Raw genomic sequence first — 230,686 nt, forward strand, 5'->3', positions numbered from 1 at the left:
GGGCTCAGTTTAGAGGAGTGAAAAATGTTGAATTCTTCTTATATAGATTAACCACAATTTTTGCTTAAACACAACAATTAGGCTTGATCCGTGGTAGTCCCGAAGCGTCGGGAGAACCTTCAGCCACAATAAATGCAGGAGTTATTCCAATAAAAAAACCCACCATCCTTCAATAGTGGGTTTTAGAAAGTCGGGGTGGCAGGATTCGAACCTGCGGCCTCCTGCTCCCAAAGCAGGCGCGATAACCGGGCTACGCTACACCCCGTAGCTGATAGCTCTCGCTATCTTTTAAACTTCAAAATTTCAACTTCACAGAACTAATATCCTTCAAAGCGGGTGCAAATATAAGAAAACTTATCAGTCTACAAGAAAAACTTTAGATTTTTTATATCTTAGTTGAATCTTGCTAATAATGCAGGATATGCTAATCACAAAAAAAAATATTATGAAGAGAATTTTATTACTATTAGGCTTAATTTTTACCTTTTCCGCCTGCGGAGATAATCAAAAATCCGAGGAAAAAGCCGAAGTTGAAGAACCAACAGAAACAGATAATCAGGATTCTGATAATCCCGTTCCAGAAGAAATGCAGGAAGCTGTTTCGCCCGAAAATGAATATGAACACGAGGTAATTGCAGAGAATATGTCAATCCCGTGGGGATTTGATTTCCTTCCCGATGGCAGCATCCTGGCTACCGAAAAAGGTGGAGATATTTATCATTTTAAAGATGGGAAACGAGTAGCCATTAACGGCGGCCCTGAAGTCTACAACCAGGGACAGGGTGGTTTATTAGATATTGCCCTTCATCCCGATTTTGAAAACAATAATTGGGTTTATATCACCTACTCATCAGATGAAGGTGAAGGCGAAGGTGGGAATACTGCCTTAATGCGCGCAAAACTGGAAAATAATGAATTAATTAATCGTGAAGATCTTTACAAAGCCGAGCCAAATTCTACCCGAGGTCAGCACTTTGGTTCCAGAATTGTTTTTGATGGTGAAGGCCACTTGTTTTTCAGCATTGGAGATCGTGGAAACAGAGATGTGAATCCTCAAGATCTTACCAGGGACGGTGGCAAGATCTACCGACTTAACTTAGACGGAAGCATTCCTTCAGACAATCCTTTTGTAGGTGAAGAAAATGCCAAAGAAGCAATTTATTCTTACGGACATAGAAATCCGCAGGGAATGATTTTCAACGAGGAAACCGGTGAAGTTTGGGTTAACGAACACGGGCCTAAAGGAGGCGATGAAATTAATGTTATTAAAGCCGGAAAAAATTATGGTTGGCCAGTAGTAACTTATGGTGAAAATTATGACGGTACTACCATTACTGAAGACAGAACAGGACCTGAATTTCAAAATCCACTCACCTATTGGGTTCCGTCTATTGCACCTAGCGGTTTTGAAAAAGTAACTTCAGATAAATATCCTGAACTAAAAGGAAACTTTTTAGTTGGTGCACTTAAATTTCAATATTTAGAACATTTAGCGATAGAAAATGGAGAAGTAACTAAAAGAGAGAAATTACTGGAAGGGCTTGGAAGATTAAGAGATGTTCAACAAGGTCCTGACGGTTTTATTTATGCTGCTGTAGAAGGTACAGGAATAGTAAAATTACTACCACTTGAACAAACCGAATAATCGATGGGTAAGAATTCTTTGCTCAATAAGTGAGTAATAAAACATCATATTTATTTCTAATTTGGGGCAAATGTTTAAATTTGCCCCAAATTTTTTTAGATGCTCATTATAGGAATTACAGGCGGAACCGGCAGTGGAAAGACTACGGTAGTACGGCAAATTATAGACGAATTAAAGAATGAAGAGGTAGATGTAATTTCCCAGGATTCCTACTACAAAGATCTAAGTCATTTATCCAAAGAAGAACGGGTTAAAACCAATTTTGATCATCCAAAATCCATAGATTTCGATCTATTGGTAGCACATTTAAAAGAACTTAAAGCGGGCAATACTATTCAGCAACCTGTTTACTCCTTCACCGAACATAATCGCACTAAACAAACCCTTGAAACCCAACCCCGAAAGGTGGTAATTGTTGAGGGTATTTTAATCTTCGCCCATCCGGATATACGGGAGATGTTCGACATTAAAATTTATGTTCATGCCGATAGTGATGAGCGTTTAATACGCCGACTTAAAAGAGATATTTCTGAACGTGGACGCGATTTAGATGAAGTTTTATGGCGATACCAGACTACGCTGAAACCTATGCATCAGCAATTTATAGAACCCACCAAAGAATTTGCCGATATTATTATTCCTACCAACCGTTATAACACTGTTGCTGTTGATATTGTGCAAACCATAATTAAAGACCGCTTGACCTAATTTCGTATCTTTAAGCCGAATAGCCGCTAAAAATTCAAGTTTCTCGGCTTAACCAAAACAATCTTAATTAGTTACTGAAGTTAGAAGGTGTGAAATTAAAGGAATTAAGAAACAAGAAATGGTTTAAAATTATCAGCAACAAATACGTGCTGCTAATCATAATTTTTGGAGGTTGGATGTTTTTTCTGGATAGTAATTCCTGGTTTGTTCACAACGAACTCAATCAGGAAATAGATGAACTGGAAGAAAACAGGCAGTATTACGAAAATGAAATTTCCAAAGATAAAGCTACCATAGATCAGCTTCAGGATTCAGTAGAAATGGAAAAATTTGCACGCCAGCAGTATTATATGAAGCGGCCAAATGAAGAAATTTTTATAATAGAATACGATACGATTGAGGATTAATTTTCTTCAAAAAAAACCACATAAAATGACAGAATCATTATTTCAGGAATTTGAAGAAGTTTCTGCAAAGCAATGGAAACAAAAAATACAGTTCGACCTAAATGGAGCCGATTATAACGAGAAACTCGTTTATAAATCCCTGGATGGAATCAATATAAAACCTTTTTATAATGCTGAAGATGTTGAAGCAAGTATAAAAACTCCTTCTCCAAAGAACTGGAATATTTGCGAGCGATTATACGTAGGTTCTGCGGAAAAAACCAATCGGCGGGCCCTAGAAGTTTTAGAAAAAGGAGCAGAAAGTCTTTGGTTTATTATCCCGAAGAAAGAAATTGCTATTGAAGATTTACTGAAAGGTTTAAACCTTGAGGACACTATTATTTATTTTAGTTTCAACTTTTTTTCTGAAAGTTATTTCAAACGTTTGCGAGAATTTTTTAAAGGAAAAGAAAACAAAGTTTTTCTTCAATTTGATATTGTAGGAAACCTTGCCCGTTCTGGAAATTGGTTTCATAACCTTCAGAAAGACCACGAAATTCTGGATGCGATTTTCGATAATTCCGAAGCATTTAAATCGGTAATTAGTGTAGATGCTACGTTATATCAAAATGCCGGTGCTACTATTCCGCAGCAATTGGCTTACGCATTGGCGCACATAAACGAATATTTAAATCACTTTCAGAAAAAACCAAATTTCGAGAAATTTCAGGCGCAATTTCTAATCGCCGCCGGGCCGAATTATTTCTTCGAAATTGCAAAAATCAAAGCTTTAAGGTGGCTATATGCAACGTTAGCTTCCGAATATAAAATTCCAGAAACCTGTCATATCCTGGCTCAACCCACAAAACGAAATAAAACACTCTACGATTTTAACGTAAATCTGTTAAGAACCACCACCGAAAGTATGAGTGCGGTTTTAGGCGGTGCCAATACGTTTTATAATATGCCTTACGACGCAATTTATCATAAAAACAATGAATTTGGCGACAGGATTGCCCGCAACCAATTGCTGGTATTGAAACATGAAGCCTATCTTGATAAAGTGGCCAATGCGGCTGAAGGTGCTTATTATATTGAAAGTCTTACCAAACAATTTGCAGAAATGGCTTTGGATATTTTTAAAGAAATTGAAAAAGGCGGCGGATTTCTTAAGCAGTTAAAAGAAGGCGTAATTCAGCGAAAAATTAAGGAAAGTGCAAAAAAAGAACAGGAACAATTCGATAAGGGTGAACTGGTTTTGATCGGTACTAATAAGTTCGAAAATCCACAGGATAAAATGAAGAACGAATTGGAATTATACCCGTTTCTAAAACAAAATCCGCGTAAAACTTTAATTGAACCTATCCTGGAAAGACGTTTAAGCGAGCAGCTGGAACAGGAACGTTTAAAACAGGAAAAGGCCGATTAATTTAAAAGTAAGCAATGCAAAGAAAAGAACTTCAACATATAGAATTACAGCAGCCGGAACTTGGAAAAAGGCAAAAAGAAGGAGAAAACAACACTTTTGAAACTCCAGAAGAAATAGATTTGCAACCTTCCTATTCTAAAACCGATATTCAAGATTTACAGCATTTGAATTTTGCAGCTGGAATTCCTCCTTATTTACGCGGCCCATACAGTACAATGTATGTTAGTCGGCCGTGGACCATTCGTCAATATGCCGGATTTTCTACTGCCGAAGAAAGCAATGCTTTTTACCGAAGAAACCTTGCTGCCGGGCAAAAAGGACTTTCAGTGGCATTTGATCTTCCTACTCATCGCGGTTACGACAGCGATCACGAACGTGTGGTTGGTGATGTTGGAAAAGCAGGAGTTGCGATTGATTCGGTTGAGGATATGAAGATCCTTTTTGACCAGATTCCGCTCGATAGAATGTCGGTTTCTATGACAATGAATGGTGCGGTTTTACCGGTTTTAGCATTTTATATCGTTGCGGCCGAAGAACAAGGAGTAAAACCTGAGAAACTTTCGGGAACCATCCAAAATGATATTTTAAAGGAGTTTATGGTGCGAAATACCTACATCTACCCTCCTACTCCTTCCATGAAGATTATTTCAGATATTTTTGAATATTCTTCTAAAAATATGCCCAAATTCAACAGCATTAGTATTTCAGGATATCATATGCAGGAAGCCGGAGCTACCTGTGATATCGAGCTTGCATACACCTTAGCCGACGGTCTGGAATATATCAGAAAAGGTTTAGACGCCGGGATGGATATTGATAGTTTTGCGCCTCGTCTTTCGTTCTTCTGGGGTATTGGGATGAATCATTTTATGGAGATTGCCAAAATGCGTGCCGCCCGTATGCTTTGGGCAAAACTTGTGAAACAATTTAATCCTAAAAATCCAAAATCACTTTCTCTTAGGACACATTCTCAAACCAGTGGATGGAGTTTAACAGAGCAGGATCCTTTTAATAATGTGGCGCGAACCTGTATTGAAGCCGCTGCCGCAGCATTTGGTGGAACTCAAAGTTTACATACCAATGCTTTAGATGAAGCCATTGCTTTGCCTACCGATTTTTCTGCAAGAATTGCCAGGAACACACAATTACATCTTCAGCAGGAAACAAAAATCACAAAAACTGTAGACCCGTGGGCAGGGAGTTTTTATGTTGAAAAACTTACCAATGAAATTGCAAAAAAAGCCTGGAAACTTATCGAGGAAGTGGAAGAACTTGGAGGAATGACCAAAGCCATCGAGGAAGGAATTCCAAAGATGCGTATTGAAGAAGCCGCGGCCAAAAAACAAGCCAGAATTGATAGTGAAACCGATATTATTGTCGGTACCAATAAATACCGACTCGAAAAAGAGGACGAACTGGTTACTTTAGAAGTAGACAACCAAACCGTAAGAAAACAACAGGTAGAACGCCTGGAAAAGATAAAAGCCCAAAGAAATTCCGAAAAAGTTCACAAAGCACTTGAAGATCTCACTAAATGTGCTAAAAAAGAAAACGGTAATTTGCTTAGCTTAGCAGTTGAAGCCGCGAGGCATCGTGCTACTTTAGGTGAGATTAGCGATGCGCTGGAAGAAGTTTACGGCAGACATATAGCCAAAGTTCAAACCTTTAGCGGTGTATATTCCAAAGAAATGAAAGACAATACTTCATTTAAGAAAGCCAGGGAACTGGCTGATAAATTTGCAGAGCAAGACGGAAGAAGACCCCGAATTATGATCGCGAAAATGGGCCAGGATGGTCACGATCGTGGCGCCAAAGTAGTAGCCACAGGTTACGCCGATCTTGGATTTGATGTAGATATTGGTCCGCTTTTTCAAACTCCCAAAGAAGCCGCAAAGCAAGCCGTGGAAAACGACGTGCACATTCTTGGGGTTTCTTCTTTAGCAGCGGGACATAAAACTTTAGTTCCGCAGGTTCTGGAAGAATTAGAGAAACTTGGACGAGAGGATATTATGGTAATAGTGGGCGGTGTAATTCCCTCTCAGGATTATCAATTTTTATTTGATGCAGGAGCCGTAGCTGTTTTTGGACCGGGAACTAAAATTAGCGATGCTGCTATTCAGCTTTTGGAGATTTTGATAGAGGAAGAATAGATAACAACCAACTAAAAAATATATTATGGATTTTACTAAAAAAATGCTTCGGGAAGATGCTTTAAAAGGCAAAACCATTATCGTCACCGGCGGTGGCAGCGGACTCGGAAAAGCGATGACCAAATACTTTATGGAGCTTGGAGCCAATGTTGCCATTACTTCAAGAAATTTGGAGAAACTTCAAAATACCGCGAAAGAACTTGAAGATGAAACCGGAGGTAAATGTTTTGCGGTACAATGTGATGTTAGACATTATGAGCAGGTAGAAAATATGCGAGACGAGGTTCTTAAAGAATTTGGAAGCGTTGACGTTTTATTAAATAATGCCGCCGGAAATTTCATTTCTCCTACCGAACGATTAAGTGCAAATGCTTTTGATACGATCATTGATATCGTATTAAAAGGAAGTAAAAATTGCACAATGGCGCTTGGAAAACATTGGATAGACGAAAAACAAAAAGACAAAACCGTACTAAATATTGTGACCACTTATGCCTGGACCGGTTCAGCTTATGTGGTGCCTAGTGCAACGGCAAAAGCAGGAGTTTTAGCAATGACAAGGTCTTTAGCCGTGGAATGGGCAAAATACGGAATTCGCTTTAATGCCATTGCACCCGGCCCCTTTCCTACCAAAGGTGCCTGGGACAGGTTATTGCCGGGAGATCTAAAAGATAAATTTGATCTTGCGAAAAAAGTTCCGCTTAAACGAGTGGGAGAACACCAGGAACTGGCAAATCTTGCTGCTTATTTGGTTTCAGATTTTTCAGCTTATGTAAATGGGGAAGTAATCACTATAGATGGCGGCGAATGGCTTAAAGGTGCAGGCCAGTTTAATCTATTGGAAGCTATTCCGGAGGAAATGTGGGATAATTTAGAAGCGATGATTAAATCTAAGAAAGGCAGCTAAACTTTTTTCGACATTCGAAATATTTATAAAGCCCGATTCTTTAAAAAGTGTCGGGCTTTTTATTATCCTAAAGTTTCCAGGTAAATTTTTCAACTAATTCTTTAATTCTATTGCAGAAAATTTTAAATAAAATGTATATTGTTGCACTATTAACTACTAACACCTGTTTAAATGAAAAAATTATTACTGAATTCATTAATTCTTCTCCTTTCAGCGAATGTTGGAATTCTCGCTCAGGAGAGTGAAAATATTCCTGTAAGTCCGAAGGTGAAGATGGGCAAACTCGAGAATGGCCTCACCTATTACATTAGGAATAACGAAAGACCAGAGGACAAATTAGAACTTCGTCTGGTTATTAATGCAGGTTCTATTCTGGAAAACGAAAACCAACAAGGTTTGGCTCATTTTGTTGAGCATATGAACTTTAATGGAACTGAAAATTTTCAGAAAAACGAACTTGTAGATTATCTTCAAAGCATCGGTGTAAAGTTTGGGGCTGATTTAAATGCCTACACCAGTTTTGATGAAACCGTTTATATTCTTCCCATCCCCAGTGATGACGAAGAAACCTTAAATACCGGTTTTCAGATTCTCGAAGATTGGGCGCATAAAGCGACGATGACTGACGAAGATATCGATGAAGAACGCGGCGTAGTAATGGAAGAATACCGTTTGGGTCTTGGTCCGGATAAACGTATGATGCAGGAATATCTTCCAAAAGTTATGTACAATTCCCATTATGCCGACAGACTTCCTATTGGAAAAAAAGAAGTAATTGAGGAAGCAGATTATGAAACCGTTCGTAATTTTTATAAAGACTGGTATCGCCCAGACCTTATGGCCGTGGTTGCTGTAGGAGATTTGGATGTAGAAACCATTGAGAAAAAGATCAAAGATCATTTTTCTAATCTGGAGCCAATAGAAAATCCGAGGGAACGAAAAACTTACGACCTTCCTAATCACGAAGAAACTTTTGTTTCTATTGCTTCAGATAAAGAAGCACCATTTTCACAAGTTCGGGTTTATTACAAAGACCACGAAGAGTCAGAAGATGTAATTACCAAAGAAGATTATATAGATCAGATGGAAAGAAGCCTTTTTTCAACTATGATCAATAACCGTTTAAGCGAACTTACAAACAGCTCAAATCCACCTTTTAATTACGGATATTCTTATTACGGTGGCACTTTTGCCCGGAATAAAAATGCATACCAGTCTTTCGCAATGACGGGAGAAAATCAGCAACTGGAATCACTAAAAGCCTTATTAGAAGAAAATGAGCGAGTGAAGCGACATGGTTTTACCGAAAGTGAATTTAAAAGAGCTAAAAGTGAATACCTTGCAAGACTGGAGCAACAATACAAAGATCGCGACAAGCAGGAAAGTGGCCGGTTGGTAAATCAATATGTTAATCATTTTCTTGAAAATACGCCAATTCCGGGAACCGAATGGCAGTACAATTTTGCACAGGAAAATATAGATGCTATTGAACTTGATGAAATTAACGGACTTATTTCTGAATTTCTTCATGAAGATAATCGTGTAATTGTACTTACCGGACCTAAAAAAGAAGGCCTGGAACCGGTTAAAGAAGAGGAAGTGATGGCTCTTTTAGAGGAAATTGAAAATTCAGAAATAGCCAGCTATGAAGAAGAAACATTACGAGATGAGTTAATGACCAAAATACCTAATGCAGGTAGTGTGGTTGAGACAGAAAAAAATGAAGAAGTTGGTTTTACTCGTTTAAAACTAAGTAATGGTGCAGAAGTAGTATATAAGAAAACTGATTTTAAAAATGATGAGATCCTTTTTAGCGCCAAAAGTATGGGAGGAACTTCATTATATTCAGATGAAGATTATTTAAATACAGCCTTGGCCAATAGTGGTCTCTCTCAAGCAGGAATCGCAGACCTTTCGGTAAACGATCTTAATAAAATGATGAGCGGAAAAATAGTTCAGGTGCGTCCTGAAATTTCCGGCATTACGGAAGGTTTCAGTGGTTCCTCTACACCAAAAGACCTTGAAACGTTATTCCAGATGGTTCATCTTTATTTTACCGAACTTAATATGGATAAAGAAGCCTACACTGCATTTGTAAACAAACAAAAAGCCTTTTTAGGGAATTTGATGTCTAATCCTAATTTCTATTTTCAAAATGAGTTAGGGAAATTCAGAAATCAAGGAAATACTAGATATGTAGGTTTCCCTACTCCAGAGAAATACGATTCGCAAAATTATGAACTGGCTTATAAAAAATACCAGGAACGTTTTGCCAATGCAGGTGATTTCACCTTTTATTTCGTAGGTAATATTGATGAAGAAAAAGTAAAAGAACTTGCTTCAACTTATATCGCAAGTTTACCGTCTTCAGAAAAAAATGAAGAATTTAAAGCTCCGGAATTTAGAACTTCAACTTCAGGAGAAAAAAAAGTAGTTTATAAAGGTACCGATCCCAAAAGTATGGTAAATATTCTTTGGAATGGAGAAACCAATTATGAAGCCGAAGAAGATTTTACGATGAAAGCTTTAGGAGAAATTTTAACCATTAAATTGGTAGAGCAGCTTAGAGAAGAAGAAGCCGGTGTTTATGGAGTTGGTGCTCGTGGTAACCTAAGCAAAATTCCATATGGGTCTTACAATTTCACTATTTCTTTCCCTTGCGGACCGGAAAATGTTGAAAGTTTAACGGAGGCCGCACTTGCTGAAGTTGAAAAAATTAAAGAAAATGGCCCAACTGATAAAGACCTGGATAAAATCAAGGAAACCTTTTTAGTACAACGCAAGGACCAGCTTCAGGAAAATAGATTTTGGTTAAGTCAGTTAGAAACTGCCGATATGGAAGAGCGTGACCTTAGCGAAATCTTAAAATATGAAGAAAAAGTAGCGGATCTTTCTAAAGATGAAATTAAAGAAGTGGCTAAGAAGTATTTAGACAAGAACTATTTATTAGGTATTTTGATGCCTGAGAAAAAAGGGGAAGCGGCAGAGGATGGAGAATAACCCGGGATTTTTCCAAAACTAACTTTTTAAAAACCGATTGTTACCCATTTATGGCTACAATCGGTTTTTTATGTATAAGCTGTTAACAAAATCATTTTATAAACCTGTAATAAATTGTATTTTTACCCTTCAAAAATCACAGAGACTTAATGGGTAAAATCATTGCTATTGCAAACCAAAAAGGAGGAGTTGGCAAAACCACTACCTCGGTAAACCTGGCCGCTTCGCTTGGAGTACTTGAAAAGAAAGTATTGTTAATAGATGCAGACCCACAGGCCAATGCTACATCGGGCCTGGGAATTGACGTTGAAGAGGTTGAATTAGGCACTTACCAGCTTTTTGAAGACTCAATAGCTCCTGAAGACTGCATTCAAAAAACAAGTTCTCCCAATTTAGATATCATCCCGGCTCATATTGATCTGGTTGCTATAGAAATTGAACTGGTAGACCAGGATCAAAGGGAATCTATGCTAAAAAAAGCAATCACTCCTTTAAAAGAGCGGTATGATTTTATTTTAATTGATTGTGCTCCTTCCCTGGGTTTATTAACTTTAAATGCCTTAACAGCATCAGATTCTGTGGTAATTCCAATTCAATGTGAATATTTTGCGCTGGAAGGTTTAGGAAAACTGCTTAACACTATAAAAAGCGTTCAAAAAATTCATAATAATAAATTAGACATAGAAGGTTTATTGCTAACTATGTACGATTCGCGTTTAAGGCTTTCTAACCAGGTGGTAGAAGAAGTTCAGAAGCATTTTGGAGAGATGGTTTTTGATACAATCATTCAAAGAAATGTACGTTTAAGTGAAGCCCCAAGTTATGGCGAAAGCATTATTAACTATGATGCGGGTAGTAAAGGAGCCAGCAATTATTTAAGCCTGGCAAATGAAATTATAAAGAAAAACCCTTAGAAGATGGCGAAGGCGACAAAAAAACAGGCATTAGGGCGCGGACTTTCGGCTTTATTGAAAGATCCGCAAAATGATATACAATCTGCTGAAGATAAAAATGCCGATAAACTGGTTGGGCATATAGTAGAACTGGAATTAGGATCTATTGAAGTAAATCCGTTCCAGCCAAGAACCAGTTTTAACGAAGACAATCTTAAAGAATTGGCCTCTTCAATTCGAGAACTTGGAGTAATCCAGCCAATTACTGTTAGAAAACTGGATTACGATAAATACCAGTTAGTTTCTGGAGAACGGCGTTACCGGGCTTCAAAATTAGTCGGTTTAGAAACTATTCCGGCATATATAAGGATTGCCAATGACCAGGAATCCTTGGAAATGGCCTTGGTAGAAAATATTCAGCGCCAGGATTTAGACCCGATAGAGATTTCGCTTTCGTACCAGCGATTAATAGATGAAATAAACCTTACCCAAGAGCAACTTAGCGAGCGAATCGGGAAAAACCGTTCTACTATCGCCAATTACTTACGTCTTTTAAAACTCGATCCTATTATTCAAACCGGAATGCGGGATGGTTTTATGAGTATGGGGCACGGCCGGGCCTTGATTAACGTTAGCGATCCACAAAAGCAGTTGGATATTTATGAAAAAATACTTCAAAAATCATTGTCTGTTAGGGAAACCGAACAACTGGTACGTGAAGTAAATGAAGGTTCTAAAACTTCAAAAACCGCTAAGAAATCAGCTGCAGTTCCTACTACTTATAAAAAAGGAATTAAAGAATTTTCAGAATATTTAGGGACCAAAGTAGATTTAAAGGTTACTAAAAAAGGTTCAGGAAAACTTAGTATTCCGTTTTCTTCTGAAGAAGATTTTATTCGGTTAAAAAAACTTATTCAGGGTGAAGAATAATCGGGTTTTATCATTTCTTTTTTTCCTGTTGTTGGTTTTTACACTTACGGCCCAGGAAGATTCTTTAATGGTTGAAACTCCTGTGAATCAGGATACAATTTCTGAAGAAAAAGATTATAAACCTTATAATGCACTCGCCCCCGCTAAAGCTGCATTTTATTCGGCAATATTACCGGGTTTAGGGCAGGCATATAACGGCAGGTACTGGAAAATACCGCTTGTGTATGCGGGAATTGGTACCGGGGTTTATTTTTACATCAATAATAATAAAGAGTGGAATCGTTACCGAGATGCTTATAAAGACCGTCTCGCTGGCCGGAAAGATGAATTTACTGTAAACGGTGATCAAAGGATAACCGATGATGGACTTATTAGAGCACAGGAATTTTACCGCCGAAATAAGGAAATTTCAATCCTAGTAACTGCCGGTTTTTATGTTCTGAATATTATTGATGCTAACGTAGATGCTCATTTACAACAGTTTAATGTAAGTGAAGACTTAACGCTACAACCAAATATGGAACTTGATAATTATACAGGGAAATCCCGCTACGGTTTATCCTTAAATTACAGGTTTTAGGAAGCAGTTTATTTCCACCAATTAATTAGAATAGCAAAATTTTATAGAGATGAAAATAGCACTTTTAGGATACGGAAAAATGGGAAAGACAATCGAGGAGATTGCCTTAAACCGGGACCACGAAATTGTTCTTAAAATTGAAGAAGATATTGATACTTACGAGATCGATAAAATGGAAATTGATGTTGCTATAGATTTTAGTGTTCCAAAGGCAGCTTTTAAGAATATCACCACCTGTTTTAAAAATAATATTCCCGTGGTTTGTGGTACTACGGGCTGGCTGGACGATTATGAAAAAGCCGTTGAAATTTGCAAGAAAGAAGACAGCGCTTTTATTTATGCTTCAAACTTTAGTGTTGGGGTAAATCTATTTTTTGAGTTGAATAAAAAATTAGCCAAAATGATGAACGGTATGGATGATTATGCTGTGGAAATTGAAGAAATACACCATACCCAAAAACAAGATGCCCCAAGTGGCACTGCAATTAGTCTGGCGCAGCAAATAGTTACTGAAAATGTTAAAAAGAACAGCTGGCAACTTGATCACGCCGCAGCCGATGAAATCCCGATTAAAGCTAAAAGAATTGAAGACGTACCGGGCACTCACACCGTTTCTTATAAATCTAAAATAGATTCTATAGAAATTATGCATACCGCAAATTCACGACAAGGATTTGCCCTGGGAGCAGTAATCGCTGCAGAATGGCTAAAGGATAAGAAAGGAATTTTCACCATGCAAGATGTACTTTCCAGCCAATTTTAATCAAAATATAGTAACAAACATTGGATTTTGTTACTAATAAGCAAAGAATAAAAATATGACGTTTACACAATGGTTTCTGTTTTTTCTGCTGGTTCAGGTTATTCACTTTGCAGGTACCTGGAAACTTTATCAAAAAGCGGGAAGACAAGCCTGGGAAGCCGCAATTCCTATTTACAATGCAGTAATTTTAATGAAAATCATAAACCGCCCGTGGTGGTGGGTGATTCTTCTTTTTATCCCCATTGTAAATCTGATCATGTTCCCCGTAATTTGGGTAGAAACCATTAGAAGCTATGGCCGGCATAGCACTACCGATACCATTTTAGCGATTATAACACTCGGTTTCTATATTTACTATATAAATTATGCTACTGATGTAAAATATATAGAGGACCGAAGCTTAAAACCAAGGACCGACGCAGGGGAATGGATAAGTTCTATACTTTTTGCAGTAATTGCCGCAACCATAGTGCATACCTATGTCATGCAACCTTTTACCATTCCGACTGCATCTTTGGAAAAAACTTTATTAGTTGGAGATTTCCTTTTTGTAAGTAAGTTTCATTATGGAGCACGCCTTCCAAGAACGGCGGTTGCGTTCCCAATGGTTCACGATACAATTCCGGTGCTGGGCGTAAAATCTTATTTGACCAAACCTCAAATTCCTTATTTGAGATTACCGGGATTTGAAGAAATTGAACGCAATGATATTGTGGTTTTTAACTGGCCGGTAGATACGGTGAATGCTTTTCAGCAGTATGGCGATGGAAAATATTATTACAAACCCATAGACAAAAAATCTAATTATGTAAAACGTGCGGTAGGAATTCCCGGGGATTCGCTTGAGGTTCGTGCAGGGAAAGTTGTGGTAAATAATGAGCCGCTTCAGCTTCCGGGACGTGCAAAAACTCAGTTTACTTATATTGGTACTACCAACGGGCAGGGCTTTAACCCTCGATATTTATATGAAGAATATGATATTACTGATGGTTATTATCACGATTCTAATACAAATCAATTCTATATAAAAGCTTTAACCGAATCGGCTTATAACCGAATTAAAAATCATCCTAACGTTACTAGTATTGAAAGATATTCTGATTCCTTAGGCTCAAAAGACCGAAGCATTTTTCCGAATAATGGAAAGTTAAATTGGAATAACGATTACATGGGTCCGATTTATATTCCCGAGGAAGGTGTTACGGTAGATCTTACCGCAGAATCAATGCCTTTTTATAAGCGAATTATAGAAACTTACGAGGGCAGTGAAATGGGAATTAACAATAAGCTAAGCCTAAATGGAACCCAGGTTTTGTTAAACGGTCAGCCTACAAATTCTTATACATTTAAACAGAATTATTACTGGATGATGGGTGATAATCGTCATAACAGTGAAGATAGTCGTACCTGGGGCTTTGTTCCTGAAAATCACGTGGTAGGAAAACCAGTTTTTGTTTGGATGAGTTGGGATGCCAATGCGCAGGGCTTCTTTAATAAAATTAGATGGGATCGCGTTTTCACCACCGTAAAAGGTGATGCCACGCCAACATCTTACCTCCCCTATTTCCTAATATTATTAGTTATACTTATCGCTTTTAATTACTTTAAAAAACGCAGGAAAAACGCTTAAATGGAAGAAATTTTAATACATCCGGCCTATTTTGGGCCGGTTTCTCAGTTTGTTGCTCTGGCAAAAGCCGATAAAGTCTTTTTTGAAAATGAAGACAATTATCAGAAGCAAACCTATAGAAACCGGATGTATATCTATGACTCCAACGGAAAATTATTGCTGAATATTCCTATTAAACATCGTTCCGCCTTAACAGGAGAGCCCAAAGAAGCGGGGAAGCATCAGTTGTATAAAGAAGTAAAAATTGAAAACGATTTTGAATGGCAAAAGCAGCATTGGCGTGCTTTAAAAGCTTCTTATCAAACTTCACCATTTTTCGAATTTTATGAAGATGAAATTTATCCGCTCTATCATAAGCAATTCAATTACCTCCTGGATTTCAATTATGCCTGTCTGGAATTTGTAACAGATTCGCTTCAACTGGATTTAGATTTCGAGAAAACCTCAGAATATATTCTACAACCTGAAGATAAAAAAGACGTACGACCATTGATTAAGGCCAAGGGAAAATTGAAATTTCAGCAGGAAGAATACACCCAGGTTTTTAAAGAAAAACACGGGTTTTTACCTAATTTAAGTATCCTGGACCTTCTTTTTAATGAAGGGCCCAATACTACCAACTACCTGGAAGCCCAGGATCTTAAATTTTAATTTTGGTTAAAATTGGGTAGTGATCTGAAAATTCATTTTTAAAACGTTTATAATCGTTTATTTGAATCTTATTATCAACCCAGATAAAATCTATTCGTAAGGGGAAATAATTTAATTTAAATGTTTGCCCAAAACCTTCTCCAGAATGTAAAAAAGCATCGGTAAACCTATCCTCTTTATTTACCATTGCATAGACATAAGAAAAAGCGGTATTGTTAAAATCACCAGCAATAATTGTTTTATAGGGAGTTTCGTTCACTTTTTTCATCATCATTTCAGCCTGCTCCTGCTGCAAACTAAAACCCTGCCCTATTCTACCCAGTAATTTCTTTGAATCTGCTTTACGTAACTCGTCAATTTCGGGCTTAATATTTAAGGATTGAAAATGAACATTAAAAATTCGTAAAGTATCTTTTCTCACTACCACATCCGTATAAATAGAGTTGTTATTCCCATTGTGAGGAAAGTCAATCGAGGATTGTCCAATTATTGGATACTTAGAGAAAATTGCCATCCCGAATTCAGAATTTCTCCCTTTTTTATGTACAAACTTATAGGGATAAAGTGCGTTAATTCCAATTTCATCTACGGTATGCTCCTGGGTAAGTAATATATCAGGATTTTTCTCTTTTACGAATTTTGTGATTTTTTCAGGAATGTTTTTTTCATCTGTCCATCCATAAGAATTATACAACCGCACATTATAGCTCATAATACTCAACTCCTCTTCAGAAGTTTGCGTATCACCGGTAAATTGATAGAGATTGGTGGCGTAATTATAACCTACCAGCAAAATAATAAGAGACAATAAAAACTGTCTCTTAAATCTTATAATCCAGTAAACCATAAAAACCAGGTTTATGAGGATTAAAACTGGTACCCCAAGGCTTAATACGGAAAGTAATGGGAAGGATTTTGGAGGGATAAAAGCGAGTAGATAGGATAATAAAAGCGCCGTAGCGGCAAGGGAGTTAAAGATAAAAACTATCTTATCTATGAGTCCGAGATTCTTCATTTAATCTTCTTTACCGGCTTTAAACAGAAAATCTTTCTCGCTTTTGCTCAAACTATCATAACCGCTTTTGCTTATTTTATCTAAAATAGCGTCAATTTGTTTCTGTTTTTCATCTTTATCTAACTTTTTAGAAAAAGAAGATTTTCGCTGTGCTGCAGCAGATTTTTTATTTGAAGTTTTTCGATATACAGTTTTCATTTTGGCTTTGCGCTCAGTAGGTTGAAACATTGCCGCAAAACTGTCCATTATTTTTTCAAACCATGCCCCAATATCATTACCTTTTTGTAATTGTTTGGTATAGGTATAACCTAAAGCCGCGCCACCAAGATGGGCCAAATGTCCACCGGCATTCCCCATGGGAATTTGAATAACATCCAGGGCCACTATAAAAGCAGCAATATACCAGAATTTGATACTTCCTATTAAAAGAAGCCGAACCCGCATATTTGGAATATAACTAGCGATGCCAACTAAAACCGCCATTACCCCGGCAGAGGCTCCTATTAAATAAGACCGCCCGGTAGCCTCAAAGGCGGGAAATAAATTATAACTCAACATATAAACCAAAGCGCCCATAATCACTCCCAAAAAGAAATAATTAAGCAAACGTTTCGGTGAAAAATAATTCAGAAAATAGATTCCGGAGAAGTAAAGGATGAGCATATTAGATAGAATATGCCAAATCCCACCGTGTAAAAAAGAATAGGTAATAATAGACCAGGGCTTAAAAATAAATTCTCCTAATTCCTTCGGAAATGAAAACCACTCCAGTAAAAAGTCTGATGGTAACTGAAACAGGAAGGTTAAGGTTCTAAAAAGATAAAACAGGACAAAAACCAGCACATTAATTGCGATTAGTTTTTCAACTACCGTTGCGGTTTGCAGTTTATATTTAAATTTATCAGATCCTTTCATCAATCCCAGCGGTTTTGGTTAAACTGGTTTTTCTTCCAGTACCACATCATAATAAAGCCGAACAGCGCACCACCAATGTGCGCAAAGTGAGCAATACCTCCTCCAAATAACGAATATCCGGTTAATCCTGAAAACAAATCCAGTAAAATAAGTGCAGGAATAAAGAATTTCGCTTTAATAGGAACCGGCACAAATAAAAGGAACAATTCTACATTAGGAAACATCATCCCGAAAGCAACAAGAATACCATATATAGCACCAGATGCTCCAACTGCAGGCGTATTTACACTTTGATACAAGCCCTGCAAAGTTTCCCTGGGCACCGAATCAAGTATTGCTGTAGAGTATTCTCCCGTTTTAAGTAATTGCTCTATACTTCCCATACTCATCCCTGCGTCTAACAGCGCATTATAACCGGTTTTAAATTCTATATAATTTACCAGCGTATGTAAAAATGCAGCTCCAAGCCCTGCGGAAAAGTAGAAGAAAATAAACTTTTTTTGCCCCAGCATTTGCTCTATAGGCCCACCAAAAGCCCAAAGTGCATACATATTAAAAACTATATGCATTAGTCCGCCGTGCATAAACATATGGGTAACAAACTGCCACGCCATAAAATTATCGTTCTCAAAGAACCAAAGTGCAAATAATTGGTAGGCATAATCGCCCAGAAACTGGCTACCAACAAAAAAAATGATGTTGATAATTAAAAGTACTTTTACAGTTTCGGTAATTCTTCCCATTTACATAAATTTTTTATCCAGCTCGTCTACCGTTAAAGTAACGAAAACCGATCTGTTAGACGGGCTTAACCCGGGTTCTTTACAAGCAAACAACCTGTTAACGATATGTTGCTGCTCAGTATTATTTAATAAGGTTCCAGATTTTACTGCCATTCCCTTTGCGAGCGATTTTGCCAATAAATCGGTTTGTGAAAAACCATTATCGGGCACATCGTTTTCAAAATCGGCAATAAGTTGTTCCAGCAATATTTCTACTTCACTTTCAGAAATAAGCGTTGGAATTCCTACTATTTGTACGGAATCACTTTTAACTTCGGAAAATACAAATCCGGTTTGTTCCAGTGAATCCTGTAGTTGTTTTATTATTTCAATTTCGTGCGTATTAAACTGAAGATTTAAAGGAAACAGCAATTGCTGGCTCACTGCAGCTGAAACTGTTATGTTTTTCAACATTTCCTCATATAAAATCCGCGTGTGGGCGCGATGCTGGTCTATTACTAAAATCCCGCTTTTCAACGTACTTACAATATATTTTTTATGAAGCTGAAAGGTAGATTTTTCCTGTGAATCCTCCGAGGGTTGAAATAGATTTCCGGTTACTTCCTCACTTTCAAATTCTATTTCCCTAAAATCAGTATCTGGTTTGGGTTCATCTTCGGTTTGTAAACCGGTGTATAAACTTTCCCAACTTTCTCCCCGTTCTTTTATAAAGTTTGAAGAAAAAGAATTTGACCTGGTTTTATGAGTTCTTGCATTTTCTTCCTGAAACGGGTTAAAATTCCGGTCTACTTCCACCTGTGGGACTTCAGCCGACTTATTTTTGTATTCGTAAGGCGTATCAAGATTCGAATCCCGATCAAAATCCAAAACGGGAGCTACATTAAATTGTCCTAAACTATGTTTTATTGCACTTCGTAAAATTGCATAAAGCGCGTGTTCATCGTCAAACTTAATTTCAGTTTTGGTTGGATGAATATTGATATCTATACTTTTGGGATCAACTTTTAGGAAAAGAAAATAACTGGGATAAGATTTATCTTTCAATAAACCTTCAAAAGCAACTACTACTGCATGATTTAAATACGGACTTTTTATAAAGCGGTTATTCACAAAAAAGAATTGCTCTCCCCGGGATTTCTTTGCGAATTCAGGTTTACCTACAAATCCTGAAATTTCAACAATTTCGGTTTCCTCGGTTACCGGAACCAGTTTTTCGTTAGTTTTCCCACCAAAAATGTTGGTAATTCTTTGCCTGTGGTTTGTTTCCGGCAATTGAAACAACTCGCTACCGTTATGAAATAACGAAAATGCAATTTGGGGATGCGCCAAAGCCACTCTTTGAAATTCATCTATTATATGCCGTGTTTCCACCGCATCAGATTTCAAAAAATTTCTCCGGGCAGGAATATTATAAAAAAGATTTTTCACACTTACCGAAGTTCCCTTTGGGCAAACGCAAACATCCTGGTTCACAACCTTGCTGCCTTCAACCTTAATATGGGTACCAACTTCCTCATCTTCTGGTTTAGTTTTTAATTCTACGTGAGCAATCGCAGCAATAGAAGCCAGCGCCTCACCACGAAACCCTTTGGTTTGTAAACTAAAAAGATCTTCAGCAGATTTAATTTTTGAAGTAGCGTGTCGTTCAAAACACATTCGGGCATCGGTAAGGCTCATTCCTTTACCGTCATCAACAACCTGAATTAAGGTTTTCCCCGCATCTTTAATCACCACCTGGATATTCTCAGAACCTGCATCAATAGCATTTTCAACCAATTCTTTAACCACCGAAGCTGGGCGTTGCACCACTTCCCCGGCAGCAATCTGGTTCGCTACATGGTCTGGTAAAAGTTGAATTATATCTGTCATTTAAGGCTGATTGGAAAAGATGGACAGATCAAAGTCAATTATCCATAGAAAAATAAAAACCAGCACCATAATAATAATAAGCAATCGCTTATTGATCTCCCGGTTACCGCGAGTCCTGCTTGATTTACGCACTTCAGCCCATTGTGAGCCAAAATCTATGGCATTTGTAGTTTCCTTGTATTTATTGAATTTAGAATCAAAACTATAAATATTACCCGCATCCTTACCCTTATAATAACGTGGGGTGTAATTATAACGGGCATTCTTTCTAGGGTTATAAATTTTGAGTCTCAAAATATGCTGATTTTTCGTGGCACTTCAAATTTACTCAAATTGCTTCAAAAAAACGAAGCGATCGAGCTTAAAAAGAAATCAACAAGAATAATGCCGATGTATAATCTTATTTAAAATCTGGCGTCCTGGCGTAGTTTTGCCATTTTAATAGCAGCTATGGCAGCTTCAGTACCTTTGTTACCGTGTTTTCCACCACTTCTATCAATGGCCTGTTGCATATTTTGATCGGTTAACACACAAAAGATAATTGGAGTGTCGTTTTGCACATTAAGGTCTTTAATTCCCTGGGTAACCCCTTCACAAACAAAGTCGAAATGTTTAGTTTCTCCTTCAATTACACTTCCTATAGCAATAATTGCATCAAGCATATCAAAACTTTCCTGCATTTTTTTACAACCGTAAATAAGTTCAAAACTGCCGGGAACATTCCACCGCACAATTCTTTTTTCCTGAACCCTATTTTCTATAAGTGTATTATAAGCGCCTTCATACAGGCCTTCGGTAATTTTGTCGTTCCATTCTGAAACAACAATCCCGATACGAAAATCACTCGCATCGGGAAGTTTATCTTTATCGTAATCTGAAAGGTTATTTCCTTCTGTAGCCATAATTATTGTTTTGCAGCACGAGCCTGCCCCATATAGATTGGTACCTGCTCAGCTTCTGGAGCGTCTGCATACTCATCTTTTATCTTCTGAAGGTGTTCTTCAGCTTCAGCCGGTTGCCCAACTTCTAAAGCGGTAATTGCTGCTTTAAGTAAAAATTTTGGTGTTGTAAACTCGTTAGAACGCATAGAAGCGGCTTTTTCATAATAATCTAAAGCTTCTTCCGGCTGTTCCAGTTGCATAAAAGCATCTCCAATTCCTCCTGTAGCTAAAGCGGCCAATACTTCGTCGTCACTATTAAAATCTTCAAGATAATTGATAGCTTCCTGGTAGTTTCCTGTATTCAAATAAGCAAAACCGGCGTTGTAAGTTGCAAGGTTTGCTGCATCGGTACTTCCGTAGTTATCTATAATATCAAGAAATCCGTATTTTCCCTCACCACCATTTAGAGACATGGTAAAAAGTGAATCACGTTCAGCGCCAGATGCGTTTAAAGCAGAAGCAAAATAATTTTGCGCCTGTGCCATTTCGTTGGCTGCTTCTTCCTGTTTTGGTTCACTTACAAATCGTTCGTAACCAAGGTAACCTAAAACGGCTACGATTGCTACGGCAACAATGATATAAATATACTTTTGATTCTCTGCTACCCAGGTTTCGGTCCTACCAGCACCTTCGTCAAGAGTGTTAAATACTTCAGCAGTTGTAGATTCGTCTTCTACCTGTTTCTGCTGTTCTTCCTTATTAGATGGTTTATATCCTTTTTTCTTGTAAGTTGCCATAAAAACTGTTTAATGCGTGGCAAAAATATGATTTTTATTCAAAATTAAAAGGGAAATTATTTGTATTTTTTTAATATTTTCGGGTCATTCGCTTTACTTTCAGAATTATATCATATAAATATCAAAAAGCTGAATAACAGTATTTTATGTTTTTAAAACAACTCTCTTTAGTTAATTACAAAAACCTGGATTCGGCTTCTTTCGAGTTTGATACAAAAATAAACTGTTTTGTCGGCAATAATGGAGTTGGTAAAACCAACGTTTTAGACAGTATTTATCACCTGGCTTTTGGAAAAAGCTATTTTAACCCAATTACCAGCCAAAATATTAATCACGAAGCCGACTTTTTTGTGGTTGAAGGCCATTTTGAAAAATCTGAAAAAGACGAGCATATCTTAGTCAGCGCCAAACGCGGGCAAAAAAAAGTGATTAAAAGGAATAACAAAGCCTACGAGAAATTCAGTGATCATATTGGCTTTACTCCTACCGTAATCATTTCACCCGCTGATCGTGACCTTATTATAGAAGGAAGTGAAACCCGGCGTAAATTTATGGACGGGGTAATCTCCCAAAGTGATAATGTTTATCTCAATAAACTAATTCAATACGGAAAGATAAATGCACAGCGTAATTCCCTGCTGAAATATTTTGCGGCCAATCATAGTTTTGATCGCGATACTTTAGAAGTTTATAACCTTCAGCTTAGTGAACTGGGGCAGTATATTTTTGAAAAGCGGAAAGACTTTTTAGAAGAATTCATTCCTATTTTCAATAAACGCTATGCTGATATTACTAAAAATCAGGAACAGGTCGATATTAGTTATAAAAGTCAGCTGTTTGATAGCGACTTAGCCTCTTTACTGGAAGCAAACCTTCAAAAGGATATGGCATTACAATATACCAGTGTCGGCACACATAAGGACGACCTGGGTTTTGAAATTGAAGGTCATCCTATTAAGAAATTCGGCTCACAGGGACAACAAAAGTCTTTTTTGGTAGCGTTAAAATTAGCGCAATTCGATTTTATAAAAGCTATTAGTAAAGTTAACCCAATTTTACTGCTCGATGATATTTTTGACAAATTAGACGAGCAACGGGTAGCACATATTGTAGCTTTGGTAGCTACAGATCAGTTGGGGCAAATATTTATCAGTGATACGCATGCAGACCGTACAGAAGCGGTAGTAAAAAGCAGTAATCAATCTTACAAACTCTTTAAATTGTGAATAAAAAAATTCTTCTTTTCCTCTTCGGAATCGTACTTTTAGGATGCGAGAAAAATAATCCTGAAGAACAATTAGAACACCTTAGCGGGTATTGGGAAATTGATCGTGTGGAAATTACAGAAGATTCTGTAATTAACTACAAGGTAAACGCCACGGTAGATTATATTGAATTTAATGGCGAAGAAGGTTTTCGTAAAAAAGTTAAGCCACAATTTGATGGCAGTTACAAAACCAGTGAAGATGTAGAAGAAATTTCAGCAAAAATAGAAAACGATAGTTTGCGCCTTCATTACAAAACCCCATTTGATGAATGGACGGAAACCGTAATTTCTGCTAAAGAAGATAAGTTTAGCGTGCTAAACCGGGATGGTAAAATCTACCATTACACAAAATTCACCTCCTTATTAGATGAAAATGAAGAAGAGAAATAGTGAAAATCAAAGTCTAAGTGAAGTTTTAAAGGAATTTGTAGACCATAACAAACTCCAGGGCGGTCTCGATAAAGTTAGCGTCAAAGACGTCTGGTACCGGGAAATGGGGCCAGCAATAGAGAAATATACTACCGCCATAAAACTTCAAAACGAAACACTCTTCGTGCAACTAAGTTCTTCAGTTTTAAGGGAAGAACTTAGTTATGGTAAGGAAAAGATTATCAATATGCTAAACAGGGAATTAGGAAAAGACCTGATTAAAAAATTGGTTTTACGCTAAAAATATTTCAGTGCATCGTCATTTCAAAATCTATAAACCTTACGGATATTTAAGTCAGTTTATTACTAACGAACGTCCCCGGAAGAAAAAAAAGCTTTTGGGAGATTTAGGTGATTTCCCTGCGGAAACTATGTCGGTTGGCCGGTTGGACCAGGACTCGGAAGGATTGCTTTTTCTTACTACAAACGGGAAAATTAGCGCTGAAATTAATGGTAATAAAATTGAAAAAGAATATTACGTTCAGGTGGATGGCCAAATTACGTATGAAGCTATTGAACAACTGAAACACGGGCTAGAAATTAGCATTAACGGTAAAAGCTATGAAACGCTTCCCTGCAAAGCTTATATTCTGCAAGAAAGACCCACTTTCCCGGAAAGGGCCCGAAAAATTCGTGATGAACGCCACGGCCCTACCAGCTGGATTTCAGTAACGCTTACTGAAGGTAAATTTCGGCAGGTGAAGAAAATGACTGCTGCTGTGGGATTCCCAACTTTAAGACTGGTTCGCGTAAGAATTGGCAATGAAAAACTGGACGGCATGGATGCCGGGGAAGTTATTGAACTTACTGAATTCTCCTATTAATCGGCATTCTTTCTTAGCATTTTGCCATTTCTCACTTTTGAAAAATCTTCTCCCTGTTTTGCCAGTCGTCCATTTACAAAAACATATTTAAAACCTCTTGCCAATTGGTGTGGCTCTTCATAGGTCGCCGTTTCTTTAATTTCCGTAGGATTAAAAATCAGTAAATCGGCTTTAAAACCTTCTCTGATCAAGCCACGATCTTCTAGTCCAATAATTTTAGCGGAGAGTCCCGTCATTTTATGAATCGCTTCTTCCAGAGTAAAAAGTTTTTTTCCTAATACGTAAGTTTCTATCACTTTTGCGAAACTACCGTAACCGCGTGGATGACGCATACTCGGACTTCCATCGCTACAAATATTTATAAATTCATTTTGCACTAATCTTTCCTGTAACACTCCATCCATAATAAAATAGGCGCCCCCGGCACCGTAAGGTCCAATATCATCAATAAGAACATCTTCAAAAGGCTTATCTAATTCTTCTGAAATTTGCTTCAGGTTTTTTCCTTTAAATTTTCCAGAACCAATTAAAGTTGCTTCGGGACCATTGCGCTGCATTATTTTATTCCGAAGAAATTCTTCCAGTTCACTTCTTCTGTTCTTTACTACTTCTTCAAAATCATTTGGTTTTTTAGCCCATTCCGGAAAAACGATAGCGATGCCCGTATAACTCGCATTGTATGGATAAAGATCGGCGGTTACCTGGACTCCTGCTGTTCTCGCACTATCGAGTAAGTTTAGAATTTCTTCAGCTCGCTCCTCCCCTTTTCCATAAACCGATTTAATATGGGAAACGTGAACCGGGCAATATTCACCCTGGGCGAGTAATTCCCTAATCGAGTTTTCAACCTCTAAGTCATCCTCATTCCGCATATGACTCATTATTAATCCGTTATTTTTTCCTACTATTTTTGCCAAACGTTGCAATTCCTCTCTTTTAGAAAAATTCCCTGGATTATATTCGAGTCCGGTGGTCATTCCAAAAACTCCGGCATCAAAAGCTTTGGACAAAAGTGCTTCCATAGCTAATAGGCCCTTTTCATCAGGTAAAGTATCGTAATTCACACCTGAAAGTTCCCTTAAAGTATTGTGCCCGGCGAAAATTGAAATATTGGTAGCCGGGTTTATTTCATCAACCTTTTGAAACCAGGTTATTAAATCTTTTTCTTTAGGACTGTAACCGTCCTGGCCTAAAGCAATTGTTGTAACTCCCATTGCCAAGAAATTTTTAAATTCGGGGGTTTCCACTGGATCACCGTGAGCGTGAGAATCTATAAAACCCGGACTTAAAACTAAACCAGAAGCATCTATTACTTCCTTTGCAGTAAAGTTTTTGTGCAGGTCTTTTTCAATTTTGGCAATTTCATCTTCAAAAATTAAAATATGGGCGTTATAACTTTCGCGCCCGGAGCCGTCAATAACAGTGGCATTTTGTATTAGTAAATCATATTCTGTTTCGTCCTTATGCTGAGAGGAAAGCAGGGAAGGAAGTATTAAAAATAGATACAGAGTTAGTTTCATAAAGTAAATTCATTCAGATAACTAATTTATAAAAATATAGCGCTAATCTTGAAGTTTATTTCTGAATAAGCGCATAAACCTTAACTTTGGAGCTTTATAAGAATCTATGCAAAATGCAGAATTAAGAACTGTTACGGTAACTCGCTATATCACTCCGCTGAGAGAAGGCGGCTCCTTACCGGCGCTTACCGAAGCTGACGATGATTTTAAATATGTACTAAAATTTAAAGGGGCCGGTCACGGCGTAAAAGCATTGATCGCCGAACTTTTGGGGTGCGAAATTGCCCGTGCCCTTGGTTTTAAAGTACCCGAACTCGTTTACGCCCATTTAGATGAAGCTTTTGGAAGAACTGAAGGTGATGAGGAAATTCAGGATTTATTGCAGGCCAGTCAGGGGTTAAACCTGGCGCTTCATTTTTTATCGGGTGCCATAAATTTTGATCCCGTGGCGACTGAAGTTGATGAGTTTGAAGCTTCAAAAATTGTATGGCTGGATGCTTTTATCACCAACGTAGACCGCACTTACAGAAATACCAATATGCTCATCTGGCACAAAGAATTATGGCTGATTGACCATGGGGCATCTTTCTATTTTCATCATTCCTGGACCAATGTTGAAGAAAAAGCAAAAACACGCTTTAGCTTTATAAAAGATCATGTTTTGCTACCGCGCGCAACAAAATTAAAAGAGGCCGAAGATTTTTGTAAAGAATTGATTACACCAGAAAAAATAAAAGAAATTGTATCCTTAATTCCTTCTGAATGGTTACAATGGGAAGATACCGATGAAACGGAAGAAGAAATTAAAAATGTTTACACACAGTTTTTGACTACACGACTCGCACATTCAGAAATTTTTATAAAAGAAGCAGAAAATGCAAGAAAAGCACTTATATGAATATGCTGTAATTAGGCTAGTTCCTAAGGTTGAACGCGAAGAATTTCTAAACGTGGGGGTCATCTTGTTTAGCAAACAGTCTAAATATTTAAAGGCTTTTTTTGATGTTGATGAAAATCGACTGGCTGTTTTTTGTAAAGACCTTGACAAAGATGAACTTTGCACCAATCTCGATTCTTTTAAGAAGATTTGCGAAGGAAGTAAAAATGGCGGACCGATCGCTCAATTGGACCTGCCTTCCCGATTTAGATGGCTTACCGCGGTACGTAGCTCTATAATCCAAACCTCGAGACCACATCCCGGAATGACCAATGATCTGGATAAAACGCTGAACCGGCTTTTTACTGAACTTGTGTTATAAAAAAGAGATTATTTGAGGACTTGAAATTGTTATCCTGAACTTGTTTCAGGATCTAAGCAGTTATCAAACTAGAAGCTGAAACAAGTTCAGCTTGATAACTCAACATTCTCAAATAATCCCTGTTTAAGATTTATTTTCTAACTCTTAAACTTCGCAGCCATTTCTACAGTCCTTTTAACCTGGTGGGTGACTGCTTTTTTAATATTGTCTCCCGGTGCATTTCCATCGGCGGTTACGCTTATTCCATAAGGATTTCCTCCGGCTTCAAATAAACAAGGATCTGTATAACCAGGAGCTACAATTATAGACCCCCAGTGCATCACAGTTTTATAAAGAGAGAGCAAAGTAGATTCCTGTCCACCGTGTGGGTTTGCCGCACTGGTCATTCCACTCACAATTTTATTCGCTAATTTTCCGCTCTGCCACAGTCCGCCTGTAGTATCAAAAAATGCCTGTAATTGTGATGGTAAGTTTCCATAGCGAGTTGGGGTACTAAAAATAATAGCATCTGCCCACTCGAGATCATCCAGTTCTGCAGTTGGAAAATCCTTATTTTCAGCTGCATATTTCTTCCAGGATTCATTTTGGTTTATCGCTTCCTGTGGCGCAGTTTCCTGGATCTTTTTAACCCTTACTTCTACCGCTCCGGTTTGTTTTGCCGCTTCCCCGGCCCATTGTGCTAATTGGTGATTTGTGCCTGTGGCACTATAAAATATCACTGCTACTTTTGGTTGACTCATAATTTATCTTTTAAAATTGATTAATCTTTTCATTTAAATATAAAACAAAATAAAGCTAATAATTTTAAGATTATTATAAAATTTGAGACAATTGAGGCTAAGCGAGGTTGTAATTTTTGGCTATCTTGGTCCAAAAGCCACAACTAACAGGTCTTTTAAAAATTTTAATTCCTTGGCCAGAAAAACCAAAGCTTACCGTATTTTTTACAAACTGGAAGAACACCTGGAAATTCCCATGTTTCTACTGGCGCTTTGTTGGCTCTATCTTTTTATAGCTGAACTTGTAAGCGGGCTTACTGCTACCCAGGAGAATCTTATTATAATTATCTGGATCCTTTTTATCACAGAATTCCTCATAAAGCTTGTGGTGGCACCAAGGAAACTAGATTTTGTAAAAAACAACTGGATTACAGTGATAGCATTACTTATTCCCGCCTTACGGGTCTTCAGGATCTTTTATGCCCTTCGCCTTTTACAGTCTGTAAGGGTAATTAATTCCACGCGTATTATAAGAGCGCTAACTTCGGGAAAGCGTTTTTTTAGCGCTTTGAAAGAGGCACAGGGCCCGAAACCTGAAAAAGAAATGAATGTCTGTTTTTTAATTGCCTGCGGAAAAAAGGAAAATGAAGAATCCGTTACCAATTTCGGGAAACAGTTAATTCAGGATGTGAAATCTGAACTCCAGGAGAGTACTGGTATAAAGTGGTTTTTTAATATTGAACATGCCGAATTGGATAGCAGAAAACCACGAAGACCTTCAGATTTTCTTGATGTTGCCAGTCAACGTATGGCTGAAGGTCCTTATGATATGCTAAGCGTTATTACCGATGTATCACTTATTTCAAGAAAAAATAAGACAGAGCCCGGTCTAAGTTCTTCGGTAGCCAGAATTATGGTACTCTCAACACGTAAATTGCTTACCTCCGGAAGAGATGAACCAACATATAAACTAACTGAAAACCGGGTGAGGCACAATGCTGCACTATTATTTCTTTATCTTACAGGGCAAATTTTAGGCTTAAAAAAATCCTCTTCCAGAAGGAATAAAATAATGGGTGCCACCAGTTTTTCTGAAGAAAGAAATGAAATACCCTCTTTTAATACAGAAGATCGAAAAATTCTAAAAGAAAAAGCCAATAACGCGCCTGATAGAGAACTAAAAGAAGGAAATGTTTTAGAGAGTTTGGTTTTTCACATCTTAATGACATTTAGGCATCCTGCTGCTTTTTTTACTCCCTTATTAAGGAACTGGGCAATTTTTTTACCGCTTTCACTTCCCGGTTTAGCTACTGCCGCAGTTGCCCCCGCTCTTATTTTGATATTTACTGCAGAAACCTGGGATGTAGGTTTTGGAATGACTAATGTAACCGCCGGACTTTTTGCAGTAATTAGTATCATGTTTGCCAGTTTTTACCTGGTGAGGATACAGTCTTTATTCTTACCTAGAAGGGAGAAAAGAATTATAACCGAACATTTAGCCGTAGCAAACACCGTTATTTATTTTAGTATTTTTTTAGCGTGTATAGGTTTGTTTGCCATGTTAACCGGGTTAATGTTAATCATTGAAATCTATGTTTTTCCCGCCGATCTTATTCAAACCTGGCCCACGTTAGAGAAACAAGAAATTACCAACGCAGATAAAATAAGGCTGGCTGTTTTTATTAGTACAATTGGTGTTACTACAGGAGCTTTGGCCGGCGGACTGGAAAGCAGAACTGTAATTCAGCATCTTGCCTTTTTTAGAAATGAAGTTTAATTTCCTACCCCTTTACCATCATAACTACGGGAATCTGCAGCACCATAAATCAGGTTATTTTCCCAATCTATATAAATGCCCATCGCCTGGCCCTGGTTGCCTGCTTCGTAAACTTCGTGTCCCATTTCTTCGTAAATACGCTTGGTATCGAGAGAAATTCCCCAATCTTCAAATCTCGTCCGATCGGGAAGCCATTGGTGATGAATTCGGGGCGATTCAATAGCTTCTGCAACATTCATTTTATGATCTATGGTATTTACAATTACCTGTAGAACGGTATTGATAATAGTTCTTCCGCCGGGACTGCCGATTACTAAAAGTGGTTTTCCATCTTTTGCCACAATTGTTGGCGTCATACTAGAAAGCATACGTTTTTCAGGAGCTACAAGATTAGGTTTTGTTCCAATTAGTCCGCGGGTATCGGTATGGCCCGGAATGGGATTAAAATCGCCCATTTCATTGTTCAACAGAAAACCTGCACCCTCTACCACGATTTTAGAGCCGTAGCTTCGTTCTAAGGTATAGGTTAGCGAAACCGCATTTCCCTCTTTATCTACTACCGAAATATGAGTTGTTTGCGGGCTTTCATATTGTAGATGTGCATTATTAAAATTCGCAGAATCACTTACCGAAGCTTTCTTAATCTCAATACCTTCCCGAAGTTCAGCGGCATATTCTTTAGAAATTATTTTTTCAATAGGCATTTCAGGATTAAAATTAGGATCTCCTAAATGCAAAGCCCTGTCTGCATAAGCTCTTCGCATTGCTTCGGTAAGCAAATGCAGGGATGCCGCAGAATTATGCCCTGCTTCTTCTAGATCGAAACCTTCCAGGATATTCAGCATTTCAATAAGGGCAACTCCACCTGAACTTGGTGGTGGCATTGCTACAATTTCGTGACCTCGATAAGTACCGGTTACAGGTTCCAGTTCTTCAGCTTCATATTTGGCAAGATCCTCTTTGGTTATAAGTCCGCCGTGTTTTTTCATAAAATCAGCGATCAATTTTGCCGTTTTTCCTTTATAAAAACCATCGGCACCATTTTTCTGAATTCTTTTTAAAGTCTCAGCAAGATCCGGCTGTTTCCATGTTTCACCGGGTTTATAAATTTCTTCCCCATCCTTAAGAAAAGCTTTTGCAGTTGCCGAATAAAGATCATCGTCTTTTTTCTCCTTAACCCAGTTCAAAAACCAATTCATATTATAGGTAGATTCAAATCCGTATTCAGCAAGTTCTATGGCTGGTCGCACAAGTTCTTCCCAGGGCAGACTTCCCATTTTTTGGTGAGCCTTATAAAGTCCGGCTACTGTACCGGGCACCCCAACTGAAAGTAAACCTTCGTGATTAGAATTGTCTTTAATCTTTCCGTCTTCACCTAAAAACATATTTGGAGAAGAAGCCAATGGTGCTTTTTCGCGAAAATTAAAAGAAGTTTTATCACCATTGCTACCGTGATAAACCAAAAAACCGCCTCCGCCAAGATTTCCTGCGGAAGGTAAGGTAACCGCGAGAGTAAAAGCCGTTGCCACGCTTGCATCTATAGCATTCCCGCCATTGTTCAGAATATGAGCACCTACTTCTGAAGCAAGATAATGACTGGTCACAACCATCCCATTCTCTGCCCTAACAGGAGTACGACCCGTTTGTGCTAAAGTTGGAAAGTATAAACTGAAAGCCAGAAAAAGGCAGAGCAAAGATTTAAAGTTTTGTTTCATTTTTTTGAGTTATAGAATCTTCTAAAATTTGAGGTATGGAGTTTAAAATCGAATAGAAAAAACGTAATTTAAATCCAATTACCGAGTAAACCTAAATAAAAAGGTGACAGAAAGCAAGACCGAAAATAAAATATAAGAAATTAACTATTCTGAGGAATCACTGAAGTTTGCCTAAAAACAAGGCCGAAAAATTCAAAGGTTTCCTGAGCTTTTTTTGAAGCCACAGCGATTTGAGTTTCAGTGAAATCTTCAGCTTTAAGTTCTTTTACAAATTTGTTCCAGGATTTCACCCCGTCACGATCGCCATTAAAGAAGTGTGGCTTGGAGATTTCAGTTAATTCAGGGCAATTAGGAATTTCTTTAGAAATATACATTCCGCCCAAGGCTGAACCTAAAACTACGTAAGCAGCGCCCAGCGCTTCTTCGTGAGAATTGATACTGAATTTATCCTGAAATTCTTCAGAAATTGAAGTATCAACGTTTAAATTCTCAAGGTCTTTTGCCAGTTGATCGCTTTTATCTGATTTGTAAGAGGGGATAAATTTTAAAATTTCAGCTTCGGTAATTTTATAGGCAATATAATTTTGGAGGAGTAAAAGTTTATAAACTTCCAGGCTTATTTTGTGTGAAATAATCTGCCCGGCAAGATTCTCTTTTTCCAGTTCTTCGTGTAATTTTCGGGTAGCCTCTCTAAGGTTATTCAGCATCATCTACATTAAATTTATCAAGGTTCTTTCTTATTTTTGCAATATTTTCCCGTTGTTCTCTATCATCGGCCTTCATACTGTCTAAGTAACTGTAAATTTGGTGAACGGCTATTTTATTTTTTCTAATTCTTTCCCTTAATTCCTCGTGTTGCACCATATTATATACCACCTGTCTTAATAGAGGTTCTAATTTTTCGTGCAGCTTATTCATATGTTTTTTTAGAATAAAACCTGAAGCTCCGGAAAGAATAGTATCGGCTGCCAACTCATCATCGTCTAGTGCGCCGGTGACAAAAATTAAAGGAATAGTCTCGTCTATAGATTTCGCCAACTGCATAATATCAAGCCCAGTGCTGGTGGGAAGGTTATAGTCTGAAATTATTACATCGGGTAAAAAACTGGTGAAAATTCCTTCAAAACCCGGTAAATCTTTAACCACTTTTATTTCAGGTTTCTCTACAATTTTAGCAATTTGCCTTTTTATTAAAACAGCATCGGTTTCCTCATCTTCCACCAAAATTATGCGCAACGGGGTTGTAATCATTACTTCTAAATTTATACAAAAATACTGAACTCGTTAATGTAAGATCTAATTATAGGTGGAAGAAAAACGTACTACCTTTTCCCGGCTCACTTTCTACCCAAATTTTTCCGTTATGCTTTTCTAAAATACGGGCTACAATGGCCAGACCAATACCGGTGCCTTTGAAATCTTTTTTTGCAAACCTGGAAAACATTTGGAAGATTTTATCTTTTTGGTTTTCGGCAATTCCAATTCCGTTGTCTTTAATGTAGAAAACATCTTTATTTTCTTGTGCAAAACTTCCAATTTCAATTTGTGGATAGGGAGCCTGCTCAGTGTATTTTAAAGCATTTCCCAATAAATTGCTCCAAAGCTGAAAGAGCATTCGGCGATCGCCATAGCTATCGGGTAAATTTTCAGCTATTTCAATCTTAAGATTTGGGTAATTTGCTTTAATGTTGAAAGTCATTAAAAGTTCTTGCAGTAACTTATTAGTACTGAAATTTTTCTTCTGAAGTTCCCCACCGGTAATTTTTGAAAAGGAAAGAATATCGTCTATAATTCCTTCCATCCTGTTGGAAGATTTTAGAATGGTTTCTATGGTTTCTAAAGCTTCAGCAGATAAATTTTCACTAAAATCTTCTTTTAAAATTTGGGCATAACCGGTAATACCGCGCAACGGACTGCGCAAATCGTGCGAAATTCCGTAGCTAAAAAGTTCTAAATCTTTATTAGCTTCCTGCAGATTTTGGTTTAATCTACTGATCTCTTCCTTTTGCTTTTTTAAGATAAACTGGTTTAAATTTTCCCGGAAAGCTTTAGCAGTTTCAATTTCATAATCCTGCCAGGAATTAGAAATCCCGTCCAGTTTTTCTGTCCATCTTTCAAAAGAGTTTCGCGGACTTAAGCGCTGCTTTTCTTCGTTGTAAGTGATCTTTTTATTAGGATTTCCACCCCAACTTACAGTTTCAACTACTTCAGGCCTAAACCAAATTATGAAATTGTTTTTTGCGCGTCCCAGTTTAAAACTTAAAATTCCAGAAGCCGATTTCTTGTAATTTTCAGCTGCCGAATAGTGATTTTTAAGATGTTTAGTGTAGAAAAGAATTTCATCATTTTCAGCTAGGAAATTACTTAAATCTATCACCTCAGCTTCAGTTGGCGTATTACCAAAGAGCTTAATTTCATCATCTAAAACTACTGCGCCTCCCCCACTTTCAATGAGTGAAGTAAAAGGAATTTCGGTATTCTCCAATCCGTCGCCCAGGGTATTTTCAATTTTTAAATCGGTTAAAATTTTTGCTCTCAATTCAGAATTTTCATTGAATTTCTTATTGAAAATACCGGTTTGTATGGAGGCTATATTATTAGAGAAAACCTGAGCTAAAAATTTACAGGTTTCGCGCTGAAAATAATTAATAAATTTTGCAGAATAATGGTGACAGGCTATAAGGCCCCAGAGTTTGCCGTGAACAATAATAGCGGCGGTTAAAGAGGCACCCACCTTCATATTTTGTAAATATTCAATATGAATGGGCGAAACCCCACGTAATGTAGATTTTGAAAGATCTAATGGTTTTTTGGTAATTGGAGAGATTTCAGGAGAAATAGGAACAGGCTCATAATCTACATCTGAAATTATTCTCACTTTATGTTTTAAAAATAAATTTCGGGATTGCGAGGGAATATCGCTGGCAGGATAATGCAAATCCAGCCAACTTTCTAAATATTCTTCCCTTTCTTCAGCTACTACTTCACCATTCCATTCTTCGTCAAACCGGTAAATCATTACACGATCGTAATCGAAGATGCTTTTCATTAATTTTGCAGCGGTATTACAGAGCTTAGGAATAGTTTCATTAGCATCTAATCCATTAATAGTATTGGTTAATTGCTGCTGAAGAAACATTGGCTCCCAATACTCGCCCAGAACTTCAAAATCTATAATAAGATGTTCTTCTGAAAAATGCGGTAAGACTACAAAATGCTTGTTGCCAATTTTTAGCTCTTCGGCTTTAAAACCGGTTTTTTGATCAATTGCTTTAGTAATTCTTTCAAAAGCAGATTTACCAATAAGGTTTTCAAAAGAATCACCGAGAAGATGTTTATGTAAAAGCCCGAAATACTTGAAGGTATTTTCACTTGCCTGAGTAATTTTAAAAGTTTCAGGATCTACCGCGAGGATTACGCCGTGGGCCTGCGCTTTTCCAATTAAATGAATAGGTTCTTTCTCACAATTTTGAATATCTATCTTTTCGGGATACGAAAGCTGCTCTGAGCTCATACACAGCTATGCTTTTAATTTAAAATAGAATGTACTTCCCACACCTACCTGGCTGTCTACCCAAATGCTGCCTTCGTGTAGTTGTACAATTTTTTCTACATGGGCAAGACCAACTCCGGTACCGTCATTTCCGTTGGTTTCTTTTACACGGTTAAAAATGGTGAAAATGTTCTTTTTATCTTCTTCTGAAATCCCGTAGCCATTATCCATTACCGAGAAAACCCAGAATTTCCCTTCGCGATAGGCTGCAATACGAATATCGGGGTTGCGTTCTTTGGGTGTATATTTTATCGCGTTACTTATTAAATTTTGAAATAACAGGCGTAATTCTACTTCGTAACCCATAATTTTTGGAAGCGTACCGGCATTCACTTTTGCATTGGTATCTTTAATTCTCTTGCCTAGATCATATTTTACAACCTCAACAACTTCTTTGATGTTTACCAGGCTTTTTTCTCCATTTCTACCAATCCTGGAATGCTCCAGTAATGCTTTAATTTGTTCAGAAAGTCTTGTAGAAGCATCTTTTATATACTTCACATAATCTTTGCCTTTTTCATCTAATTGCGCAGAGTACATTTTCCCCAGCACATCACTACCAAATTTAATGGTAGAAAGTGGCTCCTGCAGATCATGTGAGCAAATAGATACAAATTGTTCAAGATCTTTATTGGCGCGTTCCAGATCTTCGTGCTGCTGTTTTAATTTTAATTCAGCATCTTTTTGGGCAGAAATATCAACACAGGTATACCTAATGGTCATTATTTTGCCATCAACCTCTTTTTCTGCTGTGGCATTTAATATTACCGGGAGTGTATCTCCTGTAGCAGTAAGCATTTCCTGCTCCATATTAACTATTACACCGGTATTTTTAAATTCTTTATTAGATTTTAAAGCTTTAAGTTGAGACTCTTCGTTATAAAGATCAAAAACAGGTTTATCTATTAAATCTTCTTTTGAGTTATATCCCAATCTACTAACGGCCATCTCATTGCACTGCACAATTAACTGGGTTTGCGGATCTACACTAATATGTATTACGGGATCTTCTTCATAGAAAGATTTAAAACGTTTTTCACTGGCAACTAGCCGTTCTTTAGAACGTTGCAATAAGCCTACGTCTATAAAAGTAATCACCACCCCACTAACTTCCTCGTTAGAATTAATATAAGGTGAAATCCTTCTCAGGTAATAAGAACCGTCTTTAGTCATTACCTGTTTTTCCAGAATTTTTCCGGTTCTAAGAACACGTTTGCAGCGGGTAATTAAATTGCTTTTTCCCATACTGGATGTAAAGTGCTCTATAGGCCTACCTTCATCAGATTCTATTAAATTGAAATGCCTTTGAATCGCCGGTGTAAACTTCCTTATTTTTAGTTCTTCATCAAGGAAAATAACACCAATCTCGGTACTTTCCAGCAAATTGTTCATATCGGCATTTAATGCCGCTAAATCTTCTACTTTCTGAAGATTTTCGGCATTTACCGTATTAATTTCTTCGTTTACACTTTGCAGTTCCTCATTGGTACTTTGCAATTCTTCGTTAGAAGCCAGGAGTTCCTCATTTGCTGCCTGTAACTCCTCGTTACTGGTTTCAATTTCCTCCATTGATGTTTGCAGCTCTTCTTTAGTCTCTTTGAGTTCATCTTCAAGATCTGCAACAAATTCTTTGGTACGATTGGTAAGCGTTAGTTTCTCAAGAGTTTTAACCTCCTTAAGGTTTACTTCTTTTTCTATAAAAGTAATTACAAAACTCGCGTTAGAATCTTCAACTTGCTGTTGGTAGGGCTTTATTATAATATCTACAGATTTCTTTTCACCATTATGATCAAAAGCGGCATCCTGATATCTAAGTTTTTCGTTATTCTTTTTCGCCTTTTTTACGGAACTTTGAATAATATACTTTAAATCTACGCCCAGCATATCCAAAAGGTTTACCGAAAAACCATTTACCGGTAAATTTGCGTATTTTCTAAACTCCCCTACTGCCTGTAAAATATTAAAGTCGTTATCTATAAAAACACTGGCTCCACCAAAAGTTTCCAGGATTGTTTCATTAAGTTCTTCAGCAAGTTTATTTTTAACCGGATTTGAAGATTTTCTATAAGTTGGCCGTTGAACTTCTTTTGTATTAGAAAGTGACCTTGTTTGCGATGTTGCGGGCGAAATATTTGAATTTAAACGTTTATCAGCATTTTCATTTTGGTAAATTTTTGCCGAGCGATGTATCACCTTAAAAGTATTTTTCTGGGACGAAACATTTTCTGAAGTCCCTAAAACCAAATAACCGCCAACCTTTAAAGCATATTGCAAAAAGTTTAAAGCCTTATTCTGAATTCCGGGTTGGAAATAGATCAAAAGGTTTCGGCAGGCCACCATATCCATATTGCTGAAAGGCGGGTTTGTAATAATATTATGCCTTGAGAAAACCACCATTCGGCGCATCTTATCAATTACCTTATATCCATTGGGCTCGCTTATAAAATATTTCATCAATAAATCTGAATCGATATCGGCTACAATACTTTCAGGATAAAATGCTTCACTTCCAATATCCAGGTGCTTTTGAGAAATATCTGTAGCAAAAATCTTTAAGTCTACACTTTTTCGCTGCTTTTCAATCTCCTCATTAATCATCATAGCAAAAGAATAAGCTTCTTCTCCACTGCTACAGGCAACATCCCAAAGTTTTATAACCTCTCCATCCTTTTTCTTTTCTACCAGTTTAGGAATCACTTCTTCTCTAAGCACTTTCCAAACCTTTGAATCTCTAAAAAATTTAGTTACCCCGATTAAAAATTCCCGATGCAGTATTTCTACTTCTTCATCGTTATTTAATAGAAACTGATAATAATCTGAAAGACTATTGCATTTACACACATTCACCCTTCTGGCAATTCTACGGGCAAGCGTGGCGTGTTTATATTCCCTGAAATCAAGACCGGTTTTTTCGTCTATAAAGCGAAGAATTTTCATCAATTCGCTTTCATTGTAATTGTAATCACCGTCTTTAAAATGAAAAACCGCGGGAGAGTCTATAAAATTCTTGAGTTCCTGCGCCATTTTAGAAATTGGCAAGACATAATCTACCAATCCTGTATTTATGGCACTTTTCGGCATCCCGTCAAACTTAGATTCTTCGGGGTCCTGCACCATAATCATTCCATCGCGTTCTTTTATTGCCCTTACTCCCCTTGTACCGTCACTACCGGTTCCGCTTAATATAATTCCAATAGCTTTCCCTTTGCGCTCCTTAGAAAGGGCTTCAAAGAACATATCTATAGGCAGATTTAAGCTTTGATCCTTTGGTTTTTCTACAAGATTAAGCTTATTATCTGCAAAAGATAAATTATTGGCAGGCGGTATTAAATAAATATGCCCCTGCTTCATTTTCATTTTGTCATTAATCTCGCGAATAGGCAGGTTGGTGCTTTTTTTAAGAAGTTCGGCCATCATACTCTTATAGTCCGGCGAAAGATGCTGAATAACCACATAAGCATTCTTATCGGTTTCGGGTATGTCTTTGAAAAAAGCTTTAAGAGCTTCCAGGCCACCGGCACTTGCACCTACGGCAATAACACGGGGTTCGTCTATTTTAAGTTTAGTTTCTAACTCCGATTTAGAAGGATAGTTATTTACTTTTGTCATTTAGAATGATTAAGTCAGTCTTATAGAAAATTAAAAAGGCAAACACCAAAAATATAGGTTAAGCCGGAGAAATGTGAACCCATTTGCCATTTATATTAACAAAATAGCCCTAAAACGGCAGATTCTATCACTTCAGAATGTCAAAATTTAAATTTAAAGCAGCTAAAATTAACATGTTTTTCAAAACTAAAATGTTAAATATTTCTTTTTAGTTCATTGTCCTACCCTTCAATTCGCACCTAAAGTTTTCAATGCTAAGCTTTAATAAAGCTGATTTATATCATTTCTTCCAATCCTGTTTAAAGCTAAATTTACCTTGTATTCTAGAAATCCTCATGCTAGTTTATTTAAAAAAATTCAATACCTGCATTCACCATAATGCTTAAAGATGAAAACACTATCCTCATATCAATCAGGTTTAAGCTCCTTTTTCCAGGAAATCGGAGAAATGGGAAGGTTTACCGGCAGGTATTTTAGAGAACTTTTCAGTACACCATTTGAGTTCAGGGAATTCCTGAAGCAATGCTACCAGATGGGCAATAAATCTTTGCTTTTAGTAAGTGTGACCGGGTTTATCTTAGGCCTGGTGTTTACCCTGCAATCCCGGCCAACCTTAATGGAGTTTGGTGCGGCTTCCTGGATGCCATCTATGATAAGTATTTCTATTGTTCGGGAAATTGGCCCTGTAATTATCGCCCTCATTTGCGCGGGAAGAATAGGTTCAAGTATAGGTGCAGAATTAGGCTCTATGCGGGTTACAGAGCAAATAGATGCTATGGAAGTTTCAGGGACTAACCCTTTTAAATTTCTTGTAGTAACCAGGATCCTATCCGCCACCTGTATGTTACCCATTTTGGTGATCGTAGGCGATTTTGTGGCGCTAATTGGTTCTGCGATTATAGAGAATATAAAAGGAGATGTTTCTTTTACCCTTTATTTTAACCAGGTTTTTGCTGCACTAGAGTTTACAGATCTTATTCCGGCAACGGTAAAAACTTTCTTCTTCGGTTTTGCCATTGGGCTGGTGGGTTGTTTTAAAGGCTACAACAGCAAAAAAGGAACCGCCGGCGTTGGGAAAGCTTCCAATTCAGCGGTAGTTTTTACTTCCATGTTGCTGTTTGTATTAGATTTTATCGCCGTTTTTATCACTGACATTTTTTATAACTGAAAATGGAAAATAGAGCCGTAATAGAAATAAAAAACCTGTCCAAAAGCTTTGGCGATGTTGAAGTATTAAAGGATTTCAATTTAAATTTATTTGAAGGGGAAAACCTTGTTTTGATGGGAAAATCTGGTTCAGGAAAATCAGTGATGATAAAGTGCCTGGTAGGTCTAATCAATTTTGACCAAGGTAGTATTAAAGTTTTAGGGAAAGATATTTCTAAAATGAAACAACACGAACTGGATGAATTAAGAACCGATATAGGTTTCCTGTTTCAGGGCAGCGCTTTATACGATTCTATGACGGTACGGGAAAATTTAGAGTTTCCATTAAGAAGACACAGAAAAAATTCTGAAAGAAAAACTGAAGAATTAGTGAAAGAAGCTTTAGAAAATGTAGGATTACCAAAAACTATAGACCTAATGCCCGCCGAACTTTCGGGAGGAATGCAGCGTAGAATTGCCTTGGCAAGAGCTCTTATTTTAAAACCAAAGATTATAATATACGACGAACCCACTACGGGTTTAGACCCTATTACGGCAAAAGAAATCATTTTATTAATGATGACTATTCAGAAGAAATATGCAACCTCATCTATAATAATTACGCACGATGTAGATTGTGCGCGGGTAATTTCGAACCGAATGATCTTATTGCTAGGCGGAACAAATTATGCCGAAGGAACTTTTAAGGAGCTGGCAGCATCTGGTGATCCAAAAATTAAAGCATTTTTTAAATAAAAAATTATGAAATCAAATTCTGTACAAAATATAAAACTGGGGGTTCTTATTGTTACGGGACTTATTATTTTCACCCTGGGAGTTTTTTTCATTGGAAACAAGCAAAACCTATTTGGAGATTCAATTCTGGTAAGTTCTGTCTTTAAGAATGTAAACGGACTGCAATCGGGGAATAATGTTCGTTATTCGGGTGTGAATGTGGGGACAGTAAAGGAAATCAAATTTTTGAATGATACTGCAATTTGTGTAGATATGCTTATAAACCGGGAAGCCGGAAATTTAATTAAAAACAATTCCCTCGCAACTATAAATTCAGACGGATTAGTTGGAAGTATGGTTTTAAATATTTTACCTACCAATCAGGCTCCATCTCCCACAATTCAGGAAGGCGATACACTTGCTTCAATTAGCCAGGTAGCGACTGCCGATATGCTAAATACGCTGAATAAAACCAATGAAAATGCCGCACTTTTAACCGAAGACCTATTGAAAATCACCAATAGTATAAATTCCGGAGAAGGCGTTTTAGGCGATTTACTCAAAGATAAAATCCTGGCCAAAAATGTACAGGAAAGTGTTGAAAATTTAAATGAAACAACCAGAGCTGCCAGATCGGGAATGACTAAACTAAATGGTATTTTAAATAAAGTAGATTACGAAAACTCTGTGGCCGGTTTGCTTCTTAGCGACTCAAGTGCACAAAATAGTTTCCGAATAATAATTGCAGATCTGCAGACTGCATCTACACAAATAAAGGAAATTAGTGCCGATTTAGGACAGTTTTCTAATAACCTTAACTCAGAAAAAGGCGCGCTTAATTATGTGGTAAAAGACACCAGCTTTGTAAACCAACTCGACCAAAGTATGGAAAATATTGAAGAAGCTACGCATCGCTTTAACCAGAATATGGAAGCATTAAAGCATAATATCTTATTCCGTGGATATTTTAGAAAATTGGAGCGCCAAAAAGCCAGAGAAGAAAAACAAAATTGAAAAAATTTTAAACAGGTTATTATGAAACTGGAACATTTGAAAGAGCGCATCAATGAATATAAAAGTTCGATAAAAATAGTGGTAAACAAACGTATTATCTGGGAAAACAGCACTAAAAAGCTAATTGTTGAAACTTTAAAAAAGGCCGAAGCTACCTATCCAATAGGATGGAAAGTACAGGAATTAAAATGGATACACACCAACGAAGCCGTAAATATTACTTTTGACTCATTTCCTGCAGATCTTATAGATTTCACCAATAAAATACCAAACTATCAATTTTTGCAAGGGGGCGCACTCGTTTTTTCTCAATTACACAATGGGGATATAGAAATAATTGTCACTTTCCCTATTCTTGAGAATTGGATTCTTTCAGAAAATGAAATTGTGGAGCTGGGTGTTTTTTCACCCCGGGACATTACTGAAAGGCTGATCGTGGAAAAGATAGATGAATTCCTTAAGGAAATGATTAAATGGGAAGTTCCTATCATAAAAAATAAGATGGGTTTTAAAGCTCAATAATTATGATCCCACCTTGTGTTCTGTCAAAATAAATAGACATATAATACAAAAAAGGCAACAGTATTAATTGTGCATTGCACCTTAGTTCCTGAAATTAAATATGATCCATTCGCCATCTTTTGAGTTCAGGAAGCTTCTTGATGAGTTCCTGTGCTTCTTCCAGGCTAATATCCTCGTGCATTTCGGCCATTTCCAGTAATTTTACCTCTAATTCATGTAAGTTAAGCGATTTATCGGTAAAAGCGCCATCCTGATAGCAATCACGGCAATAATCGGTATTTATCGATTTATCGCGACTGGTACCTCCAGTGGCTTTTGTGAATGGCCATCCACAACTTTGGCAAATTAAAGTTTTCATCAGCTAATTTTTATTAAAATATACGAAAAATTTGATATAATACGTTACAAACCAACTACTTAGAAAGTAGCATTTTTAACTTTGAAAGCATAATGACTTCAGATTTATTTTTTCCCGCAAACGAAGCTGCAATGGCATCTGCAGTTTCCCAGATTAACTGGTTAATTGGCGAAGTAAATAATTCCTCATTATCCTTTTTGTATTGCCTGAATTCGTTAAAAGCCCATTCTGCTTCCGGAGCTTTCTCCTCAAGCCAGTCAAAGATCATTTCAATCTTATAGGCTTCATCGGTTCCAAACTCATCAATTTGATTATCTATTGGTACCCATTTCTTTTGTACCAAATCGTTCAGGGTTTTAATTTCTTCGGTTCGCACCACTTTATCAGAAGCTGCAATGGCGTAGAAAAGCATGCCGATATTCTGATAAAATTCTTCGGTGAAGACATGTTTTTTAGATAGTTCCATAATAAAAGTTTTACTCGAAAATCGAGATTTAATTGAGACGAGGCTGAGCTTGAAATTATAAATTATTTTTTCTTAAGGCTTCGCGACTTCCCGAGGTGATTTACATTTTAAAGATAATCCTAAGAAGCGTAGCTAAAAATGATAAAAATCAGTTTTTATGTGCAAGTATTCTTCTGTATGGCAACTACAAAACAACTAAATGCCTGAATTTCAGTTAAATAAATCAATTTATTCTTCGCCAAATTATAAAAAATAACTTTGTATATTTAGCTGTTGTTTTAAAGCATTTCCCCAAACTTCCCCTCACTGGAATGCCAAACAATCCCCAACTAACATATTTTTAAAATTTAAGTTTTACAGGGATGAAGTGTATTCTTTATATTTCAGATAGAAATTCCGGTCACCCAATACCAGGTGAACTCACGGAGAAACAGGATTATGAATTTATATATTCAAATTCAGCAAGCGATTTAAGAGGCTTATTATTAAAAAATAAACCTGATTTACTGATCTGGGCCAAAAAAAATCCCATTCCTTCTGAACTTCTAGATGAAAATCCGGAGCTTTTAAAGCTTCCTATACTTACAATTACTAAAGCTAAAATTAAAACTCAAAAATCGTTTCATATAAAACATCACTTCTTACCACCCACCGTGTCGGACCAAAAGTTAATGCGGAAAATTGACTTTCTTACCAATGCTAAAAGTGATAATTTTAAAATTATTAAAAATTTTGAGAAAAGTGCGGTTCCTGATATAGAAGCTTTAAAAAGTTATATGGAAATAAAAGGGGAATTGATAAACCTGGATAAGCATACAATTTTATTTCGTGAGAACCGGCATTCCAGCTTTATCTATTTAATAAAACAAGGCCTGGTTAAAACTTCAAGAATGGACCAATTAGGAAAAGAATTAATCACGGGAGTTTATCGTAAAAATGATTTATTAGGATTATATGGGTTTCATAAAAATCCAGTCGCGACAGAAATGGCGACGACCTTAGAACCCTCTGAATTTTATAGAATCTTACATACAGAATTTAGGGAAATACTTCAGAAAAACCAGGAGTTAAGCCTTGATTTAGCTCAATATTTAACCGATACCGTATTGGCGCTAAAATCACAACTTTTAGAAATGGCTTATGCTTCGGTATTAAAGAAAACCTCCAATACTATTCTTCAATTTAAAGATGAATTACAAAACCCGGAATTTAAAGGACTTAATATCTCCAGGACCGATTTAGCCAGTATGGCTGGGATTTCTACAGAAAGTTTTATACGTAGTCTTTCCAGCCTTAAAAAAGAAGGAATTATCGCTATAAAGGGTAAAAAGATAAACATCCTGAAACCGGACAAGCTACAGGAGATCCTATAATCCTAATTTTTTGTTAAATACTGATTTTCTGACATTTGTCATTTTTTTGAACAATGTTTTCTTCTATTTTTAAAAGCATAAAATTATCTATATATAAATCCAGTAATTTGTTTTTCCTAACTCCCAGAGTTGGAAATCAAATTAGAAGATATCAAAGGTATTTTTTAACCGGATATACAAATTTTACTTCGTGTAAGATCACTGATATCAAACCAGAGTTAAAGAGTAAACTTAATATCTTCTTAAGGAACAGGAGGCAATGGTCTCCTGTTTCTGTTTTTAGACTTGACTCTTTTTTTAAAATTCTAAAAATGAAATCTTATAATTCTTCATCTAAAGCTAATTTTTCATTGTAAAAGCTTAAAATTCAATTACAAACTGATTTTCCTCATAGTTTAAACTTCGCTGTTATCTTAACTTTATTATTCAAAGTTTTAGAAGATGAGAAAGATAATTTTACCCACCGATTTTTCAGAAAATGCTTATAACGCATTGCGATTTGCCTGCCAGCTTTTTAAGTATGAAAAGAGCGAAATAATTCTTTTAAATACTTATGCAGAAAAGGTTTATACCGATGAGAGACTGCTAAGCAAAGAATTGATAGATGAGCTTAAAGCGGTTACCAAAGCAAAGGCAGAAATGGCCTTAAATGAAATTAGCTCTAAAATTCACGACGAATTTTGCAACCCCAGGCATAAACTTAGATCTATAGCGGCCTTTGGCGATTTGGTAGATGAGGTGAACAGCCTGGTGAATTCAGAAAATGCCGATCTCGTTATTATGGGAACCCGCGGGGCTACAAATGACAGGGAACTTGGTTTTGGAAGCAACACCTTACTCGTCTTAAAATATGTGCAGTCTCCCGTTTTGGCCATTCCCGCTAATTTTAGTTATCAGGAACCGAAAAATATTTTATTCCCTACTAATTTTTTAATTCCGTATCAAAAACGGGAATTAAAGGTTGTGGGTGAAATTGCTCGCGATTTTAAATCTGTTATACACTTCCTGTATCTCTCTAAATATAAGGCAACTTCTGCAAGGCAAAGAGATAACCTAGAGTTTTTACAAGAGCAATTCTACAATATCCGCTTAGAAAAACATCAAAGTGAAGAATTGCAAAAGGAAAAGGCCATAGAAGAGTTTATAGCTGAAAATAAAATAGATCTTTTGGTGATGGTGAATTCCCGTCACACTTATTTAGAAGATATGCTCCTTACCTCTACCATAGACAAAGTGGGTTTACATCCTAAAGTTCCCCTACTGGTGTTACAAAATTTCAATAGGGAATACATTTAAAATTTAGAAATTATGAAAAAAATACTCTTACCCACAGATTTTTCAGAAAACGCGTATAACGCGATTTCATATGCCATTAAAGCCTTTATAGATGAAAAATGTACTTTTTATCTTCTAAATACATATACCCCGGTTTTATATGATTCTGAATATATTTTATACAACAGTACACAGCCAAATCTCGCTGAAGTATATAAAAAAAATTCTATCTCCGGATTACGAAAAGTAGAACGAAAAATTAATCGTGATTTTAATAATCCAAATCATCAATTCGAGAAAATTTCGTCCTTCAATCTTTTAATAGATGAAATGAAAGAGCAGGTGAAATCAAAAGAAATAGACCTGGTAATTATGGGAACTCAGGGTGCAACCGGTGCTGAAGAAATTTTAATCGGGACCAATAGTGTGCACGCGCTTAATAAGCTAAAAGTGCCATTATTAATGATTCCTTCAGGTTATGAATATCAGTCTCCTGTTAACATTCTATTTCCTACAGATTTTGAATTAAATTTTAGCCCTGCTCAACTAGAACCAATTTTAAATTTGGCCGAAAAACATACTTCCAGGCTTAATATTTTACACGTTTATTTTGGTAAAGACCTGGACGAAAACCAGGAAAAAAGCAAAAGAAACCTCAGTAAAATCCTGGAAGACACTCCGCATCAATTTTATACAATTGAAGACAAAAGTGTACCCAAAGCCATAAAAAAATACCAGGAACAGCATGAGGTAGATTTACTTTTTATGGTAAATAACAAACGTAGCTTCTTTGAAAACCTGCTATTTAGGCCGGTAGTGAATAAAATAGGTTTTCATATTAAAGTGCCTTTTATGGTGATCCAATCAGGAAAATTCAATTAGTTATGAAAAATATACTCATCCCGACCGATTTTTCGGCTAATGCCTGGAAAGCTACAGTTTACGCCTTTAGTTTATTTCAGAATGAGCTATGTAATTTCTATTTTTTAAATGCGTGTAAACCTGAATTTTATACTCCAGATATTAATGGAGATAGTTTAGCACAGGCTAAAAGCGAAAATAAAATCTTGATGAATAAGTTGCTGAAAGAAGTAACTACAATAAATAAGAATCAAAATCATAGGTTTAAACCTGTAATTATTGAATCCTGGCTAAACGATGCAGTTGTTGAAATTCAAGATGAAATAATTTTTGATCTCATAGTAATGGGAACAAAAGGTGAAACCGAACCAGACGACAGGATTTTTGGCACCAATAGTATGAACGTGATTGAAACCGTAGACCATATGCCGGTTTTACTTATTCCAGATAATTGTGTATATGTACCCGAAGTAAAAAAAGAACTGGTGCTTGCCACCAGGTTCGATAAATCATTTTCAGATTATGAAATAAACTTTTTAATAGATATGGCTAAGAAATTTAAAGCCAGTATTAGGATTCTTTATATTCAGGACACTGAAAATTTATCTGAAGAACAGAAAAATACTAAAGAAGGACTGCACGACTATTTCAAGGATGTTTCTCATAGTTTTCACACGCTAACCAATATTGAAGTTACCAAGGGAATTCACAGTTTTATTCAAAGCAGGAATAGTGATGTGCTGGTTTTAAACCATAAAAAAAGAGGTTTTTTTCAAAATCTTTTTTCAAAATCCTTACTTAAAGAATTAGGTAAGAAGCCCCAAATCCCTATGCTTTTTATGCCTTCAGATTTATAAAAATTAAAACCGAATAATCCTGGAAAAACCTACTACAATGGATATCTCTAAGTTACAAATTATAAAAGCTTCTGGCGAGAAAGCTAAATTTTCTATAGACAGGGTTGCAGAATCTCTAAGGAGATCTGGTGCCAATGAAGAATTGATTCAGGCAACCCTGGAAAAACTAAAAACCGAGCTTTACGAAGGTATTACCACCAAAGAAATTTACAACCGTGCTTTTAATTTGCTGAAAACGGGGAATAAAACCAGTGCTTCAAAGTATAAATTAAAAACCGCTATTTATGAATTGGGGCCAACTGGTTTTCCATTTGAAAAATTTATTGCTGCGCTTTTAAGTCATAGTGGTTATAAAACCCAAATCGGACAATTCTACCAGGGAAAATGTGTAACCCACGAAATTGATGTTGAAGCAAGAACCGATTCAAAACTGGTTTTAATTGAATGTAAATTTCATAATGCCGGAAGAAATTGTGATGTGAAAATTCCGCTTTATATAGATTCCAGGTTTCAGGATATAAAAAACTTTAGAAATAACGGAGAAAATAAACTGCACTTTGAAGAAGGTTGGGTGGTCACCAATACAAGGTTTACATCTGATGCGGTAAAATATGCGAAATGTGCAAATCTTAAATTATTGAGCTGGGATTATCCAAAAGGCGAAGGACTTAAAGATAGAATAGACCAGTTAGGTTTGTATCCTATAACCGTTTCTACCCTGCTTTCAGAAAGAGAAAAGAATTTTTTATTAAGTCGGGACGTGGTGTTGTGCAAGGAACTAATAAACGACAACTTTTTCCTGGACCATTTAGGCATCAACAATCCTCGAAAAAAGAGAATACTTGAAGAAATGAAAGATCTCTGCAAACATTAAAATTATGGAAAATCAAGTAAAAATTCATTTCCTGGGAGGTTCGGGAACAGTTACCGGATCAAAATTTCTCATAGAAACCCCCGAATTAAATTTATTAATAGATTGCGGGCTCTTCCAGGGAGTTAAAAGCTTACGGGAACTAAACTGGAAAGATTTCCCGTTTGATCCTAAAAATATAGATTTAATATTTCTTACACACGCACACCTGGATCACACGGGTTACCTCCCCAGATTGGTAAAACAGGGTTATAAAAAACCTATTCTTGGTACTCCTCCAACTTTAGGAATTGCCGGAGTAATCTTAAGGGACAGTGCCAAAATTCAGGAAGAAGACGCAGAAAGAGCCAATAAAGAAGAATATAGTAAGCATCAACCTGCCTTGCCACTGTACACCTCGAGTGATGCCGAAAAAACTATAGGTTTATTCAAAAGTATTAAGCTGAATGAGTGGCATAGAATTTCTGAAAATATTAAATATCGTTACCAGACCAACGGCCATATTTTAGGTTCCACTTTTATTGAATTTGAGATTTTTGAAAAATATTTTGTATTCTCGGGCGATGTTGGTAGGGAAAAGGATTTGCTTTTAGAAGCACCCAATAGACCTGAATGGGCAGATTATTTATTTTTAGAAAGTACTTACGGCGACCGGCTTCATCCAGAAGATGATTCAGATGAAATTCTTATTGAAACTATTAAGGAAACAATCAACCAAAAAGGAAACCTTATTATTCCAAGCTTCGCCGTAGAGCGATTACAGGGAATTATGTACAAGCTTTATCTTTTAATAAAAAAGAACAAAATCCCGGAAATCCCTATTTACATAGATAGCCCAATGGGAAATGAAGTCCTGGGATTGTTTGAAGGTTTTAGCAAGTGGCATAAAGTAGAGCCGGATGAATTTAGAAAAATGCTTTCCTATTTTAAGATTATCACTTCATACCGAGATACCTGGAAAACCATAGATGAAAACATGTCTAAAATTGTAATAGCCAGCAGCGGAATGGTAACCGGTGGCCGTGTTCTTACTTATCTACGATATTTAATAGGTAAACCTGAAACCACGGTTTTATTAGCGGGGTATCAGGCTGAAGGAACAAGAGGCAGACAGCTGGAAAACGGAGCGTCAGAAGTAAAGATTTTCGGAAAATATTGCCCGGTTAAAGCAAAAATATTGAAAATGGAAAGTCTTTCTGCGCACGCCGATCAGCAGGAATTGCTGGATTGGATTTCAGAAATTAAAAATATCCCTGAAAAGATATTTTTAATTCACGGGGAGCCCACCGCTTTGGATTCCTTAAGAGTAAAAATAAAAGATCGTTATAAATACCCGGTAAGCATTCCTGCAATTAATGATGTAATAACTTTAAAGCTATAAATTCCCAATAAGCTAACGAAAACCTTTTCGTTCAATTTAGCACCCTTTTTCTGCAATAATGGCAGTAAAAATGGCAGATTTCTCGCGGAATATAATTTAAATAAAAAATTAGGTTTTATTCTATTACAGTCAAAGCGATAGGTAAAAACTTACTATATACTATATTCTTAACGTTTTTCATATTTTTTATTATCTCAAAAGCTAATAAAGAAAGGTCTTCAATCTACCTAATTATAAAGGCCTAAGCGCTATCAAAATTTATTAAAAACCTCTGAACTACGTGTTTTTAGATTAGTTTAACCTAAAATTTTCTTTGTTGCGGTCAAAATAATTTAATTTAATCCTGGCTTTTGGCAGGCAAGTTCGGTTTTATTGGGAAACATTGCATGGTCTTTGTTCTTAATGGCCCGGACTTGAATGTCTGGAAAGTTGAAATAAATTAATTAACCAAAAAATAAAGAATGAAAGTATTAGTAATTGGAGCAGGAAATATGGGACTTACATACGCCGAAGGAATGGCGAAGTCTAGTTTTCTTAATCACCGAAATCTTATGATTTTCGATAAATCGGCTGAAGTAATTACCACGCTGAGTAAAATAGATCATTTTGATGTATATGATGATATAGAAGAATGTCTTCCAAAGGCAGACATCGTATTTCTGGCTGTAAAACCATATCACTGCGATGCTTTATTTGAAGAAATTAAACCTCTAGTAAACGATCAGCAAATTTTTGTTTCCTTGATGGCGGGAGTAACTATCGATAAAATACAAGAGGGATTAGGTGTTAAAAAAGTAGTTCGTTCTATGCCTAACCTTCCTGCACAGGTTGGAAAGGGAGTTACTTCTTTTACAGAAGCTAAGGAAATATCCAGAGTAGAACTTCTAATGGTAAGAAACTTATTAGATACTACTGGAGCTTCGATTCACGTGGAGACAGAAAAATTTATTGATGCCTCTACAGGTATTTCCGGAAGTGGGCCAGCTTACGTTTTTTACTTTATGAACTCTATGATGGAAGCCGCTTTAAAAATGGGCTTTTCCAAAAACGATTCTAAGGTATTGGTAAGCCAAACATTTGAAGGTGCTGTAAAACTTTTTAATGAATCAGATCTTTCCCCAACAACCTGGATGGATCGCGTTGCTTCTAAAGGAGGAACAACTCGTGCAGCTTTAGATTCTATGGACGATAATAACGTTGAAGAATTAATTAAGGATGCGGCTTACGCGGCATTTGACAGAGCTGTAGAACTGGGAAAAGAGTAATCTAAATCTAAAAAAGAAGTTTAAATATAACTTTATAAAATGGAAAAAAAGAGAATCGTAGTTAAGGTCGGAACTAATGTAATGACCAATAAAGATAACAGGATTTTAGGCCCTGTACTAAAACATCTTGTAGAACAAATAGCTACACTTTATGAAGAAGATATTATGGTAGTTCTTGTTTCTTCGGGATCGGCAATTGCCGGTAAAGAAGTTCTTGGAGATGTTGATATAAAAGATGCTTCTAAAAGAAGACAGGTTTTTTCTGCAGTGGGACAACCTCGTATGATGCGTCACTACTATAGTATTTTTCACGATTACGGAATGCGTTGTGCGCAGGTTCTGGCTACCAAAAGAGATTTTAGCCCGGGGATTCACCGCGAAAATATGATTAACTGTTACGAATCTTTATTATCTGAAGGAATTATCCCAATTGCCAATGAAGATGATGCAGTATCAGTAACAATGTCTATGTTCTCTGATAACGACGAACTTGCCAGCCTTGTCGCTGAACTGATAAATGCAGATTCCCTGATTATTCTAAGTGATACCGATGGCCTCTACACCGGTCATCCCGGAGACGACGAATCCGAAAAACTTAATAAAGTAACCGTTGATGAAAACGTTGAAAAATACGTTCAGGAATCTGGAAAAGGAGAAGGCGAAGGCCGGGGAGGTATGGAGTCTAAAATTAAGATTGCCAAAGGAACTGCTGCTAAAAACATTACCACTTATATAGCAAATGGTAAACAACATAATGTGATCCTTGATATCGTAGCCGGAAAACCGGTGGGTACCAAATTTACCGCCTAAAAGGCCAAAAAAATTGAAGTTTAATCAAACTAAAAATAAATCGAGTAATGAAATTATTAGATTCAAAAACCAAAAATAACGTTTTACAATCCATGATTAATATCCTGGATAAAAGACGTGAGGAAATAGTAGCCGCAAATAAAAAAGATCTTGACGCTTTTGGCGAAGGAGATCAGGCTATGCGTGACAGGTTGGTAGTAAACAATGCCAAGGTAGATGATATGATACGCTCTGTAAAAGAAGTTATGGATCAGGAAGATCCTGTGGGCCAAACTATAGAGCATAGAAGATTGGATACCGGATTGGACATTACTAATAAAACCGCACCATTTGGAACGATTATGATTATTTATGAATCCCGTCCCGATGTTACAATTGAAGCCGCGGTACTTGCGTTCAAGGCAAATAATAAGATTTATCTAAAAGGTGGTAAGGAAGCAAACCATTCTAATAGAATACTTGAGGAATGCTGGCACGAAGCGCTTAAGGAAAATGGTTTAGAAAAGGACTGGATCGAGCTATTGCAAATGAATAGAACGGAAACCCAGGAATTCCTTAAAAATCCGCCACAACATATAGATTTAGTAGTGCCAAGAGGTGGAGAAAAGCTTATCGCTTTTGTAAAAGAGCATTCTACTGGTGCTGTTTTAGTGAGCGGACGAGGAAATAATTTCCTTTATGTTTCTAAAAACGCCGATTTTAATACCGCGAAAAAAGTAATGCTGAATGCTAAAATCGATAAGATTTCAGGGTGTAATGCATTAGATAAGGTATTAATCGATAAAAATCTGCCAGACTTTGAAAAAAGAGTAAAAGAACTTTACGATATGTTTACTGAAAATAAAGTGCATATCCAGGTAGACGATGATATTGCAAAGGTACTTCCAAATGAAGAAAAAATACCTTCAGAAGATACCTGGTATGAAGAGTTCCTGGCAATGAGAATTGTGTTGGGTGCTGTAGATGGTAACGATGCCGCAATGGATAAGATCAATAAATATTCTGGTGGGCATTCAGCCGTAATTATCACTAAAGATAAGGAAGAAGCCGCCAACTTTATGGAGCAGGTAGACAGTGCTGCTGTATATCATAACGCTTCAACCAGATTTACCGATGGCGGTCAAATGGGAGTTGGTGCAGAACTTGCAATTAGTACCGATAAACTTCACCACCGTGGACCACTTGGTTTAAAACAATTGGTTACCAATAAATACTATGTATTAGGTGAAGGTCATATTAGAGAGTAGTTACTCTTTTAATAAAGAAACTGATAAGTTTTTAAAATCGTCATCCTGAATTTATTTCTGGGTCCAGAAGGTGAATCAATTCCGAAACTCCGGGACAGCTTGACGATAAATAACTTAAAAAACCGCTGAGAAATTCAGCGGTTTTTTTATACTCCACTTTTTATAAAACAAAATTCTTTCTTTCATAAATGTAACTTTTACGCACTTTTTGAGTCTTATACAAAAAGAACCGTTTATCAATGAAAAAAGCCATTTATACGCTGGCCTTTATTGGCGCACTTTACAGCTGTAAAACCACACAAACCTCAAAGAAAGATCAACCTGTTGTTGCAAGCATAGACCTTGTTAATGTTGAAGAAGACAAAGTTTCGGTAACAGTAGACCCCGATAAGTTCACTTCTGAAAATACTAGCTTTTATATTCCTAAAACCGTTCCCGGCACCTACTCTACCGATAATTACGGAAAGTTTATCGAAAATTTTAAAGCCCTGGATTACGAAGGAAATGAACTGGAATTTGAAAAAATTGACGATAATTCCTGGACTATCCCAAACGCTGAAAATTTAGATAAGGTAAGCTACCAGGTAAACGATACTTATGATATTGAAGGCGAAGAAGGTGTTTTTTCACCCTCGGGAACTAATATTGAAGCAGGAGAAAATTTTATGCTTAATCTCCACGGCTTTGTAGGTTATTTTGAAAATGAACAGGAAGAACCTTACCGTCTGGAAATTAAAAGACCACAAGGTTTAATTCCAGGTACGGCTTTAAGTAAAACGGTCGCTGCTTCAGAAGATATGTCGTTCAAAGAAGATATTTATTCTTTAGGTCGTTATTTTGAAGTTATAGACAACCCGATTATGTACGCAAAACCCGATACCACCAGTTTTATGGTTGAAGGTATGGAAGTGTTGATCAATGTATATTCTCCAAATGAAATATATACTTCAGAAAGTATAAAACCGGGGATTGAAGAAATGATTAGTGCTCAAAAACGCTTCTTAGGTGAAGTAGACAACACCGGGAAATATGCGATTCTGTTATATCTATCAGATAGTGAAAAACAGGACGCTCGTGGTTTTGGTGCTTTAGAACACCACACTTCTACCGTAGTTGTACTTCCTGAATCTATGCAGCCTGAACAACTACAAAAAACAATGACCGATGTAGTTTCGCACGAATTTTTCCACATTCTTACCCCGTTAAATGTTCATTCAGAAGAAGTTCATTATTTTGATTATAACGATCCTAAAATGTCTCAGCATTTATGGATGTACGAAGGCGTAACCGAATATTTCGCGAACCTTTTCCAGATAAATCAGGAGCTTATAGAAAAACAAGATTTTTACGATAGAATTTCAGATAAAATAAAGTCGGCGCAACAATTTGATGATACGATGCCATTTACGGAAATGAGCCAAAACATCCTGGAAGATCCTTATAAAGACAGTTATTACAACGTGTACCAAAAAGGAGCCTTAATCGGGATGGCTTTAGATATTCGTTTAAGGGAGTTAAGCGATGGCACCATGGGAATTCTAGACCTTATGAAAGCACTTAGTGATAAATATGGAATGGATAAACCTTTTGTAGACGATGAATTATTTGATGATATCATTGAACTTACTTATCCTGAAATAAGAACTTTCTTGGAAACTTATGTGAGCGGTACCACACCAATTCCTTACAATGAATTTTTCGCAAAAGTAGGTCTTGAAGAAACTGAAACCGAAGTTAATACCGGTTATTTTATAAAAGGCCAAACGCCTTATATAGATGGGGATCCTGCTAAAGGTGAACTGTTTTTTAGAAAAAATATTCAGTTTAATTCCTTTTTAAAGAAACTTGGTGTAGAAGGTGGCGATATAATTAAATCTGTAAACGGTGAGGAATATAATATTCAGAATGTTTATAATCTAATTATGAAAGCAGAATCATGGGAAGAAGGTGAAGAAGTGAGTTTTGTAGTAACGCGAGACGGTGAAGAGTTGGAACTTACGGCCACTACTGCCCAACCAACTGATACCGATACCACAATTAAGGAAAAAGATCTGCCCGAAAGCAGCGAAGAAGTAAAACTTAGAAATGCTTGGTTAAAAGGTTAATAGATTTTAATTTAAGTATTTTTTGCGGCGGGAATTCCCGCCGCTTTTTTATTTCCATAATCGGGTTTTATCTTTTAAATTGGAACACTTAACCAACTTGAAGATTATTTTATGGAAATTCCTATTTTACAGGATATTGTTATTATCCTGGGGCTCTCAATATTGATAATTCTTTTATTTCAAAAGATAAAAGTGCCATCAATCCTGGGATTTCTTCTCGCTGGTATAATTGCAGGCCCTCATGCCTTTAATCTTATAAGTTCTTCTCACGAGGTAGAATTACTTTCAGAAATTGGTATTATTTTCCTGCTTTTCGTTATTGGAATTGAACTCTCTATAAAAGAACTTATTTCTATGAAAAATACCGTCTTAATTGGCGGTGGTCTCCAGGTGGGCGGGACTATTTTATTTACTACAATTGTCGCCTATTTTTTTGGATTACCTTTAAATTCTGCTATTTTCCTCGGGTTCTTATTCTCTTTAAGTAGTACGGCAATTGTTTTAAAACTCATCCAGGAACGCGGAGAAATTACCGCTCCGCACGGTCGGGTTGCCCTTGGTATTCTAATTTTTCAGGATATCATTGTGGTTCCCATGATGTTGCTCACCCCAATTCTAGCGGGTGACGGCGGCGATCTCCTTACTACCCTGTTAATTCTTATTATTAAAATTGTTGGGGTTGGACTGGTTATCTATTTACTGGCACGATATATTGTACCCCGAATTTTTAGTATGGTGGTAAAAACCAAAAGTAAAGAGCTTTTTATTTTAACTACCGTAGTTTTTTGTTTTGCCATTGCCTGGCTCACATCTTCGGTAGGATTATCCCTTGCTTTAGGTGCTTTTTTCGCTGGACTCATTATTTCTGAATCTGAATACAGCCACCAGGCTACGGTAAATGTTTTACCATTTAGAGAGATTTTTATCAGTTTCTTTTTTATCTCGGTAGGTTCTCTGCTCAATTTAGAATTTTTTATCAATAATATTTTAATGATCCTTTTACTGGTTATCGGGGTTGTATTTTTAAAAATGTTGGTAGTTGGTGCTACGGTGATGTTGCTAAAATATCCGCCGAGAACAGTTTTATTAAGTTTATTTAGTTTATTCCAGGTAGGTGAATTCTCCTTATTGCTTTCAGGAGTAGGATTAGATAATAATATTATACCCGATAGTATTTATCAATATTTCCTTGCGATTTCAATTATTACCATGGGACTTACGCCATTTCTAATTGCAGCTGCACCAAAGATCACATATTCAATACTAAAAGCCAGGGTGCCATCTTCGGTAAGGCATAGACTGGAAAGTTTAAATAAACTTAAAACTACCGAAGAAACCGCTGAACCTAAAAAACTGGACGATCACTTAATTATTATTGGCTACGGAATTAATGGTGAAAATATTGCAAAAGCAGCCCGAAACGCTGAAATTCCATATATAATTTTAGATACCGATCCTGTAACTTTTAAAAAGGCAAAAAATAATAATGAGCCTATTATTTTTGGAGATGCCACAAACTCACTAATCTTAAAACATCTCCATGTCCAGGAAGCACGGGTTGTTGTTATTGCAATTTCGGACCCCGGAGCTACCAAAAAGATTATTAGTAATGTGCGTTTATATTCCAAAACAGCTTTTATTATTGTAAGAACTCGCTACGTTAGGGAAATTGAAGAAAATATTAAACTGGGAGCTGATGAAGTGATTCCAGAAGAATTTGAAACTTCAATAGAGATCTTTAACCGCGTACTTAAAAAATACCTGGTTCCTTATAACGAAATAATGGATTTTACCGCCAGCATTCGTTCTTCCGATTACGAGATGTTGACTTCGGTAAAAGGCAGGCCGCATAAACCATCGCTACAGCATTTACATATCCCCAACCGGGAAATTGTAACCTTGAGTGTTCAGCATAATAACAGAGATATTGTTGGAAAAAGTATTCAAACTTCCGGAATTGGAAAAAACTTTAGAGTTACCGTTTTAGCTATAAAAAGAGACACACAGTACATTACAGAAATTCTCCCCAACACAAAAATTAAACAAGGCGATTTGTTGTATATTTTTGGAAATCCTATAAATATTAATAAACTAAATGAAGCACTTTCTTACTAGGAAATCATTGCAGGGTTAAATAATTCAGAGAATTCAATTTTTCCATTTTCACGATTAAAAAAGGCAGTGGCCAATCCTAATTTACCCTGCGATATTCGTTCCTTTAAATATGTATTTTGCTTTATAATACGCTGTTGTGATTCTTTTACACTCCAGCGTGTGATAAGATCGGCATAAGTATATAAATCTTTTTCTTCAAATTTAGCCGGGATTTGCTTCGCTTTTAATGCTTCAGCAATAAGGGAATCGGGATTTTGGTATCCGTTTTTCATATATTCATTTAAAGCTTCCAGGTAAATTTTATTCGAAGAATTTCCCATAAGGAGTATAAAACGAGCGCCCTGCTGTTTACACGCAATCTCTATACTTTTAATAATATGGCTATCTACAAGGTTCCCGGCGGCTCTAATAGGAATTAAATCGCCAATCCCGGTATTCATCATTACATTTAAAGGTTCCCTTAAATCTATACAATTTACCACCGTAGCCAGTGGTGGGGAATTAATAAAATCCATTAATTCTTTATTCCGAAGACGCCGGGAGACTAATTTTCCATCTACATATCGGGAATTTCCATCTTTTAAATATTCCAGAATCTCCTGCGGCGTAGATTTTTCTTTAGATTCTTCAATATCTTCTCGAACAAAGTCCAGTTCTTTCCCTGCCGAATATTTGTCTTTAAGCCCAATTACACTGACGTTAATATTATTTTCTTCAGCAAAAGTAGATTTAAAATCTTCAAAAATTTCCAGGATATCGTGGTCTATATAACTGGCAAATGTAGCATCAATAATAACGTTAGAATTCTGCGGAACATTCCAAAGGCTATTTTTTATAGAAGCTTTATTAAAAAATGAAACCTCATTAGAAAGCTCCAACCGTATAGTTTCCCCTTTAAAAATCCTGGTATTTTCAATAAAAAATGCGTTGTGATAATTACTGCGGAGTAAAAAGAAAATACTAACCAGGGAACCAATAAAAATTCCTATTAATAAATCGGTTAAAATAATAGCCACAACGGTAACTACAAAAGGAATAAATTGGTTCCATCCCTTTTTATACATGGTGCTAATTACATCCCAGGAAGCCAGTTTATAACCCACAACCAATAAAATTACCGCAAGGCTGGAGAGCGGAATAAGATTTAAAATGGAACTCAAAAACAAAACGCTTAAAAGCAGGAAAATTCCGTGTAAAATAGTGGAAAGCTTGGTTTCGGCCCCGGCATTAATATTTACCGAGCTTCTTACAATTACTGAAGTTAATGGAATTCCTCCTACGAGACCTGCAATAGTATTTCCAACTCCCTGGGCAACCAATTCCCGGTTTGGAGGCGTTTTTCGCTTATGCGGATCTATTTCATCTGCAGCTTCAATTGCAAGTAAACTGGCAATAGAGGCAATAAGTGTTATTGTAATTGCAACACCCCAAACTTCAGGATTGGTGATTGATGCAAAATCAGGAAAAGTTACAAGTTCACTTACACGATCAATTTTTGGAATATTCACCAGGTACTCTTCCCCCAAATGCAGCACCGGAACGGTATATTTAAACAGCAGGTTTAAAAATACACCTAAGATTACCACAATTAAAGAAGGTGGTAAAAGTTTGAAATTCTTAAGCGGACTCTTCTCCCAGAAAATAATAATGGCCAGTGAAATTAACGACAAAACTACCGCCCCGGGATGAAGCGAATAAAAGAAATTTTTAAACATAGCGGTAGCCTGTTCAAACAAATTTTCCCTGGCTCCAAAATTTGCTCCTGAATCTTCTATAAACCCAATAGCGTAAGGAAGTTGAGCGATGATTAAAATAATTCCTATCGCGGCAAGCAAACCTTTAATAATATTTGAAGGCATATAATCGGCGATAAGTCCGGCTTTAAGAATTCCCAGGATAAACTGAAAAATTCCTCCAAGCACCACCGCCATTAAAAACACGTCAAAACTACCTAGAGAAGCTATAGAAGCTAAAACCACCGCCGTTAAGCTCGCAGCAGGACCACTAACACTTACAGAAGAATGGCTTACACTTCCTATTACAATTCCGCCTATAATCCCCGAAATTAATCCAGAAACCAATGGAGCGCCGCTGGCAAGTGCTATTCCAAGGCATAAAGGAAGAGCTACCAGAAACACTACAATACTGGAAGGAATATCCTTATCCAGGCGGGAGAATAATGGTTTGCTTAAAGCAGCCTGATCTACCCTTTCCTTAAAATTAAAATTGCCGTTTTTGCTCACTAAATTGGAGTATGATAAATAATTAGAATTAATTGCTGAAAAATAGGAAATTTAGTGATTAACTAGCCAATTTCTTTAAACATTCAAAAGGTTTCTTAAATAATACCAAAAAAACCGACGGCATTTCGGTACATATTGGTGGTATAATTTTAAATAGATATCTTTAAAAAACTAAATAACCTAACAACCATTAATCTTATGTCTGTACTTCCCGACGATCTTTTGCGTTACCAGAAATTTATAGGCTTTATGCTAAAATACTGGAACAGCGATTTATTTGCCAATACCGCGTCCCAGGCAATGGATGTAAAATCAGATAAAGATAATTCCCAAAATACATACGATCAAACCCCTGATGAATTAGTCGAAGATTTAAAAAATATGGGGCCTACCTATATTAAAATGGGGCAGCTGCTTTCTACCCGGCCAGATCTTCTTCCAGATGCTTATTTAAAAGCTCTGGCCACTTTACAGGATGATGTTCCGCCAATTTCTTACGAGGAAGTACACCGCATTGTTGAAGAAGAAATTGGAACCAGGATTTCCAAAGCTTTCGGTAGTTTTGATGAAGAACCTTTGGCCAGTGCTTCCATAGGGCAGGTACACAGGGCTACATTAAGATCGGGAAAACCGGTAGCCGTAAAAATTCAGCGGCCTGGGATTAAAAAACAATTCCTTTCAGATTTAGATACATTGAAAGAACTTGCAGACCTGGCTGTAAAACATAGTACAACCGCCAAAAAATATGCCTTTGATGATGTTTTAACCGAGCTCAGACGTATTTTATTACAGGAACTAGATTACCACCGTGAGGCGCAGAATCTAATCACCCTGGGAGATAATTTAAAGGGTTTTAAATATCTTATTGTCCCGCAACCCATTCGGGATTATTCTGCGGCCAAAGTTCTTACCATGGAATATATTGAAGGCCAAAAAATCACTTCAATATCTCCGCTTAAACAAATTGAAGTAGATTATTCGCCGCTGGTAGATGAATTGGTTAATGCCTACTTGCAGCAGGTTATTAACGATGGATTTGTACACGCTGATCCGCATCCGGGGAATATTAAATTTACAAAAGATGATAAAATTGCCCTGATAGATCTTGGTATGGTGGCCAAGTTTAATCCCGCAATTAAACAATATATTTTAGAACTTTTATTAGCTATTAGTAATAATAATGGAGAAGAAACCGCTCGGGTTTTATTAAGTATGAGTGAGGTTACAGAAGATGCTAACTTAAAATTCTTCAAAAAGACCATAACTGATATTATTATGGATAGCGAGCATAGTACGGCCAAAGACATGCAAACCGGCCGGCTTCTTATTCAGTTAAACCGGCTCGCAGCGGAGAGCGGAATTCATCTTCCGGTAGAAGTAAATATCCTGGGAAAGATCCTTTTAAATATGGATCAGATAATCGCAGTTTTAGATCCCGAATTTGATCTTAGAGATGCCATTAAAAGACATTCCACCAAAATAATGAGCGATAAGATGTATGAAGAATTAAAGCCTGAAAACTTTTTCTCTTCATTGCTGGCATCAAAGAAATTTTTGGAATACTTACCCGATCGCTTAAATACAATTTCAAAAAATCTATCAGAGAACGAGTTTAAAATTAAGATTGATGCCATAGATGAAAAACGGGTAACCGATGGTTTTCAAAAAGTAGCTAACCGTATAACGCTGGGCTTAATTATCGCGGCAATGATAATTGGGGCTTCTATGCTAATGCAGGTTCCTTCAGATTTTACCATTTTTGGATACCCGGGGCTTGCCATGCTTTTCTTTTTACTTGCAGCAGTTGGTGGAATTATTCTTAGTTATATCATTATTTTCCGGGACGAAAATCTCAATAATAAAGATTAGCCTGTTTGGGGAATTGTGTATTTCAGTGTATTTTTCGGTTCTAAAAATTAGAACCACATGAAAAACATTTTTACCCCTCTCTTTTTACTCGTTTTTATAACTACGGCCTGGAGCCAGAAAGTTGAAATTCCGGTAGATACTACGGTCACAACCAACCACTCTGTGACTATTAATTCAGAAAATATAGATTATACCGCTACTACGGGAATGCAGCCGCTTTGGAATAATGATGGTGAACCAATTGCCAGTTTATTTTATACTTATTATAAAAGAAGCGATGTAAAAAATACCGAAAACCGTCCGTTGGTTATTTCTTTCAATGGTGGGCCGGGATCTGCTTCAGTTTGGATGCACGTTGCTTATACAGGACCACGTGTTTTAAAAATTGATGATGAAGGATACCCAATTCAACCTTACGGAATTAAAGAAAATCCTCATTCTATTCTGGATGTTGCCGATATTGTTTATGTAAATCCGGTAAATACCGGCTACTCCCGCCCTATTCCAGATGAAGACGGAAAAGTAGATAGAAAAAAGTTCTTTGGCGTACAAGCCGATATTAAATATTTAGCCGAATGGTTAAATACTTTTGTAAGCAGAAACAAACGCTGGTTATCGCCAAAATACCTTATTGGTGAAAGTTACGGAACTACCCGTGTTTCCGGTTTGGCGTTAGAACTGCAAAACAGCCAATGGATGTACCTTAACGGAGTAATTTTAGTTTCTCCAACTGAAATTGGTATAGATCGCGATGGCCCTGTGGGCATAGCAAACAGGTTACCATATTTCGCAGCGGCAGCCTGGTATCACGATGCCTTACCGGCAGACCTTCAAAATAGGGAATTAGAAGATTTGCTGGAAGAAGTAGAAAGTTATACTATTAATGAATTAACACCGGTTCTTGTAAAAGGTGGTTTTACTGAAACTGCCAAAAAAGAAGAAGCAGCCGAAAAAATGGCTTACTATTCGGGGATTTCCAAAGAGGTAATTCTTCAAAATAACCTTGACGTAGATTATCGTTTTTTCTGGAAAGAACTAAAACGTAAAGACGGTGTTACCGTTGGCCGACTTGACTCCAGGTATCTTGGTATTGATGCCAAAGAAGCAGGAGATTCTCCAGATTATAATGCTGAACTGACTTCCTGGTTACACTCGTTTACGCCGGCAATAAATCATTACCTAAGACAGGACCTTAATTTTGAAACAGATTTGAAATATTATATGTTTGGCCCTGTACATCCCTGGGATCGCAGTGGTGATAATAGCGGCGAGAACCTCAGACAGGCAATGGCACAAAATCCGAACTTAGATGTTATGATTCAATCGGGTTATTTTGATGGTGCTACTACTTATTTCAATGCAAAATACACAATGTGGCAAATGGATCCCAGCGGTAAAATGAAAGACCGTTTAAGTTTTAAAGGTTATGAAAGTGGTCATATGATGTACTTAAGAGCAGAAGATCTTAAAAATGCCAATGATGATATTCGGGAGTTTATAGAAAAAAGTCTCCCAAAAGAAGGCGCTCCTGCTAAATATTAAAAAATTCTTACGCCACCTTTTCAACTTTATTGCAACTAATAGATGTAACCTCTAAAACTTAGTTATAAAAAGATTATTTGCAATCATGAGTATTTTGATTTTTTTATCGTGCTATGTGGATGATGAAAGTGTGACAGATCCAGAGAGAATATTGAGGGCGTTTGGGAAAAAATCAATGAAATAGATTCTGAAGATTTTCCAGACCTGGATGACGAAAATTATGAATCTGTTTTACAATTTAAATTCTTGAGTAATAATAAAATTCTAATACTGAAGCTTCAGGTTTTGAAGACCTTGATGAATTAATATTGGTTCAGGAAAATGTTGAGTGGAGCTTTGGTTTTTTAGTAAATAATGATGAATTAATGTTTGATTTCGACCCCTGTGGACCTTTGGAAAATTGTGTGGACGAGTTAAATCTTAAACGGGTCTAAAAAAATAAACCCCGGCAGGCTTGATCTGCTGGGGTTTTACATTCTTTTAGTTGAACATAATCTTCAATTCCTTTTAGAGCTCAGTTAATGTAAGCTGCATAATTATTAACTAGACCCTGAAAAGGCTTCCAATCAATTCTATAAAAACTATTGCATTAAATATTCTTTCAATTCAGAGTAATCTGAAATTTCAATGGATTTTTTCTCTTTATTCATCGCTTCTTTAATTGAAGCTGGAATTCCCACTTTCTCCTCAATCACATCTTCTACCGTTTTCAGAAATTTTACCGGATGTGCTGTTTCCAAAAATGTGCCGTAATAATCATTATTTTCGATTAAAAATTGCTGAAGTCCAAGATAACCAACTGCCCCATGAGGGTCCATTACATAATTATATTTGTCCTTTACCTCCTTTATGGCTTTTCTGGTTTCTACATCAGAAAAACTATAAGAAGAAAGCTGCTGTGACAACGGGTTAAATTCGCCCTTGAATAATTCGAGAATTCTTACAAAATTACTGGGATTTCCAACATCCATTGCGTTAGAAATAGTCTGTACGCTAGGTTTCGGACTATATTCCTGCGATTGTAAATAGCGAGTTACCACATTATTTTCGTTATTTGAAGCGATAAAATGGTCTATTGGAAGTCCCATTTTTTTGGCCAACATCCCCGCACAAATATTCCCAAAATTACCGCTTGGAACTGAAAAAGCCAGTTTTTGCTGTTTTCCAGCTAATTGTTTATACGCAAAAAAGTAATAAAACATTTGCGGTAACCAACGCGCTACATTGATAGAATTGGCTGAAGTTAATTGGCGTTTGTCGCTGATATCCTCATCAGAAAAAGCTTTTTTCACCATATCCTGGCAATCGTCAAAATTCCCATTGACTTCCAAAGCTGTAATATTTTGACCAAGGGTGGTTAGCTGTTTTTCCTGAATTTCACTTACTTTTCCTTTAGGATATAAAATTACAACATCTATCCCTTCTACTCCAAGAAATCCGTTAGCCACTGCTCCCCCGGTATCTCCGGAAGTAGCAACCAACACAGTGATTTTTCCTAAATTTCCTTTCTTTACAAAATGCCCAAGGCAGCCCGCCATAAATCCTGCGCCCACATCTTTAAATGCCAGCGTAGGTCCGTGAAATAATTCCAGGGTACCAATAGTTTCAGAAATTTGTACCACCGGAAATTCGAAATCTAAAGTCTTCTTTAGAATTTCCTGAAGTCCGTTTTTATCAATTTCTTCACCAACAAATGGTTGAATCGCTTCAAAAGCAATTTCCTCTTTAGGAAGTTTATTCAATTTTTGAAAGAAAGCCTTGGGTAAATCCGGGATTTCTTCCGGAAAATAAAGTGCTTTCCCCGGTGCAAGTCCGCGAACAACCGCATCTTCGAAGGAAACCTTATGATTTTTATCGTTTAAGCTGAAATATTTCATTAGTTAAGTATTTTTATTCCTTCTGGGTTGATTTTAGACAAATGCAGATCGAAATCTATATTTTTATCCTGGTAAAATTCCTGAAATTCGGCTTTCACTTTTTCTGCAACGGCATCGCCTTTACACATAGCAAAAACGGAAGGTCCTGAACCTGAAATCCCAAACCCAAGTGCTCCATTCTTTGCCGCGAGATCCTTTAATTCATCAAAATAAGGGATTAAAATTGAACGCACCGGTTCTATAATTTCATCTTTTAAACTTCTGCCTAAAAGTTCATAATCCTGGGTATACAGCGCACTTACCAAAGCGGCTAAATTCCCCCATTGGCTAATTGCCTTTGTTAGTTCTACATTATGCCTGATAACCGATCTTGAATCCCGGGTTTTAAGCTCGATTAAGGGATGTAATATCAACATTCGTAATTCAGGTAAACTTGGTAAACTAATTATTTCAAGCGGGTCATAGCTTTTTACGAGGCTAAAATCACCCAACAAGGCCGGCGCCACATTATCGGCATGGGCATTCCCACTGGCAAGTCGTTCCCCTTCCATCGCAAATTTTATTAATTCATTTGCTGAAAAAGGTTCTCCCAATAATTTATTGATCCCGAAAACGGTACCGGCGGCACTTGCTGCGCTACTCCCAATTCCGCTACCGGCTTTGATATTTTTTTTTATTTCAATATTAAAACCCTGTTTTTCGTCTAATTCGGTTAACATCGCTTTTGCCGAAACCCCGGCCACGTTTTCCTCAATATTTAAAGGCAAATCCTGACCCGTGATTTTAGTTATTCTAAGTTTTTGATCTGAATTTTTTGAAATTATCATTTCATCACCAACGCCGTCTAAACAACAACCCAAAACGTCGAATCCGCAGGAAAGGTTAGCCACCGTTGCCGGGGCAAATAGTTTTATTTTATCCATCACCTATTTCTTTCCTATTCTTATTACGTCCGCAAATATTCCCGAAGCCGTAACCTCTGCCCCTGCACCGGCTCCTTTTACAATTAGTGGTTGCTCCGGGTAACGCTCCGTAAAGAATAATACAATATTATCGCTTCCACTTAAATTATAAAATGGATGTTGAGAATCTACCGATTGTAAACCTACCACAGCTTTTCCATCTTCCAGTTGCGCAACGTATTTTAATTGTTCTCCTTTTTTCGCAGCAGATCTGTAGATTTCCTGAAATTTAGGTTCATCTTTTTTCAGCAGCTCGAAAAAGTCTTCATTATTGGTAGTTGCCAAACTTTCCTGTGATAGAAAATCTTCACTCTCAATATCTTCCAGTTCCATCTCGTAACCACTCTCGCGAGCAAGGATTAAAATTTTACGCGCCACATCCACTCCACTTAAATCTATCTTAGGATCTGGTTCTGTATAACCTTCTTCCATCGCCATTTCTACCGTTTTATAAAAAGGGTCTTCAGCTTTATAAGTATTAAATACAAAATTTAAACTTCCGGAAAGCACCGCTTGAATTTTAGTAACTCTATCTCCCGAAGCTACAAGATTCTTCAGAGTATCTATAATAGGCAAACCGGCTCCCACATTGGTTTCATATAAAAATGAAGCACCATATTCCCGGGCTAGGTTTTGTAATTCCTGGTAATTTTCAAAACTATCTGCGCAGGCAATTTTGTTACAGGTTACCACCGAAACTGAATTTGCTAAATATTCTTTATACCAGGCTGAAATCTCAGGACTGGCTGTATTATCTACAAAAATGCTGTTTCGAAGATTAAACTCATCAACTTTTTTAAAGAATTCAGCTTTATCAGCCTTTTCTCCTTTTTCAAGAACCTCTTCCCAATTTTGAAGGTCGATGCCATTTTCATCAAAAAGCATTTTTCGGGAATTGGATAAGCCGTGTACTCTTACTTTTAATCGGAGTTTTTCCAGTAAGAATTTTTCCTGTTTTTTTAACTGATTTAATAATTTACTACCCACATTTCCCACACCGGTAATAAATAAGTTGAGTTCTTTAGATGGTACTTCAAAAAACTGTTCGTGCAAGGTATTGAGCGCCTTTTTTACATCTTTCTTAGAAATAACTGCAGAAATATTACGCTCTGAAGATCCCTGTGCGATTGCCCGAATATTTATGTTATTATTCCCCAGGGCACTAAACATTTTTCCACTTAACCCATGATGGCTCTTCATCCTGTCTCCGACAAGCGCTACAATGGCCACATTATCTTCAATCTCTACCGGTTTGATCTTTTTATACTGAATTTCAACTTCAAAAGCTTCATCTAAAGCTTCTTTAGCAAGTTCAGCTTCATCATCTTTTACGGCGATACAGATACTGTGTTCTGAAGATGCCTGCGTAATTAAAACAACATTTATATTTTCCTGAAAAAGAACTTCAAAAAATCTTTTGGAAAAGCCCGGAATACCAACCATCCCGCTTCCTTCAATATTCAGAAGTTTTATGGAATCAATATGGGTAATCCCGGTAACCCAACGGAAATTCTTCTCTGAAGATTTTGAAATAAGCGTGCCCGTTTCATCGGGTTTAAAGGTGTTTTTAATAAGGATATTTATTTGTTTATCCAGTAAGGGTTGAAGCGTTGGCGGATAAAGTACTTTTGCACCAAAATGCGATAATTCCATAGCTTCCTGGTAGGAAATATCCTTTAGCGGATAAGCGTGGGGCACAATTTGCGGATTGGCCGTGTACATCCCATTTACATCGGTATAGATCAGCACTTCTTTTACATCTAAAGCAGCACCGTAAAGGGCCGCCGTAAAATCTGAGCCACCACGGCCAAGCGTACTGGGAACACCTTGTTCGTTCCTGGAAACAAAACCTGGTGCGATATATAAAGAAGCATCTTTTGCTTCAAAATATTTTTCAATATTCGCATTGGTTTGCGCATAATTAACCTGGACTTTTTCATTTGTATTTTTACAAACAATTAGTTCACGAGAATCGATATATTGAGAATTTATGCCAAGATTCTTGAAATATTCAGCAATAATTAGTGAAGACAAAACTTCCCCAAAACCAGCAACTACGTGGCGGGTTTTATTAGAAAGTTCGTTGAGTAAATAAACACCTTCATACAAAGTTTCAAGGCGGTTAAGCTCGGTTTTAACTTTGCTTAAAATACTGCTTTGGGCATTTACCGGAATTAACTCACGAACTGCTTCAAGATGCCTTTTTTCATTTTTTATAAGAATTTCTTTATATGCAAGATCTTCACGGGAAGCGAGATCTGCCATTTCCAGCAAATCGTTAGTAACTCCGCCAAAAGCGGAAAAAACCACCAGGGTTTTATCTTCTTTTAAATGTTTTTGAACAGTTTTAGCTACGAGTTTTATTCGTTCTGGAGAGGCCAAAGAGGTTCCTCCGAATTTTAGGACTTTCATAAGTCAGATTGGTTAAATTAGAATGATTTTGTTTTAAAAAAACAGGCGTGTACTGAAGTGCTATGTAGAATTATACCCCAAAAGGGGTAATACGAATAATCGTCATGCCAGAAATGCCCACGTTGAAAACGCTTTTTGAAGTGCTGAAATTATTGCTTTCTGTAATCTTCATTTTTGACTTTATTCTGGTGATAAAAGTATATATTTTTAAGTGTAATAAAAACAAAAATGACACTTTGGGACAAGAATTATGATTTTCTTTTTATTCAACAAAAAAAATACCCGATTAATAATTTAACCGGGTATTTCTTCGTTTTATTTTAATAATCATTTAAAGATCACTTATATAACTTCCGTAAAGATCTTTAAATTGAACCCCCGTGGCAAACCGATGTTTACTTAGTTTCTTGTATTCTACCAGGGCCCAGAGCAAAAATTCTTTTAAAAAGTAAGAATCCTTCTCTGAAGTTTCCGGTTGATATTTTTTAATTAATTCATTTAATGGTGCGACAGAATCCAGTTTTTCTTTGTATTCAGCATCAGAAAGATCATCGGGTAGCTCAAACCCACTTTGTTCAAAAAACCATTCTACCAAATCGTCGTAAGGCGTGGTTTCATCCGGTTTTTGCAACTTTTCTATCTTAGGAAAATACTGCGGGAATAAAGTTTTCACTGAATCACCTATTAACTGAAGTGCTACGCTTGCTGCACCTTCTTCTTCCCCTTCATAGACCAGTTCCACTTTTCCTGTTATGGAAGGAACTACCCCGAGAAAATCACCAAACCTCAACAAGGTTTTGTCATCCCCTGATTTTAACGAACGTCTTTCTGCAGTACTTAAAAGATTTTCATAGGCTGTAATACTAAGCCTGGCGCTAATTCCGCTTTTTTCATCTATAAATTCACTTTCCCTGGCTTCAAAACTAATTTGTTCCAGGAGGTCTTTGGCGAGTTCAGGCACATAAACCAAATCGCTTTGTCTTTTGTCCAGTTTAGCTTCCTGGGCGGTAATTGTTTTTGCAATCTTAATACTGTCGGGATAATGTGTAAGAATTTGAGAGCCAATTCTATCTTTTAAAGGAGTTACAATACTACCACGGTTTGTATAATCTTCGGGGTTAGCGGTAAAGACAAACTGAAGATCTAGCGGTAACCTTAACTTAAATCCGCGGATTTGAATATCGCCTTCCTGAAGAATATTAAATAATGCTACCTGAATACGCGCTTGTAAATCGGGAAGTTCGTTTATTACAAAAATACTTCGGTTGGCTCTCGGAATCATCCCGAAGTGAATTACACGATCATCGGCATAACTCAATTTTAGATTTGCAGCTTTAATTGGATCAACATCTCCAATAAGATCGGCCACAGTTACATCTGGTGTAGCCAGTTTTTCAAAAAATCGTTCTTCTCTATGCACCCAGCTAATTGGGGTTTCTTCTCCTTTTTCTTTTACCAGTTCTATAGCATAACGGGAAATTGGATCTAAAGGATCATCATTAATTTCTGAGCCCTGAACTACGGGCATATATTCATCCAGTAAATTTACCATTAGGCGCGCAAGACGGGTCTTTGCCTGCCCTCTTAAACCTAGTAAATTAATATTATGGCGGGATAAAATGGCTCTTTCCATTTCCGGAATCACGCTGTCTTCATACCCGTGAATTCCCGGGAATGTAGGTTCATTTTTCTTTATTTTTTCAATTAAATTTTCCCTGAGTTCTTCTTTAATCCCGCGACTTTTATACCCGGATTTCTTTAATTCACCCAGTGTGTTTATATTTTCTATTTTCATATTGTTTATTTTTAATTTCTTTTCAACCCATTTTTTACTTCAGGCTGTCACAAAACTTAGTGATTGTTTCAGCTTTTATATGCATTGATTTCTCACATCTTAGATCCTGAAATAAATTCAGGATGACGGATATTTATAAGAGTTAATTACTTTAAAAACCAAAACAGGGAGTTTGGATTATTTAATTCCCCCTAATTCTCTTTTTCCTGTTCGTTTCGTAATCTTCAAAAATCATTTCACCCAGGCCTTTTAAACCGGTGTAAAAAGCTTTCCCTTGATTGGCATAAGTAAATTCCCTTACGAACTGCATTAAATAAGGATCTTGTGCGATCATAAATGTAGTTATGGGAATATGTAATTTCCTTGCCTGCCGGGCCATTGTATAGCACTTTCCTAAAATATAGGGATCCAGTCCCATACTGTTTTTATAATAGGAGCCGTCGCGTTCTCGCAGACAACTCGGTTTTCCATCGGTTATCATAAAAATTTGACGGTTGGTGCTTCTTTTTCTTCTAAGAATATCCATAGCCAGTTTTAATCCTGCCACGGTATTTGTATGGTATGGTCCTACTTTAAGATAAGGAAGATCTGCTATAGAAACCGGCCAGGCGTCGTCACCAAAAACGATGATATCCAGGCTGTCTTTTGGATATCTTGTGGTGATTAATTCTGCCAAAGCCATCGCAACCTTTTTCGCCGGGGTGATACGGTCTTCTCCATATAAAATCATACTATGGCTAAGGTCTATCATTAGCACCGTACTCATCCTGGATTTGTAATGAGTTTCCTCTACCACTAAATCCTCTTCGGTCATATTAAAGTTCCCGATACCGTGATTAATTTGGGCATTTCTTAAACTTTCGGTTACCGAAATCTTATCAGGCGAATCCCCAAATTGAAAATTCCTGAAATCGCCGGTATGCTCATCACCCCTACCAACGTGATTGGTTCTGTGACTTCCCGAGGCACTTTTCTTCAGTTTTCCAAATATCTGGTCTAAGGCCTGTTTTCTAATAGCGCGTTCGGTTTTAGCTGTAATTGCCATACCGCCGCCCTGGTCTTCGGTTTCTTCTTTTATATAACCTTTCTTTTTAAGATCTTCTACAAAATCATCCAGAGTATAATCTTCAGTGGTTAATTTGTACTCGTCATCTAGCTGCTTAAGCCAATCCAAGGCTTCATCCAAATCTCCTGAAGTATGGGTGATTAATTCCTTGAAAACTTCAAATAACCTGTCAAACGGTGATTTTTCAGGCTCTTCAAACTTATTAAAAACAAATCCTTTTCCCTGTCTATAATCTTTCTTCTTCATATTCTAAAATTACGGTATTTTATATAGAATTAGAAAATCTTTAGCTGTAACAGGAATTAAACTTATGTTAATCTATGAATTTGCTTATCTTATATTTGGGAGGCTAGTATTGTTATTCTTTTCTTAAATACTTCAGTGTTTACAATGTAGTTAAGAGATTTGAAAATAATTAAACCTGAATAATAAATTAATGAAAAAATTACTTTTACTTAGTTTTTGTTTCGTTCTTAGTTATAATAGTTTTTCCCAGAATTCTCCCTATAAAACTGATGGGTGGAAAGATGGCGCCTATATTGCCGGTACCGTAGGTTTAAATGTATTAGGATTCACTTTTATCCAGAATAAAGATGCACTTACTGAAGCTGAAATTACTGCTTTAGATAAAAATGATATTTGGGGAATAGATCGCTGGGCAGCAGGAAATTATTCTGAAAAAGCTGATTCATTTAGTTATATCCCGTTTTATGCAGCCCTGGCAGCTCCACTGGCTTTTTTACCCGGTGAGGCAGGGCGAAATAATTTTGGACAAATAAGTATTTTATTTGTAGAAACTATGGCCACCACCGGTGTCTTTTATACTATGACTGCCGGTTTGATAGATAAAAGCCGACCCCTTGTTTATAACGAAAATCTGCCTTTCGACGAGCGTGCCAGTGGGGGTGCACAACGCTCGTTTATCGCAGGGCACACGGCCGTTGCTGCTGCCGGTAGTTTTTTTGCTGCCAAAATCTTTAATGATTTTCATCCCGAATCTAAAGCAGTTCCCTATGTGTGGGGAGGGGCAACAGGTATTTCGGTATTAATGGGATATTTGAGAACAAAAGCCGGAAAACACTTTCTGACCGATAATATTATAGGTGCAGTTGTAGGTGCGGCGAGTGGAATATTAATCCCTGAATTACATAAAAAAGGCAAAGAAAATATTGATCTTTATCCTACCGCTAATTTCAATATTAACGGTACTGGAATTAACACTAAAGGCCTGGCGCTTTCTTATAAGTTTTAGATAAGCTACTTCGGATGTGACTTACGGTGCATTTTTTAATAACCATTGTTTAATTTTCGAGATAAACCTCGAAGTATTTAAAACCTCGATTACCGAGTAAACTCTATGGAAATTTCAGAAATTATAATGCTTGTATTTTGCGGAATACTCCTGATTCCAAGCCTGGCTTCTGCCACACGTTTTGACCACTGGTGGATTCGTGCTTTCGATTTTCCTCGTATTCAAATTTCATTACTTATTAGCGCGGTTATAATTATTGCTATTATTGTTTTTGATTTTTCTGAAACTATTCATTTTATAGCTATTGCCTTACTTATTTTAAGTCTTATTTATCAACTTCATAAAATTTTTCCCTACACCTGGCTCGCTAAAAAAGAAGTAATGCAATTTGAAGACGGTGATCCCAGTGATAATATTTCCATTTTAGTCAGTAATGTGCTTACTCCAAATACGAAATATCATAAACTTCTTGAAATTGTAAACAGGCGGCAACCGGATATTCTTCTTACCCTGGAATCTGATAAAAAATGGGAAGAAGCCCTGGAAGAATTGGAAGAAGATTATAAATACACTGTAAAAGTTCCTATGGATAATCTCTACGGAATGCATTTATACTCTAAACTGAAATTAGAAGAAACCGAAATTAGATATTTAGTGAAAGGTGATATTCCTTCTATTCACGGCTTTGTACGCTTAGATGATAATACCAAGGTTAGAATACATTGTATGCACCCAAGACCTCCCAGCCCTTCTGAAGCTGATACATCTACCAACCGCGACGCTGAATTATTAATGCTGGGAAGAGATGTTAGAGAACAGGACGAAAGTGTTTTGGTATTTGGAGATTTAAATGATGTAGCCTGGTCCCGGACCACAAGGTTATTTCAGCAAATGAGCGGATTATTAGATCCCAGGATTGGAAGGGGCTTTTTTAATACTTTTCACGCCGATTATCGCTTTTTTAGATGGCCCTTGGATCATGTTTTTCATAGCAATGATTTTACTTTAATAGAAATTGCACGCGAAAAACCAATGGGATCAGATCATTTTCCTATGTATATTAATTTGAATTTTGAACGCCGGGCCGAAGAGCAACAGGAAAAACCTAAGGCAGATGAGGAAGAAAAGGAATGGGCGCAAGAAAAAATTGACGATGCAGAACCCAGGGAAAACGGTGTTTAAGCCGGTTTGAAAAAATGACTTATTTCTGAAATTTCTTTTATCTTCTCGCAATCTGAAGCAGAGATAGGTTTTTCTATAAAAGAGCGTACCGTACTATAATTCTCAGCTTCTTTTTTGTCTTTTACATCTATAGAAGAAGTTACCATAATAACGTGGTACCTGGATTTTTGAGGGTGACCTTCTAGACACTTTAAAAAATCCCAACCATTCATATTAGGCATATTAATGTCTAAGAGAATAAGAAAATCCCTCTGTTGGGGGTGTTTTTGGTCTTCTACAAGATAACTTAAAGCATCTGCCGCTTTACTAAAGCTAATAGGATTTTGGGCGATCTCGTGGTTGTTTATCATTTTTTTCTGAATAAATACCACTATTTGATCGTCATCTACGATAAGTACTTCAAGCATTTGAAAGAATTTAGGGACCGAGCTTAGAATTCTTCTTCAGTCTTAATCGTGATCTTTCTAATCACTTTATCAAGCTCTTCAGACGAATTTAAGATATTATCTATAATCTCCTCAATATTATCCAGGTTATTTCGTTGATTTTTCAACAATTCTATCAATCCCATAATTCTTGCTAAAGGCGCCCGCACTACATGAGATTGTGTCCATGCAATTTCACGTAACCTTTCGTTACTGCGTTCTATGGCGTTAATATATTTTCTCCTTTCGGTAATATCCTGCATAGAGCCAATTATTCGCGAAGGTTTTCCGATAGCATCGGTTATTACATAACTACGATCAAGAATATATTTATACTCACCGTTGGCACACCTAAAGCGGTATTCTATTCCAAGAATTTTCTGCCCATGCTCGTATATTCCTTTAGCAGCTTCTATAACACGTTGTTTATCTTCAGGGTGAATTCTATCCTGCCACCACTCTTTAGAGGGTGCTAATCCTTCCTGCGAATAACCAAAAATATCATAAATAGCATTACTGTATTGAAATTCATTCTTTTCAACATCAAAATCTGTAATAAGATCACTAGTGGCCTTAGCAACAATATCGTAACGTTCCAGGCTTTCCCTTAATTGCTGCTCCTGAACTTTGGATTTGGTAATATCCCTGGAGTTTGCAATTAACCCGTTAACAGCGGGGTCATCGCGTAAATCACTAATTATAGTTTCAAGCCAGCGCCATTCTCCTTTTCCATCTTTATATCTGTAAGACGGTAACTGAAAGGATTTTCTCCTGCCCAAATATTGGATTTTCCCTTCAATTTTATCACGGTCTTCCCTATGAATAAAGTCGAATACATTTCTACCCTCAATCTTTTCCGGATCTACTCCTAAAATATGCTTTACACTGGGGCTTACATAAGCATAATGAAAGTTTTCATCTATAATACTTATAAGGTCACTGCCATCTTGTACTAAGGCTTTAAAACGCTCCTGGCTATGCCTTAGTTTTTCTTCAGCTTTTATCTTTTCGGTTATATTGTGAGCCTGAGTTACCCTGGCTTCCCGACCGCCGAATAAAATAGGATTACTCTGCACATCTATATAAAGCAGGTTTCTATTTTTAGTATAATGCTTAACTTTTATATTAAAAAAATCGTGCAAATTTTCTTCTACTGTTTCTTCAATTCTCGCTTCATCATCTGCCCATAAATCTCTGACAGACATTTGCATAAATTCCTCGCGAGTATATCCGTATAAATTTACTGCAGCCTGATTCACACTTAGAAACTCAAGGGAATTTCTATCTAAAACCCACATTGGCAGCGGACTTGAATCAAATAGAGTTCGATATTTTTCTTCAGATTCGTAAAGCTGGTGCTGTACTTTATTACGTTCCATACTGTAATGGATACTTTTAGAAAGAATAGAAGCATTTATTTCATCTTTCAATAGATAATCTGAAACTCCCCATGACAGGGTTTTTACGCCATAATCTTTATTGGTATAACCTGTAAGTACCACAACCGGCGTCTCATTTGAAAATGAAAGGATTTCCTTTACAAGTAATTCGGTATTATTAATATCTGGAAGTGATAAATCGAGTAAAACTGTATCAAAATCTGAGGTTTTTTTGAGAATTGCTTTAGCTATTTTAAAATTTTCGGCACGCTGAATTTCCAGGGCATGGTGTTCTTCAGACAGGTAATCTTCAATAAGTATAAAATCACCTGGGTTGTCTTCAATAACCAAAATTTTTAATTCCCCGGAATCTTTCGTCATCTAAAATAATTTTAAACACTAAGTAATTAAGAAGCTAACTTCTAAAAAATATTTTTCAATCTATAAATTGATAAGACCGATAATCAGGATAAGCAACAAAGAATTTTAAGGTAAAATGGATAAGTAAACTTCATTGGAGCAAGCTCACGAAGCACTCTTTGAGAACCATTGTTTAATTTTTCGAAGCAAGCCATGAAGCATTTAATCTCGATTATCGAGTAAATATACTAAAATTGGTTTGGGATTGTAAAATAAAAGCCACTACCCTTACCGTACGCTGATTCTACCCAAATCTCACCACCAAAATGATCTACAATTTTTTTACAAATTGCTAATCCTATTCCCGTGCCTTCATATTCTTCGCGTTGATGTAAACGTTGGAAGATTACAAATATCTTTTCCTGGAATTCCTTCTCAATTCCTATACCATTATCGGTTACTTTAAATTCCCAGAAAGTTTCTTTTTCTTCAGCTGAAATTTCTATTACCGGCCGGCGAACTTTAGAATGATATTTTAAAGCATTTCCTATTAAATTAGAAAATAACTGTCTTAAAGGAGTCTCTTCAACTTTTAAATTTGGTAATTCCCCTAGTTTAATTTCAGCATTTTTCGCTTCGATGCATCTTTTTTGAAGTAGTAAAACTTCGGAAACTAAATTGTTTGTATTTACATCAATAACTTTATATTCTCCTCTTCCTATCCTGGAATACTCCAATAAATCTAAAATTATTTGTCGCATTCTGGTAGCACCGTCGTGTGCAAAATAAATATACTGTTGTGCTTTTTCATCAAGCTGATCACTATACTTTTTCTTAAGCTGAGTAAGAAAACTAGTCACCATTCTAAGTGGCTCCTGAAGATCGTGAGAAGCGATATAAGCAAATTGTTCCAGTTCTTTGTTAGATAATGCGAGCTCTTCAGTATGCTTTTTCAATTCCTGGTTTAATAATTCCAGGGCTTCTTCTTTTTGTTTTATTTCTGTAATATTCCTGGAAATCCCCACCAGGCCTTTTTTATTGTCTCCAAACTTAAAGGGCACTTTGGTTAAAAGCGTATATTCAATTTTATTATTAAAATCGCTAATAATTTCCTCGCGATTTAGAATAGGGACACCCGAATTCATAACTCGCGAATTATCTTCTATTATTTCTAAAGCTTCTTCTTTTGGAAAATAATCTATAGGAGTTAGTCCCAGGCTGTTTTCTTCAATTTCAGCCCCAAAATATTTTTTGTAAAAACTATTATTGGTTAAGATTGTTTCGTGGTTTTGATTTACCACAAATATATGGTCTGGAATATAATCTATAATTGCCCGGAACATATTACGCTCTTCCCTTAGTTTCTGCTCAATTTCAACCTGTTTGGTAATATCTTTACCTATGCCATAAACCCCAGTAATTTTTTTATTCACATAAATAGGAAAATTAGTTACTTGCAAAAGCTTTTTTTTACCCTTAAGACTGATGAAACCAGTCTCATAATGCTGAATTTCTCCAGCAACAGCTTTAGTAAAATGGTCCATGACCTTTGCTTTATCCTCGGCTGGAATTAAAGATAAAAAGTTGGTCTTTAGCGCCACCTCCCTCGTTCCTTCACCCAGTTTTAAAGCACTATCGTTAATACTTAAAAAGTTTCCTTTTAAATCGAAAGAATACACCGCATCCGGATTATGATCGAATAAAGACTGGAAAGCCAGTTTACTGTTTTCAGCAATTAATTCCTGATTTTTCCTGGCTGAAATATCTATGATCGCCGTACTGGTTCTCTTCTCTCCATTATGATTAGTATAAATAACTGAATGGACTTCGCAAGGAAAAGTTTCTGCGTTTTTCTTTATTCCTGTTAATTCATATCTTAATTCTCCCGCCAAAATCCTTTGGTTAAGCGCACTTTTTAATTCTGCATTATTAAGTATAATATCTTCTCTATTTAGATGCTTAAATTCTTCATAAGTATAACCAAACATTCTACAAGCAGCTTTATTGACTTGTATAACAGGTCCTTTGGGATCTGAAAGGAAAATCGCCATTGAAGAATTTTCTACGATATTCTTTGCCTGGATTATATTCTCAGGAGATACAGACTCCTTTTTAGGAACTAATTTTAAACATATAGAAAAGGCTTCTAGGTTTCCATCTCCGTCTAAGCATGGACTACAGAATATTTCTAAGTTTTCTGATTTTGAAAAAGAATATGGCTTATGAAAAAAACTCTCTGAAAAAAAATCACTTTTAAATTGTGTAGATATTTCTGAAGGAAAAACTTTTAAAATACTAAGTTGAGTTTCTAAACTTTCACTGAAATTAAGCTTTACAAAACCTTCGGCAGAAGAATTCCAGGATATAATCCTATACGCTTCGTTTATTTTTACTACAGGCGTAGTTATTTTCTTCATTGGGGGGAAGTTTAAAGTTGCAGGTGCTTTTATAAAAAGGATTTGGAAACAGAAATACCTGCACCGAAGTTAGGTCCTTCAATTTCATTGAAATCAGCCCCCAATTGAAGATTCAGATTCACTATATTTTGAAAAAGATTTAAATCTAAATAAGTAGAAAGTAGATGATGCTCCTCAATATTTTCGCCACCCTTTGCTCCATAATTTTGCCTAAAACTTCCTAAAAACCTGTAAGGAACCTTTTTAAAAGCCATTCCGTTTAAGCCTATATGATGCGCAACAACCTTATTGTTATTTATTCTAAACCGATCCGGACCAAGCGTGATGAAAGGTAGTCCCAGTACCCGGTTTTCGTAGGTCCAGCCGGAACGGTATAGGTTATTATTAAAATAATTATCCTGACCATCTGTGGTTGGTGTGTTTTTACTTTGATTTTTGGTATAATAAAACTCATACATCACCGCCTGAAACCAGGAATCTACAGCGGCTGTAGGATCTTCAATAAAAATTCCATAGCGACCATCAGGGGTATTTCTAAGAACACTTCCCGAGCCGTCTTCGAATAAATGATTATAAATAATTTCAACATTATACTGGGCCAGAATAGTCTTAATATTAATCTCGTAACTTCCCAAATGATTCCCTAAGCCGTTAATTTCCTGTTCTGAAACTCCTTCCCCTGTATCATCTGACACTCCTCTTCCGGTTACAACTCTGGTGTAAGCCTCAAAATCTGAAGGTAAATCACCAAATTCGGGATGTGTGCCACCCCACTGAACAAAATGTCTTAAACCTGCGGAAATTTGGAATCGAGGTGAAGATTTATAAACTAAATGAAAACTTTTATGGTGTAGCCTTGTGTCCTCAACATAGCGCTCATCATCCATAAAATATTCCTCGAGCGAAGCTTCAAAACCGAGCCCGCGATTGTCTTTAAAAAATATAGGTTGTTTTGTAAAAAATCTTATTCCGGGCAATGGCCTCGCATTTAAAGACCATAGAATACTTTGATTTGTAGCGCTAAGTCCTCTATATAATTCTTTACGCTGTTTTCGTCCCGCCACAATTCCCAACCAGGAATTATTAAAAGCCAGGTAAGCTTCGTCTAACTGTAATTTATCTGTATACCCATCTTGATAAAGTACTCCCAAACCTCCTTCTAAATTGGCATTTTCAGAAAACCTGTAAATTCCAGAAACATTTGCGAACCCTGAGAAATTAGTGAGTTCGTCTATTCGCCCTCGCTGGTTGGTATGTAACCAGAAAGGAGAATTGTCTTCACTAAATAACAGTCCGGTAGTATTTACATTACCCTGTAAGTCTATTTGCTGGGCATTAACCGATAAAAACAGTAATAAAAATAAAAATGTAAGATAAAAGTGTTTCATAAGAAGGCTTTAGGACATTATAAATATGCTTAATTTGATTTAAAAATATGTAATTTTATGCTTCTAAAACTTAGAAATGCTATCCATTTTTCAGAAAAAAATATTCTTAGCCGATTTATTGGAAGGTTTTACCGATTTCCATAACCATTTATTACCGGGAATAGACGATGGGGCCAAAGAACTTGATGATTCTTTAGCAATGATCAGAAAGTTTAATGAATTTGGAATCACTAACTTTGTGGCGAGCCCCCACGTAATGGGAGAGTTTTATCCAAATACACCCCAAACCATTTTACCGGCTTTAGAAGAAGTGAAAAAAGCTTTACCCAAAGGAAATTCAATAAAAGCTGCCGGAGAATATATGATGGATCAATTTTTAATAGATCAGCTTGAAGACGAAAATGTTTTAAATGTAGTTACCAATTATGTTTTAGTAGAAATGTCTTATTTCCAGGCGCCAATTAATTTAGCTGAAATTCTTTTTAAAATTCAAAATAAAAATCTGAAACCTATTTTGGCACATCCGGAGCGATATGCATTTTATCATGGAAACAGCCTCAATAAATATGAAGATTTAAAAGCAAGAGGTTGCAAGTTCCAGCTGAATATGCTTTCCTTAAGTACTCATTATGGCACCGGAATTCATAAAAAAGCATTACAATTACTGGAAAATGGAATGATAGATTTCATTAGTAGTGATGCACACCGTATGGAACACCTTGAAAAAATTCAACAATTAAAATTGAAGAAAACCCAGGTAAAGTTGATTGAACCCGTAATTGAAAAATCCAAAGCTTTGTTTAATTAGACAAAGCTTTGGATTATATTTTTTCAACGTTAAACCATAGTAGTTTATTATTTCTTACCGAACATTCTGTTTTTAATGCGTTGCCAGCGTGATTCTTTATCCACACCGTAGCCATAACCATAGCCATAAGAATAACCATATTTAGCTCCGTAGGAAAATTTAGAGTAATCCACATCGTTTAAAATAATCGCCGGACTCTTAATTTTTCCCTGTTGTTTGAGTTCTTTTGGGAAATCTAGCATTTTCTTATCGGTAAGATCTGCGCGTACTACGTAAAGGGTGGTATCAGCCAGAGGACTAATAAGTAAGGTATCGGTTACGATCATTGTTGGTGCCGTATCTACAAGTACATAATCATACATTTTGGAAGCGTACTTAACAAGTTGTTCCATACGGTCGTTCATTAGGAGCTCAGCAGGATTGGGAGGGATTGGTCCTGAAAGCACCATGTCCATTTTTATACTCCCGCTTTGATCTCTTGAAATAATTTGTTCCTCACTCACTTCAAAATCATACAGATAATCCGATAAACCTTTTTCACCCATAGTAACATCAGCGTACCTATGTAATTTCGGGTTTCTAATATCAGCTCCAATCAGAAGGACTTTTTTTCCTGTACTTCCTAAAGTCCGGGCCATATTATAGGATACAAAAGTTTTTCCTTCCCCTTTAATGGTAGAAGTAATAAAGATAATTTCTCCTCTATCTTTATCTTTATTTTGAATTAAATAAGCAAGGTTCGTTCTTAAAATTCTAAATGACTCCGCTAAAGGAGAGCGGTCGTTGAGTTCAATTTGTTCACTTTGTTCATTGGCTATCCTTGGAACCTCTCCTATAAAAGGTATATGTTTTATTAAGCTTTGTAATTCCCCTTTATGGTGAACTTTGGTGTCCAACATATTTTTCAGGAAAATAATCAGGATTGGAATAATTAAACCAATAACAAATCCCCCTATTAAAATCAACCAGGGTTTTGGTTCTACGGGCCAGTTATTTGTAAATGCATCATCGATCACTCTAGCCACCGAAGCAGTAGCGGCAAAGGAAATAGCAGCTTCCTCCCTTCTTTGTAGAAGAAAAAGATATAGCTGTTCTTTAATTTGCTGTTGGCGTTCAATGCTCCTCATTCCCTTTTCTAAACCAGGGAAATTGCTAAATTGCCCCTGGGCTACATTTTCCCGCTGACTTAGTTCTCTTAACTGTACGTTAAGAGAACGTCTTGTACTTTCTATATTTTCATAAAGATTCTCACGTAAACTATCAAGTTGTTCGGTTAATGTCTCTACAAGTGGATTTTTCTCCGTTCCACCCTTTAAATACATATTACGCTCCATTACAAGCGTATTATAAGAAGTTATGAGACCAGAAACTCCACCTTTGCTTATCCCTACCTCAGGTAATAATTCATAATTACCTTGATTTCGTAATACCTCTTCTATAGATTCAAGAAGAGAAAGTTCCGTTTCAAGAGCAAAAATTTCTTGTTCGGCTTCAGAAAATTTTGACTGAAATTCTGAGGCGCCACTAGAGATATCCATCAAACGATTCTCCCGTTTAAATTCGGCTATACCAACTTCTACCGAATCCAATTCGGTAGTGATCATTTCCAGCCTATCCTGGATAAATTTTGTAGTATTTTCTGCTACCTCTTGTTTATCTTTTACACCTTCTTCATTAAAACGCTCCATTAATTTATTCAGAAAATCTTCTGAACGTTCACTACTCTCCTGCACTATACTAAGAGAAAGTATATCCTTTGCCTGCCCCTTCTGGGTAATTTGAAGTTGGTTAATATAATGATTAGCTACAGTGGTCACTGGATAAAGGCGAATATTTACGGCTTTGGTTTTCTCCAAAGTTCCCGACTCCCCACCTTTTCTCGGAAGTATAGTGAATTTTAAACCCTGTAGTTCAATAATTTCGCCAATTTCATGAATCTTATTATAGTCCATATCTTCAACCTCCAATCGAAAGGAAGTTTCGGAGGTTGGGGTCACTAGTAAATTGCCTGTTACCTGATCAACAAGGGAGTCCTCACTAATAAATTGCATAACTATTGGACTCGACTTATACGCTTCGACGGTAATTATATTCCCCTCTATATAATAAAGAATATTATGGTCCAATTCCGCTACTACAGATTCTACTAATTGTTTTGATTTTAATTTTTCAATATGGTTTTGAATACCATCATCGCTAAGAGAAAAAATAGCGCCTCCCCCTGATGGGGTTGCGTTCATAGCATTTTTTTCCTGATCGTCCACGATTATCATGCTGGCCGATGTATTGTATTTAGGAATTGTATATCTATTATATAAATATGCCAATAATCCACCAATCAGAAAACCTAAAAGAATCCATTTCCAATAAGCTAAATACTTATATATCTCCGCTTTTAAATCAAAACTTGATTCTTCCTTTTCTTCATTGAAGTCGTTTAGCTCTTCCATTTAAAGACTATTAATTAAAAAGTAAAGACTAATTATTGTTGTACCCACAGATATAATACCCTGGTAACTGGTAAAAAACCCGGCTGATTTCACAGCTCTATATGTAGGCTCTACATAGACAAGGTCATTCTGTTTAAGGTAAAAAAATGGACTATCAAATAAATCTGATTCTGTCATATCGATATGTCCAACAGTTTTAACACCGTTCACTTCCCGAATAATCTTAATATTTTCACGCCTGCCATTATATGTAATATCCCCACTCATAGCAATCAGCTCCGGCATAGTAATACGTCCATCAGTAATTTGTACTCTACCGGGGGAACCCACTTCTCCTAAAATCGTAACACTAAAGTTAACGATTCTAACATCCACAACGGGATCCCTTACATATTCTGAAATCTGATCTTCTAATTTTTGCTGAATTGCGGTTCTAGTTAGGCCTTCTACCTCCACAGGCCCAAGTACTGGAAAATTAATAGTCCCCTGGGGATTTACCAGGTAACCCGTCAAAGATAGGTTCTGTCCACCTCCACCACCGCCGCTGCCCTGGCCTTGCTGATTCATACGAAACGGTTCTACAATCTCTTCATTCACAGAAGAGGAAGAAACATTAATACGTAACACATCGTTTGCCTCAATACGTGGCTCGTAATCCAAAAGGTTTTCTTTGCCTTCAAGACTTTCTGATCCATCAAAATAAACCACATCATCTTTAGTGGCGCAACTTGAAATTATAATACTCGAAATAAGAAACAATCCCAGTCTCCTAATTGATTTAAACATGCAATTATATTTATTTACTTATTACTTCTTCTTTATTATCCAGGCTTTCGAACATAGAATTATTGCTTTTAAACTCCGGAATAAGGGTTTTTAATTTCTTAACCATCTTATCGGCTTTTAAAGTGTTGGCCGATTTGATAATACTTTCAATTCTTTCACTAATGTGTTCATAATCTCTCACAACTTCCTGGCCTATCATTATTTTTTTATGATGAGTTGGAACTGTCTTACATTCATCGTTCAACAGTTCTTCATATAGCTTTTCCCCGGGTCTTAATCCAGTAATTTTCACTTTAATATTTTTATTAGGATCGTAACCGGCAAGTTTAATCATTTTAATGGCTAAATCCATTATTTTTACCGGTTCTCCCATATCAAAAATAAAGATCTCTCCTCCTTTACCCATAGCACCGGCCTCTAAAACCAATTGACAGGCTTCCGGAATCGTCATGAAATATCTTATTATATCAGGATGGGTTATAGTTACCGGACCACCTTTCTCAATCTGTTTTTTAAATAATGGAACTACAGAACCATTAGAACCTAAAACATTTCCGAAACGGGTAGTAATAAATTTGGTGGTATCAAGATTTTCCTTTGCATGAAAGTGGTAAAGCGATTGCACGTACATTTCAGCAGCTCTTTTAGATGCCCCCATGACGTTACTTGGATTCACAGCTTTATCAGTAGAAACCATAACAAAATGAGAAACCCGGTATTTTAAGGATAGATCGGCCAGGTTTTTTGTTCCTTGAATATTTACAAAAACTGCTTCATGCGGATTCTCCTCCATTAGCGGAACGTGTTTATATGCCGCTGCATGATATACTACATCAATTCCCTGGTTTTGAAACATTAATTCCAGTCGTTTAAAATTACCTACATCACAAATAATAAATTTGCAATTAAGTTCCGGAAATTTTGCCTGTATTTCCAGGCTTAAAGAGTGCAGGGGTGTTTCAGCCTGGTCCAGAATAATTAATTTCTTAGGATTATATTTGGCAACCTGCCTTACAATTTCACTCCCTATAGAACCTGCTCCCCCGGTTACTAAAATTGTTTTCCCGGTTAATTGTTCAATTTTATTTTCAGGATTAAGACGAATGGGTTCCCGTTCTAAAAGATCTTCAATTTGAAGGGATTTTACTTTTTTCGCTATAGGCAAGGTATCCTCTCCCCATGTCGCAACAATAGGGGCATTAAAAACTTTAATATTATTCTCTAAACAATCTTCAACGAAATTAAATTTCTCCTCAGCAGTAAAATTATTTTCAGAAAGAATAATCGCTTGTGCATTCACTGATTCAACCGCTTTATGAATTTCAGCGGAATAATTTATTACCGGTTTATCAAGAAGCCTGATGCTCTTATTATGCCTTTCATTAGTTAAAAAACCTACAATTTTAAACCTTCTTGGAATTTCAATATCCAGAGCGCCGGCAATAGAAATCGCATTTTCATCAGCACCGAGTATCACCGCATTTAAAATATCTTCGTCCCTGCTAACTAATTTAAAGTATTCATAAATCTGTTTTACACCCAGTCTAAAAAGAAAAAGCAAAGAGAATGAAATACACAAATTAATTAATAAGCCACCCACCAAAAATACTTTTTGGCCAACGATGAAAAAAGTAACATAGTTAATAATCAACAAGGTAATAAATGAGCTAATGGTAGCTAATAGCAATTTTAGGGCATCAATATTAGAAGAGTACCTAATAATTCCCGCGTAAGTTTTAAATACATAAAAATAAAAGGTATGCACACCAATTACGATAAATGCTTTATTATAAAAACTAAGGAATGTATAGTAGTTTGGCGTAAGATCTACTATAATTAAAACAGTAAACAATGTAGAAATGGCTACTAAAGAAAGATCTATTAAATATACAGCCCATCTTGGGAGGTATTTAATATTTCTTAAATCCAGGGCGTTATCGGTACCTGATAAAATATTCCTTAGCGCCTTATTAACTTTATTGCCCATAATTCTATTAACTTCTGTTATTAAAGCAGGATAAAATACCGGCTTTAATTCGGGTTCGCTCTTTTTCAGTTAAATTTGAGCCCGAAGGTAAGCAGAGCCCGTTTTCAAATAGTTGCTCTGCAACCCCTGTTCCATAGAAAGCTGCATTTTCAAAAACCGGCTGCATATGCATTGGCTTCCACAAAGGCCTGCTTTCAATATTTAGTTTTTCAAGATATAGACGTAACTCTTCACGATTTACTCCTCCTGTCTTTTTTTCATCAACAGTAATTACGCTTAACCAATGATTAGCAAAATAATCTTTATTAGGAGCTTCAAAAACCTTAACTCCCTCTATTTCAGAAAACAAATTTACATAAAATTGGTGCATTTGCCTTCTTGCACTTACCCTGTTATCTATAACCTCCATTTGTCCGCGTCCAATTCCTGCCGAAATATTACTTAGTCTATAATTATACCCAATTTCACTATGTTGATAATGTGGTGCATCATCCCTTGCCTGGGTCGCTAAAAAAACTGCTTTTTCTTTCTTTGTTTGTGATATAGCCACTAAGGCTCCACCTCCTGAAGTAGTAATAATCTTATTTCCGTTAAAAGAAAGAATTGCATATTCGGCAAATGTTCCACACTTCTCGCCTTTATAAGTACTCCCCAAAGCTTCAGCAGCATCTTCTATTACAGGAATATCAAATTCCCTTGCTATTTCATTTATTTTTTCAACCTGATAAGGCATACCGTATAAATGTACGGCAATTATTGCTTTTGGTTTTTTTCCTTTTGAAATTCTATCCTCAATAGCTATCCTAAGTTGTTTTGGACAAAGGTTTAAGGTTTCTTCTTCACTATCAATAAATACCGGTGTTGCGCCTAAATAAGCAATAGGATTAGCTGAAGCAGCAAAAGTCATACTCTGGCAGATTACTTCATCTCCGGCTTTTACTCCTAACATAATTAAAGCCAGGTGTAAGGCGGCGGTTCCCGAACTTAAGGCAGCCACACTGCCTTCCTTCCCGGAATCTTTGAACAAATAATTTCTTATATCCTCTTCAAAGCCATTTACGTTAGGGCCTAAAGGCGCGACCCAATTTTGTTCAAAAGCTTCATTGACGAATTTTTGCTCATTTCCGCCCATGTGGGGAGATGACAACCAAATTTTATCTCTATTCATTTAAATATTTTATTATTTTTCCGGGATTACCAACAACTACTGCAAAATCTGGTATATCCTCAATAATTACTGTTCCGGCTCCAATAGCAGCCCATTTGCCTATTTTTATTCCGGGGATAATTGATGCCCCGGTTCCAACCTGGGTTCCTTCCCCAACGCTGACATTCCCCGTTAATACGGCGTTTGGCGCTATATGCACGAAATTCTCCAGGCGTACGTCGTGTTCAACAACTGCACCAGAATTAATAATACAATGTTTCCCAATTTTTGAACCTGCATTAATTATAGCTCCGGGCATCACAACACTGCCATCTCCCAGCTCTATTTCTTTAGAAAGTATTGCTGAAGAATGACTTACCGCTTCAGCTATTAATCCGGTGAATCTTCGGGCGACTTGCTTTCTAATTGTGTTATTACCAATAGCCAGGATTGAAGGAGCTTTAAGCTGGTGCTCATTAGGTTCATGAGTTACTTTAAAACCAAGAAATTCTTCAATTTCTGTATTGTCATCAAAAACTGAATCTACCTGGATATTCCTGCTACTCAAGATATCAAAAACAACTTTTCCGTGACCGCTGGCTCCGTAAATATTCATTCTAATTTTTTCCATTAAAAGCTTCAGTAGTCGCCATATTGGCGGTATTTATTCCTTCAGAAATAACAACCTTCTTAATTGTCTTAAAGATAATACTTACATCTAAACCAAAAGATAGGTTTTCTACATACCACACATCATATTCAAACTTTTTTGTCCAGCTTATTGCATTTCTTCCATTAACCTGTGCCCAACCGGTAATTCCAGGTTTTACCTCGTGCCGTTTTTTTTGTCTTTCAGAATATAATGACAAATACTGAGGCAATAAAGGCCTGGGACCTATTAAGCTCATATCTCCCTTTAATACATTAATTAACTGGGGAATTTCATCTATAGATGTTTTCCTAACAAATTTACCTACCGAGGTTAATCTTTTATCATCGGGAAGCAGATTTCCATTCTTATCCTTTTCATCAGTCATTGTTTTAAACTTGATAATATTGAATATGCGCTCATTTTTTCCCGGTCTATTCTGAAAGAAGAAGGGATTCCCACGATTCGCCAAAGCTAATAAAACTACGATTGGGATAATTAACGGACTAAGCACTAATAATGCCATAAAAGCAATAAAAAAATCCAGTAAGTTTTTAAAAAAGTGCCTGTACATAGGTGTATTTGGGAATTGATACTCTAAAAAATTGGCCTGCCCAAAATTAAGATTTTATATACTCCTGTTCTAAGCTTTTGTATTCCTTTAACAGTAATTGCCAATATTCCTTGCGTTCGTAATATTTACAAATTTCATCACGGGCGTTTGAAGATAATCTTTCGGTGTAATTTTTATTTTCAACAAATAATTTCAAAGCGGTAAATAAGGCTGAAGTGTCTTTAACCGGAATAATAACCCCGTTAATACCCTCAACAATAATTTCGTTGCAACCATTAATATTACTGACTATTGCAGGTAAGTTCATCGCCCCAGCCTGCATCACTACATTAGGAAAACCTTCCCGGTAACTGGGAAAAGCCAGGGCGTTTGAAATAGCTAAATAAGGCCTAACATCTTCCTGGTAACCGGTAGTAAAAACTTTTTCGTGTTTTTGAATGGTTTTAAAAGTTTCCTCTTTTAAAGGATCCAGCTCTTTTTCAAAGGGTCCTACCAACAGCAGGGAAATATTTTTATTTTCGGCTTGTAAACTTTTAAAAGCTTCCACCAGTTCGTTTATTCCTTTTTCGCTAACCAGCCTCCCGATAAAAATGAAGATGAAATCTTCCTGTGGAATTCCAAGCAAGTGTCTTTTATTTCTCTTCTGGATTTCATCAAATTGAGAAGGGTTAAAATACCCTGTGTCTATTCCGTTGGAGCTTCCTTTACCCAGAACTTTTAGTTTAGATTGGTTTGCAAATTCTTCCTTCAGAATAATATCTTGTAGCCCCCTTGAATTGGGATAAACTTTAGTTGCTAATTTATAAGTGAACTTTTCAACGGCATTTAAAACTTTTCGTTTGTTTCCGGTAGTTTCCAAAAGAGGTAATCCGGCCACGGTGTGCAAACGCACAGGGACTCCGGCCATCTTTGCTGCTAACATCCCAACAATGCCTGCCTTTGGTGTATGAGTATGTACAATGTCCGGTTCTTCCTTTTTAAAATAATTGTATAATTTCCAGACCGCTTTAATATCTTTAATGGGTGTTATAGCCCTGGTCATCTCCACCCAAAAAGTTTTTACTCCATTTTTTCTCCCATATTTTTCCAAACGATCTTTTTCCGCGGCTACGGCGGTCACCTCATAATAATGGTTCATATAAGTAAGTTGACCTTCCAGAAGTTTTTCAAGGGAAAGTGGTATGGTAGTTATGCGTATTAGTTTCTTGGGCATAAAGAAATCTTTAATGTGCAAAAATAGTTTTTTTAAATACCTTTACCGATACTTTATATAATTTCAATGGACTTTACAGAATTTAAATCCAGGTTTCAAAGGGAACAAGTGGAAGAATACCCAAATGAAGTAGACCCAAAGCCCTTAGTTTCCATTCTGGTTCTTACTTATAACCATGTCGCCTTCCTTCCTCAATGCCTGGACAGTATATTAGGACAAAAGGTGAATTTTAAATTGGAAATTTTATTGGCTGATGATGAATCGGTAGATGGCACGCAGGAAATCTGCCTCCAATATGCAAAAAAATATCCTGGGTTAATAAGGTTCTTTCAACACAAGAAAATTAATAATATTCAGATTAATAAATTAGATACCGGGATTTTTAATGCTTTGTATAGCTTATACCAGGCAAAGGGTGAATATATCGCATATTGTGATGGAGATGACTTATGGGGGGATAAAACTAAAATACATAGGCAGGTAAATTTTTTACAACAAAATCCTGATTATATATTAAGCTATCATCCAGTTATTTATTTTAACGATCAAAGTAGTTTGCCCATAAAAAATAAAAACATTTTAAATAAAGATTTAAGTTCTGAAGAATTAAAAAAAGTAATTCAACAACCCTTACTAAACACAGTATGTTTTAGAAACAATATGAAAAATTACCCAGCTGAAATTACTACAATCTTAAACAGCGATAATTTTTTGATTAGCCTTCTTGGGCATTTTGGTAAGGGTAAGTATTTAGAATCTATTAAACCATCAACCTACAGAATACATTCGGGAGGAATCTGGAGTATGATATCAAAAGAAAAAAAGTTTTTATCAAAAATTCAAAGCTTAAAGACAATAGCTCATTACTATGGTCAGAATAACCAGAAGGAACTAAGTAAATATTTTACAACAGAAGTATACATGTATCAAAAGAGTCTAATATTTATAAATTGGAAGAATAAAACTTACATAAAAATGTTAAAAAATCTTTTAGATTATTCAATATATTCCATAGCTAATTCACCCATACTTCTTGATTTAAAACCATACTTATCGCGTAAGATGCAGTAATAATCTAATATTAATTTAAGTTCCTCTAAGTTTTGAAGAGGATTATTTCCAAAATTATGTGGATGCCACCACAAGTGATAATTTTCTTTATTTTTAGCCGCATATTCCATTTCCCAATAAATTCTTTTCAATTTTAAGTTATCAAGAACCTTTCTACCTGAATAGGATCTTAACAACCTACTTGCTTTTTGTCCTGTAAGCTGGGAAGAAAGCCTGTGAATTTGAGAAGACTTATAAGTTTTATCCTGAGCACCAAAATAAGCATCTCCAGTTCTAAAAATTTTATGAAATATACTGTCTTTTTGAGTGTTCTGCCAATACCAATTTTCAGGATTTGTTCTAACAGTATTTAATCCTGATTTTTCACAAATTTCGAGATATGCTGAGTTATACTGATTTCTTGGAAAAACTAGAGATTTTAAATCAATTCCCATAATTGACGCCAGTTCAATAGCTTTTTCTATATCTGCTTTAAAAGCTAAAGAGTCCTGCCCAGGCTCGAGGCAGTAATAATGTGAATATGTATGGGTGCCAATTTCCTGGCCTTTTGTATTTTTAATCTTCTTAATTAAGTTGGGTGCAAAACAAAGTTTTTCTGTTTTTTTTGACTGAATTGATTTTCCGTATGTATAAGCTGAAAGGTTCTGATTCTTATAATTAGGTAAATTAGCCGGGATATTTGCATTCCAATCATCCCAGTTGCTGTTAAAAAGCATTCCTACAGTTGCCCAGGTACAGTGTATCTTATATTTTTCAAAAACTTGAAGAAGAGAAGGAATCAATTGCCTGGTATTTTCAAAATAATCTATTTTTTTATTGTAATCAACCTTATCAAAAACTCCCCACAATAATTCAAAATCCAGTGAAATCACTAAAGATCCATTTTCCATAACTTTTTAATATATATACAAACTAATTCACAATTGAAACAAGCAATGATTTCTAAAAAAAATCACTTTCATAGAAATCTAAATAAGTAGATTCTATAATTAATAATCTTAGGTTAACAGGGAGAAAAATTAATTATGCATTTACAACTTCTTCATACTCAAATTTTCTCCTTAGCATAGCTTTTCTTTTTTTCTTTAACTTAATAATCCTATCATATTTTTTTTGTGCTAAATAATAATAAATTACAAAAAAAAGAAAATACATCACCATTGACTTTTGTCTCATTATTATTCCAAGATTAGACATTACGAAGGTTAAGGCAAAAGAGGAAAGAAAGAAAACTACTAAACTCATCTTTACAGAGATAGGAGAATTTTTTAAAAAGGAAATAAAATCTTTCTTAAGAATTTTAATAAATAGCAATAAATAAAGCAAATTCTCGACCGAGACTATTAATCCTAAAATGCCCGGAGCATCAAAAAATAGGGGTCTAAACCAAAATGTAAAAAGCTTTAAAGGTAAAGGATAATCTGAAATGGCAACACCAGATCCAGATTCACTCAAACCTTGAGAACGATCTTCGGAAAAATTATCAAAATCTGACACAAGGTTATCAGAGTTTTCTAAACCTGCCATCCCTAGAATTTGATCCTGAACCAGTACTAACCCACCAATCATTCCAACATAAATAAGTAATTTCTTACCGAAAGAAATTTTTTCTTTGCCTGTCATATATCCTAAAACGGTACCGACTGCTACAAATAGAAATACATGTGGGCGAATAAAATAAATTATAGCGGACCCTATTAGTAATGTTACAAGCCTAGACTTTGGGTTCTTTAGGGCATAAGCAAACATCATTAGTCCTAAAAAAATGGGAGCACCCTTCCCTAAAGATGCTGTCCAAAAATGCATATTAGGCAAAAAAAGGGTTAGAATTAAAAGATCGAAATTTTTAAAAACCTTAATCTTAATAGGTATGTTTTCGCGAAAAAACATATAGGCATACACAAAGCCCAAGTATCCCAGCCAGGCAAAAAGAACCATCATCATCTCGTAAGAGAAACCAAACAAATTAATAAACGGCCAGGATAGAAAATCAATAAAAGTAGTACTGGTACCAAAATAATAGAACCAATCATCATTCAATTGAGGTCTCTCATAATAGGCTTTGGAATCCGAATTATTGAAAGAAGCATAAGTATAATAAACGCCAAAGAAGAATAAATGATAGAAGTACAATTTATTCATTAGATCCTTGGAAAACCATTTATGCTTTGAGGAATAAGCATTAAAAATTGCTTGGTTTATACCAAAAAGAAATAATATTAAAACTAATGCTCCTATCATCTAAAACAATTCAAGATCTCCTAAACTATAAGCCCAGTTTTCTATATTATAGACCTTAGTATCAATTTCACAACCATCTAAATCCTTAAAAGTTAAAACCGGACCAAATTTACCCGAGAGCTTCATTCTAAAAATACTTAAATCTAGTGGATAATTTAAACTTATAAAATGAACTCCATATTGTTTAGCCCACTTTCGAATTAGTGCCCGACAAGTTTCTTTATACTTCGGATCAACCAGAATTAATTCTGAAATTCTTAATTCTTTAAAATTATTATGCTGTTTCACATATCCAGCTATAAAATAATCCTTCGTCGATTCTATTCTATATTCTTGTAATGGATTATTTATATAACGCCATTCAAGATAGTCTTTTGTTTTTGGTGTATATAAATTTGAAGAATGTTCTAATTTACTATTCCACGAGCTTAGCAAAGCTAAACATAGATCTATGCTGCTTGTGGCATATTTCTGAAAAGTATTTGAGTTCCAAAAAATAGGAAGCACAGGAATAATTTGAGTATTCAGTTGGCTAATTTCTTTCCATCCCATTTTAAGATAACCGGGCTTGCTTTGCTGATTAGGTGTGTTAAATACAAAATGATCCCCTCTTTCTTTTCCCAGTTCTAAAGCTTTCAAAGTGAGCTTTTTAAAAACACCCTTTCCTTGGTGCGCAGGAAGGGTTGCTGTATCGACAGCCCTGAATGCTGAAAAAATATTTTTCCCCAATTGCCACTGCCATCTCATAAAAGCCCGGACACCAATTATAACATCATTTTCTTCTGCAATAAGTACTAAAGATTCACCAAAGGGATTATCTATATGTTTATATCGCCAAACCTGTTCCGTTTTTTTCGATGAAGTTTCACCAAGGCTAGCCTTTAGCACCTTAAGTATCTCTGGAATATCTTTATGACTTGCTTCTCTAATTATCATCTAGTCTAAAATCTCTCAAGTTATAAAAAACAAAAATCTAATCGATTGGTTTCCCTAATTCTTTAAAATATATTGGATTTATAAAGTAGTTTAGTAATTTATTTTACTAAAAAAAACAACTATAGGAGAATACTAATATTATTTAGCATTCACCAAATTCAATGTAATTGAAAGAAGTACAATAGTTTGCTACACCAACGTCGGGTGCATAACAATATGTATGCCTTGAATTGTTATTAAATACTTTACCTTTATTAGAATCAAAGAAATAAAGAACTATCTATCCTATCTTCTGCTGAAGAGATTTTATCACTTATTATTAGATTCAAAAGGATTACACCTTCTTAAATTTACTATAATAAACTTCTAATTCACCAACCATTCTTTTGAGGCTAAAAGAATTAACAACCCTTTCTCTCGCCGCAAGTTTATATTTTTTTAATTCATTAGGTTCATCTATTAAGCTTTGACATAAATGCGAAAGTTGGGCCCAATTACTAGTTGGACAGATAAGACCATCCTTCTTATCTCTAATAACTTCCTTAATTCCCCCAGCATCTGTTGAAACCACCGCACACTCCATACTCATAGCCTCTAATAAAGCAATTGGTAAGCCTTCAAAAGAAGAAGACATCATAAAAATATCCATAGCTTCAAAATAAGGCTTTACATTAGTTTGTAAACCGGCAAAGAATACTATTCCTTCCAGATTAAGTCTTTCCCATTCAGTTTTGATTTCATCCTCTAAAGGTCCTGCTCCCACGATTATACCATAAACATTATCATTACTCTTTCTTAGATTATCAATAATCTTTAGCCATTCTACTAAACGTTTTTGGAAACGAAATACCGCCACATTTCCAATTACAATAGTATTTTCCGGGATTCCCAGTTTTTTTCTGACTAAAAAACTTTCTTGCCTAACAAATGAACCAGTATTTACTCCATTTAGAAGTGTCATAACCGGAATATTTGGATTTATGTTATTCTTAATAGAACTAGTCACATCATTTGAAACCCCAAAAGCAAAGCTCTGGGAATTAAAGCTAAGTTTGTTAATGGTTTTTGTAACTATATGATAGCGTTCCTGCATATTATGTTCTGTATATAAGACTGGAATTCCCAGTTTTTTAAAAACCAACCTTCCAACAAAGCCAGCCCAGGGTAAATGGCAGTGAATTAATGAAATTTGATGAGCTTCACAATAGGTTACAATCTTTTTGTATTGAAGGATCAATCGTATGTTATCTCTAGCCTCAAAACAAGTGACCTTCCCTCCGGCTTCTTTTAAAGCTTCAACCATCTGATCTTTCCAGGGAAGAAAATAAATAAAATGAAATTCAAATTTCTCCTTATCATGAATTTTGAGCGTTTCGGGAAGTAACATCTCAGCTCCTCCACGCCCTAAGGACTTTATTATATGTAAGACTTTAATTTTTGCCATAAGCATAATTACGGAACAGAGCCCTATTAAATTTTTTCAATAAATTAATTCAAAATCTCTTCATAACACGTTTCAAACCGTTTAGCTATTTGGTTATTCAAAAAGGAATTATTAACCAGTTTTTTGGCTTCAACCACTTCCGGTAACTTTTTATCACTTTCAATTTGTGACAAAATATCATATAGGGACTCAATAAATTGTTGATTGGATCCTTTATTTATTAACCATCCAGTTTTATTGGTTTCAACAACTTCTCCCACACCACCAACATTATAAGCAACTACAGGAGTTTCACAATACATAGCTTCTAAAATAACTCCAGGTAGCCCTTCAATTAAACTGGGAAGGACAAAAATTGAAGAAAAGGATAAAATTTCCAAAACATCATTTCTGTATCCGAGAAAATGAACTGAATCCTCAAGATTTAACTTTCTGACTTCATCTTTAATTTCATTTTCCAACCGGCCTTTACCTATCAATAATAATTGAATATTTGGAAATTGAATTTTTAGTTCATTAAAAATCTCTAATAAACCTGAATGATTTTTCTCCGGGGCAAAACCGCCAATATGAGATAAAACATAACCTTTCTGAAAAATTCTCTGCAAATCAGCGGGAACATTGCCAATTTTTTTTTCTTCTACTCCAATTTCAATCGTTGAAATGTTTTCTGATGGCCATAAAAAAGTCTTTTCAAAATCTTTTTGGCATTCTTTACTTACAGAAATAACGTGGGAGATCTTTTTGAGATAAAATCTATTTAAATAAAATTTCAAAGTTGAATCTATGAAATCTCCCATTTTATTTGCATTACGAAAAACAATAGGAACGTTCCAGGAATAAACAATTTTGGAACTAACTGCAAATTTCAAGGTATCTGCGGCATTAGCCTGTATAATATCCGGCTTAAATTCTTTTATTACTTCATCTAATTCTTTCCAGCCTTTCAGGTCAAAAAATCTTTTTGACAATGATCTATTCAGATGTATAATCTTTCCTGAAAAAGGTAAATCTGAATCGCCTTTAAATATTGTAAGTACTAATACTTCATGTCCTAATTTTATAAGATGGTTTGATAACTGACAGGCAAATATTTCGGCTCCTCGAAGTTGAGGTTTTTGTATTATCTGGAGAATTTTCATCAATTCTTTAATTTTTGTATATAAATATGCAAAATTCCATCTTGTTATCTAATAAAAATGCACATTTTAAAACTATTAAATATATTTATATTATTCTCAAGTACTTATACCGAAATAGTCTTCTATCATTCGAATTTGTTTTAAAATACCCATCTCAGTAATTGCATAGCTTTTTGCTTTCTCGCCTGCTGAAATTCTTGCCGTTCGATCTTTTTCGATTTTTCCTATCATTTCGGTTATAGCTTCTTTAGAACCTGGTCGCACTAACCAGCCACCATGACTCTCCCTGACCACCGTTTCTACATCACCAACAGCTGATGCAATCACGGGTACGCCAGCAGCAAAAAATTCACGAAGTTTTAAGGGTGAATAATGAAATCCTTCATTGGATTGAGAAGGTAAGACAGCCAAGTCAAAACTACTTATATAAGAATGTATTTCGTTATGAGGTACATTCCCGGAGAATATTACTCGATCGTGTAAACCGTAATTTTCTACCTTTTCTTGCAAACGTAGACGTTCAGGTCCTTCCCCAACTAACAATAATTTTGCTTCCGGCATCGTAGACGAAACATCTAAAAAGGCTTCAACTAATAAATCCAGGCTATGGAATTTACGAAAACTACCAACCCATCCTATTACAAAATTATTGGTTAATCCAAGAGATTCACGTACCACACTACCTTTTGCCTTATCAAACATTTTCTGTGAAACCGTACATGGCGTGATAAGAATACGACTTTCAGGAATCCCTAGATCCATAACCGCACGTTTTACATCTTCGCTTACAACCAGAATAAGGTCAGCCTTTTTGCAAGGATGCGCGTCTCCCCGACGTTTGGCAAACCACTCCCAGCCTAGTCGGTGCACTCCCCACTTTTTGGACTCCCAAACATATGGAGCATCAACAAACAGGACTGATGGGACTCCTAATTTTTTTGCTAGCTTTAATCCTCTTGTTTGAAAAAGATCATGATGCTGCCACACAAATGGTGCATTCTTGAATCGCTCTAGGTCTATGGAAAAGGTTTTTTGTTCTTCATGATACCAGCGTAAATCCTTTGCAAACATTTCAAAAAGCTTCGCTAGATATGTATGGCGAAACCAATTTGGTTTGCTCTTTTTTGCTTTTCCAATATCGGCCGGAAAACACCTTGCCCTAATCTGGCCTGCTGAATACGAAGATTCGCCTGCTAGAACTTCCGCACTTCCATAATGATCATCAAAGCCATCTGCCCAGTTAGCTATCGTTACCCATACAGCATCTGCGCGTAATCGATTAAAACCTGGAGCTACAAGTGGGACTGACACCATTTTAGTCATTTTTATTATTTTTTTCTACGATATCCAGGGCATTAGAAACTTTAGCCTCAATATTTGACTTATCATTACCTATATAAAAAATAGCTTCCTGCTCTGACTCAAAGCAGTCTATGTAATTCCCAATCTTCCTGTAATGATTATCAAGTAATACCTGTGGTTTTCCTAATAGCGTGGAAACGATGTGTCCATGTAACCTATCTGTCAAAACAATTTTACCCCTACATAAGATTCGAGTACCTCTATTAAACCTTCTTTTGGCAAGTAAGTCGAAAGAAGCTGCATTTATACTCCAGAAATGATCCCGAATTAATTCGGACTTACGAAAAACACCTTGAATAAAGCGTCGAACCCGAACTGTAAACTTTGGACTGAATCTAGAATAGAACCTCCCAGGTTCTCCTTTAAGCCAATCTAATTTTTCTGTTTTAAAATTAAAATTTTCTCTTTTTTCACCTGCCGATTCATGGTCGGTCCTAGATAGCCAAACAACATCCACAACAGGCTTACCGCTCTGTGCTACAGGCCCCATAGCCAAAGCCATATCTGGACAAAGTTCTACGTTCAAATCCAGTTCTTTTAAAGTATTTAGGCTAGCATGGTCACGCATAAGTATATGAAGATCTTTATGAGCTCTTGCTATTTGTCCAAATTTCTCTTTTTTAGAATCATCATCAAAATGGACACTTTGGGGTAATTGAATAATCTTCATGTCTGAAAATAATTTAATTATCCGTTCTCGAAACAATTGGTGTTCCGGCCACACGGAACCTAGATTACCACCACCGTGAAGCAAAACAACTCCCTCATTGCCTAAACGCTTTCGAAGCGCTTTCTCAGAAAAGCCGTATATATCGCATTGATATACAATATCAACTCCAATTTCCCTTAAAGCAGCTTTTTCACCCAACCAAATTGCATTATCACCCACATTATTATGGTTTGGAAAATCAAGTAAGGCTACTTTTGTCCCCTTATTCAACAAACGACCGAGGCAAGCGAAAAGTAATTTCTGCTGATCTTTTATATTACTTATAAAAATATTCTTCTCATTCATATTACTACATTTTTAATATTGGAAAAGTATTATCTGGTTCTTACCCCCTATACTTTCAAATTAGAAAATCATGGATTTTACAGGTTATAAATTAGGAAAGATACATTTCGTATAATTTTAAATTTTCTTTACTTTCTTTATTAACTCTGGAGAATCAAACTTTAATATATCGTAAAGTTTCTCATCGACGGATATTCTTTTAATGGGAGACTTTTTTACTAGCTTAAGAAAATACTCATATTCCAAATCTGGATTATGAAGACCTTGATTTTGTATATGCATTTTATTAGCCTTCACGTCTCGTATGTTATCTCTATAGCCTTCTGCATAAGGTGTTTTAAAGAAAGTAAAACCGGTAATAAATACCTCCTCGCATTGAGAAGTCAATGCTGAATAAAGAACATAAAAACCCCTTGTGGGATGATATTCATCAAATAATTTTGATATTTTTTTATAGTCGGAATACGGAAGCATATATATAGCATTATTCGTATTTAAATACTTTTTAAAGTAGTTGAACATCCATTGCCACCCATTTTTATCGAAGCGAGGTTGAATAAGGTATTGAACCCCAAACTTGTTAAATAAATTCCAATCTAATGGGCCGCCGCCTCCGGAATCCATATTTTCATGAAAATTATGGAATAAAATATCGGTTTTGGAGCCCAGATATTTCTCATTTTTGGGATTCCAGGTAACTAAAGCTTTATTCATACGAATTACATAATCATAAGTATCAATGATAGGTCCATTCTCTTGGTCATAAGCCGAATCTGCCGGTCCTACAACCGCTACACTTTTATTGTAAAATATTTTTTTCGGTTTAAAAATCCGAATTCTAAAAGGCATGATCAATAGTCCAAAAAATGCTCTGAAAATTTTCATAATACACTGAATGAATTAATATACGATCTTCCCTTATCCTGGATTGAAGGATTATTATACCCTAAAAAATCTATATCACTAGCCACAGCAGCTTCATAATCATTTATAGAGTCTCCAATTAATGCAGTCTCATCTGTTTTATACCTGAACTCCATTAAAAGTTCTTCTACTAATTTTTTCTTTGGAGTTGGAGATCCATTAATACTTATGAAAAAAGAATCAAGCTTTAATTTCTTACATAAAAAACGTAATTCTTCCTGATCTGATCCAGAAACAATATGCATCTCAAAATTATTATAATTCCTCTTTATAAAGTTACAAGTGTCCTCTATTAAAAGTTTTTTATTTAAAAGTTCACGCTTCATCACCTCAGAAAATCTTGAAGCCCATACAGTAACCTCTTCTTCTGATATTTTTTCTTTTCTAATTTCTTCAAAAAAATACCTAAACTTTACATAGCGAGATAAACCTCCATTTTTGAGATGAAACTTCATTAATTCTTGAACTTGTTCCTGAGGATAATCCTTTAAAACCAGCTCAAAACCCTTATTTCTCACAGGCATGGAATCCATGATCACACCGTCAAAATCCCAAAGAATATTTTTTTTATTTTTTAATTGTATCATAGACTGCTTCCGCAATTTTAAAATCATCTTCCCAATCTACATCTAAGGAAGTCAGTTTATTCATCTCAAATAAATAAGGTTTCTCACCTACCCTATCGCCTTTTTTCTCATATATATCCTTAGGAGTAATAAAAATTGCACTATTTATCTCGTAAAGCAATTCAAGTTCCTGTGTTTTTGGCCAACGTTCATTCCCTACTCTATTAATAATATCATTAAGTTCTTTTTTCCATAAAAAATTCTGAAAAGTCGTTACAGACATTAAAGAATCAAACCCTTTCTTAAGGCCCGTATAAAAACTTTTTATAGAATTTTCATAAGTTTCGGCAGTTACCATTGGTGAGGTCACGTGCGTCCAAAGTACATATTCACTATTGGTTATTGTAGGAACGTAGGCAATTAAATCACTTAAACTTGTAGTACTTAAGGCTAAATAATCAGGACGTAAATCTATTTTAAGTTTAGGAAAATCTTTTTTAAAATTTCTAGCAACGGCTATAGATTCATCATCGTTTGTAGAAAGTATTACTTCATCTACATCTAAATTCGATAACTGATGTAACTTCAGTTCCAACAAGCCTCCTTCAAAATTCGAGAATTTTCTGGTATTCTTATTTTTAACACGTTCACTACCCTTACGGGTAGGTAAAAAAATTGAAATGGACATAAAATTTTAAATTAAAGCAAATACCGATTGAGACTCTAAGCTATCATACAGAGTTGGGGTAATAGAAAGTGGGATATAACTGCTGTTTTCCCGTAGACGCTCAAAAATATATTCATTTTCATTGAACAATTCCAGTTCCTGGGTTTTGATCTCTCCTGAATACCCGTCATAACCAGCAAAATAAAATTTTTCAACCCCTAACTTGAGTGCCGTTTCTATTGCTAAAGAAGTTACCGATTCATGAAATTTATCGGTAAATTTTATTGCCTGTAGCTGGAATGCCACCTCCTTTAAACTTTCAGGTATATATGTTCCCATCGTTCTTGGATAAGGAGGTAATATAACCAGTTTATCCTTAATATTCATTTCATTATAACTATCTTCTAAACGATGACCTTCATTTCCTGCCAGGCAATGGATTTGTAAGGTATGTACATCTTTAAATTCCTGGGAATTTTTAGAACTGGAATGGATAAGGCAAATATCTTCCTGTCGTTTTATAAATTCATTAATTGCTTTGGAATGTTTTTTCCCACTAGGACCACCGCCAATTATTAATGCCGATTTAAATTTTTTCTCTTCTTCTAAATTATTTAGATCTATATTGTCTTCAATTCCTTTTGACTGATTAGAAAGTGCTCTTATAATACTGTTTAAAGAATAATAACGTTTTGTAACCCAAGACATTACCTCCTTTTGTGGAAGGGAATTCGCACCTGAAACCATATATGGAAGGTTTGTTCCCCAATCATGCGCTCTTCTTAAATCTTCAAAAGGATCTACTACTTTGCTTAAAGCATTAAAATCAAGGTCCAACTCACCTTTTCCATTAAGCGCGGTTAACAGTAATTCGGTCTGCAAATTTCCCGCGCCCCTACCCATTCCTGTAACTGTAGCATCTACGATAGAGACACCGCATTCTATAGCTGTTAGTGTGTTTATAAGAGCTAGTTGTAAATTATTATGTCCATGAAAACCAATTTTTGTATTGGTTTGATTTCTAACAATGTCAAAGGTTTTCTTTACATCTTCAGGATACACCCCTCCAAAAGAATCTACCATATAAAAATAATCTGCAATCCCGTTAACTTCTTTAATCTGTCCCAGAAATTCCTTTTCATTTTCCCAGTTAGACATATACATAACGTTAAAACCAACTTCAAAACCAAGTTTCTTAACGGCTGCTGCTAGATCCAATGCCCTTTTAAAGTTTTTAGGATCTATAGCTATTCTTACCATAGAAATATAGCCTACACAAGGTTCTAAGAGGTTTGGAACATGCTCTGCTCTTACATCTTTCTCATTTAATATAATAACAAGTTTTTTTGAGCTTAATTCTTTAGACTCTTCCAGAACATACTGCGGGCAGTAAAAATACTCCCCTAGATAAGAATTCATCGGGTTAGAACGATATCCTATTTCAAGATAATCAATAGGGAGACTATTAAAAGCATTAAAGTATTTTTTTACCAATATTTTATCAAAATCCCAATTCGTATAATAACCACCATCACGTAGGGTGCAATCTAAAATTTTTATATTCATAGCTTTATTTATTCAAATATTGTTCCTTTTCTATACTCATGCCCTGGAGAGAAATCATTTCTCTGAACTTGTCCGATTTTTCCAAAAGTTCCATAAATGTTCCTATTGCTTCTATCACTCCATTGTTCAATAATATAATTCTGTCAGCATTAATAATCGTAGACAACCTATGGGCAATCATAAAAATGGTATATTTTCCTTTTAAATTATCTATATTCTGCTGGATCGCCCTTTCAGTTTCCCCATCAAGGGCCGAGGTTGCTTCATCCATAAATAGGAAATCAACGTCTTTAAACAATTCCCTGGCAATAGATAAACGTTGCCTTTGACCACCACTGATATTAATTCCATTATTACCTAAAAACTCCTCCTCCTTATTTTCCAGGTCATAAACAAAATCATAAATAGCCGCCTGCTTCAAAACTCTATTAAATTTTTGAATATTTTCCTCAGTTTTTTCAGCCCAAAGTGATACATTATTATATACGGTATCATTAAAAATAGGAGCCTCTTGTGAGATATATCCTATTCTTTTCCTGTAATCATAAAGATCCAAATTCCTGGTAGAAACGCCATCGATTAAGAGCTCACCTTTTTCGGGGAGTATCAAACCTGCTAAAACATTCATAAGCGTGGTTTTTCCCGAACCGCTTTCACCTATAATAGCAATACTTTCATTCTTTGCCACCTCAAAGTTTATATTTCTTAATATTGGGGTAGAATTATAATAAAAATCCACATTGTTTAATTTAAGGCCTTGCTTTAAATTAGCAAATTTCGTTTTTCCATTTTTTTCCTTATTTTTCCTTAATTCATTTGTGAAGTCTTTCATATTCTCAAGGGATGCCGATGCTCCAAGAAACTTATTCCAATGCTCTTGTAAGGACATTAAGTAAGTCATTGCCCTATATAAAAAAAGCAAACTTAAAATTATCAATCCAATATCAGAATTAAAATATGTAACTTGAATTAATATGGCTACAATTACAACCAACATTGTAATTGGCTCTCGCATGGCCTTTAAGGTGGAGTCTACAATCCCCAGTCTCCTTTGTAAATTTTCTAAATCATTTATTTGATATTTTAATTTTCCTCCATAATATTTATTGATTCCAGTAGCTTTTAAATATTTATAAATAGCAACGTGTTGTATAAGAAAACCCTGAAACCTATGGGCACTAACGGTATACTTTCGGGAGAGATATTTGGTTTTTTTAAAAAGCCATTTAAACAAATAGTTACTTAGTGCACCTCCAACGGCTACTATAATTGCAAATTCAGCGTTTGCTGAAAATGCCAATAACAGATAGACTGTAATAAGAACCCCATATTCAATTGCTTTAAAATAGCTTCTATAAGCTATATTAACCCTTCCAACTTCTGAGCTGAATGTATTTTGAATCATCCCAGGATCAGATTTGAGGAATGATTTAAAAGAATAAGTGTTTAACAAATTAATATTTGTAATTCTTATTTCCCTCATAAAAAGTTGTTGATAAACGACCCTATAATAGCCTTCGATAAAAGTAACAATACCTTTTAAACAGAAAAAAACAAGGATTATAAGTAATACACTTACAATATTTAGCGTAATTCCAATAGATTCCAGAAATTCCGGTAAAAAGCTTAGTTTACCCAGCTCCTCTCCTCCATTCGCAGCGGTTGTCTCGTTATCGGTATTAGACATTCTTAGTAATGGAATGAACATAGCCAAACCAAAACCGTCCAGGGTACCTTTTAATATACTTAGAAAAAAGGCAATAAATATTCTATATCTAAGGAAACCATAGAAATAGAAAAAATATTCAAAATTATTTTTTATAATCTTTTTTAGTTTATCCATTTATTATATATCTACCATTAAGTGAATTTTAATCTTTTTCTAAAGAAATAAAATTTACGTCGTAAAGCAACAATTTGTTTTTTTATTAAATTTTTTAAATTATAATCTGGAAATTTATAATTTTTAAATTCGGATATTCTTAAGTACTTCAAATACTCCCCTTTTTGAGGATGAAAAGACATATATAGCCATGGTTTTTCAGGCCCACTGTAATGTATTAGATAGGAAATATTCTTTTCATATACTTCCATTTTTTTGTAAACTTTTTCTTTACCATCCAGTACTATTTTATTTAAAATACGCGGATTCCATAAAGGAGAAATCTCTTTCCAGTTTCCTTTAATCACATAATTAAATGCGTCTTGATCATGGTAAGGAGTTAAATTCCATTTTTCTAATGCAAATTTTAAAGATTTTTTAGAGATGTCATCTGCTCGCCATTTATTTAAATTAACCAGCATTACTCCTGTATTAAAATACTGATGAGCATTTATTCCGAGGGTCTTTTTGGCTTCTTCAGAAAAATTTTCAAACACCTGATCTCTCACTGCTGCAACATAATTTTCATCCAGATTCTCGTCAAAAATTATAGCCGGGTCTTTCTGCAGGACTATATCTGCATCGAAGAACACGACTTTAGTTATATGGGAGGGAACTCTGTCGTAAATTAATATTTTATCATAAATTGAAGCATTCAGATGTTTACTCTTTGCTTTTAATTTTGAAGATATATTAAAGTCACATTCTACTAATTGAAAGTTTATATTTTCAGGTAAAAAATTAGTAAGACTCCTATTAAAATTATCCAGAGATTTTTTATCACAATTGGTATAAAAAATAAAAATTTCGTACTCCCGTGTTGCCGAGATTATATTCTTTAAGGACATCAGCATAATACAAGCATGCTGGATATAAAACCCATCGGCGTAAGTGATAATATTTACTTTTCCCATTTAATTTTGCTTCAATAATAATTTTAGAGTTTCTCTATAATCTACCTCTTTTTCAGAAACCAAATTCCGCTTTTGGTCTAAAATATTTCTAATTTTATTCTTAATAATTTGTATATCTTTTTCTTTGCAAGGAAAGGCCCAACCCTCTTCAATAAGATTTTTATAATAATTGATGCCTGTCTCACTGAGTATTAAAGAAAATCGTTGCAATATTGCTGCTTCTGTTATGGAGCCCGATGAAAATGATAAATGTAAATCACATTCTTCAAGTACCAAAGGAAGAGGAGCACTACTGGAGTATTCGATAGTAATATTCTCTAATATCCCCAAGTCTTTAAATTTATCTTCAACAGATTTCTTTTCCATCTCGCTCATTCTTGGGTGAAAACGTAACCACCACTCAAACTCTTCTTTAGTTTCCTCTATCACCTTATATAGATACGATGGAATAATATCATTAATTGGTTGTAGGGTAAATAAAACTACCGGCTTTAGTTTCTGTAACTTTATGTTATTCTTTTTTTTCTGCTTAAGAAATCCAATCCAGGGATTCCCCCCCAAGAGAGTCTTATGAGGCGTATTATTTGTCCAAATATTTATATCCTTATAGCTGGACTTACTCCATACCCAAAAAATATTAGGTAATATATTATAGCCTTCAACTGGTATTTTACTAAAATAATAAGCAGGATGGGCTTTACCCAACCCACCGTGTTGCAGGTCTATACTGCTAACTCCTAGTTTTCGTGCTGCAAGGTTAAATCCATAATGCGCATCTGAGTAATAAACAAGGCTAACTGCATATTTAGGTTTGGTTAACTTTATAATTTTTGTATAAACTTTTTCCCAGGATTTTATAGACAGTATCGTTCGAATTAATTTATTCTTATGGTATCTGGCATCTATGCCTGTTTTTTCATGAACACTTTCTAGAAAAGCTTCGAATTCAGGAAGCTGTTTTAACTCCTCAACATACCTATTTTTATCCCGTGAGCTTGAATATAGTGGTAACATACTGTTTATATCTACAATACGATCAGGACGATTGGCGCAGTTCTCTTTTACCACGGGATATTCTAAAAAATAAGAATTTTCTCCCTCTCCTTCAAGGTAGTCCATTAAAGGTTCTATAAATCTATTGAATTCTTTATTCTTATATATAATACGTTGTTCATAGATACTGCTAAAAAGAAAAGTAGCCTCTTCCAGCTTCAGTTTTTTAATATAAACCCATGCTTTTACAAGCTTTCTTACTTTATTAAAGATCTTACTATATATTAGTGAAGGCCTTTTAGTTTGGCCAACACCCTTAACTAATGTTATGAAAAAAATTTTCTTTTTTATAATAGGCCATACGTGTACCCCTCCTACTTCCCAGGTTTCTACTGGATATTGTTTTTCCCATTCCGCAAAAAAGATTGATAAATTAGTGAGATCTATTTTACTTTTGGCCATGTTCTATCAAATCTAGATTGAATGCTGTACCCTTTTCTACGTTTTTATTGATTCTTTTTCCCAGAATATCAATTAAATATTTTGGATGCAACCCAAATCCAGGTCTAATACTTCTTACGTTTTTCTCTGTGATCTTTTCTCCAACTTTAATATCTTCTACCACATAAAGGGAACGGCTAAAATCCCTTCCTTTCTTCTGTTTTTCTGTCAGTGTATAGTCAACCTTTCCTACAGCTTTTTCTGCCTCCCTAACTGCCTTTACCATTTCGGTAAATTCCTCTTCATCCATAGAAAAAGAAGCATCGGGCCCACCTATGCTTTTATCCAATATAAAATGCTTTTCAATTATTTTAGCCCCCATAGCGGCAGCGACAATAGGCACCGTACTTCCCATAGTATGGTCTGATAATCCGGAAATAACATCATAACGCTCAGCAAGGTCTTTTATCATGACCATATTGGCCTCTTCTATAGGAGCCGGATAGGAAGAAGTACATTTTAATAAGGCAATATCATTATTACCCATTCTTCTACAAGCATCTAAAGCTAGTTCAATGTCCTCCTGCCCTGCAATGCCGGTAGAGATAATTATAGGTTTAGCTTTGGAAGCAACATACTCAATCAATGGGATATCTGTGATCTCAAACGAAGCAATTTTATAAGCCGGAACATTTAAATCCTCCAGGAAATCTACGGCGGTTTTATCAAATGGAGAGGAAAAGCATATCAAACCTTCTTCATCAGCAGCCTCGAAAATTGCTTTATGCCACTCCCAGGGCGTATAGGCTTGTTCATATAGATTATAAAGATTTTTTCCCTCCCAGATCGTACCTTTTATTATAAAGTCCTTTTTTGTTGAATTAATGGTAATTGTATCAGGGGTGTAAGTTTGTAATTTAATACAATCAGCACCAGCTCTTTTGGCAGCCTTAATTGTTTTCAAAGCTGTTTCAATACTGCCATTATGGTTAGCAGATAACTCTGCAATAATAAATACAGGTTCAGGTTCACCTATTACTTTATTTCCTATTTTCATTATATAAATTTTTCAAATTTTAATTCTGATGCATTTTTGGAAATTTCTTTAAAAGATAATTTTTTAAATATTTTAATCGAAGGAATATTTTCTTTTAATACATAACCATAGACAACTTGCACTAAGGGTCTGTTTTCTATTAAAAATTGTATCCCGTTTTCCAATAGATAAGTTCCCAATCCCTTTCCAGTAAATTTTGGATCCAGAAGATAATTAATTTTAGCTATACTTTCCTTCTCTAGATCAAACCTAATTGAACCAGCCGCAACTCCTTGAACTTCTAAAAGGTAATATTCAAAATTTGTATTTTCCAATTTGGAAAAGAACCAATTCGCATGCTCTTTTAAAGTGATTTTATCTTTATTAAAAGAAAATTCCCTCACTTTTTGATTATTCGCCCAGGAATATGTCAAATAGAAGTCAGAAATTTCCACATGTCGTAATTCGTTTTTTTTATTAAACTTAGAATGAATTTTAACATCAATATATTTCTGTTGAAAAAAACAATGCTCTTTTAAATCCAATTCAAAACCAAACCCAGCTTGCCCAAGGGCATTATATAGTCTTGGTCTTAAATCAAAGGCATAGGTATAAATTTTATGAAGATTAATCTCATTGAATGCAACCTTTTCCAGTAATTTCAAATAATTGACCCAATGAAATTCAAAATATTCTTTTTCCAGACTAGTATTCATTATAAAGGATATCTCAGCATTCTTATCTGTCCACTTAATATGGACTAGTCCTCCATAGCCTATACATTCTTCGTCTTTTAAATAAGAAAAAAGAATTTGGGAGGGTTTGTCTAGTTCAAATAGATTAGATATTACAGACTCGAAATAAATATCCTGCTTCTCTTTTGTAAGAGGCTCATTTTGTCGTAAATGATACATTTGCTCATTACGCCATTTCATAATATCATAACGATCCTCCATACGAATCGGAACTATAGAATACTCTCCTGAGGAAAATACTTGTTGATCTAATATTTTATAAACACTCATACAAATTTAGCTTTTAGAAAGCTTCAAGAAATATTTCGCCATTTCTAAATCTTCATATTCATCTATATCTATAGCCTTAATCCAATGAAGTGGGAAAAATGAATAATTTGGACCATAAAAACTCTTTGTATTAATAAGGGCTTCTTTTTTTGCTATCCAGATCGCCCCTGTGGGACAATATAGATCTGGTTGGTCTTGAGACCTTTTCATTCTCTCCTTCTCATCAAACACGGGAGTGGCTTTTCCCGAAGGATCTAATTTATGGGCCCACCACGGGTTCATCCAGCCGTATTTAAAACAGCTAATTTGATACTCTACATCATTATTAAAAAAATGTTCAAGAGCTTCATCTATATCATTATTATCTCTTAAGGGGCAATTGGCCATTAACTGCACTACCACTTCATGTGATTGCATACCCGTTTCTTCCCACTGATTAAGTGCTTTAATAGTCGCCAGACTTATGGGGGAATGGTCATCTGCATTTTCATTTCTTAAAAAAGGAACTTTTGCACCATATTTCCTTCCTACCTCGGCAATTTCTTCATCATCGGTACTCACTAACACCTCATTTATATATTTAGATTTAAGAGCAGCTTCAATTGTCCAGGCCAACATTGGCTTACCATTTATTTCTAAAATATTCTTTTTAGGAATTCTTTTAGAACCACCTCTTGCAGGTATAACTGCAATGATCTTTTTATTTACCAAATTGTCCATCCTCCATCAACTTTTAAATTATGACCCGTCATATTTGTAGAGCTTTTAGAAATTAAAAAATCTACAGGACCTATCACGTCTTCTTCTTCCAACATTCTTTGTTGGGGAGTAAGTTTTTTATACCTATTCTCGAAGTGCTCGTCAGTTCTCCCTTTTATACCTCCAAAACTTACACAGTTCACCCTAATTTCAGGAGCCAACCGCACTGCTAGTTCTTTGGTAAGGTGAATTTGAGCTGCTTTGGAAACACCATAATGAATGGCAGATGAATTCTCAAAATCATCATAGAGCGCCGGGGTTGGTGCTACCACTCCATACATAGAGGAAATAAAAATAATATTCTGTAATTTATGGAACATTTGATTTTTAACCGCCATGGAGAGCTGATAAGGAAAAACTACATCCATATAAAACTCACCAGAAAAATTTTCATTGGAGATTGTTTTGTCGTCTTCTAATTTTAAAAAATTTAAGGAACGTGCATTGTGGATTATATCAGTTAGTACAATATTATGAAGTTGTAGATATTCTAAAATAATATTTTTGGCGTTTTCTGTATTAAAATCAACCTCAATAACATGTAGAGCTTCAAGCTTATAATGAGATAATTCCTTTTCCTTATTATCAAGAAATCGCTCTTTATCCGTAGATGAAGTAATAACTGTAAACCTTTTTTTTAGAAAATGCTTTACTAGTTGAAATCCTACTTTTCCACTTCCTCCTGTGATTAAAATACTTTTCATTTCCTCCCTTTTTCCAAGATTTTAATTATTTCAAGGGTTTCTTCCCTTTTAATATTTTCTTCTTCTTTATTTATGACTTTGACAAATTTATGTAGCGAATTCTTAAAACAGGTATAGGAATCACTAAATTCTTTTGTTACACAACCTTTCTCCCCATAGAAATTTAGACTTACAGTGATCGGTATAGTTCCGGTTACTTTTAAATAAGCCGTGGTATTTTCCCATTTAACAATGCAATTAGTAATAGCAACGCTTTGTAAACATTTAACACCCAACAGCTTTCCCCTATGAGGAAGGCGTGCGATAATAGGCTCTATAATATGGATAGCATAAGTATCCCATTTTTTCGGTATTGCCGCTTCAACATGAACTATTTCACCTATTTGATCTTTTTCTTTCTCTGTTAAGTCTAGTTCTTTAGCAAAACGAATGGAGGAACAGGAAAAAACTTGGTTTTCATATTGCTGTTCCTTTAAAATTTTATTAGCTTCTTTTACCGATAAAGCTAAAGGCTTATCAATAAATATAGGTATCCCGGCTTTTAAAAACGGAAATGCCATTTTATAATGGTTTTTGGCATCATCCCGTGCCAATAGAACCGCATCAACCTTACCAAGCATATCCTCTAGATTTTCTACTACAACTTCAATTTTTGCAGAAGCTGCAATATGTTTTGAAGTCGCTATATCCTGGGTCCAAATATGGGTAACCACACCAAATTTACCCAAACCATCTTCTGGAAAATTCTGTTTTGCCAAATATTCAGAAATAATAGGAAAAGGGCAGTATTTCATTTTTTCCTTATCATACCCATTAAATATAGCACTCCAGGAATAAGGATGACCGTTACCTTCACTCATTCCTATAATTCCTATTTTTAATTTTTCGGCCATCTGGATGGTATTAAGATGTTATCAGTTATTCTATTTTCTAACTCAGGTAATGAATCCGCTTTCGTTAGGCTTTTAATATTCTCCTTCAGTTGTAATTCGCTTTCCACTCCTATAATTACTTTATCAACAAATTGCTTATCCAGAACAAACTTTAAAAGCGTTCCGTTTAAGGGAATATTTTTCTGAAGTTGACTTATAAGGGGTTTTACTTCTTCGAAAAAACCGTCGAGTTGCTGAGGATCCATAAAAAACAGGCCTTGTAAAAAAGCAGATCTGGCATGAATTTCACACCCCCCGGACTTAAGGATTTTCATAGCGTTTTCAAATCTTCGGTCGAAATAATTGTAAGGAACTTGAACTAGGTCTGGAAAATATCCCTTTTCTAGAAGCAACTCTAATTCCTCTGGTTCATTCAGAGAAAAACCGATTTTATTTATTTTTGCCTCTGATTTAAATTCTATTAATTCCTCCCAATGCTCCGAGTGCCCTATAAGTTCTATAGGGCGATGAGCTAGATATCCATAAAAAGATTGGACACCTAATTTTTTTAAACTATCCTCAAGCTGAATAGAAATAGATTCACCTTTGGAAGGCGGGAGGAATTTCGAAACCATTTTAAAAGCAGAAAGATCATTTTCCCCAAGTACATCTTCAGAACTCCCATAGGCAGATGCAGAATCCAAAACATCTATTTTATAAGATTTGGCAGTTTCTAGAATTTTAACAACTTCCTCCGCCGTGGTTTGCCCACTGTTATTGGAAATACCATAGGGAAGACCAAACTGAACAGTTCCTAAACCAAGTTTCTCGCTAATCTTCATAAAATGAATTAATCTTCTCTATTACGTACTCCTGTTCTTCTTTCAGCAAAGTAGGGTAAATCGGTAAACTTATACAGGTTTTGTAATATTTCTCTGCAACTGGAAGATCTCCTTCCTTCCAGCCGAATTCACGATAATAGGGCATTAAATGACAGGGAATGTAATGAATTTGGGAAAAAATTTGGTTTTCCCGTAAATAATTATAAAGCCCTAACCTATCTTCCACTTCAAGAACGTATAAATGATAGGCATGCCCATCGATCACCCCAGATTGTCCTTTTATAAAATATTTATTTTTAAATGCTTCCTGGTATCTTGAAGCAATCACACTACGCTTTTCAAGTCCCTCATCGGCTCGCTTTAATTGGCTGCTTGCCAATGCGGCCTGAAAATCGGTTAACCGGTAATTATAACCTAAATCATGCATTTCCATGTACCACGCGGGATAGGTCTCGTCTACGCTCGAATTGACAGTAAAACCATTGGCGAAATCGGGAGTATTTATATATTTATTATCATCCTTTACAATGCCATGCGTTCTTAATTGAAGTAGTTTTTCATATAGTTTCTTATCATTGGTGGTAATCATCCCGCCTTCCCCACTGGCAATATGTTTAACCGGATGAAAGGAAAAAATGGCTAGATCAGCGAATTCCCCATTACCGCACAATTGTTTTTGGTCTTTGGAGTCAATAAAATATCCTCCGGGTGCGTGACAGGAATCTTCAATAATCCATAAATCATATTCTTCTGCAAGCTGCTTAAATTCTTGTAGATTTACCGCCCTCCCGGCAAAGTCTACGGGAATTACACCTTTATAGGTTCCTTGCGGGGCATTTTCAAGTAATTCCCTAACCTTGTTTATATCCAGTAAGTATGTTTCCGGGTCAATATCTGCAAAAACCACTTCGCCACCACAATAGCGAACACAATTAGCTGAAGCTGCAAAGGTAATTGATGTGGTTATTACTTTATCACCTGGCCGAATATTCAGCGCAATTGCACAAAGATGTAAGGCTGCAGTACCGTTAGAAACAGCTACCGCATATTTGCTACCAACATAATCTGAAAAGTCGTCTTCAAATTCGGCAATCCGTGGACCCTGGGTAAGGTAATCAGATTTCAGGGTGTTTACCACTGCCTCAATATCCTCTTCTGTAATATTTTGACGACCGTATGGAATTGGGTTCTTCATAAACTATACTTCAAATGTTGGGTCTACATGTTCTTTAATTAATTTCCTAAGGTCTTCCACCGTTTCCCACTCTTCATTTTCACCTGAATTATACTGGAAGCCAGGAGTTACTTTTTTTGCATTAAATTTTTTTACAAAGTCTTCTAATTTCCATTTATGCGTAGCAGGTAGAATAGTATAGTATTTGCCCAAATCATAGGTGTAATAAGAATCTGAATCAGTAATCATTTCTTCGTGGATTTTTTCACCCGGTCGGATGCCAACTACCGGTTTTTCACATTCCGGACCAATAGCCTCAGCAATATCCATAATTTTATAAGAAGGGATTTTTGGCACAAAAATCTCACCTCCCCAGGCATTTTCTAGTGCGTGCATTACCATATCTACGCCACCTCGAAGCGAAATATTAAATCTTGTCATGGTAGGTTCAGTAATTGGCAACACTCCTTCCTTCTTCTTTTTAAGAAAAAAAGGTATAACAGAACCATTAGATCCCATTACATTCCCATACCGTACTACAGAAAATTTAATCGGGTTCCAACCAGTTATATTGTTAGCCGCAACAAATAATTTATCTGAAGCCAATTTAGTTGCTCCATATAGATTAATTGGAGCGGCAGCTTTATCCGTAGAAAGTGCTACTACACGTTCTACGCTGGTTTCGAGGCAGGCATTAATTATATTTTCCGCCCCCATGATATTTGTTTTTACACATTCCATAGGGTTATATTCTGCGATTGGCACATGTTTCATTGCCGCCGCATGTATCACATAATCTATTCCTTTCAAGGCTCTTTTTACCCTGGCTTCGTCCCTAACATCTCCAATAAAAAAGCGTACTTGGGGGAAGTCTTTAGAAGGATAGTCCTGAGCCATCTCAAACTGCTTTTGTTCGTCCCTGGAAAATATAACGAGTTTTTTAACTTCTGGAAAATTAGTCAGTATGTGTGAGGTTAAGGCTTTTCCAAGTGATCCGGTGCCCCCGGTAATTAAGATTGATTTATCTTTTAATATATGCATTTTTTAACTTATTATTTAATTGGATTGGAGTAAAATATCAGCCATTAATTAAATGAACAAATATAAAAGATAGATGAACAAATGAACCTACTATAATCTTAAAAAATATATAAAGTAATATAATCTGAATTAATTTCTCTAATTTTATGAATTCTGATAAACGCCCAAGAGAAACATCTTCATGATAAGAATTAATAAGAAAAAATGGATTTCTAATAATATTAATTTAATTCCTGATTTTATTATAAGTGGAGCAATGAAATCAGCTACCACCACAATCCATGAGGTTCTTTCATATCATCCTGATATATTTATTCCTCGTAGCGAAATTCGGTTTTTTGAATTAGATAACATATTGCAACATCCCCGATTCCATTCATTTGACAAGAATACAAAATCCTGGACAGGGAGATTGGATGGAAAGAAATTAGAAGAATCTTGGAATTGGTACCACAATCTTTATAAAGGGAATGAGTCCAAGATAAAAGGAGAGGATTCTACATCCTACTTAGCGTCTAGAACAGCAGCTCAAAGAATTGCCTCCCAAAATAAAAATATAAAAATGATATTTTTATTACGTCAGCCCAGCTTAAGAGCATTTTCTCAATATCTTCACATGCTTAGAAGCGGTACTGCTATGTGGAGTTTTGAAGATACATTGGTTCATAATCCTTACAGTGTACTTACAAGAAGTTTATATAAAGAACAATTACAACATTACTATGATGTTTTGCCATCCAATCAAATCAAAGTGATTTTATTTGAAGATTTGGTTTCTGATCCTGAAAGGGTATTAATTAATCTATCTACTTTTTTGAAAATAGATTTCAACTTATTTCCAAAGGATATTTTTAATACTCACGCTAACAGAGCAAAATTGCCAAAATTTCCCGAACTCCAAATGCAGGGGAATAAAATAATAGAGAATTTAGGGCCTAGGTATATTAACGATTTACAAAACAGAAAATACCAACCGATAAGCCATAAAGTATTTGAAAAAATTTATGATAATTTTAATCCCAGTATCGCGAAAGCTGCACCTAAAATAAATCGATCTACAAAAGATTATCTGGATTCTTATTTTTATAAAGAATTATTTGAGATTGAGGAATTGGTCGGCCAAAAAATACTAACAAAGTGGTTTAATTAAAACTCTCAATCCATCAGAGACCGAAAAATAAAATCTTATAACCCCTCAACTATTTGTAAAATGAATAAAATCAAAAAAAAATTAAGGAATTTACTAACTAAAAATAATGATGAAGAAATAGCATCAAGTTCACTCGAATATTTATATGATATTATCCAATCTAGTGCATTGGACAAAATGCAGCATATGGATATTAACGATTTATCATTTTTATCTATTGAATATAACAATCTAGAGAATCAATTTGAGCAAGCTACGAGCATTTTAAAAAATTACGGGATAGTATTAATTAAAAATGCAATTTCTGAAAAATTATCTGATGATGTTTTTGAAAATTTTAAAAAGATTCAGAAGGATTTCAAATCTTCTGACAGATTAATTAGAGATCAAGTTACCGAAACGTATTACATAGATAGTGAAGGGCTTAAATTCAAAACTTATCAGGAAAAAGCTAATTATTCTAAAACAATTTTCAGCATCAGAAATGGAGCTGATAAAGGAATGATTGATGTATTCAATTACGACTATATTGACAAAAAAAATAGCAGTAATTTAAGAAAGGTCTATGAAAATCCTCGAATTGTTGATTTAATTAATTCAGCATCAGAAAAAAAATATTCGCCCAAAAATTTAAATATTTATTATAATCAGGATATTCAAAATACAAGAGGTTTTCACGTGGATGCCTACTCTAAAGGAAAAATAAAAGCATTTATATATTTGACAGATGTCAAAGATATCTCATATGGTCCCTATAGTTACGTTATTAAATCTAATACCGATTCAGAAGCAGAGAAATTAAATAAAACGTTTGCTAAGCTAAGCGACAAAAAACACACGGAAGCATTTTGTTTTAAAATTGAAAATGCATACCCAATCCTGGGAACTAAAGGTACCCTCGTTATTTCTGATCAGGCTGGTATTCATCGAGGTCATCCTCAAGCGAAAGAAAGAGAAAGAATGGTCGCCGTAATGAATTATGAATATGAAAAAGAATAGTATTTATTTTTTAAACCAAGGTCAAGGTTGATTAATTATAAAAGAACTTAATCGAATCAATATTGAGCAAGTAAGCTTAATAATTTCACCGAGTTGACCACCGGTAATAATATCATGTGAGAAATTAGCTGTTTTGTCTAAAATTAATTGACATCAATATCTTATAAGAATCAGAATTTCTGACCACCACTAAAATATTCTCTCTTAATAGATTTATAAGGAATAAAAATTGGCTAGAGAGATTACCATAATAACCTCAATGACCATTAATTTTTTCATAAACACAAAAGTAAAATCAATCCATTTTATTTCTAAAAACGCTAAAAAAGGATGAAAAATAACCTTATATCTTTATTCTAATGTCACTTGTTTTATTATAATGAGGAAAACTTTCCAGATGGGTCTTTCTGCTTAAAAAATTTGCTAATTTTTTAAAACCCTTTTTGTCCCCAATGTTTAAAACAATCAGATCTTCACCTATACGGTCTTTAAAATATGACAGGACAAATTCGTTATGTTTTAAATATTCTTTATATAAAGCTTCAACATCCAGATGTTTCCCAAATTTTTTATATCCCCAATTTTTCATAGATTTCTTCCAGCTTTCCTCATCTCGAGTTAAATAAATGAATTTACTTCCGGGAAAGGTATAATCCAAAATTGGAATTAAATCAGTTTTCGACCAAGGCATATCATCAAAAGAGTCAAATTTAGAAGTGTAATCAATAATTTTGGATATATTTCGATTCTTTTTATAGTGTTTGAGATAAAGTGTATGATCAAAGGAACTATGATTATACCCAAGTATTTCTAAAGATTTCCCGAGCGTGGTCGTACCAGTCTTTTGAAAACCTATACAAAAAACTTTACTATTGTATTGAGGTTTTAAAGTTTTTAAAACTATTTTTTTTTTTATTTTAAGGTATTTTCTGTATATATATATAATAAATGATGACCGAGAGAGGAAGCGATAAACTGTATACTTATTCATAAACAAAAAACTAAGACATTATTCCGTGAAGTGTGTAAATTTTAAATAAATTATTTATTCTGATCCAGCCTTTATTTAAATAATCATTCCCGCCGCAACTGTTTCGTTAGTGTTTTCATCAATTAAAATAATACTCCCGGTGTTTCGATTATCTCTGTACGAATCCAGCATTAATCTTCTGGTCGTACGAATTTTCACTCTGGCGATGTCATTCATTTCTAAAGTAGCATCTTCACTATCCCGCTCAAAAGTGTTGATATTCATTTTATAAACCACCTCTTTTACCATTGCCCTTTCTTCATTTGAAGTGTGCATTATCGTATACTTAGCACGGGGTTTAATGGGGTCGTTATTTAACCAGCATAACATAACATCAAATTCCTGCTCCTGCTCAGGCTGATTGTTTTGTTTCACAATCATATTCCCCCGGCTTACATCAATGTCATCTTCAAGGGTAATGGAAACTGACATCGGAGCATAAGCTTCCTTAACTTCTTTTTCCCCGGCATTGATAGATTTGATTTTTGACTGAAATCCTGATGGCAATACAGCAACTTCATCTCCCACCCGGTAAATTCCGCTAGCGATTCGCCCGGCATAACCACGGTAATCCCTGAAATCTTCATTTTGAGGCCTTAAAACAGTTTGCACGGCAAAACGAGCATCTATTTTATTTATATCACTGCTAATATGAAGTTTTTCCAACGTGCTTAGCAAAGTTCCTTCCTGGTACCAATCCATATTTTTTGAACGGTTTACCACATTATCTCCCAATAGTGCACTAATAGGGATAAAGCGAACATCTTTCATCAAAAGTTTAGAAGAAAATTCTTCAAACTGTCCAATAATATTATTATAAACCTCCTCTGAATAATCTACCAGATCCATTTTATTGATACATACAATAAGATGCGGAATATTTAATAAAGAAGCGATAAAGGAATGCCGCTTAGTTTGTTCTATTACTCCGTGACGGGCATCAATTAAGATAACCGCGGCATTGGCGGTAGAAGCTCCCGTAACCATATTTCTGGTATACTGAATATGACCAGGAGTATCAGCGATAATAAATTTTCGCTTAGGTGTGGTAAAATACCGGTAGGCTACATCTATAGTAATTCCCTGTTCTCTTTCATCCTTTAATCCATCGGTAAAAAGTGCAAGATCTACCCCATCGTGCCCTTTTTTTGCACTGGTATTGCTTACAGACTCTAATTGATCTTCAAAAATAGATTTTGAGTCGAATAAAAGTCTACCGATTAAAGTACTTTTTCCATCATCTACACTACCGGCGGTTGTAAATCTTAAAAGTTGGTTGTTATTTATTTCCATGTTTCATTTTCTTTGTCTTACAGCGAAGCGATCTTTATTCTTTTCTCTTTAGGCGCAGCGGTCTATTTAAAAATATCCTTGTTTTTTTCTGTCTTCCATTGCCGTTTCGGAACGTTTATCATCAGACCGATCCCCTCGTTCTGTTTTACGCATTGCAGAAACTTCCAGTGCTATTTTTTCAAGGGTATCAGCATCAGATTCTATTCCGCCGGTAATAGTAATATCTCCAAGTGTTCTAAACCTGATTTTCTTTTTTTCAACTTTTTCACCCTCTTCCAGTTTTAGATATTCGGAAACGGGAATCCAGGAATTACTTCTAAAAACTACTTCTCGTTCGTGAGCATAGTACAGTGAAGGTATACTGATATTTTCTCTCTTTATATAATTCCACACATCCATTTCGGTCCAGTTGCTTATAGGAAATGCCCTAAAATGTTCCCCTTCAAAATGTTTTCCATTTAGCAAGTTCCAAAGTTCAGGTCGCTGATTTTTAGGATCCCACTGTCCAAAATCATCGCGGTGACTAAAAAAGCGTTCTTTAGCCCGTGCTTTTTCTTCATCACGTCTTCCTCCACCAATGGCGCAGTCTACTTTATTAGTTTCAATTGCGTCAAGTAAAGTGGTAATTTGAAGTGCATTTCGGGTAGCATTTTTACCTTTTTCTTCGGCTACTCTTCCCTGGTCTATTGAATCCTGTACAGAACCCACAATTAATTTTACGCCAAGCTTTTCAACCAAATCGTTTCGGAACTGGATGGTTTCAGGGAAATTATGCCCGGTATCTACATGCATTAATGCAAAAGGGATTTTGCTTGGGTAAAAAGCTTTTTTTGCTAAATGGGTTACCAGAATAGAATCTTTTCCTCCGGAAAACAGGATTACAGGATTCTCAAACTGCGCCCAAACCTCTCTTAATATATAGATGGCTTCCGACTCTAACTCGTCTAAATAATTTAAATAATATTTGCTCATGTTACTGAAATTTTCAGTTTATCTTCAAGGTGTAAAACTATCCTTTTTAATGCATCTTCCAAATTTTCTTCTTCTGTTTTTATTTCTAAATCAGGGTTTTCTGGCTTTTCATAAGGAGCATCAATCCCCGTAAAATTTTTAATTTCTCCCGCCCGGGCTTTTTTATACAATCCTTTTACATCTCTACGTTCACATTCATCCAGTGAAGTGTTCACAAAAACCTCTATAAAATTTTGTCTCCCGATAGTTTTTTTTAGGTATTCTCTATCCTTTTTTAAAGGTGAAATAAACGAAGCTATAACTACAGTCCCAGATTCTATAAAAAGTTTAGCTACTTCAGCTATTCTTCGCAGGTTCTCTTTTCGATCATCGGCTGAGAATCTCAAGTCTTTATTTAATCCAGATCTTATGTTATCACCATCTAGAGAAAAAGTTTTAATCCCGGTTTCAAATAATTTTTTTTCCACCAGGTTAGCGAGAGTAGATTTTCCTGATCCCGAGAGACCAGTAAACCATACCACAAAAGAATTATGACCATTCAATTTGTTTCGCTCCTCTTTATCAATATGAAAGTTTTGCGGGATTATATTTTCCATAATCAAAATTATTGATATACTATGTTTCTCTTTTTTCTCTTCGTCTTTTCTCTAAACCAAAATCTATTTTATACCAAGCTCTTTCGTGAAAATAATATAAAATCATTTTAGTAACTACTTCTGCCGCTCCAACTTGCAAGCCAATCATTGGATCTCCAGAGATAAGCCACGCTAAAATCATGGTATCTATAGTTCCTACAACCCGCCAGGTTACCGTTTTGGCGATATGCCGTTTCTTACTATCACCATTTTTAGTTACTCCTGCTCTAATTTTAAACCAAATTCTTTCGTGGACATAATAAAATAACATTTTAGTAACTACTTCTGCTAAACCAATTTGCATTCCCGTATAGGGATCTCCCGAAATTAACCAGGATAGCAAAATTGTATCTATGGTACCTATAATCCTCCAGGTTATGGATTTGGCAATATGTCGCTTATAACTCTTATCCAAGGTTGGATACTAAAAAATAATTATTTAGTAAGTTTTTGCGATTGTATTCCATAGACGTGCCTGTTTGTTTATCAATCACTTCCAACCCAACCGCATTACAGATAGCCTGGCCTGCAGCAGTATCCCACTCCATTGTAGGAGCATATCGGGGATAAACATCTGCTTTTCCTTCAGCAACGAGACAAAATTTCAAAGAACTTCCTTTTGAAACTATCTCCACTTCTTTGTTAAATTGAGTTTTTAAAATCTCAATATAGTCCAGTGTTGCCTGATTCATATGGGAGCGACTTCCGACAACCTTTATTTTTTCTCCAACGGACGTAGGATGAATTTCCCGAAAATCAGACTGTCGAAATTCAAATTTTTCCTCCTTAATAACACCTTTAAAACTTTTCTTATTCAGCACATCTCCAAAGTAAAGTTCGTTCTTGGCAGGGACATAGATTACCCCAAAGACAGGCTTATTATTATCTATAAGAGCTATATTCACAGTAAACTCGTCATTTTTTTTTATAAACTCTTTGGTGCCATCTAATGGATCTACAATCCAGCAATTCCTCCATTTCTTTCTTTCAGAAAAATCAAGCTGCTTATTCTCCTCACTGATAATAGGAATATCGGTTGGTAATAGGTATTTATTTATAATATCATTCGCTTTTTTATCAGCTATTGTTAAGGGTGAATCATCCTCCTTATTCTCAATCTGAAAATCATTATCATTATAAATTTCCATGATTTTTTTTCCACCTTCAATTGCTGCTGCTATAGCTATATTAAATATTTCTTTCATGCAAGACCTGAATTAACTTTAAAAAATGAGAGAATACTAACAGGTATATTATTAACTTCCTATAGCATAAAATTCAAACCCAATGGCCTCCTTTGTTTCTCTTTGCAATAATCTTCTCCCGTCAAACAGAAAAGCCGGTTTTAGCATTTCATCATATACTTTTTGCCAGTCTAAATCCTTAAACTCATCCCATTCCGTTAATATCGCTACGGCGTGAGAATCCTTTGTGGCTTCGTATGGGGTGTTAACCACTTTTGCCCTGGCGCGGTTTTCCTCAGAAGAACGGGAGTTCAGATAATCAAGATCTGTATAGATTTGCTCGGTGCTAACCTTAGGATCGTAAACCACAATTTCTGCCTGTTCGTTTAAGAGATAATCGGCCACATAAATTGCGGCAGATTCGCGGGTATCATTGGTATCCTTTTTAAAGGCCCATCCTAATAAGGCAATCTTCTTACCTGAAACTGTATTAAAAAGGGTTTGCACAATTTTTGCAGCAAATCTTCTCTTTTGATGATCATTCATTAGTATCACCTGTTCCCAATAATCAGCAACTTCATGTAATCCAAAAGATTTGGAAATATACACAAGATTTAAAATATCCTTCTGAAAACAAGAACCGCCAAAACCTACAGACGATTTTAAGAATTTTGATCCTATCCTGGAATCCATTCCAACGGCCTTTGATACTTCATTCACATCTGCTCCGGTTTTCTCGCATAATTCACTCATCGCATTAATACTTGAAACCCTTTGAGCTAAAAAAGCATTCGCCGTTAATTTAGAAAGTTCTGATGACCATACGTTAGTAGTTAATAACCTCTCCCGAGGCACCCAATGGGCGTAAACATCTACTAAAGCTTCTACAGCCTCCTTTCCTACAGGGGTCTCGATATCTCCACCTATAAGTACCCTATCAGGATTCATAAGATCATCAACCGCCGTTCCTTCAGCTAAAAACTCAGGATTGGAGAGAATCTGATAATTAACTCCGTTTCCGGTATTATCCAAAATATTCTTTAAAGCTTCTGCAGTACGAACCGGTAAAGTAGACTTCTCTACTACAATTTTATCATCTTTAGAAACCCTAGCGATTTGCCTCGCACAAAGTTCGATAAACTTAAGGTCGGCAGCCATACCTTTTCCTATACCATAGGTTTTGGTAGGGGTATTAACTGAAATAAATATCATATCAGCTTTATCAATCGCAGCATCAACATCGGTAGAAAAGAATAAATTTCTACCACGAGCTTCCTGAACCACCGCCGATAAGCCGGGTTCATAAATTGGGATATTTTCTACATCCTCATCATTCCAGGCTGCGATTCTTTGATCGTTGATATCTACAACGGTAACATTAATTTCCGGACATTTTTGAGCGATAACTGCCATTGTGGGTCCTCCTACGTAACCTGCGCCGATGCAGCAAATATTTTTTATTTTCATGTAAGTTAAGCTTCAATTTTATCCTTAACGGATTTAATAGATTATAATTAGTTTACCTAATCAGTTTTAGGATTTAAAATAATATCTAATTAAAGTTTTTTATCACACCTATCCCCAAGCACTCCTTTTACATCATAAATAACAGTATTTCCATTCTTCAATTGATCAAGGTCCATTTCAAGAAATTCACTATGCGCCACTGCTAAAACAACGGCATCATATTTCTCCCCTGGTAGCTCTCTTACCGTTTTTAGCCCGTATTCATGATTTACTTCTTCCGGATTCGCAAGCGGATCATAGATCGTAACATTAGTACCATATTCTTTAAGGTTCTTAATTACATCTACCACTTTAGTATTTCTAACATCCGGACAATTTTCTTTAAAGGTGATGCCCATTATAAGGATATTAGCACCTTTTACTTTCTGATCATTTTGCAACATTAATTTCACGACTTCTGAAGCTACATATTGCCCCATAGAATCGTTCATCCTCCTACCGGCTAGAATAATTTCGGGATGGTAACCAATCTCCTGGGCCTTTTGAGCAAGATAATATGGATCTACACCAATACAATGCCCACCAACCAAACCAGGTTTAAAGGGAAGGAAATTCCATTTTGTTGCCGCGGCTTCTAAAACATCCTGTGTATCTATCCCCATCATATTGAAAATCTTTGCCAACTCATTTACGAAAGCAATATTGATATCTCTTTGAGAATTCTCAATAACTTTTGCAGCTTCGGCAACTTTAATAGTGGGTGCTAAATGAGTGCCAGCGGTAATAACTTCGGCATAAAGTGCGTCAACCTTCTTTCCGATTTCCGGAGTAGAGCCTGCCGTTACTTTTAAGATCTTATCTACCGTATGTTCTTTGTCTCCCGGATTGATTCTTTCAGGTGAATAACCTACAAAGAAATCTTTGTTAAAAGTAAGTCCGCTATGCTTTTCCAGTACGGGTACGCACTCATCTTCGGTAACACCGGGATAAACAGTCGATTCGTAAATTACTATATCTCCTTTTTTCAGGACTTTAGCAACGGTTTCGCTACTTTTATAAAGCGGAGTAAGATCGGGGCGATTATTTTTATCTACCGGGGTTGGAACTGTAATAATATAATAATTACAATCTAAAATATCTTCTAAATCAGCCGAGCAAAATAAACCCTTGCCGTTTTTAAAGCCATCTTTCTGAACCAAAGCTGATTGAAGCACATCATCTTCTACCTCTAAAGTAGAATCATGCCCACTCATTAACTCTTTTACTCTTGCTTTATTTATATCAAACCCAATTACCGGATATTTAGTGGCGAATAATCTTGCCAAAGGTAATCCTACATATCCAAGGCCAATAACAGCTAATTTTTTATTTTTCATTACTAAAGTTTAATTCTTTTTCCAAAGATGGTAGACGAATTGAGGTTCTTGTGGAATCAACCCAAAACGTTCAAATACCTTTAATGCTTTTGTATTTAATTGTTGAGTTCCGCTATAAAAAAAATTACAGCCTCTCTCCTGGAGTACATACATCATAGCTCTTAATAACGCAAAGGAAATACCTTTGCCTTCAAATTCGGGATAAACTGCCAAAAGACCTCCAAATCCACTTTCCCCTTCTATTTTAAAAGTTATCATACCTACTATTTCGTTATCAATTTTATAAATTAAAACTGGTTCTTTATTTAACAAGGAATTTTCGATCCAACTTTTAAAAACACCTTCACAGGAACTTTTTGGAATTTTCTTATCCTTACCAAACCGCCCTTTTAAACCAGCCAAAACAGCAAGCTCCTTTAAAGATTCATTAACATTATCTTCATTATAAAAACTGATTTTAGGATGAAAATCAAATTTCCTATTTAATTTCATTATCAAAGGGATGCGCGTAACAATATGATCAAAAGAATAATGCTTATTAAATTTCAAAACATCAATTGGCTTACTAGAATAACAATAAATTAGGTGAACATTCTCTTGTTTTAAATGCCAAAAAAAATCTTCAGGATCTGTTGTTTTATTCTTAAAAACCTGCTCTTCTATTTTAGCGACTTTAAACCCAAAAAAATCAGAATCCCATTTTAATATTTCATAATTCCCCATCATCACTCTGCTACCTAAGATTCTCCCAATACCAAGCCACTGCTTCTTTTAAACCATCATCAATTCGATGGCTTGGCTCGTAACCCAATAATTCTTTAGCCTTCTCAACCGAAGCTAAAGAATGTGGAATATCCCCTGCTCTGTTAGACCCATGTTTTACTTCAACAGCCGAAATTTTAGTATCAAATTCAGAAAGATGTTTTTTCAGCAATTGAGTTAATTCAACTAAATTAGTTCTGTCTCCTACAGCTGTATTATAAATCTCATTTACCGCATCTTCATTTCCTGTGGTAAGAGCTAGTAAATTCATTTGAATTACATTGTCTATATAGGTGAAATCACGGGAATAAGTTCCGTCGCCATTAATCACCGGACTTTCATGTTTCATAAACTGCATCACAAACTTTGGAATAACAGCTGCATATGCTCCATTTGGGTCCTGTTTTCTTCCGAAAACATTAAAATATCTTAAACCAATAGTATCTAATTGATAAGCATCCTGAAAAATATCAGCATAGAGCTCATTTACATATTTGGTAATTGCGTAAGGAGACAGCGGTTTTCCGATTTCATTTTCAACTTTTGGTAGTTTTTGAGAATCTCCATAAGTGGAAGAACTCGCGGCGTATACAAAACGCTTTACTCCGGCATCCCGCGCCGCAACAAGCATATTTAAAAACCCGGAGATATTGACTTCATTACTGGTTATAGGATCGGCAAGCGAACGTGGCACGGAACCTAAAGCAGCCTCATGTAAAACATAATCCACCCCTTCACACGCTTTGTGACAAGTTTCGAGATTCCGTATATCTCCTTCTATTAACATAAAATTTTTGTGCCTTTTAAAAGCATCAAGATTATGTTTATATCCCGTAGCAAAGTTATCTAAACAAACCACCTCAGCATTTAAATTTATCAAGGTTTCACATAGGTTGGAACCTATAAAACCCGCGCCTCCGGTCACTAATATTTTTTTATTTTCTAATCTCTGTTGAAATTCAGTCATTTGAGAAATTAAATTACCTTTTTATCGGCCGCAAAGATAGAATTTCTTTATGAGGCTATTGCTAAAGAAACCTTAAAGCTTTAAAAACGTTAAGAATCCTTTTAACTTTGGTGAGATCAAATTTCATCCTTTTCCAGATACTTTATCTTTGACTAAGGTCTTCACCTTTTATAGAAAAGGTACGTGTTTGTACAATAAAAAAACCGGAAGTGTTTGGGATAAATTAATCCATGTAGAAAAAAGAAATGAAAAACTGAGAACAGTGAAAGGATTACCTGTCCAAAGCTACCTTATCAAACCCAACAAATACCTCCCATATTCACTTTTCTCTAATTCTGTAGCCAATTCTTGTAATTGATCTTTTCCTATATATTTTTTTCTAAAAGCGATTTCTTCAGGACAGGCAATTTTTAAGCCCTGTCTTTTTTCTATGGTTTGTACAAAATTAGAAGCTTCTAACATTGACTCGTGCGTACCGGTATCCAGCCAGGCATAGCCACGTCCCATAATCTCAACCTTTAATTCTTTCTGATTTAAATATTCTTGATTGATACTGGTAATTTCTAATTCTCCCCGGGCACTGGGCTCACATTTTTTTGCAATTTCTATGACTGAATTTGGGTAAAAGTAAAGTCCGGTTACCGCAAAATGACTTTTAGGTTTTTCAGGCTTTTCTTCAATACTAAGAGCATTCCCAGATGCATCAAAATCTACAACTCCATAACGCTTAGGATCATTTACATAATAACCAAATACAGTGGCCTGACCGGCTTCTTTGCAGTTTCTTACTGCATTTTCAAGCAGCCCGCTAAAACCCTGACCGTAAAAAATATTATCGCCTAAAACAAGGCATACATCATCATTTTCAATAAATTCTTCCCCTATAATAAAAGCTTCCGCTAATCCATTGGGTCTAGGCTGTTCAGCATAAGACAAATTTAATCCCCAGGCTTTTCCGTCACCCAATAGTTTCTGAAAATTAGGAAGGTCTTCAGGTGTAGAAATGATAAGAATCTCTCTGATACCGGCTAACATTAATACCGATAAAGGATAATAGATCATAGGTTTATCATAAACCGCCAGTAATTGTTTGGAAACGCTTTTGGTAAGTGGAAATAGGCGTGAACCAGTCCCCCCAGCTAAAATTATTCCTTTCATAAATACTGCTCTTTATAATATTCCTTATAACTTCCAGAAACTATAGCTTCTATCCATTGTGGGTTGTTTAAATACCAATCCACTGTTTTCATTAAACCCTCTTCGAAAGTAACTGAGGGTTCCCAGCCAAGTTCCTTATTAATTTTATTGGCATCAATGGCGTAACGTTTATCATGGCCCGGGCGATCTTTTATGAAAGTAATAAGTGCTTCAGATTCGCCTTTTCTTCTATCCAGTTTCCCATCCATAATTTTACATAGCAACTTTATTAGATCAATATTTTGCCATTCATTAAATCCGCCGATATTGTAGGTCTCTTTATTTTTACCTTTATGGAATACTAGATCTATCGCTGTGGCGTGGTCCATAACATATAACCAATCCCGTGTATATTTTCCGTCACCATAGACCGGCAAATCTTTATTCCCAATAATATTATTAATAAATAGCGGAATAAGTTTCTCCGGAAATTGATTAGGTCCGTAGTTATTAGAGCAATTAGAAATTATATAAGGTAAATTATATGTTTCTCCATAGGCTCTCACAAAATGATCTGAAGCGGCTTTAGACGCCGAATAAGGGGAGTTTGGTGCGTACGATGAAGTTTCAGTAAATAATCCTGTTTCTCCCAGGGTACCGTATACTTCGTCGGTACTTACATGGTAGAATAATTTACCTTCCAGGTTTTCTTTCCAAATTCCTAAGGCGGCTTCCATTAAATTCATGGTACCGGTAACATTGGTTTCCACGAATATTTTAGGATTGGAAATTGATCTGTCTACGTGCGATTCTGCTGCAAGATGAATTACACTATCAAATTTATATTCCTGGAATAGCGCTTTTATTTTATCAGCATCAGTGATATCGGCTTTTAGGAAATTATAATTTTCGGCATTCTCAATATCTTTAATGTTTTCAAGATTGCCGGCATAGGTTAAAGCATCTAAATTGAATATCTGATAATCGGGATACTTATTTACAAACAGTCGAATAACGTGAGAGCCGATAAAGCCCGCTCCACCGGTAATAAGAATATTTCTTTTCAAAGATTTCATTTAAAAAATATAGATTTCTTTTCAAAGATAGTTTTTCTAATCTCTTTTTAAACTTTCTTTAAACCTGTTTTTAATTCTCAACCTCAAAGCATTTGAATATCGAGTAAAGTTTAAAAATCTGTAGATTCTAAATGAATTAACTTCGTATTAATCGTTTTATTTATTGGCTGTTTTCCGGCGATGCGATTTTCTATTCTGTTGACTAACAAATCAACTGCTTCCTCGCCAATTTCCTCCGGAAATTGCTCTACATAACTTATAGATGGGGTTAAAAAACGCGCAACATCAGCATTTAAAAATCCAATAACCTTTAAGTCTCTGGGTATACTAATTTTATTCTCGTAAGCCAATCTATAAACCATCATCGTACTTACGAAATCGGTACATAAAACCGCTTCTACCTTATCCTCAACCAAAAGTTGCTGTGTCTTTTCCCTTAAGGTATCTGGTTTTGAAGAATTCGCTATGTAGAAATCTTCTTCGTTTTTCAATGCATTTCGATAACCGGTAATTCTGAGTTTACCAACGCCAAGATGATGTATAGAACTTGCAACCCCTATCTTTTTGATACCTTTTGTCTGTAACAAGCGTGTCGCTATTTCTAGACTTTGCTCATCGTCAACACCAATTTTATCTACCGCAAGATCTATATTGATTCTGTCATATAAGACCACCGGAATATCGTAATCTACCAGGTTAAAAAGATGATCATATTCCTTTTTACGTTGTGTTTCTTCTGAAATCGCTATAAGTACTCCATCTACAAAACCCGAGGTTAGCATTTCAGCAATTTGTTGTTCCCGTTCCAGTTTTTCATTAGAAATATAGGTGATAACCTGTAATCCGCTTTTCTGTGCCCTCGCCTCGATACCCAAAAGTACATTCGCAAAAAAGGTGTTTGAGATATTGGGAATAATCACTCCAATAGTTCCGCTTTTACTGCTTTTTAAATTTACCGCTACGGGGTTTGGGCGGTAATTATGTAATTTAGCAAGTTCTTTAACGCGCTCTGCTGTTTTGGGACTAATTTCAGGGCTATCGTGTAAAGCTTTTGAAACCGTAGAAACCGAAACATTAAGTAATTTTGCCAGTTCCTTTAAAGTGATCTTGTTTTTCATTTTGCTGAATTCTTAATAATGGAATACTTTTCCTTTATTTTATTTTAACGAAATCGCTAATTTGCAAATATCCAATAAATTCATGAGTTAAAGAAACCCCCACTTCATAAAATATTTTTTTGAAGTTAGAAAGGTTTATAAAAATATTATAAAATGTAGATATAATTATCAAAAACCGATTTATGATCGCATCATATTATAAATTTGTCCCTCATAATTTAATTTTCAATATATGAAATTCCGGAAATCTTATTGGCTTTATATAATTGCCGCTATTATTACTATTGTAGGCTTGGTAACCGGCTGGTATTTCTTTCTTTTATTAGTCTTTCCCCTCGGTTTTTTCAGCTTCGGAAATAATAAAAATGAAGAGAATAATTAATAGGCATTTAAGCTTTTAGATCAAAGATAGAAATTCGGCTAAAGCCTTTAAAAATAAGGCTTCATAAGGAGTTAAACTTATCCTAAACAGCATTTTTAATTTGCATATCAGGGGCTGTAAACGTAATTTAACATTATTAATCAATCAAACAATTTAAGATGAAAGATTACGGAACGCTTTCCCAGGCGATAAACAAATTAAAATTAGAAGAGGGTTATGAACACGATTTCAACCTTCTGGATGAGGAAATAGAACTTAAATCCAAAAAAGAAACCTTTGGAGTTGAAGATTTTGATGTAGATAAAGTACTTCGCTTTGAAGGAATGAGTAATCCAGACGATAATGCCATTCTCTATGCAATAACTACCTCTAAAGGTTACAAAGGAGTTTTGGTTGACGGCTACGGAATTTCCAGCGGCCAGGTTTCTAAAGAAATGATGGCAAAGCTGGATTTAAAGGATAATCGCCCCATAAATTAGGCTTCGTTAAACTTCTATTAAATCAGTCGATCTTGTTGGCTGATCATTCAAACTATTATATTTTTGTATTGAATTTTTAAAAACCATAAATTAAAACTATGAGCTATTTAGGACTCGATAAAGAAAAAACAAGCAAAACTGTAGACGAATTAAATGTTCTTCTGGCAGATTACCACTTATATTATCAAAAACTCAGAAATTTTCACTGGAATGTAATCGGAAAAAATTTCTTCGATCTACATGAGAAATTTGAAGAATTATACGATGATGCTAAATTGAAAGTTGATGAGATTGCTGAACGTATTCTTACTTTAAGATATACGCCAATTAGTAATTTAACCGATTATCTTAAAACTTCTAACCTAAAAGAATCTAAAGCAGATTTAACCGATTATGAAATGATCGAGACCCTGCTTAAAGATCACGGTACCTTATTGAAGCAAATGCGTTCTGTCGTGGAAACAGCAGATAAAGCAGGTGATGAAGGTACTATAGACCTTATTGGAGCTTACATAAGAGAGCTTGAAAAAACAAGTTGGATGTTAGATGCCTGGAAAATGAAAACTACAGACTCTCATAAGTCCAGCAAATAAATAAAGATTGGAAGACGAATTTAACCTTAGAGAATCCCTTGAAGGGATCACCGCAAAGTTAGTTAGTTGGCTTGATGCATTAATTCTAAATTTACCCAACTTCTTACTTGCAATCCTTGTTTTTATAATATTTATTTTTCTGGCCAAATATACCGGCCAGTTACTAAGTAAACTGCTGGGAAAACAGGTTAAACAAGATTCTATAAGACAAATAGCCGTTAAGGTGAGCAAGGCAATTGTGATCCTTATCGGTTTTTTTATTGCCCTCGGAATTTTAGATCTTAACAAAGTCCTTACATCCGTTCTTGCAGGTGCAGGTGTTGTTGGTTTAGCTATAGGTCTTGCCCTCCAGGGAACTTTAAACAATACATTTTCGGGAATTATTTTAAGTTTTTTACCCGAGCTTCAAATTGGCGATTGGATAGAAACTAATAGTTATGCGGGGGAAGTTACCGAAATAAATCTCCGCAATATTGTGGTAAAACAAGCTGATAATAATTATGTGATAATTCCCAATTCTAAAATTGTGGAAGAACCATTTAAGAATTTTTCCAGGACCAATCGTTCTCGAGTAATGCTAAATTGTGGTGTAGCCTATTCTTCTAACCTGGAAAAGGTAAAAGAAATAACTATTGAAACCATTTCAAAACATTTCCCATCCCGTGGAAATGAGCAGGTAGAATTTATGTTTACCGAATTTGGTGATAGTTCTATTAATTTTGTAATTAGATTTTGGGCTGATGCAACAAAAAATAGAGATCTATTAATTGCCCGCGACATCGCCATTATTGAAATTAAGAAGATTTTTGATAAAAATGGCATCAACATCCCATTCCCTATTCGAACTATCGACTTCTCTAATACTCTAAATATGAAGAAACCGGATTAATCCTGGAAGTTTAATTTCAGCGTCTATTCACTCTTTTTTTCAATTTCATTTACTCCAAACAACAATCTAAGGAAATAGATGAAGCTTTTAATTTCTCTATCATCCTACAACTATTTTTTTTCTTCGGAAAGTTCTAATTCCCTACTGAATTACTTTTTCTCGATAATCGAGATTTAAATGATGATCCCAGACGTTCCTGGCAAATTAAACCATTGTTCTCAAATAAATGCCACGGGAGCTTGATCTCAGGTAGTTTAACTAAACCTGGATTACTCTTTTCTTAGTTGAGTTAACACCTTCAGATATCAAGATCAGATAGCCGAGTTATAAATCTAAGAATTCACAAAACGGTAATGGAATTAAAAAAAGCTGCCGGGAAGAAATTTCCTGGCAGCTTTTTAGATTTTATTCTTTGAAATATTTCTAGAACTGGAATCCGAAGCCAAAGGCGAATCTATAGCCATCGTCACTTCTAAACAGGCTAAAGGTTCCGTTAACGGCTTCAGCGCTATTTACCCAGAAGCCAACACCGTAGCTGTCGTGCCATTGGTTACTGTCTTCAAAGTCGGCCCAAACCCTACCTAAATCATAACCTCCGAAAACCCCAATTTGTAAGGGTAAAAACCTGGTAGTAAATTGATCAAATCCATATCTAAGATCTGCACCGGTTGCAAACGCACTTTTACCAGCAAAACGTTGTAAACGGTATCCTCTCAATCCACTTTCGCCACCTAAATGAGCAGCCTGATAAAACTCATAGTCGTCACCCATATTTAAATGAGCCTGCACTCTTGTTTTTAGAACCAGTTTCCGGTTGGTGGTAAGGGCATTATAAAAACCCCAGTAAGGTTTAAAATATCCATAAACCTGATCGGGATCTGTGGTATTCATTTGGCCACCCAAATTCAGTTCAAACTTCATCCCCCTGCTTGGATTCAGGTTGTTATCATAACTTTCGTATCGATATAAAGCATCTAATCCTGCAAAATATTTTCTATCGAAGAACTCCGGATCATCTGTTTCAAATTCTTCAGTAATAAACCTTCCTTCTGTGGCTTCTACTTTATTGCCTTCAAAAGTGGCCATATATCTAAATAAACTACCAAAAGGCGTTGCATTTTCAAATCCCGCCTTTACTCCAAACCGACTTATTTTTACACGGTTGTAATCAAAATCTAAATCACCATCAAAATTTGGCGTTTGGTTTCCGAAGCCAAAAAAGTTTCTTGCAAAATTTGGGCTGGCATAATCGGCCCCAACTTTTAGGTTATAATTTCCAAGAATATTAGCAAATTCACCTTCGTAATAAAGATCAAAACCATTGGTGGCAAAATAATACCCTCCACCAAAGGTATGTTGTGCAGTAAATGGGTTTCGTTTAAAGGCGTTTTTGGTACTTACTACTTCAAGCCCAATTTTAAATCCGTCATCGGGGTTAAATCCAAAACCGGGTAAAATAGATCCTGTTGTAAAATTCTTTTTATCCTTATCATAAGTATTAATTTCATAATCATCGGTAAATCTAAACTTTGCACCACCCCCTTCTTCTATGGTATTCGGTTTAGATTTGTGATCGTAAATTTTAAGCCGGTTATTATTATTTATGGTGTAAATATCATTATTCTGACCACCAATTATTCTTAAGAAAATATAATTATCGCCTTCCCCATCTACCTGAATTTTATCATCATCATCCAGGGCATATAACCAAATTTCATCAGTATCTTCTTTATGATAAATTTTATCACTTAAAACATCAGCTCTTTCGCCTCCTTTGTTTCTGCTAATTTTAATCCGGGTTTTTCCATCTTTCATCCTGGTAACATCTACAAAATCGTCTTTATCTGTTCCCGTAACAATAGCTAAATCGGCAAAATGATCGTAATAACGCATTGCGATATCTACAATATTATCCCGTCGTGCTTTTACCTTTTTGATTAATTCTTTCGTAGTATCATCGTAAGTTTCAGACGGAAGTTTTGAAAAAGCTTCTTCAATAACCGCATCGGTCATATTTTCCTGAATGTATTCAGCTTGCTCTCTCCAGGTTTCTTTTCCCACATTTTGAAGCAGGGAACGATCTAAACCGGTTGCGGAAACATTGAACCATTCTACATCATTAATATCTTCACCGTAAACCGCAAATTGCGACGCAAAACCGGTTAGGGCTCGTAAAGTTCCAAAAAAGGCGCCATCAAAATTAGAAAACACCTGGTCTCTATCTCTTGGAATTGGTTCAAATAAACGGTTCCCTTCTTCATCTTCAATTTCGGCCCAGCGCCATTGATCCTGGTGTCTATCCCAATCGCCAATAAGCATATCAAATATCCTGGCTTTTACATAAGCCGGTTCATCTAAAGAGTATTTTTCGTCCCGACGCAGACGATCAAACATACCAGCGGTACTTTGAATATCGTGATTGGGAGATCCAAAACTCTCGACACCCAACCAGTGATCTTCGGGACGCTCTTCGATCATATAAATTGCATCTCCGTGCTCTTCGTTATATTTCCCTAATCTTGGTTGTTTGGGTAAATAATAAATTTCGGGATTTGTGTGGTGTACGCCTATAGCATCTGCCATAGTAGGGATAGCCAGAAATGCATATGGATGCGCCGCAGTATAAAAATCTGAAATTATATCTTCGGCTACAGTATTTTCCAATTGAGTTTCAATAGGCGTATTTTTAAAAGCAACCGTTTGTAAAAATTGAACGGCCTTCTTTTTAATTCTCCTGAAATTATATTCACGATCCAGACTATCTTTCATTCTAATAGAAATAGTTTGGTGACCACCACCGGCCCTCATTGGCGTTAAACCGCCGTAAAGTGTCTCGAGATCTGCTACTTCTAAAGTTATATCTGTTCCATATAGTTCTCGATATCGCTCACCCCAAACCGATCTATGCACAGATCCCTTATCGGTTTCATCTTCAGGATAAACCGAGGTGGTTATTGTTTCATCAAATTCCTGAGGAAATTCTGAAACATCAAATTCTTTGGGAGCTTCAAATATTTCTTTCTGAAATAATAGGTTGGGTTTGTTTTCTTTATTTCCATAAAAGCTAACCCAGGTTGAGCCATCTTTGAACACATCATAAACTGCAAAACCTTGTTCAGGGTAAGCAAAAACCCCATCGTTACTTAAAGTTGCATAAGTTGCTTTTGAAGTTGAACCTGAAACAATTTGTTTAATTTTTCCGTGTTCTATATACTGCAAAGAGTGCTCATGACCACTTACAAACATTAATCTGTCAGATTTTTGACCTAAGGTTTCCAGGCGTTTTACCAAAGATTTATAACGTTCGTTTTGCGCATCCTGAATTGAAACACCACCGGTTGTTCTAATTAAAGTGGCCAAGGATCCTAAAATTGGTACTGGAATTTTCTTTTGCGAAGGATAAATGTGTCGGTTAAAATTATACTGACCACCGTGAATTCCATTGGTAAATAAAGGGTGGTGAAGCGCTACAATAATATTTTTGTTCTGGCTTTTTTTAAATTCGGTTTCTATTTCAAGAAACATCGCTTCCCGGGTTTTAATTTCGGCACAATCGTCGTTTATCGTAGGACTTTTATCCCAGTCTTCAAGATACCACTGTGAGTCTATTACTATTAACGTGATTTCGTCACCAATATCCATAATTTCCAGACCGCAACCTGTTTTTGGGCTCCATAATAGATCTTCACCAAACTTTTCTTTTAAATATTTCTCTTCTCTTTCCAGACCATCAATCCGTTCATTATACCAATCGTGGTTACCGGGAATAAAAAGTACATTCCCATCATAATCTTCAATGGCATCTAACTGGGCATCTATTCTATACTCTGCAGCTTCTCTATCGGGATGGCCTTCTTCAGGCATTCCATCTGGATAAATATTATCGCCAAGGAAAATTGTATAATTATCTGATTGTTTTACAGAGTCTAAATAACTTTTAAAAGCGATAAGTCCTTCAGAACTCCCGCCTATTGGGGAATAACCACCATCTCCTAATAAGTAAAAAGACTTTTCAATTTCTTTATCATAGGGATATCCAAAATTAGAAGTAGCTTCTCCTTCACGGTATTTAGGATCTGATGAGACACACGAAAAAATCACTAACAGGGCAGTTAGTGACATAAAGATGTTAGTTTTTTTCATAAATGATATTGAACATTTTTTGTACTTTGGCGAAACAAAAACAAGCTAAAATATATGAATAATCTCATTGAGAAAGCAGATGATTTTGTTTTAAATCTTTTCAAAGAAAAATTACCGAACACGTACATATACCATAATTACAAGCATACAGAACGGGTGGTTAAAAGTACTAAAGAATTAATTGCCAATTCTGAAATTAATGTTAAACAAGAAGAGGCGCTGTTGCTTGCAGCCTGGCTCCATGACACTGGTTACACTCGCACTTTTAAGGGTCACGAAGATGAAAGTATAAAAATTGCCGAAGATTTTTTAAAACAGAACAATGCTACACCAGAGCTCATTGAAGATGTTCTAAATTATATAAATGCCACAAAATTTGACTCTAAACCGGAAAGCCTTCCGGAGAAAATTATAAAGGATGCAGACTCTTCTCATTTTGCTAAAGAATATTTTGAAGAAACCAGCGAACTTCTAAGGCAGGAGTTAGAACTTCATAATATCAAGAATTTTACTACCCGTGAGTGGATCCAGGAAAACATTCGGGTGTTCACCGAAAAGCATCAATTTTATACCGATTATGCTATTGAAGAATGGGAGCCGAAAAAGGAAGAAAACCTGTTAGAGCTTATTGGGGATAAGAATAAACAAGAAAAGAAATTAAAAAAAGAAGAAGCTAAAGCGCGCATGAAAGCGCGTTATAAAAATGATAATCCTGAAAGAAGTATTCAAACGCTTTTTAGGGTAACACTCAGGAATCACATAAAATTAAGTGATATTGCCGATACCAAGGCAAATATCTTGCTTTCGGTAAATGCGATTATTATTTCCCTGGCACTGGCTAATATGATTCCAAAATTAGATGCGGCCAGTAACAAACACCTACTTATTCCTACCCTCATCCTAATTTTGTTTAGTGTTGCTTCAATAATACTTTCGGTATTATCTACCAGGCCGCAAGTAACCAGTGGAGAATTCACAAAAGAACAGGTAAAAAACCGGGAAGTAAATCTTCTTTTCTTTGGAAACAGTCATAAAATGCCTTTTGAGCAGTTTAAATGGGGAATGAAGGAAATAATCAAGGATAAAGATTACGTCTACGAATCTTTAATGTTAGACCTTCATCTCCTGGGTAAAGTCTTACATAGAAAGTATAAAATTCTTAGAATAACTTATACAGTATTTATGATTGGGATTATTGTTTCGGTAATTGCTTTTGTAGGTGCTTTCTACTTAATGTAATTCTTCCATTAAATTTTCATAAGTAATAGTTCTATCGGGTTCATTGGTATCTGGCGTATATAAAACGTTTATCCGGATAGCTTTGAGCCCAACTACTCCCTGAACATCTTCCAGTTCCAGTAATTCAAGGTCTTCACCCAAATAATTCTTGGTTTGCAGGTATTTTATATACCTTAAATATTCCTTTTCGTCGCCTCGCTGGCTATATACAATAGCTATTTTTCCTTTTTGGGTAATGCGCTCTTCGGTTCCTTTTATAAAAGATTTATCTATTCGTTTTTTAATAATTTCATAGCGCGCATTATAAGTTCCATCTACATCAAATTTCTTTTCATCCATTCTGTACCTAATAGACATAGTAGAATTATAAACCAGGATTAACGAAGCCGCATCAAGTTTAATTGGCGTGGTTTGCTGCAATTGATAAAATCGGTTTTCCATTTCACACATGGTGCTCAATTGCCAGAGTCTTAGGTTGTATAAATACACCTTATTAAAAGGCCTGTCTTTAACCATAGAAGCACCAATATAAATATTGTGGTCTACACCATCGGTTTTGTAGCGTTCAAAGTAATGCGGATAAATCTTTTGTGCGGCAATTTGTTTTCTGTCTAAAAATCGAGACATGGTGCGGTTAATTTGCTGCACAGTTTCATCGTATTTTTTGCGATGGTCGTAAATAATACCGGTTTCAGGATTTAGCTGATTTTGATATTCTTCAACTGCTTTTTTTAATTCTGAAGATTGCTTGCTTAAATGGCTCATAATAGGATTTACCTCCTTCTGAAGCAAATTAAACACCTTCTGTTCACTGGAAGCATTCAGGCTACTTTCCAGCTCTTCCATAAAATCGGAAATTCTAAATTTCACCTGTTCGTAAATAGGAAGTTCTTCTATGTTATAAGCTTTATCAATTATAGATTGAATTATTTTTAATTGATGAAGCAAATCTTTTTGAATGGCATCATTTCTCGCATCAGAAGAGGCCACGACATCGATTTGCCCGTATAAAGGATAAATATCCTTAAAAACGATATCCTTAAACGAGGCCAGCCCGTCATCATCATAATCTTTTATATACTTCTTAGCTTCTTTTTCAAAAACCCAGAGTACACTGGGGTGTATAGATGTACATTCACTCTGGATTACGGCTTTCACCCTATTTTCAAAATCGCTACGATTTCTATCTACCGCTGTAGCGATGTAAGGCAGAATTTCATCTAACTTTATGGTGTTAATACTGTTAAGCTGATTTTTCTCCTTCGCCACCAATTCCAAGATCCCCAGTAGGCGATTATTTTTAACCACCGGCGCCAGAATACAACTTTTTACGTCCCCTTCTTTTAACCTCCGGGAAAGTATATTATTTTCGGTTTTTTTGGCATATTCATCTACGTTGGCAATGCTAAAAAAACTGTGATTTTTGAAGATATTGTTGAAACCTTCTTCGCAAACTCCCTCTCTACATTCACCCACCAATTCGTCATTTAAAATATAACTATTGGCTTCTTTATATTCCATCTTTTCGAACATTTCGTCCTGCGGATTATAAATGGTAAAACCTACCCGAAGGTCCGGGATTTTGTAAATAGACCTAAAGATCTCTTCCAATTTCTGAAGTTCATCTTTTTCTGAAGATTTCTCGAAAAGCAAAGCAGTTTTTAATTCAGATATAGCATCATCCATTGTAACATCAGTAAGGTTTACAATGGTAAACCCTTTAAACACCCAACTATTTGGGGGGAATTTTTTACGCCATAAATCTATATCTTCAACATTTTGAAGCAATTCATCTACATCTTCATCAGTAATCTTCTTAGCATTTTCTTTGGGATAGATATCTATAAAATCTCCGTTTAAAGCAATGCGATACCGTCTTACTATACCCTGTTCATCGGGTATATCAAAATATAAGGGCCGGGAATAATCTATTTTATAACCGTAATAATCGTTTAAAATATTAATGCACTCCTGCACATACACCGTTTTGTTATCAAGGTTTCTAATTTCGAGTGCAAAATCATCTGGAGTAGCCTCCATAATTTTTTTTAAACGCTTAGATCTATTAAACAGGAAATTTTGAAAGGGTATGGAAGCTGCCTTAATTTCGTTATTGGTAAGTACATTGGGGAAAAGATCGTCCAGTAAAACCCTTACCGGCTCTTTATAATTTTTTAATTCTTCAAAATCTTTAATTCCTTCAGTTAAAGCAGGAAAGGCTTCTACATGCTCCAGAATACTTTTTATATAATTTCGGGAAATTTCATTTTCTTCACATTCCAGCTGTTTTTTATACTGCTCAACAACTTTATGAAAACTAATTTGAATCTCAAAAGGTAAATTTTGTTTCTGTTCTTTCATAAATAAGTAATATCAGTTAAAATTACATATTCCGCAATGCTTACAAACCTACTGTATTTAAATTAACAATTTTTTATATTATATGGAAGGTATTGCCATCCCAGATGCTTATTTTTGCTTTAAACAAATCAAATTTTATGCGTAAAATTATAGTAATGCTGGCGGTTGCAACCGTATTTGCCTCCTGCCAGGAAGATAAAGGATATTTTATTTCGGGAAGTGTTCCAGACATGGAAAACGGGAAGATGGTCTATGTTTCTGAAATTGACGAAAACACCAATCGTCCTAAAAGAATTGATTCTACCACGCTGGAAGATGGTGAATTTGAGTTAGATCTTGAAGATCCTGAAACTCCAAATTTAAGTTTTCTTGAATTTGAAGGCCTACAGGGTAATGTGATTTATATTGCTGAAAATGAAAAAATAAACTTCAAAGTTTATAAAGATAGCCTGAGAACTTCTGAAGTAAACGGCGGAAAAGAAAACCGTTTATTATATGACTATTTAGGTCATCTTAAAAATGTGAATGAAGAGGTAACAAAAGGTCGTTCCGAAATGCAATCGGCTTTTCAGGAACAAGACAGTACTAAACTTGCTACGCTTCAGGAAACTGAAACTGAAATAATAGATAACGACAAAGTATATAAGAAAAAGATCGTTAAAGAAAATCCCGATTCATTTGTTTCTATAATGGTGATTAGCGATATGCTTAGAATGAAATCGTACCCGGCAAATGAAATAAAAGAGATGTTTGACGGACTTTCTGAAGAGGTGAAAAATACTGCAATTGGAAAGCAAATTGCTCAAAACCTTGAAAAGGAAAATAAGGTAGCGGTGGGTAGCAAAGCTCCTAACTTTACTGCTCCTACTCCGGATGGCGACGAACTTTCTTTAAAAGAAGCAATGGGAAAAGTAACGGTTATTGATTTTTGGGCAGCCTGGTGTAAACCCTGTCGTGTAGAAAATCCTAACCTAGTTAGAACTTATAATAAATACAAAGACGATGGTTTAAGCGTTATTGGTGTTTCTTTAGACCGTCCCGGCCAAAAAGACCGCTGGATACAAGCTATCGAAGAAGATGGATTGCCATGGCACCAGGTTTCTAATCTTAAATTCTGGCAGGATCCTGTTGCTCAACTCTACCGCATTCAAGCCATTCCCGCAGCTTTTGTTCTGGATGAGAAAGGAACAATTGTAGCAAGAGATCTAAGAGGTGACGATTTAGATAATAAAATTGGAGAGTTACTTAATAAAGGATAATATTTTCAGTTTTTAACTCAAAAAAAGCGCCCTAGTGGCGCTTTTTTATTTAGCAGTTTATTGCCATTTTATTCCATAAGTAACTGAAAAGCTACATTTACTTCTATACTTATTTCCATTTCCCCGGGAGCAATAGTTTCTTGGTTTGAAGCCTGGTCTGAAGAAGCTTTCATTTCCATAGCGCGGTATACGGGTTGATTATTATTACTACTTCCTTCGCTAATTTTAAAAGCTTTTCCTACTGTTTGTCCTAAAGGTTCAGCAAGAGCTTCAGCTTTTTCTTTTGCATTTAATACGGCTTTTCTTCTGGCTTCAGCCTTATGCTTATCAATTTCTGAAGATTCAAATTCAATTCCGTTTATTCCGTTGAGACCATTTTCCAGCAAACCTTTCATAATAGATTCATATTTACTGATATCTTCCAACGTAATTGAAATTGCCTGATTAGCTACATAAGTGTATGTTTTATCATTATAATTATATCGTTTGTTCAAATTGATATAATTAGTATTGATATTTTTTTCAGCTATTCCTTCAGATTTTAAATATTTAATCACTTTATCTACCACTTCATCGTTTTGAGATTTTACAGAGGTAGCACTTTGGCCTTCGTGTTCAATTTGGGATTTTATAGTCACTTTATCGGGCGCTACTTTTACCACTCCTTCACCTGTAACATGAATTCCGGTATTGTTGTTTTCAGTTTGAGCTTGCATTCCAAAGCCGGTAACCACGGCAATAAGTAAAATTAATTTTTTCATAGGTGATTTTATATTAGTTGATAATCACTAATACAAGAAGAGTACCAAATTAGATTTTTCCCATTTTTTGAAGCACAAATAAGAAAACTATGGGAAGAGCCAGTAATAAAACCATTAGTAAATGCTCTTCAAAAACCCAACTGGCCAGTAAAAGGGTTAATAAATAGCCGCCAACCGCACCGCCAAAATGGGCATCGTGACCAATATTGCCCACCTGGCGTTTCATACCGTAAATTGTATAAAACAAATAGCCTATCCCAAAAATATAAGCCGGTATAGGAATAATGAAGAATAAGCCCAGCATCATATCTGGTCTTAACAGGATGGCCGAATACAACACGCCCATCACCGCACCACTTGCTCCAACCGCAGTATAATGCATGTCTTTTTTATGAAAATAATAAGACAGTAAATTGCCTAAAACCAAACTCGCGAGGTAAACAATTATAAAGCCTACTGTTCCCAGAAAAAAGATCACTGAATTGGCGAAAAAATAAAGCGTCAGCATATTTACCAAAAGATGCGTGGTATTTACGTGTAAAAATCCCGAAGTCAGGATTTGATATTTAGCACCGCGATTTATATCGGCAATGTTAAATTTATATTTCTGAAAAAAAGAATCGTCTTTAAATCCTTTGAATGAAACCAATACATTTACACCAATAATTATAAGGGTAACCAGGTTTAATTCTCCCATAGTAGCTTTAGTTTAGTGCCAAATATACCATATATTTGCTGAAAATTATTTTATGCAGGCTGTAGTTTTTTGGTTGGCTTACCCGCTACTTTGGCTTATTTCCATACTTCCTTTTCCTCTTTTCTACCTGGTTTCAGATGTGGTTTATTTTATTGTGTATCACATTATAGGTTATAGAAAAAAAACCGTAACCAATAATTTAAAACTTGTTTTTCCTGAAAAGTCTGATGAAGAAATTAGTAAAATCAGAAAGAAATTCTATTCACATATGTGTGATATGTTTCTGGAAATGATAAAAAGTATTTCTATCTCTGAAGAGGAATTAAAAAAACGTTTTGTTTACACCAATCTCGAAGAACTTAGGCGTATAGAAAAACTGGATAAAAGCATTATGCTTATGTGCGGACATTATGCCAGTTTTGAGTGGCTTTTTGCATTACAACTCCACGATCTTAAACACAGCGCTTTTGGTATTTATAAAAAAATTAGAAATCCCGGTTTTGACAAACTAATTAATGACATTAGACAGCGTTTTGGTGCCGAACTTGTACAAAATTCTAAAGCCAGTGTGCGAATAGCTCAAAATGAAAAACAAGGTGTTCGAGGCGCTTATGCCATGATTGCTGACCAGTCTCCTAAAACACCCAGTTATAAATTCTGGACCGATTTTATGGGGAAGAAAGTTCCTTTTTACACCGGTTCTGAAAGAATAGCAACAGAATTTGATATGGTGGTCCTTTACCTTCACGTAGAAAAAGTAAAAAGAGGCCATTATAAGGCCTCTTTAATTAATATTGCTGATAATCCTGCTGAAACTAAAAACAATCAAATAACCTTAGATTACATTCAGCATTTGGAAAAACAAATTCGGGAAAAACCTGAACTTTATCTCTGGACGCATAAGCGCTGGAAACACGTTGGTAAAGAAATCCCCACAAATGCGGTTGTTCGTTAGGCTATTATTTTCTTTATTTCCTTAATCATATCCTCAGCTAATTCATTGGCTTTCTCCTGACTTTTAGCTTCGGTATAAATTCGAATAATAGGCTCGGTGTTCGATTTTCTTAAATGAACCCAGTTTTCCGGAAAATCTATTTTCACTCCGTCTACGGTTGAAACCTTTTCATTTTTATATTTTTCTTCCATAGCCTTTAATATACTGTCCACATCAATTTCAGGAGTCAACTGAATTTTATTTTTGCTCATAAAATAAGCAGTATATTCTTTTCGCAATTCAGAAACACTTATGTTTTTTTCAGCTAAATGGGTTAAAAACAATCCAACTCCAACAAGACTATCACGTCCATAATGAGATTCAGGATAAATAATTCCACCGTTTCCTTCCCCACCAATTACCGCATTAGAATCTTTCATAAGTTTTACAACATTCACTTCACCTACCGCGCTGGCCTTATATTCCCCGCCATGTTTTTTAGTAACATCACTAAGGGCCCTGGATGACGATAAATTACTTACTGTATTCCCCGGAGTTTTAGATAAAACATAATCGGCACAAGCCACCAGCGTGTATTCTTCGCCAAACATTTCGCCGTTTTCATCTATAAAGGCTAGCCTGTCTACATCGGGATCCACCACAATTCCAAAATGGGCATTTTCCTTTTTTACCAATTCACAAATATCGGAAAGGTGTTCTTTTAAAGGTTCGGGATTATGCGGAAAATGACCATTTGGTTCACAATAAAGTTCTACCACTTCAACACCCATTTTTTTCAAAAGATTTGGAATAACTATTCCGCCACTTGAATTCACACCATCAACAACAACTTTAAAACCGGCTTTTTTAATTTTCTCCGCATGCACAAGTTTAAGTTTCAACACTTCCTCTATATGCAGATCCATATAATTATCTTTTCGGGTAATGGAACCAAGATCATCAACTTCAGAGAAATTAAAATTATCCTGCTCTGCATATTCCAGAATTTTAGCTCCTTCCGCCCCATCCAGGAATTCGCCTTTACTATTTAATAATTTAAGCGCATTCCATTGCTTTGGGTTATGGCTGGCGGTTAAGATAATTCCTCCATCAGCATTTTCTAAAGGCACGGCAATTTCTACCGTCGGTGTTGTTGAAAGGTCTATATCTATAACGTCTATTCCCAAACCGGTGAGCGTATTCATCGTTAAATCCTGGACCATTTTTCCAGAAATCCTAGCGTCGCGACCTACGACTACCTTTAATTTTTTATCTTCTGAATTATTTTTTAACCAGGTTCCGTAAGCGGCGGCAAATTTCACCGTGTCTATTGGTGTAAGGTTATCACCCGTTTTTCCTCCAATTGTACCTCGTATTCCTGAAATTGATTTTATTAAACTCATGCGATTATTTTATATTGAATAAATCTGTTTTTAAAAATTTTAACAAATATACAAGCCGCAGGCAGGTAGCGCCAAAACTTAACAAAAATTAAACAGGAAACTATGGGATTTACGTAACTTTCAAACATGAATTTCTTAGCACACATATATCTTTCAGGCGACAATAAGCATTTAAAAATCGGGAATTTTATTGCAGATTCAGTGAAAGGCAAACAATATTTAGATTATCCCCCGGAAATTCAAAAAGGAATAATATTGCACCGTGCCATTGATACTTTTACAGACACCCATCCTATTGTAAGTAAAAGTGTAGAGCGTTTATTTGAACGTTACGGCCATTACAGCCGGGTAATCGTAGATATTTTATATGACCATTTTCTCGCTGCAAACTGGGAAGAATATTGTGAAATTCCATTGAAAGAATATACCGAAGATTTCTATAAACTTTTGCAGGATAATTTTGAAGTCTTACCTAAACCGGTACAAAATTTCCTTCCATATATGGTTACCGATAACTGGCTATATAACTACCGAAAAATAGAAGGGATAGAGAAAATTCTTTTCCAAATGAACCGAAGAATTAAATATCGGGCCAAAATGCACCTGGCAGTAGAAGAACTCAGAGAGTTTTATGAAGAATTTGAAAATGAATTCAGGATGTTTTTTGAAGAGTTAAGGAGTTATGTGAAATCTGAAATTAATGCATAAAAAAGAAGAGCCCAAATTGGGCTCTTCAAATTTAAATAATATTTAAATATTAGTTTAGTTTGCTGGATTAATATTATCTGCCGATAAACCACCTAATATAGCAGGATCGTTAGATAAGGTTATATCATCCATAGCAAAATCATTACCAGAATTAGCATCTTCAACGTCTCTAACTCTCATAATCATTTGGCCGTCTGCCTTTGCTTCCATAATGAAACCAACTTCTTTCCAACCTTGTGGATCACTTCCACCGTCTAAGTCGGTAATAGTAAACTGAGTTAATACCACTCCATTTGGGTCATCTTCAGATTGGTAGTTAATACTTAATCTAGCATTATTAACATCTGGTTGACTAAGGTCTCTCAATCTCATGGTCACAAAATAGGTTGCTCCCGCACAAAGTTCCGGAGTTCTAACGGTATAATAAGCTCTATCAGCATAGCCTTCTGGTGAACCATCTAGAACAAGCATCATTCCGTCATCATCTGCGTGTGAAGTAAAAGGACCATACAGGTCGCTAGGTGTTTCAGTAATTAAATAAGAACCATAAGGATTGTTAGGATCAAATATGTCATAATCAGTATCATCTTCAAAACTTATAGAGTTAATAAAATCACCGCTTTCAAAATCGTTTTCTACGGTAACATATTCTGAAAATAAGCAAGGATCTGAATCATCCTGATTACCACATTCTCCTTCTCTGAAGTGATAGTAATTACTACCGCTGTCATAACCTTCTGGCACCTCAGAAAGATCTAAAGTTTCAACATCATCCTGACTGAATGCTCCTAAACGAATAACTTCCCATTCGCCTTCTTCATTCTGCATAGATAGCTCTCCATAATATACATTCTCATCTTCCTCTCCTCTTGCAGGTAAGGCTACACATAGTGGTCTCGCATAAGCATCGCCATTTTCATATACCCCTGTTTCATTAACATCGCGATAAAGTAAGTTATCGTCACTTGTATCAGGAATGGTATTTTCAGTATAATTCCATACTGAAAATTGAAATTCAGCAGGAGTGTGTCTACCATCTTCATCACAGTAGTTACCAAATAAACATAGATAAACGATATCTACTTCAGTAAAATCGAAGAATAAATAACCGTATTCCTGAACATAGTGTTCATCATAACAAAGCACTTCTACATCAATATATTTTTTCACACCATTTTGAAGTACAATATTTTCAATTGGTAATGCATCACTTACAAAATTTTGATATTCTGCTGGGCCGTAGTCATCATTTTCCCGTGGTGCTATATAGATAGGATTTCCATCGCTATCAACCACATCAAAGTATTCAAGAGAATAGGTACCGGCTAAAAGTTCCAATTCATCATTAGATCCTTCATCGGTAATCCAATTTGTGTCACCTTCTTCTCCGGGCACTACTGGTATCTCAATAAAATCTTCTTCTCCATCTCGATCCAATACCCAATTACCATCACTGTCTTGTAACGCTACCCTTACCATGGCAGGTTGCTCGTCTGAACAAGCCGGAATGGCATCCTCTCCTTCATTTCCAGGATTTGCTTGTTTTGTTGCCATAGCTCGGTCAAAATCTTCCAAAAGGGCGGTAAAGCCTAGAGTTGCCATCTCATCTCCAGCCGGTCCATCGGGACTGTCTGGATTGTCTTCCTTACTACAGGAAGTCATTACCATCGCTAAAAGAGCGACATAAGCTAAATAAATTTTAAAGTTTTTCATAATAAAAAATTTAGATTAATTAATAAAAGGTTTGATTATAATAAGCCTGTAAAAGAACCACCCAATGACAGGCTTATGAGTTTAATACTTTATTCTAATTTGGAACAGGACATAACAATCCTCCTTCTGCACTTTCTCCCGAAATAATTTCAAAATTACCTACTACGAATCCGGGAACGACGTTTTCATCTGAACAGCTAGTATGAATATGTATCTCTTCGTTATGTCCTTCCTTAATGTAGATATCTGTCCATAAAGTCTTAGGCTGGTTACCTTGACTAAAATCACCTATTACAGTAAAAGTATCTCCACTATTTACTATTTCACTAAAAATTTCCATCCTGTTGTTGCCATTTGTCTTCTGATGAACTCGAATATTAGGATCGCCACTTCCCAAATATTTAAATGTCAATTTGCTGATTTTTCCTTTGCATTCCTCACAATCTCCAGGCTCTTCCGGATCCTGGGGTTCTTCTTCACATTCTCCTTCGTTTTCGGTTAAATCATTTAATAATTCAGAATTATCTTCTTCTCCACAACAAGCTTCTCTAAAGTGGTAGTAATAATGTTCCTGTTCTTCCTGGTACACGTTAGTAAGATCTTCAGCATTAAAATTCCCTTCTCTTATTAAACTTTCGGTTTCGTCCTCTATGAGCCATATTTTCGCATAGTATTCTTCTATTTCGGGAAGTGGGAAACAGAGTGCATCAGCATAATAATGAGTTCCATTATCATCATTAAAGGTATTTCTTTCGTTTTGGGCAACTACCAGAAGGTCACCATCATTGGAATCTTCCCATACTTTCATTTTGAACTGAGCAGGCATATGTCTTTGATCTTCTTCACATACATTACCGTATGTGCACAGGTATATTAAGTTGGTTGTATTAAAATCGAAGAATAAATAACCAAAAGCAAAAGCATAGTGCTCTTCATAACATAGGACTTCTACAGGCTGGTAATATTTTACCCCGGGACGTATCTTAATTTCTATTGGTAATGGTTTATCAACAAAATTGTGATATTGAATACTCTGGCTATAATCTAAATCTCCTTTAGGAACTCTAGGAGCCATATAAATTATGTCGCTTTGATTGTTACCTGCAGCAGCGGCTATCGCAAAATATTCTATTCTATACTCCCCTTCTTCAAGTTCCAAATCTGCAGATTCCTGCGTAAACCAGGCATCTAAATTACCATCGTTATCCAAATCGGTTCCATTGGGATTAACTTCAATTTCTATCTTATCCTGGTGAGAATTTTTATACCAAATCCAATTACCACTTTCATCTTTCACCTTAATTGCAACTCTAACAAACAGTGGGTTTTCATCTGAACATTGCGGAATATCATAAGAATCAGGGGTAGCTTGTTTAAATAGTTTGTTTCGGTTAGTCAAATCGCTTAGTACACTTCCAAAAGAGAGTTTCCCAACCGCATGGGATTCCTCCAATTCCTTACCTACTTCTTCCTTAGTGCAGGAAATAACACAAAATAGTATTAAAATTATTCCCAGGCTAAAACGTATATTTTTTTTCATGGCCTAAATTGTTTAGTTATCTAACCTGAATTAAATCAGGTGTATTTTAGTATAAAGTGTAGGGGTAAAATGGTTGGGGGGAAGATTTCTGGCTGATAGGAAATTGCCTTAAAATCTTAACACGAATTTATGATGAGGAGTAGAACTAGTGAATGGGGGAAATCCTGTAAGACTAACCAAATTAGACCTTAATAATTATTAGTCTTTTTCTTACAAGAATATATAAAATAGGAAAAACAGGTATCATTTCTTTTTATCACTCACTTATAATAGAGATGAATTACAATTAAATTCGATAAACTTGAATAATGAATATTCTTCCGAAAAGCGCAGAAACCCATAAAAAAGAGAGAATTGAAGAATAATTCGGGAAGAAGAAATTAAAGGTGAAAGAATTAGAAAAATAAAATTTCAAAAAAAAATTGCGTAGGCTTGGAATATGTATTGTTTAAATAGTAAGAATTGTGGAAATTAACCTCAGTTGTTGTGGAAATTAAATCTACACTTTTGGAGCACATAAATCTTAAAATACAAAACCCGGAGGATATCCCCCGGGTTTTGTATTTTAATCAATAAAATTATACAAAGAACCAGTAACCATATTTAATTTCTACTTCTTTCCAGCCCCATTTGGAATTATAATACCATCTATCATAATTTCTAAGTACCGTTAATCCGTTAAGTGTATAATATTCACCGTTTACATACTTCGGTTCTGAACCATCGTCGGTATACATACTTTTAATACCTGAAATATCCCCCGAAGAAAGTGCTGAACGTTGAACCTGATAGGTACTGCCATTTGTTCTGGTAATAGTTGGCTCTCCATTCTTAGAAAAAGAATAAGCACCATACATCATTATAGATTCAAAATCCAGACTTGTAGTATACTCATCACCATCAAAGCCGCTGGCTTCATAGGTATGAAAATTATGCTCAGTACCGCTTCTTACATTATCCAAGTGTACCGTAATATAATTACTTCTATCCACCCGGCTTTGTTCGTGCCATAATCCAACGGCGTGACCAATTTCGTGAATAGTATTCCCCGTGCTGCAGTAATCAGATAGGGTTATGTTCTGTCTCCCACCAATCATCCCAACATAGGAAGAACAGCCAGAGCCTGTAGTAAAGTATATGTAATTAGATTGTCCTGATCTTTCTACGAACTTTAATGGGGTTTTATTCTCCCAATGAAGTATAGCATCGTGAATCCTGTTTTTATCTGGTAGACTGGAGTTTATAGAGTAATAAACGGTATTATCCGGCCACATTCCTGAAGTACGCCCTGTACTCTTTTCCTGCGGAATAGCCTCCTTATTTTTATAAACAATAGATTGGGGGGATTTGCTTGATTGATTTTTAGGAATCAAAATATCGCCCTGGTAAACATAATCATCACCATGGTCTTCAACAGGCATCTTTTGACCGGCATAGTAAATTTGGGAAACAGAACCCAGATCGTTAGGAAAAGCCATTTCGGATTGTTGATCTGAGATTTCTTCTGGTTTGAGTTGCGTTTCTGATTCTTGATTTTCGGAAATTGGATCTTTACTACATGCCAGAATCGCCAAAACAGGTAGTAACAAAAATTTGCTTTTTTTCATAAGTAGGGTTTTTACTTTTTATGATTTAATTAATAAAAATTTTGATTCTGGATTTACAAAGGTCATTCCAAAAAAAACGGGCTTCTATATCGCTAAGATTTTAATAGTCAGATTCCTACAAGGATGAGTTTTTTTAAGTTTTAAAACAATTTTGGAATTCCTAAAACTTAAATAAGAATATTTCTCACTTATCCTTGAGGGCTGTTTTTACTACCATTTTAGTTAGTTTCAAAAAAAAATTGAATTGTAAATACTCAGAAATTTACGCCAACATACAGACTTAATTTTGATTTGTTAATTTCTTTAACAAAAAAGCTGTGCGAAATTTTCGCACAGCCTCTTTTGCAATCTTCAAGAATGAGGATTACAAAAACCCAGTGAATTAGTCACCCCCCGGTTATAAATTTACTGGGTAATTTCTATTCTAAGTATCAGATCTTGAACAAACATTTGCTGAGAAGCGTACATACACGGTTCCCGAGAAATCTCCTGTAACTTCCATATCAACATCAGCTTCATTAGTATCTTCCGGTGCAATGAGATTATCTTCATAAACACAGGTGATCGTTTCGCCCAATTCGTCTACAATTTCCAGCTTGTAATCTTTTAAATAAAAAGTGGTATTTGTATTTATAAGTAACCTATCTCCATCGGCATCAAAAGAAATCAAGCCTAATGCTACGGTAGGATTATCGCTTATAAAAAGTGGTAACGGCTCAGAATCTGTTACTGCTATCCAGTCCGTAAGATCTGAAATATCTGTACCAGCCACATAAACTCTTTCACAATCGCCAGATGATGGTAAAGTAGGACACTCTGCCACGTCCTCCCCACAGGTTGGGTCTGGATCTCTTACACAGCCAGGATTTTCATTTTCATTTAAAATATCATCCCCATCAATGTCTGGATCACAAACATCTCCTACTCCATCTTCATCCAAATCTGCCTGATCTGTATTGGAAGTGCTTGGACAATTATCCTGACCATTAGGTATGGTATCGTTATCACAATCAGCAGCAGGATCGTCCAGGTCACACTCTTCTCCATTTCCATTACCTGGATCATCATCACAGAATAAGATATGGAAATAATCTATTGTGCCATCTTCACGAACACTTTCCATTATGTCTGACCAGGAAAGATTAAGGACAATTTCTTCCTCTGCAGGAGTTGGATAATTTCCTTGCCAATCTGATAAAGTTGCAATTATTCTTATATAATCTGTAGTACTGTTTTCCTCAAACATAGGTGCTGGAACTGCAAAACAGAAAGGATCTGCATAATAATCCCCGCTTTCTTCATCAAATCCATAGCTATCTTCTGGTAGGTCCATGCTGGTGTATAATGTTCTATCTTGATCTCCACCGGTATATATAACCTCAAGGCTGTAATTGGCTGTATAATGCCTTCCATCATCATCGCAGTAGTTTGCAAAAATACATACTTCGTGAAGTACTTCAGGTACCAGATCAAAGAATTGATAACCGTATAAATTCACCTCTTGATCATCAAAACACAGAACCTCAATATCAACATATTTTTTAGAACCTGCTCTTATTGGAAAATCATATGGAAGCCCCTGGTTTACGAAAGCTCCATATTCACTTGTAGTTGCTGGTGCAACCCAAATTACGGCAGAGCCTTCATTATCCGGATCTCCATCATATACCAGGAAGGTAGTGACTGAAACTGTAGCTGTTTTATCATCGGCATTTGCTACAGGAATTTTTAAATCTTCGTCATAATCGGTGTAAAAGCTTCCGTCTTCGCTTAAAACAGGAACATTTAGATTGATAACACCTTCCAGGTCTGTACCTGCATTATGTGTTAATTCTATATGTGCATAGGCCGGAGTTTCAGATGAACAGTCGGGAAGGCTTTGTTTAAGCGCTGCACGGTTTACAAAGTCATTGAGGGTTGCCCCCAGGCTTAATTCAGCAAAACTCTCTGAACCTGGATCGTTATTTAAGGTTCCGTCCTCATCTTTTGTACACGAGGTAAAAAAGAGGGAAAAAACGGCCACAAGGGCCAGATATTTTCTTAGAAGTTTCATAATTAAAGTTTTTGGATTAAATAATTAGAATGGTTAATAAGAACTACCAGATGTATTGAAACTCCGGTAGTTAATTTTCATTTTAGTAACAAGCTACGGCGTGAATAATAATATAGAAATCCTCACTATAGCCTCTCTCCCACGTATATGTAAGGGTGTTTACATCTACCTCATCATTAAGATTATATTGACCGGGTGCAAATACATCATTTCCAGAAGGAGCATTTTCACTTAAATTAATATGAAGATCATTTAAGCTCACACCTGGATTAAGTGTAATTTCTAAAGTGATTTCATCATCATCTACAGAAATTTCCGCTGTTCCAATCTGGTCTCCCTTCGAAGTATCATTTTGACCAGCACCGGCCCAAATATCAAATGTTTTATTAGTTCCATCTGTATCGATTTGGTAGTGTTCTGCCCAACCCCAACGATTAGAATTTGCAAGGGTATTAAGTTCTGTGTCACCCTCCATATATGCAGTTTGACAGGTATCTCCTCCATCTTCAGGACATCCGTTATTTGATTCCGGCCCAGCCTGGTAAGGACATTCATCTTCACAATCATTTAATCCATCACTATCCGCATCTCCAGTACAGTCATCAATAGGGCAACCACCGTCTAAAGGGTCACCGGCTTCTTCAGGACATTGATCACATCCATCTGGAACACCGTCTTCATCCATATCTTCATCATCATCGTAGCCTTCACATAAATCATCTTCATTAGGCACACAGTCACCATCGGTATCCTCTTCGGTTACCGGACAGTCCAGTATAGGGTCATCTCCACAGTTAAAGAATATATGTTCATAATCTATAGTGTCATTATCACCAAAATATGATTGTACATCGTTCCAGCTTAAATAGATTACCTCGGGCTCTTCTGGTTCAGGTGAACCATAATTATCATCCCACTCAGCTAAAGTTACCGTAACACGTAAATAATTATCAGTGTCCAACTCGTCATACATTGGAGAAGGAATTGCTAAACATAAAGGTTCAGCATACCAATCACCTGAATTATCATCTTCGGTATTTCCGGTTTCAGGAGACTTATTGGTGTATAAATTAATATCATCTTCCCCTTCTCTTATATAATCTATATTTACATTATAGTTTGCAGTATAATGTCTTCCATTATCTGTACAATAGTTGGCAAATACACAGAACTTATACAATTCTATTGGAATAAGGTCAAAGAACTGGTAACCATAAAGATTTACTTCCCGATCATCAAAACATAAGACTTCAACATCTAAATATTTTTTAGATCCTGCTCTTAAATCAAAATTGATAGGTAAGGCATCATTAACAAAGTTCTTATATTCACCTTCATCTGTTGGTGCTACCCATATAGGTGAAACACCTTCTCCGGGTTCTTCAGCATATACCATAAAAGTAGTTAGGCTTACTGCGGTTGTGGTTTGGTCTACCGGAATCGAGATTTCCAAATCCTCGTCATAATCGGTGAAATAAGTTTCACCGTCAAAAAGGATAGGCATTACTACATCCTCGGTTCCTAATTCGTGGGTAAGTACAACCCAGGCATACATTGGAGTATCATCAGAACATGCCGGGATTTCATCTGAGATTGCCTGACGATTATCATCCACAAGATCATTGAGAATAGCACCTATCGAGATACTACCCATTTCCTCATTTCCAGCGGGCTCATTAGTCTCTTCTTTACTACAGGATGAAAATAGCATCCCCGTAGCCACGAAAATGGCCAGAATTAATTTTAAACTCTTCATTGTTTCTATGTTTTAAAAGGAATTAAAAAGGTGCCCCCCGTTGAGGGACACCTTTAAAAGAGTTTTAATACTCTTCAAACTCTCCACAAGCTAGTGGTGTCATATCTGACTCGTGCAGTACTGCGGTTCTAAAATCTAAATTAGCAGCTGCTACCTGAGCAGGAGTTAAAGTAAAAGTCCTGGTATAGAATAAGTTTCCAGCTCCATCTGCTTCAGGCCAAACATCTCCTGTGTAATCAAGATCCCAAATTGGCGAACCATAATCTGCACAGGTTGCATTTTCATGAATGTGTTGTGGCACATCTCCTGGAGTAAGTTCAGTAGCTGCTGTAGTAGCAGTTAATTGATTTCCTTGTAACTTCAGGTATGCAAATCCTACAGCATTTGAATCACCTAAATTCTTTAAACAGGCTTTATAACGTTTAGCTTCTGTTCTTGGGTCATCAAATGGTGGAGGGTTATCATTTCCACATCCATAATTAAAGTGGTAGTAATCCATTGTTGAATCGTCGTCTTCACTATAGAACATTTTAATTTCATCATCAGTGATTGGACCGGCAAGAATTACTTCTCCTGCATCGTCTGAACTATACTCATCGGTATTATCCAATGTAATTTCAAAATAGTAAGTATCAGTTTCATCAGTATCAGGCAACCAGAAACATAATGGATCTGAATAGTAATCACCAGTAGCATCGTCTTCATCTACAACATTAGATTCAGTGTAAATTGGATCTCCAACGGGCGCATCACCTTGCCATACATTTACTGTATAACCGGCTACATAGTGTCTACCGTCTTCTGAAGGACAGAAGTTTCCGAATAAACAGAATTTAATCATCGGAATTGGAATAAGATCAAAGAATTGATATCCGTATAAGTTTACATCTCTATCATCGAAACATAATACTTCTACATCAACATATTTCTTTGAGCCGGCTCTAAGTTCAAAGTTCATTGGAAGCGGGTCATTCACAAAATTCTCATACTCACTTCCTTCTTTTGGAGCTACCCAAATTGGCAAAGTACTTTCACCCGGTTCTTCAGAATAAACCCAGAAATCGGATACACTAATTGAAGTGGTAGTTTCACCGGCGGGGATTGGAATTGCCAGTTCCTCATCATAATCTGTAAAATAAGTGGTTCCGTCAAAATTAACTGGAACAACTACATCTTCTTCTCCTAAATCATGGGTAAGAACAACTCTTACATACATAGGTGCATCTTCTGAACACTCAGGAATCGCCTGTTTTAATAGTCCCTGTCTATCCAGGTCATTTAAAACTGCTCCCAGCGAAATACTCGCCATTTCTCCATCGGTTCCCACATTGTTTGTGGACTCATCTTTACTACAAGATGTAAATAGCATCGCGACAATCACGAGACTTGAAAGGTAATTTTTTAGGTTTTTCATAACACTAAAGTTTTGGTTAATAAATATTTAGAATGGTTAAAACAATATATATATAATATGACTCCATAAAGAGCATCTTGATATATCAATACTACTGTTGGGGCGGTAAAATAAATAGGCTGAGGTAAAAACTAGTGAAGTGGGGTGACTAGTAATTCATATGATAAATGTAGTCTAATTCTTTCCTATCATGCCATAGGGGTTTTCCCCTATTTCAGCGAAAAGGCTTTTCTTAAACTTTTTGATAATCTATAAGTTTATGATTAATGGCATAAATTATACTCTCCAAAATAGTATCAGAATTTGTTCTCTTTATTATATTAGAACGATGTTTTTCTATAGTCTTTGGAGAAATAAACAAAGCTTCAGATATATCTTTGGTTTTATATCCTTTAATAAGTAATTCAATGATTTCTTTTTCTCTATTGGTAAACTTAAAGTCGGTTAGTTGGCTATTTTGTTTGAAACAATCTTCTACTTCTTCTGAAGCAGTTCCTATCCTGTCATTAATTACATCATTCTCTTCCATGAGATCTATAAACATGACAAACTGATGTCCAAAATTCCTGTTTAATTTTGAAAAATTAATTCGGGCATTTCTCACTTTATCATTCCTTAATAATAACGCAGTTTTGGTGGAGGCTTTTATATGTTTACCCCGTGCAAAATTTCTTAAACTATCTTTAACCTTCTGTATATTTTCGCATTTCACGAAGTCGGTGAGTTTTAAACCCTTTTTATCTCTCACATCAAAACTTTGCTTAAAAGCATCGTTCATGGCTACAATTTCGTTTTGGTCCAACAGCACTACCGGTTGGGAAATAATGTTAAACATTCCCATAAAAGCGTCTTTCCAAAAGTTGGAAAGTGAACGATTGCTGTATACAAGTTTTATAATCTTTCCACAAAGCGCTTCTATAGTAGGAGAGTATAAAAACTCATCTACCACTTTTCTAAACCTGCTCTCAGCTTCAGCCCTGTAGCGTTCTTCGGCATAAACCACGAGCCAGGCTTTAGTAAGAAAATGATTTGATTTAAAATTAGCGATATTCTTAAAATTCCGGCCCGATCTAAAAGAAGAATAATCTAATAAAATTACATCGGGTAATAAATTAAGTGCCATGTTAAAGCCAGTATGTAAAGAATTCGCGTGAGCTACTTCAAATTGCATACTAACCCCCTCCTGAACACAGTCTACCATACTTTGTTTGTTGGTAATAAGCAGTAACTGCTTTTTTTCTGTTATCATAATACATCAATTTTGCGGCTTCTTAGCCAGTTAGTAAAAACCGTGGAGTAGGTCCACATAAATTAATTGATAGATTTAAAACACCGCAATAGAAGGGTTTGGATCTTTTAAATCTTTCGTGGGGGGATCAAAAATAAAGGGGCAAAATTGATGGGGCTTAAATTACCTACTTGTAGGTTGGTTACCTTTCCGGGGGGTGGAAAAAATTTAATATGTAGATTTGGTATCTCAAATATAGGGGATTAACCTTATTTTACGCAAAAAAATAAAGTAATATTATACTGACAATCAGCACAATAAATACAAGGTGAAAGGAAGAAGAAATACGACAAACTCAAATTAATTTTTGGATCTAATAAATTTGTATTAATCCAACCCTATTCTTCCCAAAGCTTAACGCTAATTCCTTTTTTAAACTTTAAACCATAATTAACACTACTGGAAACTTCCTTTCTTTTTAGTTAGCAACACTTTAAGTACCTTTGCCCCCTTGATAAAAAATATGGCTAAAACCGAAGAATTTATAGAAGTATTAGGGGCTCGCGTCCATAATCTTAAAAATATAGATGTTAATATTCCAAGAGAAAAACTGGTGGTAATTACCGGACTTTCTGGTTCAGGAAAATCATCCCTGGCTTTTGATACTATTTATGCCGAGGGACAGCGCCGTTACATAGAAACATTTTCGGCCTATGCAAGGCAGTTTTTAGGAGGCCTGGAGCGACCAGATGTAGATAAAATTGAAGGACTCTCCCCTGTTATTGCAATAGAGCAAAAAACCACCAGTAAGAATCCACGAAGTACGGTTGGGACTATTACAGAGATTTACGATTTCTTACGCTTACTTTATGCACGCGCCGGTGAAGCTTATAGTTATAAGACCGGTGAAAAAATGGTTAGTTATACCGATAGCCAGATAAAAGATCTCATTTTAAAAGATTTTAAAGGAAAAAAAGTAAGTGTTTTGGCCCCTGTGGTAAAATCCAGAAAAGGGCATTACCGCGAATTATTTGAACAAATAGCCAAGCAGGGTTTTCTGAAAGCAAGGGTTAATGGTGAAGTTAGGGATCTGGTAAAAGGTATGAAACTGGACCGCTACAAAACCCACGATATAGAAATTGTAATAGATCGCTTAAAAATAGATGATAAGACCGATGCGCAAAAGCGTTTGGACGAAACTATAAAAACCGCAATGTATCATGGCAGCGATACGCTTATGATACTTGATCAGGAAACTGAGAGTGTTCGTTATTTCAGTAGGAATTTAATGTGCCCTACTACCGGGATCTCTTATCCTAATCCTGAGCCTAACACGTTTTCATTTAATTCACCCAAAGGTGCCTGCCCAAGTTGTAACGGAATTGGCACTTTATACCAGGTGAATACTGATAGAATTATTCCAGATAGTTCAAAATCAATAAAAAATGGAGCGTTAGCTCCTCACGGTCCGCAAAAAAAGAACTGGGTTTTTTCTCAGCTGGAATTAATAGCTGAGCGCTGGGACTTTAAACTTACAGATCCTGTTTCTAAAATACCAGATGCCGCAATGAAGTTTATTCTTCACGGAGGCAAAGAGACTTTTACTAAAGAATCCAAAAGTCTGGGCATAACCCGAGAATTTAAGATCAATTTTGAAGGCGTAGCCACTTTTATTGAAACTACTTTTAATAATAATGATTCTACTTCTTTAAGACGCTGGGCCAAAGAATATATGGATAAAGTTGAATGTCCCGTTTGTGAAGGCAGCCGACTTAAAAAAGAATCGCTTTATTTCAGAATTAGCGAAAAAAATATAGCCGAACTTTCTTTAATGGATATTGAAGACCTGGCTAAATGGTTCGTTGGGTTAGAGAAAAAACTAAGCGAAAAACAAAACCAGATTGCCTCCGAAGTTATTAAGGAAATTAGAACAAGAATTGGATTTCTTGTAGACGTTGGGCTCACCTACCTTTCCCTTAATCGTGGTTCAAAATCACTTTCTGGCGGAGAAGCACAGCGAATAAGATTAGCCACACAAATTGGTTCACAATTGGTTGGCGTTCTTTATATTTTAGACGAACCGAGTATTGGTTTGCATCAGCGTGATAACGAAAAACTTATTAATTCCCTTATTGCTCTAAGAGATATTGGCAATTCTGTGATTGTGGTAGAACACGATAAAGATATGATAGAACGTGCTGATTATGTGATTGATATTGGTCCAAGAGCCGGAAAACACGGTGGGGAAATTATAAGTGAAGGTCCACCTTCAGAATTATTAAAACACGATACGCTTACTGCTTCATATTTAAACGGAAGCAAAGAAATTGCAATTCCTAAAGAAAGAAGAAAAGGAAACGGAAAACATATAGAACTAAAAGGAGCAACCGGAAATAACCTTAAAAATGTTTCGATTAAAATTCCGTTGGGACAAATGATTGCGGTTACTGGAGTTTCCGGTAGTGGGAAATCCACACTTATCAATGAGACTCTTTATCCTATTATGAATGCCCATTATTTTAATGGCGTAAAAGAGCCCAAACCATACAAAACTATTAAAGGACTGGATAATGCTGATAAGGTAATTGATATTAACCAGACGCCTATTGGCAGAACTCCAAGGTCTAACCCGGCTACCTATACTGGCGTATTTTCAGAAATTAGGAGTCTTTTTGCTAAAACCCCTGAGTCGCTAATTCGTGGTTATAAACCCGGAAGATTCAGCTTTAACGTAAAAGGCGGGAGATGCGAAACCTGTAGAGGTGGCGGATTACGGGTTATTGAAATGAATTTCCTTCCGGACGTTTACGTAGAATGTGAAACCTGCCAGGGAAAACGCTTCAATCGTGAAACTCTGGAAATTCGGTACAAAGGAAAGTCGATTGCTGATGTTTTAGAAATGACCATTAACGATGCAACAACTTTCTTCGAGCCTATTCCAAAGATATATAGAAAATTAAAAACCATAAAAGATGTTGGTTTAGGTTATATCACACTTGGCCAGCAAAGTACCACACTTTCGGGAGGAGAAGCCCAACGAATTAAACTTGCTACCGAGCTTTCAAAACGCGATACGGGAAATACTTTCTATATCTTAGATGAGCCTACCACCGGCCTACACTTTGAAGATATTAGGGTATTGATGGATGTATTAAACGAATTGACCAACAAAGGAAACACCGTCCTTATTATAGAACACAATATGGATGTAATAAAAATGGCCGATTATATAATTGATATAGGCCCTGAAGGTGGTAAAAATGGCGGTAAAGTAATCGCTAAAGGTACCCCTGAAGAAGTAGCCAAATCAAAAAAGAGTTATACTGCCGGTTTCCTTAAAAAAGAATTACACTAACAATACTAATTATAATATGAATAAAAATTTAAAAAATAAAGCCTGGAACGAAATTAAAACAAACGATTCCTGGGCGATCTTTAAAATAATGGGTGAATTTGTAAATGGCTACGAAAAGCTAAGTCAAATTGGTCCCTGTGTTTCAATTTTCGGTTCAGCCAGAACCAAACCCGACCAAAAATACTACAAGCTAGCCGAAAAAATATCTAAAAAAATTGTTGAAAACGGTTACGGAGTAATCACCGGGGGTGGCCCGGGAATTATGGAAGCGGGTAATAAAGGTGCTCATCTTGGCGGCGGAACTTCTGTAGGATTAAATATTGATCTCCCTTTTGAGCAACACGACAATCCATATATTGACAACGATAAAAGCCTGGATTTTGATTATTTCTTTGTTAGAAAAGTAATGTTTGTAAAATACTCTCAGGGATTTGTAGTAATGCCGGGTGGTTTTGGAACTTTAGACGAACTTTTTGAAGCCATCACGCTAATTCAAACTCATAAAATAGACAAATTTCCTATTATTTTAGTAGGAAAAGATTTTTGGGGAGGGCTTGTAGACTGGGTGCAAAAAACACTTTTAGATACTTTTCAAAACATTAGTGCACCAGATATGGACTTGGTTCAGGTAGTAGATACCGAAGATGAAGTTATTGAAATTCTAAACGAATTCTACGGAGAATATAATCTTAGTCCTAACTTTTAAGCAAATCTTGAGAAGGGAAAAAAACTTTGATTATATTTAGCTCGAATTCTGTGTTACGTTAAATATATTCCCCTTGAGATTTTATCTGTTTTATTTATTTTTTTTTGTGGGAATTGGATGGGGTTTTACACAAAACTCCATTGCTTTACAAGCTCACTTAAACGATAGTACCCATACTTTTACTATAGAGCAGGAATTGGTTTATACCAACTCCAGTAAGGATACACTTACCCAAATTTACCTTAACGACTGGGCTAATGCCTTTAGCGCCAAAGACACTCCCCTGGCAAAACGTTTTGCTGAAGAATTTGCAAGGCGCTTCCGCTTTGCTAAAGATGAAGAACGCGGAGCTACCCATATTAATAAGCTCACCAATACCGAAAACGAATCCCTAATTTGGGAACGCCCTTACCTGGCCCAGGATCTTATTAGGGTCAAACTTTATAAACCTTTACTACCAGGTAAAAGCATCACCATAAATTTAGATTACCAGGTAAAAATTCCCATAGATAAATTTACACGTTACGGGGTAGATTCAAATAATAATTACAAACTCAGGTATTGGTATATTACTCCCGGCGTTTACAAAAACGGAAATTGGGAAGTTTTTAGCCATAAGGATTTAGGCGATCAATATAATGCAATGCATAATGTTGAAATCACTCTTACCACTCCACCAAAATACTACGTGGGGACGGCGCTGGATTTTGAAAGTGTTAGTACCAGAAATGGTTTTAAAACCGTAAAACTTTCAGGTAAAGATCAATTAGACACTAAATTATATCTTACCAATTCATTTATTTTTGAGTCGATTAGAACGGAAAATCACGAAATATTGACAAATGTAGATGATGAGGACCTTCAACCGGAAATTAAAAGAATTTTATTAGAGCGTATTTTAAAATACTACAACAAGAGACTTGGGGAATATCCTCACCATAATATTTTCGTAACCCAGGACGATTATTTAAGTAGTCCTATTTATGGTTTAAACCAATTGCCAGGTTTTATTCGCCCGTTTCCAGATGGTTTTCAATACGATATTAAACAGTTTAAAACCATCACCAATAATTTACTGAAAAATTCGGTGCACATTAATCCGCGTAAAGAGCAATGGGTACACGATGCTATTCTGGTTTCTTTGATGATAGATTATGTAAATGAGTATTATCCTAAGATGAAACTTTTAGGAAATCTCAGCGATATTATTGGTATACGATGGTTTCACGCGGCAGATCTGGAATTTAACGACCAGTACCAGTTTCTGTATATGAACATGGCGCGTATGAATTTAGACCAACCCCTTAGGACAGCTCAGGATTCCCTGGTGAAATTCAATAAAAACATCGCTAATGCCTATAAAGCCGGCGTGGGTTTAAAATATCTTGAAGATTACCTGGAAAACAGTAAGGTTAAAGATGCAGTTAAAGATTTCTATCAGGAAAATAATATGCGTCCAACCACGGCTGAAGATTTTGAACAGAATTTAAAAAATCATGCAACAAAAGACATTTCATGGTTCTTTCAGGATTATGTTGGCTCAAATAAAAAGATAGATTTTACGATTCACAGGTTACGCAAAACAAAAGATTCGCTGCGCGTTACCATTAAAAACAAAAGAAAAACAGACTTCCCGGTTTCTTTATATGGTTTAAAAGACGGCGAAATAATCTTTAAAAAATGGGTGGAAAATATAGATAAAACCAAAACAATAGAAATTGCGCGGCAGGATGTAGACAGGCTTGCATTAAATTATGAGCAAAAAATTCCCGAATTTAATCAACGGGATAATTATAAGGCGGTAACCAAACTTTTTAACAAACCGCTTCAGTTTAGATTACTTCAGGATATTGAAGATCCCAAATATAACCAGTTATTTTTTATGCCTGAATTCAGTTATAACCTGTACGATGGTATTTCTATTGGGCCCAAATTGTATAATAAAACAGTTCTTTCAAAAACCTTCAATTTTAATATTTCACCTAAATATGGTTTTAATAGTGAAACCATAGTTGGTTCGGCTTCTTTTAGCAATACACACCAGTTTGAAAATAAGGAACTCTACAAAATTTCTTACGGCCTCGGAGGAACGCGCTATTCGTATGGCTACAATCTCTTTTATGAAAAATATACACCATTTTTAAATTTTTCATTCCGAGATAAATATTTACGGGATAACGAGCGTCAAAATTTATTAATAAGAAATATAAACGTAAGACGGGATAGCGACCCCGATAAAACTTTAGATGAACCTAATTACAATGTTTTCAATATTAATTACAGGTACAGCAAGCCTCATTTGGTAGATTATTACAGCGCTTCTTTTGATTTTCAACTGGCAGAAAAATTCAGTAAAATTTCTATGAGCCTGGAATATCGAAAACTATTTAGAAATAATCGCCAGATCAACCTTAGGTTCTTTACCGGTACATTTTTATACAGTGATAATATGGAAACCGATTATTTCAGTTTTGCCTTAGATCGCCCTACCGATTATCTCTTTGATTACAATTACTACGGAAGAAGCCAGGGTTCTGGTTTATTCAGTCAGCAAATTATCGTTGCAGAGGGTGGATTTAAATCCCAGCTACAACCCGAATATGCTAACCAATGGTTAACTACGTTAAATGGTAGTACTAACCTTTACAAATGGTTTTTTATATATGGAGATGTTGGTTTAGTAAAAAATCAGCATCAAAATGCGCGTTTTTTATACGACTCAGGGGTACGGTTGAGTTTAGTTGACGACTATTTTGAAGTTTTCTTTCCTGTTTATTCTAATTTAGGCTGGGAAGTAGCCCAGGAAAATTATGATCAGAAAATAAGATTTATCGTTTCCTTAGATTTAAATACATTAATCAGGTTATTTACCCGTCGCTGGTATTAACAAATATTTAAATGCTTAGGTAATTCTTATTATTCTTCATTACAATTACGTATTAATCAGCATTTCCTATTAAATATGATATTTCTTTTCGGTAAATACAATAAAAATCCTTTAAAATACACTTTTCTTAAAATATTTTGATTTTAATGAATTGTGTACAATCTAAGTTTTCGTTACATTTGTTATTATTCATAAATTACGTTCATGCAAAGCGAAACAAAAACTAAAGATTCAATTTCATTTGAAGATTTCAAGACCGAGGTGCTGGCAGATTATAAAATTGCCGTCACCAGCCGGGAATGTAGCCTTTTAGGAAGACGCGAAGTGCTCACCGGAAAGGCTAAATTCGGAATCTTTGGCGATGGAAAAGAAGTGCCACAGCTTGCTATGGCAAAAGCTTTTAAAAATGGAGATTTTAGGTCTGGTTACTATCGTGATCAAACTTTTATGATGGCCATTAATCAATTTAGCATAGAACAATTTTTTTCCGGTTTGTATGCCGATTCTAACCTGGAAAACGAGCCCATGTCTGGCGGAAGGCAAATGGGCGGACACTTTACCACCCACAGTCTTAATGAAGACGGCAGCTGGAAAAATCTGATGGAACAGAAAAATTCCAGTGCAGATATCTCCCCTACTGCCAGCCAAATGCCAAGACTTTTAGGGCTTGCTCAGGCTTCAAAAATTTATAGAAACGTAGAAGGATTATCGGCCGAGAATTTTTCAGAAAATGGAAATGAAATCGCCTGGGGAACTATTGGAAACGCCAGTACCAGCGAAGGCCATTTTTGGGAAACCCTAAATGCTGCCGGCGTGATGCAGGTACCTATGGTATTAAGCGTATGGGACGATGAATATGGAATTTCGGTACACGCAAGACACCAAACAACAAAAGAAAATATTTCTGAAATCATAAAGGGTTTCCAAAGAGATGAAGAAAATAAAGGCTACGAAATAATCGTGGTGAATGGCTGGGATTATGTAGCGCTTATTGAAGCCTACGAAAAAGCCGAAAAAATAGCCCGAAAAGAACATTGTCCGGTGCTTATCCACGTGGTAGAACTTACGCAACCACAAGGGCACTCTACTTCCGGCTCTCACGAGCGTTACAAAAATGAGCAACGCCTTTCCTGGGAGCGTGAGTATGACTGCAATGTAAAATTTAGAGAATGGATTCTGGAAAACAATATTAGCACAGACGAAGAGCTGCAAAGTATTGAAAAGGAAATAAAACGCGAGGTAAGAGAAGGTAAGAAGGTAGCCTGGAATAAATATGCCGAACCTACTAAAGCCAAACAAAAAGAATTACTCGCTGTACTTTCTAAACTAGCAAAGAATACCGAAGAAAAAGAGACCGTTATTAACCTGGCAAAAGATCTTAATTCAAATAAAGAACCGCTTAAAAAAGATCTGGCTGTAGCAGCAAGAAAAACTTTAAGAGCCATTAGAAGGGAAAATTCTGAAGAAAAGTCTCAATTACTAAATTGGCTTAAGGATTTTAATAAAGATATGGCTGATGATTATAACAGCCATTTATATATCAAATCTAATGGGATTCAATCTGAAGTTTTACCGGAGTACGATGAAGGTTCAACTGAAGTAGACGGAAGAATTATTCTGCGTGATAACTTTGACCAGATTTTTGGCAATATCCCAGAAACGCTAATCTTTGGTGAAGATGCCGGTGAAATTGGTGATGTTAACCAGGGACTGGAAGGTCTTCAAAAAAAATATGGAAAACAACGCGTTGCCGATGTTGGAATTCGTGAAGCAACAATCCTTGGACAGGGAATTGGAATGGCAATGAGAGGTCTAAGACCAATTGCTGAGATTCAATACCTGGATTATGTAATGTACGCTCTACAGGGAATGAGTGACGACCTTGCAACGCTGCAGTACCGTACCAAAGGAAAACAAAAAGCCCCGCTAATTATAAGAACCCGTGGCCACCGTTTAGAAGGTATTTGGCATAGTGGTTCACAAATGGGTGGAATTTTAAACCTGGTTCGCGGTATGTACGTTTTAGTACCCAGAAATATGACCAAAGCTGCAGGTTTTTATAATACTCTACTGGAGCAGGACACTCCTGCATTATTAGTAGAGTGTTTAAACGGTTACCGATTAAAAGAAAAAAGACCAAGCAACCTACCTGAACTTAGAACGCCGATTGGTAAAGTGGAAACTGTAAGAGAAGGAACAGATATTACCTTAATTTCTTATGGTTCTACTTTAAGAATTGTGTGTCAAACTGCTGAAGAACTAAGTGAATATGGGATTAATTCCGAAGTGATTGATGTACAATCGCTACTTCCTTTTGATTTAGATCACGATATTGTAAAAAGTGTTGAAAAAACCAACCGACTTCTGGTGATAGACGAGGATGTTCCGGGAGGGGCTTCAGCCTTTATTTTAGATAAGGTTTTAAACGAGCAAAACGCCTGGAGATACCTGGATAGCAAACCGCAAACACTAACCGCAAAAGAACACCGTCCGGCTTATGGGACCGATGGAGATTATTTCAGTAAACCTTCAGCAGAAGATATTTTTGAAAAGGTTTATGCGATTTTTAACGAAGTAAATCCAGAGGAATATCCGGCGATACGATAAATCTTGTTTATTGTTTAAAGTGAGAATCCCCAGTCTAAAATTAGATTGGGGATTTTTTGTTTTAGCTTACATCCAGTGTTTTGAACTAACCTCAGCTTTATATAGTACATAATTTACGTACTGTATAATACCGGTCTCCACCGCGTAAAACCTAAGATCTCCCCCGGCGGTATGAAAAACCACATTAACCAGGTTTTTTCTACGATACCAAATAGGCTGCTTCACACTTATAGACTGAATTTTAAACAATTCCAGGGTTTCTTCGGTTTTGTTCCAGAAACCGGTTTTCTTTTGTAAAAATTCTTCCGTAATTATGAGTTTTCGGGCTCTAAAGGCAAGTATTTGCAAAGTTAAAGCTGCAAAAGTATATACTCCTGCTATGGCTAAAACAGCACCTAATTTTAGGTTTATAAAATCTAAAAAATACCAAATTGCAAGAAAGATCATTACCGGTAACATTGCCAGTGAAATTTTCCGGAATAATAATAATTTATCCGGCTTAAAGATTGTACAGAAACTGGATTTAGAAGATTCTGGATATAAAAAATATTTTATTTTTTTTATGATTTCTTTTCCCAGTCCCGGAATCTTTATTTTATTTTTCTGAAGTTCATTTTCGCTGCTTGACAAAGAGATTTGAGCTTCATAAAGATTTAAACGCTCCTGAACCGGGTTTGTTTTAATTCGCATTAACTGAAGCCGTCTGGGTTGCAGGGAAACCTTGGTATTGGTTTTCAACCCCATCTCCACCTCCATCTTATCCCTATTCTGCTGAATAGTCAAACCATAATATTTGATGAAAACTTCAATAATGGTAATACTTATGCTTAAAAGTAGGAGCAACACAAAAAGTAATGCTAAAAACCCGAGGGATTGTAATACCCCGGAAAACTGATCAAAATAAACCTCCACATCTTCCACCTGATCTTTAAAATAGGTATTTACCCTGTTGTAAATAGTCATTACAAAAGCAAAAACTAACGAAAGGCCGCGTAAATAATTGGTACTAATCCCAATTTTAAGAAGGGTGAGAAATCCTACTTTATGAGTCCAGAAAACCTCCTTGTTTTCCTCTGCTTCTTCAGATTCTTCTTTTAATGAATCTTTTTCGGTATTTTCAGCCTTCGCTTTTAATAAGATTTTCGAAAGTATATTGGCATCTTCTTCTGACACCGCTTTTATTTCAACTTCTTTAAGATTGCTTCCAGCGGTTTCTATTACCAGGCTGTAAACCTTAATTATACGTTGCAGTATAGAACGTTTAAAATAAACCTGCTGAATTTTATCAAAAGGAATTGCAGTATTTTCGGTAGAAAAAATCCCTTTTTCCAATACAAATTCCTCCCGTTTATAATCTATATAAAAAATAAATTTGCGATAGTACAGGTAGCTATAGATAAGGGTTAAGAACCCAATTAAAAGCAATGCAAGACCAATATAAAGTAAAGTAGTCCTGCTAGGTCCGCTAACCAACAAATACGCACCAATCGCCCAGAAAGATCTAAATAATTTATAAATGCTGGAAATAAAAATAAGAAGAACACCGGCTATTGATTGGCGCTGCGGTTTGCTGTAGACTTCAGGATTCATCATTAGAAATCTTAAGTGCAATAGCCTCTTTTAATTGCACAGCCTTGTCGGGTTCTAAACCGGGAATAGAAATATCACTTGCGCCCCCTCCGGCAGTAAAAATGTTAAGGCTGGAAATTCCTAAAAGCTTATCCCAAATCCCACGTGAAATCGATGCGTGCTGCACTCGGTTAAATGGAATTACTGTTGTTTTACTAAAAATGAATCCTCTTTTATAAATAATATCTTTTTCCCTGATCGCATACCCTAAACTTTGAAGCAACTTATAATTATTCCAAAATCTAAAAATAAAGGCGACAAATACAAAACCAAAAATAATCCCAGATTGGATATAATTTAGCTGAAAAAACCAAAACACGCCAAGCGCAATAGTCAGAACGAGCATAAAAATACCCGTTTGAATATTCATTTTTATAAGATATTTAGACGAAACTGAAGAAAAAGCTACCGACTCATATTTGGGAAGGGAAGCTAAATCTATTTGTTCGTTGCTAAAATCTTTGGCTACGGGATCCATTTTTTATCAAAATTTGGTTTTCTTTTTTCGAGAAAAGCATCACGGCCCTCTTTGGCTTCATCGGTCATATAGGCAAGTCGGGTAACTTCTCCTGCAAAAACCTGCTGACCAACCATTCCGTCGTCGGTCATGTTCATAGCGAATTTCAGCATTTTAATGGAAGTTGGTGATTTTGCCATAATTTCCTGCGCCCACTCATAAGCAGTATCTTCCAGCTCATCGTGCGGAATTACCGCATTTACCATTCCCATTTCATAAGCTTCCTGCGCTGAATAATTCCTTCCGAGGAAAAAGATTTCCCGGGCTTTCTTCTGCCCTACCATTTTCGCCAAATAAGCTGAACCATAACCGGCATCAAAGCTGGTTACATCAGCATCGGTTTGTTTAAAAATCGCGTGTTCTTTACTGGCAAGGGTTAAATCGCAAACCACGTGCAAACTATGCCCGCCTCCTACTGCCCAACCCGGAACTACGCAAATTACAGCTTTAGGCATAAACCTGATTAAACGTTGAACTTCCAGAATATTCAGTCTATGGTAGCCATCTTCACCGACATAGCCCTGGTGACCACGTGCTTTTTGATCGCCACCGCTACAAAATGCCCATTTCCCGTCTTTAGAAGAGGGGCCTTCAGCAGAAAGTAAAACGCAACCTACTTCAGTATCTTCGTGTGCATCGTGAAAGGCATCTAAGAGTTCTGAGGTTGTTTTTGGCCTGAAAGCATTGCGAACATCAGGTCGGTTAAAGGCAATTCGTGCAACACCGCCTGATTTCTTATAAGTTATATCTTCGTATTCTTTTACAGTTTTCCAGTTGATTTCACTCATAGGTCTTTATTTTATTCAAAAATAAGCTTTTCAATTTATCTTAATATCTTTGCTAAACAAATAGATTTGCATTGTTTTTGCTATATTAAAGACAAAAGCCCTAAAAATGAAATTTCGCTTGCTATTTCTTAGTCTGTTTTTATTCAGCATAACTTCAGTTTCTGCCCAGGAATACTGGGATGTTGCCGATTTTGAAATTAGCAATTACAGTATAGAGCCTTCCTGGAGCGACCTTAGTTTTGGACAACAATTCTTTAAAGGGGATTTTGATCTTCCCAGCGGCGAATTTATAAATGTAGATGATGGAAAACGCGCCAGCGTAGATATGGTTGGTATTCTTGAAAGCCAACGTAATATGAAAAAACGCACTGTAGATATCGGGTCGCCGTTACCTACAACAAATCAAAAGAAGAAAGCTTTCGAAATTTCAAACAATTACAGACTTAGGGATAATGACGAGGTATATAATGATGCTTTAAACTCTAATCCTTATTATCAGAACCAGCGAATTTATCAAAACGCACTTCACAGGCAAACCCAGCGAAGAATGTATTACGGTTCCCAATATTATTCCCCCCGGGGAAGCTACTTTTACTAATCTTCTTTCAGGTAAATTCCGTCCTCTTTAATATCAATTTTTCTTTGCTTATAAAGATTCCCGGCAGCACGCTTAAAACTCTTTTTGCTAATTCCTAACTGACTGTGAATAGCTTCTGGAGAAGATTTATCGGTAAGGTTCAAATAACCTTCGTTTTTCTTTAATTTATTGAGAATAAGCTCGGCATTTGGTTCAATACTCCGGTAACCGGGCCTTTGTAAACTCACATCAATTTTTCCATCGGGACGCGTTTTAGTAATAAATCCGCGCATTTCATCACCCACGTTTATTTCCTGAAAAACATCGTCGTGATAGATCAAACCTAAATGCAATTGATTAATAATCACATTATAACCCAAATCACTTTTATTACTAATTATAAGGTCTACTTCTTCAAAAGGCTCTATGGTAAGTTCAGAATTATCTAAAAAAGCATGAACCTTGCTTGAAGCAACCAATCGATCGGTTTCTTCGTCTAAATAGCAAAAAATAAGATAACGGCCGCCTTTTTTCATTGGGTAAGCCTGCTCCTTAAACGGAACAAATAAATGTTTCTCCAATCCCCAATCTAAAAAAGCTCCAAATTCAGTTACCTCAACACATTTTAGAAATGCAAATTCATCTAGCTTTACCAGGGGTTCTAAAGTGGTTGAAACCGGTCTTTCTTCGTGATCCAGGTAAACAAAAACCTCAATCTCGTCTCCTATTTCAAAAGTTTCGGGGATATATTTATTCGGAAGCAAAACTTCATTTCCTTCAGTATCTGTTAAGAAAAGTCCGGGTTCGGTTTCTCTAACAATATTAAGCGTGTGATTTTCGCCAATTCTAAGCATAATCTATATTTTGAAGTGCAAAGATACTTTATATTTTACGGCTTTTCTATAAAACAGGAAAATCCGTCTTTCACCCTCGTGAAACGGATTTTTAAAATATTTAGCCTATTCATTTTATTTAAAAACACTTTCTTTTTTAAAGTATTTTGTTAGTAAATAGTAGACTACCGCGCGAAATTTATTTCTATTGGATTTACCATATTTTTCCATTACGGCATTCAAACCTACATCCAGTTTTTCGTCATCCTTGAGACCTAATTTTTTAATTAAGAAGTTCCGTTTTACGGTTTCCATTTCAGATTCTGAAGAGCTGGAAACGGTTTCAGCGTCATTTCTAAAAATACTGGGGCCGCAAGATTCGGTTACTTTTCTAAGCAACCCAACATCGGGTTCGTCTCCCGTTTTGTCTTTTACATCCTGAATGTATTTACCTACTTTTTCATCGGTTTTTGTACTCATAATTAAGATTTTTTGGTTTATTTCTCACCAAGATACTTAAATGAGTGTTTATCTACGAATTAAGAATCTTAAGATTTCATAAAATTGAAGTATTCCAGCAGCACTTCGTCGTTAATTTTTCTAGGTGTAAAAATTTCCAAAATTTTTGGTTGAACTGTATCGCTGAAAAAAAATTTCAATTGCTCATTTATTTCTTCGGAAGTTTTAGCAGAACAATATTCAAATCCATACATTTCACTTAAAGATTTCGCCTGAAGCTGATGCGTGGTTTCAAAATAAGTTTCAAAATTTTCTGTATGTTTATTTCCTGGGAGAATCCTAAAAATACCGCCGCCGTTATTATTCAAAATTATTATCCTGAAATTCTTCGGAATATAATTATTCCAAAGGGCATTGCTATCATAGAAAAAACTTAAATCACCTGCAATCATTAACGTGGGCTCCCCATTTAAGCAAGCCGCGCCAACTGCAGTAGAAATACTACCATCAATCCCGCTTGTACCACGATTACAAAAAATACGCAAGCTTTCTTTCCATTTAAACAATTGAGCGTAGCGAATGGTTGAACTATTCCCAAGATGCACAATGTAATTTTCTGGTACGCTGGGAATAATTTCCTGCATCGCTTTTAGATCTGAATACGGAATCTTATCCATATATTCCTCGTGCCGAACCTGGCGCTTGCTTTTTACCTCTTTCCAGAATTTTCCATAATCACTTTTGGACTTTTGAGTAAGGGGAAAGAAATGAGTGAAAAATGAATTTACAGTGGTTTCAAAATGTTTGTTTAAGCAGAAGAAAGTATTGTAGGCTTTTTTAGGATCAATATGCCAGTGTTGCTGTGGCTGGTAATTTCTTAAAAATGCTTTGATTTTTTTGGAAACAATCATTCCGCCGAAAGTCAGCAAAATTTCCGGTTGAAGTGTCTTGAATAATTCTTCCCTGTTTTCGTCTTTTTCGATTGGCCCTATCAGGGTATCAATTCTGGTGAAAAACTCGGGATGATTTAAATTGGAGGTAGTTTCCGTCAATACAATAACCGAATCGTCCGTGGCCAGTTTTTCGAGAAATTCCTGTTCTACCACGTTTGGGTGCGCGACCCCAACAATTACCATTTTTCGCTTTGCTTTATTCCAGAGATCGGCGTAAGCTCCTAATTGATTTTCGGAATAGGTACGTTCTTTAATTTCCGGCAAAATTTGGATGGGTTTTACCTCAACATTTTCTACAAGATCATATAAAGGTTCGTAAAATGGCACATTAATATGAACCGGCCCTTTCCCTTCTATCGCTTTATTTAATGCAAGGTTTACTTCCCTCTCGTTATGTTTTTGCGATTCAAATTGTTTTTGCTGAAGTTTCTTATCGGTCGCCTCAGAATCCAGAACTAATTCTGAATGTAAGTTTGCCGAATATAAAATATGGTTTTCAAATACGTTTTTCTGTCTAATCGTTTGTCCGTCGCCAATATCTATTCGTTCAACAGGACGGTCTGCTGAAATAATCACCAGCGGAATATCGCTATAAAAAGCTTCGGCAATCGCCGGATAATAATTAAGCAAGGCTGAACCCGAAGTACAAACCAGCGCTACCGGTTTCTGTAATTGTTGCGCCAATCCCAATGCATAAAAAGCCGCACAGCGTTCATCTACAATACTGTAAGGTTTAATCTCGGGATGATGTGTAAAACCAATTGTAAGTGGCGCATTTCTCGATCCAGGGGAAATCACCACGTGATTTATATTTTTGGCAACGCAAAGCGCTACAATAGATCTGGCAACAGGTATTTTGGAGTATTTCACAAAGTTTATTTTGTAGAGTTGAATCCCAGACCTCACAGGTTTTGAAAACCTGTGAGGTCTATAATTTTAATTTTGATCTAACGTCAACCTGAACTTGTTCCAGGTTCTAAGTTTTATAAAAACTGGAGCCTGAGATATCCCAAAGCATCGGGACATTAGGACGACAGGTAATTTAATTCAAAATTACAATTTCAAAAACATTTCAGAAGCAGGTTTTGACCTTATTTCACAAGTACCGATTTTATGGTATGTGATTTATTTACGGTTTCCTCCCATTCTTCTGCAGGATTGGAATATTTAGTAATCCCTCCACCAATAAACAACCTGGCTTTCCCCTCATTCAGCTTCATACATCGCAGGTTTACAAACAAAGATGTCTGCTTCAGGATGCTTCCATAAGCTTGATTTTCCTGGTTCCTGCGATTACTATTCCGCTTTACTTCCTTCTTCATATTTAATTCCCCTAAAAACCCTGAATAAAATTCACGCTTATAACTTTCATTTTCCGTAATAAATTTTTTCGCTTTTTCCTTTGGAAGTCCGCAAACGGCCGGAGTTGGATGTAAAGCTAAAATCAAGCTTTTAAGACTGGATTTTTCCGGATCTAACATTCCGGTAATATCGGTTTGTAAATGCAACAGATTTCCCGCTTTGGAGGTATAGGGCTCCGATTTATGAATCTTACCTGAAACTTTATGTTCGAGATTTTCTAAAATCGCGTCGGTAACAATTTGTTGTTCCTCAATTTCTTTTTCTCCCCAGTTTACAGATGAAGTTCCTTTAAACGACTGTGTTCCTGCGAGGGCCATTGTTTTGAATTTTTCACGTTCTACATTCAAAAGCGTTTCCGGGGTGGCCCCAAGCCAAATCCCGGTTTTAGGATGAAACCAGAAATACACAAAAGCCGTTTCATATTTTTTAAGTAAGTTCCTGAAAATCACTAGAGCTTCAAGTTGGGTTTGCACATCTTCTTTCCGTGATAAAACCACTTTTTTAAATTCTCCTTTCTCAATTTCTTCAATTCCCTTTTGAACTAATTCTTCGTGTTTAATTTTAGCCTGATTATTGGTATATGCCGGAGGAAAATCCTGGTTTTCTTTCTTTACTTCTTCAGAGTTCTCAGCCGGATATTCTGTAGTAATTAGCTCGGCATTTTCTGAAGGGATTAAAAAAGCATTTTCAGCATTTTCAAAAGGAGCGAAAACAAATCCGTTTTCGGTGAAATTACTGGTTTTATAAGTTTCAGCTGAATCCTGAAGCAAAGCTTTGGTCAACCCGTTTTTAGCGTTAGGGTTTCTATAGACCACAAACGGATTTCCGTTTTGAATTTGAGCATCTAATTTTATGAAAAATTCTTCGCTATTCATCTTCTATTTCTTTTTTGGCAATGCTATGGTAGTAAGTTTTACGATAGAAATGAGGTTTTCATCTTCATCGGTAATCCTGATTTCCCAAAGCTGTGTGGTTCGACCTTTATGAATAAAAGAAGCCCTGGCATAAACAAAACCTTCAGTAATACTTTTTAAATGATTCGCCGAAATTTCAATACCGCGGATAAAAAATTCCTCAGTATCTAAAAAAACATAACTTGCCATACTGCCGACACTTTCAGCCAAAGCCACGCTGGCTCCGCCGTGGAGCACACCATCAGGTTGATGGACTCTAGGCGTTACGGGCATTTTTGCAATTAAATAATCGTCTCCAACTTCAGTAAATTCAATTTCCAGGGTTTCCATTAACGTGTTTTTACATACCTTCTTGGAAAGCGCCAGAATTTCTTCTTTGGTCATCATTAAATTATTGATTATATCGTAAAAGTACAAAACCCTATAATAAAAATAAGTATTGAGAAGAAGGTAAGATTCAAATACAACTTTGCAGGCTTCTATAAAAAAAGCCGCTTTATAGCGGCCTTTTAATTAATTAAAGTTGTAGTTATTAATATCCTGTAGAGGAAGAACCGTTAGGTAATTGTTTAGTTTCTCTAAATTTCGACCTTCTTACCTGTTTAAGCTCACTTATTGGTGCAGTGTCAATTTTTGCTACTCCCCCTAGAACTAAAGTATTTGAAATATCATAAAATAAAGCGAAATCTCCCTCTCCAGGCTCTATTACAGATGCACAGGCAATGGTTAGATCTTCAATACCTGCCATAATTGGATGGTCTCTATTTGAAGCTGGGGGTAACTCGTTATAACCACAATCAACTGCACCACCACTATTGAATAATACGGCTCCCATATTGGCCAGGAATTGATTCTCTACATCAATATTTAAATAAAATACATCATGCTCACCTACAAAAATTATTCTTCCTCCATCGGCTGCAAATTGCTTTAGAGTATTGATTTCCTCAACTGTATATTGCGAAGTTGGCATAACTAACATCACAATTTTAACATCTGAAGGAATATTTGTTAAAGAACCTACACTTGAGAAAATACTCTCCACAGTAAAACCTTCGTCGGCCATAACAGATTCAGTTGTAGCCCATCCTGTTTCGTTACATTCTCCATTACTATAGCATCTTGCATTGCGGCCGCGATCTATCCAAACTACATCTCCACTGTTCCTCACTCCTGTTGTGGTATAATTTACGAGGTTTTGAACAAACCTCACATTATCAGGATCTTCAAGAGCATCATTATCAAATATGTTTATATCGTTTAATACAACCACATCTCTTCCCGGGACCTGGATACTTTCACATCCAACTTCATCTACTTCTACTCCTGGATCTGTACCGGGACATTCATCTATATCATTTGGGACGCCATCCCCATCATCATCTGAACCATTTTCACAGGCATCACCTACTCCATCTTCATTTTCGTCTGCCTGATCTGGGTTAGGTACATTTGGACAATTATCCTCGCTGTCAGGAATTCCATCCTGATCTGAGTCTAATGGTTCTCCATCATCTCCACAACCGAAGAATAAATGCTCGTATTCAACATTATCATCCCCGTCAAAATTAGCTTGAATATCAGCTCTACTTAACGTGCCATCAATAACTATCTCTGAAACCTCGCCATAAACATCTGGCCATCCTTTAAGAGTAACCTCATAATATAGGTATGGTTCATCATCTTCATAATCCTGTAGATTAGGTAAATCAAAACATAACGGATCTGCCCAGGGATCTTCATCTTCAGTAGATTTTACGTTTTCGACACCTGTGTAAAGTGGAGTACCACTATCATCTGTTCCTAACCAAATATCTACGGTATAAGCCGCGGTATAATGTCTTCCGGCTTCATTACAGTAATTTGCGAAAAAGCAATATTCAAATAATTCGGTAGGAATAAGATCAAAAAATAAATAACCGTATTCATTTACAATTCTATCATCAAAACAAACTACTGTTACATCTACGTATTTTTTAACTCCGCTACGAAGATTAATTTCCAATGGTAAAGTATTCTGCAAAAGATCTCCAATTGCCCCTCCTTTGGGCGCAAGCCATATAAGTTCGCCATCAGAATTATATACTGCAAAATGATCTAATGTATACGTTCCCGGTTCAAGTTCAAGTTCAGGACTATATTCAGTATAATTTTCATCAGCAACCAAATCAATGGCAAATGGAGTTTCCGAAGAACCTACAACTTCTTCTTCCCCTTGTAAAAGAATAATTTCTACATAAGAAGGCGTATCATCAGAACACGCCGGGAGTTCAGGAGATTCCTGTTTATTTTGCTGGTTTCGCAGCAAGTCATTAAGAATAGGACTAAAGGACAACGTAGCTTTTTCTGTAACTCCCGGGACGTCTTCTTCCTCACTACAAGAAAAACAAACAACGCACAGGAGAACAGATAAGAATAATCTTCTTATAAAAATTTCCATAATAATTAGTATTAATTAGTTTTGTTGATCACAAATTGTGGGGTGAAATTTATTGCATAACATGAGGGTGTATTGCAATAAGAAAAGGTCACAGGAGCTAAGAATGTTATCTTCGAAGATATTTCAAATTTAATGAGAAAATCCCGCTATTAAACTGAGGGTTTCCCATTAAAAACTACATAAAATCAACTTTATGAGCACTGAAAAGCAGCTTTCTTACCAGATCACCAATACCTACAGCGTTTTAAACGATTTTACGGAAAGAACTCAAACCGTGTGGCTGGTCTGTCACGGAATTGGTTATTTAAGTCGGTATTTCCTGAGGCATTTTCATCATTTAAACTCGGAAGAAAACTATATTATAGCTCCACAGGCGCAGTCTAAATATTACCTTAACAACGAGTATAAACACGTAGGAGCATCTTGGCTCACCAAAGAACGCACTGAAGCTGAAACCGAAAATGTACTCAACTACCTGGATGAAGTTTATAAAACTGAAAACCTTAAAAATGCTCCACGACTTATAGTTCTGGGTTACTCACAGGGCGTTTCGGTAGCAACACGTTGGATTTCGAGACGTAAGATAGAATGCGATGAATTAATTATGCATTCCGGAAAAGTACCTGCAGAATTAAAGCCTGAAGATTTTAAATTCCTGAAAAATACTAACTTTACATTTATTTACGGAACCGAAGATGCATATCTTAAAGACGGGATTATTAAAGTAGAAGAAAAACGCTTAAAAGAAATATTCCCAACCAATTTTAAAATCAAAACCTATAAAGGCGGTCACGAAGTAAATACTAAACTTATTGCTGAATTTGCTTAAATTGACTTCTCGACTGCGCTCGAAGTGACATAACTATATTTTATATCAGGGATTCTAAATGAGGCAAAAATCTACTTCTAAAACATCCATTTTAAAAAGTATTGGACCGGGTTTTCTACTGGCCGGTGCCGCTATTGGAGTTTCTCATTTGGTGCAGGCTACAAGAGCCGGCGCCGATTACGGATTTATCTTAATCTGGGTTTTAATTATAGCCTGTATTTCAAAATATCCATTCCTGGAATTTGGCCCCAGATTTGCCGCAGGCACCGGCAATCATTTAATCACAGGATATAAAAAGCTTGGTAAATTTCCTTATTGGATCTATATTTTTATTACCCTGGGAAGTATGTTTATTATCCAGGCCGCGGTTACCATTGTTACCGCAGGATTGGCTGAACGTTTATTCAATTTTGGCTGGTCGCCATTTCTTTGGAGCGGCATTATTCTTATTTCCTGTATCGCTTTACTTTTAATAGGAAAATATCCAGGCCTAGATAAAAGTATGAAAGTGATTGTTACTTTATTAACGCTGGCCACACTCGCTGCAGTAATTATGGCTTTTGGCGCAGGGACTGTTACCGATGCCGTAACCACTGAACCGCCTTCACTCTGGACCACCGCCAGTTTAGGATTTATAATCGCTTTTATGGGTTGGATGCCTATCCCATTAGATGCCTCGGTGTGGCATTCTATCTGGACCAAAGAAAAAGCGGTTCAGAATAAGCAGAAAATCTCAGTGAAAGGTGCTTTTGCCGATTTTAATGTGGGGTATCTTTCGGCCGCTTTTATCGGATTATTATTCTTTCTTCTTGGCGTTTTAGTGATGTTTGGTAGCGGAACTTCTTTTTCCAATAACAGTGTGGAGTTTTCTAGTCAATTGGTGGAGCTTTACGGAAAAACACTTGGTGAATGGAGCAAACCTTTAATTTCGGTTGCGGCTTTTATCACAATGTTGAGTACAGTTTTAACGGTAACCGATGCTTATCCGAGAGTGATTTCAGAATTAAAAAATCCGGAAAAGGATAACCCTGAAGACAAAAAAGACAAATGGAAAATTTACCGACTTTCCATTTTTATTATCCCGGTGCTTTCGCTTTCTATTTTGTATTTCCTTTCCGGTTCGTTCACCATTTTGGTAGATTTCGCTGCCGGACTTTCATTTTTATCTGCTCCTTTTCTGGCCTGGTTTAATTACAGACTTGTTACCGGCAAACAAATGCCTGAAAAACACCGACCGGGAAGAAATTATAAGATTTTCAGCTTAATTTGTCTTGCGCTTTTGGTAATATTTAATTTTGTGTATTTGTATTATACTTTTTTGGCTTAGATTTTTTTCTGATTATTATCCTCCTTAATTTCTCCTGTTTAATTTTAAAAATACCTACAAGGTTTTGAAAACCTTGTAGGTATTTTATTGTATAAAAAAAGCGCAACCAAATTAATGATTGCGCTTTTAGTTATTTGCTCTAAATTGAGCTTGAGATTTTAAGATCCCGAAACAAGTTCGGGGTAAGCGATTCGCTCATTATTCAAGACGCTGCGCGGCTTGAATAATAGCTCTCTGCTTACTTCACTTCTTCAAAATCAACATCTTCTACATCGTCTCCGCTTTTAGCGTCACCTCCGGCTTGTTCACCACCCTGGGCACCGGTAGCACCTTGTTGTGGTCCTGCCTGGCCACCTTGAGCTTCAGCCTGTGCTTTATACATTTCTTCAGAAGCTGTTTTCCAGGCTTCGTTCAATTTGTCTAAAGCAGGAGTTATTTGATCCAGCTCTTTGGTTTCGTAAGCTTTCTTTAATTCTTCTAAAGCTTCTTCTACCGGCTTTTTCTTATCTTCAGAAATCTTATCTCCAAATTCCTTCAACTGCTTTTCAGTTTGGAAGATCATAGCATCGGCTTCGTTAAGCTTATCTACTTTTTCTTTGGTTTTCTTATCAGCATCAGCATTTGCTTCAGCTTCTTTCTTCATTTTCTCGATTTCTTCTTCGGTTAATCCTGAAGAAGCCTCGATACGAATATCCTGAGATTTTCCGGTTGCTTTATCGGTAGCGCTTACTTTAATGATACCATTGGCATCAATATCAAAAGTCACTTCAATTTGAGGTGTTCCTCTTGGCGCTGGTGGAATTCCGTCTAAGTGGAATCTACCAATTGTTTTGTTGTCTGCCGCCATGGGACGTTCACCCTGCAACACGTGGATTTCTACTGAAGGCTGATTATCGGCAGCAGTAGAGAAAGTCTGTGATTTCTTGGTTGGAATAGTTGTATTTGATTCTATAAGTTTAGTGTTGACTCCTCCCATAGTTTCAATACCTAAAGAAAGTGGAGTAACATCAAGTAACAGTACATCTTTTACATCTCCGGTTAATACACCACCCTGGATAGCTGCACCAATTGCAACCACCTCATCTGGGTTAACCCCTTTAGAAGGTTTTTTACCAAAGAATGCCTCTACCTCTTCCTGAATTTTAGGAATACGTGTAGACCCACCAACAAGAATTACTTCATCTATATCGCTTTTTGAAAGTCCCGCATCGCTAAGTGCTTTTTTCACAGGATCCATTGAGCGTGTTACTAGTTCTGAAGCCAATTGCTCGAACTTAGAACGGCTAATTGTTTCAACAAGGTGTTTTGGTCCGCTTGAAGTTGCCGTTACGTAAGGCAAATTGATTTCAGTTTGCGTTGATGAAGATAACTCGATTTTTGCTTTTTCAGCAGCTTCTTTTAAACGCTGAAGTGCCATTGGATCTTTTCTAAGATCAATATCTTCTGCTTTTTGGAAAGTATCTGCAAGATAATCTATTAATACCTCATCAAAATCATCACCACCAAGGTGAGTATCACCATTTGTAGATAATACTTCAAATACACCATCACCTAACTCAAGGATCGAGATATCAAAAGTACCACCACCAAGGTCATAAACAGCGATCTTCTGATCCTGAGATTTTTTATCAAGTCCGTAAGCAAGTGCTGCTGCGGTTGGTTCGTTTATAATTCGGCTTACTTTTAATCCCGCGATCTCTCCGGCTTCTTTGGTTGCCTGACGTTGAGAATCGTTAAAATAAGCAGGAACGGTAATTACCGCTTCAGTTACATCCTGTCCAAGATAATCTTCTGCGGTTTTCTTCATTTTTTGAAGTACCATTGCAGAAAGTTCCTGCGGAGTATATTTTCTTCCGTCAATTTCTACACGTGGAGTATCATTATCTCCTTTTACTACTTTATAAGGAACTCTTCCTGCTTCTTTCGAAGATTCAGAATATTTGTTCCCCATAAATCTTTTTATAGATGCTACGGTTTTTGTTGGGTTAGTAACAGCCTGTCTTTTTGCAGGGTCACCAACCTTTATCTCACCACCTTCTACAAATGCAATTACAGATGGTGTAGTTCTTTTTCCTTCGGCATTAGGTATTACCGTAGGCTCGTTACCTTCCATTACGGCAACGCAAGAGTTGGTAGTACCTAAGTCAATTCCAATTATTTTACTCATAACTTTATACGTTGAATTTTATATTATTGATTTCAATTGTTCGATGTGTTAAAGTCAATCATTATGCCAGCAGAAAACTTCTGACAGGTTGTCATTCAAACCTGAAACTGCTTGCCAAATCTGCGCTTTACGGATTACGAAATCGTTTTAATATTATTTCAAATCTTAAGGTATCACACTAACAAATCCTTATTTTTGCAGTAAAATAGGAGTTATACAATGCGAAAAATTGAATGTATTAGTGTTTTTGATATGATGAAGGTAGGCGTTGGACCATCCAGTTCTCATACCTTGGGGCCCTGGCGTGCAGCGCAGCGCTGGATTACCGAATTAAAGCAAAAAGGCATCTTTAACGATGTTGAACATATACATATAGATCTTTATGGCTCCCTCTCTTTAACCGGAATTGGCCACGCGACAGATATTGCTACTATTTTAGGCCTTTGCGGGCACGATCCCGTAACTATGGATATTTCTATAATTGATGCCGAAATTGAAAAAATTCGGGAATCAAAAAAACTTCAACTTAACGCTGAACGGGAAATTGATTTCAGCATTGCCGATGATGTAAAATTCAATCGTAAATTCCTTGAATTTCATCCTAACGGAATGACTTTTCGGGCAAGGCTGAAAAACGGCAAAAAAACCTCCTCTTCATTTTATTCTATTGGTGGTGGATTCGTGGTAAAGAAAGAAAGAAAAAACGCCAGCAACAAGATGAAAAGCTTTTTGGAATTTCCTTTTCCCATAGAAAAAGCTACAGAACTCCTCGCCTATTGCAAAGCCGAAAACAAACCTATTTCTGAAATCGTCCTGGAAAACGAAAAATCGCTTAGAAGCGAAGAAGAGATAGATGTCGGTTTAAAGCAAATCTGGGATGTGATGCTGGAATCCATGTACATTGGTTGCCATACCGAAGGAACCCTTCCCGGAGGACTCAATGTTAAGCGACGTTCTTTTGAAATGCACCAACGCCTAATTGGGGACCAGCAGTATAACTCGCCTGAAGAATGGATTAAGGCTATTAGAAGAACCGAAGTAAAATTCAGGCAAATTCTTAAATGGGTAAGCTGTTTTGCAATTAGTGTCAACGAAGTGAACGCATCCCTGGGACGCGTAGTTACCGCTCCAACTAATGGAAGCGCAGGTACCGTACCATCAGTGATGATGTATTATATGGTAATAGAAAATCACGAAGCTACTTTTGAAGATATGAAACGCTTTATGCTCGTAGCCGGTGAAATTGGCAGTCTCTTTAAAAAAGGCGCTACAATTTCGGCCGCAATGGGTGGTTGCCAGGCCGAAATTGGTGTTTCTTCTGCAATGGCTGCCGGCGGATTAACAGAACTCCTCGGCGGAACTCCAGAGCAGGTGCTTATGGCAGCAGAAATCGCGATGGAACACCACCTTGGTTTAACCTGCGATCCTATCGCCGGTTTGGTACAGGTTCCTTGCATTGAAAGAAATGCTATGGGCGCCATTAAAGCAATTAACGCTGCCGAAATTGCACTGGAAAGCGATGCTACAAAAGCAAAAGTTCCACTCGATAAAGTGATTGAAACTATGTGGGACACCGCAAAAGATATGAACTCCAAATACAAAGAAACCTCAGAAGGCGGACTCGCAGTGAAGGTGAATTTGAGTGATTGTTAAAAAAAGTTCCTTTAAATTCTCATTGCGAAGAGCGAAGCGATGTGGCAATCTGTTGCTGATCTGGTCTCCATTGAGGGTTATCAGTTTTGCGTTTTTCGTTCGTGATTTATAGTTTTTGAATTATCGTTTATGGTTTTCCCCTCTCTGTTGGGAGTCACGCGGTATGGCTTGTGAGTTTAAAATTTTAATAGCAATGTTATTCTAAATCTCAAAACCACAAACATCTAACTACAAATAATTTTTTAAAGCCTACCGAGACTGAAACTATTTGTTGACTTCATTTTTTCCCGCTTTTCGGCATTGCGATGGAGAAAAATTTTTTCAATAAAAAATAGGTGAATTCGTGGCTTAAATCAAAGACAGTTTTAAATTGCAGTAATATTTAAAATAAAAATCTTGCAATTCCCTAAAATTCCGCCTAAAGTCAGTAATCTCTTTCGCAACTACTGGTTCATGATAGGAACGTATTTCCTGTTTTTCTTTTTACTGGGATTTCTAAATACCTTTTTACCGGAATTAGACCTGGAAAAATACCAGCAAACCGAATTATTCGATTTAATGCATGAGAGTCCGCTGGCATTTGTGATTATGGCGGTAATCATTGCTCCGTTGCTGGAAGAAAGTATGTTTAGAACCCTAATTAGACCTTCATTTACCGAAATTCACATCTTTACCTGCGCCGTTCTAGCATTTATTGGTTTAGGCTTTATTCCCCAGGAAGCACATTCTTTATTAAAATACGCACTGGTAATTTTATCTGCAATTATCGTATTTCTCTTTTTACAGTCTTTAAAACCTGGCCGGGCAATGCGTAAATTTCGCGTTTTTTTATACCGAAATTATAAGGTGATCTGGCTTCTTTCGGCAGTAATTTTCGGACTGGTGCATATCTGGAATTACGTTGAGGGCTGGCAGTTAGACCTGATTTTATTCATTCTTATTTTTCCAAGGATTATCGCGGGGTATTTCTTCGGAAAGATAAAAATAGAAAACGGAAACCTGCTCTGGCCTATCGCAATGCATGCCATGAACAATGGGATTGTTGTTTTCTTCCTGCTTCCGAAGCTTTTATAATAAGTAAATCAACAATGTATATGATCTTCAGTGGATTTTTAAGTATTTACTACACTTCTTTATCTTTATCTAAAAATTGAATCATGTATTCTTCCTATTTAAGGTTTTTCCTTTTCACATTTCTGATTTCTTCATTTTTGAGTTGTAAAAATGAGGAAAAGAAAACTGCTGAAACTTCTGAAGAAAATATTCAGAAACCAGAAAAGTCCTATCACGAAAAATATATGGAAGAGATTGCTGAAATCGAAGAACGCGCTTCAGTATCAACCGCAGGAATGCTGAAAATTGAAGGAGGGGAATATATGATGGGTGGAAATTCACAACAGGCCAGGCGAGATGAGTTTCCGCAGCATAAAGAGACTATTAAAACACTTTGGGTAGATGAAACTGAAGTCACCAATGCTGAATTTCGGGAATTCGTGGAGGCAACCGGATACGTGACTACGGCAGAACGAAGTTTTGAAATTAATGGAGAAACCTTCCCTCCCGGGGCTATGGTATTTGATGCCGAAAACCCGCAGGCCTGGTGGAAATTTAAGGAAGGGGCCAACTGGAAGCATCCGCAAGGACCTGAAAGTTCCATAGAAGGAAAAGAAGATCATCCCGTGGTACAGGTTTCCTGGTATGATGCTATGGCTTATGCAAAATGGGCCGGAAAACGTTTACCTACCGAGGCCGAATTTGAATACCTCGCCCGGGGCGGAAAAGAAAACCAAATCTACCATTGGGGAAACGATTTTGAAAAAGCTACAGAGTTTGTGAATTTCCACCAGGGAGATTTTCCTGTCTCCAACGCTATCAAAGATAATTTTGAAAAAACCGCCCCGGTAAAAAGTTTTCCGAAAAACGGGTTCGGACTGTATGAAATATCTGGAAATGCCTGGGAATGGGTTTTAGACACTTATTACCCAAATGCCTATTCAAAAATGGATCAGCGCACCGATGGATACTTCAAAGAATACTTTAATTCTGAACAACAAAAAGTAATTCGTGGAGGCTCTTTCTTATGCAGTGAATCTTATTGCACGGGCTATCGCAACGCGACAAGAATGAGCTCTACGCCAGAAAGCGGTTTGGAACATTTAAGTTTCAGGTGCGTAAAAGATGTTGAATAGTTACTTGCAACCCGATTTACTACGCGTATCTACTAAATAAATGATCTTCCATTCTCCCTTCAATTTCATCAGCTGAAAAGTGTTCACACCGCAATGACTTAAATCGTCATTTACATAAAAAGAATAAGGGGTACTAACATTGGCGATCATTCCGTTGATATTAATATCAAAATCGTGTAATTTTTCTTCGAATTTAGTTGAAGTCGGAATTGAAGATATCGACTTCAGAAAATGTGAATACTCTGAAGTCGATAGTTCCGTATTACCCTCAGCATCAATAGCTACAGATTGCATTTTAATATCGGGATGGGCAAAACTCTTTAACCTGGTAGAATCCTGAACGTGAAAAGCTTCAAAGAAATTTTCAATTAAGCTTTGAAGGTTTTCTTTTTCTGTATTTTGGCTCCATCCTGCCGGACCCAAAAGCAAAAAACTAATTATAAATAACTTCTTCATTGAATTCATTTTATTTAAATGCTAATTTAGTATTTTAAAGTTTTCACGCTAACCCATCAAATATGAAAAAAGTCACGATTGTTTTCTGGTGTATATTTTGTAGTTTCCTCTTCAGTAATCATTCAGTTCAGGCCCAGGAAAAGCAGCAAAAAAAGATTATCGGCTATATTATGGGTGATAATGTAGATGATAAGTTTGGTAAAATTTCACCGGATAAACTTACCCACATCAATTACGCTTTTGCCAATATTAATGAAGGAAAAATTATTGAAGGCAATCCAAAAGACAAAGAACGATTAAAGAAATTAAACAGTTTAAAAGAAGAAAATCACGATTTAAAAATTCTGATTTCGGTTGGAGGCTGGACCTGGTCTGGAGGATTTTCTGAAGCAGTTGCTACCAAAACTGACAGGGAAAAATTTGCTAATAGCGGAATTTCATTTCTGCAAAAACACAAGATTGACGGCATAGATTTAGACTGGGAATATCCCGGACTGCCGGGTGCTGGAAATCCTCATACACCTGAAGATAAACAAAACTTCACCTCTATTTTAAAACTTTTTAGGAAGAAATTAGATTCGCTGGGCAAAATAGACCAGCGAAATTATTTACTTACTATCGCAACTGCGGCCACTCAGGAATATTTAGATAACGTAGAATTGGACAAGATTCATCCTTACCTGGATTTTATAAATATTATGAGCTACGATTACCAGGGTGGCTGGAACGATTCTACATCGCATCATACCAATTTATTTGTTTCAGAGACCGATCCTGAAGATTATAAGCAAAGTACCAAAACCGCTGTGAGGGAACATCTGGAAACCGGAGTTCCTTCAGATAAAATTGTTGTAGGCGTGGCTTTCTATGGTCGCGGATGGCACGAAACCGCAAACAAAAACTTTGGCTTACATCAAAAAGCTTCAGGAAATGCTTTCAGTATAAATTACAGGGAATTAAAGGATAGTATAGTAACAGGTGAATATAAACGCCACTGGGATAAAACAGCGAAAGCGCCCTTTCTTTGGCGGGAAGATACCAAAACATTTATTACCTATGATGACCCTGAATCTATAAAGGAAAAAGCTCAATTTATTAAAGAGAATAAGCTTGGTGGCGCGATGTTTTGGCAATACCACGGGGATGATGGAGAGCTTCTTGAAACTTTATATACTGAACTTCAAAAACAATAAAACCGTCTCCTTGCCTGAAAACCCCGCGTTTTTGTACTTTTACCTTCCAAAATTAAAACTATGTCTGTAGCTAAGAAAGAATATAAAAGAGTCACCACCAAGTCCCTTGTAGATATGAAGAAGAATGGTGAGAAGATTGCGATGCTGACTTCCTATGATTTTTCTATGGCAAAAATTGTAGATGGTGCCGGAATTGACGTTATTTTAGTGGGTGATTCTGCCAGTAATGTGATGGCAGGACACGAAACCACGCTTCCCATTACATTAGACCAAATGATATATCACGCCACTAGCGTGGTAAGAGCGATAAATCGCGCCCTCGTGGTAGTAGATCTTCCTTTCGGAAGTTATCAAAGTGATCCAAAAGAAGCTTTGAGGTCGGCTATAAGAATTATGAAAGAAAGCGGCGGACATGCGGTGAAACTTGAAGGCGGAAAAGAGATTAAAGAATCGCTTAAACGAATTTTGCACGCCGGAATTCCGGTGATGGGTCATTTAGGTTTAACCCCGCAATCTATCTATAAATTTGGAACCTATACTGTTCGCGCAAAAGAAGAAGCTGAAGCCGAAAAATTAAAATCTGATGCGATCTTGCTGGAACGTTTGGGCTGTTTTGCCATAGTTTTAGAAAAGGTTCCGGCAAAACTAGCTAAAGAAGTAGCTGAAAGTATAAGTATACCGGTGATAGGAATTGGCGCAGGAAACGGAGTTGACGGCCAGGTTTTAGTAGTGCACGATATGCTTGGAATGACCCACGAATTCAATCCAAGGTTTCTTAGAAGATACGCCGATCTTCATAAAGAAATGACCAAAGCTTTTGAAGACTATCGTGACGACGTAAAAAGTAAGAGTTTCCCGTCTGATGACGAACAATATTAGTTAGTAAGCAGTGAACAGTTGCAGTTGGCAGTACAAATAAAATCTTCTTTTTGGGAAAAATAATTTCAGATAAAAATAACCTCCAGGTACTTTATGAAGACAACCATATCATTGTGGTTAATAAACGACCCGGAGATATTGTTCAGGGTGATAAAACAGGCGACAAACCTTTAAGCGAGGTTGTAAAATCTTATATAAAAGAAAAATATAATAAACCCGGAAATGTTTATTTAGGCGTAGTTCACCGTTTAGACAGACCAACTAGCGGAATTGTTCTTTTTGCTAAAACTTCTAAAGCGCTTCCCCGACTCAATAAACTTTTTCAAGAAAAAGAAGCACAAAAAACATATTGGGCAATTGTAAAAAATGTTCCGTCAAAAAAATCGGATATTTTAATTCATTTTCTGAAGAGAAATTCGAAGCAAAACAAATCTTATGCTCATATTAAAGAAGTTCCTGAAAGTAAAAAAGCTATCCTGGAATATAGAATACTGAAAGAACTCGATAATTATTTTCTCCTTGAAGTAGATTTACATACCGGCCGGCACCATCAAATTAGAAGTCAACTTTCGGCTATTGGCAGCCCGATTAAAGGCGATCTTAAATATGGTTTTGACCGGAGCAATAAAGACGCCAGCATTCATTTGCACGCCAGGGAACTCAAATTTATTCATCCCGTAAAAAAAGAAGAAATCCATATTATTGCATTTCCTCCAGATGAAGTGTTGTGGAATAATTGTTTAAATTAAAACTATCTGAATCACCTATGAAAAATTTTTACTTAAGCTTAATCTTTAGCGGAATTTCAATTTCTGCATTTGCCCAGGATACCATTTATATGGATAAAGATTATCAGGAACTGGACACTAAAGAAAATGCTGAATTTTTTAAAATAATTACTCCAAATGCTGAGGATGCCGATTTTCTTAACACCACCTATTTTATGGATGGAACAAAAAAAGCTGAGCAATCTTATGATCTCAAAGAAGAAAAGAAGGTTTACCAGGGATTACATAAACATTATTATGAATCTGGGGAATTATTTTACCAACTTCCATTTAAAAATGGAAAAAAGCACGGGCATCTCCTGGCGTACTGGGAAAATGGGACAAAAAGACGTCATGATGTTTTTAAAAAAGATGAACTGAAAGAAGGAAAGGTATGGAATGAAGAAGGAGAAGAACTTGATTACTTTGCATATCATATTCCTGCTTCATTCCCCGGCGGACAGGAAAAATTACAGGCCTTCTTAAAAGAAAATATAAATATGCCTCAGGAACAGGAAAGAGGCACTGTGGTAAAGGTAATTTTAAAATTTACCATTAATCCTGAAGGCGATCTTTCAGAAATTCAAATAGTGGAAGGTGCTCCTCATCGCTACAATGCAGAATCGGTTAGGGTTTTAGCCAATATGCCAAAATGGAATCCTAGCATACGCTTTGGAGAACAAGTCGCTACGAGATACTCATTACCAATTATTTTCCGAAAATAGCTAGCGGCTCACCAACGCAACTTTTTCAGCAATAACATCGGCCACAGGGCGGTTTTCTATTTTACTTTCCAGCCAGGAAAGAATATCAAGATAGAGAAACGCCCTGCGTTCGTATGGATGGTCTTCATATTCCTTCAATTTGGAATGCAACTTCATAAACTCATCTTTAATTTTAAGCGGAGAAACTTCGGGTAAATTTCTAAGAAAACGAATCATTTCTTTCTGCACCTCGTGTAAATCGTTCATTTTGATCAAAAACTTATAGGTAGATTTTACCAATCGATCTAAATGATAATCCAGCCCGGCTTCGTAATGGGCAACCAGGCTCAGAATTCGGGCAAAACACATAAGGTCTTCCCGCATTTCCAGCGATTTATTATTGATGATTTTATTAAGAAATTCTATACACTTTTTATTGTTCCCATCACCAAAATAAAGACAGGCAATCTTATAATAAAACACCATAATGTGATGCTCATCAATTCGGTCTTTATATTTTTTAATCCGCTTCTGAATTTTCTCAACCAACTCATCACCATTGGCGAAATTGCCCTGCATAAAGCGTAAATTCAGCTTATTGGAATATAAATACAGGAAAGCCAGAGCCTTGATATTATCATCGTCAGGGATTTTGGCATCTTTCAGCATCCCTTCAAGATTCTTAAGGGTTTTCTCGAATAAATTGGTATGGTTAAGGTAAAATAAAGATTCCAGTAAATAATGATTTCCTTTTAAATAGGAAACCGGGTGAATAGGCACCAAGTGCTTGTTTTCATTAAAAAGGTCTATCCATTTCATAGAATAACGATAGCACGCCAAAAAATCCTGGGTGATAAAACTAAACCATAAATGGGCTTTATAAAGCCAAAGTTTTTCCCTGAAACCAATATTTTTAATTTGATATTCTGGAAGGCTTTGGTAAAAATAGTTCCTGATGCTATCGGCTTCTTCCTGCGTCCTGGCGTAACCCATTTTTAGGAAAATAGCATATAACTGTAAAGATAAATTTGAAAGTTTACTGGAAATTAAATTAAGATCACTCAAATCCCGGGTTTGCTGAATCAGGCTTTCGGCCCGGTTTTCTATACTTCGGGTTATGTATTGTGATTCTATTATTTTCTCAAGTTCCAGAATCTCATAAGCCAGGTTTTTCTCTTCATATTCAAGCGCCTGTACTTTAATCTTATCGAGTAATTTCAGGCTTTGTTTGTATAAACCTTTTCTATAAAGAATATAAGCAAAATCAAACTGTTCCCTAATTTGTACCGGAATACTCTGGTGAGCCGGATTCAGTCTTAAACTAATGAGGATCTGCTTGTATAAATGTGCTTTTACGTTAGATAACTGCTGTTTGCTGATTTTTGTTTTTAGAAGAATTTCCTTCTCATTATACTTCTTCAGCTTGGTCATTACCTTAAATAAATTCAGAAATTTACTATCGGTATTCACACCAATTCTTCCAACATACAATGAAAATTGCCGCTTTTCGGAAGGAGAAAGCGATTTTATCAAAGAAAATAAGTTATCGGTTAAATCATTAGTCATTGTAACAGAATCGTTTATAAATCACTGATTTACAGTGATATTACATCTTATTTTTTAGTTTAATTATCGTAATGACCTAATTAGCAAAGGCCCGGAGTGTATAGATTACAATACTTTAGTTAAAGATAAAGTAAAATAAATCTCTTATGAGCACAGAAAAGGTAGAAATTTTTGACACGACGTTACGAGACGGAGAGCAGGTTCCTGGTTGTAAATTAAATACGGCCCAAAAACTTAAAATTGCTGCACGCCTTGATGAGCTGGGAGTAGATGTTATTGAGGCAGGTTTTCCTGTTTCCAGTCCCGGCGATTTCCAATCGGTTTATGAAATCTCTAAACTGGCAAAGAATGCCGCCGTTTGTGGACTCACTCGTGCTGTTAAAAAAGATATCGAAGTTGCTGCTGAAGCTTTAAAATATGCTAAAAAACCGCGTATTCATACCGGTATTGGTACATCAGATTCTCATATTAAATATAAATTCAATTCTACAAGAGAAGAAATTATTGTGCGTGGTGTAGCCGCGGTTAAACACGCAAAGAATTTTGTAGACGATGTTGAATTTTATGCTGAAGATGCCGGAAGAACAGATAATGAATTTCTTGCACGAGTTTGTACCGAAATGATCAAAGCCGGAGCAACTGTTTTAAATATCCCTGATACTACCGGTTATTGCCTTCCTGATGAATACGGAAGAAAAATAAAATACTTAAAAGATAACGTAAAAGACATTGATAAGGTTAGAATTTCCTGCCATTGTCACAACGATTTAGGCCTTGCTACAGCCAATGCTATTGCAGGTGTGCAGAATGGCGCACGTCAAATAGAATGTACCATTAATGGAATTGGTGAGCGTGCTGGGAATACCGCTTTAGAAGAGGTCGTCATGATCTTAAGACAACACCCAACTTTAAATTTAAACACAAATATAGACCCCAAATTCCTTTTTGACACGAGTTGTATGGTTTCCCGTGAAATGGGAATGTTTGTACAACCAAACAAAGCAATTGTAGGTGCGAATGCCTTTGCACATAGCTCCGGAATTCACCAGGACGGAGTAATTAAAAACCGTGAAACTTACGAAATCATAGATCCCGCAGAAGTTGGTGTAACCGAATCTGCAATTGTTCTTACTGCCAGGAGCGGAAGAGCTGCTTTAGCTTATAAAGCCAAGAAAATGGGATACAATTTAACCAAGCTTCAGTTAGATGAAGTTTATGCCGAATTCCTGAATTATGCTGATGCTAGAAGATGCGTGGAAGACCATGATATTCATGAAATTATGGAAATTTCAGAAAGAAAAATAAGAGCTATAGCCTAATAATCCAGCAAAAAGTTTAATACAAACCAGGATTGAATTTATAAAAATGAAGAAAACTTTATTCGATAAAATTTGGGATGCACACGTGGTAGAATCTATACCCGATGGTCCCGATATTTTGTATATCGATAAGCACCTAATACACGAAGTTACGAGCCCGCAAGCTTTTAATGAGCTTAAGGAACGCGAGATTTCAGTATTTCGTCCAGATCAAATTGTGGCTACCGCAGATCATAATACCCCGACTGAAAATCAGCATTTGCCGGTTAAAGATCTATTGTCCAGAAAACAACTTAAAGAATTAACCCAAAATTGCGAAGAAAATAATATTACACTCTATGGCCTGGGGCATCCTTATAACGGGATTGTTCACGTAATGGCTCCCGAACTTGGGGTTACCCAACCAGGAATGACAATGGTTTGCGGAGACAGTCACACCTCTACTCACGGTGCTTTTGGAACTATTGCCTTCGGAATCGGCACCAGCCAGGTTTCCCAGGTTTTTGCCAGCCAGTGTGTTTTAGTTCAGAAACCCAAAAAATTACGGGTAAATGTAAACGGAAAACTCAAAAAAGGGGTTTTACCTAAAGATGTGATCCTTTATATAATAAGCAAACTCGGGACAAATTCGGGAACCGGATATTTTTGTGAATACGCCGGAAACGTTTTTGAAGAAATGTCTATGGAAGGCCGAATGACGGTTTGTAATATGAGTATTGAAATGGGTGCCCGTGGCGGGTTGATTGCCCCAGACGAAACGACTTTTGAATATGTAAAGGGCAAAGAATTCGCGCCAAAAGGTGAAGAATTTGAAGCTGCAAAAGTTTATTGGAAGACATTAAAAACTGATGAGGACGCAGAGTTTGACCAGGAATATGCTTTTGATGCCGAAGATATTGAACCTATGATCACCTACGGAACAAATCCTGGGATGGGCATAAAAATTACAGGTGCAATCCCGATGGAAGGTGGAAAAAGCGATGCTAAAGCTTTAGCTTATATGGGTTTTAAACCCGGAGAATCACTTTTGGAAAAAACAATTAACTGGATTTTTATTGGTAGTTGTACCAATTCCAGAATTGAAGATTTTCGCCAGGCAGCAGCTTATATAAAAGGCAAACAGAAAGCGGCAAATGTAAATGCGCTAATTGTACCCGGTTCACGCCAGGTTGCCGCCCAAATTGAAGCCGAAGGCTTACGGGAAGTTTTTGAAAACGCCGGTTTTACGCTTAGACAGCCAGGTTGTTCGGCTTGTTTAGCAATGAACGATGATAAAATTCCCGCCGGAGAATATTGCGTATCTACCAGTAACAGGAATTTTGAAGGAAGACAGGGACAGGGTTCCAGAACTATATTAGCAAGTCCGTTAACTGCGGCAGCAACGGCTGTTTCAGGGAAATTAACTGACTTTACAAAACATTTAAATTAAGATGGAAAAGTTTATCACATTAACCGATACGGCGGTTCCTTTAGAAATAGAAAACGTAGATACCGACCAGATTATTCCGGCCAGGTTCTTAAAAGCAACCGATAAGGCTGGGTTTGGAGAAAATCTTTTCCGGGACTGGCGCTTTGATAAAAACGACGAACCAAATCCTGAATTTGCCCTAAACAAACCGGAATATAAAGGTTCTATCCTGGTAGCTGGAGATAATTTTGGATGTGGTTCCAGCCGGGAACACGCGGCCTGGGCTATTAAAGCCTACGGATTCACCGTAGTTGTTTCCAGCTATTTCGCCGATATTTTCAAAGGGAATGCGCTTAACAACGGTTTGCTTCCGGTGCAGGTAAGTCCGGAATTTTTAGATCAGCTATTCGTGGAAATCACTAAAGATCCTTCTGTAGAAATTAAAGTGGATCTGGAAGCTCAAAAAATCGGGATTCCGAAGCAGGATATTTCAGAACATTTTGATATAGATCCGTATAAAAAAACCTGTATGATTAATGGTTTTGACGATATAGATTTTCTGGTAAGCAAACTTGATGCAATAAAAGAATATGAACAGAAAAAATCACAAAAACTACAAGCTTCCACACCCTTGTAGTTTAAAAAATAATTTGACATTAAACGTCATCCTGAACTTGGATCAGGATCTTAGATAATAAAACTTATTAGAAGCTAAAACAAGTTCAGCTGGACGGAAATAAAAAACTTAAAAAAACCACACATAAAGAAGAAGAATAATGAAATTAAAAATAGCAGTCTTGCCCGGAGACGGGATAGGCCCCGAAATTACACAGCAATCAGTGAAAGTTTTAAAAGCTGTAGCAGATCGTTTCGATCACCTCTTTCAATTTGAAGACGCCTTGGTAGGTGCGGCAGCAATAGATTTGCTGGACAATCCGTTACCTGAAGCTACGCTGGAATTGTGCAAGAAATCTGATGCTGTGTTATTTGGGGCAATAGGACATCCAAAATATGATAACAATCCTGACGCAAAAGTAAGGCCTGAACAGGGACTTTTGCAGTTAAGAAAAGGCCTGGGTCTCTTTGCGAACATTAGACCGGTAAAGGCCTACGACAAACTTATAGAACAATCGCCGCTTAAGGCAGATCGTATTGCCGGTGCCGATATGGTAATTTACCGCGAACTAACCGGCGGAATTTATTTTGGTGATAAATTTACCGCTGAAGATGGCCAAAGCGCTACGGATGTTTGCACTTATTCGGTTGAAGAAATTTCCCGTGTAGCTCACTTAGCTTTTAAAGCAGCTGAAAAGCGTTCAAAAAAATTGACCCTTGTTGATAAAGCAAACGTTTTGGAAACTTCCAGGTTATGGCGAAAAACAGTGACCGCAATTGGGAAAGAATATCCCGAAGTAGAGCTGGATTTCCTTTTTGTGGATAACGCCGCAATGCAAATGATCCTGAACCCAACACAGTTCGATGTCATTCTTACTGAAAATATGTTTGGTGATATTCTTTCGGATGAAGCTAGCGTAATTGGTGGTAGCATCGGTTTATTGGCGTCGGCATCAGTAGGAAATGAAAACGCAATGTTTGAACCTATTCATGGTTCATATCCGCAAGCAACCGGAAAAGGAATTGCTAACCCGGTAGCCTCAATTTTATCGGCAGCGATGCTTTTGGAGCATTTCGGACTTATAGAAGAAGCTGAAGCCGTAAAAAAAGCAGTAGAGTTAAGTATCAAACTCAACGTTTGCACCATAGATATTAACAAAGACAACCATTATACCACAGAAAAAGTGGGTGATTTCCTTGAGGGGCTTATCAGTGAAGTTGATAATATTAGTATCAACAACGAAAACCTGAACCTTGGGCAAATGACTATTATTTAAGATTATTTTTCTTCATTTATGTTTTGACCTCTCGCATTTCGTGTGGTTTTGCGGGAGGTTTTTTAGTGATACCCACTAGACAGGCGTTTGGAAAAACGTCTGTCTAGTGCTGGTTGAACTATCCCGACTGAAGTCGGGATCTAATTATTCTTCACTATCAGCTAAATTCAAATATTAAATCTGATCCTTTTTTCTTCTAATTTCCTCCAATGCAAGATTATCCTTACTACCCAAATGTGAATGTTTCTTTCCTTCAGTAGCTTCATAGGTTCCTTCCTGAACCTGCTCCCCGATTATTTGATAGGCTTCTCTAAACGATTTGCCCTGCAGAACCAAATCGTTTATGCTGTCTACTGTAAACAGGTATTTATATTTTTTATCTTGCAAATTGATATCTTTAACTTTAATTAAAGCGATAGAATGGATAAAAACATCCAGGATCTCTTTAATATTCTCAACTGCATAAATGCTATTTTCCTTGATCAATTGGTAATCCCTGTGATAACCACTGGGTAAATTGTTGGTGATTAAGATCATCTCGTTAGCAATACTCTGGAGTTTATTGCATTTCCCACGTATCAGTTCGAAAACATCGGGGTTTTTTTTATGCGGCATTATACTGGAACCTGTGGTAAGCTCATCAGGAAACGCGATGAAATCGAAATTCTGACTCATATACAAACATATATCCATCGCAAACCTGGAAAGCGTATTGGAAACCGAAGCAATATTAGAAGTCACTGTCCGCTCGCATTTTCCACGACCCAATTGCGCTGCCACCACATTATATTTTAAAGTCGAAAAGCCCAATTCTTTTGTGGTAAATTCCCGGTCTATAGGAAATGAAGAACCATAACCCGCTGCAGATCCCAACGGATTCTGGTCTACAACTTTTAATCCGGCTTCTAGTAAATAAAGGTCATCTATTAATAACTCTGCATAAGCCGAAAACCATAAACCAAAACTTGATGGCATCGCTACCTGCAAATGCGTATATCCAGGAAGTAGTTTCTCCTGATGTTCGTAGGCAAGTCCCAAAAGAACATCAACCAATTGTTTTGTTTTCCCTGAAATTTCCTGCAGATTTTCTTTAAAATACAATTGCATGGCCACCAAAACCTGATCGTTCCTGGAGCGCGCGGTATGGATTTTCTTGCCAGTATCTCCTAGCGCTTTGGTTAGTTCAAATTCAATTTTGGAATGTACATCCTCGAAATCTTCTTCAATCTCAAAAGATCCATTTTGAAGTTGTTGCTGAAGATTTGCCAGTTCCCCTTCAATATCCTTTACTTCTTTCGAAGTCAGGATACCGACTTTCCCAAGCATTTTAGCATGTGCTTTTGAAGCTTTTAAATCGTATTCAGCAAGTTGCATATCTAACTCCCGGTCGTTCCCTACCGTGAAGTTTTCAATCTTTTTATCTATAGCTAATCCTTTATCCCAGAGTTTCATAGTTTTAATTTTTTGTCCAAGTCATTTGAAACATGTTATAAGCGTCATCCTGAATTTATTTCAGGATCTAAGGTTTTAGAACCCTAAAGAATTTAGAAGCTGAAACAAGTTCAGTTTGACGAAAATTTACTTCATTAATCAGTCTTATTCCTGGTTATCATCTAAATGCCTTATCAAGCAATTTTATATACTTTTCAATCCCTTCTTCAATTTCCTTTACATAAATAAATTCATCTGCGGAATGTGAACGTGTTGAATCGCCCGGACCCAATTTCAAAGAAGGGCAATCTAACATCGCCTGGTCTGATAACGTGGGGGAGCCATAGGTTTCCATTCCCAACGAAATTCCTGCTTTTACCAATTCGTGGTCTGGAGGGATAGAGGAAGAATTTAATCGAAGTGAACGCGCCGTAATTTCATCTATCGGGGCGTTTTCCTGTAAAATTTGTTCAATTTCTGCATTGGAATAAGCATCATTCACTCTCACATCTATAACCAAATCTACATGTCCCGGTACCACATTGTGCTGGCTTCCGGCATTGATTTGGGTGACGGTAAGCTTTACTTTTCCCAAAGCTACCGATTCCTTTGGGAAATCAAATTCTTCAAACCATTTTAAAACCTCTGCGGTTTTATAAATCGCATTGTTATCATTAGGATGCGCCGCGTGTGAGGGCGTTCCTTTAACTTTTGCATCAAAAACTACCAGGCCTTTTTCGGCAATTGCCAGTTGCATTAAAGTGGGTTCTCCAACAATAGCCACATTAATCTTTGGCATTTTTGGTAACATACAGGCAATCCCGTTTTTCCCGTTAATTTCTTCCTCCCCGGTTCCCGCAAAAATGAGGTTGTATTTCAGGTCTTTCGCTTCATAATACCAGGTAAAAGTTGCGAGCAGGGAAACCAGGCAACCACCTGCATCGTTACTGCCCAAACCATATAATTTACCGTCTTCAATTTTAGCTTCAAAAGGATCTCGGGTATAGGCCGAATTCGGTTTTACCGTATCATGATGTGAATTAAGCAGCAGGCTGGGCTTATTTGGATCAAAGTACTTATTGGTAGCCCAGACATTGTTCAAATGTCGAAAAAAAGCCATCTCATTTTCCCTAAACCAACCTTCCAGCAAATCACCCGTTTTATCTTCTTCTTTCGAAAAAGACTGAGTAGCAATAAGCTTTTTAAGTAATTCTATCGCACCGCTTTGTAATTCTTCGAGCTTCATTAGTTACTGATTTTAGTATAAACAGATTCATTTTTTAAGAGCCTGAAATCTCCCAGGAATATATTCTTTACACCGCCTTCCAGAGCCTGGAAACAATTATGTAGTTTTGGCAACATTCCGTCACTAATTACTTTCTCTTCCAGTAGTTGCTGATATTTTTCCTTATTGATTTTATCAATTACCGAATCATCGTTTTCAGCATCGGCCAGTACTCCTTTCTTTTCAAAACAAAAGTAAAGTTCGGTTTCAAAAATCGAGCTCATGGCTTTGGCTATTTCTGCAGCAACAGAATCGCCATTGGTATTTAAAAGCAGTCCTTCAGCGGTACAGGATATAGCTGAAAAAACCGGCGTAATATTTTGTTTTAAAAGTGAATTTATAAATTCTGAATTCACCTTTTCTACATCCCCAACAAATCCGAAATCAACCTCCTTTAAAGGCCGTTTTTTAGAAACAATACTCATCCCGTCTGCTCCACTTAAACCTATTGCATTGTTCTGAAGCGCCTGAAGTTTGGCAACAATATTTTTATTTATAAAACCACCATATACCATAGTTATCACTTTAATCGAATCGGCATCAGTAATTCTGCGCCCCTCAAACATCTGGGTTTTATAACCGAGTTTTCCGGCGATTTCGGTAGCCAGGTTCCCTCCACCGTGAACCAAAATCTTCGGACCTTCCAAAGCCACAAAATCATTCAGAAATTCAGCGAATTTCACTTCATCCTCAATAAGCTTCCCTCCTATTTTTACAACTTTTAAAACCTCTTTTTTCATTTATAGTATAATATGGAACCCCTAGCGCCAGCCCGAAAGATTTCATTCCGGGGGGCAGTCGAGATGTTAAGCATTTTTCCCTAACTCCGTTTCTTTTACTTTTTCCTCTAAAATTCTTTTTAAAACAGCTTGTGCGGCAAAAGTCCGATTTCCCGCCTGTTGAATAACGACTGAATTTTCAGAATCCAAAACATCATCAGCAATCACCATATTTCGTCTAACCGGCAAACAATGCATCACTTTTGCATTTCTGGTTTTTATTAATTTTTCTGCTGAAAATGTCCAGGTTTTGTCCTCGCTTAATTTCTGTCCATAGGTTTCATAACTGCTCCAGTTTTTTACATATACAAAATCGGCATCTTTTAAAGCTTCACCCTGGTTGTGGATCACAGGAACATTTTTAGTGATTTGAGGATTTAAATCATAGCCTTCAGGATTGGTAATCACAAAATCAACATCCATTGTCTGCATAATTTCAGTAAAGGAATTGGGTACACTTTGCGGCAGGGATTTAGGATGCGGCGCCCAGCTAAGCACCACTTTTGGCCTATTTTTTTTCTTTAATTCTGAAATAGTAATCGCATCGGTAAGCGCCTGAAGTGGATGCCCGGTAGCGCTTTCAAGGTTTACTACTGGAACTGAAGCATATTTTTTAAAACTATTTAAAACCGTTTCAGCTTCATCTTCTTCTTTGTCCTGCAAATCCGGAAAAGCCCTTACCGCGATGATATCGCAATACTGTGAAAGAACTGCCGCTGCTTCTTTTATGTGTTCAGCTTTATCAGCATCCATTACCGCGCCATCTCCAAATTCCAGTTTCCAGCTGTCACTTCCCGCATTCATCACCATAACGTCCATTCCCAATAATTTCCCGGCTTTTTCGGTGCTTAAGCGTGTTCGCAAACTCGGATTAAAAAACAACATTCCCAGAGTTTTCCCTTTTCCAATTTCTAAAGTAGAAGTTGCCTTCTTTAACTCCAGTGCTTCGGTTATTAATTGCTGTAAATCTTCTATATCTGATAATTCGGTGTAATTTTTCATTCTATTTTCTTTCTTTTGAATCAATCTAAAAGTTCTAAATCTCGTCATCCTGAATTTATTTCAGGATCTAACATATTAGAAACTTAAATAAGTTCAGCTTAACGATGTTTTTAGAAAGTGATTCTTTTAATTTTGAAATCACTTAATTAACTAAATCTCGCCTTTGTTCGACTTGCTAGTTGTTCAATTTAAAACAATCTTCAAAGCTTTGAATAACTCATCAAAATGTTCTATTTTAATATTTAAAGGCGGTAAAATCCGTAACAACTTTTTGTTTGCAGAAGCACCGGTAAATATCTGATGTTTAAACAAAAGCTCTTTTCTTAGCTGCGCGATCTCAAAATCGAATTCCAGGCCAATCATTAATCCGCGGCCTTTGATTTTTTTAATCTGAGGAATTTCCGCTGCTTTCTCCTTTACAAATTCAAAAAGTTCAGTGGCATTGGCCAAAAGGTTTTCTTTTTCAATAACTTCCAAAACCGAAATCCCAGCAGCACAGGCCAAATGATTTCCACCAAACGTAGTTCCCAACATTCCAGATTTTGCCTGAATAGATTTATGGATTAAAATCCCGCCAACAGGAAATCCATTACCCATTCCTTTTGCAATGGAAATAATATCAGGACGAATTTCGTGTTTCTGAAAAGCGAAAAAATCGCCCGTTCTTCCATAACCCGATTGCACTTCGTCCGCTATTAAAATCGAATCGTATTTTTTGCACAGTTCGGCCGTTTTTTGATAAAATTGAGTAGAGGCTTCATCCAAACCACCAACGCCCTGGATCACTTCAAAAATAACGGCAGCAACATCGCTCTTTTTTAACTCATTTTCTAAAGCTACAGCATCTTCAAAAGCGATTTTTGTAGCCTTATGGTTTTGGTTAAATGGGGCCTTAATATTTTCATTATCGGTAACTGCAACTACCCCGGAAGTCCTCCCGTGGAAAGCATTTGCGAAATAAATAACCCTATCTTTTCCGGTTTGAAAAGAAGCAACTTTTAAAGCATTTTCGTTCGCTTCAGCCCCCGAATTACACAAAAAAAGGCTATAATTCTTTAGCCCGGAAACATTTTCCAGTTTATCAGCAAGTTCTTCTTGTAGCGGATTTTTAACCGAATTTGAATAAAAACCGAGTTCGCCAACTTGTTTAGAAACTGCATTTACGTAAGCGGGATGCGAATGCCCTATAGAAATTACCGCGTGACCACCGTAGAGGTCTAAATATTTTCTGTTTTCTTTATCGAAAACATAAGCACCATCACCCTTAATCGGGGTAATATCATAAAGCGGATAAACATCAAATAAGTCCATATTTAATCGGTTGTAATCGTGTTTATTTTCTTGAATGAAGCCTGGATCCCCTTTATTAAAGACGAACTCAAGCCGTTATGTTCCATTTCGTTTAATCCTTCAATCGTACAACCACGGGGGGTGGTTACCTTATCGATTTCTTCTTCGGGATGTTTGCCTGATTCTATAAGCAAGCTGGAAGCTCCCAAACAGGTTTGCATCGCCAGTTGGTGTGCATCTTTCGCGTCAAAACCAAGCTGCACCGCACCCTGGGTTGTAGCCCGGATTAGTCGCATCCAGAAAGCAATCCCGCTGGCGCATATAACCGTAGCGGCCTGCATTTTATTTTCCGGAATAATAATACTGGTTCCCAAACGATTAAAAATAGCTTCAGCAATAGCGATGCGTTTTTTACCTTTTTCGTTACTGCAAAGACAGGTCATTGATTTACCAACAGCAATAGCCGTGTTTGGCATTGAGCGGACAATAAACTGTTCCTCCCCAACAATAGCTTCAATAGCAGCGATCTTAAATCCTGTAATTGTAGAAATCAACACATGCTTTTCATGAAGATCGTCTTTTATTTCTTCAAGGATTCGTTGCATTTGAGTGGGTTGTACTGCGAAAATCAGGATATCTGAATTTTTAACTGCTTCACGATTATCACTGGTGACCTTAACCTTTGCATATTCCTCGTACCCCTGAATTTCTTCAGTTTTTCTTTTGGTGAGGTATAAAGTGGTAAACGCATTATTTACAATAAGACCTTTTGCTATGGAAAGTCCCAGGTTCCCGGCTCCTATAATGGCTATTTTCATTGGTTTGGTTTTAGTAGGATCTTAAAAACCTGTTTAGATTTCTAAGAGATTTAGATCCTGGAACAAGTTCAGGATGACGTAAAATTTTATATTTAAAAATAACTCGCTTTTAATTTTAATCCTGAAGTCTCTTCAAAACCAAACATTAGGTTCATATTTTGTACTGCCTGCCCTGAAGCCCCTTTCAGTAAATTATCAATAATACTGGTAATCAAAATTTTATCGCCGAATTTTTGCACTTTTAAGAGGCATTTATTCGTATTTACCACTTGTTTTAAATGCAAATCTTCTTCAACAACAAATGTGAAAGCTGAGTCCTGATAAGTTTCAGCATAGATCGCTTTGGCTTTCTCCAGGCTTCCTTCAAATTTAGTATAAGCCGTAGCATGTATTCCCCTGGAAAAATTTCCCCTATTCGGAATGAAATTTATTTCCGGCAGTTTGTTATGCTGCAAAATTTTCAGACTCTGTCCAATCTCGTTTAAATGCTGATGCTCAAAAGCTTTATAACTGGAAAAATTATTATCCCTCCAGGTAAAATGGGTGGTAGCCGATAGTGATGTCCCGGCACCCGTTGCTCCGGTCACTGCGTTTATATGTACATCTTCTTGCAATAACCCGGCTTTGGCAAGTGGCAGGATTGCCAGGCTAATCGCTGTGGCAAAACAACCCGGATTAGCTATAAAACTGGCTTTTTCTATCTTTTCTATATTGAATTCTGGAAGGCCGTAAACAAAAGAATGTTCACCACTCATTCTATAATCGGTACTTAGATCAACGATTTTTGTGTTTTCTGAAAACTGGTTTTCAGAAAGGAATTTCACAGAATTTCCGTGTCCCAGGCACAAAAAAACTACATCTACATTTTTATTGATCTTTCCGCTAAATTGCAAATCGGTATCACCCAACAAATCCTGATGTATTCCTGCCACCGGTTTTCCGGGTTGGGAAGTACTATATACAAAATCAAGTTCTACTTCGGGATGATGCATTAAAATCCTGATAAGCTCTCCGGCCGTATATCCGGCACCTCCAATAATTCCTGCTTTGATCATTTTTTTCCGTTTACATGTTGATAAATCTTCCCGGCATTAGATGAAATTTTAATAAATCCTTTGGCATCATCTGCCGTCCAGGCTTTATTTTCTTCACCGTAATTTCCGAAGCTGGAATTCATTAAATCATTATCTGATTCAATTCCATCAAGCGTAAATCGGTATGGATGTAGTGTCAAAAAAACCTGTCCGCATACCTGCTGCTGCGAACTTTCTAAAAAAGCTTCTAAATCCCGCATTACGGGTTCTAAATACTGCCCTTCGTGTAAATGTGTGCCGTACCAGTTGGCCAAATAATCTTTATGTTGTAATTGCCATTTACTAAGTGTATGTTTTTCCAGTAAATGGTGAGCTTTAATAGTAATTAGTGCAGCTGCAGCTTCAAAACCAACTCTTCCTTTAATTCCTATAATCGTGTCACCAACGTGAATATCACGGCCAATGGCATATTTTGAAGCAATATTCTCCAAAATTTCGATATTTTTTTCCGGGGAATTTCCTTTTCCGTTTACCGCGGAAAGTTCTCCTTTTGTAAATGTCAAACTAATCTGTTTCGCTTCTTTCTCCCGAAGTTGGGAAGGATAAGCACTTTCAGGTAAAGGTTTTTCTGAAGTCAGCGTTTCTGCTCCGCCAACGCTGGTGCCCCAAAGTCCTTTGTTTACTGAATATTTTGATTTTTCCCAGTTCATTTCCACACCATTCTGTTTCAGGTATTCAATCTCTTCCTGACGGCTAAGTTGCTTATCTCTAATTGGCGTGATAATTTCAATTCCGGGAGCAACAATTTGAAAGATCATATCAAATCTTACCTGGTCGTTTCCTGCTCCTGTGCTACCGTGCGCGATATATTTTGCATCAATACTTTTAGCATAATTCACAATTTCTATGGCCTGTACAATCCTCTCCGCACTTACCGATAGTGGATAAGTATTGTTTTTTAAAACATTTCCAAAGATTAAATATTTCACCACTTTCTGGTAAAATGAAGAAACTGCATCAATGTTTTTGTAGGTCTTAGCCCCAATTTTTTGTGCATTTTCTCCAATTTTCTTCACTTCTTCTTCTGAAAATCCGCCGGTATTTACACTCACGGCGTGGACTTCAAAGTTTTCTTCTTTAGATAAATATTTTGCGCAGTAAGAAGTATCCAAACCTCCACTGTATGCTATCACTACTTTTTTCATTTGATTTATTTTCGATTTTAACGTCATCTTGAAATGGATTCAGTATCTAACTAACTTAGAAGCTGAAAACAATCCCGAAGTTTCAGGACAGGGTGACGATCAATAAATTTAATTTGAACTCCCGTTTTTTTCTTTCTTGTAAAACAAGGTCTGTTTTATATTCTTTAAGCGTTTAAAAGCTTTATCATTTAAACTTTCCTTTTTATCTCCTTTTTTCGCATCTTTTTTTCTTTCAGGATCATACATCATTCCTGTGCAGAGGCACATATTACGTTCGGTCCTGGTTAGGATATCGTAATTCTTACAGGTTTGGCAGCCTTTCCAGAAAGCTTCATCATCGGTAAGTTCAGAAAAGGTTACGGGTTGATAACCCAGTTCGTAATTTATTTTCATCACTGCCAGCCCGGTAGTGATCCCGAAGATCTTAGCATTGGGATACATTTTCCTGGAATGGTTAAAAACCACTTCTTTAATATCTTTGGCCAATCCCTGTTTCCTGAAATCGGGGTGCACAATTAAACCTGAGTTTGCCACATATCTTTCGTGACTCCAGGTTTCTATGTAGCAAAAACCGGCAAATTTTTCACCGTCTAAAGCAATTACCGCATTTCCCTTTTCCATTTTACCAATGATATATTCAGGGGTTCTGCGGGCAATGCCCGTGCCTCGAACCTTTGCAGATTCTTCTATAGTTGTACAAATAATCTCAGCATATTGAGCGTGAGATTTATTAGCAATGACAATCTTCATTTGCTAAGAGATTAGTGAGAAAATAAATTTGATTTGTTCTTTTTGAAAGGGGAACCGGACTCACCTAAGTTCCATTAAATTATACACGCACCAAGGTGCGACGCGGGTAGCGGCGGCGAATAGGTGTAATCTCAGAAGTAATTCTGAAATTTAAATTGGACGGTATATTTTGTGGATCTTTCAAGTTGTAATTAAAATCAAATAATATTAAAAAAAGAATAATGCAATTTACTTCTTACCTGCGGCGGCGCGGGAAGAAGCGAAAAACGGGAAATATTATTTGTCTCATTGAAAGCATATTGTAAAAGTACATAATTATTTTAACCAACAAAATATTTATACCAAATATTGAAACAAATTAGGCTTATCGTTAAGATATTCCCCGTAAAAATTTTTCGCTTTCATCCTGGCTACCAAAGGCTCAAAATCGGCAGGATCGTTTAATTCTATCCCAACTACAGCCGGGGCATTTTCACGATGATGCTTTTTTGAGTATTCAAAATGGGTAATGTCGTCCTTAGGTCCTAGAACCTTTTCCAGAAAATCTTTTAATGCCCCCGCCCGTTGCGGAAAGCTTATAACAAAATAATGTTTAAGTCCCGCATACAACAAAGCTCTTTCTTTGATCTCGGCAGTTCGGGTGATATCGTTATTACTTCCACTAACAATACAAACCACGTTTTTTCCCTTTATTTCTTCAGCAAAAAAATCAAGGGCACTTATAGCCATCGCTCCAGCAGGTTCTACCACAATCGCATCCTGGTTATAAAGATCCAGGATACTTTGGCAAATTTTCCCTTCAGGAACCGTGATCATTTTATCAAGATTTTGCTTACAAATTTCAAAATTTCGGCTCCCGACTTTCTGCACCGCGGCACCATCTACAAAACGCTCAATGGATTTTAATTCTACCAGTTTTCCTTCTTTTAAAGAGGAAGTCATAGAAGGCGCGCCTTCCGGCTCTACACCAATAATTTTAGTATTGGGCGAAAGTTCTTTAAACATAGATGATAATCCGGCAAGAAGTCCGCCACCACCAAGGGGTGCAAAAATATAATCTATAGGTTCAGTGGCCTGTTCCAGGATTTCCAATCCAATAGTGGCCTGGCCTTCAATTACCTTTTCATCATCAAAAGGATGTATAAAAACCAGACCAAATTTATCGGCGTGCTTCATAGAACTTTTAAACGAATCGTCAAAAGTATCACCTTTTAAAACTACCTCAACCCATTCGCCGCCAAACATTTTTGTTTGCTCTACTTTTTGTCTTGGGGTAGTAATTGGCATATAGATCACACCCTTTACCTGCAGTTTATTGCAGGCAAAAGCTACACCCTGTGCGTGATTTCCAGCGCTGGCACAAATAACCCCTTTATCCAGCTGTTCCTGCGGAAGGCTAGAAATCTTATTATAAGCCCCCCGGATTTTATACGAACGAACCTGTTGCAAGTCTTCCCTTTTCAGCATTACATTGGCTGAAAATTTCTTGCTATAAGTAAAAGATTGCATAAGGGGGGTTTTAACCACCACTTTAGAGATGCGCTGAGCCGCTTCTTTTACAGCTTCTAACTGAGGTTTATATATTTTTTTATCTGCCAGCAAAGTATCCATTTTATTCCTGTATTTTTTTCATTGCAGTCATTGCTTTTCTTAGCCTTCCTCCTACTTTTTCAACAGGATGCTGCCTAATTTCATCATTTATCGCAATTAATTGCTGATTGTCCACTCCGGTATAATCGGTCCCAAAAGAATGGCCAATAACCTCTTTGGGCAAGCCGCTTACATAATCTTTAATAAGCGGTTTTGCCGAATGGTCAAATAAATAACAACCGTATTCTGCCGTATCGGAAATAATCCTGTTCATCTCGAACAATTTCTTCCTGGCAATGGTGTTGGCAATTAACGGAGTTTCGTGCAGGGATTCATAATAGGCTGAATCTGCAACAATTCCGGCTTCTACCATAGTTTCAAAAGCCAGTTCTACACCAGATTTTACAAAGGCTACCAATAAAACTCCCTTATCAAAATATTCCTGTTCTTTGATCTCTTCAGAAGTTGCTTCAGATTTTTCAAAAGCGGTTTCCCCGGTGGCTGCACGCCATTCTAACAATTCCTTATCACCGTTTTCCCAGTCTTTCATCATTCTACTACTAAAAGCTCCGGAAATAATATCATCCATATGTTTTTGAAAAAGCGGGCGCATTATTTGTTTTAATTCTTCGGAAATCTCATCGGCTTTGATCTTGGCCGGATTTGAAAGCCTGTCCATCATATTGGTAATTCCACCGTGCTTTAAAGCTTCGGTAATGGTTTCCCAACCATACTGAATCAATTTCGAAGCGTAAGAAGGTTCAACACCTTCGGCTACCATTTTATCAAAACTTAGAATGGAACCTGTTTGAAGCAATCCGCATAATATGGTTTGTTCTCCCATTAAATCAGATTTTACCTCCGCCACAAAAGAAGATTCTAAAACACCAGCTTTATCTCCACCTGTAGCAACGGCATAAGCTTTAGCCCATTCAAACCCAATTCCCTGGGGATCGTTCTCCGGGTGCACAGCTATTAAGGTTGGTACTCCAAATCCACGTTTATATTCTTCCCTAACTTCACTTCCGGGACATTTTGGAGCCACCATAATTACGGTGATATCTTCTCGAATTTTCATTCCTTCCTCCACAATATTAAATCCGTGGGAATAAGAAAGCACCGCGTCTTTTTTAATATGCGGCTGAATGGCTTTTATTACCGAAGTATGTTGTTTATCTGGCGTTAGGTTAATTACCAGATCGGCGGTTGGGATCAATTCTTCGTAGGTCCCTACTTTAAAATTATTTTCTGAAGCGTTTTTAAATGACTGTCGTTTTTCACTTATGGCTCCTTCACGAAGTGCATAAGAAATATCCAAACCACTGTCGCGCATGTTCAAACCCTGGTTAAGGCCTTGAGCACCACAGCCCACAATCACTATTTTTTTTCCTTTTAAAGCAGCCACTCCGTCGCTGAATTCATCACTACCCATAAACCTACAGGTTCCCAGCTGGGCTAATTGTTCACGTAAAGAAAGGCTGTTAAAATAATTCGTCATCACTTTTATTTAATTGGTTGTATCAAATTGTTCTAAAATGTTCGAGATTGGCATTTCGTTTTTGGTCACAGCAATAGTGCCAGAGCGTACAAACTGCATCAATCCATAAGGTTTTAATTTCTCGTAAAGACTATCGGTTTCGTGGCGTTTTCCTGTTTTTTCAATCACAAAAAACTTTGGCGTAACCGTCACGATGCGAGCGTTGGATTCTTTTATGAAATCCTGAATATTAAGATCTTCAACAAAATCCGCTGAATTTATCTTATAAAGCGCGGTTTCCTGGTAGATCATTTCCTCATCGGTATGATAAAAAGCTTTAATTACTTCAATTTGCTTTTCTATTTGTCCAACGATTTTCTTAACCTGGTCTTCGGTAACCTGCACCACGATTATAAAACGCATTACCTCGTTTACTTCACTACGCGAAGCGGTAATACTCTCAATGTTAATATGCCTTTTCTGAAAAATGGCAGCAATTCGGCTCAATAAACCTATATTGTTTTCGGTATACACCGAAACCGTAAAATTTTTCTTTTCCATTACTCTAATCTTATTTCTGAAACTGAAGCCCCGGTAGGCACCATTGGGAATACATTTTCTTCCTGTTCAACTTTTACCTCAAGGAAATAAGCTTCCCTAGACTCCATCATTTCCGTAACTGCCTCTTTTAAATTTTCCCGTTTGCTAACTTGTTTCGCCTTAATGTGATATCCTTTGGCAATAGTTATAAAATCGGGATTTATCATTTCTGTGGAAGCATAGCGTTTCTCAAAAAACAATTGCTGCCATTGGCGTACCATACCTAGGAAGTCATTATTTAACACCACAATTTTGACAGGCACTTTGGTTTGAAAGATAGTTCCCAGTTCCTGGATGGTCATTTGGTAGCCACCATCACCAATCACCGCCACAACATCGCGGTCTGGGGCGCCCATTTTAGCACCAATTGCTGCCGGAAGCGCAAATCCCATTGTTCCCAAACCTCCGGAAGTAACATTACTCCTGGTTTGGTTGAATTTTGAATAGCGGCAGGCCACCATCTGATGCTGCCCCACATCTGAAACAATTACCGCATCGCCTTTAGAGCATTTATTGATTTCATCTATAACCTCGGCCATTCCAATCTTGCCGCGCTGGGCATTTAGATCATTTTTAATGATTTTATCAAATTCAATTTGATAGTAATCCTTGAATTTCTGATGCCAGGCTTCGTGCTTATTCGGTTTTAAAAGCTCTAAAAGAATTTTTAGCGTTTCATTTACATTCCCTAAAACCGGAATATCAGCGTGTACATTTTTATTAATTTCGGCGGGATCAATTTCAAAATGAATCACTTTTGCCTGTTTGGCATATTTCTCCAAATTTCCGGTTACCCGGTCGTCAAAACGCATTCCTATAGCGATCAATACATCGCATTCATTGGTTAAAACATTTGGGCCGTAATTGCCATGCATTCCTACCATTCCAACATTTAGCGGATGATCGGTTGGCATAGCCGAAAGTCCTAAAATGGTCCACGCCGCCGGAATACCCGATTTCTCCACTACCTGTTTAAAAAGTTCTTCGGCACCACCTAAAATAACGCCCTGACCAAAAACAATCATTGGTTTTTTAGCGTTATTTATTGCTTCGGCAGCCTTTTCGACTTCAACTAGATTAATTTCAGGTTTAGGTTTATAACTTCTAATACCGGAGCATTTTTTATATGAAAAATCAAGGGTAGCAAACTGTGCATCTTTGGTAATATCAATCAATACAGGTCCCGGTCTTCCGGAGCGTGCAATAAAAAAAGCTTTCGCCAGAATCTCCGGAATCTCTTCAGCTTTAGTAATTTGGTAATTCCATTTGGTAATTGGCGTGGAAATACCAATAATATCGGTTTCCTGAAAAGCATCACTCCCCAGTAAATGCGAACCTACCTGCCCGGTAATACAAACCATTGGCGTAGAATCTATTTGTGCATCGGCAATTCCTGTGACTAAATTGGTGGCTCCGGGTCCTGAAGTAGCCATCGCAACTCCTACTTTCCCACTAACTCTTGCATAACCCTGTGCCGCGTGTGTAGCGCCTTGTTCGTGGCGCGTGAGGACGTGGTGAATTTGGGTTTGGTATTTGTACAATTCATCGTAAACGGGCATAATTGCTCCGCCGGGATAGCCGTAAAGCGTATCCACACCTTCTTCCAATAAACATTTGATCACCGCCTCAGCACCTGAAACCGTGGTTTTTTTTGGAGAAGATACTTTTTCGAAACTAGCTGTTTTCACTTCCATAATTCACCTTATTAAAATTCGTCGGTAACGCAACCATTGGAGGCCGATGAAACCGTTCTTGCATATTTGTAAAGCACTCCCTTGTTGAATTTTAAAGCGGGGGCTTTCCAGTTTTCTTTTCTTTTCTTTATTTCTTCTGCTGAAAGACGGGCTTCTATTCTATTAGTTTCAGCATTAATGGTAATCTCGTCGCCGTCTTTTAGAAAAGCGAGCAAACCGCCTTCCTGGGCTTCCGGGGTAATGTGCCCGACGACAAATCCGTGGGTACCACCAGAAAATCTTCCATCTGTAATTAAAGCTACATCTTTACCGAGTTTTGCACCCATTATAGCTGAAGTAGGTTTAAGCATTTCCGGCATACCCGGGCCGCCTTTTGGGCCCTCGTACCGAATGACGACGACATCTCCTTTTTTTACTTTTCCTTCTGAAATACCATCATTAGCTTCATATTCGCTATTAAAAACTTTGGCTGTACCGGTAAACTGCAAACCTTCCTTTCCGGTAATTTTTGCTACCGAACCGCCTTCAGCAAGATTTCCGTAGAGAATCCTGATATGCCCAGTTTTCTTAATCGGGTTATCCAAAGGCCTGAAAACATCCTGACCTTCTTCCATTTCGGGAACATCGGCAAGATTTTCGGCTAGCGTTTTTCCGGTTACGGTAAGACAATCGCCGTGAAGCATATCATTTTTCAGCATATATTTTAGAACTGCAGGAATTCCGCCAATTCTATGCACATCTTCCATCGCATATTTCCCGCTTGGTTTTAGATCGGCCAAAAACGGGGTGCTATCACATATTTTTTCAAAATCTGCCAGATCAAAATCAACCTCAGCCGATTTCGCGATGGCCAAAAAGTGCAGTACCGCGTTAGTAGAACCACCTAACACAGTTAAGAGTCTAATCGCATTTTCCAGCGATTTGCGATTAACAATGTCGCGGGGTTTAATATCTTTTTCTATTAGCAAACGTATTGCCTTTCCTGCTTCTTCGCTCTCGGTTTTCTTCTCTTCACCAACTGCAGGGTTTGAAGAGTTATACGGCAAGGCCATTCCCAAAGCTTCAATTGCAGAAGCCATAGTATTCGCCGTGTACATGCCGCCGCAGGCACCTGCACCGGGACAGGCTTTTTCTATAATGCTTTCGTATTCTTCTTTTTCTATATCGCCGGCAGTTTTTGCGCCCCAGGCTTCAAAAGCTGAAACCACGTCCAGTTTTTTCCCATTATGACAACCGGAAGCAATAGTACCACCATAAACTAAGATCGCCGGACGGTTAATTCTTAACATCGCCATAAGTGCACCGGGCATATTTTTATCGCATCCCACCACGGTGATTAGTGCGTCGTAAGACATCGCGTGGATCACGGTTTCCATAGAATCGGCTATTATATCGCGGGATGGCAAAGAATAACGCATTCCAGGAGTCCCCATAGAAATCCCGTCGCTAACCCCGATGGTATTAAAAATTAAACCGACAAGTTCATTTTCGTTGGCTCCCTTTTTAACCAGTTTGGCTAAATCGTTAAGGTGCATATTACACGGATTGCCCTCGTAACCGGTACTGGCAATACCTACAAATGGTTTTTTAAAATCTTCTTTGGTTAGTCCTATGGCGTGCAACATTGCTTGTGATGCCGGTTGCGAATCGCTTTGTGTTAAAACTTTGCTGAATTTATTATGCATTGCTTATTTCTTCTTCGTGTGATTTAAAGAATAAAAGTAAGCGGATAAGTTATCAAGGCTGTATTTAAGAAAGAAAGAGCACTACTTTCGGAATAAAAATAACAGATACAAAGTTCTGAATAACAGTTATTTAACACCTAATAAATTACGATACCTGAAAAGGCTATTTTACAACTGAAAATTTTAGGTTAAAAAAGGGTAGAATTTAAGGAAATCAGGCCGATTGTGGAATTCTTATTTTTTAGACTAAAATTTTAGGATTTTAGTGTTTTGAATTGAATTTGTGAGAATTTGGAAATAGTTCTCGGTTGTAGGATCTCAGATGTGGGTTGTCTGTTATCAATATGTTGTTTGGGTTTTGGGATTTGTTGTTCGTTGCTGGTTTTCCTTGGGACCGTCATTACTAGGACTGCGATAGCCGACGTGGCAACCTGTTTTGAGAACTCATCGGATTACACGGGTTAGATCCTGAAACAAGTTCAGGATGACGTGAGAAACAAACACTTAAAACAACAGATCGCCACGCTCGTTCCTCGTTCGCAATGACGAGTAAAAACTGAAACTGCAAAGTGACAACTAATAACCGAAAAACTAAACCTACTTTTTCTTCTTTAAAGAATACAAATCTTTTCTTCTATCCTTCATATTTCTTACACTACCAAAGGCGTGTAACTCTTTAAGCAAGTCTAAATCTACATCTACCAATAGTGTACTTTCAGTATTTGGGGTGGCTTCGGCTTTAATTCCGTTTACGGGGAAGGCGAAGTCAGATGGTGTTAATACCGCACTTTGCGCATACTGAATATCCATATTATTTACCTTTGGCAAATTCCCTACAGATCCAGCGATGGCTACATAGCATTCGTTTTCTACCGCTCTTGCCTGGGCGCATATTTTTACCCGGGAATATCCGTTTTGAGTATCGGTCATAAACGGAACAAAAAGAATGTTCATTCCCTCTTCGGCTAAAATTCTGCCTACTTCGGGAAATTCTACATCATAGCAAATAAGCACACCAATCTTTCCGCAGTCGGTGTCAAAAGTTTGGAGTTTGCTACCGCCTTTCATACCCCAGGCGGCTTCTTCAGCCGGAGTTATATGTAATTTCTCATAGCGTTCGTAACTTCCATCCCTTCGGCATAAAAAGCCCACATTATACATATGTTCGCCAATCACCATAGGCATACTTCCGGTAATAATATTTATATTATAATTCACCGCAAATTCCTGGAAGGTTTCCAGCAAACGTTCGGTATAGGTTGAAAGTCCGCGGATGGCTTCAGGTTCGGTTAACTCATTGAATTGAGCCATAAGCGGCGCATTGAACAATTCAGGAAAAAGGATAAAATCACTCTGGTAATCACTTACCGCATCCACAAAAAATTCAATTTGCGAAACCAGCGCGTCATAATCCTTAAAAAGTCGCATTTGCCATTGCACCAGGCCAAGCCGTACCACCGTTTTCGGTGTATCTATAAGTTTTGTCGTTTTGGTGTAATAAATATTATTCCACTCCATCAAGACCGCATATTCCTTGCTTTCGGCATCACCGGGCAAATAGCCTTTTATCACTTTTTTTACGTGAAAATCGTTAGAAAGCTGAAAGGATAATACAGGATCGTGAATTTCCTGCAGTTTTACTTTCTCTATATATTTCTTTGGAGTGAGTTCTTTAGAATAAGTCCCGTAATTAGGAATTCGGCCACCAAAAACAATGGATTTTAAATTGAGCTGCTCGCAAACTTCTTTTCGGGCTTCGTATAAACGTCTTCCCAGGCGCATTCCGCGGTAATCTGGATGAATAAAAACATCTATTCCGTATAAAATATCTCCGTTATTGGTATGTGTAGAAAAGTTCTCTCCGCCAATAATTTCATCGTAGGTATGATCTTCATCAAACTTTTTGGAATCTATAATGATAGAAAGCGCGCAGCCTGCTATTTTATTATCAATAATAATACAAAATTGCCCTTCCGGAAATTTATTTACCAGGTTTCTAATTTCATCTTTGCTCCAGTATTCCTCGGGCATTTTCTGGTAACTTTTAATCATAGAAACCTTGAGTTCCTGATAATCTTTAAGCTTTAAATTGCGAAGTTCTATTTTTGGCGTTTCGTTCACGGAAGTCATTATTTATTTTCGCGAAGATACTGTAGAAAATGTTGGTTTGAAAGTCCCTAACATTCAAAGAAGAATTTAACGAAATTCAATTGCAGCTAGAATAGCTCTTATTTTGTAAACTTTTAGTCACGCAAATGTTTGATTTGACCTACCCTTCATTTCTTTTGCTGGTCCAAAAGAAGCGATGCAAAGTAAAAGACGCCTCTTTCAAGGAATTTTCTGACGAAAATACCAAAAACCGTGACCAAAACCCCGCGGATAACCGATTGAAAAATCGGTCATCCTGAATCTCGGGGTTTTATCCACATATTCTGCGAAAAAGGATTAAAAATAAATGATTTTATAAGCCGATTTTTCTATTCGTCATGCTGAACTTGTTTCAGAGCCTAACAACTTTTCATCCTAGATGCTGAAACACGTTCAGCATGACCTTACAATTTCTGCGCAAACTTACAACAACAATATCCTATGTTTAATAGCATAAAGCACCAAACCGGTTCGGCTTTTTACGTTTAGTTTTTGAAACAAACTCTCCCGGTAACCATCTATGGTTTTTGGGCTTAGGTTCATCTCGTTGGCCACCTCTTTGTACGTCATTTCGGTGCAGGCAAGTTCAAGAAATTCTATTTCGCGTTTGGTAAGATTGGTAAATTTTTTCTCCTTGTTCCTGTTTTTAATCGCTTCAGAAACCGCATCAGTATAGAAAAAACCTTCTTTTACCACTTCATCTAAAGCAAATTTAAACTCATCGGGATCTATGTCTTTCAGCAAATAACCGCGGCAGCCGAGTTTTACCATAAAAGTCACGGTTTCCTCATCGTCTTCCATAGTAAGCGCCAGCACTTTTTGATTGGGATGGTTTTCTTTAAGCCAGGCCATAGTTTCGGGCCCATTCATAATAGGCATTCTAATATCCAGCAATACCAAATGGGGTTTTGGCTTATTGGCTTTAAATTGCTCTACCAGTTCCTGTCCGTTTTTATAAATGCCGGAGACCTCGTAATTTTCAAAAGAATTCACCAGGTTTTTTAAAGATTGCGCAAATAAAGTGTGATCGTCTACAATTGCTACGGTATTATTCATCTTGTTGACCCATTAAAGAATAGCGTAAAGATAAAAAAGTTCCAGCGCCCATAGCACTTTCCAGCTTAAACTTTGTTTGTATTAAGGCTGCCCTGCTTTCCATATTAAATAATCCTGAATTCTTCTGTACCTCTTCCAAATCAAATCCCTGTCCGTTATCTTTTGCGGTAATAATGATTTCTTCGGAAGTAAAAGCTATATGAACTTCTAACGCTGAAGCCTTGGCGTGTTTTATCACGTTAGCAAAGAACTCCTGAAGAATCCGGAATAAAATAATACTGTGTTGCTGCGGAATTTCCTGTCTTTCGCCGGTAATTTCCAGCTGGGTTTCAATAACGCCCATTCGCTGAAACCTTTCCAGTTCATTTTCTACGGAAACCACCAAACCGGCATAACCAATAACCTGGTTGTTTAAAGATTTTGAAAGCGAGCGCACTTCCTGAAGCGAGCTGGCCACGGTTTCTTTAATTTCCAAAACTGAAGTTTTCTCGGCCTCAGGCAGGTTTTTTGAAAAGATATTTAGCTGCATATTAGCGACTGAAAGCAGCTGACCAATATTATCGTGCAGCTCCCAACCAACATTTTTTAAGGTTTGTTCCTGCATTTCTAAACGCGACTGGGAAATCTCCCGCTCAAAGCGCTGTTTAGCCTCAAATTTTTCCTCCAAAAGCTTGTTTTTTCGTCTCTGGTAGATCACAAAAAATAGGATCACAAAAGCCGTTAACAGCAGGATCACTAAAACAAAGTAGATAATGAGTAAAATTTCTTCTTTAGAAAGCATTTTTTAGATTCTTAGAAGTTGGTTTTTTCTTATTGGCCAACCATAAAAAGGCAATACTATAGGAACTATACATAAAAATATTCATTGCAATCATAATCAAACTGCTGAACTCCACAAATTCCGGACTTTTATCATTAAAATATTCAAAATAAATGAAAATAGGGCTAGTAGTTAGAAAATAGAGAAGCGCCGCAAAGGAAATATAAAAACTGATTTCCCTTTTTATATTTAAAATTTTAGGACTCAGCAGAATTTCAAAATAATAATAGAAAATAACTCCCAGCAGAAAAAAACTTCCCAATAAATAAGTAACCACTGAATTACTCTTAAAAAATACATCCGAGAATATTAGATTGGCAATACAAATTATTACATATAATAGTAAAGCTTTATCAATAAGTTGCGTTGTTTTATTATTTGAGATATTCCATTTAAAAAAGAGTATATAAACAACAAAACTGATAATCAAATAAGGATTATATAACCAATAAGTTCTGTACAAAAAAGTTTGCTTTAGAAAATGTAATTCTTCATTCCAGTAGATTGCAGCCGGAAATAATCCTATACTTTCAACAAAGAATGTTAGCAATAGAAAATACGAAAAAAACCCAACCGCTTTATCGGCTGGGTTTTTCTGGTAAAAATATAAGCCGCATATGGCTGCAATACCCTCAAGTAAAAATACCAGGAATCTAAAATCTTGCATTAATATTCCATTGGAGGCCAGCCCGAGCCAATTGTATTATATGGCTCAATTTCATAATTATTAGGGTCAGAGTCTTCCTGGGCACTTTCCGTTTCACCCTTAGCTTCTTTGGTGGGCGAGAGAAACATGGTAGTAAAACTTTTTTTCTCTTTGGTTGTGGGATAGGCTCCTAAATAAAACCGAATTCCCGGTTTCTCCACGCCCTGTTCTTTAGATTTCTCCCGAACATAATCCAGGTATTCCTGCAATTCGTCCAGGCTATACCAGAATTCCCGGGTATCTTCATAACCTTCACATTCCCTGATATCTTTTCCACGGGTTTTTACCCATTCGTCCTGTTCCTTACGCGCCTCTTCAACGCTAATACATTTTTTTGGTTTTTTCATTTGTTTTTAGTTGGTTGGTTAAAACTTAATTTTTTGTTAAGGTAAATTTAGAAGAAATATTCTTTTTATCAAATATTTTGTTTTCGATTCTCTGTTTTCAGTTGTCGGTTGTCGGTTGAGTCGGTTCCGAGTTGCGGGGGTTTCTCCACGATTACACGAATAATTTTTGGTATGTCGTTGTGAGAAACCGATAACTGTCGTGGCAATCTGTAATTGGTTTATATTTTATTGTCGGTTGTGTTTCGCCCGAATATTCTATTTCTCTCTCTTACAGGGAATCACCTTTCAAAAAAAAGATCGCTTTACTCGTTCCTCGTTCGCGATCAGGTTAGAAAGAGCCCGACTGAAGTCAGGATAATTCGATCAGCATTATTAATACGCCTTTGGCTTTTAAAAGCGCGATCTCATTAAAAAGGGGTGTTTTTCCCCTTGTCAAAAGCATACTTATCTTCTACTTTTGACATAGTCATTTTAGTTAGCTAAAGTGTTTTGGGGCAAAAGAGTGTCGTCAATGGTGGGAAATCTGATTGGTAGGGTAATCAGGTTTCTCGTAAACCAAGGCGGCACTTTTTTATTTTAATGAGCCTATATTTTAAAAAGGCCTTTGGCCGTATTTAAAAAATCCGATTTTATATCGGGATCTTCTCACAACTCTTAAACCTTTAATCATCCAGTGGTGAGTTCTCAGTTTTAGATCACCAAGAATTCATAAATATTTTTTCATGTCATTGCTAAGACCGGGATAGCAGGGCGTGGCAATCTGTCCTTGAAAAGTATTACTGTTCCTCTCCATCTCTAATTGTTAATTCAAATGGCGATACTAGAGTTAAAAGCTAAAATAATGCGGTATTGAGAAGTGACGGAGAACTCCAAACATAAGATCGCCGCACTCGTTCCTCGCTATGACGAATGAAAGGAAAAATGAAAATTCAAAACTCATATCTGAGAACAGAACTCTAATCTATAAACAACCGACTACTGAAAACTGTATTCTGGAATATTTTCAGAATGCGCCTTTGGCTTTTAAAAAATACGATCTCATTAAAAGGGGATTTTTCCCCTTGTAAAAAGTGTACTTAGCCTCTACTTTTGACATAGTCATTTTAGTTAGCTAAAATGTTTTGGGGCAAAAAAGTGTCGTCATTGGTGAGAAATCTGATTGGTAGGGCAATCAGGTTTCTCGTAAACCAAGGCGGCACTTTTTTATTAGTGAGCCTTAACATCAAGAAGGCCGTCGGCCGAAATGAATATTTTAGCGCGAGCTAATCCTGATTTTACAGGATCTTCTCAACTCAAATGCTCAAACATTCGTCATTCTGAACTTGTTTCAGAATCTAACATATTAGGCTCTGAAACCATTTTAGGGTGAACGAACGGGTAAGTTCACTACTAGCTTACCTATCTAACGACCTAGATGCTGAAGTATCCCGAGGCTTCGGGACAGCATGACGATTAAGGAAAAACTAAAATTTAAACAAAAACCTAATCTTATCTCCCGCTCTTTTCTGTGCCATCATATTAATTCCTTTTTCACTTAGCTGTAAAACCCTTGGATAACCGCCGGTGGTTTGGCAGTCACGCATTAAAACGATCAATTTTCCACCGGGAGTGAGTTGGACGGTTCCCGGCAATACCGGGCCGGTAATAATAGGATCCAGCACATTTTCTAAAATTTCGCTTAGCTGGATCGCCATTCGGTTATTGTTTTTATCAATGCTGAATTTGCTCTGTCTTAAATGACTTTTCAAAGTTTCGTGAAGTTTTTCGTATTCCGGGCCGGGAAAAACTTCAATTTCTTCGGAATTTAAATAGGTGTTATCAAACTTTAATGCAGCGTGAGTCTCGTATTTTTCTTCCTCAGAAGCTTCGTAAAGCAATTTTATACCTTTTTCAAGCTTGCTGTGCTGGGTGATATCTTCGTACCAGCTTCGGCTTCCCAGGACCTTTTCGGTTTTAAAGCCGTCAAGAATTGCTAGATAAGCTCGCATACCAAGCTCGGGCTTTCCAAAAGAAAGCACATCGTCTTTATTAATTTTTACTACTTCGTTATTTTCAATTTCCCTGTCATTTAATTTTGGGGAAAGATAAGCGCCGCTAATCGCGATTTTAGTAGCTGCCGAAAATTTAAGTTTTGGTCCCATTTGGGTGATTTCCATCACCGCGGCATCGGCCTGATTTTGCAAAATTAGGTTCGCGGTTTTTAAAGCAATTCTATCCATCACTCCACTTAATGGAACTCCGTATTTTTGAAATCCGCGACGACCAAAATCCTGGATGGTAGAAAATAATCCCGGATGTATTACTTCAACTTCAGCGTGCATAATTTTCTTTTTTTAGTTGAAATTTTCCTTCTGAAACCTGCGCTGAAATTTCCTCGAATTCAGCTTTGGAAACCGAATAGAATTTCACTTTATCTCCGGCTGAAATTCCACAGGGCGGATCGTTATTTTTGTCGAAAAGTTGTACAGGACAATTGCCTAAAATTTGCCAGCCACCGGGACTGGATTTTGGATAAATTCCGGTTTGATTTTCTCCTATGCCAACAGCCCCTTTTTCTATCTTCATTCGGGGTTGGTTTTTTCGTGAAATTTGTAGCTTTTTATCGAGCCCTCCCAGGTATAAAAATCCGGGCAAAAAACCGGTAAAATAAACCGTATAGAATGGGGCTGTATGAAGCTTAATAATTTCCTCTTTTGATAGTTCTTTTTCTTCAGCAATAAGTTCCAAATCCCAACCAAATTCTTCATCATAACAAACCGGTAGATGAAAAACCTGTTGGTTATTTATTTTTCCTATCTTAGCCTCATCAAACAGCTTTTTAACCGTCAAAATCTCATCATAGAGGTTTTCTATACTAAACATATAACTAATTAATAACGAGTTGTATGTGTTAATTACTTCAACATTTACTTCAGTATAAAATTCTTCTAGTTTATTTTTGTAAAAAAGAAGTTTTTCGAGAAGCTTTTCACTAATTTCCGGTTGAAATTCTATTAGAATTCCACGCTCCCCCATCGGTTTTATTTTAGGAAAATCACTCATTTTGTATTCCTGATTTTGATGTTACTTTCAGCAAATTTTTGCTCTAAAAACTTAATAATTTCAACCGAATTCGGAGTGTCACTATGGAGGCAAAATGTATCAGCTTTTAGGCTTATATTTTTGCCATTTTCAGAAGTGACCTTTTCTTCAGAAAACATAGAATAAAGATGATTAAAAACAGCTTCTTTTTCGGTGATTAATGCGTTAGGTTTTGAACGCGAAACAAGGCTTAAATCAAGTTCATAATTTCGATCGGCAAAAGCTTCAAAAACGACTGGAATCTTGCCCTCTGCAAGTTCAGAAATAACTGAATTTGGAGGACAAAATAAAGCCAGTTTTTGATCGAATTCAAGCACAGAATCGATGATAACCTGAGCTGTTTTTTCATCTTTTGCAGCTTCATTATAAAGCGCTCCATGAGGTTTTACATGAGTAAGTTTTACCCCTTCTGCCTCGGCCAATTGTTTTAAACTTAAAATTTGCGCAACTATAGAACGCTGCAATTCTTCCGCAGAAATATTCATTGGATTTCTTCCAAAATTCTCCTTATCGGGGTAAGAAGGATGTGCCCCTATTTCAATATCATACTCCGCGGCGAGTTTTATGGTTTGTTGCATCGTTTCAAGAGTTCCGGCGTGGCCTCCACAAGCAATATTGCAGGCAGAGATATGCGGCATTAGCTCGGCATCAAAATCGCCGCCTTCGCCTAAATCGCAGTTTATATGGATTTCTTTCATTTTTTTATTTTTAGATATAAAATTAGATACCCGATAGAGACTTTCGGATTTAAAAATAGTGGAAACCTACAAGGTTCTAAAAACCTTGCAGGAAAAATTCTAGTTCCACTGGATTAAAGCCCCTGAACTACGCTTATAATCGATTTTACGCCAAGAAAAATGGCAATGGCGATTACTATTATTCCCAGCAGGTTTTGCAGCTTAGAATTGCGATGTGTGCCTAAAACCGAAGCTTTATTAGCTACCCAAAATAAGAAAATAGCAATAACGGGCAATAAGATTCCGTTGGCAATTTGCGCAAAGCGAATAATTTCAATTGGGTTTATTTGCAGGGAAGAGAAGAAAACTCCTAATATTAGAACTACAGCCCAGGCTGTTTTAAATTTCGCTGATTTCATTCCACCCTTCCAGCCAAAACAGCCTTTTACCACATAAGCTGCCGCTAAAGGTGCCGTAATTGAAGAAGTTATCCCGGCAGCTAAAAGTCCCAGGGACATAAACCAGGTGGCAAATTTTCCAAAAAGCGGCTCAAGGCTTACCGCCATATCTGCAGCTGAATTTACATTTGTTAACCCCGAAGCGGCTGCACTAATTAGAATAGCCATAGAAACTGTACCGCCCAGAATAATAGAAACCACGAGCTCTTTCCTGGCAACAGGTAAATAAGAAGCTTCTTTCCACTTTTCACTTACCAGGGATGCGTGTAAAAATAAATTATAAGGTACTACGGTGGTTCCCACTATAGCCATTACCGTTAACAAACCTGCTGTATTACCGGTGGGAATTAATCCTTTTAAAATTTCTAAGATATTAGGTTTGGTTAATATTGCGGTGAGCACAAAACTAATACTCATAAGAAGAACCAGCCCTATAAATATCTTTTCCAGGGTTTTATAACTTCCGGTAAACAAAAGCAAGAAAGCGACTGCCCCAATTAAAATACTCCATAAATTAAGGGTGAAACTTCCTATTTGCAGGTTCTGAATTCCAAAAATTGCTTCGGCTCCCAGAACCGCCCCGGTAATGTTCCCGGCTTCATAAGCAGCGTTTCCGATAACTATTGCTGAAAAAATAAGAATGATCGCTAAAATCCTGAAAACGGGTTTCCTAATTTCATCCCTAATAACATCGCTTAAACCTTTTTGTGAAACTACGCCCAACCGGGCTGCCATTTCCTGTAAAATGATACACGAAAATATGGAAAGCAATAAAGCCCAAAGCAGACTGTAACCAAATTCAACCCCGGCCAGTGTGCACACCGTAACCGTTCCCGGCCCAATAAATGCAGCCGAAACCAGGATTCCGGGACCAAGATTTTTTAGGAAATTTCGCACTACATATCTTTAGATTCCTGTAGCGCATAAATAGCAAAACTTCCCAGCCAGTGGCCACCTTCATAAGAGTCACCAACTAAATTAGGAAAAGAATAAGCCACGTGCTCATCGGCTATTTCCTGTAGATGCGAGAATTTATCGGGATATTGATTTATAAGCCCGTAGAACACCCAGGCACGGCTAAAATTGAGTCCGTCAAGATGCACCAGTTTTCCATCCGTCCTGTCAGAAACTTCCCCTACTTCCATTTCAAAATCTTCAGTTTTTAACTGCGGAAGAAAATCTTCAAGCCACATTTCAAAAGCATTTTTCGGCAGAACCCGACGCATAATATTTACTTCTTCCAAACAAGGCGATAAGAAATCAAACCCACCCGGTTCCCAAGAGATTGGGCAATCATCATCCTTCAAATAAAAATCTTTTGCCCTATTTGAAATTAACTCCTCTAGGTCCTTATTTTCGGCTGCAACCGCATAATCATACGCAAAACTAAGTCCGAAAGCCGTATTAGCGTGTTCCCCAACTCTAATTGGATAATTTAGCTTTGGAAGGAATTCAAGATATTTATTGACAATAAGATTGGTAAGCGGGTCTAAATTCTGTTTTAATTCTTTGGCCAGAGGATCATTCCAGGTTTCAATTTCTTCGGCAAGTTTTAGTAGCCAGGCCCATCCATAGGTACGCTCAAAAGAATCGCTTTGTTCCCTATTAAAATAAGCCACTTCACCCTGAATATTTTCTTCAGAAAGAGATTCCTTTAATTTCTCTCTAATGGTTTCAGCTTTCTCCATATCTGGAAATTGTTTTAGCAAACTCACCATAGACCAATGCGCGTGAACCGAGGAATGCCAATCGAAACAACCATAAAATGCTGGGTGTAATTCAGAAGGCTCACCTAGTGCTTCTTCATTTTCCAGGGTTTGATTTAGTTTATTAGGATATTCGGTATTAATACAATTTAAAGGAAGTTCGGCTAATCTATTGGCAGCTTCTTTGGTAAATTCCACACGGTTTTCGCCCAATAGATCTCCGGTTAAAGAATTTTCTTCTTCTATAGTGTCGCTTTCTATTTCTGAAACTTCTTTAACTTCAGGTTCACCTTTACACGCAAATACGGAAACAACAATAAGCAGCAATAAACTTTTTTTCATAGTAGTATAGTCTTAGCTAATAAATTATCCCAAAACAAAGTTGCGAGATATCATTCTAATTTAATATAGCAAGTAAATATAATTTTAAAAGTTGACATATTTAAACCTGAATATCATTAGAAAATATCAAATTTGTCTTAAAAAAGCAGAAGATATTAGCCCAACCAGCCATTCCGGTCCAGACTTCTATACTGAATAGCTTCACTAATATGATTTCCTTTCATATTTTCTGAATTTTCTAAATCGGCAATTGTTCTGGAAACTTTAAGAATACGAGCGTAAGTGCGAGCCGATAGGTTTAAACGCACCATCGCCGTTTTTAACAATGCTTTGGAAGCATCATCTCATGCACAAAACTTACGAATTTGCCTCTCGCTCATTTGCGCATGTAACCCGTTTTCTAATTTCTACACTGCTTTCTAAACGGCGTTCTTCGCTTAGCTTTTCAAAAGGAACGGGAGTGACTTCAATATGAATATCTATACTGTCTAACATCGGGCCGCTAATTTTACTCAAATATTCCTGCATTTCTGCCAGAAGAAGTTGCGGGAGCATCGGGATCATTAAAATAACCACTGGGGCTGGGATACATACTCGCTACCAGTATAAAACTGGAAGGATAAGTTACTGTAAACTTAGCCCGGGAAATGGTTACTTCACGATCTTCTAAAGTTTTACACATTACTTCTAAAACACCCCGCTTAAATTCAGGTAATTCATCCAGACACTGGACGCCGTTGTGCGATAAAGAAATTTCTCCCGGTTGCGGATAAGCCCCACCGCCGACTAAAGCGAAGTCTGTTATCGTGATGAATGTAACAGTTGAAGTGAATTCAACGCAATAAAAAACCCTCCTAATAGAGGGCTTCATGTTTTCAATGATTTAGTACCGACTTCTGATGTCTTTGTATAGTCCGTAAAGGATAAAGTATGCAGTACCTGCAGCTGTTATACCTTTAGCTAACTTTTCAAAATCACTTTGTGTTAATTTGTCCATGACATAAAATTTAAATGAATAAAAATTTTTACAAGAACATAAACAACATTAAAAAAATTAAAATTAGCTCCAATAAGAGCTCAAAGCCATGCGGCTTTTACAAAAATAAAAAATTATATCCTTAGATTCCATAAATATTTGTTAATTCAAACTCCAACTAAATTATCATATATGTAGATAATACCCCTATCTAAGAAAATAAGGAAAAACATAACCTCTTGGAAAACCTCATGGATATACCACCGTTAAGAGCATATTGCATAAATCGTAAGGATTTTTTTATATGAGGTTCGAATGATGAGAAATATTCTAATCCTACTCCCTTGAAAGGTGTTATGCGCGGCGGGTTCTATCGCAATCAGCTATGGTCTCTCCACAATCGCATTCTTGACTGTGTTGCGTTTCACTTTCCCAAGCTTTACGTTGGTTTAATAATTGTCTTTTCATTGTTTTTATTTTAAACAGTTAATTAATAAAATATATTATTGTTGGAAATAGTCCATTGTTAATATAACGATTTTTTATTTTTAAAGAGGGTAAAAAAAGTAATAAAAAACGAGGTAAAAAAAGAGAATCAAGACCAACCACCCATTATACTACACTAACATCGGAGATTGTATGGTGCGTACTCCTAAATGGCCTTTAAGACATTAAACCTACGTTTTCTTTTACTCGGCCAACCACACAATGAATTTTAGTAGTTTCCAGGGATTCGTGTAAAGTCATTGGTGTAAAATACTCGGCAGGCGTTTTGCCAGCATCGTTTCCCCGGCTCCCGGCGGACCAATTAAGTTAATATAGTGTCCACCTGCTGCGGCAATTTCCATACAGCGTTTTATAGAACCCTAGTCTTTAACATCGGCAAAATCGTGTTCGGGATGATCCAGGTTTTTGTAGAATTGTTCGCGGGTATTAATTATGGTTTGTTCTATTGCCTCACCCTTATCGAAGAAATTGATAACTTCTGTGATATTTTCTAAGCCATAAACTTCAAGACCGCTTACAATAGCTGTTTATTTGGCGTTCTGCTTCGGACGTATAAATTCTTTAAAACCTCCTTCTTTGGCTTTAATGGCTATGGGCAAAGCGCCCTTTATGGGTTGTAAGCTTCCGTCTAGCGAAAGCTCACCCATAATAATATATTCTGAAATATTTTCAGCTTTAATTTGGCCTGAAGCGGCCAGAATTCCAAGGCTTAAACTAAGATCGTAAGCCGAACCTTTTTTTCTAAAGATCAGCCGGCGCCATATTGACGATTATCTTTTAACCCGGAAATTTATAGCCGTTATAATGTAGCGCGGCTGCAATACTAAAACTACTTTCCCTCACTGCATTACCGGGAAGTCCCATTAAGTGATATCCAATGCAGGTTGCTACATTTACCTCTATGGTAATTGTAGTTGCCTCTACCCCAAATACGGCCCTTTCACAAACCATTATAAACATTTAAGTGTAAATTTCTTAAATGTATTAAAATTTATGAAACACAGTAATTAATTAGGTGCAAGTACATCTTTTCTATAGTATTCTATTAAGGCATCAATTGGTCTACGCACAATATTTCCTATTTCTATCCCGTAAGGCTGGGCTACTGCACGAATAATATCTTCACTAAAATAAGCGATGGTACCAATAAAATGCACCGGTGTATTTTGGGCTTGCTTGTAACACATTACACGGGAATGCATAAAATCTGTAATTCCTTCGTGTACTAATTTGTAGAAATAACCATTGCGTTCGTTAGAGAAAATAAATTCAGCAAAAGAAGCGAGATAGGTATTTGGATTCTCTTTACGATAAAGATTTTTCTTAATCTCGTCGGACTCCATATTGTATAACTTACCAAATTCCTCGGCAAGTTCAGGAGGCATTCTTTTGTAATAATAATCTCTAATTAGTCTTTTTCCGAAGTAATTTCCACTGGCTTCATCCATAAGAATATAACCAAGGGAATGTACGGCCTGGTGGATATCCTTGCCATCAAAATAACAACTATTAGAACCTGTACCAAGAATACATACAATTCCCGGCTCTGTAGTGGCGGCGTAAACCGCGGCTACCATATCTTCCAGAATTATAACTTCTTCTACATTGGTAAAGAAATTTGTAAAAATTCCTTCCAGTAATTTTCTAGGCGTTTCGGTACCACAACCGGCGCCGTAAAAATGCACGCGTTCTACTTTGTCTTTTATTTCTTTTAAATCGGCATTTTCTTCAATGCGTTGTTCCAGTATTACCTCAGGAAATACTGCCGGATTTAATCCTTTGGTGCGGGTTCTAAGTAATTCTTCACCCGTTGCACTAAGTAAAATCCAATCACATTTTGTAGAGCCACCGTCCGCTATTAATATCATGTGTGTGTGAATATGGTTTAATTAAAAAGCCTGAGGAAAGCGCTAAAGATTAAAATAATCTAAGCGTAGCTTTCTTCAGGCTCTAAAATAAAATATTAAATTGAATTAACGTGTGCCGCTAAATCCAAAAGTTTGGCAGAATAACCATATTCGTTATCATACCATGCGATTAATTTGAAAAAATTATCATTAAGTGCGATTCCTGCATCAGCATCAAAGTTACATGTGTGTGCATCTGAGACGAAATCCTGAGAAACCACAGCATCATCAGTATAAGAAATCACTCCTTTGTAAGCTCCTTGAGAAGCTTTTTTGAAGGCTGCTTTAACATCGTCATAACTAACAGACTTTTCAGTCTTAACTGTAAGGTCTACTACAGAAACATCTGCGGTTGGCACTCTAAAGGCCATCCCGGTAAGTTTTCCATCAAGTTTAGGAATTACTTTCCCAACAGCTACGGCTGCACCTGTTGAAGATGGAATAATGTTAAGGAGTGCACTTCTACCACCTCTAAAATCTTTTGCCGAAGGTCCATCTACAGTTAATTGAGTAGCCGTAGTTGCGTGAACGGTTGTCATTAAACCTTCTACAAGACCAAACTCATCGTCTATCACTTTTGCAAGTGGAGCAAGACAGTTTGTAGTACAAGAAGCGTTAGAAACAATAGTATCTTCTGGCTTCACATCTTTATGGTTAACACCCATTACAAACATAGGTGCGGTTTTAGATGGTGCAGAAATCACTACTTTTTTAGCTCCTGCATCAATATGTGCCTGTGCAGAATCTTTTTCTTTAAAGATACCGGTACAGTCTATTACAACATCTACTCCGACATCTCCCCATTTAAGGTCTGCTGGATTTTTTTCTGCTGTAATACGAATGGTATTTCCATTCACTACCAGGTTTCCGTCTTTTACATCAACATCACCTTTAAATTTACCGTGTACAGAGTCATACTTTAGCAAGTATGCCAAATGATCTACATCAAGTAAATCGTTGATTGCTACAACTTCTACATTATCTTTTTCAGCCGCGATTCTAAACGCAATACGTCCAATTCGGCCAAAACCATTAATTCCAATTTTTGTACTCATAATTTAAATTTTAAAAATTTACACTGAAGTGATGTTTGCCACCCTTCTTAATTCCTGATCAAATTCCCTGTCTTCTTTTAAAGCAGTTTCCAAAGGCACGTGTACCACTTTTTGGTGGTGCACGCCTAACATGATATTGGTTTTACCATCGGTTAATGCTTCAACCGCACCAACACCAAGCTTACTGGCCAGAACACGATCAAAACAACTTGGAGAACCTCCTCTTTGAATATGACCCAATACAGAGACTTTAATGTCATATTCTTCGTGGCTTTGCGAAATAAATTCAGCTAACTGAAAAATATTTTTTCCGCTCTTTTCCCCTTCAGCCACCACGATAATGCTGGAGGTTTTTCCGGATTTTTTACTTTTTTCCAAAGAATCCATCATACGCTGAATTCCCTGGTCTTCTTCCGGAAGCAATATTTCTTCGGCTCCTGCACCAATACCACTATTTAAAGCAATATCGCCTGCATCCCGACCCATAACTTCAATTAAGAACAATCGGTTATGAGAACTCGCGGTATCCCGAATTTTATCTATGGCTTCTACCACCGTATTTAAAGCGGTGTCGTAACCAAGGGTATAATCGGTACCGTTAATATCGTTATCTATTGTTGCGGGAATTCCCACAATTGGAAAGTTAAACTCGTTGTTAAAATAAAGGCCACCGGTAAAAGTTCCATCTCCTCCTATTGCAACCAAAGCATCTATACCGGCATCGATAAGATTTTTATGAGCTTTTGCCCTTCCTTCTTTGGTTTTAAATTCTTCAGATCGGGAAGATTTTAAAAAAGTACCTCCTTTATTAATGATGTTTCTAACAGATCTTGCGGTAAGTGGTTCAAAATCTGCTTCTATAAGTCCTTGAAACCCGCGGTAAACACCCACACATTCCAGATTATAATATGAACAGGATCTAACAACCGCCCTTATAGCGGCGTTCATTCCGGGTGCATCACCCCCAGATGTTAAGACTGCAATTTTATTAATTTTTTTCGCCATTAGGCCAAATCTATTTTAATTCTACAATATAACCTAATTTCCTAAAAAACTAAAACGTTTTCGGTTAATAACTAACAAAAACAGCCCTTTCGAGAGGGCTGTTTTTAGTTTTTTAGTAAAAATCTTAGTTATTTATTAAGATAAAGTACTGCCAGGGTTCCAAATCTATATTTTTATCTTCAGAAATTTCTATGGTTTCACCAGATAAATAGTCTTCAAAACTTCCGTTTAACTGAATGCTGAAACTAGTCTTTTCATCGTTCATATTAGCGATGTAAATCAACTCAGCACCATCTTTTTCCCTTTTAAAGGCTAAAACTTTTTCTTCTTCTGAAGTATCAATATTTTCATAAGAAGCAGCTTCCTTTGCACCGTGCAGGGCTTTGTTTTCGTTTTTCAATTTTCCGAGTTTTTCCAGTAAAGGCCAAACTTTTCCTTTTTCCTTCGGAATAGTATCTTTTTCGAAGAATAAAAGTCTTTTATCCATATCATACTCCTGCCCGCTGTAAATTAGCGGCATTCCCGGTAAAGTATAAGTAAGAGCCATCATAGTTTCTGAAGCATCTCCCATTCTTTCCTTCACCGTCCCGTTCCAGGAATTCTCATCGTGGTTGGTTACGAAATTCATTAAATAATCGTCATCTTGATAGGTAGTATCTATTTTCTGCATATACTCATCCCAATCTTCGGCAGTTTGCTTGCCCTGCGCAATTTCGTTCATAATATGGTGGCCTTCCCAATTATAACCCATATCGAAAGCATTTTCAAAAAGATCCTTGTCTTCTGACTCGGCTAACATGAAAACCGGTTTGATATCTTTTAGTTGCGGAACAATACCTTCCCAGAATTCGGTAGGCACTTCCCCGGCAACATCAGCTCTAAAACCGTCTACATCATATTTCTCTACCCAAAACTTCATTTCTTCACCCATAGCTTTGTGAAGCTCTTGGTTTTCAAAATTTAAATGAGCAACATCTGTCCATCCCCAGGATTCTCCGGTTGCAGGGTTTATAGGATCTGTAACTTCCCCGTCTTCATTTTTATGATAATATTCAGGCTTTTCCTCAATCCATTTATGGTCCCAACCGGTATGGTTAGCAACCCAATCCAGGATTACGTACATATCATTTTCATGAGCGGTTTCAACGAGTTCTTCAAAATCTTCAAAGTTCCCGAATTCAGGATTTACTTCGGTATAGTCTGAAATCGCGTAATAACTTCCCAGGTATTTTTTTCGTTCTTCCGGATCTTCAATATCTTCTACTGAAAGATCTCCTGTGGCTTTTCTATTTTTCATAGAAATAGGGTAAATAGGCATCAACCAAATCACTTTTACCCCAAGTTCTTTTAACTGCGGAATATCTTTGGTAAAGGCATCAAAAGTTCCTTCTTGAGAATATTGGCGAATATTAGCTTCATAAATCACCGCCGATTCCAGGGCTTCGTTAGATACAGGATCTATGTTTTGCTTTTCTTCTTGTTCCGGCTGTTCTTGTTTTTCGTTCTCTTTACAGGAAAACAGGGCTGTAAAGGCCAGCAGCATTATTAATGTTTTTTTCATTTGTTTTATTTTAGTTGCTATTTGATTTTTCTGTTAGTCTTTCTTTAAACGTCATCCTAAACTTATCTCAGGATCTAACATGATTAAAATTACATCTCATATTAGAACCCCGAAGTAAATTCGGGATAAAGTCTGAAACAATCCCGAAGTTTCGGGACAGATTGACGAAGACTAGAGTTTTTAATTTTACTGCATTTTAGTAGTAAAAAAGTAAACGCCTTCTTCCGGTAATTCCAAAGAATCCTCCCATTGAAAAGGTTCTTCGGAAATAAGGTTTTTAAAGCTTTTTCCTTCTAAATTTAGTTCGCTGAACCGTTCTAAATCCAGTGTAACCGATTCTTCATTTTTATTAAGAATAAGTACCACAACCTCATCGCCTGATTTTCGACTAATTAAATACGTCCCGTCTTCAGGTGCGAAATGTTTGGTTTCACCGGAGTGGATAGCATCGCTGTTTTTGCGATAATTCATTAATTTTTTAACGAATTCCTGCATACCAGTCTTTTCTTCGGAAAGTCCTTCACCGGTAAATGCATTCACTTCGCTATCGTCCCAACCACCAGGGAATTCAGTTCTAATAAGTCCGTGGTCACCGGGATTTGCGGTATCATCCATTAAGATTTCGGTTCCGTAGTACATCTGGAAAATCCTTGGTAAAACCGACATATAAGCGATGGTCATCTTAGTTTTAGCCACATCTTCTCCAAGTTGGGTATAGATTCGGCTTTTATCGTGATTATCTGGGAAGATCATAATATTTTCAGGATCGGCATAGGCAAAATCATTGGCCAAAGCTTCATAGATTTCAACCAGTCCGGTTCCCCAGGTTTCTTCGGCTTTTAAACCAGTTACAATCTTTTCCTGCATCGCGAAATCCATCGTCGATTTAAGGTTAGAATCATAACCATTATCCACGCCATCCTGCCAGTATCGAATAAGCAACGGGTTCAAACTCCACTCCTCACCTACTATATTAAAGTTTGGGTACTCAGTCATAATTGCGCCGGCCCACTCGCTCATAAATTGCTTATCGGGATAAGGGTAAGTATCTTGCCGAATTCCGCCTAAACCTAGAGTTTCTATCCACCAAATACTATTCTGAATTAGGTATTTGGCCATAAACGGATTTTCCTGATTTAAGTCGGGCATGGTTTCTACAAACCAGCCTTCGGTCATTCCTTTTTTATCAGTTTCTGAAGCGTATAAATCCTGGTTGGTTGTTCTACGGTGGTTGGAATATACCAGATCTTCGCCATTTTCAAACTTCTCCTGAAAGTTGATCCAATTGTCAAAAGGTAAATCGTCCATCCACCAGTGCTCTACGCCTGCGTGGTTAGCTACCTGGTCCATCACCAGTTTTATTCCGCGCTCAGCAGCTTTATCGGCCAGTTCCCTGTATTCTTCTAAAGTTCCAAATCGCGGATCAACTTTATAAAAATCGGTCATTGCGTAACCGTGGTAAGAACCCGATTTCATATCGTTGATCACTAAAGGTGAAGGCCAAATCGCGGTAAAACCCATTTCATCTATATAATCTAAATGACTGATAATGCCTCGAATATCTCCACCATGACGACCATAATCGTCCTGACGATCTATGGTTTTTTCATTTAAGTAATCAAAACTGT

The 230,686-nt window shown here is 36.5% G+C and carries 190 protein-coding genes, 1 tRNA gene and 2 pseudogenes (1 of these 193 cut by a window edge); 69 read left to right on the forward strand and 124 right to left on the reverse strand.

The annotated features are described in order from the left end of the window. Positions 1-190: 190 nt before the first annotated feature. Positions 191-265: transfer RNA gene (locus tag B5X53_RS07370), tRNA-Pro, on the reverse strand. A gap of 180 nt (positions 266-445) precedes the next feature. Between B5X53_RS07370 and B5X53_RS07375 the strand changes: the two genes are divergently transcribed. From B5X53_RS07375 to B5X53_RS07435, 13 genes are all read left to right on the forward strand, one after another. Continuing rightward, positions 446-1,645, forward strand: a complete 1,200-nt coding sequence (locus tag B5X53_RS07375; RefSeq protein WP_079712822.1) for a PQQ-dependent sugar dehydrogenase — start codon at positions 446-448, stop codon at positions 1,643-1,645. Positions 1,646-1,744: 99 nt separating this feature from the next. Beyond that, on the forward strand, positions 1,745-2,353 hold the full coding sequence (udk, locus tag B5X53_RS07380; protein WP_079712599.1) for a uridine kinase: 609 nt from the start codon (positions 1,745-1,747) through the stop codon (positions 2,351-2,353). A gap of 89 nt (positions 2,354-2,442) precedes the next feature. Continuing rightward, a complete protein-coding gene (locus tag B5X53_RS07385) occupies positions 2,443-2,760 on the forward strand; it encodes an FtsB family cell division protein (protein WP_079712600.1) in 318 nt (105 codons plus the stop codon). A 25-nt stretch (positions 2,761-2,785) separates the two neighbouring features. Continuing rightward, complete coding sequence (locus B5X53_RS07390) at positions 2,786-4,168, forward strand: methylmalonyl-CoA mutase subunit beta (protein ID WP_079712823.1); 1,383 nt, start codon at positions 2,786-2,788, stop codon at positions 4,166-4,168. A 14-nt stretch (positions 4,169-4,182) separates the two neighbouring features. Continuing rightward, on the forward strand, positions 4,183-6,318 hold the full coding sequence (gene scpA / locus B5X53_RS07395; RefSeq protein WP_079712601.1) for a methylmalonyl-CoA mutase: 2,136 nt from the start codon (positions 4,183-4,185) through the stop codon (positions 6,316-6,318). 25 nt (positions 6,319-6,343) lie between these two features. Further along, on the forward strand, positions 6,344-7,225 hold the full coding sequence (locus B5X53_RS07400; RefSeq protein ID WP_079712602.1) for an SDR family oxidoreductase: 882 nt from the start codon (positions 6,344-6,346) through the stop codon (positions 7,223-7,225). Between the two features lie 171 nt (positions 7,226-7,396). Then, a complete protein-coding gene (locus tag B5X53_RS07405; protein ID WP_079712603.1) occupies positions 7,397-10,225 on the forward strand; it encodes a M16 family metallopeptidase in 2,829 nt (942 codons plus the stop codon). A 149-nt stretch (positions 10,226-10,374) separates the two neighbouring features. Further along, positions 10,375-11,139 carry a ParA family protein gene (locus B5X53_RS07410; RefSeq protein ID WP_079712604.1) on the forward strand — a complete coding sequence of 255 codons (765 nt, stop codon included), beginning with the start codon at positions 10,375-10,377 and terminating at the stop codon, positions 11,137-11,139. 3 nt (positions 11,140-11,142) lie between these two features. Continuing rightward, a complete protein-coding gene (locus tag B5X53_RS07415) occupies positions 11,143-12,048 on the forward strand; it encodes a ParB/RepB/Spo0J family partition protein (RefSeq protein WP_079712605.1) in 906 nt (301 codons plus the stop codon). Next, a complete protein-coding gene (locus tag B5X53_RS07420; RefSeq protein WP_079712606.1) occupies positions 12,038-12,628 on the forward strand; it encodes a DUF5683 domain-containing protein in 591 nt (196 codons plus the stop codon). Before B5X53_RS07415 ends, B5X53_RS07420 begins: the two co-directional genes overlap by 11 nt. A 49-nt stretch (positions 12,629-12,677) precedes the next feature. Then, positions 12,678-13,391, forward strand: coding sequence for a 4-hydroxy-tetrahydrodipicolinate reductase (gene dapB / locus B5X53_RS07425; protein WP_079712607.1), 714 nt, complete (start codon positions 12,678-12,680; stop codon positions 13,389-13,391). 55 nt (positions 13,392-13,446) lie between these two features. Continuing rightward, the gene (gene lepB, locus B5X53_RS07430) at positions 13,447-15,021 is read left to right on the forward strand and encodes a signal peptidase I (protein WP_079712608.1); all 1,575 of its coding nucleotides are present in this window, start codon (positions 13,447-13,449) and stop codon (positions 15,019-15,021) included. Continuing rightward, complete coding sequence (locus B5X53_RS07435) at positions 15,022-15,672, forward strand: WbqC family protein (protein ID WP_079712609.1); 651 nt, start codon at positions 15,022-15,024, stop codon at positions 15,670-15,672. Here the strand turns inward: B5X53_RS07435 and B5X53_RS07440 are convergent. From B5X53_RS07440 to B5X53_RS07470, 7 genes are all read right to left on the reverse strand, one after another. Continuing rightward, the gene (locus B5X53_RS07440; protein ID WP_079712610.1) at positions 15,662-16,687 is read right to left on the reverse strand and encodes an endonuclease/exonuclease/phosphatase family protein; all 1,026 of its coding nucleotides are present in this window, start codon (positions 16,685-16,687) and stop codon (positions 15,662-15,664) included. The two genes, B5X53_RS07435 and B5X53_RS07440, sit on opposite strands and share 11 nt — an antisense overlap. Continuing rightward, the gene (locus B5X53_RS07445; RefSeq protein WP_079712611.1) at positions 16,688-17,602 is read right to left on the reverse strand and encodes a rhomboid family intramembrane serine protease; all 915 of its coding nucleotides are present in this window, start codon (positions 17,600-17,602) and stop codon (positions 16,688-16,690) included. Beyond that, on the reverse strand, positions 17,602-18,345 hold the full coding sequence (locus tag B5X53_RS07450; protein WP_079712612.1) for a rhomboid family intramembrane serine protease: 744 nt from the start codon (positions 18,343-18,345) through the stop codon (positions 17,602-17,604). The genes B5X53_RS07445 and B5X53_RS07450 overlap by 1 nt, the downstream gene beginning before the upstream one ends. Then, on the reverse strand, positions 18,346-20,214 hold the full coding sequence (mutL, locus tag B5X53_RS07455; RefSeq protein ID WP_079712613.1) for a DNA mismatch repair endonuclease MutL: 1,869 nt from the start codon (positions 20,212-20,214) through the stop codon (positions 18,346-18,348). Then, positions 20,215-20,508 carry a hypothetical protein gene (locus B5X53_RS07460; RefSeq protein WP_079712614.1) on the reverse strand — a complete coding sequence of 98 codons (294 nt, stop codon included), beginning with the start codon at positions 20,506-20,508 and terminating at the stop codon, positions 20,215-20,217. Positions 20,509-20,618: 110 nt separating this feature from the next. Beyond that, positions 20,619-21,116, reverse strand: a complete 498-nt coding sequence (gene ribH, locus B5X53_RS07465) for a 6,7-dimethyl-8-ribityllumazine synthase (protein WP_079712615.1) — start codon at positions 21,114-21,116, stop codon at positions 20,619-20,621. Positions 21,117-21,118: 2 nt separating this feature from the next. Further along, complete coding sequence (locus B5X53_RS07470; protein ID WP_079712616.1) at positions 21,119-21,892, reverse strand: tetratricopeptide repeat protein; 774 nt, start codon at positions 21,890-21,892, stop codon at positions 21,119-21,121. Positions 21,893-22,038: 146 nt separating this feature from the next. Between B5X53_RS07470 and recF the strand changes: the two genes are divergently transcribed. From recF to B5X53_RS07490, 4 genes are read left to right on the forward strand one after another with little or no spacing between them, the layout of a single operon-like run. After that, complete coding sequence (gene recF / locus B5X53_RS07475; protein WP_079712617.1) at positions 22,039-23,118, forward strand: DNA replication/repair protein RecF; 1,080 nt, start codon at positions 22,039-22,041, stop codon at positions 23,116-23,118. Next, positions 23,115-23,549 carry a lipocalin family protein gene (locus tag B5X53_RS07480; RefSeq protein ID WP_079712618.1) on the forward strand — a complete coding sequence of 145 codons (435 nt, stop codon included), beginning with the start codon at positions 23,115-23,117 and terminating at the stop codon, positions 23,547-23,549. Before recF ends, B5X53_RS07480 begins: the two co-directional genes overlap by 4 nt. Next, complete coding sequence (locus B5X53_RS07485) at positions 23,533-23,829, forward strand: DciA family protein (protein ID WP_075327954.1); 297 nt, start codon at positions 23,533-23,535, stop codon at positions 23,827-23,829. Before B5X53_RS07480 ends, B5X53_RS07485 begins: the two co-directional genes overlap by 17 nt. Before the next feature lie 10 nt (positions 23,830-23,839). Next, positions 23,840-24,412 carry a pseudouridine synthase gene (locus B5X53_RS07490; RefSeq protein WP_079712619.1) on the forward strand — a complete coding sequence of 191 codons (573 nt, stop codon included), beginning with the start codon at positions 23,840-23,842 and terminating at the stop codon, positions 24,410-24,412. Here B5X53_RS07490 and B5X53_RS07495 read toward each other — a convergent pair. After that, positions 24,409-25,932, reverse strand: a complete 1,524-nt coding sequence (locus tag B5X53_RS07495; protein ID WP_079712620.1) for an N-acyl-D-amino-acid deacylase family protein — start codon at positions 25,930-25,932, stop codon at positions 24,409-24,411. The two genes, B5X53_RS07490 and B5X53_RS07495, sit on opposite strands and share 4 nt — an antisense overlap. A gap of 106 nt (positions 25,933-26,038) precedes the next feature. Between B5X53_RS07495 and B5X53_RS07500 the strand changes: the two genes are divergently transcribed. Together B5X53_RS07500 and B5X53_RS07505 are read left to right on the forward strand one after the other, a co-directional pair. Continuing rightward, positions 26,039-26,830 (forward strand): HipA family kinase, encoded by a 792-nt coding sequence (locus tag B5X53_RS07500; protein WP_079712621.1) that lies wholly within the window; start codon positions 26,039-26,041, stop codon positions 26,828-26,830. Next, positions 26,808-27,191, forward strand: a complete 384-nt coding sequence (locus B5X53_RS07505; protein ID WP_079712622.1) for a DUF3037 domain-containing protein — start codon at positions 26,808-26,810, stop codon at positions 27,189-27,191. Before B5X53_RS07500 ends, B5X53_RS07505 begins: the two co-directional genes overlap by 23 nt. A 137-nt stretch (positions 27,192-27,328) precedes the next feature. On the opposite strand, the gene wrbA is transcribed toward B5X53_RS07505, so the two are convergent. Further along, entirely contained in the window at positions 27,329-27,931 is a 603-nt protein-coding gene (gene wrbA, locus B5X53_RS07510) for an NAD(P)H:quinone oxidoreductase (protein WP_079712623.1), read from the reverse strand. Between the two features lie 91 nt (positions 27,932-28,022). Here wrbA and B5X53_RS07515 point away from each other — a divergent pair, with 91 nt between their 5' ends. Next, positions 28,023-29,687 (forward strand): hypothetical protein, encoded by a 1,665-nt coding sequence (locus tag B5X53_RS07515; RefSeq protein WP_079712624.1) that lies wholly within the window; start codon positions 28,023-28,025, stop codon positions 29,685-29,687. Here the strand turns inward: B5X53_RS07515 and ggt are convergent. The 5 genes from ggt to B5X53_RS07540 all read right to left on the reverse strand — a co-directional run bounded on the left by ggt (position 29,684) and on the right by B5X53_RS07540 (position 38,564). Beyond that, complete coding sequence (gene ggt, locus B5X53_RS07520; RefSeq protein WP_079712625.1) at positions 29,684-31,402, reverse strand: gamma-glutamyltransferase; 1,719 nt, start codon at positions 31,400-31,402, stop codon at positions 29,684-29,686. The two genes, B5X53_RS07515 and ggt, sit on opposite strands and share 4 nt — an antisense overlap. Positions 31,403-31,542: 140 nt before the next feature. After that, positions 31,543-32,112 (reverse strand): biliverdin-producing heme oxygenase, encoded by a 570-nt coding sequence (locus B5X53_RS07525; protein WP_232764152.1) that lies wholly within the window; start codon positions 32,110-32,112, stop codon positions 31,543-31,545. After that, complete coding sequence (locus B5X53_RS07530; RefSeq protein ID WP_079712626.1) at positions 32,099-32,653, reverse strand: response regulator; 555 nt, start codon at positions 32,651-32,653, stop codon at positions 32,099-32,101. The genes B5X53_RS07525 and B5X53_RS07530 overlap by 14 nt, the downstream gene beginning before the upstream one ends. Before the next feature lie 49 nt (positions 32,654-32,702). Continuing rightward, positions 32,703-34,916: an ATP-binding protein gene (locus B5X53_RS07535; RefSeq protein WP_079712627.1), complete on the reverse strand. Its 2,214-nt coding sequence runs from the start codon at positions 34,914-34,916 to the stop codon at positions 32,703-32,705. 6 nt (positions 34,917-34,922) lie between these two features. Further along, complete coding sequence (locus tag B5X53_RS07540) at positions 34,923-38,564, reverse strand: chemotaxis protein CheB (RefSeq protein ID WP_079712628.1); 3,642 nt, start codon at positions 38,562-38,564, stop codon at positions 34,923-34,925. 388 nt (positions 38,565-38,952) lie between these two features. Between B5X53_RS07540 and B5X53_RS07545 the strand changes: the two genes are divergently transcribed. Genes B5X53_RS07545 through B5X53_RS07560 form a run of 4 tightly spaced genes read left to right on the forward strand, consistent with a single transcriptional unit; the run spans position 38,953 to position 41,981 of the window. Then, positions 38,953-39,732 carry an MlaE family ABC transporter permease gene (locus B5X53_RS07545; protein WP_079712629.1) on the forward strand — a complete coding sequence of 260 codons (780 nt, stop codon included), beginning with the start codon at positions 38,953-38,955 and terminating at the stop codon, positions 39,730-39,732. Between the two features lie 2 nt (positions 39,733-39,734). After that, positions 39,735-40,466 carry an ABC transporter ATP-binding protein gene (locus B5X53_RS07550; protein WP_079712630.1) on the forward strand — a complete coding sequence of 244 codons (732 nt, stop codon included), beginning with the start codon at positions 39,735-39,737 and terminating at the stop codon, positions 40,464-40,466. Positions 40,467-40,472: 6 nt separating this feature from the next. Beyond that, on the forward strand, positions 40,473-41,459 hold the full coding sequence (locus tag B5X53_RS07555; RefSeq protein WP_079712631.1) for an MlaD family protein: 987 nt from the start codon (positions 40,473-40,475) through the stop codon (positions 41,457-41,459). Between the two features lie 21 nt (positions 41,460-41,480). Next, positions 41,481-41,981 (forward strand): hypothetical protein, encoded by a 501-nt coding sequence (locus B5X53_RS07560; RefSeq protein WP_079712632.1) that lies wholly within the window; start codon positions 41,481-41,483, stop codon positions 41,979-41,981. A gap of 94 nt (positions 41,982-42,075) precedes the next feature. Here the strand turns inward: B5X53_RS07560 and B5X53_RS07565 are convergent, their stop codons facing one another. Further along, on the reverse strand, positions 42,076-42,339 hold the full coding sequence (locus B5X53_RS07565) for a zinc ribbon domain-containing protein (RefSeq protein ID WP_079712633.1): 264 nt from the start codon (positions 42,337-42,339) through the stop codon (positions 42,076-42,078). 55 nt (positions 42,340-42,394) lie between these two features. Further along, positions 42,395-42,805, reverse strand: coding sequence for a hypothetical protein (locus tag B5X53_RS07570; protein WP_079712634.1), 411 nt, complete (start codon positions 42,803-42,805; stop codon positions 42,395-42,397). Positions 42,806-43,167: 362 nt separating this feature from the next. On the opposite strand from B5X53_RS07570, the gene B5X53_RS07575 reads away from it, so the two are divergent. From B5X53_RS07575 to B5X53_RS07625, 11 genes are all read left to right on the forward strand, one after another. Next, a complete protein-coding gene (locus B5X53_RS07575) occupies positions 43,168-44,178 on the forward strand; it encodes a Crp/Fnr family transcriptional regulator (RefSeq protein ID WP_079712635.1) in 1,011 nt (336 codons plus the stop codon). Positions 44,179-44,619: 441 nt separating this feature from the next. Beyond that, a complete protein-coding gene (locus tag B5X53_RS07580; RefSeq protein ID WP_079712636.1) occupies positions 44,620-45,474 on the forward strand; it encodes a universal stress protein in 855 nt (284 codons plus the stop codon). Between the two features lie 12 nt (positions 45,475-45,486). Beyond that, a complete protein-coding gene (locus tag B5X53_RS07585; protein WP_079712637.1) occupies positions 45,487-46,335 on the forward strand; it encodes a universal stress protein in 849 nt (282 codons plus the stop codon). A gap of 2 nt (positions 46,336-46,337) precedes the next feature. After that, a complete protein-coding gene (locus B5X53_RS07590) occupies positions 46,338-47,171 on the forward strand; it encodes a universal stress protein (protein ID WP_079712638.1) in 834 nt (277 codons plus the stop codon). Between the two features lie 37 nt (positions 47,172-47,208). After that, on the forward strand, positions 47,209-48,045 hold the full coding sequence (locus tag B5X53_RS07595) for a restriction endonuclease (RefSeq protein WP_079712639.1): 837 nt from the start codon (positions 47,209-47,211) through the stop codon (positions 48,043-48,045). A gap of 4 nt (positions 48,046-48,049) precedes the next feature. Then, positions 48,050-49,423 (forward strand): MBL fold metallo-hydrolase RNA specificity domain-containing protein, encoded by a 1,374-nt coding sequence (locus B5X53_RS07600; protein WP_079712640.1) that lies wholly within the window; start codon positions 48,050-48,052, stop codon positions 49,421-49,423. Between the two features lie 461 nt (positions 49,424-49,884). Next, entirely contained in the window at positions 49,885-50,688 is an 804-nt protein-coding gene (gene proC, locus B5X53_RS07605) for a pyrroline-5-carboxylate reductase (protein ID WP_079712641.1), read from the forward strand. A gap of 39 nt (positions 50,689-50,727) precedes the next feature. Next, a complete protein-coding gene (proB, locus tag B5X53_RS07610) occupies positions 50,728-51,498 on the forward strand; it encodes a glutamate 5-kinase (protein WP_079712642.1) in 771 nt (256 codons plus the stop codon). 47 nt (positions 51,499-51,545) lie between these two features. Further along, on the forward strand, positions 51,546-52,745 hold the full coding sequence (locus B5X53_RS07615; protein WP_079712643.1) for a glutamate-5-semialdehyde dehydrogenase: 1,200 nt from the start codon (positions 51,546-51,548) through the stop codon (positions 52,743-52,745). Positions 52,746-52,984: 239 nt separating this feature from the next. Further along, a complete protein-coding gene (locus B5X53_RS07620; protein ID WP_079712644.1) occupies positions 52,985-54,850 on the forward strand; it encodes a M61 family metallopeptidase in 1,866 nt (621 codons plus the stop codon). A 111-nt stretch (positions 54,851-54,961) separates the two neighbouring features. After that, positions 54,962-56,965 carry a cation:proton antiporter domain-containing protein gene (locus tag B5X53_RS07625; RefSeq protein ID WP_079712645.1) on the forward strand — a complete coding sequence of 668 codons (2,004 nt, stop codon included), beginning with the start codon at positions 54,962-54,964 and terminating at the stop codon, positions 56,963-56,965. Here the strand turns inward: B5X53_RS07625 and B5X53_RS07630 are convergent. Next, positions 56,962-59,208 (reverse strand): bifunctional SulP family inorganic anion transporter/carbonic anhydrase, encoded by a 2,247-nt coding sequence (locus tag B5X53_RS07630; RefSeq protein ID WP_079712646.1) that lies wholly within the window; start codon positions 59,206-59,208, stop codon positions 56,962-56,964. The genes B5X53_RS07625 and B5X53_RS07630 overlap by 4 nt on opposite strands. 198 nt (positions 59,209-59,406) lie before the next feature. Between B5X53_RS07630 and B5X53_RS07635 the strand changes: the two genes are divergently transcribed. Together B5X53_RS07635 and B5X53_RS07640 are read left to right on the forward strand one after the other, a co-directional pair. After that, on the forward strand, positions 59,407-61,077 hold the full coding sequence (locus tag B5X53_RS07635) for an ABC1 kinase family protein (RefSeq protein ID WP_079712647.1): 1,671 nt from the start codon (positions 59,407-59,409) through the stop codon (positions 61,075-61,077). Between the two features lie 57 nt (positions 61,078-61,134). Then, on the forward strand, positions 61,135-62,619 hold the full coding sequence (locus tag B5X53_RS07640) for a S10 family peptidase (RefSeq protein ID WP_079712648.1): 1,485 nt from the start codon (positions 61,135-61,137) through the stop codon (positions 62,617-62,619). Positions 62,620-63,200: 581 nt separating this feature from the next. Here B5X53_RS07640 and thrC read toward each other — a convergent pair. The 5 genes from thrC to B5X53_RS07665 form a co-directional block, all read right to left on the reverse strand. Continuing rightward, on the reverse strand, positions 63,201-64,496 hold the full coding sequence (thrC, locus tag B5X53_RS07645; protein ID WP_079712649.1) for a threonine synthase: 1,296 nt from the start codon (positions 64,494-64,496) through the stop codon (positions 63,201-63,203). Beyond that, a complete protein-coding gene (locus B5X53_RS07650; RefSeq protein ID WP_079712650.1) occupies positions 64,496-65,419 on the reverse strand; it encodes a homoserine kinase in 924 nt (307 codons plus the stop codon). Before B5X53_RS07650 ends, thrC begins: the two co-directional genes overlap by 1 nt. A gap of 3 nt (positions 65,420-65,422) precedes the next feature. Next, complete coding sequence (gene thrA, locus B5X53_RS07655) at positions 65,423-67,870, reverse strand: bifunctional aspartate kinase/homoserine dehydrogenase I (RefSeq protein WP_079712651.1); 2,448 nt, start codon at positions 67,868-67,870, stop codon at positions 65,423-65,425. 331 nt (positions 67,871-68,201) lie between these two features. Beyond that, positions 68,202-69,665: a magnesium chelatase gene (locus tag B5X53_RS07660; RefSeq protein ID WP_079712652.1), complete on the reverse strand. Its 1,464-nt coding sequence runs from the start codon at positions 69,663-69,665 to the stop codon at positions 68,202-68,204. 181 nt (positions 69,666-69,846) lie between these two features. Beyond that, complete coding sequence (locus B5X53_RS07665) at positions 69,847-70,977, reverse strand: vWA domain-containing protein (RefSeq protein ID WP_079712653.1); 1,131 nt, start codon at positions 70,975-70,977, stop codon at positions 69,847-69,849. 190 nt (positions 70,978-71,167) lie between these two features. On the opposite strand from B5X53_RS07665, the gene B5X53_RS07670 reads away from it, so the two are divergent. Both B5X53_RS07670 and B5X53_RS07675 read left to right on the forward strand, forming a co-directional pair. After that, positions 71,168-71,983: a phosphatase PAP2 family protein gene (locus tag B5X53_RS07670; protein WP_079712654.1), complete on the forward strand. Its 816-nt coding sequence runs from the start codon at positions 71,168-71,170 to the stop codon at positions 71,981-71,983. A gap of 105 nt (positions 71,984-72,088) precedes the next feature. Further along, positions 72,089-73,165 (forward strand): endonuclease/exonuclease/phosphatase family protein, encoded by a 1,077-nt coding sequence (locus tag B5X53_RS07675; RefSeq protein ID WP_079712655.1) that lies wholly within the window; start codon positions 72,089-72,091, stop codon positions 73,163-73,165. Here the strand turns inward: B5X53_RS07675 and B5X53_RS07680 are convergent. The 4 genes from B5X53_RS07680 to B5X53_RS07695 all read right to left on the reverse strand — a co-directional run bounded on the left by B5X53_RS07680 (position 73,162) and on the right by B5X53_RS07695 (position 79,134). Then, positions 73,162-73,572 carry a response regulator gene (locus tag B5X53_RS07680; RefSeq protein WP_079712656.1) on the reverse strand — a complete coding sequence of 137 codons (411 nt, stop codon included), beginning with the start codon at positions 73,570-73,572 and terminating at the stop codon, positions 73,162-73,164. The two genes, B5X53_RS07675 and B5X53_RS07680, sit on opposite strands and share 4 nt — an antisense overlap. 23 nt (positions 73,573-73,595) lie before the next feature. Then, entirely contained in the window at positions 73,596-75,350 is a 1,755-nt protein-coding gene (locus B5X53_RS07685) for a PAS domain S-box protein (RefSeq protein WP_079712657.1), read from the reverse strand. Positions 75,351-75,577: 227 nt separating this feature from the next. After that, complete coding sequence (locus B5X53_RS07690; RefSeq protein WP_079712658.1) at positions 75,578-77,746, reverse strand: PAS domain-containing sensor histidine kinase; 2,169 nt, start codon at positions 77,744-77,746, stop codon at positions 75,578-75,580. Between the two features lie 29 nt (positions 77,747-77,775). Then, a complete protein-coding gene (locus tag B5X53_RS07695; RefSeq protein ID WP_079712659.1) occupies positions 77,776-79,134 on the reverse strand; it encodes a capsule assembly Wzi family protein in 1,359 nt (452 codons plus the stop codon). 76 nt (positions 79,135-79,210) lie between these two features. On the opposite strand from B5X53_RS07695, the gene B5X53_RS07700 reads away from it, so the two are divergent. Further along, positions 79,211-79,942 carry a tyrosine-protein phosphatase gene (locus tag B5X53_RS07700; RefSeq protein ID WP_079712660.1) on the forward strand — a complete coding sequence of 244 codons (732 nt, stop codon included), beginning with the start codon at positions 79,211-79,213 and terminating at the stop codon, positions 79,940-79,942. Positions 79,943-79,989: 47 nt separating this feature from the next. Here the strand turns inward: B5X53_RS07700 and B5X53_RS07705 are convergent, their stop codons facing one another. From B5X53_RS07705 to B5X53_RS07735, 7 genes are read right to left on the reverse strand one after another with little or no spacing between them, the layout of a single operon-like run. Beyond that, complete coding sequence (locus tag B5X53_RS07705; protein ID WP_079712661.1) at positions 79,990-82,392, reverse strand: GumC family protein; 2,403 nt, start codon at positions 82,390-82,392, stop codon at positions 79,990-79,992. Next, positions 82,393-83,178 (reverse strand): polysaccharide biosynthesis/export family protein, encoded by a 786-nt coding sequence (locus tag B5X53_RS07710; RefSeq protein ID WP_232764151.1) that lies wholly within the window; start codon positions 83,176-83,178, stop codon positions 82,393-82,395. It lies immediately after the preceding gene. A gap of 10 nt (positions 83,179-83,188) precedes the next feature. Beyond that, on the reverse strand, positions 83,189-85,165 hold the full coding sequence (locus B5X53_RS07715) for a polysaccharide biosynthesis protein (protein ID WP_079712662.1): 1,977 nt from the start codon (positions 85,163-85,165) through the stop codon (positions 83,189-83,191). Positions 85,166-85,172: 7 nt separating this feature from the next. After that, positions 85,173-86,333, reverse strand: coding sequence for an aminotransferase class I/II-fold pyridoxal phosphate-dependent enzyme (locus B5X53_RS07720; RefSeq protein ID WP_079712663.1), 1,161 nt, complete (start codon positions 86,331-86,333; stop codon positions 85,173-85,175). After that, positions 86,326-86,928 carry an acetyltransferase gene (locus B5X53_RS07725; protein WP_079712664.1) on the reverse strand — a complete coding sequence of 201 codons (603 nt, stop codon included), beginning with the start codon at positions 86,926-86,928 and terminating at the stop codon, positions 86,326-86,328. Before B5X53_RS07725 ends, B5X53_RS07720 begins: the two co-directional genes overlap by 8 nt. Position 86,929: 1 nt before the next feature. Continuing rightward, the gene (locus tag B5X53_RS07730) at positions 86,930-87,535 is read right to left on the reverse strand and encodes a sugar transferase (RefSeq protein ID WP_079712665.1); all 606 of its coding nucleotides are present in this window, start codon (positions 87,533-87,535) and stop codon (positions 86,930-86,932) included. 46 nt (positions 87,536-87,581) lie between these two features. Continuing rightward, the gene (locus B5X53_RS07735) at positions 87,582-88,748 is read right to left on the reverse strand and encodes a glycosyltransferase family 4 protein (RefSeq protein WP_079712666.1); all 1,167 of its coding nucleotides are present in this window, start codon (positions 88,746-88,748) and stop codon (positions 87,582-87,584) included. A 66-nt stretch (positions 88,749-88,814) separates the two neighbouring features. On the opposite strand from B5X53_RS07735, the gene B5X53_RS07740 reads away from it, so the two are divergent. Then, complete coding sequence (locus B5X53_RS07740) at positions 88,815-89,819, forward strand: glycosyltransferase family 2 protein (protein WP_079712667.1); 1,005 nt, start codon at positions 88,815-88,817, stop codon at positions 89,817-89,819. Here B5X53_RS07740 and B5X53_RS07745 read toward each other — a convergent pair. From B5X53_RS07745 to pseB, 22 genes are all read right to left on the reverse strand, one after another. After that, positions 89,744-90,709, reverse strand: coding sequence for a polysaccharide deacetylase family protein (locus B5X53_RS07745; RefSeq protein ID WP_079712668.1), 966 nt, complete (start codon positions 90,707-90,709; stop codon positions 89,744-89,746). The genes B5X53_RS07740 and B5X53_RS07745 overlap by 76 nt on opposite strands. 133 nt (positions 90,710-90,842) lie before the next feature. Continuing rightward, entirely contained in the window at positions 90,843-91,763 is a 921-nt protein-coding gene (locus tag B5X53_RS07750) for a hypothetical protein (RefSeq protein ID WP_234999244.1), read from the reverse strand. A 297-nt stretch (positions 91,764-92,060) separates the two neighbouring features. After that, positions 92,061-92,996, reverse strand: coding sequence for a GNAT family N-acetyltransferase (locus B5X53_RS07755; protein WP_079712670.1), 936 nt, complete (start codon positions 92,994-92,996; stop codon positions 92,061-92,063). A gap of 334 nt (positions 92,997-93,330) precedes the next feature. After that, positions 93,331-94,440 carry a glycosyltransferase gene (locus tag B5X53_RS07760; RefSeq protein ID WP_079712826.1) on the reverse strand — a complete coding sequence of 370 codons (1,110 nt, stop codon included), beginning with the start codon at positions 94,438-94,440 and terminating at the stop codon, positions 93,331-93,333. A 44-nt stretch (positions 94,441-94,484) separates the two neighbouring features. After that, entirely contained in the window at positions 94,485-95,582 is a 1,098-nt protein-coding gene (locus B5X53_RS07765) for a glycosyltransferase (protein ID WP_079712671.1), read from the reverse strand. Between the two features lie 96 nt (positions 95,583-95,678). After that, positions 95,679-96,905: a glycosyltransferase gene (locus tag B5X53_RS07770; RefSeq protein WP_079712672.1), complete on the reverse strand. Its 1,227-nt coding sequence runs from the start codon at positions 96,903-96,905 to the stop codon at positions 95,679-95,681. Further along, on the reverse strand, positions 96,898-97,959 hold the full coding sequence (locus B5X53_RS07775) for a polysaccharide pyruvyl transferase family protein (RefSeq protein WP_079712673.1): 1,062 nt from the start codon (positions 97,957-97,959) through the stop codon (positions 96,898-96,900). Before B5X53_RS07775 ends, B5X53_RS07770 begins: the two co-directional genes overlap by 8 nt. A 117-nt stretch (positions 97,960-98,076) precedes the next feature. After that, complete coding sequence (locus B5X53_RS07780) at positions 98,077-98,844, reverse strand: glycosyltransferase family 29 protein (protein WP_079712674.1); 768 nt, start codon at positions 98,842-98,844, stop codon at positions 98,077-98,079. Next, positions 98,841-99,470, reverse strand: coding sequence for an HAD family hydrolase (locus B5X53_RS07785; RefSeq protein WP_079712675.1), 630 nt, complete (start codon positions 99,468-99,470; stop codon positions 98,841-98,843). The genes B5X53_RS07780 and B5X53_RS07785 overlap by 4 nt, the downstream gene beginning before the upstream one ends. Continuing rightward, the gene (locus B5X53_RS07790; RefSeq protein ID WP_079712676.1) at positions 99,451-100,137 is read right to left on the reverse strand and encodes an acylneuraminate cytidylyltransferase family protein; all 687 of its coding nucleotides are present in this window, start codon (positions 100,135-100,137) and stop codon (positions 99,451-99,453) included. The genes B5X53_RS07785 and B5X53_RS07790 overlap by 20 nt, the downstream gene beginning before the upstream one ends. 6 nt (positions 100,138-100,143) lie before the next feature. Then, positions 100,144-101,682 carry an aldolase catalytic domain-containing protein gene (locus B5X53_RS07795; RefSeq protein ID WP_079712677.1) on the reverse strand — a complete coding sequence of 513 codons (1,539 nt, stop codon included), beginning with the start codon at positions 101,680-101,682 and terminating at the stop codon, positions 100,144-100,146. Positions 101,683-101,686: 4 nt separating this feature from the next. Next, a complete protein-coding gene (locus B5X53_RS07800) occupies positions 101,687-103,165 on the reverse strand; it encodes an ABC transporter ATP-binding protein (protein WP_232764150.1) in 1,479 nt (492 codons plus the stop codon). Positions 103,166-103,542: 377 nt separating this feature from the next. Beyond that, positions 103,543-104,478 (reverse strand): glycosyltransferase family 8 protein, encoded by a 936-nt coding sequence (locus tag B5X53_RS07805; RefSeq protein ID WP_079712679.1) that lies wholly within the window; start codon positions 104,476-104,478, stop codon positions 103,543-103,545. Then, on the reverse strand, positions 104,479-105,933 hold the full coding sequence (locus B5X53_RS07810) for a hypothetical protein (protein ID WP_079712680.1): 1,455 nt from the start codon (positions 105,931-105,933) through the stop codon (positions 104,479-104,481). Then, positions 105,920-106,969 carry a pseudaminic acid synthase gene (pseI, locus tag B5X53_RS07815; protein ID WP_079712681.1) on the reverse strand — a complete coding sequence of 350 codons (1,050 nt, stop codon included), beginning with the start codon at positions 106,967-106,969 and terminating at the stop codon, positions 105,920-105,922. Before pseI ends, B5X53_RS07810 begins: the two co-directional genes overlap by 14 nt. Beyond that, on the reverse strand, positions 106,969-107,973 hold the full coding sequence (locus B5X53_RS07820; RefSeq protein WP_079712682.1) for a GNAT family N-acetyltransferase: 1,005 nt from the start codon (positions 107,971-107,973) through the stop codon (positions 106,969-106,971). The genes pseI and B5X53_RS07820 overlap by 1 nt, the downstream gene beginning before the upstream one ends. A gap of 6 nt (positions 107,974-107,979) precedes the next feature. Further along, entirely contained in the window at positions 107,980-108,693 is a 714-nt protein-coding gene (locus B5X53_RS07825) for an acylneuraminate cytidylyltransferase family protein (protein WP_079712683.1), read from the reverse strand. Beyond that, the gene (locus B5X53_RS07830; protein ID WP_079712684.1) at positions 108,678-109,436 is read right to left on the reverse strand and encodes an SDR family oxidoreductase; all 759 of its coding nucleotides are present in this window, start codon (positions 109,434-109,436) and stop codon (positions 108,678-108,680) included. Before B5X53_RS07830 ends, B5X53_RS07825 begins: the two co-directional genes overlap by 16 nt. Beyond that, positions 109,433-110,194, reverse strand: coding sequence for a Gfo/Idh/MocA family oxidoreductase (locus B5X53_RS07835; protein ID WP_157822129.1), 762 nt, complete (start codon positions 110,192-110,194; stop codon positions 109,433-109,435). The genes B5X53_RS07830 and B5X53_RS07835 overlap by 4 nt, the downstream gene beginning before the upstream one ends. Positions 110,195-110,313: 119 nt before the next feature. Next, positions 110,314-111,150, reverse strand: coding sequence for an aldo/keto reductase (locus B5X53_RS07840; protein ID WP_079712686.1), 837 nt, complete (start codon positions 111,148-111,150; stop codon positions 110,314-110,316). Beyond that, positions 111,140-112,345 carry a UDP-4-amino-4,6-dideoxy-N-acetyl-beta-L-altrosamine transaminase gene (gene pseC, locus B5X53_RS07845; protein WP_079712687.1) on the reverse strand — a complete coding sequence of 402 codons (1,206 nt, stop codon included), beginning with the start codon at positions 112,343-112,345 and terminating at the stop codon, positions 111,140-111,142. The genes B5X53_RS07840 and pseC overlap by 11 nt, the downstream gene beginning before the upstream one ends. Before the next feature lie 3 nt (positions 112,346-112,348). Next, positions 112,349-113,365 carry a UDP-N-acetylglucosamine 4,6-dehydratase (inverting) gene (gene pseB, locus B5X53_RS07850; protein ID WP_449415968.1) on the reverse strand — a complete coding sequence of 339 codons (1,017 nt, stop codon included), beginning with the start codon at positions 113,363-113,365 and terminating at the stop codon, positions 112,349-112,351. 181 nt (positions 113,366-113,546) lie between these two features. Between pseB and B5X53_RS07855 the strand changes: the two genes are divergently transcribed. Next, entirely contained in the window at positions 113,547-114,515 is a 969-nt protein-coding gene (locus B5X53_RS07855) for a sulfotransferase family protein (RefSeq protein WP_079712688.1), read from the forward strand. 60 nt (positions 114,516-114,575) lie between these two features. After that, positions 114,576-115,514 (forward strand): hypothetical protein, encoded by a 939-nt coding sequence (locus B5X53_RS07860; protein WP_079712689.1) that lies wholly within the window; start codon positions 114,576-114,578, stop codon positions 115,512-115,514. A 343-nt stretch (positions 115,515-115,857) separates the two neighbouring features. Here B5X53_RS07860 and B5X53_RS07865 read toward each other — a convergent pair whose 3' ends face one another. The 13 genes from B5X53_RS07865 to B5X53_RS07925 all read right to left on the reverse strand — a co-directional run bounded on the left by B5X53_RS07865 (position 115,858) and on the right by B5X53_RS07925 (position 128,531). Next, entirely contained in the window at positions 115,858-116,505 is a 648-nt protein-coding gene (locus tag B5X53_RS07865; protein WP_079712690.1) for a sulfotransferase, read from the reverse strand. Positions 116,506-116,580: 75 nt separating this feature from the next. Continuing rightward, positions 116,581-117,837, reverse strand: a complete 1,257-nt coding sequence (locus B5X53_RS07870) for a sulfate adenylyltransferase subunit 1 (protein ID WP_079712691.1) — start codon at positions 117,835-117,837, stop codon at positions 116,581-116,583. Positions 117,838-117,903: 66 nt separating this feature from the next. Continuing rightward, on the reverse strand, positions 117,904-118,809 hold the full coding sequence (cysD, locus tag B5X53_RS07875; RefSeq protein WP_079712692.1) for a sulfate adenylyltransferase subunit CysD: 906 nt from the start codon (positions 118,807-118,809) through the stop codon (positions 117,904-117,906). After that, positions 118,806-119,405, reverse strand: coding sequence for an adenylyl-sulfate kinase (gene cysC, locus B5X53_RS07880; protein ID WP_317042315.1), 600 nt, complete (start codon positions 119,403-119,405; stop codon positions 118,806-118,808). The genes cysD and cysC overlap by 4 nt, the downstream gene beginning before the upstream one ends. Positions 119,406-119,424: 19 nt before the next feature. After that, the gene (locus tag B5X53_RS07885; RefSeq protein ID WP_079712693.1) at positions 119,425-119,859 is read right to left on the reverse strand and encodes a DUF2061 domain-containing protein; all 435 of its coding nucleotides are present in this window, start codon (positions 119,857-119,859) and stop codon (positions 119,425-119,427) included. Continuing rightward, positions 119,852-120,649, reverse strand: coding sequence for a 3'(2'),5'-bisphosphate nucleotidase CysQ (cysQ, locus tag B5X53_RS07890; RefSeq protein ID WP_079712694.1), 798 nt, complete (start codon positions 120,647-120,649; stop codon positions 119,852-119,854). The genes B5X53_RS07885 and cysQ overlap by 8 nt, the downstream gene beginning before the upstream one ends. A 51-nt stretch (positions 120,650-120,700) precedes the next feature. Further along, on the reverse strand, positions 120,701-122,095 hold the full coding sequence (locus B5X53_RS07895; protein ID WP_079712695.1) for a UDP-glucose 6-dehydrogenase: 1,395 nt from the start codon (positions 122,093-122,095) through the stop codon (positions 120,701-120,703). 89 nt (positions 122,096-122,184) lie between these two features. Further along, the gene (locus tag B5X53_RS07900; protein ID WP_079712696.1) at positions 122,185-123,471 is read right to left on the reverse strand and encodes a nucleotide sugar dehydrogenase; all 1,287 of its coding nucleotides are present in this window, start codon (positions 123,469-123,471) and stop codon (positions 122,185-122,187) included. Between the two features lie 9 nt (positions 123,472-123,480). Next, the gene (locus B5X53_RS07905; protein ID WP_079712697.1) at positions 123,481-124,197 is read right to left on the reverse strand and encodes a GNAT family N-acetyltransferase; all 717 of its coding nucleotides are present in this window, start codon (positions 124,195-124,197) and stop codon (positions 123,481-123,483) included. 7 nt (positions 124,198-124,204) lie between these two features. Then, positions 124,205-125,200: an SDR family oxidoreductase gene (locus B5X53_RS07910; RefSeq protein ID WP_079712698.1), complete on the reverse strand. Its 996-nt coding sequence runs from the start codon at positions 125,198-125,200 to the stop codon at positions 124,205-124,207. A gap of 285 nt (positions 125,201-125,485) precedes the next feature. Next, positions 125,486-126,358, reverse strand: a complete 873-nt coding sequence (rfbA, locus tag B5X53_RS07915; RefSeq protein ID WP_079712699.1) for a glucose-1-phosphate thymidylyltransferase RfbA — start codon at positions 126,356-126,358, stop codon at positions 125,486-125,488. After that, positions 126,355-127,404: a dTDP-glucose 4,6-dehydratase gene (gene rfbB, locus B5X53_RS07920; protein ID WP_232764149.1), complete on the reverse strand. Its 1,050-nt coding sequence runs from the start codon at positions 127,402-127,404 to the stop codon at positions 126,355-126,357. Before rfbB ends, rfbA begins: the two co-directional genes overlap by 4 nt. A gap of 119 nt (positions 127,405-127,523) precedes the next feature. After that, positions 127,524-128,531, reverse strand: coding sequence for a LacI family DNA-binding transcriptional regulator (locus B5X53_RS07925; RefSeq protein WP_079712701.1), 1,008 nt, complete (start codon positions 128,529-128,531; stop codon positions 127,524-127,526). A gap of 232 nt (positions 128,532-128,763) precedes the next feature. Between B5X53_RS07925 and B5X53_RS19155 the strand changes: the two genes are divergently transcribed. The 4 genes from B5X53_RS19155 to B5X53_RS07940 all read left to right on the forward strand — a co-directional run bounded on the left by B5X53_RS19155 (position 128,764) and on the right by B5X53_RS07940 (position 130,874). After that, positions 128,764-128,913 (forward strand): hypothetical protein, encoded by a 150-nt coding sequence (locus B5X53_RS19155; RefSeq protein ID WP_198550772.1) that lies wholly within the window; start codon positions 128,764-128,766, stop codon positions 128,911-128,913. A gap of 158 nt (positions 128,914-129,071) precedes the next feature. Continuing rightward, positions 129,072-129,392, forward strand: coding sequence for a phosphoribosylpyrophosphate synthetase (locus B5X53_RS07930; protein ID WP_079712702.1), 321 nt, complete (start codon positions 129,072-129,074; stop codon positions 129,390-129,392). Positions 129,393-129,490: 98 nt separating this feature from the next. Further along, on the forward strand, positions 129,491-129,985 hold the full coding sequence (locus tag B5X53_RS07935) for a Dps family protein (RefSeq protein WP_079712703.1): 495 nt from the start codon (positions 129,491-129,493) through the stop codon (positions 129,983-129,985). Between the two features lie 7 nt (positions 129,986-129,992). Continuing rightward, positions 129,993-130,874 (forward strand): mechanosensitive ion channel family protein, encoded by an 882-nt coding sequence (locus B5X53_RS07940; RefSeq protein ID WP_079712704.1) that lies wholly within the window; start codon positions 129,993-129,995, stop codon positions 130,872-130,874. A gap of 423 nt (positions 130,875-131,297) precedes the next feature. Here the strand turns inward: B5X53_RS07940 and B5X53_RS07945 are convergent, their stop codons facing one another. Beyond that, a complete protein-coding gene (locus B5X53_RS07945) occupies positions 131,298-135,017 on the reverse strand; it encodes a metallophosphoesterase (RefSeq protein WP_079712705.1) in 3,720 nt (1,239 codons plus the stop codon). 54 nt (positions 135,018-135,071) lie between these two features. On the opposite strand from B5X53_RS07945, the gene B5X53_RS07950 reads away from it, so the two are divergent. Beyond that, complete coding sequence (locus B5X53_RS07950; protein ID WP_079712706.1) at positions 135,072-136,256, forward strand: Pycsar system effector family protein; 1,185 nt, start codon at positions 135,072-135,074, stop codon at positions 136,254-136,256. On the opposite strand, the gene B5X53_RS07955 is transcribed toward B5X53_RS07950, so the two are convergent. Then, positions 136,248-138,617, reverse strand: a complete 2,370-nt coding sequence (locus B5X53_RS07955; protein ID WP_079712707.1) for a GAF domain-containing protein — start codon at positions 138,615-138,617, stop codon at positions 136,248-136,250. The two genes, B5X53_RS07950 and B5X53_RS07955, sit on opposite strands and share 9 nt — an antisense overlap. A gap of 137 nt (positions 138,618-138,754) precedes the next feature. On the opposite strand from B5X53_RS07955, the gene B5X53_RS07960 reads away from it, so the two are divergent. Next, entirely contained in the window at positions 138,755-139,876 is a 1,122-nt protein-coding gene (locus B5X53_RS07960) for a TlpA disulfide reductase family protein (RefSeq protein ID WP_079712829.1), read from the forward strand. A gap of 68 nt (positions 139,877-139,944) precedes the next feature. Here the strand turns inward: B5X53_RS07960 and B5X53_RS07965 are convergent, their stop codons facing one another. After that, entirely contained in the window at positions 139,945-140,637 is a 693-nt protein-coding gene (locus tag B5X53_RS07965; protein ID WP_079712708.1) for an SIMPL domain-containing protein, read from the reverse strand. A 49-nt stretch (positions 140,638-140,686) separates the two neighbouring features. Beyond that, entirely contained in the window at positions 140,687-141,334 is a 648-nt protein-coding gene (locus B5X53_RS07970) for a rhomboid family intramembrane serine protease (protein ID WP_079712709.1), read from the reverse strand. A 52-nt stretch (positions 141,335-141,386) separates the two neighbouring features. On the opposite strand from B5X53_RS07970, the gene B5X53_RS07975 reads away from it, so the two are divergent. Beyond that, complete coding sequence (locus B5X53_RS07975) at positions 141,387-142,289, forward strand: lysophospholipid acyltransferase family protein (protein WP_079712710.1); 903 nt, start codon at positions 141,387-141,389, stop codon at positions 142,287-142,289. Here the strand turns inward: B5X53_RS07975 and glmM are convergent. Further along, on the reverse strand, positions 142,286-143,671 hold the full coding sequence (gene glmM, locus B5X53_RS07980) for a phosphoglucosamine mutase (RefSeq protein WP_079712711.1): 1,386 nt from the start codon (positions 143,669-143,671) through the stop codon (positions 142,286-142,288). The genes B5X53_RS07975 and glmM overlap by 4 nt on opposite strands. A 126-nt stretch (positions 143,672-143,797) precedes the next feature. On the opposite strand from glmM, the gene B5X53_RS07985 reads away from it, so the two are divergent. Further along, the gene (locus tag B5X53_RS07985) at positions 143,798-144,379 is read left to right on the forward strand and encodes an acyl carrier protein phosphodiesterase (protein WP_079712712.1); all 582 of its coding nucleotides are present in this window, start codon (positions 143,798-143,800) and stop codon (positions 144,377-144,379) included. A 54-nt stretch (positions 144,380-144,433) separates the two neighbouring features. Here the strand turns inward: B5X53_RS07985 and B5X53_RS07990 are convergent, their stop codons facing one another. From B5X53_RS07990 to B5X53_RS08020, 7 genes are all read right to left on the reverse strand, one after another. Further along, positions 144,434-146,092, reverse strand: a complete 1,659-nt coding sequence (locus B5X53_RS07990) for a hypothetical protein (RefSeq protein WP_079712713.1) — start codon at positions 146,090-146,092, stop codon at positions 144,434-144,436. 94 nt (positions 146,093-146,186) lie between these two features. Further along, entirely contained in the window at positions 146,187-147,632 is a 1,446-nt protein-coding gene (locus tag B5X53_RS07995) for a hypothetical protein (RefSeq protein ID WP_079712714.1), read from the reverse strand. 578 nt (positions 147,633-148,210) lie between these two features. Continuing rightward, complete coding sequence (locus B5X53_RS08000) at positions 148,211-149,239, reverse strand: M12 family metallopeptidase (protein ID WP_079712715.1); 1,029 nt, start codon at positions 149,237-149,239, stop codon at positions 148,211-148,213. A gap of 424 nt (positions 149,240-149,663) precedes the next feature. After that, entirely contained in the window at positions 149,664-151,292 is a 1,629-nt protein-coding gene (locus B5X53_RS08005) for a thrombospondin type 3 repeat-containing protein (protein WP_079712716.1), read from the reverse strand. Positions 151,293-151,374: 82 nt separating this feature from the next. After that, positions 151,375-153,048 (reverse strand): hypothetical protein, encoded by a 1,674-nt coding sequence (locus B5X53_RS08010; RefSeq protein ID WP_079712717.1) that lies wholly within the window; start codon positions 153,046-153,048, stop codon positions 151,375-151,377. Between the two features lie 64 nt (positions 153,049-153,112). Beyond that, positions 153,113-154,462 carry a hypothetical protein gene (locus B5X53_RS08015; protein WP_143533246.1) on the reverse strand — a complete coding sequence of 450 codons (1,350 nt, stop codon included), beginning with the start codon at positions 154,460-154,462 and terminating at the stop codon, positions 153,113-153,115. A 232-nt stretch (positions 154,463-154,694) separates the two neighbouring features. Then, positions 154,695-155,711, reverse strand: a complete 1,017-nt coding sequence (locus tag B5X53_RS08020) for a helix-turn-helix transcriptional regulator (RefSeq protein ID WP_079712719.1) — start codon at positions 155,709-155,711, stop codon at positions 154,695-154,697. A gap of 502 nt (positions 155,712-156,213) precedes the next feature. Between B5X53_RS08020 and uvrA the strand changes: the two genes are divergently transcribed. From uvrA to B5X53_RS08040, 4 genes are all read left to right on the forward strand, one after another. Beyond that, a complete protein-coding gene (gene uvrA, locus B5X53_RS08025; protein ID WP_079712720.1) occupies positions 156,214-159,045 on the forward strand; it encodes an excinuclease ABC subunit UvrA in 2,832 nt (943 codons plus the stop codon). A gap of 16 nt (positions 159,046-159,061) precedes the next feature. Beyond that, positions 159,062-159,751, forward strand: a complete 690-nt coding sequence (locus B5X53_RS08030) for an LOG family protein (protein ID WP_079712721.1) — start codon at positions 159,062-159,064, stop codon at positions 159,749-159,751. Between the two features lie 73 nt (positions 159,752-159,824). Beyond that, the gene (locus B5X53_RS08035; protein WP_079712722.1) at positions 159,825-162,638 is read left to right on the forward strand and encodes a gluzincin family metallopeptidase; all 2,814 of its coding nucleotides are present in this window, start codon (positions 159,825-159,827) and stop codon (positions 162,636-162,638) included. A 204-nt stretch (positions 162,639-162,842) separates the two neighbouring features. After that, on the forward strand, positions 162,843-165,245 hold the full coding sequence (locus tag B5X53_RS08040) for an alpha-ketoacid dehydrogenase subunit alpha/beta (protein WP_079712723.1): 2,403 nt from the start codon (positions 162,843-162,845) through the stop codon (positions 165,243-165,245). Between the two features lie 66 nt (positions 165,246-165,311). Here B5X53_RS08040 and B5X53_RS08045 read toward each other — a convergent pair whose 3' ends face one another. Genes B5X53_RS08045 through B5X53_RS08055 form a run of 3 tightly spaced genes read right to left on the reverse strand, consistent with a single transcriptional unit; the run spans position 165,312 to position 168,179 of the window. Then, a complete protein-coding gene (locus B5X53_RS08045) occupies positions 165,312-166,856 on the reverse strand; it encodes a PH domain-containing protein (protein WP_157822128.1) in 1,545 nt (514 codons plus the stop codon). Beyond that, on the reverse strand, positions 166,825-167,352 hold the full coding sequence (locus B5X53_RS08050; RefSeq protein ID WP_079712725.1) for a PH domain-containing protein: 528 nt from the start codon (positions 167,350-167,352) through the stop codon (positions 166,825-166,827). Before B5X53_RS08050 ends, B5X53_RS08045 begins: the two co-directional genes overlap by 32 nt. Beyond that, positions 167,340-168,179 carry a 1,4-dihydroxy-2-naphthoyl-CoA synthase gene (locus B5X53_RS08055; RefSeq protein ID WP_079712726.1) on the reverse strand — a complete coding sequence of 280 codons (840 nt, stop codon included), beginning with the start codon at positions 168,177-168,179 and terminating at the stop codon, positions 167,340-167,342. Before B5X53_RS08055 ends, B5X53_RS08050 begins: the two co-directional genes overlap by 13 nt. A gap of 106 nt (positions 168,180-168,285) precedes the next feature. Between B5X53_RS08055 and B5X53_RS08060 the strand changes: the two genes are divergently transcribed. Further along, positions 168,286-168,777: a hypothetical protein gene (locus B5X53_RS08060; RefSeq protein ID WP_079712727.1), complete on the forward strand. Its 492-nt coding sequence runs from the start codon at positions 168,286-168,288 to the stop codon at positions 168,775-168,777. Here B5X53_RS08060 and B5X53_RS08065 read toward each other — a convergent pair. The 6 genes from B5X53_RS08065 to B5X53_RS08090 all read right to left on the reverse strand — a co-directional run bounded on the left by B5X53_RS08065 (position 168,774) and on the right by B5X53_RS08090 (position 175,717). After that, entirely contained in the window at positions 168,774-169,610 is an 837-nt protein-coding gene (locus B5X53_RS08065; protein WP_079712728.1) for a CvfB family protein, read from the reverse strand. The two genes, B5X53_RS08060 and B5X53_RS08065, sit on opposite strands and share 4 nt — an antisense overlap. 114 nt (positions 169,611-169,724) lie before the next feature. Beyond that, complete coding sequence (locus B5X53_RS08070; RefSeq protein WP_079712729.1) at positions 169,725-170,069, reverse strand: DUF2853 family protein; 345 nt, start codon at positions 170,067-170,069, stop codon at positions 169,725-169,727. 68 nt (positions 170,070-170,137) lie between these two features. Then, complete coding sequence (gene menD, locus B5X53_RS08075; protein ID WP_079712830.1) at positions 170,138-171,871, reverse strand: 2-succinyl-5-enolpyruvyl-6-hydroxy-3-cyclohexene-1-carboxylic-acid synthase; 1,734 nt, start codon at positions 171,869-171,871, stop codon at positions 170,138-170,140. 221 nt (positions 171,872-172,092) lie between these two features. Beyond that, positions 172,093-173,238, reverse strand: a complete 1,146-nt coding sequence (locus B5X53_RS08080; protein ID WP_079712730.1) for a chorismate-binding protein — start codon at positions 173,236-173,238, stop codon at positions 172,093-172,095. A 3-nt stretch (positions 173,239-173,241) separates the two neighbouring features. Beyond that, the gene (locus B5X53_RS08085) at positions 173,242-173,661 is read right to left on the reverse strand and encodes a PaaI family thioesterase (protein WP_198550774.1); all 420 of its coding nucleotides are present in this window, start codon (positions 173,659-173,661) and stop codon (positions 173,242-173,244) included. Between the two features lie 148 nt (positions 173,662-173,809). Further along, positions 173,810-175,717, reverse strand: coding sequence for a thrombospondin type 3 repeat-containing protein (locus tag B5X53_RS08090; RefSeq protein WP_079712732.1), 1,908 nt, complete (start codon positions 175,715-175,717; stop codon positions 173,810-173,812). Between the two features lie 193 nt (positions 175,718-175,910). Here B5X53_RS08090 and B5X53_RS08095 point away from each other — a divergent pair, with 193 nt between their 5' ends. Both B5X53_RS08095 and B5X53_RS08100 read left to right on the forward strand, forming a co-directional pair. After that, positions 175,911-176,546, forward strand: a complete 636-nt coding sequence (locus B5X53_RS08095) for an alpha/beta hydrolase (RefSeq protein ID WP_079712733.1) — start codon at positions 175,911-175,913, stop codon at positions 176,544-176,546. Positions 176,547-176,604: 58 nt separating this feature from the next. Beyond that, positions 176,605-177,873 carry an NRAMP family divalent metal transporter gene (locus B5X53_RS08100; RefSeq protein ID WP_079712734.1) on the forward strand — a complete coding sequence of 423 codons (1,269 nt, stop codon included), beginning with the start codon at positions 176,605-176,607 and terminating at the stop codon, positions 177,871-177,873. 238 nt (positions 177,874-178,111) lie between these two features. On the opposite strand, the gene dnaK is transcribed toward B5X53_RS08100, so the two are convergent. Then, the gene (dnaK, locus tag B5X53_RS08105; protein WP_079712735.1) at positions 178,112-180,040 is read right to left on the reverse strand and encodes a molecular chaperone DnaK; all 1,929 of its coding nucleotides are present in this window, start codon (positions 180,038-180,040) and stop codon (positions 178,112-178,114) included. A gap of 219 nt (positions 180,041-180,259) precedes the next feature. Between dnaK and B5X53_RS08110 the strand changes: the two genes are divergently transcribed. The 3 genes from B5X53_RS08110 (at position 180,260) to B5X53_RS08120 (ending at position 183,882) form a co-directional block, all read left to right on the forward strand. After that, on the forward strand, positions 180,260-181,693 hold the full coding sequence (locus B5X53_RS08110; protein ID WP_079712736.1) for an L-serine ammonia-lyase: 1,434 nt from the start codon (positions 180,260-180,262) through the stop codon (positions 181,691-181,693). Between the two features lie 453 nt (positions 181,694-182,146). Beyond that, positions 182,147-182,767, forward strand: a complete 621-nt coding sequence (locus tag B5X53_RS08115; protein WP_079712737.1) for a CPBP family intramembrane glutamic endopeptidase — start codon at positions 182,147-182,149, stop codon at positions 182,765-182,767. Between the two features lie 83 nt (positions 182,768-182,850). Next, complete coding sequence (locus tag B5X53_RS08120) at positions 182,851-183,882, forward strand: formylglycine-generating enzyme family protein (protein ID WP_079712738.1); 1,032 nt, start codon at positions 182,851-182,853, stop codon at positions 183,880-183,882. Here B5X53_RS08120 and B5X53_RS08125 read toward each other — a convergent pair whose 3' ends face one another. Next, on the reverse strand, positions 183,883-184,338 hold the full coding sequence (locus B5X53_RS08125) for a nuclear transport factor 2 family protein (protein ID WP_079712831.1): 456 nt from the start codon (positions 184,336-184,338) through the stop codon (positions 183,883-183,885). A 62-nt stretch (positions 184,339-184,400) separates the two neighbouring features. Here B5X53_RS08125 and B5X53_RS08130 point away from each other — a divergent pair, with 62 nt between their 5' ends. From B5X53_RS08130 to B5X53_RS08145, 4 genes are read left to right on the forward strand one after another with little or no spacing between them, the layout of a single operon-like run. Next, on the forward strand, positions 184,401-185,531 hold the full coding sequence (locus tag B5X53_RS08130; protein WP_079712739.1) for a glycoside hydrolase family 18 protein: 1,131 nt from the start codon (positions 184,401-184,403) through the stop codon (positions 185,529-185,531). 60 nt (positions 185,532-185,591) lie between these two features. After that, entirely contained in the window at positions 185,592-186,410 is an 819-nt protein-coding gene (panB, locus tag B5X53_RS08135; protein WP_079712740.1) for a 3-methyl-2-oxobutanoate hydroxymethyltransferase, read from the forward strand. A gap of 50 nt (positions 186,411-186,460) precedes the next feature. Further along, on the forward strand, positions 186,461-187,159 hold the full coding sequence (locus B5X53_RS08140; protein ID WP_079712741.1) for an RluA family pseudouridine synthase: 699 nt from the start codon (positions 186,461-186,463) through the stop codon (positions 187,157-187,159). Between the two features lie 17 nt (positions 187,160-187,176). After that, positions 187,177-187,902 (forward strand): energy transducer TonB, encoded by a 726-nt coding sequence (locus B5X53_RS08145; protein WP_101023127.1) that lies wholly within the window; start codon positions 187,177-187,179, stop codon positions 187,900-187,902. Here B5X53_RS08145 and B5X53_RS08150 read toward each other — a convergent pair whose 3' ends face one another. Then, positions 187,903-189,447: a hypothetical protein gene (locus tag B5X53_RS08150; protein WP_079712743.1), complete on the reverse strand. Its 1,545-nt coding sequence runs from the start codon at positions 189,445-189,447 to the stop codon at positions 187,903-187,905. Between the two features lie 146 nt (positions 189,448-189,593). Here B5X53_RS08150 and B5X53_RS08155 point away from each other — a divergent pair, with 146 nt between their 5' ends. The 4 genes from B5X53_RS08155 to leuB all read left to right on the forward strand — a co-directional run bounded on the left by B5X53_RS08155 (position 189,594) and on the right by leuB (position 194,066). Then, positions 189,594-190,766, forward strand: coding sequence for a 2-isopropylmalate synthase (locus B5X53_RS08155; protein WP_075326437.1), 1,173 nt, complete (start codon positions 189,594-189,596; stop codon positions 190,764-190,766). A 46-nt stretch (positions 190,767-190,812) separates the two neighbouring features. Beyond that, positions 190,813-192,195 (forward strand): 3-isopropylmalate dehydratase large subunit, encoded by a 1,383-nt coding sequence (gene leuC / locus B5X53_RS08160; RefSeq protein ID WP_079712744.1) that lies wholly within the window; start codon positions 190,813-190,815, stop codon positions 192,193-192,195. Between the two features lies 1 nt (position 192,196). After that, positions 192,197-192,811 (forward strand): 3-isopropylmalate dehydratase small subunit, encoded by a 615-nt coding sequence (gene leuD / locus B5X53_RS08165; protein WP_079712745.1) that lies wholly within the window; start codon positions 192,197-192,199, stop codon positions 192,809-192,811. A 139-nt stretch (positions 192,812-192,950) separates the two neighbouring features. Then, positions 192,951-194,066 (forward strand): 3-isopropylmalate dehydrogenase, encoded by a 1,116-nt coding sequence (gene leuB, locus B5X53_RS08170; RefSeq protein WP_079712746.1) that lies wholly within the window; start codon positions 192,951-192,953, stop codon positions 194,064-194,066. A 174-nt stretch (positions 194,067-194,240) separates the two neighbouring features. Here leuB and argH read toward each other — a convergent pair whose 3' ends face one another. The 31 genes and pseudogenes from argH to B5X53_RS08325 form a co-directional block, all read right to left on the reverse strand. Then, entirely contained in the window at positions 194,241-195,518 is a 1,278-nt protein-coding gene (argH, locus tag B5X53_RS08175) for an argininosuccinate lyase (RefSeq protein ID WP_079712747.1), read from the reverse strand. Between the two features lie 157 nt (positions 195,519-195,675). Next, on the reverse strand, positions 195,676-196,743 hold the full coding sequence (locus B5X53_RS08180) for a M20 family metallo-hydrolase (protein WP_079712748.1): 1,068 nt from the start codon (positions 196,741-196,743) through the stop codon (positions 195,676-195,678). Then, on the reverse strand, positions 196,743-197,522 hold the full coding sequence (argB, locus tag B5X53_RS08185) for an acetylglutamate kinase (protein ID WP_079712749.1): 780 nt from the start codon (positions 197,520-197,522) through the stop codon (positions 196,743-196,745). The genes B5X53_RS08180 and argB overlap by 1 nt, the downstream gene beginning before the upstream one ends. 66 nt (positions 197,523-197,588) lie before the next feature. Continuing rightward, positions 197,589-198,563, reverse strand: a complete 975-nt coding sequence (locus B5X53_RS08190; protein WP_079712750.1) for an N-acetylornithine carbamoyltransferase — start codon at positions 198,561-198,563, stop codon at positions 197,589-197,591. Between the two features lie 183 nt (positions 198,564-198,746). Next, a complete protein-coding gene (locus B5X53_RS08195; protein ID WP_079712751.1) occupies positions 198,747-199,874 on the reverse strand; it encodes an aspartate aminotransferase family protein in 1,128 nt (375 codons plus the stop codon). 2 nt (positions 199,875-199,876) lie between these two features. Continuing rightward, complete coding sequence (gene proC / locus B5X53_RS08200; protein ID WP_079712752.1) at positions 199,877-200,671, reverse strand: pyrroline-5-carboxylate reductase; 795 nt, start codon at positions 200,669-200,671, stop codon at positions 199,877-199,879. Between the two features lie 92 nt (positions 200,672-200,763). Further along, entirely contained in the window at positions 200,764-201,726 is a 963-nt protein-coding gene (gene argC, locus B5X53_RS08205) for an N-acetyl-gamma-glutamyl-phosphate reductase (RefSeq protein WP_079712753.1), read from the reverse strand. Continuing rightward, a complete protein-coding gene (locus tag B5X53_RS08210; protein WP_079712754.1) occupies positions 201,723-202,910 on the reverse strand; it encodes an argininosuccinate synthase in 1,188 nt (395 codons plus the stop codon). Before B5X53_RS08210 ends, argC begins: the two co-directional genes overlap by 4 nt. Positions 202,911-203,018: 108 nt before the next feature. Further along, the gene (locus tag B5X53_RS08215) at positions 203,019-203,660 is read right to left on the reverse strand and encodes a GNAT family N-acetyltransferase (RefSeq protein ID WP_079712755.1); all 642 of its coding nucleotides are present in this window, start codon (positions 203,658-203,660) and stop codon (positions 203,019-203,021) included. Between the two features lie 336 nt (positions 203,661-203,996). After that, positions 203,997-205,271: a threonine ammonia-lyase IlvA gene (gene ilvA, locus B5X53_RS08220; protein ID WP_079712756.1), complete on the reverse strand. Its 1,275-nt coding sequence runs from the start codon at positions 205,269-205,271 to the stop codon at positions 203,997-203,999. 1 nt (position 205,272) lies between these two features. Further along, the gene (gene ilvC, locus B5X53_RS08225; RefSeq protein ID WP_079712757.1) at positions 205,273-206,748 is read right to left on the reverse strand and encodes a ketol-acid reductoisomerase; all 1,476 of its coding nucleotides are present in this window, start codon (positions 206,746-206,748) and stop codon (positions 205,273-205,275) included. A 9-nt stretch (positions 206,749-206,757) separates the two neighbouring features. Next, positions 206,758-207,288, reverse strand: coding sequence for an acetolactate synthase small subunit (gene ilvN, locus B5X53_RS08230; protein ID WP_079712758.1), 531 nt, complete (start codon positions 207,286-207,288; stop codon positions 206,758-206,760). Further along, positions 207,288-209,021, reverse strand: a complete 1,734-nt coding sequence (gene ilvB / locus B5X53_RS08235; RefSeq protein ID WP_079712759.1) for a biosynthetic-type acetolactate synthase large subunit — start codon at positions 209,019-209,021, stop codon at positions 207,288-207,290. The genes ilvN and ilvB overlap by 1 nt, the downstream gene beginning before the upstream one ends. An 11-nt stretch (positions 209,022-209,032) precedes the next feature. Beyond that, positions 209,033-210,706, reverse strand: coding sequence for a dihydroxy-acid dehydratase (ilvD, locus tag B5X53_RS08240; protein ID WP_079712760.1), 1,674 nt, complete (start codon positions 210,704-210,706; stop codon positions 209,033-209,035). A 597-nt stretch (positions 210,707-211,303) separates the two neighbouring features. After that, positions 211,304-212,836 (reverse strand): bifunctional GNAT family N-acetyltransferase/carbon-nitrogen hydrolase family protein, encoded by a 1,533-nt coding sequence (locus B5X53_RS08245; protein ID WP_198550771.1) that lies wholly within the window; start codon positions 212,834-212,836, stop codon positions 211,304-211,306. A gap of 441 nt (positions 212,837-213,277) precedes the next feature. Continuing rightward, the gene (locus B5X53_RS08250) at positions 213,278-213,910 is read right to left on the reverse strand and encodes a response regulator transcription factor (RefSeq protein ID WP_079712762.1); all 633 of its coding nucleotides are present in this window, start codon (positions 213,908-213,910) and stop codon (positions 213,278-213,280) included. Next, complete coding sequence (locus tag B5X53_RS08255; protein WP_079712763.1) at positions 213,903-214,691, reverse strand: sensor histidine kinase; 789 nt, start codon at positions 214,689-214,691, stop codon at positions 213,903-213,905. The genes B5X53_RS08250 and B5X53_RS08255 overlap by 8 nt, the downstream gene beginning before the upstream one ends. Further along, entirely contained in the window at positions 214,681-215,397 is a 717-nt protein-coding gene (locus B5X53_RS08260; protein ID WP_079712764.1) for a hypothetical protein, read from the reverse strand. The genes B5X53_RS08255 and B5X53_RS08260 overlap by 11 nt, the downstream gene beginning before the upstream one ends. Beyond that, entirely contained in the window at positions 215,397-215,783 is a 387-nt protein-coding gene (locus B5X53_RS08265; protein WP_079712765.1) for a hypothetical protein, read from the reverse strand. Before B5X53_RS08265 ends, B5X53_RS08260 begins: the two co-directional genes overlap by 1 nt. 1,463 nt (positions 215,784-217,246) lie before the next feature. After that, positions 217,247-218,104: a 5-oxoprolinase subunit C family protein gene (locus B5X53_RS08270; protein ID WP_079712766.1), complete on the reverse strand. Its 858-nt coding sequence runs from the start codon at positions 218,102-218,104 to the stop codon at positions 217,247-217,249. Then, a complete protein-coding gene (gene pxpB, locus B5X53_RS08275) occupies positions 218,094-218,825 on the reverse strand; it encodes a 5-oxoprolinase subunit PxpB (protein WP_079712767.1) in 732 nt (243 codons plus the stop codon). The genes B5X53_RS08270 and pxpB overlap by 11 nt, the downstream gene beginning before the upstream one ends. Next, complete coding sequence (gene pxpA, locus B5X53_RS08280) at positions 218,822-219,562, reverse strand: 5-oxoprolinase subunit PxpA (RefSeq protein ID WP_079712768.1); 741 nt, start codon at positions 219,560-219,562, stop codon at positions 218,822-218,824. Before pxpA ends, pxpB begins: the two co-directional genes overlap by 4 nt. A gap of 113 nt (positions 219,563-219,675) precedes the next feature. Further along, entirely contained in the window at positions 219,676-220,896 is a 1,221-nt protein-coding gene (locus B5X53_RS08285; RefSeq protein ID WP_079712769.1) for an Nramp family divalent metal transporter, read from the reverse strand. Then, positions 220,896-222,047 carry a DUF2891 domain-containing protein gene (locus B5X53_RS08290; RefSeq protein ID WP_079712770.1) on the reverse strand — a complete coding sequence of 384 codons (1,152 nt, stop codon included), beginning with the start codon at positions 222,045-222,047 and terminating at the stop codon, positions 220,896-220,898. Before B5X53_RS08290 ends, B5X53_RS08285 begins: the two co-directional genes overlap by 1 nt. Positions 222,048-222,202: 155 nt before the next feature. Continuing rightward, positions 222,203-222,855, reverse strand: a pseudogene (locus B5X53_RS08295) (ATP-binding protein); the annotation flags it as partial. A gap of 834 nt (positions 222,856-223,689) precedes the next feature. Beyond that, positions 223,690-224,490, reverse strand: a pseudogene (locus tag B5X53_RS08300) (magnesium chelatase domain-containing protein); the annotation flags it as partial. A gap of 47 nt (positions 224,491-224,537) precedes the next feature. Next, positions 224,538-225,398, reverse strand: a complete 861-nt coding sequence (locus B5X53_RS08305; RefSeq protein WP_079712771.1) for an N-acetylglucosamine kinase — start codon at positions 225,396-225,398, stop codon at positions 224,538-224,540. 95 nt (positions 225,399-225,493) lie between these two features. Continuing rightward, positions 225,494-226,492, reverse strand: coding sequence for a type I glyceraldehyde-3-phosphate dehydrogenase (gene gap / locus B5X53_RS08310; RefSeq protein ID WP_079712772.1), 999 nt, complete (start codon positions 226,490-226,492; stop codon positions 225,494-225,496). Positions 226,493-226,510: 18 nt separating this feature from the next. Continuing rightward, positions 226,511-227,497, reverse strand: a complete 987-nt coding sequence (gene pfkA, locus B5X53_RS08315; RefSeq protein WP_079712773.1) for a 6-phosphofructokinase — start codon at positions 227,495-227,497, stop codon at positions 226,511-226,513. Positions 227,498-227,621: 124 nt separating this feature from the next. Beyond that, complete coding sequence (locus B5X53_RS08320; RefSeq protein WP_079712774.1) at positions 227,622-229,058, reverse strand: alpha-amylase family glycosyl hydrolase; 1,437 nt, start codon at positions 229,056-229,058, stop codon at positions 227,622-227,624. Positions 229,059-229,244: 186 nt separating this feature from the next. Continuing rightward, positions 229,245-230,686: the 3' portion of a glycoside hydrolase family 13 protein gene (locus tag B5X53_RS08325; RefSeq protein WP_079712775.1), read on the reverse strand. Its footprint extends 415 nt past the window's final position; only the last 1,442 of its 1,857 coding nucleotides appear in the window; its start codon lies off the right edge, out of view; the stop codon is at positions 229,245-229,247.

The sequence above is a fragment of the Salegentibacter salinarum genome (assembly GCF_900168115.1).
Classification (GTDB): Bacteria; Bacteroidota; Bacteroidia; order Flavobacteriales; family Flavobacteriaceae; genus Salegentibacter; species Salegentibacter salinarum.

Excerpts from the sequence above, each read along its gene's own strand:
- B5X53_RS07495 (WP_079712620.1), bottom strand. The coding sequence starts at position 25,932 with ATGAAACTAACTCTGTATCTATTTTTAATACTTCCTTCCCTGCTTTCC.
- B5X53_RS07825 (WP_079712683.1), bottom strand. The coding sequence starts at position 108,693 with ATGGACAATTTGGTAAATAAAAAGATCATTGCAGTTATACCTGCAAGA.
- pseC (WP_079712687.1), bottom strand. The coding sequence starts at position 112,345 with ATGAAGAACCCAATTCCATACGGTCGTCAAAATATTACAGAAGAGGAT.
- wrbA (WP_079712623.1), bottom strand. The coding sequence starts at position 27,931 with ATGAGTCAACCAAAAGTAGCAGTGATATTTTATAGTGCCACAGGCACA.
- thrA (WP_079712651.1), bottom strand. The coding sequence starts at position 67,870 with ATGAAAGTCCTAAAATTCGGAGGAACCTCTTTGGCCTCTCCAGAACGA.
- B5X53_RS08190 (WP_079712750.1), bottom strand. The coding sequence starts at position 198,563 with ATGAAAAATTACACCGAATTATCAGATATAGAAGATTTACAGCAATTA.
- B5X53_RS07785 (WP_079712675.1), bottom strand. The coding sequence starts at position 99,470 with ATGATACAATTAAAAAATAAAAAAAATATTCTTTGGGATTTTGACGGT.
- B5X53_RS07960 (WP_079712829.1), top strand. The coding sequence starts at position 138,755 with ATGCGTAAAATTATAGTAATGCTGGCGGTTGCAACCGTATTTGCCTCC.
- B5X53_RS08000 (WP_079712715.1), bottom strand. The coding sequence starts at position 149,239 with ATGAAAAAAAGCAAATTTTTGTTACTACCTGTTTTGGCGATTCTGGCA.
- B5X53_RS07440 (WP_079712610.1), bottom strand. The coding sequence starts at position 16,687 with ATGAAGAATCTCGGACTCATAGATAAGATAGTTTTTATCTTTAACTCC.
- B5X53_RS07585 (WP_079712637.1), top strand. The coding sequence starts at position 45,487 with ATGAAAAAAATACTCTTACCCACAGATTTTTCAGAAAACGCGTATAAC.
- B5X53_RS07445 (WP_079712611.1), bottom strand. The coding sequence starts at position 17,602 with ATGAAAGGATCTGATAAATTTAAATATAAACTGCAAACCGCAACGGTA.
- B5X53_RS07860 (WP_079712689.1), top strand. The coding sequence starts at position 114,576 with ATGAATAAAATCAAAAAAAAATTAAGGAATTTACTAACTAAAAATAAT.
- B5X53_RS07685 (WP_079712657.1), bottom strand. The coding sequence starts at position 75,350 with ATGACGAAAGATTCCGGGGAATTAAAAATTTTGGTTATTGAAGACAAC.
- B5X53_RS07770 (WP_079712672.1), bottom strand. The coding sequence starts at position 96,905 with ATGACTAAAATGGTGTCAGTCCCACTTGTAGCTCCAGGTTTTAATCGA.
- B5X53_RS07930 (WP_079712702.1), top strand. The coding sequence starts at position 129,072 with ATGAAAGATTACGGAACGCTTTCCCAGGCGATAAACAAATTAAAATTA.
- B5X53_RS07950 (WP_079712706.1), top strand. The coding sequence starts at position 135,072 with ATGAATAATCTCATTGAGAAAGCAGATGATTTTGTTTTAAATCTTTTC.
- B5X53_RS07660 (WP_079712652.1), bottom strand. The coding sequence starts at position 69,665 with ATGAAAATAGAAAATATAAACACACTGGGTGAATTAAAGAAATCCGGG.
- proC (WP_079712641.1), top strand. The coding sequence starts at position 49,885 with ATGAAAGTATTAGTAATTGGAGCAGGAAATATGGGACTTACATACGCC.
- B5X53_RS07865 (WP_079712690.1), bottom strand. The coding sequence starts at position 116,505 with ATGAATAAGTATACAGTTTATCGCTTCCTCTCTCGGTCATCATTTATT.
- B5X53_RS08290 (WP_079712770.1), bottom strand. The coding sequence starts at position 222,047 with ATGAAAAAAAGTTTATTGCTGCTTATTGTTGTTTCCGTATTTGCGTGT.
- leuC (WP_079712744.1), top strand. The coding sequence starts at position 190,813 with ATGAAGAAAACTTTATTCGATAAAATTTGGGATGCACACGTGGTAGAA.
- B5X53_RS08050 (WP_079712725.1), bottom strand. The coding sequence starts at position 167,352 with ATGGATCCCGTAGCCAAAGATTTTAGCAACGAACAAATAGATTTAGCT.
- B5X53_RS07665 (WP_079712653.1), bottom strand. The coding sequence starts at position 70,977 with ATGAAGAAGAAAGATTATAGACAGGGAAAAGGATTTGTTTTTAATAAG.
- argH (WP_079712747.1), bottom strand. The coding sequence starts at position 195,518 with ATGAAACTCTGGGATAAAGGATTAGCTATAGATAAAAAGATTGAAAAC.
- B5X53_RS07600 (WP_079712640.1), top strand. The coding sequence starts at position 48,050 with ATGGAAAATCAAGTAAAAATTCATTTCCTGGGAGGTTCGGGAACAGTT.
- B5X53_RS08265 (WP_079712765.1), bottom strand. The coding sequence starts at position 215,783 with ATGAAAAAACCAAAAAAATGTATTAGCGTTGAAGAGGCGCGTAAGGAA.
- ilvA (WP_079712756.1), bottom strand. The coding sequence starts at position 205,271 with ATGGATACTTTGCTGGCAGATAAAAAAATATATAAACCTCAGTTAGAA.
- panB (WP_079712740.1), top strand. The coding sequence starts at position 185,592 with ATGTCTGTAGCTAAGAAAGAATATAAAAGAGTCACCACCAAGTCCCTT.
- B5X53_RS08100 (WP_079712734.1), top strand. The coding sequence starts at position 176,605 with ATGAGGCAAAAATCTACTTCTAAAACATCCATTTTAAAAAGTATTGGA.
- B5X53_RS07535 (WP_079712627.1), bottom strand. The coding sequence starts at position 34,916 with ATGAGCTCAGAGCAGCTTTCGTATCCCGAAAAGATAGATATTCAAAAT.
- B5X53_RS08095 (WP_079712733.1), top strand. The coding sequence starts at position 175,911 with ATGAGCACTGAAAAGCAGCTTTCTTACCAGATCACCAATACCTACAGC.
- B5X53_RS08080 (WP_079712730.1), bottom strand. The coding sequence starts at position 173,238 with ATGAATAGCGAAGAATTTTTCATAAAATTAGATGCTCAAATTCAAAAC.
- B5X53_RS19155 (WP_198550772.1), top strand. The coding sequence starts at position 128,764 with ATGAAATTCCGGAAATCTTATTGGCTTTATATAATTGCCGCTATTATT.
- dapB (WP_079712607.1), top strand. The coding sequence starts at position 12,678 with ATGAAAATAGCACTTTTAGGATACGGAAAAATGGGAAAGACAATCGAG.
- leuD (WP_079712745.1), top strand. The coding sequence starts at position 192,197 with ATGGAAAAGTTTATCACATTAACCGATACGGCGGTTCCTTTAGAAATA.
- B5X53_RS07405 (WP_079712603.1), top strand. The coding sequence starts at position 7,397 with ATGAAAAAATTATTACTGAATTCATTAATTCTTCTCCTTTCAGCGAAT.
- B5X53_RS07750 (WP_234999244.1), bottom strand. The coding sequence starts at position 91,763 with ATGATGATGGTTCTTTTTGCCTGGCTGGGATACTTGGGCTTTGTGTAT.
- B5X53_RS08005 (WP_079712716.1), bottom strand. The coding sequence starts at position 151,292 with ATGAAACTTCTAAGAAAATATCTGGCCCTTGTGGCCGTTTTTTCCCTC.
- B5X53_RS07485 (WP_075327954.1), top strand. The coding sequence starts at position 23,533 with ATGAAGAAGAGAAATAGTGAAAATCAAAGTCTAAGTGAAGTTTTAAAG.
- B5X53_RS08180 (WP_079712748.1), bottom strand. The coding sequence starts at position 196,743 with ATGAAGCTCGAAGAATTACAAAGCGGTGCGATAGAATTACTTAAAAAG.
- ilvD (WP_079712760.1), bottom strand. The coding sequence starts at position 210,706 with ATGCATAATAAATTCAGCAAAGTTTTAACACAAAGCGATTCGCAACCG.
- B5X53_RS08090 (WP_079712732.1), bottom strand. The coding sequence starts at position 175,717 with ATGGAAATTTTTATAAGAAGATTATTCTTATCTGTTCTCCTGTGCGTT.
- B5X53_RS07745 (WP_079712668.1), bottom strand. The coding sequence starts at position 90,709 with ATGGAAAATGGATCTTTAGTGATTTCACTGGATTTTGAATTATTGTGG.
- B5X53_RS07905 (WP_079712697.1), bottom strand. The coding sequence starts at position 124,197 with ATGATGGGGAATTATGAAATATTAAAATGGGATTCTGATTTTTTTGGG.
- B5X53_RS08250 (WP_079712762.1), bottom strand. The coding sequence starts at position 213,910 with ATGAATAATACCGTAGCAATTGTAGACGATCACACTTTATTTGCGCAA.
- B5X53_RS07690 (WP_079712658.1), bottom strand. The coding sequence starts at position 77,746 with ATGAAGAAAATAACTACGCCTGTAGTAAAAATAAACGAAGCGTATAGG.
- proB (WP_079712642.1), top strand. The coding sequence starts at position 50,728 with ATGGAAAAAAAGAGAATCGTAGTTAAGGTCGGAACTAATGTAATGACC.
- B5X53_RS08245 (WP_198550771.1), bottom strand. The coding sequence starts at position 212,836 with ATGACTTCCGTGAACGAAACGCCAAAAATAGAACTTCGCAATTTAAAG.
- B5X53_RS08040 (WP_079712723.1), top strand. The coding sequence starts at position 162,843 with ATGCAAAGCGAAACAAAAACTAAAGATTCAATTTCATTTGAAGATTTC.
- B5X53_RS07560 (WP_079712632.1), top strand. The coding sequence starts at position 41,481 with ATGAAACTGGAACATTTGAAAGAGCGCATCAATGAATATAAAAGTTCG.
- proC (WP_079712752.1), bottom strand. The coding sequence starts at position 200,671 with ATGAAAATAGCCATTATAGGAGCCGGGAACCTGGGACTTTCCATAGCA.
- B5X53_RS07590 (WP_079712638.1), top strand. The coding sequence starts at position 46,338 with ATGAAAAATATACTCATCCCGACCGATTTTTCGGCTAATGCCTGGAAA.
- pfkA (WP_079712773.1), bottom strand. The coding sequence starts at position 227,497 with ATGGCGAAAAAAATTAATAAAATTGCAGTCTTAACATCTGGGGGTGAT.
- B5X53_RS07595 (WP_079712639.1), top strand. The coding sequence starts at position 47,209 with ATGGATATCTCTAAGTTACAAATTATAAAAGCTTCTGGCGAGAAAGCT.
- B5X53_RS07995 (WP_079712714.1), bottom strand. The coding sequence starts at position 147,632 with ATGAAAAAAAATATACGTTTTAGCCTGGGAATAATTTTAATACTATTT.
- B5X53_RS07435 (WP_079712609.1), top strand. The coding sequence starts at position 15,022 with ATGGAAGAAATTTTAATACATCCGGCCTATTTTGGGCCGGTTTCTCAG.
- B5X53_RS07695 (WP_079712659.1), bottom strand. The coding sequence starts at position 79,134 with ATGAAACACTTTTATCTTACATTTTTATTTTTATTACTGTTTTTATCG.
- B5X53_RS07935 (WP_079712703.1), top strand. The coding sequence starts at position 129,491 with ATGAGCTATTTAGGACTCGATAAAGAAAAAACAAGCAAAACTGTAGAC.
- ilvB (WP_079712759.1), bottom strand. The coding sequence starts at position 209,021 with ATGGAAGTGAAAACAGCTAGTTTCGAAAAAGTATCTTCTCCAAAAAAA.
- B5X53_RS07795 (WP_079712677.1), bottom strand. The coding sequence starts at position 101,682 with ATGAATATAAAAATTTTAGATTGCACCCTACGTGATGGTGGTTATTAT.
- B5X53_RS07670 (WP_079712654.1), top strand. The coding sequence starts at position 71,168 with ATGAAAAAATTACTTTTACTTAGTTTTTGTTTCGTTCTTAGTTATAAT.
- B5X53_RS07870 (WP_079712691.1), bottom strand. The coding sequence starts at position 117,837 with ATGGAAATAAATAACAACCAACTTTTAAGATTTACAACCGCCGGTAGT.
- B5X53_RS07855 (WP_079712688.1), top strand. The coding sequence starts at position 113,547 with ATGATAAGAATTAATAAGAAAAAATGGATTTCTAATAATATTAATTTA.
- ilvC (WP_079712757.1), bottom strand. The coding sequence starts at position 206,748 with ATGACGAATTATTTTAACAGCCTTTCTTTACGTGAACAATTAGCCCAG.
- B5X53_RS07540 (WP_079712628.1), bottom strand. The coding sequence starts at position 38,564 with ATGACAAAAGTAAATAACTATCCTTCTAAATCGGAGTTAGAAACTAAA.
- B5X53_RS07700 (WP_079712660.1), top strand. The coding sequence starts at position 79,211 with ATGCTATCCATTTTTCAGAAAAAAATATTCTTAGCCGATTTATTGGAA.
- cysC (WP_317042315.1), bottom strand. The coding sequence starts at position 119,405 with ATGGAAAATATAATCCCGCAAAACTTTCATATTGATAAAGAGGAGCGA.
- pseI (WP_079712681.1), bottom strand. The coding sequence starts at position 106,969 with ATGAAAATAGGAAATAAAGTAATAGGTGAACCTGAACCTGTATTTATT.
- B5X53_RS08125 (WP_079712831.1), bottom strand. The coding sequence starts at position 184,338 with ATGAAGAAGTTATTTATAATTAGTTTTTTGCTTTTGGGTCCGGCAGGA.
- recF (WP_079712617.1), top strand. The coding sequence starts at position 22,039 with ATGTTTTTAAAACAACTCTCTTTAGTTAATTACAAAAACCTGGATTCG.
- B5X53_RS07735 (WP_079712666.1), bottom strand. The coding sequence starts at position 88,748 with ATGCCCAAGAAACTAATACGCATAACTACCATACCACTTTCCCTTGAA.
- mutL (WP_079712613.1), bottom strand. The coding sequence starts at position 20,214 with ATGACAGATATAATTCAACTTTTACCAGACCATGTAGCGAACCAGATT.
- B5X53_RS07710 (WP_232764151.1), bottom strand. The coding sequence starts at position 83,178 with ATGTTTAAATCAATTAGGAGACTGGGATTGTTTCTTATTTCGAGTATT.
- B5X53_RS07565 (WP_079712633.1), bottom strand. The coding sequence starts at position 42,339 with ATGAAAACTTTAATTTGCCAAAGTTGTGGATGGCCATTCACAAAAGCC.
- B5X53_RS07945 (WP_079712705.1), bottom strand. The coding sequence starts at position 135,017 with ATGAAAAAAACTAACATCTTTATGTCACTAACTGCCCTGTTAGTGATT.
- leuB (WP_079712746.1), top strand. The coding sequence starts at position 192,951 with ATGAAATTAAAAATAGCAGTCTTGCCCGGAGACGGGATAGGCCCCGAA.
- B5X53_RS07780 (WP_079712674.1), bottom strand. The coding sequence starts at position 98,844 with ATGAAAATTTTCAGAGCATTTTTTGGACTATTGATCATGCCTTTTAGA.
- B5X53_RS08010 (WP_079712717.1), bottom strand. The coding sequence starts at position 153,048 with ATGAAGAGTTTAAAATTAATTCTGGCCATTTTCGTGGCTACGGGGATG.
- B5X53_RS07570 (WP_079712634.1), bottom strand. The coding sequence starts at position 42,805 with ATGGAACTATCTAAAAAACATGTCTTCACCGAAGAATTTTATCAGAAT.
- ribH (WP_079712615.1), bottom strand. The coding sequence starts at position 21,116 with ATGGCTACAGAAGGAAATAACCTTTCAGATTACGATAAAGATAAACTT.
- B5X53_RS07530 (WP_079712626.1), bottom strand. The coding sequence starts at position 32,653 with ATGATTACAACCCCGTTGCGCATAATTTTGGTGGAAGATGAGGAAACC.
- B5X53_RS07955 (WP_079712707.1), bottom strand. The coding sequence starts at position 138,617 with ATGAAAGAACAGAAACAAAATTTACCTTTTGAGATTCAAATTAGTTTT.
- B5X53_RS07635 (WP_079712647.1), top strand. The coding sequence starts at position 59,407 with ATGTCTGTACTTCCCGACGATCTTTTGCGTTACCAGAAATTTATAGGC.
- B5X53_RS08215 (WP_079712755.1), bottom strand. The coding sequence starts at position 203,660 with ATGAAGATTGTCATTGCTAATAAATCTCACGCTCAATATGCTGAGATT.
- B5X53_RS07415 (WP_079712605.1), top strand. The coding sequence starts at position 11,143 with ATGGCGAAGGCGACAAAAAAACAGGCATTAGGGCGCGGACTTTCGGCT.
- B5X53_RS07900 (WP_079712696.1), bottom strand. The coding sequence starts at position 123,471 with ATGAAAAATAAAAAATTAGCTGTTATTGGCCTTGGATATGTAGGATTA.
- B5X53_RS07640 (WP_079712648.1), top strand. The coding sequence starts at position 61,135 with ATGAAAAACATTTTTACCCCTCTCTTTTTACTCGTTTTTATAACTACG.
- B5X53_RS07990 (WP_079712713.1), bottom strand. The coding sequence starts at position 146,092 with ATGAAAAACTTTAAAATTTATTTAGCTTATGTCGCTCTTTTAGCGATG.
- B5X53_RS07740 (WP_079712667.1), top strand. The coding sequence starts at position 88,815 with ATGGACTTTACAGAATTTAAATCCAGGTTTCAAAGGGAACAAGTGGAA.
- B5X53_RS07720 (WP_079712663.1), bottom strand. The coding sequence starts at position 86,333 with ATGAATAGAGATAAAATTTGGTTGTCATCTCCCCACATGGGCGGAAAT.
- B5X53_RS07760 (WP_079712826.1), bottom strand. The coding sequence starts at position 94,440 with ATGGCAAAAATTAAAGTCTTACATATAATAAAGTCCTTAGGGCGTGGA.
- B5X53_RS08320 (WP_079712774.1), bottom strand. The coding sequence starts at position 229,058 with ATGAAAAAAACATTAATAATGCTGCTGGCCTTTACAGCCCTGTTTTCC.
- B5X53_RS08305 (WP_079712771.1), bottom strand. The coding sequence starts at position 225,398 with ATGATATTAATAGCGGACGGTGGCTCTACAAAATGTGATTGGATTTTA.
- argC (WP_079712753.1), bottom strand. The coding sequence starts at position 201,726 with ATGATCAAAGCAGGAATTATTGGAGGTGCCGGATATACGGCCGGAGAG.
- B5X53_RS08020 (WP_079712719.1), bottom strand. The coding sequence starts at position 155,711 with ATGATAACAGAAAAAAAGCAGTTACTGCTTATTACCAACAAACAAAGT.
- B5X53_RS07625 (WP_079712645.1), top strand. The coding sequence starts at position 54,962 with ATGGAAATTCCTATTTTACAGGATATTGTTATTATCCTGGGGCTCTCA.
- B5X53_RS08070 (WP_079712729.1), bottom strand. The coding sequence starts at position 170,069 with ATGAGTACAAAAACCGATGAAAAAGTAGGTAAATACATTCAGGATGTA.
- B5X53_RS08120 (WP_079712738.1), top strand. The coding sequence starts at position 182,851 with ATGTATTCTTCCTATTTAAGGTTTTTCCTTTTCACATTTCTGATTTCT.
- B5X53_RS07675 (WP_079712655.1), top strand. The coding sequence starts at position 72,089 with ATGGAAATTTCAGAAATTATAATGCTTGTATTTTGCGGAATACTCCTG.
- B5X53_RS07965 (WP_079712708.1), bottom strand. The coding sequence starts at position 140,637 with ATGAAAAAATTAATTTTACTTATTGCCGTGGTTACCGGCTTTGGAATG.
- pseB (WP_449415968.1), bottom strand. The coding sequence starts at position 113,365 with ATGCATATATTAAAAGATAAATCAATCTTAATTACCGGGGGCACCGGA.
- B5X53_RS08145 (WP_101023127.1), top strand. The coding sequence starts at position 187,177 with ATGAAAAATTTTTACTTAAGCTTAATCTTTAGCGGAATTTCAATTTCT.
- B5X53_RS07390 (WP_079712823.1), top strand. The coding sequence starts at position 2,786 with ATGACAGAATCATTATTTCAGGAATTTGAAGAAGTTTCTGCAAAGCAA.
- B5X53_RS07550 (WP_079712630.1), top strand. The coding sequence starts at position 39,735 with ATGGAAAATAGAGCCGTAATAGAAATAAAAAACCTGTCCAAAAGCTTT.
- B5X53_RS07470 (WP_079712616.1), bottom strand. The coding sequence starts at position 21,892 with ATGGCAACTTACAAGAAAAAAGGATATAAACCATCTAATAAGGAAGAA.
- dnaK (WP_079712735.1), bottom strand. The coding sequence starts at position 180,040 with ATGAGTAAAATAATTGGAATTGACTTAGGTACTACCAACTCTTGCGTT.
- B5X53_RS07620 (WP_079712644.1), top strand. The coding sequence starts at position 52,985 with ATGAAAAAAGCCATTTATACGCTGGCCTTTATTGGCGCACTTTACAGC.
- B5X53_RS07910 (WP_079712698.1), bottom strand. The coding sequence starts at position 125,200 with ATGACTGAATTTCAACAGAGATTAGAAAATAAAAAAATATTAGTGACC.
- pxpA (WP_079712768.1), bottom strand. The coding sequence starts at position 219,562 with ATGAAAGAAATCCATATAAACTGCGATTTAGGCGAAGGCGGCGATTTT.
- B5X53_RS07400 (WP_079712602.1), top strand. The coding sequence starts at position 6,344 with ATGGATTTTACTAAAAAAATGCTTCGGGAAGATGCTTTAAAAGGCAAA.
- B5X53_RS08155 (WP_075326437.1), top strand. The coding sequence starts at position 189,594 with ATGAGCACAGAAAAGGTAGAAATTTTTGACACGACGTTACGAGACGGA.
- B5X53_RS08060 (WP_079712727.1), top strand. The coding sequence starts at position 168,286 with ATGAAATTTCGCTTGCTATTTCTTAGTCTGTTTTTATTCAGCATAACT.
- B5X53_RS07800 (WP_232764150.1), bottom strand. The coding sequence starts at position 103,165 with ATGAGGGAAATAAGAATTACAAATATTAATTTGTTAAACACTTATTCT.
- B5X53_RS07790 (WP_079712676.1), bottom strand. The coding sequence starts at position 100,137 with ATGTCCATTTCAATTTTTTTACCTACCCGTAAGGGTAGTGAACGTGTT.
- B5X53_RS08195 (WP_079712751.1), bottom strand. The coding sequence starts at position 199,874 with ATGGACTTATTTGATGTTTATCCGCTTTATGATATTACCCCGATTAAG.
- rfbA (WP_079712699.1), bottom strand. The coding sequence starts at position 126,358 with ATGAAAGGAATAATTTTAGCTGGGGGGACTGGTTCACGCCTATTTCCA.
- glmM (WP_079712711.1), bottom strand. The coding sequence starts at position 143,671 with ATGAGTTTAATAAAATCAATTTCAGGAATACGAGGTACAATTGGAGGA.
- B5X53_RS07975 (WP_079712710.1), top strand. The coding sequence starts at position 141,387 with ATGCAGGCTGTAGTTTTTTGGTTGGCTTACCCGCTACTTTGGCTTATT.
- B5X53_RS08260 (WP_079712764.1), bottom strand. The coding sequence starts at position 215,397 with ATGCAAGATTTTAGATTCCTGGTATTTTTACTTGAGGGTATTGCAGCC.
- B5X53_RS08065 (WP_079712728.1), bottom strand. The coding sequence starts at position 169,610 with ATGCTTAGAATTGGCGAAAATCACACGCTTAATATTGTTAGAGAAACC.
- B5X53_RS07375 (WP_079712822.1), top strand. The coding sequence starts at position 446 with ATGAAGAGAATTTTATTACTATTAGGCTTAATTTTTACCTTTTCCGCC.
- B5X53_RS07970 (WP_079712709.1), bottom strand. The coding sequence starts at position 141,334 with ATGGGAGAATTAAACCTGGTTACCCTTATAATTATTGGTGTAAATGTA.
- B5X53_RS07505 (WP_079712622.1), top strand. The coding sequence starts at position 26,808 with ATGCAAGAAAAGCACTTATATGAATATGCTGTAATTAGGCTAGTTCCT.
- B5X53_RS08030 (WP_079712721.1), top strand. The coding sequence starts at position 159,062 with ATGAATAAAAATTTAAAAAATAAAGCCTGGAACGAAATTAAAACAAAC.
- B5X53_RS08085 (WP_198550774.1), bottom strand. The coding sequence starts at position 173,661 with ATGACCAAAGAAGAAATTCTGGCGCTTTCCAAGAAGGTATGTAAAAAC.
- scpA (WP_079712601.1), top strand. The coding sequence starts at position 4,183 with ATGCAAAGAAAAGAACTTCAACATATAGAATTACAGCAGCCGGAACTT.
- B5X53_RS07985 (WP_079712712.1), top strand. The coding sequence starts at position 143,798 with ATGAATTTCTTAGCACACATATATCTTTCAGGCGACAATAAGCATTTA.
- gap (WP_079712772.1), bottom strand. The coding sequence starts at position 226,492 with ATGAGTACAAAAATTGGAATTAATGGTTTTGGCCGAATTGGACGTATT.
- B5X53_RS07450 (WP_079712612.1), bottom strand. The coding sequence starts at position 18,345 with ATGGGAAGAATTACCGAAACTGTAAAAGTACTTTTAATTATCAACATC.
- B5X53_RS07715 (WP_079712662.1), bottom strand. The coding sequence starts at position 85,165 with ATGGGCAATAAAGTTAATAAGGCGCTAAGGAATATTTTATCAGGTACC.
- B5X53_RS07575 (WP_079712635.1), top strand. The coding sequence starts at position 43,168 with ATGAAGTGTATTCTTTATATTTCAGATAGAAATTCCGGTCACCCAATA.
- B5X53_RS07810 (WP_079712680.1), bottom strand. The coding sequence starts at position 105,933 with ATGGCCAAAAGTAAAATAGATCTCACTAATTTATCAATCTTTTTTGCG.
- B5X53_RS07650 (WP_079712650.1), bottom strand. The coding sequence starts at position 65,419 with ATGGATAAAATAAAACTATTTGCCCCGGCAACGGTGGCTAACCTTTCC.
- B5X53_RS08255 (WP_079712763.1), bottom strand. The coding sequence starts at position 214,691 with ATGCTTTCTAAAGAAGAAATTTTACTCATTATCTACTTTGTTTTAGTG.
- B5X53_RS07725 (WP_079712664.1), bottom strand. The coding sequence starts at position 86,928 with ATGAATATTTACGGAGCCAGCGGTCACGGAAAAGTTGTTTTTGATATC.
- B5X53_RS07545 (WP_079712629.1), top strand. The coding sequence starts at position 38,953 with ATGAAAACACTATCCTCATATCAATCAGGTTTAAGCTCCTTTTTCCAG.
- B5X53_RS07410 (WP_079712604.1), top strand. The coding sequence starts at position 10,375 with ATGGGTAAAATCATTGCTATTGCAAACCAAAAAGGAGGAGTTGGCAAA.
- B5X53_RS07830 (WP_079712684.1), bottom strand. The coding sequence starts at position 109,436 with ATGAAAAGTATTTTAATCACAGGAGGAAGTGGAAAAGTAGGATTTCAA.
- udk (WP_079712599.1), top strand. The coding sequence starts at position 1,745 with ATGCTCATTATAGGAATTACAGGCGGAACCGGCAGTGGAAAGACTACG.
- B5X53_RS07580 (WP_079712636.1), top strand. The coding sequence starts at position 44,620 with ATGAGAAAGATAATTTTACCCACCGATTTTTCAGAAAATGCTTATAAC.
- B5X53_RS07820 (WP_079712682.1), bottom strand. The coding sequence starts at position 107,973 with ATGAGTGTTTATAAAATATTAGATCAACAAGTATTTTCCTCAGGAGAG.
- B5X53_RS08270 (WP_079712766.1), bottom strand. The coding sequence starts at position 218,104 with ATGCACGCTGAAGTTGAAGTAATACATCCGGGATTATTTTCTACCATC.
- B5X53_RS08130 (WP_079712739.1), top strand. The coding sequence starts at position 184,401 with ATGAAAAAAGTCACGATTGTTTTCTGGTGTATATTTTGTAGTTTCCTC.
- B5X53_RS07525 (WP_232764152.1), bottom strand. The coding sequence starts at position 32,112 with ATGATGCTGAATAACCTTAGAGAGGCTACCCGAAAATTACACGAAGAA.
- B5X53_RS07775 (WP_079712673.1), bottom strand. The coding sequence starts at position 97,959 with ATGAATGAGAAGAATATTTTTATAAGTAATATAAAAGATCAGCAGAAA.
- B5X53_RS07705 (WP_079712661.1), bottom strand. The coding sequence starts at position 82,392 with ATGGAAGAGCTAAACGACTTCAATGAAGAAAAGGAAGAATCAAGTTTT.
- B5X53_RS07895 (WP_079712695.1), bottom strand. The coding sequence starts at position 122,095 with ATGAAAATAAAAAATATTTGCTGCATCGGCGCAGGTTACGTAGGAGGA.
- B5X53_RS07765 (WP_079712671.1), bottom strand. The coding sequence starts at position 95,582 with ATGAAAATTCTCCAGATAATACAAAAACCTCAACTTCGAGGAGCCGAA.
- B5X53_RS07925 (WP_079712701.1), bottom strand. The coding sequence starts at position 128,531 with ATGAAAAACAAGATCACTTTAAAGGAACTGGCAAAATTACTTAATGTT.
- B5X53_RS07730 (WP_079712665.1), bottom strand. The coding sequence starts at position 87,535 with ATGTACAGGCACTTTTTTAAAAACTTACTGGATTTTTTTATTGCTTTT.
- B5X53_RS08015 (WP_143533246.1), bottom strand. The coding sequence starts at position 154,462 with ATGAAAAACCTAAAAAATTACCTTTCAAGTCTCGTGATTGTCGCGATG.
- uvrA (WP_079712720.1), top strand. The coding sequence starts at position 156,214 with ATGGCTAAAACCGAAGAATTTATAGAAGTATTAGGGGCTCGCGTCCAT.
- B5X53_RS08210 (WP_079712754.1), bottom strand. The coding sequence starts at position 202,910 with ATGAAAAAAGTAGTGATAGCATACAGTGGAGGTTTGGATACTTCTTAC.
- B5X53_RS08110 (WP_079712736.1), top strand. The coding sequence starts at position 180,260 with ATGCGAAAAATTGAATGTATTAGTGTTTTTGATATGATGAAGGTAGGC.
- B5X53_RS07680 (WP_079712656.1), bottom strand. The coding sequence starts at position 73,572 with ATGCTTGAAGTACTTATCGTAGATGACGATCAAATAGTGGTATTTATT.
- B5X53_RS07555 (WP_079712631.1), top strand. The coding sequence starts at position 40,473 with ATGAAATCAAATTCTGTACAAAATATAAAACTGGGGGTTCTTATTGTT.
- B5X53_RS08150 (WP_079712743.1), bottom strand. The coding sequence starts at position 189,447 with ATGACTAATGATTTAACCGATAACTTATTTTCTTTGATAAAATCGCTT.
- lepB (WP_079712608.1), top strand. The coding sequence starts at position 13,447 with ATGACGTTTACACAATGGTTTCTGTTTTTTCTGCTGGTTCAGGTTATT.
- B5X53_RS08055 (WP_079712726.1), bottom strand. The coding sequence starts at position 168,179 with ATGAGTGAAATCAACTGGAAAACTGTAAAAGAATACGAAGATATAACT.
- cysD (WP_079712692.1), bottom strand. The coding sequence starts at position 118,809 with ATGAGCAAATATTATTTAAATTATTTAGACGAGTTAGAGTCGGAAGCC.
- ilvN (WP_079712758.1), bottom strand. The coding sequence starts at position 207,288 with ATGGAAAAGAAAAATTTTACGGTTTCGGTGTATACCGAAAACAATATA.
- B5X53_RS07615 (WP_079712643.1), top strand. The coding sequence starts at position 51,546 with ATGAAATTATTAGATTCAAAAACCAAAAATAACGTTTTACAATCCATG.
- B5X53_RS07500 (WP_079712621.1), top strand. The coding sequence starts at position 26,039 with ATGCAAAATGCAGAATTAAGAACTGTTACGGTAACTCGCTATATCACT.
- ggt (WP_079712625.1), bottom strand. The coding sequence starts at position 31,402 with ATGAAACAAAACTTTAAATCTTTGCTCTGCCTTTTTCTGGCTTTCAGT.
- thrC (WP_079712649.1), bottom strand. The coding sequence starts at position 64,496 with ATGAAATATTTCAGCTTAAACGATAAAAATCATAAGGTTTCCTTCGAA.
- pxpB (WP_079712767.1), bottom strand. The coding sequence starts at position 218,825 with ATGAGTGATTTTCCTAAAATAAAACCGATGGGGGAGCGTGGAATTCTA.
- B5X53_RS08115 (WP_079712737.1), top strand. The coding sequence starts at position 182,147 with ATGATAGGAACGTATTTCCTGTTTTTCTTTTTACTGGGATTTCTAAAT.
- argB (WP_079712749.1), bottom strand. The coding sequence starts at position 197,522 with ATGAAAAAAGAGGTTTTAAAAGTTGTAAAAATAGGAGGGAAGCTTATT.
- B5X53_RS07805 (WP_079712679.1), bottom strand. The coding sequence starts at position 104,478 with ATGGGAAAAGTAAATATTATCACTTACGCCGATGGGTTTTATATCCAG.
- B5X53_RS07840 (WP_079712686.1), bottom strand. The coding sequence starts at position 111,150 with ATGAAGATTAGCGAGAAACTTGGTTTAGGAACTGTTCAGTTTGGTCTT.
- B5X53_RS07755 (WP_079712670.1), bottom strand. The coding sequence starts at position 92,996 with ATGATAATTAGAGAAGCAAGTCATAAAGATATTCCAGAGATACTTAAG.
- cysQ (WP_079712694.1), bottom strand. The coding sequence starts at position 120,649 with ATGAAAGAAATATTTAATATAGCTATAGCAGCAGCAATTGAAGGTGGA.